The 179,676-nt window shown below is 57.1% G+C and carries 157 protein-coding genes, 4 tRNA genes, 1 pseudogene and 1 riboswitch; of the genes and pseudogenes, 84 read left to right on the plus strand and 78 right to left on the minus strand.

Annotated elements, in window-relative coordinates:
• Nucleotides 1-122 precede the first annotated feature (122 nt).
• A complete protein-coding gene (locus Q9R35_RS13970) occupies nt 123-1,703 on the plus strand; it encodes an NAD(P)/FAD-dependent oxidoreductase (protein WP_081251408.1) in 1,581 nt (526 codons plus the stop codon).
• A 9-nt stretch (nt 1,704-1,712) separates the two neighbouring features.
• On the opposite strand, the gene glcC is transcribed toward Q9R35_RS13970, so the two are convergent.
• Nucleotides 1,713-2,477, minus strand: a complete 765-nt coding sequence (glcC, locus tag Q9R35_RS13975) for a transcriptional regulator GlcC (protein ID WP_080723826.1) — start codon at nt 2,475-2,477, stop codon at nt 1,713-1,715.
• A gap of 195 nt (nt 2,478-2,672) precedes the next feature.
• On the opposite strand from glcC, the gene glcD reads away from it, so the two are divergent.
• The 8 genes from glcD (at nt 2,673) to Q9R35_RS14015 (ending at nt 14,150) form a co-directional block, all read left to right on the plus strand.
• Nucleotides 2,673-4,172, plus strand: a complete 1,500-nt coding sequence (glcD, locus tag Q9R35_RS13980; RefSeq protein WP_063689801.1) for a glycolate oxidase subunit GlcD — start codon at nt 2,673-2,675, stop codon at nt 4,170-4,172.
• Nucleotides 4,172-5,257, plus strand: coding sequence for a glycolate oxidase subunit GlcE (gene glcE / locus Q9R35_RS13985; protein ID WP_042487689.1), 1,086 nt, complete (start codon nt 4,172-4,174; stop codon nt 5,255-5,257). The genes glcD and glcE overlap by 1 nt, the downstream gene beginning before the upstream one ends.
• Nucleotides 5,242-6,465 (plus strand): glycolate oxidase subunit GlcF, encoded by a 1,224-nt coding sequence (gene glcF, locus Q9R35_RS13990; protein WP_197313690.1) that lies wholly within the window; start codon nt 5,242-5,244, stop codon nt 6,463-6,465. Before glcE ends, glcF begins: the two co-directional genes overlap by 16 nt.
• A gap of 304 nt (nt 6,466-6,769) precedes the next feature.
• Complete coding sequence (locus tag Q9R35_RS13995; protein ID WP_197313691.1) at nt 6,770-8,080, plus strand: hypothetical protein; 1,311 nt, start codon at nt 6,770-6,772, stop codon at nt 8,078-8,080.
• A gap of 205 nt (nt 8,081-8,285) precedes the next feature.
• Nucleotides 8,286-9,752, plus strand: a complete 1,467-nt coding sequence (locus tag Q9R35_RS14000; RefSeq protein WP_311220010.1) for an APC family permease — start codon at nt 8,286-8,288, stop codon at nt 9,750-9,752.
• A 126-nt stretch (nt 9,753-9,878) separates the two neighbouring features.
• Nucleotides 9,879-10,826 carry an AraC family transcriptional regulator gene (locus Q9R35_RS14005; RefSeq protein ID WP_052363012.1) on the plus strand — a complete coding sequence of 316 codons (948 nt, stop codon included), beginning with the start codon at nt 9,879-9,881 and terminating at the stop codon, nt 10,824-10,826.
• Between the two features lie 197 nt (nt 10,827-11,023).
• Nucleotides 11,024-12,565 (plus strand): aldehyde dehydrogenase, encoded by a 1,542-nt coding sequence (locus Q9R35_RS14010; protein ID WP_042487677.1) that lies wholly within the window; start codon nt 11,024-11,026, stop codon nt 12,563-12,565.
• Nucleotides 12,566-12,620: 55 nt separating this feature from the next.
• Complete coding sequence (locus Q9R35_RS14015) at nt 12,621-14,150, plus strand: aldehyde dehydrogenase (RefSeq protein WP_080723824.1); 1,530 nt, start codon at nt 12,621-12,623, stop codon at nt 14,148-14,150.
• Between the two features lie 71 nt (nt 14,151-14,221).
• On the opposite strand, the gene Q9R35_RS14020 is transcribed toward Q9R35_RS14015, so the two are convergent.
• The 3 genes from Q9R35_RS14020 to Q9R35_RS14030 form a co-directional block, all read right to left on the minus strand.
• Nucleotides 14,222-15,520, minus strand: coding sequence for an FAD-binding oxidoreductase (locus Q9R35_RS14020; protein WP_311220011.1), 1,299 nt, complete (start codon nt 15,518-15,520; stop codon nt 14,222-14,224).
• Between the two features lie 85 nt (nt 15,521-15,605).
• Entirely contained in the window at nt 15,606-16,028 is a 423-nt protein-coding gene (locus Q9R35_RS14025) for a Rid family hydrolase (protein WP_042487671.1), read from the minus strand.
• Nucleotides 16,029-16,102: 74 nt separating this feature from the next.
• Complete coding sequence (locus Q9R35_RS14030) at nt 16,103-17,242, minus strand: tyramine oxidase subunit B (protein WP_197313692.1); 1,140 nt, start codon at nt 17,240-17,242, stop codon at nt 16,103-16,105.
• Nucleotides 17,243-17,554: 312 nt separating this feature from the next.
• Here Q9R35_RS14030 and Q9R35_RS14035 point away from each other — a divergent pair.
• Both Q9R35_RS14035 and Q9R35_RS14040 read left to right on the plus strand, forming a co-directional pair.
• Nucleotides 17,555-18,235, plus strand: a pseudogene (locus Q9R35_RS14035) (AraC family transcriptional regulator ligand-binding domain-containing protein); the annotation flags it as partial.
• A gap of 81 nt (nt 18,236-18,316) precedes the next feature.
• The gene (locus Q9R35_RS14040) at nt 18,317-18,658 is read left to right on the plus strand and encodes a helix-turn-helix transcriptional regulator (RefSeq protein WP_404977956.1); all 342 of its coding nucleotides are present in this window, start codon (nt 18,317-18,319) and stop codon (nt 18,656-18,658) included.
• Between the two features lie 50 nt (nt 18,659-18,708).
• Here Q9R35_RS14040 and Q9R35_RS14045 read toward each other — a convergent pair whose 3' ends face one another.
• Entirely contained in the window at nt 18,709-18,930 is a 222-nt protein-coding gene (locus Q9R35_RS14045) for an aldehyde dehydrogenase family protein (protein WP_080723822.1), read from the minus strand.
• 56 nt (nt 18,931-18,986) lie between these two features.
• Nucleotides 18,987-19,421 carry a hypothetical protein gene (locus Q9R35_RS14050; protein ID WP_197313694.1) on the minus strand — a complete coding sequence of 145 codons (435 nt, stop codon included), beginning with the start codon at nt 19,419-19,421 and terminating at the stop codon, nt 18,987-18,989.
• A gap of 307 nt (nt 19,422-19,728) precedes the next feature.
• Here Q9R35_RS14050 and Q9R35_RS14055 point away from each other — a divergent pair, with 307 nt between their 5' ends.
• Nucleotides 19,729-20,787 carry a DUF1176 domain-containing protein gene (locus tag Q9R35_RS14055; protein ID WP_311220012.1) on the plus strand — a complete coding sequence of 353 codons (1,059 nt, stop codon included), beginning with the start codon at nt 19,729-19,731 and terminating at the stop codon, nt 20,785-20,787.
• Between the two features lie 325 nt (nt 20,788-21,112).
• Here Q9R35_RS14055 and Q9R35_RS14060 read toward each other — a convergent pair.
• Nucleotides 21,113-21,188 (minus strand) — tRNA-Thr (locus Q9R35_RS14060).
• A gap of 111 nt (nt 21,189-21,299) precedes the next feature.
• Here Q9R35_RS14060 and Q9R35_RS14065 point away from each other — a divergent pair.
• Nucleotides 21,300-21,683 carry an MAPEG family protein gene (locus tag Q9R35_RS14065; protein ID WP_042487660.1) on the plus strand — a complete coding sequence of 128 codons (384 nt, stop codon included), beginning with the start codon at nt 21,300-21,302 and terminating at the stop codon, nt 21,681-21,683.
• Between the two features lie 105 nt (nt 21,684-21,788).
• On the opposite strand, the gene Q9R35_RS14070 is transcribed toward Q9R35_RS14065, so the two are convergent.
• Together Q9R35_RS14070 and Q9R35_RS14075 are read right to left on the minus strand one after the other, a co-directional pair.
• The gene (locus tag Q9R35_RS14070; RefSeq protein WP_042487657.1) at nt 21,789-22,877 is read right to left on the minus strand and encodes an AI-2E family transporter; all 1,089 of its coding nucleotides are present in this window, start codon (nt 22,875-22,877) and stop codon (nt 21,789-21,791) included.
• Nucleotides 22,878-23,120: 243 nt separating this feature from the next.
• Nucleotides 23,121-24,698 carry a Na/Pi cotransporter family protein gene (locus Q9R35_RS14075; RefSeq protein ID WP_181363908.1) on the minus strand — a complete coding sequence of 526 codons (1,578 nt, stop codon included), beginning with the start codon at nt 24,696-24,698 and terminating at the stop codon, nt 23,121-23,123.
• Nucleotides 24,699-24,914: 216 nt separating this feature from the next.
• Here Q9R35_RS14075 and Q9R35_RS14080 point away from each other — a divergent pair, with 216 nt between their 5' ends.
• The gene (locus Q9R35_RS14080) at nt 24,915-25,361 is read left to right on the plus strand and encodes an IrmA family protein (RefSeq protein WP_109089371.1); all 447 of its coding nucleotides are present in this window, start codon (nt 24,915-24,917) and stop codon (nt 25,359-25,361) included.
• Between the two features lie 113 nt (nt 25,362-25,474).
• Here Q9R35_RS14080 and Q9R35_RS14085 read toward each other — a convergent pair.
• A tRNA-Asn gene (locus tag Q9R35_RS14085) sits at nt 25,475-25,550 on the minus strand.
• Between the two features lie 547 nt (nt 25,551-26,097).
• On the opposite strand from Q9R35_RS14085, the gene Q9R35_RS14090 reads away from it, so the two are divergent.
• Complete coding sequence (locus Q9R35_RS14090) at nt 26,098-27,240, plus strand: porin (RefSeq protein WP_086060835.1); 1,143 nt, start codon at nt 26,098-26,100, stop codon at nt 27,238-27,240.
• A gap of 260 nt (nt 27,241-27,500) precedes the next feature.
• Here Q9R35_RS14090 and Q9R35_RS14095 read toward each other — a convergent pair.
• Nucleotides 27,501-27,576, minus strand: a tRNA-Asn gene (locus Q9R35_RS14095).
• 253 nt (nt 27,577-27,829) lie between these two features.
• On the opposite strand from Q9R35_RS14095, the gene Q9R35_RS14100 reads away from it, so the two are divergent.
• Nucleotides 27,830-28,750, plus strand: a complete 921-nt coding sequence (locus tag Q9R35_RS14100; RefSeq protein ID WP_086060834.1) for a DMT family transporter — start codon at nt 27,830-27,832, stop codon at nt 28,748-28,750.
• Between the two features lie 18 nt (nt 28,751-28,768).
• Here the strand turns inward: Q9R35_RS14100 and Q9R35_RS14105 are convergent, their stop codons facing one another.
• Both Q9R35_RS14105 and Q9R35_RS14110 read right to left on the minus strand, forming a co-directional pair.
• Entirely contained in the window at nt 28,769-29,989 is a 1,221-nt protein-coding gene (locus tag Q9R35_RS14105; protein WP_063689778.1) for a patatin-like phospholipase family protein, read from the minus strand.
• A 122-nt stretch (nt 29,990-30,111) separates the two neighbouring features.
• On the minus strand, nt 30,112-31,017 hold the full coding sequence (locus tag Q9R35_RS14110) for a LysR family transcriptional regulator (RefSeq protein WP_042487640.1): 906 nt from the start codon (nt 31,015-31,017) through the stop codon (nt 30,112-30,114).
• Nucleotides 31,018-31,117: 100 nt separating this feature from the next.
• On the opposite strand from Q9R35_RS14110, the gene Q9R35_RS14115 reads away from it, so the two are divergent.
• Nucleotides 31,118-32,173, plus strand: a complete 1,056-nt coding sequence (locus Q9R35_RS14115; RefSeq protein WP_063689775.1) for a YeiH family protein — start codon at nt 31,118-31,120, stop codon at nt 32,171-32,173.
• An 80-nt stretch (nt 32,174-32,253) separates the two neighbouring features.
• Here Q9R35_RS14115 and Q9R35_RS14120 read toward each other — a convergent pair whose 3' ends face one another.
• Both Q9R35_RS14120 and Q9R35_RS14125 read right to left on the minus strand, forming a co-directional pair.
• Nucleotides 32,254-32,634 carry a SirB2 family protein gene (locus Q9R35_RS14120; RefSeq protein WP_021446841.1) on the minus strand — a complete coding sequence of 127 codons (381 nt, stop codon included), beginning with the start codon at nt 32,632-32,634 and terminating at the stop codon, nt 32,254-32,256.
• 117 nt (nt 32,635-32,751) lie between these two features.
• A complete protein-coding gene (locus Q9R35_RS14125) occupies nt 32,752-33,618 on the minus strand; it encodes an MBL fold metallo-hydrolase (RefSeq protein WP_199265569.1) in 867 nt (288 codons plus the stop codon).
• A gap of 74 nt (nt 33,619-33,692) precedes the next feature.
• Between Q9R35_RS14125 and Q9R35_RS14130 the strand changes: the two genes are divergently transcribed.
• From Q9R35_RS14130 to Q9R35_RS14140, 3 genes are read left to right on the plus strand one after another with little or no spacing between them, the layout of a single operon-like run.
• On the plus strand, nt 33,693-34,019 hold the full coding sequence (locus Q9R35_RS14130; protein ID WP_086060830.1) for a metalloregulator ArsR/SmtB family transcription factor: 327 nt from the start codon (nt 33,693-33,695) through the stop codon (nt 34,017-34,019).
• Nucleotides 34,006-34,437 (plus strand): YeeE/YedE family protein, encoded by a 432-nt coding sequence (locus Q9R35_RS14135; protein WP_231691424.1) that lies wholly within the window; start codon nt 34,006-34,008, stop codon nt 34,435-34,437. The genes Q9R35_RS14130 and Q9R35_RS14135 overlap by 14 nt, the downstream gene beginning before the upstream one ends.
• Nucleotides 34,438-34,447: 10 nt before the next feature.
• Nucleotides 34,448-34,858, plus strand: a complete 411-nt coding sequence (locus Q9R35_RS14140) for a DUF6691 family protein (protein WP_042487626.1) — start codon at nt 34,448-34,450, stop codon at nt 34,856-34,858.
• Nucleotides 34,859-34,876: 18 nt separating this feature from the next.
• On the opposite strand, the gene cadR is transcribed toward Q9R35_RS14140, so the two are convergent.
• Nucleotides 34,877-35,308, minus strand: a complete 432-nt coding sequence (cadR, locus tag Q9R35_RS14145; RefSeq protein WP_042487623.1) for a Cd(II)/Pb(II)-responsive transcriptional regulator — start codon at nt 35,306-35,308, stop codon at nt 34,877-34,879.
• 78 nt (nt 35,309-35,386) lie between these two features.
• Between cadR and Q9R35_RS14150 the strand changes: the two genes are divergently transcribed.
• Nucleotides 35,387-37,708 carry a cation-translocating P-type ATPase gene (locus tag Q9R35_RS14150; protein ID WP_311220013.1) on the plus strand — a complete coding sequence of 774 codons (2,322 nt, stop codon included), beginning with the start codon at nt 35,387-35,389 and terminating at the stop codon, nt 37,706-37,708.
• Nucleotides 37,709-37,907: 199 nt separating this feature from the next.
• Nucleotides 37,908-39,608: a SulP family inorganic anion transporter gene (locus Q9R35_RS14155; RefSeq protein WP_197313697.1), complete on the plus strand. Its 1,701-nt coding sequence runs from the start codon at nt 37,908-37,910 to the stop codon at nt 39,606-39,608.
• Between the two features lie 87 nt (nt 39,609-39,695).
• On the opposite strand, the gene Q9R35_RS14160 is transcribed toward Q9R35_RS14155, so the two are convergent.
• The 4 genes from Q9R35_RS14160 to glpK form a co-directional block, all read right to left on the minus strand.
• Nucleotides 39,696-40,805, minus strand: a complete 1,110-nt coding sequence (locus Q9R35_RS14160) for a formylglycine-generating enzyme family protein (RefSeq protein ID WP_311220014.1) — start codon at nt 40,803-40,805, stop codon at nt 39,696-39,698.
• A complete protein-coding gene (locus Q9R35_RS14165) occupies nt 40,792-42,513 on the minus strand; it encodes an arylsulfatase (RefSeq protein WP_311220015.1) in 1,722 nt (573 codons plus the stop codon). Before Q9R35_RS14165 ends, Q9R35_RS14160 begins: the two co-directional genes overlap by 14 nt.
• A 504-nt stretch (nt 42,514-43,017) precedes the next feature.
• A complete protein-coding gene (locus tag Q9R35_RS14170; protein WP_042487615.1) occupies nt 43,018-43,470 on the minus strand; it encodes a TM2 domain-containing protein in 453 nt (150 codons plus the stop codon).
• A gap of 27 nt (nt 43,471-43,497) precedes the next feature.
• A complete protein-coding gene (glpK, locus tag Q9R35_RS14175) occupies nt 43,498-44,991 on the minus strand; it encodes a glycerol kinase GlpK (RefSeq protein ID WP_125304613.1) in 1,494 nt (497 codons plus the stop codon).
• Nucleotides 44,992-45,191: 200 nt separating this feature from the next.
• On the opposite strand from glpK, the gene Q9R35_RS14180 reads away from it, so the two are divergent.
• Nucleotides 45,192-46,790 (plus strand): glycerol-3-phosphate dehydrogenase/oxidase, encoded by a 1,599-nt coding sequence (locus Q9R35_RS14180; RefSeq protein WP_063692835.1) that lies wholly within the window; start codon nt 45,192-45,194, stop codon nt 46,788-46,790.
• 29 nt (nt 46,791-46,819) lie between these two features.
• On the opposite strand, the gene Q9R35_RS14185 is transcribed toward Q9R35_RS14180, so the two are convergent.
• Nucleotides 46,820-47,317 (minus strand): C40 family peptidase, encoded by a 498-nt coding sequence (locus Q9R35_RS14185; RefSeq protein ID WP_311220016.1) that lies wholly within the window; start codon nt 47,315-47,317, stop codon nt 46,820-46,822.
• Nucleotides 47,318-47,752: 435 nt separating this feature from the next.
• Here Q9R35_RS14185 and flhD point away from each other — a divergent pair, with 435 nt between their 5' ends.
• The 14 genes from flhD (at nt 47,753) to flhF (ending at nt 64,204) form a co-directional block, all read left to right on the plus strand.
• Nucleotides 47,753-48,079, plus strand: coding sequence for a flagellar transcriptional regulator FlhD (gene flhD / locus Q9R35_RS14190; RefSeq protein ID WP_042487603.1), 327 nt, complete (start codon nt 47,753-47,755; stop codon nt 48,077-48,079).
• 31 nt (nt 48,080-48,110) lie between these two features.
• Nucleotides 48,111-48,761: a flagellar transcriptional regulator FlhC gene (gene flhC, locus Q9R35_RS14195; RefSeq protein WP_063692837.1), complete on the plus strand. Its 651-nt coding sequence runs from the start codon at nt 48,111-48,113 to the stop codon at nt 48,759-48,761.
• Between the two features lie 191 nt (nt 48,762-48,952).
• Nucleotides 48,953-49,828 carry a flagellar motor stator protein MotA gene (gene motA / locus Q9R35_RS14200; protein WP_026484570.1) on the plus strand — a complete coding sequence of 292 codons (876 nt, stop codon included), beginning with the start codon at nt 48,953-48,955 and terminating at the stop codon, nt 49,826-49,828.
• A 12-nt stretch (nt 49,829-49,840) separates the two neighbouring features.
• The gene (gene motB / locus Q9R35_RS14205; RefSeq protein ID WP_026484569.1) at nt 49,841-50,779 is read left to right on the plus strand and encodes a flagellar motor protein MotB; all 939 of its coding nucleotides are present in this window, start codon (nt 49,841-49,843) and stop codon (nt 50,777-50,779) included.
• A gap of 66 nt (nt 50,780-50,845) precedes the next feature.
• Nucleotides 50,846-52,936 (plus strand): chemotaxis protein CheA, encoded by a 2,091-nt coding sequence (gene cheA / locus Q9R35_RS14210; RefSeq protein ID WP_063692839.1) that lies wholly within the window; start codon nt 50,846-50,848, stop codon nt 52,934-52,936.
• A gap of 16 nt (nt 52,937-52,952) precedes the next feature.
• Nucleotides 52,953-53,453, plus strand: a complete 501-nt coding sequence (locus Q9R35_RS14215) for a chemotaxis protein CheW (RefSeq protein WP_009455177.1) — start codon at nt 52,953-52,955, stop codon at nt 53,451-53,453.
• Nucleotides 53,454-53,580: 127 nt separating this feature from the next.
• Entirely contained in the window at nt 53,581-55,317 is a 1,737-nt protein-coding gene (locus Q9R35_RS14220) for a methyl-accepting chemotaxis protein (RefSeq protein ID WP_042487592.1), read from the plus strand.
• Between the two features lie 16 nt (nt 55,318-55,333).
• On the plus strand, nt 55,334-56,164 hold the full coding sequence (locus Q9R35_RS14225; protein ID WP_042487589.1) for a CheR family methyltransferase: 831 nt from the start codon (nt 55,334-55,336) through the stop codon (nt 56,162-56,164).
• A 63-nt stretch (nt 56,165-56,227) separates the two neighbouring features.
• The gene (locus Q9R35_RS14230; protein ID WP_021446831.1) at nt 56,228-57,286 is read left to right on the plus strand and encodes a chemotaxis response regulator protein-glutamate methylesterase; all 1,059 of its coding nucleotides are present in this window, start codon (nt 56,228-56,230) and stop codon (nt 57,284-57,286) included.
• A 44-nt stretch (nt 57,287-57,330) separates the two neighbouring features.
• The gene (gene cheY, locus Q9R35_RS14235; RefSeq protein ID WP_009458133.1) at nt 57,331-57,720 is read left to right on the plus strand and encodes a chemotaxis response regulator CheY; all 390 of its coding nucleotides are present in this window, start codon (nt 57,331-57,333) and stop codon (nt 57,718-57,720) included.
• A gap of 13 nt (nt 57,721-57,733) precedes the next feature.
• Nucleotides 57,734-58,375, plus strand: coding sequence for a protein phosphatase CheZ (gene cheZ, locus Q9R35_RS14240; protein WP_042487582.1), 642 nt, complete (start codon nt 57,734-57,736; stop codon nt 58,373-58,375).
• Between the two features lie 215 nt (nt 58,376-58,590).
• Nucleotides 58,591-59,742, plus strand: a complete 1,152-nt coding sequence (flhB, locus tag Q9R35_RS14245; protein WP_125304611.1) for a flagellar biosynthesis protein FlhB — start codon at nt 58,591-58,593, stop codon at nt 59,740-59,742.
• Nucleotides 59,743-59,747: 5 nt separating this feature from the next.
• A complete protein-coding gene (gene flhA, locus Q9R35_RS14250) occupies nt 59,748-61,859 on the plus strand; it encodes a flagellar biosynthesis protein FlhA (RefSeq protein ID WP_042487577.1) in 2,112 nt (703 codons plus the stop codon).
• Nucleotides 61,856-64,204: a flagellar biosynthesis protein FlhF gene (gene flhF / locus Q9R35_RS14255; RefSeq protein ID WP_042487573.1), complete on the plus strand. Its 2,349-nt coding sequence runs from the start codon at nt 61,856-61,858 to the stop codon at nt 64,202-64,204. The genes flhA and flhF overlap by 4 nt, the downstream gene beginning before the upstream one ends.
• Nucleotides 64,205-64,245: 41 nt before the next feature.
• On the opposite strand, the gene Q9R35_RS14260 is transcribed toward flhF, so the two are convergent.
• The 5 genes from Q9R35_RS14260 to flgA all read right to left on the minus strand — a co-directional run bounded on the left by Q9R35_RS14260 (nt 64,246) and on the right by flgA (nt 67,598).
• Nucleotides 64,246-65,520, minus strand: a complete 1,275-nt coding sequence (locus Q9R35_RS14260; protein ID WP_086046218.1) for a type II toxin-antitoxin system HipA family toxin — start codon at nt 65,518-65,520, stop codon at nt 64,246-64,248.
• A 20-nt stretch (nt 65,521-65,540) separates the two neighbouring features.
• Nucleotides 65,541-65,804, minus strand: coding sequence for a helix-turn-helix domain-containing protein (locus tag Q9R35_RS14265; protein WP_052363008.1), 264 nt, complete (start codon nt 65,802-65,804; stop codon nt 65,541-65,543).
• Between the two features lie 249 nt (nt 65,805-66,053).
• On the minus strand, nt 66,054-66,503 hold the full coding sequence (flgN, locus tag Q9R35_RS14270; protein WP_311220017.1) for a flagellar export chaperone FlgN: 450 nt from the start codon (nt 66,501-66,503) through the stop codon (nt 66,054-66,056).
• A gap of 15 nt (nt 66,504-66,518) precedes the next feature.
• Complete coding sequence (gene flgM / locus Q9R35_RS14275; protein WP_311220018.1) at nt 66,519-66,809, minus strand: flagellar biosynthesis anti-sigma factor FlgM; 291 nt, start codon at nt 66,807-66,809, stop codon at nt 66,519-66,521.
• Between the two features lie 84 nt (nt 66,810-66,893).
• Nucleotides 66,894-67,598 carry a flagellar basal body P-ring formation chaperone FlgA gene (gene flgA / locus Q9R35_RS14280; RefSeq protein WP_311220019.1) on the minus strand — a complete coding sequence of 235 codons (705 nt, stop codon included), beginning with the start codon at nt 67,596-67,598 and terminating at the stop codon, nt 66,894-66,896.
• Nucleotides 67,599-67,773: 175 nt separating this feature from the next.
• Between flgA and flgB the strand changes: the two genes are divergently transcribed.
• The 16 genes from flgB (at nt 67,774) to Q9R35_RS14360 (ending at nt 84,488) form a co-directional block, all read left to right on the plus strand.
• The gene (flgB, locus tag Q9R35_RS14285; RefSeq protein WP_042487558.1) at nt 67,774-68,190 is read left to right on the plus strand and encodes a flagellar basal body rod protein FlgB; all 417 of its coding nucleotides are present in this window, start codon (nt 67,774-67,776) and stop codon (nt 68,188-68,190) included.
• 12 nt (nt 68,191-68,202) lie between these two features.
• Nucleotides 68,203-68,607 (plus strand): flagellar basal body rod protein FlgC, encoded by a 405-nt coding sequence (flgC, locus tag Q9R35_RS14290; protein ID WP_009458120.1) that lies wholly within the window; start codon nt 68,203-68,205, stop codon nt 68,605-68,607.
• 23 nt (nt 68,608-68,630) lie between these two features.
• Complete coding sequence (locus Q9R35_RS14295) at nt 68,631-69,323, plus strand: flagellar hook capping FlgD N-terminal domain-containing protein (RefSeq protein WP_042487552.1); 693 nt, start codon at nt 68,631-68,633, stop codon at nt 69,321-69,323.
• 54 nt (nt 69,324-69,377) lie between these two features.
• On the plus strand, nt 69,378-70,610 hold the full coding sequence (gene flgE, locus Q9R35_RS14300; RefSeq protein WP_042487549.1) for a flagellar hook protein FlgE: 1,233 nt from the start codon (nt 69,378-69,380) through the stop codon (nt 70,608-70,610).
• Nucleotides 70,611-70,618: 8 nt separating this feature from the next.
• A complete protein-coding gene (flgF, locus tag Q9R35_RS14305) occupies nt 70,619-71,368 on the plus strand; it encodes a flagellar basal-body rod protein FlgF (protein ID WP_045931739.1) in 750 nt (249 codons plus the stop codon).
• A gap of 44 nt (nt 71,369-71,412) precedes the next feature.
• Nucleotides 71,413-72,198 carry a flagellar basal-body rod protein FlgG gene (flgG, locus tag Q9R35_RS14310; protein ID WP_026484558.1) on the plus strand — a complete coding sequence of 262 codons (786 nt, stop codon included), beginning with the start codon at nt 71,413-71,415 and terminating at the stop codon, nt 72,196-72,198.
• A 19-nt stretch (nt 72,199-72,217) separates the two neighbouring features.
• Nucleotides 72,218-72,904, plus strand: a complete 687-nt coding sequence (locus Q9R35_RS14315; RefSeq protein ID WP_086068896.1) for a flagellar basal body L-ring protein FlgH — start codon at nt 72,218-72,220, stop codon at nt 72,902-72,904.
• 26 nt (nt 72,905-72,930) lie between these two features.
• A complete protein-coding gene (locus tag Q9R35_RS14320) occupies nt 72,931-74,061 on the plus strand; it encodes a flagellar basal body P-ring protein FlgI (RefSeq protein WP_045931738.1) in 1,131 nt (376 codons plus the stop codon).
• The gene (gene flgJ, locus Q9R35_RS14325; protein ID WP_045931737.1) at nt 74,061-75,026 is read left to right on the plus strand and encodes a flagellar assembly peptidoglycan hydrolase FlgJ; all 966 of its coding nucleotides are present in this window, start codon (nt 74,061-74,063) and stop codon (nt 75,024-75,026) included. Before Q9R35_RS14320 ends, flgJ begins: the two co-directional genes overlap by 1 nt.
• Nucleotides 75,027-75,131: 105 nt before the next feature.
• Nucleotides 75,132-76,847, plus strand: coding sequence for a flagellar hook-associated protein FlgK (flgK, locus tag Q9R35_RS14330; RefSeq protein ID WP_063692848.1), 1,716 nt, complete (start codon nt 75,132-75,134; stop codon nt 76,845-76,847).
• A gap of 35 nt (nt 76,848-76,882) precedes the next feature.
• Nucleotides 76,883-78,100, plus strand: a complete 1,218-nt coding sequence (gene flgL, locus Q9R35_RS14335; protein WP_042487530.1) for a flagellar hook-associated protein FlgL — start codon at nt 76,883-76,885, stop codon at nt 78,098-78,100.
• Nucleotides 78,101-78,167: 67 nt separating this feature from the next.
• A complete protein-coding gene (locus Q9R35_RS14340) occupies nt 78,168-79,607 on the plus strand; it encodes a methyl-accepting chemotaxis protein (protein WP_269848156.1) in 1,440 nt (479 codons plus the stop codon).
• A complete protein-coding gene (locus Q9R35_RS14345) occupies nt 79,607-80,044 on the plus strand; it encodes a hypothetical protein (RefSeq protein WP_086068898.1) in 438 nt (145 codons plus the stop codon). The genes Q9R35_RS14340 and Q9R35_RS14345 overlap by 1 nt, the downstream gene beginning before the upstream one ends.
• A gap of 21 nt (nt 80,045-80,065) precedes the next feature.
• The gene (locus tag Q9R35_RS14350) at nt 80,066-81,772 is read left to right on the plus strand and encodes a methyl-accepting chemotaxis protein (protein WP_042487524.1); all 1,707 of its coding nucleotides are present in this window, start codon (nt 80,066-80,068) and stop codon (nt 81,770-81,772) included.
• 119 nt (nt 81,773-81,891) lie between these two features.
• Complete coding sequence (locus tag Q9R35_RS14355; RefSeq protein ID WP_311220020.1) at nt 81,892-83,802, plus strand: DUF294 nucleotidyltransferase-like domain-containing protein; 1,911 nt, start codon at nt 81,892-81,894, stop codon at nt 83,800-83,802.
• Complete coding sequence (locus Q9R35_RS14360; protein WP_042487516.1) at nt 83,799-84,488, plus strand: PolC-type DNA polymerase III; 690 nt, start codon at nt 83,799-83,801, stop codon at nt 84,486-84,488. The genes Q9R35_RS14355 and Q9R35_RS14360 overlap by 4 nt, the downstream gene beginning before the upstream one ends.
• Here the strand turns inward: Q9R35_RS14360 and fliR are convergent.
• The 20 genes from fliR to Q9R35_RS14460 all read right to left on the minus strand — a co-directional run bounded on the left by fliR (nt 84,485) and on the right by Q9R35_RS14460 (nt 100,648).
• The gene (gene fliR / locus Q9R35_RS14365; protein ID WP_045931733.1) at nt 84,485-85,270 is read right to left on the minus strand and encodes a flagellar biosynthetic protein FliR; all 786 of its coding nucleotides are present in this window, start codon (nt 85,268-85,270) and stop codon (nt 84,485-84,487) included. The two genes, Q9R35_RS14360 and fliR, sit on opposite strands and share 4 nt — an antisense overlap.
• A gap of 95 nt (nt 85,271-85,365) precedes the next feature.
• A complete protein-coding gene (gene fliQ / locus Q9R35_RS14370) occupies nt 85,366-85,635 on the minus strand; it encodes a flagellar biosynthesis protein FliQ (RefSeq protein ID WP_003804652.1) in 270 nt (89 codons plus the stop codon).
• A gap of 9 nt (nt 85,636-85,644) precedes the next feature.
• Complete coding sequence (gene fliP / locus Q9R35_RS14375; RefSeq protein ID WP_311220021.1) at nt 85,645-86,409, minus strand: flagellar type III secretion system pore protein FliP; 765 nt, start codon at nt 86,407-86,409, stop codon at nt 85,645-85,647.
• 7 nt (nt 86,410-86,416) lie between these two features.
• Entirely contained in the window at nt 86,417-86,692 is a 276-nt protein-coding gene (gene fliO, locus Q9R35_RS14380; protein ID WP_311220022.1) for a flagellar biosynthetic protein FliO, read from the minus strand.
• Between the two features lie 30 nt (nt 86,693-86,722).
• Complete coding sequence (gene fliN, locus Q9R35_RS14385) at nt 86,723-87,226, minus strand: flagellar motor switch protein FliN (protein ID WP_045931731.1); 504 nt, start codon at nt 87,224-87,226, stop codon at nt 86,723-86,725.
• The gene (gene fliM, locus Q9R35_RS14390; protein WP_042487505.1) at nt 87,223-88,230 is read right to left on the minus strand and encodes a flagellar motor switch protein FliM; all 1,008 of its coding nucleotides are present in this window, start codon (nt 88,228-88,230) and stop codon (nt 87,223-87,225) included. Before fliM ends, fliN begins: the two co-directional genes overlap by 4 nt.
• Nucleotides 88,231-88,716: a flagellar basal body-associated FliL family protein gene (locus Q9R35_RS14395; RefSeq protein ID WP_223254005.1), complete on the minus strand. Its 486-nt coding sequence runs from the start codon at nt 88,714-88,716 to the stop codon at nt 88,231-88,233.
• A 212-nt stretch (nt 88,717-88,928) separates the two neighbouring features.
• Complete coding sequence (locus tag Q9R35_RS14400; RefSeq protein WP_231691549.1) at nt 88,929-90,275, minus strand: flagellar hook-length control protein FliK; 1,347 nt, start codon at nt 90,273-90,275, stop codon at nt 88,929-88,931.
• A 12-nt stretch (nt 90,276-90,287) separates the two neighbouring features.
• The gene (gene fliJ, locus Q9R35_RS14405) at nt 90,288-90,737 is read right to left on the minus strand and encodes a flagellar export protein FliJ (protein ID WP_042487500.1); all 450 of its coding nucleotides are present in this window, start codon (nt 90,735-90,737) and stop codon (nt 90,288-90,290) included.
• Between the two features lie 2 nt (nt 90,738-90,739).
• Complete coding sequence (fliI, locus tag Q9R35_RS14410; protein ID WP_063692862.1) at nt 90,740-92,182, minus strand: flagellar protein export ATPase FliI; 1,443 nt, start codon at nt 92,180-92,182, stop codon at nt 90,740-90,742.
• On the minus strand, nt 92,182-92,922 hold the full coding sequence (gene fliH / locus Q9R35_RS14415; RefSeq protein WP_199265577.1) for a flagellar assembly protein FliH: 741 nt from the start codon (nt 92,920-92,922) through the stop codon (nt 92,182-92,184). Before fliH ends, fliI begins: the two co-directional genes overlap by 1 nt.
• An 85-nt stretch (nt 92,923-93,007) precedes the next feature.
• Complete coding sequence (gene fliG, locus Q9R35_RS14420; RefSeq protein ID WP_042487491.1) at nt 93,008-94,018, minus strand: flagellar motor switch protein FliG; 1,011 nt, start codon at nt 94,016-94,018, stop codon at nt 93,008-93,010.
• A complete protein-coding gene (fliF, locus tag Q9R35_RS14425) occupies nt 94,005-95,738 on the minus strand; it encodes a flagellar basal-body MS-ring/collar protein FliF (protein WP_042487723.1) in 1,734 nt (577 codons plus the stop codon). The genes fliG and fliF overlap by 14 nt, the downstream gene beginning before the upstream one ends.
• A gap of 104 nt (nt 95,739-95,842) precedes the next feature.
• Complete coding sequence (gene fliE / locus Q9R35_RS14430) at nt 95,843-96,178, minus strand: flagellar hook-basal body complex protein FliE (protein ID WP_042487488.1); 336 nt, start codon at nt 96,176-96,178, stop codon at nt 95,843-95,845.
• 142 nt (nt 96,179-96,320) lie between these two features.
• Nucleotides 96,321-96,641 (minus strand): EscU/YscU/HrcU family type III secretion system export apparatus switch protein, encoded by a 321-nt coding sequence (locus tag Q9R35_RS14435; RefSeq protein ID WP_045931729.1) that lies wholly within the window; start codon nt 96,639-96,641, stop codon nt 96,321-96,323.
• Complete coding sequence (locus Q9R35_RS14440; RefSeq protein ID WP_042487480.1) at nt 96,631-97,920, minus strand: flagellar hook-length control protein FliK; 1,290 nt, start codon at nt 97,918-97,920, stop codon at nt 96,631-96,633. The genes Q9R35_RS14435 and Q9R35_RS14440 overlap by 11 nt, the downstream gene beginning before the upstream one ends.
• On the minus strand, nt 97,917-98,252 hold the full coding sequence (locus tag Q9R35_RS14445) for a flagellar protein FliT (protein WP_021446816.1): 336 nt from the start codon (nt 98,250-98,252) through the stop codon (nt 97,917-97,919). The genes Q9R35_RS14440 and Q9R35_RS14445 overlap by 4 nt, the downstream gene beginning before the upstream one ends.
• A gap of 78 nt (nt 98,253-98,330) precedes the next feature.
• Entirely contained in the window at nt 98,331-98,762 is a 432-nt protein-coding gene (gene fliS, locus Q9R35_RS14450) for a flagellar export chaperone FliS (protein WP_026484537.1), read from the minus strand.
• A 6-nt stretch (nt 98,763-98,768) separates the two neighbouring features.
• Nucleotides 98,769-100,157, minus strand: a complete 1,389-nt coding sequence (gene fliD / locus Q9R35_RS14455) for a flagellar filament capping protein FliD (protein ID WP_063692872.1) — start codon at nt 100,155-100,157, stop codon at nt 98,769-98,771.
• A gap of 89 nt (nt 100,158-100,246) precedes the next feature.
• Entirely contained in the window at nt 100,247-100,648 is a 402-nt protein-coding gene (locus tag Q9R35_RS14460) for a flagellar protein FlaG (RefSeq protein ID WP_045931726.1), read from the minus strand.
• A 237-nt stretch (nt 100,649-100,885) separates the two neighbouring features.
• Here Q9R35_RS14460 and Q9R35_RS14465 point away from each other — a divergent pair, with 237 nt between their 5' ends.
• Nucleotides 100,886-101,647, plus strand: coding sequence for an RNA polymerase sigma factor FliA (locus tag Q9R35_RS14465; RefSeq protein ID WP_045931725.1), 762 nt, complete (start codon nt 100,886-100,888; stop codon nt 101,645-101,647).
• A gap of 271 nt (nt 101,648-101,918) precedes the next feature.
• Here Q9R35_RS14465 and Q9R35_RS14470 read toward each other — a convergent pair whose 3' ends face one another.
• From Q9R35_RS14470 to Q9R35_RS14480, 3 genes are all read right to left on the minus strand, one after another.
• Nucleotides 101,919-105,704, minus strand: a complete 3,786-nt coding sequence (locus tag Q9R35_RS14470; protein WP_311220023.1) for a sulfotransferase — start codon at nt 105,702-105,704, stop codon at nt 101,919-101,921.
• A 127-nt stretch (nt 105,705-105,831) separates the two neighbouring features.
• Nucleotides 105,832-106,935: a FliC/FljB family flagellin gene (locus Q9R35_RS14475; protein ID WP_063692879.1), complete on the minus strand. Its 1,104-nt coding sequence runs from the start codon at nt 106,933-106,935 to the stop codon at nt 105,832-105,834.
• A 460-nt stretch (nt 106,936-107,395) separates the two neighbouring features.
• The gene (locus tag Q9R35_RS14480) at nt 107,396-109,492 is read right to left on the minus strand and encodes a PhoX family phosphatase (RefSeq protein WP_222652898.1); all 2,097 of its coding nucleotides are present in this window, start codon (nt 109,490-109,492) and stop codon (nt 107,396-107,398) included.
• Between the two features lie 503 nt (nt 109,493-109,995).
• Here Q9R35_RS14480 and Q9R35_RS14485 point away from each other — a divergent pair.
• The 12 genes from Q9R35_RS14485 (at nt 109,996) to Q9R35_RS14540 (ending at nt 128,278) form a co-directional block, all read left to right on the plus strand.
• Nucleotides 109,996-111,477: an SrfA family protein gene (locus tag Q9R35_RS14485; RefSeq protein WP_311220024.1), complete on the plus strand. Its 1,482-nt coding sequence runs from the start codon at nt 109,996-109,998 to the stop codon at nt 111,475-111,477.
• A 16-nt stretch (nt 111,478-111,493) separates the two neighbouring features.
• Nucleotides 111,494-114,712: a virulence factor SrfB gene (locus tag Q9R35_RS14490; protein WP_311220025.1), complete on the plus strand. Its 3,219-nt coding sequence runs from the start codon at nt 111,494-111,496 to the stop codon at nt 114,710-114,712.
• Between the two features lie 5 nt (nt 114,713-114,717).
• The gene (locus Q9R35_RS14495; protein WP_311220026.1) at nt 114,718-117,288 is read left to right on the plus strand and encodes a virulence factor SrfC family protein; all 2,571 of its coding nucleotides are present in this window, start codon (nt 114,718-114,720) and stop codon (nt 117,286-117,288) included.
• The gene (locus Q9R35_RS14500; protein ID WP_197314103.1) at nt 117,285-118,328 is read left to right on the plus strand and encodes a hypothetical protein; all 1,044 of its coding nucleotides are present in this window, start codon (nt 117,285-117,287) and stop codon (nt 118,326-118,328) included. The genes Q9R35_RS14495 and Q9R35_RS14500 overlap by 4 nt, the downstream gene beginning before the upstream one ends.
• The gene (locus Q9R35_RS14505) at nt 118,325-120,319 is read left to right on the plus strand and encodes a vWA domain-containing protein (RefSeq protein ID WP_311220027.1); all 1,995 of its coding nucleotides are present in this window, start codon (nt 118,325-118,327) and stop codon (nt 120,317-120,319) included. Before Q9R35_RS14500 ends, Q9R35_RS14505 begins: the two co-directional genes overlap by 4 nt.
• 1 nt (nt 120,320) lies before the next feature.
• Entirely contained in the window at nt 120,321-121,034 is a 714-nt protein-coding gene (locus Q9R35_RS14510; RefSeq protein WP_283737397.1) for an ABC transporter ATP-binding protein, read from the plus strand.
• Nucleotides 121,025-122,233 carry an ABC transporter permease gene (locus Q9R35_RS14515; protein ID WP_060186872.1) on the plus strand — a complete coding sequence of 403 codons (1,209 nt, stop codon included), beginning with the start codon at nt 121,025-121,027 and terminating at the stop codon, nt 122,231-122,233. Before Q9R35_RS14510 ends, Q9R35_RS14515 begins: the two co-directional genes overlap by 10 nt.
• Nucleotides 122,223-123,779: an SUMF1/EgtB/PvdO family nonheme iron enzyme gene (locus Q9R35_RS14520; RefSeq protein WP_311220028.1), complete on the plus strand. Its 1,557-nt coding sequence runs from the start codon at nt 122,223-122,225 to the stop codon at nt 123,777-123,779. The genes Q9R35_RS14515 and Q9R35_RS14520 overlap by 11 nt, the downstream gene beginning before the upstream one ends.
• A gap of 47 nt (nt 123,780-123,826) precedes the next feature.
• Nucleotides 123,827-124,558 carry a hypothetical protein gene (locus tag Q9R35_RS14525; protein ID WP_042487429.1) on the plus strand — a complete coding sequence of 244 codons (732 nt, stop codon included), beginning with the start codon at nt 123,827-123,829 and terminating at the stop codon, nt 124,556-124,558.
• Nucleotides 124,559-124,568: 10 nt separating this feature from the next.
• Nucleotides 124,569-125,075: a hypothetical protein gene (locus Q9R35_RS14530; RefSeq protein ID WP_042487427.1), complete on the plus strand. Its 507-nt coding sequence runs from the start codon at nt 124,569-124,571 to the stop codon at nt 125,073-125,075.
• A 6-nt stretch (nt 125,076-125,081) separates the two neighbouring features.
• Nucleotides 125,082-126,674, plus strand: coding sequence for a VWA domain-containing protein (locus tag Q9R35_RS14535; RefSeq protein WP_252606217.1), 1,593 nt, complete (start codon nt 125,082-125,084; stop codon nt 126,672-126,674).
• A gap of 287 nt (nt 126,675-126,961) precedes the next feature.
• Entirely contained in the window at nt 126,962-128,278 is a 1,317-nt protein-coding gene (locus Q9R35_RS14540; protein ID WP_252606218.1) for a DUF445 domain-containing protein, read from the plus strand.
• Nucleotides 128,279-128,447: 169 nt separating this feature from the next.
• On the opposite strand, the gene Q9R35_RS14545 is transcribed toward Q9R35_RS14540, so the two are convergent.
• The gene (locus Q9R35_RS14545; RefSeq protein ID WP_311220029.1) at nt 128,448-130,103 is read right to left on the minus strand and encodes a methyl-accepting chemotaxis protein; all 1,656 of its coding nucleotides are present in this window, start codon (nt 130,101-130,103) and stop codon (nt 128,448-128,450) included.
• Nucleotides 130,104-130,389: 286 nt separating this feature from the next.
• A complete protein-coding gene (locus Q9R35_RS14550; protein WP_311220030.1) occupies nt 130,390-132,120 on the minus strand; it encodes a methyl-accepting chemotaxis protein in 1,731 nt (576 codons plus the stop codon).
• Between the two features lie 405 nt (nt 132,121-132,525).
• Here Q9R35_RS14550 and Q9R35_RS14555 point away from each other — a divergent pair, with 405 nt between their 5' ends.
• From Q9R35_RS14555 to Q9R35_RS14565, 3 genes are all read left to right on the plus strand, one after another.
• Complete coding sequence (locus Q9R35_RS14555) at nt 132,526-133,470, plus strand: NrtR DNA-binding winged helix domain-containing protein (RefSeq protein ID WP_035269142.1); 945 nt, start codon at nt 132,526-132,528, stop codon at nt 133,468-133,470.
• Between the two features lie 94 nt (nt 133,471-133,564).
• On the plus strand, nt 133,565-134,464 hold the full coding sequence (gene nadC / locus Q9R35_RS14560; protein WP_311220031.1) for a carboxylating nicotinate-nucleotide diphosphorylase: 900 nt from the start codon (nt 133,565-133,567) through the stop codon (nt 134,462-134,464).
• Between the two features lie 22 nt (nt 134,465-134,486).
• The gene (locus Q9R35_RS14565) at nt 134,487-135,506 is read left to right on the plus strand and encodes a tripartite tricarboxylate transporter substrate binding protein (protein WP_311220048.1); all 1,020 of its coding nucleotides are present in this window, start codon (nt 134,487-134,489) and stop codon (nt 135,504-135,506) included.
• A 142-nt stretch (nt 135,507-135,648) separates the two neighbouring features.
• Here the strand turns inward: Q9R35_RS14565 and Q9R35_RS14570 are convergent, their stop codons facing one another.
• Together Q9R35_RS14570 and Q9R35_RS14575 are read right to left on the minus strand one after the other, a co-directional pair.
• Nucleotides 135,649-135,921 (minus strand): hypothetical protein, encoded by a 273-nt coding sequence (locus Q9R35_RS14570; protein ID WP_042487404.1) that lies wholly within the window; start codon nt 135,919-135,921, stop codon nt 135,649-135,651.
• Between the two features lie 216 nt (nt 135,922-136,137).
• Nucleotides 136,138-137,541: a GntP family permease gene (locus Q9R35_RS14575; RefSeq protein ID WP_311220032.1), complete on the minus strand. Its 1,404-nt coding sequence runs from the start codon at nt 137,539-137,541 to the stop codon at nt 136,138-136,140.
• A 316-nt stretch (nt 137,542-137,857) separates the two neighbouring features.
• On the opposite strand from Q9R35_RS14575, the gene Q9R35_RS14580 reads away from it, so the two are divergent.
• Nucleotides 137,858-137,934, plus strand: a tRNA-Met gene (locus Q9R35_RS14580).
• Nucleotides 137,935-138,253: 319 nt separating this feature from the next.
• Here the strand turns inward: Q9R35_RS14580 and Q9R35_RS14585 are convergent.
• Nucleotides 138,254-139,303 carry a LysR family transcriptional regulator gene (locus Q9R35_RS14585; protein ID WP_042489160.1) on the minus strand — a complete coding sequence of 350 codons (1,050 nt, stop codon included), beginning with the start codon at nt 139,301-139,303 and terminating at the stop codon, nt 138,254-138,256.
• Nucleotides 139,304-139,799: 496 nt separating this feature from the next.
• On the opposite strand from Q9R35_RS14585, the gene Q9R35_RS14590 reads away from it, so the two are divergent.
• From Q9R35_RS14590 to tauC, 6 genes are all read left to right on the plus strand, one after another.
• A complete protein-coding gene (locus tag Q9R35_RS14590) occupies nt 139,800-141,026 on the plus strand; it encodes an efflux RND transporter periplasmic adaptor subunit (protein ID WP_042489158.1) in 1,227 nt (408 codons plus the stop codon).
• A 61-nt stretch (nt 141,027-141,087) separates the two neighbouring features.
• Complete coding sequence (locus tag Q9R35_RS14595; RefSeq protein WP_042489177.1) at nt 141,088-144,255, plus strand: efflux RND transporter permease subunit; 3,168 nt, start codon at nt 141,088-141,090, stop codon at nt 144,253-144,255.
• A gap of 103 nt (nt 144,256-144,358) precedes the next feature.
• The gene (locus Q9R35_RS14600; RefSeq protein WP_311220049.1) at nt 144,359-145,774 is read left to right on the plus strand and encodes an efflux transporter outer membrane subunit; all 1,416 of its coding nucleotides are present in this window, start codon (nt 144,359-144,361) and stop codon (nt 145,772-145,774) included.
• A gap of 248 nt (nt 145,775-146,022) precedes the next feature.
• Entirely contained in the window at nt 146,023-147,021 is a 999-nt protein-coding gene (tauA, locus tag Q9R35_RS14605; protein WP_311220033.1) for a taurine ABC transporter substrate-binding protein, read from the plus strand.
• A 5-nt stretch (nt 147,022-147,026) separates the two neighbouring features.
• Nucleotides 147,027-147,812 (plus strand): taurine ABC transporter ATP-binding subunit, encoded by a 786-nt coding sequence (tauB, locus tag Q9R35_RS14610; RefSeq protein WP_311220034.1) that lies wholly within the window; start codon nt 147,027-147,029, stop codon nt 147,810-147,812.
• Between the two features lie 16 nt (nt 147,813-147,828).
• On the plus strand, nt 147,829-148,719 hold the full coding sequence (gene tauC / locus Q9R35_RS14615; protein WP_311220035.1) for a taurine ABC transporter permease TauC: 891 nt from the start codon (nt 147,829-147,831) through the stop codon (nt 148,717-148,719).
• 48 nt (nt 148,720-148,767) lie between these two features.
• On the opposite strand, the gene Q9R35_RS14620 is transcribed toward tauC, so the two are convergent.
• Nucleotides 148,768-149,472: an SDR family oxidoreductase gene (locus Q9R35_RS14620; protein ID WP_311220036.1), complete on the minus strand. Its 705-nt coding sequence runs from the start codon at nt 149,470-149,472 to the stop codon at nt 148,768-148,770.
• A 104-nt stretch (nt 149,473-149,576) separates the two neighbouring features.
• Here Q9R35_RS14620 and Q9R35_RS14625 point away from each other — a divergent pair, with 104 nt between their 5' ends.
• Nucleotides 149,577-150,449: a LysR substrate-binding domain-containing protein gene (locus tag Q9R35_RS14625; protein WP_311220037.1), complete on the plus strand. Its 873-nt coding sequence runs from the start codon at nt 149,577-149,579 to the stop codon at nt 150,447-150,449.
• Between the two features lie 181 nt (nt 150,450-150,630).
• Nucleotides 150,631-150,975, plus strand: coding sequence for a zinc ribbon domain-containing protein YjdM (locus Q9R35_RS14630; RefSeq protein WP_042489141.1), 345 nt, complete (start codon nt 150,631-150,633; stop codon nt 150,973-150,975).
• An 86-nt stretch (nt 150,976-151,061) separates the two neighbouring features.
• Here the strand turns inward: Q9R35_RS14630 and dctP are convergent, their stop codons facing one another.
• The 4 genes from dctP to Q9R35_RS14650 all read right to left on the minus strand — a co-directional run bounded on the left by dctP (nt 151,062) and on the right by Q9R35_RS14650 (nt 155,780).
• On the minus strand, nt 151,062-152,159 hold the full coding sequence (dctP, locus tag Q9R35_RS14635; protein WP_311220038.1) for a TRAP transporter substrate-binding protein DctP: 1,098 nt from the start codon (nt 152,157-152,159) through the stop codon (nt 151,062-151,064).
• 18 nt (nt 152,160-152,177) lie between these two features.
• A complete protein-coding gene (locus Q9R35_RS14640; RefSeq protein WP_086068945.1) occupies nt 152,178-153,500 on the minus strand; it encodes a TRAP transporter large permease subunit in 1,323 nt (440 codons plus the stop codon).
• The gene (locus Q9R35_RS14645) at nt 153,490-153,990 is read right to left on the minus strand and encodes a TRAP transporter small permease subunit (protein ID WP_045931697.1); all 501 of its coding nucleotides are present in this window, start codon (nt 153,988-153,990) and stop codon (nt 153,490-153,492) included. Before Q9R35_RS14645 ends, Q9R35_RS14640 begins: the two co-directional genes overlap by 11 nt.
• Nucleotides 153,991-154,373: 383 nt before the next feature.
• Entirely contained in the window at nt 154,374-155,780 is a 1,407-nt protein-coding gene (locus Q9R35_RS14650; protein WP_042489114.1) for an amino acid permease, read from the minus strand.
• A 377-nt stretch (nt 155,781-156,157) separates the two neighbouring features.
• Nucleotides 156,158-156,247: riboswitch (glycine riboswitch) on the minus strand.
• Between the two features lie 278 nt (nt 156,248-156,525).
• Between Q9R35_RS14650 and Q9R35_RS14655 the strand changes: the two genes are divergently transcribed.
• Complete coding sequence (locus tag Q9R35_RS14655) at nt 156,526-157,470, plus strand: rhodanese-like domain-containing protein (RefSeq protein WP_311220039.1); 945 nt, start codon at nt 156,526-156,528, stop codon at nt 157,468-157,470.
• A gap of 83 nt (nt 157,471-157,553) precedes the next feature.
• On the opposite strand, the gene Q9R35_RS14660 is transcribed toward Q9R35_RS14655, so the two are convergent.
• From Q9R35_RS14660 to Q9R35_RS14735, 16 genes are all read right to left on the minus strand, one after another.
• On the minus strand, nt 157,554-157,952 hold the full coding sequence (locus Q9R35_RS14660) for a DoxX family protein (RefSeq protein WP_311220040.1): 399 nt from the start codon (nt 157,950-157,952) through the stop codon (nt 157,554-157,556).
• Nucleotides 157,953-157,975: 23 nt separating this feature from the next.
• Entirely contained in the window at nt 157,976-158,851 is an 876-nt protein-coding gene (locus tag Q9R35_RS14665; RefSeq protein WP_080723856.1) for a DMT family transporter, read from the minus strand.
• 145 nt (nt 158,852-158,996) lie between these two features.
• Nucleotides 158,997-159,935 (minus strand): LysR substrate-binding domain-containing protein, encoded by a 939-nt coding sequence (locus Q9R35_RS14670; RefSeq protein WP_063692950.1) that lies wholly within the window; start codon nt 159,933-159,935, stop codon nt 158,997-158,999.
• Nucleotides 159,936-159,939: 4 nt separating this feature from the next.
• Nucleotides 159,940-160,359 (minus strand): lysozyme inhibitor LprI family protein, encoded by a 420-nt coding sequence (locus tag Q9R35_RS14675; protein WP_081251542.1) that lies wholly within the window; start codon nt 160,357-160,359, stop codon nt 159,940-159,942.
• A gap of 247 nt (nt 160,360-160,606) precedes the next feature.
• On the minus strand, nt 160,607-161,305 hold the full coding sequence (gene aqpZ, locus Q9R35_RS14680) for an aquaporin Z (protein ID WP_063692952.1): 699 nt from the start codon (nt 161,303-161,305) through the stop codon (nt 160,607-160,609).
• A gap of 292 nt (nt 161,306-161,597) precedes the next feature.
• A complete protein-coding gene (locus Q9R35_RS14685; RefSeq protein ID WP_063692954.1) occupies nt 161,598-162,491 on the minus strand; it encodes a DUF3325 domain-containing protein in 894 nt (297 codons plus the stop codon).
• Entirely contained in the window at nt 162,488-162,784 is a 297-nt protein-coding gene (locus Q9R35_RS14690; RefSeq protein WP_009461049.1) for a DUF3649 domain-containing protein, read from the minus strand. The genes Q9R35_RS14685 and Q9R35_RS14690 overlap by 4 nt, the downstream gene beginning before the upstream one ends.
• Nucleotides 162,781-164,442, minus strand: coding sequence for a PepSY-associated TM helix domain-containing protein (locus Q9R35_RS14695; RefSeq protein WP_311220041.1), 1,662 nt, complete (start codon nt 164,440-164,442; stop codon nt 162,781-162,783). Before Q9R35_RS14695 ends, Q9R35_RS14690 begins: the two co-directional genes overlap by 4 nt.
• A gap of 581 nt (nt 164,443-165,023) precedes the next feature.
• A complete protein-coding gene (locus Q9R35_RS14700) occupies nt 165,024-166,385 on the minus strand; it encodes an SLC13 family permease (protein ID WP_063692958.1) in 1,362 nt (453 codons plus the stop codon).
• 298 nt (nt 166,386-166,683) lie between these two features.
• Nucleotides 166,684-167,166 carry a cysteine hydrolase family protein gene (locus Q9R35_RS14705; RefSeq protein ID WP_311220042.1) on the minus strand — a complete coding sequence of 161 codons (483 nt, stop codon included), beginning with the start codon at nt 167,164-167,166 and terminating at the stop codon, nt 166,684-166,686.
• A gap of 96 nt (nt 167,167-167,262) precedes the next feature.
• Nucleotides 167,263-168,267 carry a YeeE/YedE family protein gene (locus Q9R35_RS14710; protein ID WP_080723859.1) on the minus strand — a complete coding sequence of 335 codons (1,005 nt, stop codon included), beginning with the start codon at nt 168,265-168,267 and terminating at the stop codon, nt 167,263-167,265.
• A gap of 36 nt (nt 168,268-168,303) precedes the next feature.
• Nucleotides 168,304-169,599: an NAD(P)/FAD-dependent oxidoreductase gene (locus Q9R35_RS14715; protein ID WP_042489078.1), complete on the minus strand. Its 1,296-nt coding sequence runs from the start codon at nt 169,597-169,599 to the stop codon at nt 168,304-168,306.
• Nucleotides 169,600-169,601: 2 nt separating this feature from the next.
• Nucleotides 169,602-169,955, minus strand: coding sequence for a c-type cytochrome (locus Q9R35_RS14720; RefSeq protein WP_052363045.1), 354 nt, complete (start codon nt 169,953-169,955; stop codon nt 169,602-169,604).
• 164 nt (nt 169,956-170,119) lie between these two features.
• Nucleotides 170,120-170,446: a thiosulfate oxidation carrier complex protein SoxZ gene (soxZ, locus tag Q9R35_RS14725; protein ID WP_042489075.1), complete on the minus strand. Its 327-nt coding sequence runs from the start codon at nt 170,444-170,446 to the stop codon at nt 170,120-170,122.
• A 13-nt stretch (nt 170,447-170,459) separates the two neighbouring features.
• Entirely contained in the window at nt 170,460-170,963 is a 504-nt protein-coding gene (locus tag Q9R35_RS14730) for a thiosulfate oxidation carrier protein SoxY (RefSeq protein WP_063692962.1), read from the minus strand.
• Complete coding sequence (locus Q9R35_RS14735) at nt 170,950-172,278, minus strand: FAD-dependent oxidoreductase (RefSeq protein ID WP_311220043.1); 1,329 nt, start codon at nt 172,276-172,278, stop codon at nt 170,950-170,952. Before Q9R35_RS14735 ends, Q9R35_RS14730 begins: the two co-directional genes overlap by 14 nt.
• Nucleotides 172,279-172,502: 224 nt before the next feature.
• Here Q9R35_RS14735 and Q9R35_RS14740 point away from each other — a divergent pair, with 224 nt between their 5' ends.
• On the plus strand, nt 172,503-172,712 hold the full coding sequence (locus Q9R35_RS14740; RefSeq protein ID WP_009461028.1) for a cold-shock protein: 210 nt from the start codon (nt 172,503-172,505) through the stop codon (nt 172,710-172,712).
• 127 nt (nt 172,713-172,839) lie between these two features.
• On the opposite strand, the gene Q9R35_RS14745 is transcribed toward Q9R35_RS14740, so the two are convergent.
• Both Q9R35_RS14745 and Q9R35_RS14750 read right to left on the minus strand, forming a co-directional pair.
• Nucleotides 172,840-174,201, minus strand: coding sequence for an ATP-binding protein (locus Q9R35_RS14745; RefSeq protein ID WP_311220044.1), 1,362 nt, complete (start codon nt 174,199-174,201; stop codon nt 172,840-172,842).
• 12 nt (nt 174,202-174,213) lie between these two features.
• Nucleotides 174,214-174,876 carry a response regulator gene (locus Q9R35_RS14750; protein ID WP_042489057.1) on the minus strand — a complete coding sequence of 221 codons (663 nt, stop codon included), beginning with the start codon at nt 174,874-174,876 and terminating at the stop codon, nt 174,214-174,216.
• Between the two features lie 252 nt (nt 174,877-175,128).
• Between Q9R35_RS14750 and Q9R35_RS14755 the strand changes: the two genes are divergently transcribed.
• Genes Q9R35_RS14755 through Q9R35_RS14770 form a run of 4 tightly spaced genes read left to right on the plus strand, consistent with a single transcriptional unit; the run spans nt 175,129 to nt 179,305 of the window.
• A complete protein-coding gene (locus tag Q9R35_RS14755; RefSeq protein WP_031232271.1) occupies nt 175,129-176,724 on the plus strand; it encodes a cbb3-type cytochrome c oxidase subunit I in 1,596 nt (531 codons plus the stop codon).
• Nucleotides 176,721-177,371, plus strand: a complete 651-nt coding sequence (locus Q9R35_RS14760; RefSeq protein WP_009461016.1) for a cbb3-type cytochrome c oxidase subunit II — start codon at nt 176,721-176,723, stop codon at nt 177,369-177,371. The genes Q9R35_RS14755 and Q9R35_RS14760 overlap by 4 nt, the downstream gene beginning before the upstream one ends.
• 8 nt (nt 177,372-177,379) lie before the next feature.
• Nucleotides 177,380-178,195, plus strand: coding sequence for a cytochrome c (locus Q9R35_RS14765; protein ID WP_042489051.1), 816 nt, complete (start codon nt 177,380-177,382; stop codon nt 178,193-178,195).
• A 21-nt stretch (nt 178,196-178,216) separates the two neighbouring features.
• Nucleotides 178,217-179,305, plus strand: a complete 1,089-nt coding sequence (locus Q9R35_RS14770) for a c-type cytochrome (protein WP_311220045.1) — start codon at nt 178,217-178,219, stop codon at nt 179,303-179,305.
• Between the two features lie 41 nt (nt 179,306-179,346).
• Here the strand turns inward: Q9R35_RS14770 and Q9R35_RS14775 are convergent.
• Nucleotides 179,347-179,676, minus strand: a 330-nt coding sequence (locus Q9R35_RS14775) for a hypothetical protein (protein WP_311220046.1), incomplete at its 5' end; no start/stop codon positions are given.

Here is a 179,676-nt window from a genome sequence, read left to right on the forward strand (position 1 = left end):
AACGCATAGGCCAGCGGCACGCCCTGATGGCATACAAGCCTGATCTCCTCTGAAATTCCTACTCAGTTTCTCCTTTGCGCCGTAGAATACGGATAAATACTTTAGAGCTAAAGGAGTTGCCCGTGGGTGCAGAGACAGTAGTAGATGCGATTGTGGTTGGGGCAGGGCACAATGGCTTGGCAGCAGCCGTGGAGCTGGCCAGCAAAGGCTGGAAAGTTCAGGTTGTGGAAGCAAAAAGCTCCGCAGGTGGTGCAGTCAGCACTCAGGAATTGACCCTGCCAGGCTTCAGGCATGATGTGTGCGCCATGAATCTGTCCTCCTTTGCGGGCTCTGCGTTTTTCCAGCGTCATAAAGAGGCTCTAGGCCGTCACGGTTTGGCTTTCGTCCCTGCAGAACATTGCTTTGCCAGTGTGTTTCGGGATCACAGCTATTTGGGTGTCAGCACGGATCTGGAAACGACCTTGAAGCGGATACGCGCTGTTTCTGAAAAGGACGCTCAGGCTTGGCAGGCCATGCTGGATGATTTCCAGAGCAAGGCTCCTCACCTGTTTGCTGTGCTCGGTAGCCCCATGCCTTCCTGGGGCCTGATGAAAAGCGCCTGGAAGAGCTGGCGTGAGCTGGGCAAGGATGGCGTTGCAGAGCTGATGCAATTGCTGCTGGCGACGCCTCGTGACTTTCTGGACCGCCATTTTGAGAGCGACTCATTGAAAGCCATGATGGCAGCCTGGGGGCTGCATGTGGATTTCACACCAGACACAGCCGGTGGTGCTTTATTCCCTTATCTGGAGTCCATGGCCAATCAAGCCTTTGGTATGGTGATCGGGCAGGGCGGTGCTGACACGATTATCCGTGCCATGACGAGCTTGCTGCAGGAGCTGGGCGGTGAGCTGCTGTTGAATGCCCCCGTGCAGACAATTGAACAAGAGAATGGTCGCGCCAGTGGTGTTGTCCTGGTTGATGGTCGTCGCCTGAAAGCACGCAAGGCGGTGATCGCGAATCTGAATCCTCAGCTAGTCTTTGGTCGTCTGGTGCAGTCCGCTGCCGTTCCCAAGGATTATCAGAAGAAAGTCGATGCCTTCCGCCCCGGTTTGGGCACTATGATGATTCATTTGGCGCTGGACGGGCTACCCGACTGGAAAGCCGGTGCCGAGCTGCAGCGTTTCTCCTACGTGCATCTGGCACCCGATATGGCCATGATGAGCCGTGTTTACGCCGAAGCCGCCGCAGGCTTGTTGCCTGTCGAGCCTGTGCTGGTGGTTGGGCAAGGTACGGCTCTGGATCCTTCCCGTGCCCCAGAGGGCAAACACACCCTGTGGATTCAAGTGCGCGTATTGCCTGCCCAGATTAAGGGCGACGCTTCTGGTCAGATTGCTGCTGGCGATTGGTCGCAGCTTAAAGACGCGTATGCAGAGCGCGTTCTGGATCTGCTTGAAAGCTATGCGCCCGGTTTGCGTAGCAAGATTTTAGCCCGCCACATCATGTCGCCCCAGGATCTGGAGCAGTTCAATGCGAACTTGATTGGTGGTGACAACCTCTCGGGCAGCCACCACTTGGATCAGAACTTCTTCTTCCGCCCAGTTGCCGGTTACTCCAAATACAAGACGCCGATCAAGGATCTGTATTTGTGCGGCGCTTCGACCTGGCCTGGTGCAGGGACGGGAGCCGGATCGGGCTATATGCTGGCCAATCTGCTGGTGAAGTAAATAAAGGAACTAGAGGCCATTCAGACGCTGCCGAGCGTGCTCCAGACGCAGCTGTTTGGCCTCCAGTTCCTGAAGCTGTCGTCGTATCCCATCAATATGTTCTTTGGCTGCGCGTCGGGCCAAGTCAGCCTGGCCTTGTGTGACGGCATTGCATAAACGGGCATGTTGCCTGTCCAGCCTGCGTTTGGAGTCATGATCGGGGTACAGGTGCTGTACGGACACACGCACCGTAGACAGCATCAAGTCGTTGAACAGGCTGATCATGTGCACCAAAACCGGGTTATGCGAGGCCTCACAGATAGCGGCATGAAAAGCATGGTCGGCCCGAGCAACCTGCTCAGGAGCCGCATCCTGCATCTGCAGATGTTCCAGCTCCTGAAAGCGCCGTCTTATCATGATGTGATCGGCTTCGGTCCCTCTGGACGCGGCTAACTGGGCAGCCTCGCTTTCAAGCAGTTCACGCACTTCGAGCAAGTCATACAGTGTGCGTCCCTGCGCTTGCAGCAGGTGCTCCAGCGGCTTGCTGACGGCGGCATCAATCAGGTTGGCAACGAAGGAACCTTTGCCATGTCGGGTTTCAATCAAGCCGCGCACGCGCAGGATTTGCAGTCCTTCCCGCAGCGCAGAGCGGGACACGGCCAGCCTTTGCGTCAGTTGCCGCTCGGAGGGCAGGACTTGTCCCGGTTTCAGGACGCCATCCATGATAAAAGTTTCGATGCGTTGGGCGACCAGCTCGGCGGTGACTTCCAAACGCTTGGGTTCCTGCATTTTCATCTGTGGTCAGACCAGTTGTATGTTTGTGGAAATGATAACAAGCTGATTATCTATCTGTCTGATTTATAAGTATAAAGATAAACCCTGATATGCTCTTAGGGTAAAAACTGGTCGGACCAGTAGTCTGGCGGCTGGACAAGCCCGCCTGCATCAAAGACCATCCGTTTCAGGAGACTTTAAAAGACAGGAGGCGTCATGAGCTTGCGCTACGACGAAAAACTGGACGGTGTGCTGCCCCGCGTGGACAAGATGCAGCTGCTTAGCCGTTTGCGTGATGATATTCCCGGCCTGGATGTACTGCACACAGATGAGCAGTTGCACCCTTACGAGTGCGATGGACTGAGTGTTTATCGCGCCAAACCCTTGCTGGTGGTGTTGCCCCGTAATGTGGAGCAGGTACAGGCCGTGATGCGTTTGGCCCACGAAGTTGGCGTGCCGGTAGTCGCCCGTGGTGCGGGTACCGGTTTGTCAGGCGGCGCTATGCCATTGGAGCAGGGCATTTTGCTGGTGATGGCGCGCCTGAACCAGATTCTGGATCTGGACCCCGTAGCCGGGATTGCTCGGGTTCAACCAGGCGTGCGTAACATCGCGATCTCTCAGGCGGCTCAACCCTTTGGGCTGTACTACGCACCGGACCCGTCTTCGCAGATTGCCTGTTCGATTGGTGGCAACGTAGCGGAAAACGCGGGCGGCGTGCACTGCCTGAAATATGGTCTGACCGTACACAATATCTTGCGCCTGGAAGTCATTACCGTCACAGGCGAACGATTGATCCTGGGCTCCGAGGCCCTGGATACCCCCGGCTTTGATCTGATGGCCCTGTTTACGGGTTCCGAAGGGATGCTGGGTGTAGTCACAGAAATTACCGTCAAGTTGCTGGCACGCCCTCCTTGTACGGTGGTGTTGCTGGCCAGCTTTGACGAAGTGGAAAAAGCAGCGGATGCCGTGGCACAGATTATTGCCCAAGGCATTGTGCCGGCAGGGCTGGAAATGATGGATCAAATGTCCATTCGTGCGGCCGAGGACTTTATTCACGCTGGCTATCCTGTGGATGCACAAGCGATCTTGCTCTGCGAGATTGATGGTGCTTTGGAGGATGTGCAGGATGATGTGGCCCGTGTCGAGCAGGTGCTGTTCAAGGCGGGTGCGCAAGAAGTGCGGGTTGCTCGGGACGAGCAGGAACGGCAGCGCTTCTGGGCCGGTCGTAAAAATGCCTTCCCCGCGGTGGGACGGATTTCTCCTGACTATTACTGCATGGATGGCACCATTCCGCGTCGTCAGCTGGCGTATGTCCTGAAGAAAACCGCCGAGCTTTCCGAAGAATATGGCTTACGCGTCGCCAACGTGTTTCATGCGGGCGATGGCAATATGCATCCTCTGATTCTGTTCGATGCCAATGAGCCCGGCGAGCTGGAGCGTGCCGAAGCCTTGGGTGGCAAGATTCTGGAATTGTGTGTGGAAGTAGGCGGCACAATTACCGGCGAGCACGGTGTAGGCCGAGAAAAAATCAATCAGATGTGCGTGCAGTTCAACGAAGACGAGCTGCAGTTTTTCCATGCGATCAAAGCTGCCTTTGATCCCAAAACCATGCTGAATCCCGGCAAGAACATTCCTACTCTGCACCGCTGTGCAGAAATGGGTGGCATGCACATCCATCACGGGCAATTGCCTTTCCCAGAGTTGGAGCGCTTCTGATGAGTACCGTAGAACATAAGAGTCAGGATCGCAGCGCTGAGTTGCTGGAGCAGGTTCAGCAAGCCCTGGCCACGAAAACCCCTTTGCGTTTGCAGGGTGGCAATACCAAATCCTTTCTAGGCAAAGCCGTGCAAGGGCAAGAGTTGAGCTTGGCCGGCCATGAAGGTGTGGTCGATTACGACCCGGCGGAGCTGGTGGTCACGGTGCGTGCCGGGACGTCCTTGCAAGCTCTGGAAACGGTCTTGAACGAACAAGGCCAATGCCTGCCTTTTGAGCCTCCTTTGTTTGATGGCCAAGCCACGGTTGGTGGAGCCACCGCCTGTGGTTTGTCGGGACCGCGTCGGCCTTGGGTAGGCTCATTACGAGACTATGTGCTGGGCTGCCGTTTGATCAGTGGCATGGGTACGCATATGCGCTTTGGTGGCCAGGTCATGAAGAACGTCGCCGGTTATGACGTGTCGCGACTGATGGTCGGTGCACAGGGTTCCCTGGGTGTAATTACCGAGGTGTCTTTCAAAGTCTTGCCTCGTCCTCGTAGTCGCGCCAGTCTGGTTCTGGAGGTGGATCAGCAGGAAATTGCGGGTCTGTTGCGTAGCTGGCGTGATCAAAGCCGCCCCATTACGGGCGCAGCGTGGCAGGACGGGCGTTTGCATTTGCGTCTGGAAGGTGGCGACAGCTCAGTGCAATTGGCTCAGGAGCAAATTGGCGGAGAAGCTTTGGACTTGTCCTATTGGGATGATTTGTGCGAGCAGCGCCTGGAGTTTTTCAAGCAGCCCGGCACCTTGTGGCGAATCGCCTTGCCAGTGGATGCTCCCGTACAAACATGGCCCGGCCAGATTCTGGTGGATTGGGGTGGGACACAGCTGTGGCTGAAATCCGATGCGCCTGCCGAGCAGATTCATGCGCAAGCTCAAGCCTTGAAAGGGCATGCCCGTTGCTGGTCCGGATCAGGCGCCGGGCAGGATGTCTTGCCCGAGTCCTTGTTGATATGGCATCAGCGCTTGAAGCAACAGCTGGACCCTGCTGCCATTTTTAATCCAGGTCGTCTCTTTCCTTCGGCGGAGTCCACATGCAAACACAACTGACACCATGGGCTCAGCAACTGCCGCAAGCCGAGCAAGCCCAGGCCATTTTGCGCTCCTGTGTGCATTGCGGGTTCTGTAATGCCACCTGTCCCACCTATCTGGACCAGGGCAATGAGCTGGACGGTCCCCGTGGCCGTATTTACCTGATCAAGATGTTCCTGGAAGGCAAGGCTACCTCGGAATTGACCCAGCATCACCTGGATCGCTGCCTGAGCTGCCGTAACTGTGAAACGACCTGTCCTTCGGGGGTGAAATATCACAACTTGCTGGATATAGGTCGGGCCGCTTTGGAACCCAAAGTAAAGCGTCCTTTGAAAGACCGCGCCATGCGAGTTGCATTGACGCAAATTCTGCCAGAGCCTGGTCGAGTCGGTGCCTTGCTGGGGGTCGCGCGATCCATGCGCCCCCTGCTGCCATCTTCTTTACAGGAAAAAATCCCGCCCAAGCAGAATGCGGATTTGACGCGACCTGCGCAGCGACATGCTAAACGTGTCCTGATGCTGGAAGGCTGTGTTCAACCAGCCATGGCGCCTTCCATTAACGCTGCGACGGCGCGAGTGCTGGATCGCTTGGGCATTAGCGTGACGCCCATCGCTCAGGCGGGCTGCTGTGGTGCCTCGTCCTTTCACTTGGGTGCGCAAGAGCAAGGCCTGGAGCAGGCGCGTCGCAATATCGACGCTTGGTGGCCGCAGATCGAACAAGGGGCGGTAGCGATTGTGCAGACCTCCAGCGGCTGCGGGGCCTTCGTGAAAGAGTACGTGGACTTGTTCAGAAATGATCCGGCCTATGCCGAGCGCGCTCGCCGTGTCAGTGAACTGGCCAAGGATCTGGTCGAAGTGCTGGAGGAGCAGCCTTTGGAGGAATGCCTGAACACGCAAACCCGCCCACGTCTGGCTTTTCATTGTCCGTGTACTTTGCAGCATGCGCAAAAACTGGGAGGGAGGGTTGAGGCCGTGCTGACTCGCCTGGGTTTTGACCTGGGCGCCGTGCCGGATAGCCATTTGTGCTGCGGTTCGGCGGGCACCTATTCATTGACTCAGCCGGAGATCGCAGGACGTCTGCGGGATCGCAAGATGGATGCGCTGGAAAGCAGCAAGCCTGACCTGATTGTCACGGCCAATATGGCCTGCGGGAATCATTTGAATGGAGCGGGTCGGACTGCGGTCAAGCATTGGATTGAGTTGGTGGATGAGTTTTTGTCTACCTGAACGTATAGCTGTACTTCTGCAGTGAATTGAAAGCCCGCTTAAAAAAGCGGGCTTTTTTTATTTCGTCCAGGCCGCGAGCGACGGGCGGAAGGGCGGTTTTCGCCAGTTTGGTGAATAAGTGCAGGAAAGGGCTGCCATCTGCGTGAATGGGATAGCGGGACAGGAGGGGGCTATTTAGCCTGATAGGGCTTGAATTTGTTGCTGCATGCCAAGGTTCTGGCGCTTAGCACAGGTTCTGCATACATCGGCATCCCACAGGATGATTTCAGGCTGTAGTTCCTATAAGAAAGAAAGGAGTTGCTCCATGCACTCAATCATTCGCGCATCCTTGCTCGCTGCGGGCATCTTATGCGTCTCTATTCCTCAGTCTCAAGCCTACGAGCTCTATCGTGAAGAGGGTACTGAGCTCAATGCTGATCTGACCGTTGTCTTTGGTGTCTTGAACAGCAAGCATAACTATATAGGTCGTCCAGGCCGTTTTGGATGGCAGGAAGGGTTTGCCAAATATGGTTTAAGTGGTGAAACGGACCGCATTGGTGCTGGCTCTGTGTACGGTAGCCTGGCCTTGATCAGCTCTGGCACTTGGGGCGACGGCGACCCTGGCGGTTATTCGATAGGAAAAGAGAGGCGCACCAGTTTTGAGGATGCCTATGTGGGGTGGCGCTCGGGGAGCTTGTTTCCCTTCTTGGGCCAGGATGGCATTGATATTTCCTTTGGTCGGCAGAGCATCAAGGTTGGCCGAGGGTTTCTGGTCTATGACGATGCAGCCAATCCAGGCAGAGGCATGGGCAGGGAGTTTGATCGAGGTGGTGCTTACTATCTGGGCCCTCGTCATTCTTTTGCCAAGACCGCTGTTTTACGTTTGGGCGGCAAGGAGGGGCTGCATGGTAGTGCCATGTGGATCAAGTCCGACAACCCGGCAATGGCCAAGACGGAAATGGCGGTTGGGACGGTCGAGTACACCGCTGCTGAAGGGACCGTAGGCTTCAGTTATATCCGGGGTCTGGATGTAGATAAGCAGTACGCCGATGCCATGGCATTGGAGCGCAAGAATATGAACATTTACGGCCTGTTCGGAGAGGGAAGCGCGGGTATAGAAAATGCCAAATTCGGCTTCGATTTGGCTCGTCAGGACAAGCAGTCTGGCCATGAAACGGCGTGGTCTGTTCAAGCTGGCTACACCTTTGCCGATATGGCCTGGAGTCCGGAAATCAGTTACCGCTACAGCCATTACTCAAAGCGCTGGGATCCCTTCTTTACGGGTGGGTACTTGGATGATGGCTGGACGCATGGAGAGGTAGCAGGAAACTATGTCCCAGGTGCATTTGCCAGCAATCTGGCGGTACATGCCATCTCCTTGCGAGCCCGACCTTATGACAATCTGACTGTGGGCGCGATTTTCTATAACTACAGAACCGTTGCCAATCGAGATGTGCTCAACAGTGATGCCAATGCCGTCGATCTGTATCTGGACTGGGCGGTGACGGACCACATCACCATTACCCCTTTGGTGGGCTTATACAAGCCACGCCAGTATGAGGCCAATGGCGGCAGCCAGAACAGAAATGCCTCAACCAATATCTATACGCAACTGGTCCTCAGCGCCAGTTTCTGATCCTGCTTTGAAATCCATGTGTTTGCTTGCGTTGAGCTGTCTTGGCACATCAGCTTGTTCGGTACCTGATTTTTTATGCATTTCGGCTTATTTGGCCGGAATTGCAAATTTTCGGGGAAGAACGGCAATACCTGCTTTCAGAGCGACAAATTAGCATTAATTGCACATGGCGCATAAATCACATAATACGAAAACGGAGACAACAATGAGCCACATTGATGCGCGATCAGTGTCCAAGCCGGGTTTGATTCCTGGTCAATTGGGCACTGCTGACATTATTTTCATGATTCTGGCCTGTGCTGCCCCTTTTGGGGTGTTGGGCGGGCTGGTTCCACTGGCTTTTGCGTTTGGCAATGGTGCGGGCACACCTGGCACCATGCTGCTGATTTGCCTGGTGATGCTGATCTTTGCGGTGGGCTATGTGCGCATGATTCCCCATGTACGAAATGTGGGGGCCTTTTACGCCTATATTGCGACCAGCCTGAACAAACAGGTGGGGGTGGCAGCCGCCTATGTGGCCATCATTGCCTATATCTGCGCATCTACCTCCACCTTGGGGGCGATGGCCTTTTTTTCCACTGATTTTGTGCAAGAGGTTTTCGGCGTCACTACACGCTGGGAAATGTGGGCCGCGATCAGTGTTGCCTTGATTGCCTACCTAAGCTATCGAAAAATTACGATGGCGGCCAAAGTGCTGGCGGTGTTGTTGATTCTGGAGGTGGCCTTCATTCTGGTGCTGGATGTGCTGATTTTGTACCACGTCGGATTTACTGGCCTGGATTTCAGCAGCTTTACGCCTGCTGCCGTGCTGGCGCCTGGTTTTGGTATCTCCATTATCTATGCCATCAATGGCGTGGTTGGCTTTGAGGCAACCGCTATTTATCGAGAAGAGGCCAGAAATAGCCTGGTGACGATTCCACGGGCAACCTACGGTGCCATTTTGGTGTTGGGGACGTTTTATGTCTTTTCTTCCTGGTGCCTGGTGTTGAGCGTGACTCCCGAGAAACTGCAGGCAGTGGCCGCCGCAGACCCGGGACGTTTGCTCACCGGCATGGGTGAACAATATTTGGGCGAGTTAGGCCGTCATGCATTGAATCTGTTGGTGGTGACCAGCCTGTTTGCCGCTGCCCTGGGCTTTGCCAACAATATTGCCCGCTACTTGTTTGCGGTGGCGCGCGACGGTTTGATTCCGGCTGTGCTAGGCAAGGTTCATCCGCAACATGGTTCGCCGTATGTGGCGTGTATCTTCTTGACCTGTATTTTTATTGTGGTGATTGGCGCTTTTGCCTTGGCCGGCCTGGACCCTTTGCTCAATCTGGCGACAAGTCTTTCATCCATGGGGGCCGTGGGCTTGATGTGTTTGCTCACGACTACATCTTTTTCTATCTGCGTCTTTTTCATCCGACGTGGTGAATATTCTTTGGCCAAGACAGGCGCCCCTTTGCTAGCGGGCCTGCTCCTGGCCATTGCGACCTGCTTGTCACTGGCTAATTATTCGGCACTGACAGGTACGGACTCTGTTCTGGTCAATAACCTGCCATTTCTGTTCCTGGTGGTGGTCATTGCGGGCTATCTGCATGGCAGTTGGCTGAAACGCAATCGGCCATCGGTCTACCTCAAAGTGGGCTCCACCCGAGTTGAGGAGGAGGTACTGGTACCCGCAGCCGCCTGATTGGCCGGTGCAGGAATTCTTGATTCAAGCGGAGGCGAGATGAGATACGAGACAACAGCTCAACGTCAGGCCCGAAGCCAGGCAGGGTGTGTGAACCCTGCGTTGAGGCTGGAGGGGTTTCCGGCGATGAATACACGGTTTGCGGATCAGGCGCGTGAACACTTGAGCGCAATTCTCGCCCCGCATCGGTTAGAACTGGATACGCGGCAAGCCGTGTGTTTTACGCATAATCGCTTGCTGCTGCAGGGACTCTCCTTGCATTTCATCGAGTATGGCGTACCCGCTGGTGTTGTCAGCCTTGAGGCCCAGGAACTGAGCGATCACTACTTGTTCAAGATTCCGTTAAGTGGCATGGCCCAGTACCGTCAGGCGGGTGCTCATTTTGAGGTTCGGCCAGGTATGTTGTATGTCGTGCATCCCGGAGAGACATTTGTTTCCTCAATGTCGGCAGACTACACCCACCTGACCTTGCAGCTGAATGCGGCACTGATTGATTCCCTGGATGAGGAAGATGGGCTAAGTCCAGGGGGGCAGCGTGCCTTTTTTGAAATAGCTCGTATCAATGCCGACGGTCAGGCACGGGCCTTGTCAGGAATCTTGCAGGCGATTTGCGAGGACACGACCAGTGGCGCTTCTTTGCTGGGCTTGCCCGCATTTCGGCAGACCATTGAAAAAATAGTCGTTAATGCCGTTCGTGCCTTGCCACGCAAATTAGCGCAACCCGCTTGCTCGGCAACAACGAGTCCGGCTCCGTTTTTCATCAAACGAGCAGAAGAATATATGCATGCTCATTTAACGGCCTCCATCTGTGTTGACGATCTGGTGCAGGCGGTGGGCGTCAGCCGTCGCACCTTGCATGCCGGATTTCGCAATTTCCGGCAGACCACACCTGGCGCACAGTTAAAGCGCATGCGGCTGGAGGCAGCCCGATCCGCCTTGCTGGATGCTCGGGAAACAGGGGAGAACGTCACGGACATCGCGACACGTTATGGCTTTTTCCATCTGGGAAAGTTTGCACGTGATTTCAGGGCGCGATTCGGTCAAAGCCCCTCCGAAGTCCTCAAACCTCGCTGACGGCGACACGGCTCTTTTTTTGCTGCACTTAAGGGATAGTGGCTGCGCATTGGTGCCTATTGCCGCCGGAGCTGGATTGCTACGCTGGAGTGGCTAGCAGACTCCTGGTCGAAGTCCATGAGCTGTGCACTGAAGATTGAATCAACTTTGTTTTGAATGTTGCCAAGCGGCCTGATCGTGCAGACCGCAGGGGCGGCATGTCTGTGGAGATTGAATTGCGTCTGGACAATGATTATGGATCGCTCGGGCAGAGCACGCGCTCTTTTCTGGACTCGTCACATGGCTTTCATATCGGTGGAAAGCAGGTCAGGGCTGCGTCGACGTATGCGTTGCAAGACCCAAGCACCGGGCAGGTTTTCGCCCATGCCGGACAGGCTCGGATGCTGGATGTGGCAGATGCCGTATCGGCAGCCAAAAAGGCTTTAGGGGGAGCTTGGTCAAGGTATCGCCCCCATCAGCGTGAGGCCTGTTTGCTGCGCCTGGCTGATTTGCTGGAGCAACATGCTCGCCCCTTGTCGGAAATCGAGACAGTGTGTAGCGGGCGCTTGTTGCAGAACACCTTGCATGTTGACGTGCATTACTCGGCTCATGTGTTGCGTTATATGGCGGGTTGGGCGACCAAACTATCGGGGCGAACGACCCCTTTGTCGGTTCCCTATGTGCCTGACGGCGAGCTGGATGGTTTCACGTTTCGAGAAGCTGTAGGAGTGGTGGCTGCCATTGTCCCCTGGAATGTTGCTCTGGGGATTGCGATCTGGAAAATTGCACCGGCACTGGCGGCGGGCTGCACTATCGTTTTGAAGCCGGCACCCCAAACTCCGCTGACTGCTTTGTACCTGGCACAGCTGGCGCTGGAGGCAGGCCTGCCTGAAGGGGTACTTAATGTGGTGACAGGCAGTGAGCCTGAGGTGGGGGTTGCGTTAGTGCGGGACCCGGATGTGGACATGGTGAGTTTTACCGGTTCTACCGAGGTTGGCAGGCAGATTGCGCTGGATGCGGCAGGGGCTTTCAAACGTTTCAGCCTGGAGTTAGGCGGTAAATCGCCCGTCATTATTGCCCAGGATGCCGATCTGTCGCGTGCTATTCCTCAGGCCGCTTGGGCCATCTTTGCCAATCATGGTCAGAACTGTTGTGCGGGATCACGCCTGTATGCTCATGCCCGTGTCTTTGATGAGGTTGTTGACGGTATTAGTGCGATTGCCGAGTCCATCACGTTGGGAGCTCCACTGGATTCGCAAAGTGCGATGGGCCCCTTGGTCAATCGCGCTCACAGTCAGCGTGTGCTCGCTTACGTGCAAGAAGGGATTCGAGAAGGAGCCTCGTTGCGCACGGGCGGGCAAGGCCTGGATCATCCTGGGGCTTATGTACGGCCGACGGTGCTTGCTGGGGTGAGCCCGCAGATGCGGGTCGTGCGTGAAGAAATATTTGGCCCTGTTCTGGTGGCTGCCTCGTTTGAGAATGATGCCCAGGCGGTGAGCTTGGCTAATGACTCCGAGTTTGGATTGGGTGCCAGCATCTGGAGTCGGGATCTGGACCGGGTGCGCTATATGACGCGCAAGCTTCAGGCCGGCTCTGTCTGGGTGAATACCCACAATACGCTTGATGTCAGCTTGCCATTTGGTGGCTGGAAGAGCTCGGGCATGGGGCATGACCTGAGCGAGGAGGCGGTTTTGGCACATACCCGTCTGAAGAGTTCCGTTCACCACTATCTGCAGACGGACACAACGGATTTGCCTTGATGGCACAGCCGTGCACGCACCACATCTATTTTTACTCGAATAAGCAGAGACACTTATGAAGCAAGCATCTGTTTTAAATCCGGACCTGGCCTTATCTGAAATACGTATGCCTGAAGGCCTGTTGTTATTGGATGGAAAGCTCAGTGGGGCCTCCCCGTCAGCACGACGGATTGATGTGCTCAATCCGGCAACGGGCGAGTTTATTACGACGATTCCAGCTTGTACGGCGGCGGATGTCGACCATGCTGTCATGGCGGCCCACCGTTGTTTTGAGAGTCAGGCCTGGCGGTCCATGCGTCCTTTGGACAGGGGGCGGCTGTTGGAGCGTTTGGCTTTGCTGATCGAAGAACATGCAGAGGAACTGGCTCAGCTCGAGTCCCTGGATAGCGGCAAGCTGTTAAGTGTCACACGCATGATTGATATTCCTTTTGCGATCGAGGCGCTGCGTTATTTTGCAGGTTGGAGTTCTAAAATTTCCGGCGAATATATTGCCCTTTCACCTCTGGTTCAGGATGGGGCGTCCTACCGGGCTTATACCGAACGCAAGCCCATGGGCGTCGTGGGCGGAATTACCCCTTGGAACTTTCCTCTGGGACAAGCTATTCAGAAATTGGCACCGGCAATCGCTTGTGGATGTACCGTTGTCCTCAAACCATCTGAAGAAACCTCCTTGACGACCTTGCGCTTGGGGGAGTTAATTCTGGAGGCGGGCTTTCCAGCAGGTGCAGTCAATATTGTCACGGGCTATGGCCATGATGTAGGAGCGGCTCTGGTCGAACATCCCTTGGTGCGCAAGATCTCGTTTACTGGCTCTACCGCGACAGGGCAGCGAATTTGGGCAGCAGCGGCACCGACCATGAAACGTGTCACTCTGGAGCTGGGTGGCAAATCCCCCACCATTATTTTGGCCGATGCTGATTTGAGCCGAGCAGTGCCTGGGGCGGCTGCCGCTATTTTTTCCAATTCAGGTCAGATATGTACAGCGGGCTCGCGCTTGTTGATTGAGGCCGCGGTGTATGAGGAAGTGATTGCGGGTGTGGCCGATATCGCCAGGACGCTGAAATTGGGATCGGGTGCTGATCCGCAAGCTCAAATAGGTCCATTGATCTCTGCTCGCCAGCGGGAGCGGGTGGCTGGCCTGGTTCGCTCCAGTCTGGATGAGGGGGCGGTGGCATTGGCAGGCGGCGATATGATTGGCGAGGCAGGCTGGTTTTATCAGCCTACCGTGTTGACGGAGGTATCGCGTGAAATGCCTGTGATGCGTGAGGAAGTGTTTGGACCTGTGGTCTGCGCCTTGCGTATCGAGGAGTCCTCACAACTGGTCGATCTGGCCAATGACACGCCCTACGGTCTGGCCGCCAGTATCTGGACGCGTGATCTGGAGCGGGCTCACCTGCTTGCGGATCGAATTGATGCCGGGACGGTGTGGCTCAATACCCATAATGTGCTGGATTTGGCCGTGCCGTTTGGCGGTCGGAAACTGTCCGGGGTGGGGCGTGAGTTTGGCAGCGAGGCTATCCAGGCCTACACCGAACCGAAGGCAGTTTGTATGCGTCTGGATCGTGGAGCGATGGTTGGCTATTAATCTTTGAGTCTGTAGTGACGTGTCTGATTATCGCGGCGACCCCGATAGTGGGGGGTCGCCGCGATTTGTTTTTATCGTTGAAAACGATCGAGGCGATAGGGAGCCGGATCGACGAGAGGAGTAGTATTGCAGATCAGATCTGCGGCCAATTGACCAGCGGCCGGACCAGTACCAAAACCGTGGCCTGAAAATCCACTGGCCAAGGTGAGCCCAGGAGTCTGTTCTAGCTTGCAAATGACGGGCAGGGAATCCGGGGTGACATCAATCATGCCCCCCCAGGCTTGCTTGATAATGGCGTGCTGAAAAACGGGCCAGGCTGCAATCAAGTTGTTCATGGCTTCTGTATTCAGAGCAGGCAAGGTAGGTGGGTCCATCGTTCTGATACGTTCGAAAGGGGAAATTTGATGTCCCTTCCAGCGGCGTCCCAACATAAGATCCGACAGGAAGTCACGGCCTAGAGAAATACGTACATTTTTCCATTGAGCACGCAGCATGGGCAGGTACTGCCTGCCCAGTAACAGACTGTCCAGCATCAAGGGAGCATACAGAGCCCCGCGTTGCGTAATGGTAAAGCCGCCGTCCAGGCGCTTGCGAAATGAGAAGTCGGGGGCACCGACGGCAATATCCGCAGGGCCCTCCAAAGGAGCGGTGCGCACGACAGAGGCCACCAGGGGCAGTGTTGGCAGTGAGACTCCCAGATTCCCCAGAAAGCGTCGAGACCAGAGGCCGCCTGCCAACAGCACCTGTTCGCAGTGTATTGCGCCGCGTTCGGTCATGACGCCACTGACGCGGCCTGCTGACATGATCAAGTTACGGACGGCACAGTTTTCGACGATCAGAACCCCTTTTTTCAGGGCAGCCTGCGCAATGGCACTGCAGGCCAAGGTGGGTTCGGCGCGACCATCAGAAGGGGTATAAATACCGCCCGCCCACCGACCCTGACCACCAGGCACCATATCATTGATCTGGGAAGGATTGAGCAGGCGAGAGTCCAGCGATAGATGCCGAACCGAGGCTAGCCATTGCTCATGCTGCTGCATTTCAGCCTCGCTGCGGGCCAGGTACATAATGCCAGCCTGACGGTAGCCCACATCGGCTCCGAGGCGTTCAGGCATTTGGGACCAGAGCTGGTCGGCGGCCAGGGCCAACGGTACATCAGGTGCCGCACGGCTCATTTTGCGCACCCAGCCTAGATTGCGGGAGGATTGCTCGCCTGCGATACAGCCCTTTTCAAGCACAACAACGGGGATGCCGCGTTCGGCCAGGGTCAGGGCGGCGCTAAGGCCAATGATGCCCGCGCCGATAATAACAACGGTTGAAGAGTCTGGCAGCTCGATAGAGCTGGATACAGGAGTGATGACGGGAGCCACAGCTCGTCTCCTTGGACTGTAGAGTAGACCGGATGTCTCGTTCCATGCGGCGCGACACCGGTCACCGTCAACCGCATGGCGCTTTTCAAGGGGTAATGGTCAGCTCTTTGATCGTGCCTTTGGAGGCACCGCGATAGGCCGTCACTTCAATTTCTACCCTGTACTCGGGTGAGCCCAGAGGAGGGCTGGTCATGGTGAGGGTTGGATTGATTCCACGCATTTTTTCACCATATACCTGCATGATGGTGTCCACATCCTCAGGAAACTGGATGAAGACGCGAGCAGCAACAATATCTGCCAGACAGGCGTCGACTGAGGCCAGTGCGGTTTCGATATTGCTCAGTACTTGCAGTGTTTGTTCGCGCAAGTCGGTGGGAATCAGCTTGGTACGGGGATTGCGTCCGGCGGTGTTGGACATGAAGATCAGATTGTCGACGGCAACCAAACGCGAGTAGCTGCCCAACTCTTCAAATTTGGAGCCCGTTTTGACTTTGACGATAGAGGTCATGTTTATGTCCTGAAAGAGGCGGTGATGAAAGCGCCACACAAGGTGGTCAGGGCTGCTTGTGTGGCCACATGGGATTAACGCAGAACGGGTTCGTCCCAGAGATTGAGGCGGGTACCAATGCCTTGTTTGAGGGCATTGCGATATACCACTGTTCCCCAGGCCACGTCTTCAACCGGCATTCCGCCCACGGACATGATGATGATTTCTTCATCGTTTCGGCGGCCCGGTGCTTCTCCGGCCACGATCTGGCCCAGATCCTCCAGCTGATCGCGGGACATGCGGCCTTCAGCGATCAGATCCATGAAGCGAATCCCTACTACAGGCACACTGGCATGGACGGGTTTGGGGTTCTCTTCGTACCAGGCGTCATACAGACCGATATGGTCCAGAACCTTGCGAATTTCGGGGGACTCCATGTCCTGATCGATGTTGCCTAGCGCGGGCATGGCCAGAAAGGTGCCGGGGCGAACCCAGGCGCGCTTCACCGTGGGATAGGTGGAGGGGTCGCCAACCGCTCCCGAACCACAGAAGGTCACGATGTCACTGTCCCGAACCACAGCTTCATCGGTCTCCACAACCTGGACCGTGGTGATCTGTGGGAAGGTTTCCGCGAGCCAGGCCAGGAAAGCGTTCAGGTTTTTCTGGCCGCGTCCTTTGACCTTGACGGTGTCAATTTGCGGGCACACGGCCATAAAGGCAGACAGGGAGGTGCGAGCCATGACACCGGGGCCCAGGATGCCGACCACCTTGGAGTCCTTGCGTGCCAGATGACGCGCACCGACACCTGGAATGGCTCCTGTGCGATAGGCGGACAACAGGTTGGCAGACATAAATGCCAATGGTGCTCCGGTGTCCGCGTCATTGAGCACAAACATCAGGATGGAGCGTGGCAGCCCCTTTTCCCGGTTTTCTATATTGGAGCCGTACCATTTCATCCCCGCCGTACGGAAACGTCCGCCCAAATAGGCGGGCATGGCCATAAAGCGCCGGTCAGGGGTCGGTTTTGGCATGTCGGGGAAGGGGGAGTTCTCCGGAAAGACAACAATGGACCCGTGCGAGTTGTTGTTGGCTCCTGCCATTCGGTAGTCGTTATGGTGCAGCAGGCTGAACATCTCCTCCATCGTATCTACGCAGCTGGCCATATCGGTCACGCCAGCACGAACCATGTCCTGTTCGGACAGATAGATAAAGTCGATCTTCGTCGAGGTGCTCATGTCTCATATCCTTGTAGTGCGTTATTTGCAATGACATGGTGCCCCAGCGACGAAGGTGGGGAAATTGCAAAGCGGGATAGAGAATTTGCAGAATAGGCCAGCTCGCATTGCCATTGATCTGGCGGGTAAATAATAAGGACAGGGGTAAATCCCGATATTGCAAGTAGCTGATTTTATAAATTATATATAGCGTGAAGCCCCTGATTGATTGAGGCTTGAAGATTTAAGCCGCAAAAAAAAGAAGCGATTTTACAGAGTGGCTTGATGGCGGTGAGTGTGTAGAAACAGGGAACAAAAGGGGGAGTTGCGAAGATGAGCCAGGGTCTTGACGAGTCGGTGGGGGTGGCTTGTGGCTTGGACACGGCCTGCCCAGATACCGTTAATCCGAATGAGGATAGGCAGGCCACAATACGAACCTTGTATCTGAGTGCTTTGGTTGACGCTTTGTCAGAGCATGGGCATCAGGTAGATACGCTGTTGCGTGAATACGGCTTTTATCGAAATCAGACGGCAACCCCTTACGAGCGCGTCCCCTTGCATCGCTACGTGTCCTTGCTCGAGCATGCCGCCAGGAAGTTTGATCGGCCTTATCTGGGATTGGAGATGGGGGCGCAGTTTGGCCTGGAAGAAATGGGGCCATTTCATGCCTTGTTTGTGGCAGCGGGGAGTTTGCGGGCTACGCTGGATTCGTTTGGCATGTTTCAAGGCCATTGGCAAACCAGAACATCCCTGGATGTGACCGCTCAGGCTGAGACCACGACGCTTAGTTAGCGGATTCAGAATCGGGCCATTTGGCCGCGCAGTCAGGATGCCGAGTTCACGATGGCAGGTATGGCCTTGATGCTCAAGCAACTGGCGACACCCGGCTGGAAGCCGATTGAAGTTCATTTTGAACATTCGATTGTGGGGCGAGAGCAGACCTTGGAGCGTTTTTTCCGAGCGCCTGTCATTGGCAACCAGGTTGCCAATCAGCTGGTGATGCGCAACAGCGACTTGGATCGGCAGTTTTCCCGTGCCAGCGGGTTTCAGGATACCCGGCTCAAGTCTGTGCTGGAGTGTCATTTGCTGGACCTGATGGGACCAGAGATTACGGTGACGAAAGCTGTGACAGAGCAAGTAGAGGAAGCGATTGCCCGGCGTTTGGGGCGTGCGCCGGTAGATTGCGATTCCATTGCTTTGGTTCTGGAGATGTCGGCTCGATCTTTGCGTCGACGCTTGATGGAAGAGGGGGCATCTTTTCGTAGCGTATTGCAGACCGTTCGCCAGGAGCGAGCACAAGCCATGTTGCAGTCTGCTGATCTGCCTTTGTCCGTCGTTGCCGAGCAGCTCGGTTATTCGGATACCGCGACTTTTTCGCGCGCCTTCAAAGAGTGGACGCGGGCTTCCCCGCGTCGTTTCTCCAGGCGGCAAAGCTGAGACTGGTGTTTTTTATCCCTTTTCAGCTCCGCCTTTGATGCTTGCCTGGCTCAAACAGCAAACCCAGGTTGCGGTACGCTGTTTTGCACCGTGATGGCTTTCAGTTCCGAGTACATGCTCAAGGTTTCACGGCAATGTTCGCGTCCTATGCCGCTTTCCTTCATGCCACCAAAGGGCGAGCCGCTCGTCAGGTTGAAGTAACGGTTGATCCAGACGTAGCTCTGGATACAAGCTGGGCGCCAATTCGTTGGATGGTCTATGAGTGCCTTCAAACCGTTAAGGCTCGTCCCTGAAAACAGCGCGCAGGCTGTATGACTGGGGCTGGTTTCTACCTGAGCTCACGTACCTTGCAACGAGTCTTCCCTAACTCGTCCTCTCGGCAAGAGGTAGCCGCGGTACCGTCAGCATCAAAATAAATCCCCATATTTTCTTTCTTGTTGTTGAGCGGGCCGAAGCGATTGGCCGGGTTTCTGTTCTGCTCAAGCTGGGGTAGGCGGTTGCGCTCCAGTTGCTGTTCTCGTGCCGCTTGGCGTGCCTTTTCCTCATTGTTCATCGCCTTCTGGAAGTTTCTGCTGAACTCTGAGTCCTTGGCCGGATCTTTGGGTGTGGCTGCTGAGGGACTCGCTTCGCGTGGCATGACGGACGTCGAGCGCAACTTTTTAAGATCTTCAGTCGTGACGGAAAAGTTCGGAGAGGCCGCGTGGCTGGCAACGGCGAGGAGACTGAGCAAGCCAACTGCAATAGGGTTCAGATATTTGCGCATCAGAATTTACTCGACGTGGATGAGGTTTGATTATCTATCGTTTGATAGACATTGCATGGTTTTTTCGTCTGCATTCTGTACAGAGGATTGACACGGGCACGAACGGAAACAGGGTGAGCCAAGTGTCCGCGGCTTAGTCAGATAGCGCCAAGCCTTGCAAGGGGACGATTGAACAGAATAATGTCACGAACACAGGCGGTCAGACGTTTAATGTGGTTTTCTGACGTGGGTCTGGGAGAACGCATTTAGCGTTGCCGCGACGTAATATGTGCTGTGTATCCAGATAACACCTTAGGGAGGAGAGAACATGAGCGGGCAAAAACAAGATCACAGTGCGTTTTTTTCAGTACGAACCGCCGCCATATCGCTAGCGCTTTGTATGGGAGGTGCCGCGGCTAATGCTGCGCCAGTGACGTTTTCTCATAAAGACTGGGATCTACGTTGCGATAACACGCTAACCTGCCGCGCCGCCGGTTATGCGGCTGATGGTGAAGAGCTGGGTTCAACGGTGTTATTGACGCGTAAAGCGGGCAGCGGAGAGCCGGTGGCAAATAGAGTCATGCTTGCACACTACGACGATCCCGAGTGGCCAAAAGACTCATTGCCAGAACTTGTTATTGCGGGCCGTAAAGCAGGTTCACTGAGTTTTGCGGGGGATGAGTCTTGGCAAATGAGCGAGGCACAGTTAGCCCAGTTTTTGGCAGCCTTGAAAAAAGACGCCGTAATTTCCTTTCGTGGGAATGGCAACACTTATGCGTTCTCGGGGGCAGGCTCAAGTGCTGTCTTGTTGAAAATGGATGACGTTCAAGGACGTGTCAATACGCCAGGGGCTATTCTGCGTAAAGGGAAGGGCAGCGAGTCTACGGTCAAGGCACCTATTGCTGCGCCAGTTATCAACCGTGCCGCGGTAGTGGATAAAAGCTTGCGCCCCATGACAGCGCAAGAGGACGCCTTGATAAGGCCTGTGCTGTTGAAGGTGCTTGCTGCTGATGAGGAACAATCCTGTAGTGCTGACATGCTGTCCGAGCCATGGGAAATTGCACGATTGAATCAGCAGTTCTCCCTGGTTGGCGCGCCTTGCTGGTTAGCCGCTTACAACGGTGGGGCAGCCTATTTTGTGATCAATAACAATATGCAGTCTGCTCCGGTGTTAGTGAGTACCAGCGCTACTGATTACGATAATGGAATGATCTTGTCCAGCATGAAGGGGCGGGGCTTGGGCGATTGCTGGAGTTACGAGGCATCGGTCTGGGATGGAACCGACTTTGTTGAAAGTGAACGTGGTGACACCGGGCGCTGTGCTCTGATTCGCGCTGGGGGCGCCTGGAATATTCCGGAGCATGTCAGCCAAGTGATCGGGCCGTGAGCTTATAAAAAAGCTATCGATGTGGCCTTGGAGTATTGATCCCCCGGCTTTCGAGCCTGGGGGATTATTTTTTTGGTTCTCAGCTCGGCAATGGTGTGTTGATGAGCGGAGAAACCTAACGGTTTCTGGGCTGGGTTGCTATGGCCGCTGCATGTTTGGTATTGCTTGCCACATGCCTATTTTCATAAGGCTAGTCGTGGGTTTTTTTGGGGCCGTCTATGTGGAATAGTTGAAAGCAGGCGATTAATTGCTTCTGATGTCAGGAAGCTAAACCATTGATTCGATTAAATTATTGATTATTTTATTTCAATGGTTTTAGATTAGCTGGTGCCGATGAAAGGAATCGAACCCTCGACCTTCTCATTACGAATGAGCTGCTCTACCGACTGAGCTACATCGGCTAACCTAAGACGATAAGTATATCCTGTTTTTTTCGGGTTTGTAAATTCTGCGCACGCATTTGGGCTGCGACGTGCTATGTTGGGCGTTTTCAGCCTGTGAAGGGGACGATGATGCTGGGGATCAAGATCAGTTTGGTGGTAGCGGCTTTCTTGCCTTGGTTGGCGGCGATTTGTGCCAAAGCCGGAGGGGCGGGCTTTACGAATCATGAGCCGCGTCCTTGGCTGGCCAGCCTGTCGGGGTGGCGTGGACGGGCCAATGCGGCGCAGGCCAATGCATTTGAAGCGCTGCCGTTCTTTTACGCGGCGGTGTTGCTGGCCTTGTGGTCGGGGGCGGATGCCTTGCGCGTGCAAAGCCTGATGATTTCCTGGATCGTGCTGCGCGTGCTGTATTTGCTGATGTACATATTGGACAAGGCCACCTTGCGCTCGCTGGTGTGGTTCCTGGCCCTGGCCGTGAATATCTGGATTGTGTTCCTGCCCGTGTTGCGGACTTGATGAAATGAAGAAGGGCCTGTTCGGTGCTTTGGATCAAGCACGGAACAGGCCCTTGGGTTTGATGTCTGGAAGATCAGCAGGCCAGCCTTAAAGCTGGCCTGTTTTTTATCTGCCGTTGCTTTCTTGCTCTTCCGCTTCCACACGGGCGCTGACCGCCGAGGGGAACAGATCCCAGCAGGCAATGAACATGGCAGCGATCAGCGGGCCAATCACAAAACCGTTCAGGCCGAAAATTGACAAGCCGCCCAGGGTGGAAATAAGGATTATGTAATCCGGAATTTTGGTGTCTTTACCGACCAGCAGGGGGCGCAGCAGGTTGTCCACCAGGCCAATCACCAAAATACCGAAGGCGGTCAGGATGATGCCGGGGACGTAATGGCCCGAAACAAAGAAGTAGATGGCAACCGGAGCCCAGATCAGCGAGGCGCCCACAGCAGGCAGCAAGGACAGCACAGCCATCAGCACACCCCAGAACAGGGCGCCTTGAATGTCCAGGAACCAGAACATGACCCCGCCCAGCGCACCTTGAGTCGCCGCCACAGCGATATTGCCTTTGACGGTGGCGCGTACCACGGTGGTGAATTTGCGGAACAGGTGGGTTTTCTGGCCTTCGCTCAGAGGGATCAGTTGACGGAAATGACGGCCCAGCTCCACGCCATCGCGCAGCAGAAAGAACAGCATGTACAGCATGATGCCCAGGCTGACCAGGAACTGGAAGGTGTTCTGGCCTACGTTCAGAGCCTGTTTGGTCAGGAACTGTCCGCCTTGAACAGCAAATTCAGAGAACTTCTCTTGCAGGGATGCAAAGTCATGCAGGCCAAAACGGGCGGCAAAATCTGTCACGCTAGGAGGTAGCGCATTCAGTATTTTTTGCAAATAGGCACCGGGATTCAGCTGCCCACTATTCATCAAGTCGTACAGAGAGGCGATTTGTTGAACCAGAGAAATGGAAATCAGGATGACCGGAATAATGACGATCAGAATAATGACCAGCAAACTGATCAGTGCAGATAGAGAACGCCGGCCTTTGGTTTTAGCCAGCAGCTTGCGTTGCAAGGGGGTAAACAAAATAGCCAGAACGGCACCCCAGAATACGGCGCCATAAAAGGGGAGAAGTATCCAGACAAAGGCAGCGGATACGGCGGCCAGCAAAAGCAAAAAAGTATGGAATTGTAGATTTGGCCGGGTGGACATGGAGTTTTTCCATTAGCGTGAATTTGAGCCGATTGTAAGGGGGAAACCTTGCTACGGGCGTGAATCTTGGTATCTGTTTACAGTGTTTTTGTCAGCCTTGGAACCAAGTTACTTTTATATTCTTGTTATATGAGTTTTGCGAAGCAGGAGGGCTCCAAAAGCTGCTTTAGGCATGAAGGGCAAGGTGGGGCATTCCTGCTTCCGGAGAGCTTTGCCGGCCTCGTGCAACCAGGGTTTTCAGCCTTACTGTTGTGTTTGGCGAGCCAGCTGCAAGTAGTAGCTGCTACGCCAGACATGCTGGCTGCTGCGTTCGAACCAGCGGTGGGTGTCCGTGATACGCAGGGTGCGTGAGGCGTCGTCATGGCCTTGCGGGGCCGCCAGAAGCTGGCTGCGAACAGTGCTCAAGAGTTCGGTCAGGGCCTGTGCTCTGGCTTGTACCTGCTCTAGCCAGTCTGCCGGGGCTTGTCCGTGCAAGCCTTGTTGCGCCAGCGTATTCAGCTCTGTGGCCAGGGTCTGAGCCTGCTGGTAACGGCTGTCGCGCAAGTCTGTTGCAGGCTGGTTTTGCAAGCGGCTGCGCAGACGATGCATGTGGTCAATCGTGTGTAAAAGCGCGCTGATGCGGGCGGCAACGGCGGGATCATCAGCAGCGCTGGGGATGCGCAATACAAACTCGTAGGCTTGATCCAGCACGGTTTCGATTTGCTGCAGGTCGGCCGCCGCGGTGCTGGGGCGGCTCATGTTCAGACTGTGCTGATACAGATTCAGCAGGCGCTGGGCCAGCTCTTCCAGCGTGCGTTGGGTAGTTTCCAGGGCCAGGGCCGGTACTTGCAGCAAGCTATCGTCCAGGTGGTGTTGGGGGCGGGCAGAGCGATCCGGCACCAGGCGCTGCACCCAGCGGGCAAACTGCTGGGTAAAGGGCAGGCACAAGGCGGCACCCAGGCCAATGAACAGGCTGTGAAAGGCCGCCAGACCCAATGCGCCGGGAGGAACGTTGATGTAGGAGCCTGTGGCGTACATGGCTTTCAGGAACAAGGGCAGGATCAGCAGTCCCAGTAAACCGGCAATGACGTTGAACAGAATGTAGGCAATGGCCGTGCGCTTGGCGTAAATGGTGCCACCGATGGCAACCAGGACGCCGGTCAGAGTGGTGCCTATGGATGCGCCCACAACAATGGCGGCGGCCTGATCAAAGCTGACCGCCCCGGCATCCAGAGCGGTCAGTGTCATGGCGATAGCGGCGGTCGAGGATTGCAGTACGGCGGTCAGGGCCAGGCCGGTCAGCATGATCAGCAAATGTGCGCCATAGCCGCCCGCAGGCAGATGGGCCAGACTGAAATGGGCGGCCAGCCCTTGCATGCCGTCTTGCAGCATGCCCAATCCCAGAAACAGGGTGCCAAAGCCAGCCAGTGCGCGGCCCAGCTCTTTATAGCGACCGGGGGCCAGCAGTTTGAGCAGGGCGCCCAAGCCAATCAAGGGCAGGGTGTAAAAGCCCAGATTCACTTTTAGCCCCAGGCCGGAGATGATCCAGCCGGTGGCGGTATTGCCCAGACTGGCGCCGATGACCACGCCAATTGCTTGTGTGAAGGAGATAAGCCCTGCACTGACAAAGCCGATCAGGGTGACGGTGGTAGCCGTAGAGGATTGGGCCAGCGCGGTAATCAAGGCGCCGGATGCAAAGGCCTTGATGGGTCTGCCGGTAAAGGCCAGCAGGATCTGCTTGAGGGAGCCGCCCGCAAAAGCCACTAGCCCTTCGGACAGCAGCATCATGCCAATCAGAAAAAGACCGAGTCCCCCTAAAAAGGGGAAAAGAGTATCAAGCATAAAAGAGTGCGAGCAGCGAAATAAATGGCAGATCCCGGCAGGAAAAGTCGGGCAGAAAGCTGGATGCTGCATTATCGCCAGTTACGCTGTCTGTGGAGTGAAATTCTTGAGTGTTGCAAACAGGATATTTATGGAAGCGCATGTTGCAAATGCAGCACCTCTTTATTTTTTTGTGTATAAGTGCGCTTGGGTTTCTATTGCAAAAGAGAGGGCGATGTGGATTTTCGTAAGAGCGTGAAGCTGTTCGCAGGGGCCATGCTGCTGGGTGGCGTGATGGCGGGCCAGGCACAGGCGGTGCAAATGTGGCATTCCGATACGGTCTTTGCGAATCAGGGAATGTGTGCTGCGAATTTTACTTTTGATTCCCAAATGGAGCCGGTTCAGCAGCTGAAGGTCCATATTCAGGTGCTGAGTAAAAAGAACAATAAGCTGGTGGCCGAGGATGTGATCGAGGTGGACGATTTTGGCAGTTCCAGCGCCGATCGCTATGCCACAGGCTATTGGCATGATGAAATCGCGTGCGATCAGAATTTGCGAGTGGTGGTGACGGGGGCGACAGCGGTGATGAATGGCGAACGTGTTGATTTGCTGGCCAAGGATCTGCTGGACGTGCAGAATTTTGTTCCGTATGAGATCAGCATCACGCCCGCAGGAACCCAGTAGACGAGCCAGGATAGGGAGCGTGCCGGCAAAGCCTCTTGAGCAATCAAGAGGCTTTTTTATGTCAGCAGACGTGAAAAAGCCCAGCTACTTGCGTAGCTGGGCTTTTGTATTTTTGGCTCCCCGACCAGGGCTCGAACCTGGGACCTGCGGATTAACAGTCCGTCGCTCTACCGACTGAGCTATCGGGGACCAGCAAAGAAAATAATTATAGGGTAAAGCTATCGATATTGTAAAGAGGTATTTTATGAGAAACCTATTTTCATAAATGCAAAACTGGATACGGCCTTGGCAATAGGCGTAAATCCTGATTTTTCCGTTGGGAACATACCGTCTGGTCAACAAGGCTCATACACCTGGTTTGTAGCAAATGGTTGCAAGCCTTTTGTTTATTGGCTTTGCGCTCATTTAGCCCATTTTCTGCTGAATTCTCTGTAGGTGAAAAACTAGGGAAAATGCGTATGAAACCCAGTAAACACGCCGGATTGAGTTTATTGACACCAATATTGTTTATGTCTGAAATATAAATGCTTGCAGTATATGTGTCTCAACTATCAAGCCCCTTTCATCCCTGTTTCAGGGCCTGGTTCATTGAGATTTCTTGCTTCAAGAAATAGGAGGGAGTGCAGGGGTTTGGCGCCGGGAAATCATCTTTTCAGGCGGTGGCACCCAGCACTTGAACAAGAGCCGGACAACGACAAGAAATCCGGCATTCAGACGTTTACAGAGAACAGAGAACATGAAAAAAACTATCTTGGCAGCCTTGTTGATGCCTGTACTGGCGGTTCCCGCCTACGCTGCATCGAACGTGACTTTGTATGGCGTGGTTGATACCGGCCTGGGCTACGAGCAGTGGAAAGGGAGCGACCTGAAAGGCGGCGCAGAAAAACAAAGCCGTTTTGGTCTGTACGATCAGGGTTGGATGGGTAACCGCTGGGGACTGATGGGTAGCGAAGATCTGGGCGGTGGTCTGAAAGCCAACTTCATGCTGGAAAGCGGCTTTGATCTGAGCGATGGCAATATGCGCCAGAACCGCTTGTTTGGTCGTCAAGCGACCTTGGGCCTGAGTGGTGAATCCTGGGGCCGTGTGGATCTGGGTCGTCAGACCACGGTGACTTCCCTGTACGTTGCGGGTGTGGCCAGCCCCTTTGGTGGCAATGGCTACCAGTACGGCGTGGGCGCTGCATTTGATGCGGCCAACACGGTTCGTTACGACAATATGGTTGCCTACCAGAGCCCCGAGTTCTCTGGCTTCCAGTTCGGTGCGGGCTATTCTTTCAACACCAACGGCGCCCAGAAGTGGGATCGTAGCGGTTTGACTGGCAATGCCATCAACAGCGACGATGCCAACGTGAAAGCCTTTAGCGTAGCCATGCGCTACACCAATGGTCCTTTGAAAGCGGCCTTGAGTTTTGACCAGGCTCGCTACGGCTCCGCTCGCGAGCAAGGTGGCAACCTGGTTGCAGCGGAAAGCGGCAATGTCAGCGCCTGGAACCTGGCAGCCAGCTACAAATTCAGCTTTGCCACCTTGCACGCTGCTTTTGGCCAAAGCCGCAACGGTTACATCGGTGGTTCCCTGCAAACCGAACAATTTGGTCCTGGTATGCACAAGGACCTGAAGGTCAACTCTTACGCGCTGGGCGTGACCGTTCCTACCGGCAAGGCTGGCTCGGTTCTGGCTTCCTGGACCATGGCTGACCCACGTTCCACCCCACGCAGCACAGATGATGCCAAGACCCAGCACGTGTTCAGCGCTGGTTACCTGCACAATCTGTCCAAGCGCACCAATCTGTACGCCATTGGCTCCTACGCTCGCAATATCGGCTACTACAGCGATCTGAAGAGCACGGTTGCCACGGTCGGCATCACGCACCGTTTCTGATCTTTCTGACTGATTCTGCCAGTTCCGGGTCGATGTAGTGCGTTAGCAGCGGCGGCATCGTCCTGGATAGGGACTAGGTCAGGGGAAAAGAGCCACAGCGGGGCTGCATCAACATGCAGTCCCGCTGTCTTTTTTGGCTGAGGGATTTTATTTGTCCAAATGTTAATGGCGCCGTTTCTTCGTGATGGGATAGACGCGTTTTGCAGGGACAAAAAAATCAGCCCAAAGCAAATGCTATGGGCTGATTTCGATGGTTTTCTTGGCTCCCCGACCAGGGCTCGAACCTGGGACCTGCGGATTAACAGTCCGTCGCTCTACCGACTGAGCTATCGGGGACCAGAGAAAAAGAATATAGCATGTATTTTGCGAAATGTGCAAGTTTTCAGAAAGGGAAAAGACAAAAGTTTTCACGTAGTGCTGCTGGGCGCAGTGGCGGACAGGTCATTGGCTGTTGCGCTGGCAGGGTCACCATGGCCGCCGTCCAAGGCAAAGAGTAGAATCGACGGCTTATTGCCCTTACTGACTCTTTTTCTGCCAGGGTCCGCCGCTACCATGCTGACCGTGTGGCCCTGCAAAGTGATGAATTCCCATGCAAGCTAGTCAAAGCTCCAGTGCGCAGCGCAGTTCCTTTTTGATTGGACTGGCGTTGTCGGGGGGCGGATCTATTCTTTTCTCCGCCAAAGCGGTGGTTGCCAAGCTGACTTACCAATACGACGTCAACGCCTTGACGGTTATCGGGTTTCGAATGCTTTTGTCGCTGCCTTTCTTTCTGGCGATTGCACTATGGCAAGTGAAGAAAGTACGCCAGGGCAAGCTGGCCGCACTGACCTGGCGGCAGAAGCTGGAGCTGGTGGTGTTGGGCTTTCTGGGTTATTACCTGGCCAGCTTGCTGGACTTTATTGGTCTTGAATATATTTCGGCAGGGCTGGAGCGGCTGATTCTGTTCCTGTCGCCCACTTTTGTGCTGATTTTCTCTGCCATTTTCCTGAAGCGACGGATTCTGCCTAAGCAGTGGCTGGCCTTGGCGCTGGCGTATCTGGGGGTGGGGCTGGTCTTTGTACAGGATTTGAATCTGACCGGGGATGATGTGCTGCTGGGCGCACTTTGCGTGCTGGGCTCGGCCATTTCCTATGCTATCTACTTGATCGGTTCGGGCGAGCTGCTCAAAGCCATCGGCTCTACACGTCTGGTGGCCTATGCCATGTCTTTCTCGGCGGTCTATACCCTGATTCACTTTTTTGCCGTGCTGGGCTGGCAGGGTTTGATTCAACCTGCTCCGGTTTATGGCTTGTCCATGATTCACGCCGTCTGTAATACGGTTTTGCCGACTTTCATGACCATGTGGGCGGTGGAACGTATTGGCGCGCCCATGAGTGCTCAGATGGGCTTGATTGGTCCAGTGTCGGTCTTGTTTCTGGCGAACTGGTTCCTGAATGAACCGATTACGCTGATGCAATTGCTGGGCACGGCCTTCGTACTTAGCGGCGCGATGGTCTTGAGCCGTCGCTAAGTCCCGGCACAGGCTGGCTTACTTGCCGTTGGCCAGCCGTTTTTCGATTTCGTCGCGGTGCACGTCGTAGGTGGTAAAGCCGGCCAGGTTTTCTGGCATGTTCAGCTTGTCCCGGTGTATCAGCGTCTGGCGAATATCATCCAGGCCACTGCGCCAGTGTTCACGCATGGTCATGCGGCCAAACTGATAGTCCTTGTAGTGCTGCTCGTAGGGCTGGTTGCGGTAAATCAGGTGCACCACGTTATAGCGCTTGTTGCTGGCCAGTTCTTCGGCCAGACGGCAAGGCAGCAGGTCTTTGCGTTGATCTTCGGGGATCAGGGCAAGCAGCTCCGTCAGGATATGGCGCATGTACTGCGAATGACGCATGTCTTCGGTCACCATACGGGTACGGCTGGAGTAGCGGATCTCGTTCAGGCGGTCGCTGACTTCTCCCATATTGTTGGGCACCGGGCCGCGTGCACTCCACAAATCCACTTGAAAAACCAGGGTGTCCCGGCGGGGTGACTGGTCCAGCACATAAGACAGCGGCGTATTGGAAACCAGGCCACCGTCCCAGTAATACTGACCATCAATTTCCACAGGGGCGAAAGCCGGGGGCAGGGCGCCCGAAGCCATGAAGTGCTCGGCCCGCAAGGTGGTGCGATGGTTGTCAAAATACACAAAGTTGCCCGTGCCTACGTTGACCGCGCCTACCGAGATGCGCTGGCGCTTGTCATTGATGCGATCAAAATCGCACAAACGCTCCAGCGTGTCTTTCAGGGCACTGGTGTCGTAATAACTGGCCCCTTCGGGTACGCCCGGCGTGGCTTGCATCGGTGGGGGAAAACGGGGGCGAAAAAAGCCGCGCTGTCCCAAGACCAGCGCATTGCTGGCATTGAAGGCGCTGATGGCCTCGCGCATCACATCGTTGATGCCAAAGAGGGCACGCTCCAGGCAGGCCGGGCTTGACCAGCCATAGTAGGGCTCGCAAATGGTGTTCCAGAACTCTCGCAGGCGTTCTACCTGTCGCTCGGGCGGATTGCCCGCAATAATCGCCGTGTTCAGGGCCCCAATGGAGATGCCGGACAGGCAATCAGGCTCGATTCCTGCTTCCAGCAAACCTTCATAGACACCGGCTTGATAGGCCCCTAACGCGCCGCCGCCTTGCAGCACCAGGGCTACGGTTTCATAAGGTGGTAAATAAGAGGGGCGGGCAAAAGCGGGGACGTCTTGCGCTTGTGGCGTAGGAACAGTGTTCATGGCATCGCTCAGTTCAAGAGGTGGGCAGGAGATCGGGACTTATGATCCCTTCCGGTTGTGCTGCACTGCAGCAAGAATACCATCGCTGCGGGTGTCAACCATCTCAAGAATGCAAACTTGCGTCAATTTTCGGCTGGGGATGAGCCGGATTCGGGGCTGTGCAAATGATCTGCAAAGGCGCTCAAGACCTGGCTGCGGTAGCGTTCCTTGTGCAGCACCAGAGACAGACGGCGCTTCAAATCCAGAAAGGGGGTGTCCAGGATGCGTAGTCGTTGATTGGCAACAGCATCCAGCGTGGCTGCCTGTGGCAGGCAGGCCAGCCCCAGCCCTGCAATGACGGCTTGCTTGATGGCCTCCACCTGGCCCAGTTCCATCAGCACATGCCCACCGGGCAGCACATTCAGGGCTTGTTCGGTCAGCGCGCGGGAGGCCGAGCCACGTTCGCGCATGATCCAGCTCATGCCCGCAAAGTCCTGTTTTTCCAGAGTGGTCTTGGTGGCCAGTGGATGATCGGGGGCGGCGCAAACGACCAGCGCATCTTCGCGCCAGATCCAGGTTTCCAGTTGCGGATGGTTGACCGGGCCTTCCACGCAGGCAATGTCGCAGCTGTGTTCCAGCAACTGATTGATGATGTTGGCCGTGTTGTCTACCGACACATGCAGGGAGACACGCGGGTGCTGGCGTACAAATTGCCCCACCAGATCCCCGATCAGGTAGTTGCCTACCGTATTGCTGGCCCCGATGCGGATTTCGCCGCGCAGTTCGCGTTCTTCCTGCTGGCTCTGCATTTCACGCAAACGCTCCAGAATCTCGCGCGCGTGCGGCAGAAGCTGCTTGCCACGGCTGGTCAGTTGCATGCGCCCGGGTGTGCGTTCAAACAAGGGGCAATCCAGCTGCTTTTCCAGTTCGGCCAGGGCCATGCTGGCAGCCGGTTGGGACAAGTGAATGTTGGCCGCGCAAGCGCGCACTGTGCCCAAAGTGGCAATGCCTACAAACACTTCCAGTTGTCTGATGCTGATCGCGTTCATAATAAATAAAATTGATACTTACGATAAGTAATAATGAATTTTTTAATACTCGGGGTCAACCTAAAATTACTTTTACTTATTACATATCTGGAATGACGAGATGAGCAGTGTGACCGATTTACCAGCAGGAAGCACCGCCCTGAAGGCGCAGGGCAAATCGGGTTTCTCTCTGAAGCCGTCCCGTTTGTGGGGCTTTTTACTGGCGGTGGCCGTGGGTGTTGCCGCCATGGGCCTGGGGAAATTGTGGCCGTTGATTGGCGGCCCTGTTTTTGCGATTGTCCTGGGGATGGTACTGCGTAACAGCATGGGCGTGGCTCCGGTGTTTCAGCCCGGTTTGCGCTTTTCGTCCAAAGTGCTGTTGCAGTGGTCGATTATTGGCCTGGGTTTTGGTTTGAGCCTGCCGCAAGTGATGCGTACCGGCATGGATTCGCTGGCTGTAACCCTGGTGACGCTGACGGTGGCTTTTGTGACGGCACTGGTACTGGGCCGAGCCTTGGGCATTCCTTCCAAGCTGCGCACCCTGATCGGGGTGGGGACGGCGATTTGCGGTGGCTCGGCGATTGCGGCAGTTACGCCCATTCTGAAGCCGGAAGAGCATGAAACTGCACTGGCAATTTCCACCATCTTTATCTTCAATATTGTGGCGGTGCTGATCTTCCCCTTGGCCGGTCACATGATGAACATGTCCGATGCAGGCTTTGGGGTGTGGGCGGGAACTGCTATCAACGATACCTCGTCAGTCGTGGCGGCAGGGTATAGCTACAGCCGCCAGGCCGGTGACCATGCCACTATCGTGAAATTGACGCGTGCAACCTTGATTATTCCTATCTGCCTGATTCTGGCGGGCCTGGAAATGTGGCGTTCGCGTCAGGCGGGTCGGGATTTTGATCTGATGCGCGTATTTCCTTGGTTTATTGTCTGGTTCATGGTGGCCTCGGCTCTGCGCTCGCTGGGTTGGGTGCCGGTAGAGTGGCTGGAACCGCTGCGTTTTCTGGCCGAGTTCCTGATGGTTCTGGCCCTGGCTGCCATTGGCTTGTGCTCGGATTTAAAGGTGATGGCACGAGCCGGCGCGCGGCCTGCCTTGCTGGGTCTGGGAGTCTGGATTGCCGTAGCCGTCAGCAGTTTGTTGGTTCAGCGTTGGATAGGCGTCTGGTAAGGCGGGACAGTAAAAAGCCCCTGACAGTGGAAATAATTGTCCACTGTCAGGGGCTTTTTTTTTATGTGCCGCTTATGTGCTTAAACGAACCAGGAAGCCGGGCTGCGGTTCAGCGCCACGCCCACGATATAGGCAAAGATGGCAATCGCAATCAGCGCTGCCACGCCGCGGCTGAAAGCGGTTTTACCGCGCTTGATGGCATAGCTGCCCACCACGATGTAGACCACCAGCAACACAATCTTGGTCAGCAGCCAGGGCTGGTTGGCTGCTGCGCCCAACATGCCGGCCAGCGCCAGACCACAGACCAGCAAGACGGTATCGATGACATGCGGGGCAATGCGCACAAAGCGATTCTGCAAACAGGATGAGCCGGACACTGACCAGAAGGCCCGAATAATGAAAAACAAAATGCTCAGCCCGGCGGCTGTCATGTGCAAGTGTTTGAGGGCCACGTAAGTCATGCCAGTTATTTCCTTCTGAAGTTCAGGGTGCAGAAAAAGGCAGTATACGCAGGCTGGGGCTTAAAAGTTTTTCTGCGTCCCGGCTTGTGCCTGTTCAGACGCAAAAAACCGCCAAATTCAGAGTTGATTGACGGGCAGCTTCAGATAGACCTGGCCATTGCTTTCAGGCTCGGGAAAGTGGCCAGCCCGGATATTGACCTGAATGGATGGCAGGATCAGGCGCGGCATGCCCAGGGTTTTGTCGCGTGCGATGCGGCGCTCGCAAAACTGTTCCTGACTGATGCCGTCGTGCACATGGATATTGTCGTTTTTCTGGTCCTGAACCGTGCATTGAAAATGGGGCTCCCGTCCTTCAGGCGGGTAGTCGTGGCACATGAACAGGACAGTGTCTGCGGGCAGGGCCAGCAAGCGCTGGATGGATTCATACAGCTGGCTGGCGCTGCCGCCCGGAAAGTCGCAACGAGCGGTGCCTACATCGGGCAAAAACAGGGTGTCACCCACAAATACGCCCAGCCCCTGAACGTGATAGGCCATATCGGCCGGTGTGTGGCCGGGTACGTGCAGGGCTTGTACCTGAAGGGCACCGATCTGGAACTGCTCCTGATCCTTGAATAGCGTATCGAAGGGTGTGCCGTTGGCCTGGATTTCGGCCTCTATATTGAAGATGCGACTGAACGTGGACTGCACTTGCTTGATGTGCTCGCCGATGGCGATTTTGCCGCCCACCTGTTCCTGCAACCAGACCGCAGCGGACAGATGGTCGGCATGGGCGTGGGTTTCCAGAATCCATTGCACCTCCAGCTGATGCTGGCGCACAAAATCCACGACCTTCTGGGCTGAGGCAGTGCTGCTGCGGCCGGAGGCGGCATCATAGTCCAGCACGGAGTCGATGATGGCGCATTCGCGTTGGCCTGCGGCATGGACCACGTAGGTGAACGTGGAGGTGTCCGTATGAAAGAAGCTGGCGACCTGGGCTTGGAGCATGTCAGACCTCTTGTTGCTTATAAAATATGAAAAGATATTATATAATAATATATATTGTGTTTTTGTAGAACGATATGAATCAAACCGAAATGGAAGCGCTGCGACAGGTAGCAGGCCGAGCCAGCAGCTTGCTGGGCAGCCTGGCCAACCCCGACCGCCTGATGATTCTCTGCACCTTGGTGCAGGGTGAATGCAATGTGGGGGAACTGGCACAGCGCAGTGGCATTGTTCAGCCTACTTTATCGCAGCAATTGACTGTTTTGCGGCGTGAAGAGCTGATTGCGAGCCGCAAAGAGGGCAAATACGTCTATTACCGACTGGAAAATCCAGCGGTGCTGGCGGTGATGCAGACTTTATATGGAATCTTTTGCGCCCCGGGAGGCACTGATGATTGCAATTGACTGGACTTCGTTTACACCTTGGAGTGCCTTGTTCGGGGGCGCGTTGGTGGGCTTGGCTGCCTCTATCCTGGTGCTGTTCAATGGCCGGGTGTTTGGTATCTCCGGTCTGCTGTCGGGCACCTGGAGCGGGGAGGCCGGTGACAAGGGCTGGCGCTGGATGGCCTTGCTGGGCCTGGCGGCAGCTCCCTGGTTGTATCGCCTGGCCGGGGAAACTGTGCCAGAGGTACAGTCGCAGCCCTGGATATGGGTTGTCGTGGCCGGTTTGCTGGTGGGGTTTGGGACCCGGCTGGGTTCAGGTTGCACTAGCGGGCATGGCGTTTGTGGCTTGTCGCGTCTGTCACCCCGTTCTTTGGTGGCAACCTTGATGTTTATGGCCAGCGGTTTTCTGACCGTGTTTGTCTTGCGTCACCTGATCTAAGGAGCCCACCATGCACTATTTTATCGCTTTAGTCTCTGGCCTGATTTTTGGCTTGGGCTTGTTGATTTCCGGCTTGGCTAACCCCAGCAAGGTGCTGGCGTTTCTGGATCTGGCCGGGGCCTGGGACCCGTCCTTGGCTTTGGTAATGGTGGCGGCCATTGCGGTGGCGATTGTGCCCTTCAGCCTGGCTCGTCGTCGCCCATGTGCGTTCGTCACTGGCCAGCCCATGAATTTGCCCAAGCAGCGTCAAATTGACCGCCCCTTGATAGTGGGGGCCTTGATTTTTGGTGCAGGCTGGGGCGTGGCCGGCTTTTGCCCGGGTCCGGCCATTGTGCTGGCCGCCTCGGGTGCACCTTTGGCCGTGCTGTTTCTGGTCGCGATGCTGGTTGGAATGTGGGCGGCAGGGCGGGTGCGTGGCTAAGCACCACGCCACAGGGCCTTAGCCCAGATGAGTGCTGGGAGCCGGGACTTGATCCGGCTCCATATTCACCAGACCCTGCAAGATGCCGCAATGCTCCAGGCCACCGGCCTGCCCGCAGCGATGGCGCAATTCAATCAGTTGTTTTTGCAGGTGTTCCAGTTCCGCAATGCGCACGGCTACATGCTCGATGTGCTCATCCAGCAAATCATTCACCGGGGCGCAGTCTTGCGCCGGGCCGTCCATAAATGCCAGCAGGCCGCGGATTTCTTCGTGTGTCATATCCAGGCTGCGGCAGTTGCGAATAAAACGTAGCCGTTCCAGGTGGATATTGCGGTACAGGCGATAGTTGCCCTCGCTGCGTTCCGGCTCGGGCAGCAGTCCGACTTTCTCGTAATAGCGGATGGTTTCCGTGTTGCAGTGGCTTTTTTCCGCCAACTCACCAATTTTCATTGCTTTGCCTCCAAAGGGCTTGACCTTGTAGTTACTTTAGGCTTTCTACTGGTCCCATGCAAGAAGCGAGGAACGGCTATGACATCAGCTAACAAGACATCAAAGCTCGACGTGGGGCAGGGCACAACATCGGCCTGCCAGACCGGGCATTCCCATGACCATAGTCATGATCATGACCATGCGGCGGGCGATCACAGCCACGAGCATAGCCATGATCACGATCACAGCCATGCAGAACAAACAGCGCAAGCTCATGAAGGGGCATGCTGCTCGGCTCCTGCCATTGGTCCGTCGGTGGCCTTGGCTGCCAGTACCTCCACCCGTCTGGTCGTGCATATCGCTGATATGGATTGCCCAGCCGAAGAGAACATGATTCGCTCCGGCCTGAAAAAGCTGGATCAGGTGCAGAACCTGGGCTTTGACCTGATGCAGCGCGTCTTGACCGTGGACCACGTGGATGGCGCTCGCGATAAAGTGCTGGGTGCCCTGCGTGGCCTGGGTTTTGAGCCTCGCATGGCCGATGAAGAACCTGTGAAGCAGGTATCGCCCAAGCAGGGCCTGATTCGTATTGCCGGTGCCGTGGTACTGGCTTTGGCTGCCGAGATCAGCCATTGGCTGGCGGCCCCCGAATGGCTGGTAATTGTTCTGGCGGTGGCTGCGATTCTGTCCGGTGGTGTGCAGGTCTACAAGAAAGGCTGGATTGCGCTGCGTAATGGTCAGCTCAACATTAATGCCTTGATGAGTATTGCCGTCACGGGGGCGGTGATTCTGGCCCAATGGCCTGAAGCCGCCATGGTGATGTCCCTGTTCAGCCTGGCTGAGTGGATCGAAGCTCGTTCCCTGGATCGTGCCCGCAATGCGGTGGACAGTCTGCTCAAGCTGGTGCCGGATGAAGTTCTGGTCAGTGCCGACGGCAAGGACTGGCAACGAGTACCCGCCAATCAGGTTCAGGCTGGCTGGCAAGTGCGTGTCGCCCCCGGCGAGCGTTTTGGCCTGGACGGTAAAGTCCTGCAAGGGCTAAGCACGGTTAATCAGGCCCCCATTACAGGTGAAAGCGCCCCCGTGGACAAAGAGCCCGGTGACGAGGTTTTTGCAGGCACCATTAATGGCATGGGCGAGCTGGTCTATCAAGTCCAGGCTGCTCATGATGAAACCTTGCTGGCTCGCATCACGCGGTCGGTTCAGGAAGCGCAGGCCAACAAGGCGCCGATTCAGCGTTTTGTGGATCAGTTCTCCCGCATTTACACCCCGCTGGTCGTGGTGGCAGCAGCCTTGATGGCGGTGGCCTTGCCCTTGATCTGGGGCGTGAGCTGGTCGGAGTCCGTCTATCGTGCTCTGGTTCTGCTGGTAATCGCTTGCCCTTGCGCCTTGGTGATTTCCACACCGGTGGCCGTGGTCAGTGCTTTGGCCAGTGCCGCACGTGCCGGTATCTTGATTAAAGGTGGCGTGTATCTGGAACGGGCTCGTCAGCTGCGTTACCTGGCCGTGGACAAGACCGGCACCCTGACTTTGGGCGAGCCCTCCTTGAGCGAATACGGCAGTTTGCGTCCAGGCCTGTCGGATAGCGAAGTGCTGGACATGGCCGTTGCTCTGGCCGAGCGTTCGGATCACCCCGCCTCGCAAGCGATTGCACGTGGTCGTGTGGCATCGGGCCTGTTAAGCCTGGACCAGTTCGAGGCCTTGGCGGGCAATGGCGTGCAGGCAGAGGGTTCGACTGGCCAATTGCGTCTGGGCAAGCGTAGCTGGGTGCTGGGCCAGAATCAGGCCGAGTCCAGCCAGGCCGAGCAGCAAGCCGTAGAGAGCGGTGCCACCATGGTGTATCTGGGTGACGAACAAGGTCTGCTGGCCTGGTTCGCCATGATGGATACCCTGCGTCCTACCACCACTCAAGCGATCCGCGACCTGCAAGCGCAGGGCGTGCAAGTGGAAGTGCTCTCGGGCGACCATGAACAAGCCGTGCGCCATGTGGCTCAGCAAGCCGGCATCAAGGATTTTCGAGGCGGTTTGCTGCCACAGGACAAGCTGGATCGTATCGCGGAAAAACTGGGCAAGGGCCTGGTGGCGATGGTGGGCGATGGCATCAATGATGCGCCTGCCCTGGCTCGTGCGGATGTGGGTATCGCCATGGGGGCTTTAGGTTCGGACATTGCGATCGAGACTGCTGATGTGGCCTTGATGGACGATGATCTGGGCAAGATTGCCTTGCTGATGCGTCAGTCCCGAGCCTTGCACGCCGTTCTGTGGCAGAACATCAGCCTGGCCTTGGGTATCAAGGCGGTATTCCTGGTGATGGCTCTGACCGGACAGGCCACCATGTGGATGGCGGTGTTTGCCGACGTGGGCGCCAGCTTGCTGGTGGTGCTGAACAGCTTGCGTCTGTTGCGCGCCCGCAATCCTTAAATTCCGTGTGTGTGGCAATCAAACTCCACCTCCTTGAGGTGGAGTTTTTTTATGCTTCATTCTTATGTTTCATCAAATAAGGTCATCACTAACGTGAAGTTGATTTGACACACAGTAGTATCATTAAGGCTTCATTTGAGTTTGGGCCCTGCTTGTTTCTCATCTGTGTCGAGCAGGCTGGGCATGACAAGGACGCGCGATGATTGCACTGCTGGAAGCGGGTCGAGCCGGGCTCCTGGGGCGAAAACATTGGCTAAACAACCTGCTGGCCGGTCTGGTAGTAGGGGTGGTGGCGTTGCCGCTGGCCATGGCCTTTGCCATTGCATCCGGAGTCAAGCCCGAGCAGGGTTTGTATACCGCCATTATTGCCGGGTTGGCGGTTTCTTTATTTGGTGGCAGCCGGGTTCAGATAGCTGGGCCCACAGGCGCTTTCATTGTTATCTTGTCCGGGGTGGTTGCCCAGCATGGCGTGGCCGGCCTGCAAATTGCCACCTTGATGGCCGGGGTCATTTTGCTGCTGCTGGGCCTGTTGCGCCTGGGGGCGGTGATCCGCTTTATTCCTGATCCGGTCATTGTCGGATTCACTGCTGGTATTGGTGTGATTATCTGGGTGGGCCAGTGGCGGGATTTTTTTGGCCTTCCCGTCGTAGACGGCCAGCACTTTCACGAGAAGCTCTGGTTCTTGCTGCAGAACCTGCCGTCCTTGGATTGGGCCACCACGCTGCTGGGGATGTTATCTCTGGCCATCCTGATCATTGTGCCCAAGATTCCAAGCCTGGCGCGTTTGCCTGGCCCTTTGGTGGCCTTGGTGATTATCACGCTTATCCAGGCGATTTTCCGTTTCGAGTCGGTGGCCACTATCGGTTCCAGCTTCGGCGCCTTGCCTAGCGGCTTGCCGTCTTTTCAATGGCCAGACATTACCCTGACCCGTGTGGTGGAGCTGATCGGGCCTGCTTTTGCCATTGCCATGCTGGGCGCTATCGAGTCCTTGTTGTCCGCCGTGGTGGCGGACTCCATGACAGGTTCGCGTCACGACTCCAATCAGGAACTGGTGGGACAGGGCATTGCCAACGTGCTCTCGCCCTTGTTTGGCGGGATTGCGGCTACCGGGGCCATTGCCCGTACGGCCACCAATATCCGAAATGGTGGTGACAGCCCCATTGCCGGCATCGTGCATGTGATTTTCCTGGTACTGGTCTTGCTGCTTTTAGCTCCGCTGGCTGCCTATATTCCACTGACAGTGCTGGCAGCCATTCTGTTCATGGTGGCCTGGAATATGAGTCAGGCCAAGCTGGTGGTCCGTTTGCAGCGTCGCATGCCCCCGGCTGACTTGTTCATTTTGTGGGTGACGTTTGCGCTGACGGTCTTCGCGGATCTGGTCGTGGCCGTCAATATCGGGGTGATTCTGGCCATGTTGTATGTGCTCAAGCGCACCTCGGATGGGGTGCAGGTGCGTGCGCTGGAAGGCCGTCGTTTGCAGCGGGCACTGGATTTGTCTTTCAGCCAGGAGCTGCGCCAGGATATCTCGGTGCTTACCCTGGAAGGGCCATACTTCTTTGCCAGTGTGGAGGCGGTGAATCGCTCCTTGCTGACGGTGCCCGAGCCGGTTCGGGCAGTGGTTCTGCGTCTGAATTACGTGCCTTTTGTGGACGCGACAGCCATGCAGGCCCTGGAAACCGCCTTGACGGAGCTGGAGCAGCGCAATGTCATGGTGGCCGTTTGCGAAGCCAACGAAAAAGTGACCCGTAAGTTGATACGCATGGGCCTGTTCAAGCAGATCCACGGACATCGCGTGTTTGATAGTTTGCAGAATGCGTGGGAAAGCGTCAGTGAAACGCTGGACCACCGGGCGGGTGTTCAGAAAGAAGAGGCTACGCCTGAGGCGGGAGTGCCAACTTAGCGGAGCAGTGTGTTGCCTGCCTGTCCGGGTAGGACCTTGAATGGAATAATCCCCTCGTGCACAACGAGGGGATTGTCTTTCCTGACTCTACTTTCGTTCCTCATTTAGCACGGTACGAAAGCCCACATGCTGGGTGGACATGGTGGTTTCCTGTGGCTGTCGTGAGGCTGGGCGATAGCGTACGCAGAAGTTGGCTGCGCATAGAAAAGAGCCACCCTTGATGACGCCCATTGCCGGGTTTCCGTTGGCATCCCTTGCCGCGGCGATAAGAGGTTCGGGTGTCAGGGGCCGATGCTGAGGCTGCCATGCACTGCGTGTCCATTCCCAGACATTGCCGACCGAATCCCACAGCTCATAGTTATTGGCCGGGAAGCAGCCCACGGGGGCGGTGCCTTCGTAGCCATCACGCAGCAGGTTCTTGGCGGGGAAATTACCTTGCCAGGTGTTGGCCATCAAGCGGCCACGTACTTCAGGCGTATTACCCCAAGGGTAGGTGGCAGCTTCCAGCCCGCCACGCGCTGCAAATTCCCATTGCTCCTCCGTAGGCAAATCGCGTCCTAACCAGCGGGCGTAGGCCAGCGCATCTTCGTAAGCAATATGGACGACCGGATGATTGTCCCGGCCATTCAGATTGGTATCGGGGCCACCGGGATGGCGCCAGTTGGCACCCGGTACCCATACCCACCAGTCGTAGTTGCCAGGAGGGGCATGCTGTTCATGTCCTTCGTGCTGATCGTGATCATGCGTCGCTGCCGGTGGCGTAAAGACGGCGGATCCGGGCTGACGATACTGCTCGGGAACCTGAACATTCGGTGGAAATTCCGGCACTCGTTCAGCCTGGGTGACATAGCCTGTGGCCGCCACAAATTGCGCGAATTGGGCATTGGTCACTTCGTGCTGATCTATCTGAAAGGCCTGGACTTCTACGGGGTGCACCGGCTTTTCTTCTGGGTAGCCCTCGTCGGACCCCATCAGAAAACGCCCGCTGGGGATGGGGACCAAACCGGCCTGGTTGGCCACTCCCTTCTGGGCTGGGCCAAAGCCTGCCGGTATGCCGCTATATGCCTGGCAATCGTGCGCCGGAACCGGGGGAGGGAGGGAGTCGGAGCCTTTTGCTGCGGCGGGCAGCGGGGCTGCTGCCAGCAGCCCGCATACCGTCAGCAGTGCCTTGGCTCGGGAGAGCTTAAAGGACTTCATCCAGATCCTTGTAGTAGTTCAGGCTGTTGCTGTAGCCAGGGCGCGAAGCCAGACCTTCAAAGTCTTCCACCCCGTTGCGCTTGGCATATTGCTCGTACTCGGCAATCAGCTCTTTCAGCTTCTCGGGATGTTTTTCCGACAGATCATTCAGCTCGGAACGGTCTTCAGCCAGATTGAACAACTCCCAGCGGTCTTTGCCCCAAGGAGCATTGGCGTAGACGATTTTCCAGTCGCCCAAACGCATGGCCCGGCGGCCATTCAGCTCCCAGCCTTGGCGGAAGGTTTCGTGTACCTGATCGCTGCGGCCGGTCAGCACATCCACCATGGAGTTGCCCTGCATGGGGATGACCTGGCGGCCACGATATTCGCCTTTGGGCTGTTCGATCTGCGCCAGGGCCAGAATGGTGGGGGCGATGTCGGTTACGTGGGCCGGGGCACGCACGAACTCGCCCTGACGTTTGCCACCGGGTACGCGCATGATGCTGGGCACCGAGATACCGCCTTCATACATAAAGGCCTTGTACAGATTGAAGGGCGTGGAGCCAACTTGAGCCCAGCCTGGACCGTATTCGACAAAGGAGCCGGGGCGGCCCGTGTTTTCGTAACTGTTGTCGCGATGCTTGTGCGCCCAGGCACGGGTTTCGCCTTCATCCAGCACCGTGTTGCCGTCGGCGCCGTTGTCAGACATGAAGATGACGACGGTGTTGTCGTATTGGCCGCTTTGTTTCAGGTGCTCGATCACGCGGCCGATTTGTGCGTCCATGGATTCCACCATGGCGGCGTAGACAGCCATACGCTTGCTTTCGACGCGTTGCTGTTCTGGGCTCAGCTCTTTCCAGCGTGGCCAGGCGGGATTGCCCACATAGCCTTGCATGTCCTGGGGCACCAGACCCAGCTTTTTCATGCGTTCCAGACGCTCTTCACGCAACACGTCATAGCCTGCGTCGTAGCGGCCTTCATATTTGCGTATGTATTCCTCGGGGGCGTGCAAAGGCCAATGCGGCGCGGTAAAGGCCAGATAGGCGAAGAAAGGCTGATCCTTGCGTGTGTCTGCGTCTATGTAGGACATCAGGCGCGAGGCAAAAAACTCGCTGGAGTAGAAGTCCTTGGGCAACTGCACCTCCTTGCCGTTTTCACGGTACAGGGCGACTGGTGCTTTATTGGCGTCAAATGTGATGATGCCGCTTTGGTCAAAGTGGCTGGCGCCACCGTGCATCAAGGCGTAAGACTGGTCGAAGCCACGATTGGGCGGGGCGACTTCCTCTTTTACGCCCAGGTGCCACTTGCCCGCCATATAGGTACGGTAGCCATGGTCTTGCAGGACCAAGGGAAAGGGCAGGGCCTGGTCGCTCAGAAAGCCTTCGTAGCCCGGCAGGGCGCGCTGCTGGGGCGTCATCAGTTCGGCCATGCCACCAAAGCCCACCTGGTGGTTGTCCGCGCCGGACATCAGCATGGCGCGGGTCGGGGAACAGAAAGGGGAAGCGTAAAAGTCAGTCAGGGCTACGCCGTCTTTGACCAGGGCGTCCAAGTTGGGGGTGGAAATTTCCCCGCCAAACGCGCCAATGTCTGAATACCCCAGATCATCGGCCATGATCAGCAAAATATTGGGGCGTTGTGTCTCTGTGGCTGCGTGGCTGCTTAGCGTGCAGGCGGCCAAAGCCAGGCCCAGCAAGCTGCGCAGTAAATAGCTATTTTTAGTGCGTCGCATTTTCTTGTGTCTCAATCTAGTTATGTTTGTAGTGACCCTCGTGGTCTGCAGGCCTCCGATGCAAGTCGGAGATGTGTCTCTACATAAAGCCGTGGACGCGAGTGCCATAGGGCGTATTGATGGGTTTTGTACGTAAAACCATCGGGTAACGGATGTGTAGACAGAGCCAGCAACAATGGCCTCACACTTTTGATCTGAGCCGCCGCTGCCAGTCTTTTAGAGGCTGGCGTGTCTCCCCCAATTCGATTGAACACGAAGCCGCTTGGGGATTTCCAAGACTAAAAAGGTTTGCTTGCATACCTGGAAGGCATGGTGGCTAATATAAGCATTGGAAATCAAGGAACTAGGCTTGCAAGCGGCATGGGCAGTGGTTTTCCCTGATAAGTCCACAAAACGCTCTGAATGGAGCCTGTTTATTTGACGTAGCCAGGCTTCTGGCATGCGTGAAGGGGGTAGCCATAAAAAAAGCCCCAGCAAGTGGGGCTTTGGTGAGCAGTCTGGAAATCAACGGGCCAGCTTGAATTCGTCGTCACCCATAAAGGCGTAACGCAGGGCGTCGATCAGGGCCAGGAAGTAGGCCAGGGGCGACCAGATGGCAAACAGCACCAGGAATAACAAGCCCATGCCGATCTGCCCCAGGTAAAAGCGGTGCACGCCCAGCCAGCCCAGGAAAATCGCCAGCACAATCGCGATCTTGCGGTGGCTGTTGGGCTTGGACATTTCATCTTTCTTGTTCTTGGAAATCCAGATCACCAGCGGGACGGTAATGATCAAGGCAATCAGTGCTTTGCCCCAATGCACGGTCAGGTATCGCTGGACTTCCTGCATCAATTCGATGAAGTCATGGAACAGGAATCCCAGGTACGAGGAAATGTAGTGGAAAATGGCCTCGCCAAAGGTCAGGCCCAACATCACGATCAGGAAGATGGCAATGCCCAGAATGATTTTTTGCAGCATGGTGTTTCCGTCAAAAAAACAGCAAGTTCAATAAGTGCGTGCCTGACGCACGGCTTGTTCCCAACTGAGCATCAGGTTCTGGGCTTCATCGCGCGACATGGCGGGCTCAAACACCCGGTCACATTGCCACAGCGCCGCAATTTCCGGCAAACCTGAATACAGACCGCTGCCCAGGCCTGCCAGATAGGCGGCGCCCAGCGCGGTCGTCTCAATAGTAACGGGACGCACGACGGGCAGGCCCAACAAGTCTGCCTGAAATTGCATCAGAAGATTATTGGCGCAGGCTCCGCCGTCCACACGCAGCTCGTGCAAGGCTGGGCCGCCGTTGGCCTGCACATCCCGATTCATGGCTTGCAGCACGGCGGCGCTTTGGTAGGCAATGCTGTCCAGAGCGGCGCGGGCAATGTGGGCCATGGTGGAGGCACGTGTCAGGCCGGTAATGGTGCCGCGGGCCTGGGCGTCCCAATAGGGCGCTCCCAGGCCGGTGAAGGCGGGCACCAGACGCACGCCTTGAGCATCTGGCACGCTGCGGGCCAGCTCTTCGACTTGAGCGCTGTGTTCCAGCGCGCCCAGACCATCGCGCAGCCATTGGACAACGGCTCCGCCAATAAAGACACTGCCTTCCAGGGCGTAGGCAGGCGTGTCGCCGTGATGGGCGGCGCTGGTCGCGATCAGGCCATTATGGGATTGTGGAACCTGCGAGCCACAGTGCATCAACAGGAAGCAGCCTGTGCCATAGGTATTCTTGGCCATGCCGGGCGTGGTGCAGGCTTGGCCGAACAGGGCGCTTTGTTGGTCGCCCGCCACACCGCAAATAGGGATGGGGCTGCCCAGAATCTCGGGGCTGCAATGGCCAAACTCAGAGGCGGAGCTTTGTACCTGGGGCAAGATGCTGGCCGGGATGTTGAACAGGGCCAGCAACTCCTCGTCCCATTGCTGGCTATGAATGTTGTAGAGCAGGGTGCGCGAGGCATTGCTGACATCGGTGGCATGGACTTTGCCGCCACTTAAGTGCCAGATCAGCCAGCTATCAATTGTGCCGAAAGCCAGTTCGCCGCGCTGAGCCCGCTCACGGGCGCCGGGTATGGAGTCCAGCAGCCAGCGCAACTTGGAGGCTGAAAAGTAGGCATCAATGGGCAGGCCGGTCTTGCCAGTTATGGTGGCTTCGTGCCCCTGCTCGCGCAGTTGGGCGCAGAAGTCTTCGGCGCGCCTATCCTGCCAGACGATGGCCTTGTGCAGGGCTTGTCCGGTTTGCCGGTCCCACAGCACTGTGGTTTCGCGTTGATTGGTGATGCCAATCGCGTGTATATCCTGAGGACGCAGTCCGGCCTGCTCAATCGCTTGTCGGGCAGTCCGAAACTGTGTGTCCAGAATTTCCTGAGGATCGTGTTCTACCCAGTCGGTGCGCGGATAGTATTGCTGGGTTTCCTGCTGCGCCTTGGCCAGAATGCGGCCGTCTGCTGCCACAACAAGGCTGCGCGAGCTGGAGGTTCCCTGATCAAGAGCAAGTATGAATGTCATGCGAAAGAGGCTGTAAAAGCGGAGCAGACCACAGTGTACTGGCTCTGTGCGGCCTGTGGCCGGTCACAGACGGCGTGTTGATACGCGAGCAAACAAGTTTCACTGGACGGTAAAAGTTCAGGGGCTAAAATCAGGGTAAATCCCGAGCCAGTCAGTACTTTTTTCGGGAGTCTGCTAATTTCAGGTCCAACGCTCATCTTATGACTACATTAAGTTCCCCCCTATTGACCGACAGAGCCCAGATGCTGGGCGCTTTGGCGCGCACCACGCAGGTGGATATGGTCGTGGTGGGGGGGGGCGCAACCGGCCTGGGTGTGGCGTTGGATGCGGCCTTGCGTGGCTTGAGTGTGGTGGTGCTGGAGGCCTGGGACTTTGCCAAAGGCACGTCCTCGCGGGCGACCAAGCTGGTGCACGGTGGGGTACGATACCTGGCCCAGGGAAATGTCAGCCTGGTGCGCGAGGCCTTGCGCGAACGTATGCATTTGCTGAGCAATGCGCCCCATCTGGCGCAGCGCCTGCCTTTTGTCATGCCCAGCTACAAGTGCTGGGAAACCCCGTTTTATGGGGTGGGCCTGATGGCCTACGACGGTCTGGCCGGGCGGGAAAGGCTGGGCCATACCCAATTCCTGAGTGCCTCCAAGATCCGGCAGCTTCTGCCCGGTGCTCGTCAACGTGGTTTGAAGGGCGGCGTGAAGTACTGGGATGGCCAGTTTGACGATGCCCGTCTGGCTTTGGCGCTGGCGCGTACGGCAGCCTTGAATGGCGCTTTGCTGGTCAATTACTGTCCGGTAATGGAAGTGATGCATCGCGACGGCAAAGTCTCCGGAGTGCGCTGTCAGGACAAAGAAAGCGGGCAAAGCTACGAGATTCATAGCAAGTGCGTAGTCAATGCCACCGGTGTCTGGGTAGACCAGGTCCGGCAAATGGATGCACAGGAAGCCGGGCGTGAATTGCGCCCTATGGTCTCGCCCAGTCAGGGTGTGCATCTGGTCGTCGATCAGGAGTTCCTGCCGGGTGAACATGCCTTGCTGGTGCCGCGTACCAAGGATGGCCGGGTGTTGTTTGCCGTCCCCTGGTTGGGCAAGCTGATTCTGGGGACAACCGATACGCCCCGCGACGATATTCCTTTGGAACCACGTCCTTTGGCTCAGGAAGTGGATTTCATTCTGAAAGAGTCCGCCAACTATCTGCAAAAAGCCCCAACCGTTCAGGATGTGCGCAGCATCTGGGTGGGCTTGCGCCCTCTGGTGCGTCCGGCTGCTGAGTCAGCTGCGGGGCAAACGCAGTCCATCAGTCGGGAGCACAGTATTACGGTCAGCACCAATGGCTTGCTGACGGTAACGGGCGGCAAGTGGACAACCTACCGCGCCATGGCCGAGGACGTGCTGGAGCGCTGCCAGCAGTCCGGTTTGCTGGGGCCATTGCCTGCCTGTAGGACACAGGAACAACGCTTGGTGGGAGCCTCTTATGTGGGCGACCGCCGTTCTCTGGGCCGTACCGCTGGCCTGGATGCTTATGGCAGTGAGGCTGACTGGGTACAGACCTTGCCAGGTGCCGATCAAGAGCTGGCTCCGGGTCTGAGCGCCGCCATGGTGCGCTTTGCCTGCCGTTTCGAATACGCCCGTACGGTGGAGGATATGCTGGCCCGCCGTTCGCGTCTGCTGTTTCTGGATGCACGTCTGGCACAGTCAATTGCGCCGGCTGTTGCGGCGATCATGCAGGAAGAAACAGGGCGTTCGCCCGAGCTGGACGCTTTTCTGGATTTGGCCGAGCAATACGCCACAGTACCTGTGCAGTAAAACAAACCCGACGCAGGCTGGCCACCGCATCAATCAAAGAAAGTGCGAGCCGTTTCAAAGCGTTTGGCGAAATAGGGATTATCCAGGGAATCAATTCGTACGCGGCCACCGCTGGAGGGCGCATTGATGAATTGTTGCTTGCCTATATAGATACCCACATGCGAGTTGGGCGCGCCCAGTGTATTGAAAAACACCAGGTCGCCGGGGCGCAGCTGTGAGCGACTGACACGACGGGAGGCGCTGGCCTGGTCGCTGGTCCGGCGCGGAACAGGGGAGTTGGATTCCTGGTTGAACACATACTGCACCAGCCCGCTGCAATCAAAGCCGGTGGACGGTTCGCGGCCGCCATAACGGTAGGGGGTGTCCAGCAGGCTCAGGGCGGACAGAACCACGGCGGAGCGTCGATGCTCATCAACACCGATGGCCTGGGCTGTGGGCGGACGGGAAGACGGGGTATGTGCGCAGGCAGCCAGGAGCAGTGCCAGGCCAAGAGTAAGCAGACGTTGCGTAAAAGCAGCAGGAACCATGGGCTGTTACAAAACGGATATGGGGGCAGGGAGGAAAGCGCGTACCAGAAGAATATCCGATATTTCGTCGTTTTCTAGGCAGGGTCTGAGAGAATCGGCGAAATATTCATTAATTAATGGCCAATGTATGCAACAAAACATAATTTCGATACAAACGCTTTGATCTTCGTCATGTTACATCTCGTTTATATCTACAACATTAAGTGAGCATCTGATAATATTCTGCTATGTCTTGATGCATTTATTGCATATTTTCAACGTTTTTCATGTTTTTAATACATTCATGGACAGAATGTGTCGATAACGTTGATAATGTAAAAATATGTTCACGCAATAGTTTGCAAGGCATGATACATATTTATGTAACTTTATATATTTTAAATGTATTTTGTTACAAGAAACTAGCTGATTAACAGTTTTACAAGGATGGCTGACATGCCCGTATCGGAAAATTCGCTGCTGAATGATATTCAGGAAGTCAATTTGTCGTACTTGTTACTTGCGCAGCGTCTGCTGCGAGAGAATTTTGCGGCAGGTATGTTCCGTTTGGGCTTCGACAACGATGTGGCAGAGACCTTGTTGCGTCTGTCACCGGCCCAACTGGTCAAGCTGGCCAGCTCCAGCTCGTTGATTTGCGGTTTTCGTTTCAACGACTACGACCTGCTCACCACCTTGACGCAGAATGTGCTGGGAGGGGTATTGCAGCAGGCTCACTCCACCATTTTGCTGTCCCAGCGCGCGACGGCGGAACAGGCTGGTTAAACCGGCTTCCGAACTTATTACATCAAGAACTATGGCTATAAAAAGCGTCGCCAAAGAAGCTCAGGAAATTGGGCTTGCTTCCGACATGATTGAGCTGGGGGCGCGCTTGCAGGTTCTGCAAGCAGAAACATCACTAAGCTACGACCGGCTGGCCCGTTTGTACCGCGAAGTCAAAGGTTGCTCGCCACCCAAAGGCATGCTGCCTTTCTCGGTGGACTGGTTCATGACCTGGTTGCCCAATATTCACTCCAGCCTGTTCTACAGCATTTACCAGTTCATGACGGTGCACACGCCTTGCGACAAAAGCCGTGCGCTGGTGGAAGCCTATCGTCTGTACCTGGAGCAGTCCTCGGCCGGACGTCTGGAAGTGGGGCCGGACGAAGAGCCCGTACTGAGCTTTACCCGTGCTTGGATGCTGCTGCGCTTTTTTGATAGCGGTTTGTTGCAGCTGTCCCAGTGCGAACGCTGTAAAGGGGGCTTTGTGGCCCATGCGCACGATCCTGAATCAGGCTTTATTTGTGCCATTTGTCGCCCGCCACCGCGAGCAGGCAAGACGCGTGCCAGCAAGGCGCGCAGCACACCCAAATCCCCCGCCAGCAAAAGCCGAAAATCAGAGTCGGCCAGGGAGCCGCAAGCCAGGGCGCCAGGGCCCGTTACCGCCCAGGTAAACGTGCCCGTTTAACAAGAGCTTTTGTCGTCAGTGTGCAGCAAAGCCGGATAGATGCTGGTTTTTGATGTGGATCTGATAAGAATCTGAACGTGTCAAGGCAACTGGAAGCGTCGATCTAGGCTGGAAAAAGGCCGTTAACGCGTCGTTTTAGCCCGGTTGCTTGCCGCCATCATTAGCAGCGTGTATTTGAAGAAGGCGTATCCGTGCTTATTATCCTTGGATATATCATTGTTTTCGTCTCCGTTTTCGGGAGCTTTGTGGGGCTGGGCGGGCATTTAGGGGCCTTATACCAGCCTTTTGAATTACTGCTGATTGGTGGCGCGGCCCTGGGGGCCTATTTTGCGTCCAACAGCGGCAAGTCCATCAAGCTGCTGGCCAAAGCCTTGCCGATTGCCTTTCGCAGCAGTCCCTACAACAAGCAGTTGTACATGCAGTTGATGGGCATGCTGTCCGTGCTGCTGAACAAGGCACGCCGCGATGGCATGATGTCCATCGAAGCCGACATCGAAAACCCCGAACAAAGTCCTATCTTTGCTGACTACCCCAATGTGGTGAAAGATCCGGCCCTGATGAACTTTGTATCCGACTACCTGCGTTTGATGATCAGCGGCAATATGAGCTCGTTTGAAATCGAAACGCTGATGGACCAGGATATCGAGACCCACCAGCACGAACGCAACGTGCCGGCACGCGCCTTGCGTGAAGTGGCCGACGCCTTGCCCGCTTTCGGGATTGTGGCGGCGGTGCTGGGGGTGGTCAAAGCGCTGGCTTCCGTCGACCAGCCGCCTGCCGTGCTGGCTGATCTGATCTCCAAGGCCATGGTCGGTACCTTTCTGGGTATTTTGCTGGCCTATGGTTTTGTGGCTCCTTTGGCGGCGACCATCGAGCGTCGTACTTCGGATTCGGTCAAGGTGCTCGAGTGCATCAAGGTCACCTTGCTGGCCAATCTGAATGGCTACCCGCCCCAGCTTGCCGTGGAATTTGGCCGTAAAGTGCTGTTTTCCTCCGATCGCCCTTCGTTCCAGGAACTGGAAGAGCATGTACGTCAGGCCCGCTCGGGTGCTGGTCGCAAAGCCTAAGCGGATGCGTTCATGAGCAATCATAAAGATCGCGTGGTCATCCGTCGCAAGAAGACGGCCCATGCCGAGCATCATGGTGGTAGCTGGAAAATTGCCTACGCCGACTTCATGACGGCGATGATGGCTTTTTTCCTGGTGATGTGGATTCTTTCCCTGGTTCCCAAGCAGGACTTGAAGGAAATTGCCGACTACTTTCGCATGCCCTTGATGGACGCCGTCTCGGGCGGCTATCAGGCGGATTATTCGCGCAGCGTCATTCCCGGGGGCCAGCCCAGCCTGGTTCCCAATCCCCACCCCGGCACGAACAACAGCCAGGCGGCCGACGATCGCCAGGATGTGGAGCGCCTGGAAGATTTGAAATCGGCCCTGGAAGAGCTGATCCGCATTGACCCCGTCCTGCAAGAGTTCCGTCCGCAATTGTTGCTGGACATGACCCAGGATGGTTTGCGCATTCAGATTATTGATCGTCAAAGCCGCCCCATGTTCTCCACGGGCAGCGCGCAGGTGCAGATTTACATGCGAGCCATTTTGCGTTCGCTCAGCGCTCCCCTGAACGAGATGCCGAATCGGATTCTGATCTCCGGACATACCGACTCGCTGCAATACGCCAGTGGCGAGCGTTTGTACAGTAACTGGGAGCTGTCTGCCGACCGAGCCAACGCGGCCCGACAGGAGCTGGTGGCCGGTGGCCTGGCCGAGGCCAAAGTCAAGCAGGTCGTGGGTTTGGCCGATAGTGTAAGCCTGGTTAAAGATAACCCCGCGGCAGCCGTAAATCGACGTATCAGCCTGCTCGTGCTCAATAGCCGGGCGGAACGACGCATGGACGAGCAAGCCGCAAGCGGTTCGGAAGAATTTGATTTGCGCGAAGCCATGCAGGAGACCGAGGGGCCAATCAGTATTCATATTCCTGGTCTGCCTGAAATGCCTTCTGCCTTGCCAGTAGTGCCTTGAGGCCTGGGTGTTTGGGCTGTGCTTTTTGTTTTGTTGTTCTAAGCCATAACCAAGAAGGAAGTGTTCATGAGCTCCGGCGTGGATCTGAGTCAGTTTTACGAAACCTTTTTCGATGAAGCCGATGAGTTGCTGGCGGACATGGAGCGCTTGCTGCTGGAGCTGGATCTGGACGAGCCTGACCGCGATCAGCTCAATGCCATCTTTCGGGCCGCACACTCGATCAAGGGCGGCGCAGGCACGTTTGGTTGCTTCGGTCAGTTGGCTGAAACCACACACTTACTCGAAAATCTGCTCGATCTGGTCCGTAATGGCGAGATGCAATTGCGCAAGGACATGATTGACCTCTTTCTGGAAACCAAGGACGTGCTAACCGGACAAGTCAATGCCTACCGCGAGGAGCAGGAGCCCGACGAGGAAGCCTACACCCGCATCTGCGCGCAACTGAGGCAATTGGCCCTGGAACAAAAGGGCATTCTGGCAACCGACACGAAAGGAACCGAAGCGATCCTGCAAGCCGAACCGGAACCCGAGCCGGAACCGGCTGCCAACACGGATGGCTTGCCACTGTGGGTGTCCATGGGGCCGGTGTCTGATAAGGATGCCGAGGCGCTGCAACAAGAAATGGAGTTGATGGGCACCATCGTCCATCAAACTCGCGAAGGTGATCGCCTGGATATCTGGGTGGAAACCACGGGTTCGGCTGACGATATTCTGGCCGTGTGCTGCTTTATTCTGAATGCCGATCAGGTGTCGGTAAAACCGGCCGCAGCCCCAGGGCAAGCGGCGGCTCCAGCCGCTGCCGCAGCAGCCTCGGCCTCAGTTCCCGCCGCAGTGGCTGCCGAGCCTGCAGCCCCCGTCGCTGCTCCGGCTCCCGCAACGGCCCCTGTTGCCGCTGAACCAGAAAAAACCGAAGCGCCTGCGCCTGTTGCCACTCCCAAGGCCGCGGACAAACCGGCCAAGGCTGCTGCTCCCAAAGAGTCCGGCACGATCCGTGTGGGCGTGGAGAAAGTTGACCAGATCATCAACCTGGTGGGCGAGTTGGTCATTACACAAGCTATGCTGGTGCAAACGGCCTCGACACTGGATCCTGTGGTGCACGATCGCTTGCTGAACGGCATTGAGCAACTGGAGCGCAATGCGCGCGACCTGCAAGAGTCCGTGATGTCCATTCGCATGATGCCAATGGATTACGTGTTCAGCCGCTTCCCGCGTGTGGTGCGCGAAAGTGCCGCGCGCATGAACAAGAAGATTCGTCTGGTCACCAAAGGGCAGGCCACCGAACTGGACAAGAGCCTGATCGAACGCATTATTGATCCGCTCACTCACCTGGTGCGCAACAGTATCGACCACGGCATTGAAATGCCCGAGGATCGTCTGGCAGCGGGCAAGGAAGAAGAGGGTGTGCTGACCTTGTCGGCCCAGCATCAGGGTGGCCACATCATTATTGAAGTGGTGGATGATGGTGCTGGCCTGAACCGCGAACGTATTCTGAAGAAAGCCATGTCCTCGGGCCTGCCGGTGACCGAGAGCATGCCGGACGACGAAGTTTGGCAGTTGATCTTTGCCCCCGGCTTTTCCACCGCCGACAAGGTTACGGAAATTTCCGGGCGCGGCGTGGGCATGGACGTGGTGCGACGCAATATTCAAAGCATGGGCGGCCACGTGCAGCTGTACTCGCGTGCGGGCAAGGGAACAACCACCCGTATTGTTCTGCCGCTGACACTGGCGATTCTGGACGGCATGTCGGTCCAGGTGGGCAATGAGGTGTTCATCCTGCCGCTGGCTCATGTAACCGAGTCCATGCAGCCTACTGAAGAGCAGTTGCGCAGCGTAACCGATACCGATCACGTCATGTTTGTGCGTGGCGAGTATCTGCCCCTGATTTCCCTGCGTGACATCTTCTCGGTTGAAGGGGCCGAGACCGATGTGACGCGCGCGATTGCCGTTATCTTGCAGGCCGAAGACATGCGCTTTGCCTTGCTGGTCGATCACCTGATCGGTCAGCATCAAGTCGTGGTCAAGAACCTGGAAGCCAACTATAGAAAAATTCCGGGTATTTCCGCTGCCACTATTTTGGGCGATGGCAGCGTAGCCCTGATTGTTGATGTTTTTGCCTTGCAACGTCTGGCGCGGGACCCCGCCTCGACGTGGGCCTGATTATTCGGAGATCTTTATGTCCAACGACTTTACTTCCCACTCCGAAGCTGCCGAGGCTGGCGGCAAGGAGTATCTGGTATTTACTCTGGGCGACCAGGAATACGGCATCGATATTCTGAAAGTTCAGGAGATCCGGGGCTACGACTCCCAGACCGTAACGCGTATTGCCAACGTGCCCAACTTCATCAAGGGTGTCACCAATCTGCGCGGTGTGATTGTGCCTATCGCCGACTTGCGGGTGCGCTTCAACATGGAGCGGGTGGAGTACGACCACCAGACCGTGGTGGTGATTCTGAATCTGCACGACCGCGTAGTGGGTGTGGTGGTGGATGGTGTATCGGACGTGCTGGTTTTGCAGTCGTCCCAGATCAGTGCCGCCCCCAGTTTTGGCACTGCTTTCTCGACCGAGTACCTGACCGGGATCGGCACGCTGGGCGAACGCATGCTGATTTTGGTGGATATTGAAAAATTGATGACCAGTGAAGAGATGGCGCTGGTCGATAGCGCAGTGGCCTGATCGCCCGAGTCTGCAAAGACTTGCAAAGCGGGGACTTGTTTAACGGGTCCTTCAAGGATTGTTCGGGTCGGGGGAGGCGTCACAAGCGCCTCTGATGTTCGGATCTACTCTAGACAAGGTGCTTGCAATGCTGGATGGATTACGTTTGGCCAATCTGAAGGTGCGGACCAGTCTGATTCTGGTACTGGTGTTTTTTTTAGCAATGCTGGTGGCCGGTGCTGCATTGGGGATCTTGTCCCTGCGCGCCAATAATGGTGCGCTGCAAAGCATCGTGGTCAATCAGCGCGTAGGCTCGGCCATGTATCAGGCCATCGAGAGCTACAAAGAGACTCAAACCCTGATTGGACGAGCGGCCATCAGCTATGTGGTCAGCAACGATCTGCAAAACCAGGACCTGATGGCCGAGTGGAGCGATGTGGCTCCCAAAACGTCGGCCATCAGCTCGGCCACGCGTGATGCGCTGGATGCCACGCGCAAGCAGTTTGAGCAAGCCCAGGAAGCCTTCTTTGAATACCAGGGCGTGGCGACACAACTGGAAGGCACGAACGATTACTACCAGCGCGTGGATGCCGCATTCATGTCCTTGATGCAGGGAGGCGTGCTGCCCTTGATTGCTTACCTGGAGCAGGGCGATATCGCTGGTTTCCGCAGCTACGTGGCCACGACCACCAAGTTTTTGGAAGAAGATCTGTACAGCGCCTTGAGTACCTTGCAACAGGCCCAGCAGCGCTCTATTGATACGCAATACCAGAAAGAAAATGACCAGTACAACATGGTGATCCGTCTGGTGGGGCTGGCCATGGTGTTCTGTCTGTTGATCTCGCTGGCCGTCTATGTGTTCTTGAATCGCATGGTGCTGCGTCCCTTGCGTCAGGCCGGTGCGCACTTTGATCGCATCGCCAGCGGGGATTTGACCCAACGCGTGGAAGTGAAGTCCACCAATGAAATTGGTGTGCTGTATGACGCGGTGCGCCGCATGCAAAGCAGTCTGCAGTCCATGGTGCAGACCGTGCGTCAGGGCGTGGAAGAAATCACTTTTGGTTCGCATGAAATCTATGTGGGCAATACGGATCTGAGCAGTCGTACGGAAGAGCAGGCCGCCTCCTTGCAGCAAACCGCGGCCAGCATGGAGCAGTTGGCCAGCACGGTGCGTCAGAACTCGGACAATGCCCAGCAAGCGGACCAGGTTGCCAAGAGTGCCTCCGAAGTGGCGCTGCGGGGCGGGCAGGCAGTTTCTACCGTGGTGCAGACCATGGAAGATCTGTCGGCCAGTTCGGGGCAGATTGCCCAGATCGTGAACGTGATTGATGGCATTGCTTTCCAGACCAATATTCTGGCCTTGAACGCGGCGGTGGAAGCAGCCCGCGCAGGTGAGCAGGGCAAGGGCTTTGCAGTGGTGGCCGGTGAAGTACGAAGCCTGGCCCAGCGCAGTGCGCAGGCGGCCCGCGAGATCAAGGGCTTGATTGAACAGTCGCTGGCTAAAGTCAAGGAAGGCACCCGTCAGGTGGATGAGGCGGGCAAGGTGGTCATGGAAGTGGTCAGCTCGGTACAGAGCGTGACCACCATCATGGCGGAAATTTCGTCGGCCTCGAACGAGCAGTCCGAAGGAATTGAGCAGGTGAACCGGGCGGTTGCACAAATGGATGTGGTTGTGCAGCAAAACGCAGCCCTGGTCGAACAGGCAACCGCGGCAGCGGGCTCCTTGCAGGATCAGGCCACTCGTTTGTCCGACGCGGTGTCGGCGTTCAAAGTGAGCGCACACGACATCATTGATGATCCGTTTGAAGCGCCCGAGCCGGAACGATTACGTTCTACCGAGCGTCTGTCTACGGGGCCTTTTAGCGGGACCTTGGCCAGCCTGTAGTTATATGAGCACATCTGTGGAACCTTTTGTTTATACATTGCCCTCGATCCCGCAGGCCTCGAGGGCCGACTGTGAGCGAGCCGCGCGCTTGCTCAAGTCGTATGCGGGCATCATCTTAGGTACCCACAAAGAAGATATGGTGGCCCGCACATTGGGTATGCGCAGTCAGAGTGCGGGGCTGCGGGAGGTGCGTCAGTATCTGGATGTTCTGGAGCAGGACACGCATAGCCAGGAGTGGCAGGACTTCGTCAATGCCTTCACCATCAATCACACCGCATTTTTTCGCGAGCAGCATCATTTCGATATTCTGGGCAAGTTTGTCAGCACACGCGGCAAGCCGCTGGATATCTGGTGCAGTGCGGCCTCTACCGGCGAGGAGGCCTATTCCATTGCCATGACGGTGCGCGAGCACTGTCCCTCGCCGGATGTGAACGTGTCGATTCTGGCCAGCGATATTGACTCGGCTGCCTTGGACAAGGCCCGACAGGGCATGTACACCCTGGAGCGCATTCAGCCCGTGCCCGATCTGTGGCTGCCGCGTTATTTCCAGCGTGGTGTGGGCGCTCGCAAGGGGCTGGCACGCGTCAAGCCCGTGTTGCGCAATATGGTGGAATTCGAGGAGTTCAATCTGGTGGGCTCGGCCTGGCCTTCGACCAGCCGCTTTGATGTGATCTTCTGTAGAAACACCATGATTTATTTTGATCGGGACGATCAGACACGCATCCTGGAGCGATTCGCCGCCGTGACCAAACCGGGTGGCTTGTTGTTTGTGGGGCATTCCGAGAACTTCTCCTACCTGACCAAGGCCTTTCGCTTGCTCGGTCAGACGGTGTATGTCCGGAACTAGGGTCTATGGAGTCTTGCCAGGCCCTGAGCTCTGTTGGCGCTTGAAATCGGGATTATGAGTAGCATGAAGAAAATTCGAGTTTTGTGTGTAGACGATTCCGCCCTGGTGCGCAGCCTGATGGTGGAAATTATCAACAGTCATGCGGATATGGAAGTGGTGGCGGTGGCCCCTGATCCGCTGGTGGCGCGCGAGCTGATCAAGGAACACAATCCGGATGTGCTGACGCTGGACGTCGAGATGCCGCGAATGGACGGGCTGGACTTTCTGGAGCGCCTGATGCGCTTGCGCCCCATGCCCGTGGTGATGGTGTCCTCGCTGACCGAGCGCAATTCGGATGTGACCTTGCGTGCCCTGGAGCTGGGCGCGGTGGACTTTGTGACCAAACCCAAGCTGGGCCTGCGTGATGGCTTGCTGGATTACTCGGACCTGATTGCCGACAAGATCCGCGCTGCCTCCATTGCCCGCCCGCGTCGTGCAACTCCGGCCCCGGCCGGTTCCGCCCCGGCCCGCCGCTTGACGCACAACTTCTCAACCACCGAAAAACTGATCATGATCGGCGCGTCCACAGGCGGCACCGAGGCCATTCGTCAGGTGCTGGAGCCCTTGCCGGCCAACTGCCCGGCCATCATGATTACCCAACATATGCCGGCCGGTTTCACGCGCTCGTTTGTGAATCGCCTGGATGGTCTGTGCTCCATGCAGGTGCATGAGGCCGAAGATGGCCAGCGCGTCTTGCCCGGCCACGTGTATCTGGCTCCAGGTGGCGTGGCGCACATGAAGCTGGCCCGCTCGGGTGCCAACTATGTGGTCAAGCTGGTGGACAGTGAACCTGTCAACCGCCACCGGCCCTCGGTCGATGTGCTGTTTCACTCTGCCGCCGAACTGGCCGGCCGCAATGCCGTGGGGGTCATCCTGACCGGCATGGGCAAGGACGGTGCACAAGGCTTGCTGGCCATGAAACAGGCCGGGGCCATGACCTTTGCGCAGGACGAGGCCACCAGCGTGGTCTTTGGCATGCCGCGTGAAGCCTTGCAAATTGGCGCGGCGGATATCGCCTTGCCTTTGGGGCAGATTAGCGAACGAATTCTGGCCAGTGTGGGGGCCTTTGGGCACCGTGTATAAGCGGTCCTGAACGCACTGGCATGCTACTCATTTGGAGAATGTAAATGGTACAAAAAAATATAAAGATTCTCGTCGTCGATGACTTTCCCACCATGCGCCGGATCATCAAGAACCTGCTCAAGGATCTGGGATACGAAAACGTGGACGAAGCGGAAGATGGTCAGATGGGCCTGGAAAAATTGCGCAATGGCAATTTCGAGTTCGTGGTCTCTGACTGGAACATGCCCAATCTGGACGGGCTGGAAATGCTCAAGCAGATTCGTGCCGATGCCAATCTGTCCTCTTTGCCGGTGCTGATGGTGACCGCCGAAGCCAAGAAAGAGAACATTATTGCCGCCGCCCAGGCGGGCGCCAATGGCTACGTCGTCAAACCCTTTACCGCCGCAACACTGGAAGAGAAACTGAACAAGATCTTCGAGAAAATGGCCGGTTAATACGGAGTACGTCATGGATCCACAGCAAACACCGACTCATCCCGACCCCCAGAGCGTACCGGTTGACCTGGTCTACCGCATCGCCAATCTGACCCGCCTGCTGCGGGAAAGCATGCGCGAACTGGGGCTGGATCAGGCCATTAAAGATGCCGCGCACGCGATTCCGGATGCCCGCGATCGTCTGCACTATGTGGCTCGCATGACCGAGCAAGCCGCCAACCGCGTGCTGAATGCCGCCGAGCAGGTGCGTCCTTTGCAAGAATCCTTGCAAGAGGACGCCCAGGCGCTGGATGCCGAGTGGGAGCAATGGTTTGAAGAGCCCCTGGATCAGGATCAGGCTCGCGAGCTGGTCAAGCGCACCCGTGGCTTTCTGCGCGATGTGCCCGTCAAGGCCCAGCAGACGCAGGACAATTTGCTGGAAATCATCATGGCCCAGGACTTTCAGGATCTGACCGGGCAGGTGATCACGCGCATGCTGGGTGTGGTCGGCACGATTGAAACCGAACTGGTTCAAGTGCTGGTCGATAATGTGCCCACAGAAAAACGCGAAGAAACTCAAAGCCTTATCAATGGCCCAGTGGTCTCGCCCGTGGCCTCGGAAGTGGTCACCAGCCAGGATCAGGTGGACGATTTGCTGGCGAATCTGGGCTTTTAATTCCCGGTTCCATCCGCTCATTGAGTTTGCTTGTTGAAGGCGCTGCACATTGCAGCGCCTTTTTGCTTGTGGGGAACAGCCTGCTTTTATCGGGCTTTCTCCGCGCTATCAGAGCCGCAGCGCTCTTTTAGAATGATCCCGCGGCATGCAGTGCGAGCGCAACATTCGTGCTGCGCGCGTGATTCATTCTTTCAATTCCTGCGTCCTGGCAGTCCATGGCAGAAGACAGCGATCTCGAAAAAACAGAACCGGCCTCACCCCGGCGCCTGGAAAAGGCGCGGGAAGAAGGGCAGGTGGCGCGTTCCAGAGAGCTGACAACGTTCCTGATGCTGCTGGCCGGGATAGGCGGCATCTGGGTCGGGGCCAGCTATCTGTACGAGACCTTTGGTGGCATTGTGCGTCGCAGTGTCTGGTTCGATCCTCGGGTTGCGCATGATCCCAGTGCCATGGTGGTACAGGCTGCCGGTCTGGCGGGCGAAGCACTAAAAGGGCTGGCACCACTGTTCCTGCTGCTGGTGGTAGTCGCGATTTTTGCGTCGATTGCACTGGGCGGCATGAGTTTTAGCGGCAAGGCCTTGCAGCCCAAGTTCGAGCGCATGAATCCGGCCAAGGGCGTTAAACGCATGTTTTCCATGCAGACCGTGGTGGAGCTGATCAAGACCCTGGCCAAAGCCGGTCTGGTGGGTTCAGTAGCGGTCTATGTGATCTGGACCGAGCGCGAACAGATGACGGCCCTGATGTATGTGCATCCCACGGCGGCCATTGCCACGGGGATGGCGCTGATCATCAAGTGTTGTGCCCTGATCGCCGCTAGTTTGCTGGTGATTGTGTTGATTGATGCACCCTGGCAGTTGTGGAGCTTTTACAAGAAGCTGCGCATGTCGCGTCAGGACGTGAAGGAAGAACATAAGGAAAGCGAAGGTGACCCGCATGTAAAAGGGCGCATCCGGCAGCAGCAACGGTCCATGGCCCGTTCGCGCATGATGTCCCAGGTGCCGGGGGCCGATGTGGTCGTGACCAACCCCACGCATTATGCGGTGGCCTTGAAGTATCAGGACGGCAAGAGCGGGGCGCCCCGTGTCGTTGCCAAAGGCACGGGTTTGATCGCCGCCAAGATTCGCGGTCTGGCGGCAGAGCATAAAGTGGCCACGCTGGAGGCACCCGCGCTGGCGCGGGCCCTGTACTTCAATGTCGAACTGGAGCGCGAGATTCCCGTGGACTTGTACTCGGCCGTGGCCGAAGTGCTGGCCTGGGTTTATCAGCTTCGTAACTGGAACAAGGGGCAGGGCGAGCGCCCGGTCATGCCCACCCGATTGAAAGTGCCGACAGGCATGGATGAAGGTCCACTGCGTTCGCGCAAACATTAAAAGCAATGAACAATTTTTTTGCCTTACTGAAACAAAACGGTGGTCAACACGCCCGGCTTTTAGCGGGTCCGGTGCTGATCCTCATGGTGATGGCCATGATGATTCTGCCCTTGCCGCCATTTTTGCTGGACCTGCTGTTCACCTTCAACATCGCCCTGGCCGTCATGATCCTGCTGGTGGCCATGTTCACCAAGAAGCCACTGGATTTTGCGGCTTTCCCGGCGGTGCTGCTGTTTGCGACCTTGTTGCGCCTGGCTCTGAACGTGGCCTCTACCCGAGTGGTGCTGATGAATGGCCACAAAGGCCCGGACGCTGCCGGTCAGGTGATTGAGGCCTTTGGTCACTTTCTGGTGGGCGGTAACTTTGCCGTGGGCCTGATCGTGTTCGTGATTCTGGTCATCATCAACTTTGTGGTGATTACCAAGGGTGCGGGCCGGATTGCGGAAGTAGGGGCACGCTTTACCCTGGACGCCTTGCCGGGCAAGCAGATGGCGATTGACGCCGACCTGAACGCGGGCCTGATTGGGGAGGACGATGCACGCCGTCGCCGTACCGAGGTGTCGCAAGAGGCCGAGTTCTACGGCTCCATGGACGGTGCCAGCAAATTCGTGCGCGGTGACGCGGTGGCGGGTTTGCTGATCATGGTCATTAACGTGATTGGCGGTCTGATTATTGGTGTCCTGCAGCATGACTTGTCTTTCTCGGAAGCCGGTCGCGTTTATACCTTGTTGACCATTGGTGACGGCCTGGTCGCCCAGATTCCTGCCCTGATTATTTCCACCGCCGCCGGTGTGGTGGTGTCGCGTGTGGCGACGGACGAAGACGTGGGCCAGCAAATGGTCAACCAGCTTTTCCGCAACCCCATGGTGCTGTATATCACCGCCGGTATTTTGGGTTTGATGGGACTGATTCCCGGCATGCCCAATCTGGTATTCCTGTTACTGGCTGCGATATTGGGCGCTGGAGCCTGGATGATGCAAAAGCATCAGGTCCAACAGCAGCAGCAAGCCAGCGAACCCAATGATGAAGTCCTGGCCGCGGCCGATTCTGCCGCCAGTGAAGCCAGCTGGAATGACGTGTCCATGGTGGACCCCCTGGGTCTGGAAGTGGGCTATCGCCTGATCTCTTTGGTAGACCATGCGCAAAACGGTGAGCTGCTGCATCGTATCCGCAGCCTGCGTAAGAAGTTTGCGCAGGAAGTGGGCTTTTTGCCGCCCGTGGTCCACATTCGGGACAATCTGGAGCTCAAACCCAACGACTATCGCATCCTGTTGGCCGGGGTGGAGATCGGTCGTGGTACCGCCACGCCGGGGCAGTGGCTGGCGATTGATCCTGGTGGTGTCACCATGAAATTGCCCGGCACACCGACCACGGACCCGGCCTTTGGCCTGCCTGCCGTGTGGGTGGATGTCAGCATGCGCGAGCAGGCACAGATTGCAGGTTATACCGTGGTGGATGCCAGCACGGTGATTGCCACGCATATCAACCATTTGCTGCATCGTCATGGGGCCGATTTGCTGGGCCGTCAGGAAGTGCAGCAATTGCTGGATCACGTGGGCCGCGAAGCGCCCAAGCTGGTCGAAGATTTTGTACCGCAAACCCTGTCCCTGAGCCTCTTGCTCAAGGTCTTGCGTGGTCTGCTGGCTGAAGATGTGCCGATTCGCGATATGCGCAGCATTGTGGAAACGCTGGCTGAACATGCACCGCGCATTCTGGCTCCCGGCGCGGTTCAGCCCGGCCAGGAGGCGGGCGAACTGCTGGCGGTTTTACGCGTGGCCTTGGGCCGTGCCATTGTGCAGCAGTGGTTCCCCGGTGAGGGAGAGCTGCGTGTGATTGGTCTGGATGCCCGTCTGGAGCGGGTCATGACGCAGGCACTGACCAGCAGCGGCGCGCTGGAGCCGGGTCTGGCCGAGTCGGTGCTGACCGATGCCATGCGGGCAGCCCAGTTCCAGGAAGAACATGGAGATCCGCCCGTGCTGGTTGTGCCGCCTATTTTGCGGCCTACCTTGTCGCGTTTCTTGCGTCACCACATCCCACAGCTGGGTGTCTTGTCCAACGCTGAAATTCCTGAAGAACGCATCCTTCGGGTCACCACCATTATTGGTCAGTCTGAATGAATATAAGTCGCTTTTTTGGTAGTACCAGCCGTGAAGCCATGCGCCAGGTGCGTATCGCTTTGGGCCCCGATGCTTTGATTGTGTCCAACCGTCGCGTGAATGGCGGGGTGGAGATTCTCGCTACCGATTCCAGCTCGGTTCCCGGTGGTGCCACTGAACGCGCACCCATGCCCAGCAGCACACCGCATCAGGCCGCTGGCATACGCCAGCAGGAAATGGCCCCGCCACCGGCCGCCGACAATGTGATGGGTGCGATTGGGGCATTGCGTGGTGCCTTGGAAGGGCGCATGGACGATCTGGTCTGGAGTCACCAGATGCGGCGCACGCCGGTGGCGGTGAATCTGTTTCAGAGCCTTTTGTCGCAAGGTTTCAGTACCGCCTTGCTGCGTGCCATGCTCAAGCGCTTGCCCGAAGAACTGGGCGCGCGTGCCGCCTTGCAATGGGTGCGTACTGAACTGGAAACCCATTTGCCGGTGCTGCGCTCCGAGGACGCCTTGTGGCAGCCCGGTTTGGCCTTGGCGCTGGTGGGCCCCACGGGTGTGGGCAAGACCACCACGCTGGCCAAACTGGCCGCGCGTGCCGTGCGTCGCTTCGGTCCCGATAAAGTGGTTTTGCTGACTACTGATACCTATCGGATCGGCGCCCACGAGCAACTGAAGATTTATGGCGACCTGATGCGGGTAGCCGTGCATATCGTGCAGGACGTAGCGCAACTGCGTAGCGTGATGCTGGGCGTGCGGCCTGATCAGGTGATCCTGATCGACAATATGGGCATCAGCCAGCGCGACCGTTACGTGCGAGAGCAGGCTGCCTTGCTGGCCGGTGCTGGACGTCGGGTGCAACGCTTGCTGGTGCTTAATGCCGCCAGCCAGGGCGATACCCTGGACGAAGTGGCCCGTAGCTACACGCAGGACGGTGGTACACCGCTAAGCGGCTGCATCATTTCCAAGGTGGACGAGGCCATCAAGCTGGGCGGCCCGCTGGATACCGCCATCCGTTTCAAGCTGCCCATTCATTACGTGTCCAACGGCCAGAAAGTGCCCGAGGATTTGCGTTTCATGAGTGCAGCCGAGCTGGTCGACTCTGCCTTGCAAGTGCGCGAAAACCAGCGTCCCTTGTACGCGCCCAGTTCTGGCGATCTGGCCGCTTTGCTGGAAAGTGGTGGTCAGTCTGCCCAGGAACAACAGGCCGAGGAAGAACGCCGTGCGCGCGTCTTGCCACGCCTTTTGTCGGCGGCCTCGGCTGGTGGGCCTATCGCCCTGGAGCAGGCCCGTCGCGCAGCGGCGGATCTGGACGAACGTCTGGCATGCGCGGAAGCCTACGACTTCTGGCGCGATCTGCATGCACAAAATGCCCCCATTCAGGACGGGGCAGCAGCACAACGTGCCGAAGGCTTGATGCGTGCCGCGTGTCAGGAAGTCAGCGAAGGCAATGTGTCTCGCCTGCTGGTAATCCATGCCGATCATCAGCCTGCTGGCTGTCAGGAACAGTGCTCGTTCAGCTTCCTGTTCAGCCCCAAAGGTCAGGCCTTAAGTGTTCCGTACTATCAGCGCCAGACGCCCTCGCAATGGTCGGATGTGCGTGGCGTGCGCAGCATGGAACGGCCAGGTCCTGCGCAAGCCTTGAATCAGGCCATGCAGGTTCTGAATGCGCAGGCTCAGCCTGTGAATCTGCTGCATATTTTTGAGGGCGGTTCGCCCACCATGTGGCGTCAATGGGCCGACATGGAAGCCGACTGGCTGGCCCTGATTCCAGGTGCAACCTCCTTGTGGCACAAGGACGGCAAGACCACGCCCAATGCACTGAGCAAACAGCTGGCTTTCCACGCGATTCCGGATCTGGCTGCGCGTCTGCATCTGGAAACGCTGGGCCGTGCCAAGCTGGGTGAAATTGCCCTGTGGTACGCCGTCGAGCCGGTGCAGTTGCGACAACGCAATGCCGAGCCTGTGCATCTGGATCTGATCATCCTGCGCACTGTCCGTCGTCACGACGGCAAAGTGCTGAAAACCCGCTTTGCCTTGATGCACCAGTGCACAGGATCCGAGGCCATCGCCCCGGCCAGCCTGGCCTGCTACATGATGCTGCGTAGCGAAGTGCAGGAAATGGCCCGCTTGCTGAGCACCGTGCGCGGTATTTTGCCCGCCAGTAATTCCGAGTTCGAAGACGAGCTTAACTTGCTGGCTGCAGCCCAATTGACGCTGGCCTCCTGGGACCTGCTACAGGCGCCGGACAATCTGGGTGTGCGACAGCTGAGCGCGCGCTTGCTGGGCAAACCGGGCTTGAAGTCCGGCCAGTCAGTCGATGCGTTGGTGAAGATGCTGGTGTTGAAAGAAGCGATGAGCTAAATTCAGCAAGATTGAAAAAGCCTGCCGTGTGGCAGGCTTTTTTATTTCAAACGCTGCAAGTTGCTGCGTAGGCCCTGGAAGATGGCGTCTTTGATGTGTTCAGGGAAATGCGCTGGCAATCGTGCCGAGACATTTTGAATGGCTGGCTCCACAAGCTGGTGAAGGTCTCCGATCAAGGATTCAGTGGCTTGCTGTCCTATATAGGTTTTTCCTACGGCAAGCCAATGCCTGAGAAGCACTTCCTGCATCTTGTAGCGAGTATTGCTGGTGCGTAGTGCCATCGCCATTTTGACGCGCTGAATAGGGCATTGATTTTGTTTTGTGCCTACCCAAGGCCAGGCCGAGAGCACATCGTAAAGTGGTGCCAGACGGAAGTAGCCGCCAGGTTCTATGGCCAGACTGAAGTTTTTGGCATGGCCATCTGGGGCGGCCAGCAAGTAGAAGACCAACAAGGTTTTGAAGAAAGCCTGTCGGTCAGCCAGAGCATTGGACGAGCCGGATAAGACCTGCATGATGGTATGGATGCCAGGGCCACCGTCGGATTCGTATTTGGCATGCGAGGGCAAACCGCTTGCCTGTAACAGGTCTTCATGGGGCAGGCGTATCAAATGACCATGACGGCTCCAGACACGGTCAAAGCGCTCCACGATGAGAACCTTTTGATCTTCAAACTGGCCAATTTGTGTGTGGGCGACATTCAAGCCCAGTTCTTTGAGCAGCTCCATGCAGAGCCATTCGTTTTCCACCGAGTGGCTCAGATCAAAGCGGACATTGCCCGCCAATCCCAAGGGTAGTTTGAAGATGTGTGAGCTGGGTGTCGATCCCTGGGGAATGTGCCATTGGCCTTGATGCCATAGCAGGGCCGTTTTTTCCTGGGCACCTGCCAGCGAAAAACGAAAGTCTTCGGGGGCCAGGTCCTGGCGGGCGGTAAGTGTGCCGCGCAAATGTTCGGCAACGTCACTTTCGGTAAGAGGACGGGCCGTGAGGGTGTGAATCTCCGGCGCTGGAGAGTTCTCCGGCAGAAGTTGCACGGCACCAGCAGCATCCCGACCTATTGCTTCCAGCAAGGCAAACGTTTCCAGCGAGCGGGTTTTGAAGCGGGAGGCGATACGTTGGCGAATCTCGGGATTGTCGGGGAGCAGATTGTCAAAGTAGTTGTCTACGACCTCGCCACGAAATGCTTCATTGTTGAATGTAAAGGGCAGGGATAGAGACAGCGGCCGGCCTTGTGGATGGGCGATCCAGTCTGGCGCGTAGCTAAGTTGTGATGGGCCGCGGGCAGGCTTATGCCACTTTCCAACGAAGAGACCATTCATCCACAGGTCCAGAACAGGCATCACCACTCCATAGATTCAGGTTTGTCAGGCTCGTGAGCGTCAATAATGGAGATCTTGGCTTCCAGGACGGCCAGAACCGAAAACAGGTTTTTAAGCGATAGGCCAGACGCGTCATTTTCCATGCGCGAAATGGCTTGCTGCGTTGTGTTCAGCTTGTCTGCCAGCTCTATCTGACTCCAGCCTTTGCGCTTGCGCAACGAGCGGATGAGCTTGGGCATTTGCTCCGGGCTGTGCAGTGCAATGGCGTCTAGTCTTGTTGGCATCGCCTGGCTCCTGTGAATTCAAAATACAATAAATTTGATGTATTTTAAATATACATCGTTTTTGGTGTATTCAAAGAATACATCATATTTAATGTAATGGAGTTCAGGCATTCAAATGTTCGGGCGTTCAGCCCTTGTACCTTAGCGTGGCTTGCAGCCTTCTCCGTGTTCGGGCAGGACAAAAAAAGCGCCAACTAAATAGTTGGCGCTTTCAATATTGGGCATGCCGCTACTGGCGTCTGCTCAGTCCTATACCTTCAAACTCAAGGAAGACTGGGTATTCTGAGTTTTGCCGGAGGCGTCATAAAAGGTATTGCGGCCGGTGAAGGCTTCCAGGGCGTCCAGGTTTTGCTGGGTATCGATCAAAAAGGTATCAACCAGAATGCGGTTGTTGTCGCTGGCGTTGCGCACCTTCTCGCTCAGCTCGATCAACTGTTCCAGCTCTTGTTCCAGTTCGTCCTCTTCAGCCGCGTAGCGCAGGCCCTGAAGGCTGTTTTCCAGTTCACGCGCTTGCAGGAGCTGGGCGCGGGCCTGGTCCAGTTGTTCGATACGTTCAACCAGCTGGTATTTGCGCAGTGTGATCTGGGCCAGTTCTTGTGGCTCGAAGCTGCGCAGCAGCAGGGTGTTTTCTTCTACCAGCAACTGCTCGAAATCCAGCAGGGCCTGGTGTTGATCGGCAAGACAGGTTTGCAAAGACATGGCCGTTTCAGGTGATTACTTGAGAAGATCGCGCACGGAGGCAATCAGGGAGTCGGCGATCCGACTGGTATCAATTTTGAGCTCGCCTGCTGCAATGACCTCGCGCAAGGCCTCGACTTTTTTCATGTCTACATCGGCGCTGCTGTCTTGCAGCGAATTGAGCTGGCGGGCTGCAGCGCTGAAGTCCACTTCGTTGGTGCTGCTGCTGTTGTTATACGCTTGACGCGCACGATTGGACGCCCTGCTGCGTTCTGCGGCAGAGGTTTCAGCGAGGGGTGTCTTGAGGGGGGAGGGGCTGATCTTCACGTGTTTCTCCGTGCGGCCTGTTCTTTGCGTTGATCTTGTAACGGCGCTCTGGACGCAAACTTTAGCATGCTCATCCGATTTAATTTAGAGAACGACCTGAACCGTGGACGCATCCAGTACCGTGGCTGAAATCACTTGCCCCGAACTGGCCTTGATCTGAATCTGGGTGCCCGGTGCGCCGCTTTGCAGGGCCTGTCCTTCGCCCGTGGCTACAAAACCCATGCCGCGTGCCACAGTACGCACCATCTGGCCACGCGTGATCGACTGCGGGTCGCGCAGGGCCGAGGCCCGTATTGCATTACCCAAAGGAATACGCTGGCTGGCGACATAGCCAATGATCTGCTTGGGGTCGATCACTACACCGTTGGCCAGGGCCAGCAAGTCTCCCTCGCGTTCGATCAGATCATCCTGATTGATGGTTTCGCCCGGATTGATGCGGCGATTGGTGACGTAATAGTGTCCCTGAATGGACAGCGTGGCAGCAATTGACGTGCTCCAGCTTTGCGGGCTCAGGCAGCGCACGCCAACACTCATTCGGGATCGCAGACGCTGGCCGCTGGGCAGAAAAACCTGGTTCTGGGTGCAGGCGGGCATGGCGTTCAGGCGTGACGCATCCAGCGTGATGGTGGCGATACCGGGGTACATCTGCGCCTGCTTGAGCAGATAGTCTTGCGCTTGCTCCTGCATGGTTTGCACGCTCAGTGCCTGAACGCTCTCTTGAGCGCGCACGCTCGCTGTCGCACCGACGGTGAACAGGCATGCGCAGATCAGGAGTCTATATAAGGTCATGACTGAATTTTACGGACTCAGCCGCCAGGTCAAGAGCTGAACTGGCCGATAAATTGCGTTTTGTTCCCTGATTTGTGAAGCAGTGCCACTGGCTACCATTCTGTTATGGCGGTGAAAAGGCGTGCGCGCGTTCACCTGGATCTCAAACTTGAACACAGAATATTGGCTTGACTCCATGATTGATCGCATCGGTGAGCACCTGAAGTTTTACCAGACGGCCCTGGCTGTGCGCCAGGAGCGCCAGGAGGTTCTGGCCTCCAATATTGCCAATGCCGACACGCCTAACTACAAGGCCCGGGATATGGACTTTACGGCCACCTTGAAAGCGGCTTTAGGGGGGCAGGGCCAGATGGCATTGCCCAACACCAGCTTGTCCTTGACCTCGGCCCGTCATATTCCCGCCCAGGCAGCCCGTCCCCCCAGTACGGACGAGTTGCTTTATCGCGTTCCTGTGCAACCTTCTCTGGACGGCAATACGGTCGAGATGGATGTGGAGCGCATGCAATTTGCCGATAACACCTTGCACTATCAAAGCACGATCAACCTGGCTTCCCAGCGCTTGAAAGGCTTGATGGCGGCATTGCAACAGTAATAGCGAGTCTTCATGTCCAGTTTCAGTATTTTCCAGATTGCCGGTTCTGCCCTGACGGCACAATCGCAGCGCTTGAACGTGTCGGCCAGCAATCTGGCTAACGCCGACAGCGTGGTCGGGCCCGATGGTCAGCCCTACAAGGCCCGCCAGGTGGTGTTTCAAATGACCCCCCAGGGCAATAGCCCCGTGGGCGGCGTGCAAGTGGTGGGTGTGCAGGAAAGTGATGCGCCCGGCCGACTGCAATACGACCCCGGCAATCCTTACGCCGACGAACAAGGCTACGTGACCCTGCCCAATGTGGATGTGGTGGCCGAGACCGTCAATATGCTGGCTGCATCGCGCTCCTATCAGGCCAATGTGGAAGTGGTGAACACCTCCAAGAACCTGATGCTGCGTACGTTGACCATTGGTCAGTAAGCCGGTTACGGGAAAGAAAGAGCATGAGCACAGTCAATAACGATCGCAATGTCCTGGACCCCACCGCAGGGGCGATGGCCGGGGTGGATGCCCGTAACAAGAGCGCAATGGCAGAAACGGAAGACCGTTTTCTGACCATGCTGATTACGCAGCTGCGCAATCAGGACCCCTTGAATCCCATGGATAACGCCCAGGTCACGACCCAGATGGCGCAAATGTCCACGGTGGCAGGGATTCAGCAATTGAATACCACTTTGCTGGCCGTGGCCGGGCAGATGGATGTGAGTCAGTCCATGCAAGCTGCCAATCTGATCGGCAAGCAAGTGCTGGTGCCAGGCGCGAAAGTGTCCCTGGGTACCAGCCAGGAAGGCGAGAAAGTAGCCATGCCGTACGGGATTGATCTGGTCAGCGGGACGACCTCGACCATGGTTCATATCAAGGACAGCAGCGGCAAAGTGGTCCGTGAATACGATCTGGGGCCCAAAGAGGCGGGTGTGTACTCGCTGGAATGGGATGGCCTGGATAACGACGGTTCACCGCTGGCCGACGGTTCGTACACCGTCAGTGTATTGGCCAGTAATGACGGCACGGCCGTCACAGCCAGCCCATTGACGCATGGCAAGGTCGATAGCGTGGCTTATACCTCCAGCGGTTTGATGCTGGATCTTGGCCTGGCGGGTTCGTTCTCCCTGCTGGACATACGCAAAATCATGTAAGCGCCGCTTGCCCCAAAAGCGGGCTGAGCCAACACGACATTAAAAGGAAAGTTCATGAGCTTCGGACAAGGATTGAGTGGCTTGAACGCCGCCTCCCAAAACCTGGATTCCATCGGTAATAACATCGCCAACTCGGGCACGGTGGGCTACAAGGCCTCGACGGTGCAGTTTGCGGACGTATACGCCAACTCCCGCGTGGGTCTGGGTGTGCAGGTGTCGCGCGTCAGCCAGCGTTTCTCGGTTGGTAACGTCAGCAACTCGGGCAACCAGTTCGATATGGCCATTGACGGTGAAAACGGCTTGTTCCGCCTGGAGCAAAGTAATGGGGCGGTTCTGTTTTCCCGCAACGGTCAGTTCTATCCGGACAAGGCCGGCTACCTGATCAACGCCCAAGGCCATTACCTGACAGGTTACGGCGTGGGCAGCAGCGAGCTGCAGCGCCTGCAAGTGCCATCGGCCAACGTGCCTCCCAAAGCCACGACCGCTCTGGATTTCAAGCCCAACCTGCCCGGCGGTGCCGAAGCGATCCCAACAGAAGATGCCAATGGCAATCTCATCAATGTCTTTGATCCCAAAGACCCCACCACTTACAGCGAATCGTTCAGCTACTCGGTTTATGACTCGCTGGGCAACAGCCACGAGATTTCCCAGTACTTCGTCAAGCGTCCTGCCAATGCAGCCGGTGAAAGCGTGTGGGACGTTTACTACATGGAAGGCAGCACACCGTTGTCGCCGGCCAGTGCGACCATGACCTTTAACGGTTCAGGCGTGATGACCAGCCCCAACCCGGCCACGGTCAACGTAACGCTGGCCAATCCTGGCGGCAATGCCTCGCCTGCTGACGATCTGGTCTTTGATATCCGCTATAACGGCACCACCCAGTTTGGCGGTGAGTTTGCCAAGGGCAAGCCCTACCAGGACGGTTACGCCACGGGTGAATACGCCAGCATGAGCATCGACAAGGATGGCACCATGGTCGCCGCCTATACCAACGGTGTGACTCAGCGTTTGGGCTCTTTGGTTCTGGCCGACTTCAGCAACCTGCAAGGTCTGCGTCCCGTGGGTGGCAACGCCTGGGCGGAAACAGGGGAGTCGGGCCAGCCTATTTTGGGTCGCCCTGGCGAGAATGGCCTGGCATCGATCAAAGGTCAGGCGGTGGAAGATTCCAACGTGGATATGGGGCAGGAACTGGTCAATATGATTATTGCCCAGCGTACCTACCAGGCTAATGCCCAGACCATCAAGACGCAGGATCAGGTTCTGCAAACCCTGGTCAACCTGCGTTAAGAGCTGTCATGGATCGCCTGATTTATACCGCTATGAATGGCGCCCAGCGCACGCTGGAGCAACAGGACGTTATTACCAACAACCTGGCCAACGTGAACACGTCCGGTTTTCGTCAGCAACTGGCGTATTACCGTTCCGTACCTGTCACTAGCGATGTGGGTTCGCAAACTCGCGTCGGTACGGCCACGGTGACACCGGGCAGCCGTTTTCAGCCCGGTGCCATGGCCGAGACCGGCAATGCGCTGGATGTCGCCATTGCGGGCGAGGGCTGGTTTGCCGTTCGTGCGCTGGATGGCCAGGAAGCCTATACGCGGGCAGGCGATCTGGTGGTCAACGCCCAAAACCAGTTGGTTACCCAAAGTGGCTTGCCGGTGCTGAGCGCCGATGGGCAGGTCATTGAAATCCCGGATCGTGGTTCCATCACTTTCTCCAGCGATGGTCAGCTGACCGCGCTGGGGGCCGGCGATAATCCGCGCGACATCCAGGTGATGGGCCAGTTGAAGATGGTCAATCCCCCAACCGCCGATTTGCAGCGTGGCCAGGACGGCTTGTTTCGCATGAACAATGGAGCGCCGGCCCCGGCGGATCCTTCGGTGCGCATGGTTTCGGGCTTTATCGAAAAAAGCAACGTGAACCCGGCTGAAGCGATGGTGGCCATGATTGCCAATGCACGTCGCTTTGAAACCCAGATGAAGGTCATCCAGGATGCCAGCGCGCGCGAAGATCGGGCCAACTCCCTACTTTCATTTAATGGCTAAGCCGCGCCCATAGCGCAGGCCTTAGCGTCAAGGATTACACACACATGATTCGCTCTCTGTGGATTGCCAAGACCGGTCTGGAAGCCCAGCAGACCAATATGGATGTTATTTCCAATAACTTGGCCAACGTGAATACCACTGGCTTCAAACGTACCCGCGCGGTGTTTGAAGACCTGATGTATCAAACCATTCGTCAGCCCGGCGCTCAGGTCGGTGCCGCCAATCAGCTGCCTACCGGCTTGCAGGTTGGTACGGGTGTGCGCACCGTGGCAACCGAGCGTATCCACACCCAGGGTGACATGAAGCACACGGGTCACAATATGGATATCGCCATTCAGGGCAGCGGTTTCCTGCAAGTGGAAATGCCGGACGGCACCTTTGCCTACACGCGTGATGGCAGTTTGCAGCGCGACCAGAATGGTCAGCTGGTTACCGCTGGCGGCTACCCCATTCAGCCCCCCATCAATATCCCTGATAACGCGCTGGAACTGACCATTGGCCGTGATGGCACTGTGTCGGTGACTCAGCCCGGTGCTGCCGGCGCCAGCGTGGAAGTGGGGCAGTTGCAACTGAGCACCTTCGTGAATCCGGCCGGCCTGCAAAGCATGGGCGAGAACTTGTACATCGAAACCGATGCCTCGGGTGCTGCCAACTTCCTGCAACCCGGCATGGACGGTGCAGGTCTGGTCATGCACAAGTACAACGAAACCTCCAACGTCAACGTGGCCGAGGAACTGGTCAATATGATCAGCACCCAGCGCGCCTATGAAATCAATAGCAAGGCCGTGTCCACCGCTGACCAGATGCTGGCTCGCCTGACGCAGCTGTAAACCGGAAGAGATCGTGACAATGTTCCAAGCTCTGATGAGCCGTCTTGCGCTGTGTGTAGTTGTGGCCCTGTCCGGCTGCGCGCTGGTGCCTCCTGAAGATGTGGTGACCGGCCCCTTGACGGCTCCCCCGCCACCGGCTGTGCCTGCAGCCGTGGTGGCCAACGGCTCCATCTACCAGCCCTCGGCTTACGGCAACTACCCGCTGTTTGAAGACAGACGGCCCCGCAATGTGGGCGACATTGTCACCATCATGATTCAGGAGCGCACCAACGCGGCCAAGAACGTCTCGACCAATACGGATCGGACAGGAAGTGGTGGCCTGGACTTTACGGGCGTACCGGCTTTCCTGCCTAACGAAGTGGGCAGCAAGCAGAACTTTGAAGTCAGCGGCTCGAACAAGGCCCAGGGCAAGGGTTCCAGCCGTGCCGACAACACCTTTAGCGGCACCTTGACGACGACCGTAGTCGGCGTCTTGCCCAACGGCAACTTGCAGGTGGCCGGTGAAAAGCAGATCGCCATTAACCGTGGCAGCGAGCACATTCGCTTTTCCGGTGTGGTGGACCCGCGTTCCATTACCGGCAGCAATACGGTGTCTTCCACCCAGGTGGCCGATGCCCGTATCGAGTTTCGTAGCAAAGGGGTCATGGACGAAGTCCAGACCATGGGCTGGCTACAGCGTTTTTTCCTGAATATCTCTCCGTTCTGATCCTTGTGCTTGTTATGGCGTTTTCCATGAGTCGTACTCGTTTTTCTTCTTATCGCCATGTGCTGCAAGCAGCCATGCTGGCGGCGGGCCTGTTGCTGGCTCCAGCCAGCCAGGCCGAGCGTATCAAGGATCTGGCATCCATTCAGGGTGTGCGTGACAACCCGTTGATCGGTTACGGCCTGGTCGTGGGCCTGGATGGCAGCGGTGACCAGGTGCGTCAGGCTCCTTTCACCCAGCAAAGCTTGACCAATATGCTGTCCCAGTTGGGGGTGACAATTCCCCAGGGCAGCAATATGCAGCTCAAGAACGTGGCGGCCGTCATGGTAACGGCGCGTCTGCCTGCCTTTGCCCGTCCCGGCCAGTCCGTGGATGTGGTGGTGTCCTCCATGGGGAATGCCAAGAGCCTGCGCGGCGGCACCTTGTTGATGACCCCGCTGAAAGGTGCGAACGGTCAGGTTTACGCCATTGCCCAAGGCAACTTGCTGGTGGGTGGGGCAGGGGCCGAAGCGGGTGGTTCCAGCGTGCAGGTCAATCAGCTTAATGGCGGCACGATTCCTGGCGGCGCAACGGTCGAGCAAAGTGTGCCCACGACCTACGCTCGGGACGGCGTGATCAATCTGGAAATGAATTCCTCGGATTTTGGTACGGCCCAGAATGTGGTGGCGGCCCTGAACAAGCAGTTTGGCCCATCCACAGCTACCGCTCTGGATGGCCGTTTGATTCAGGTGCGCGGTCCTTTGGACCCGCAGGCTCAAACCGCCTTTATTTCACATGTTGAAAACCTGCAGGTGAACTTGCCACCGGCACGTGCTCGTGTGGTGATCAATGCTCGTACCGGCTCGGTGGTCATGAACCGCACGGTAACGATTGATGAGGCCGCCATTGCCTACGGCAATCTGTCCGTGGTGATCAGCCGTCAACCGCAAGTCAGCCAGCCGGATACGCCCTTTGGTGGTGGTCAGACCGTGGTGGCTGACAGCACCCAGATTGAAATGCGCAGCGATAGCGGCTCCCTGCAACGCGTCAAGACCAGTGCCAATCTGGCCGATGTGGTCCGTGCCTTGAATGCCTTGGGTGCCACCCCTCAAGACTTGTTGTCCATTTTGCAGAACCTGAAAAGCGCGGGCGCTTTGCGGGCCGATTTGGAGATCATCTAATGAGTGTGCAGTACTTCCCACCTCCTGGTTCGGGAACACAGGTTTCGATTTTTGACCCGCAACAACTGGCCCAGCTGCGTCGGCAAGCCGGGCAGGACGGCCAGAATCAGGCTACCCAGCTACAAGTGGCCCGTCAGTTCGAGTCCCTGTTCATTCAGAATATTTTGAAGCAGGCGCGTGCTGCCAATCCCGAAGGCGGCCTGTTTGATACGCAATCGGTGCGCATGGCGCAAAGCCTGGGCGACGAGCAACTGGCCATGCAACTGGCTGACCCTGGCATTGGCTTGGCCAAAGCCCTGCAAGCCCAGATGAGCGGGCAGAACAGTGAGCCTTTTGGTGTGGCGTCCCATGATCCGGAAGCGGCTCATTCGCGCCGTGCGGATCTGCGCTCGCGCATGCCCAATGACCGCTCCATTGATGCGGCCTCCATTGCCGAGCTGATCGACAAACTCAGCAATAACAGCACCATGCAGCGCGTGTATTCCTCCATTCAGGGTGCGCCTAACCACATTCGCCAGTTTGTGGACCGCATGAACACGGCCGCCAAGGTCGCAGCCGAAGATAGCGGTGTACCCGCCAAGCTGATCTTGAGCCAGGCGGCGCTGGAGTCGGGTTGGGGCAAGCGCGAAATCATGCACGCGGATGGCACGACCAGCCACAACTTGTTTGGCATCAAGGCCACACCGTCCTGGAAAGGCAAGACGGTAGAGGTCATGACCACCGAATATCAAAACGGCGTGGCGCGCAAGATGACGCAAACCTTCCGCGCCTATGACTCTTATGCCGAGTCCTTTGCCGATTACGCCAAGCTGATTGGCAATAACAAACGCTATGAAGGCGTAAAACACGCGAGTTCGCCCCAAGAGGCCGCTCAGCGTATTCAGGATGCGGGCTACGCCACCGACCCTTCCTACGCCAAAAAACTGATCTCCATCATGGCCTACTTTGATGGCGGCAAGTCTTAATTATTAATGCAGGTCTAAATATTGCACCAAGGTGGTCGTTAAAAAGCAGCATGTTCATTTTTCGCCTTGGACACTACGGGCCGGGCAGGACAGAAAGGATTTGATATGAATCTCGCCAACCTTGGTATTACCGGCTTGTTTGCCGCTCAAAAGCGCATGCAGGTGACGGGCCACAATATTAATAATATCGATACCGCTGGCTATAACCGCCAATCGGTCCTGGTTGAGACAGCTGGTTCGGTAGGAAGCGGCAATGGCTATTACGGCCGTGGCGTGCAGGTGGTCACCGTTCAGCGTTCCCACGACAACTTTCTGTACCAGCAACTGGTGCGCTCGCAAACAGCCGGCGCGGCTCTGGTCAGCTACGGCACAGAAATTGCCCAGCTGGACAATCTGTTCTCGGATCGCACAGTCGGTATCAGCCCCGCCTTGCAGAACTTCTTTGATGGTCTGGAGGCCGTGGCTTCGCAGCCCGCAGATCCTTCGGCTCGCCAGGAACTGCTGGGCCGAGCTGAAAGCCTGGCCACTCAGATTCGTGATGCGACTTCCTACATGAATCGCGTCAACGAGAACATCAATACCCAGGTAGGCACGACCGTTACCCAGATCAATAGTTATCTGGAGCGGATTGATAACGTCAATAAACAGATCGTGGCTGCCAAAGGCACCACGCCCGGTCACGAGCCCAATGATCTGCTGGATCAGCGCGAGCAACTGGTGGCCGAGCTGGGTCAACTGATTGATGTGCGCACGGTTGAGCAGGACGGGCGTTTGAGCGTAACCACGGCTGGCGGTCAGATGCTGCTGGGTGGCGAACGTGTTTACCCCTTGCATGCCGTGCGTTCGGCTGAAAACCCCGAGCGCATAGTTGTGGGGTTTACGTCTGCCCTGAACGTGGACGGCAAGATGGTGGTGTCCGAATTTCGTGAAGGCACCATTAAAGGCGGCACCTTGGGTGGCTTGCTGCAGTTCCGTCAGGAGAGTCTGGAACCTGCCATCAATGCTCTGGGGCGTCTGGCGGTGGGCCTGGCTCACACCGTGAACGACATTCACCGTCAAGGCATGGACTTGAAGGGTGACGCTGGCAAAGACATGTTCAGCATCAGCGGCCCGAAAGTGATCGCCAATGGCAACAACCCGGTCAGTAGCGGTGTTCCCGGTGTGTCTTTTTATAAAGACCTGGTCGATCCGGCTGACCCCAGCAAGGGCTACACCCAGCCAGTCGACAAGCTGACAGGCGATAACTACCGCATCGAGCGCGTGGACGGGCGCTTCCAGCTGCGTAATCTGACCAGCAACGACGTGACCCCTTTGAACGGTCCGGACAAGAACGGCGGCATTACGCGTGTGGATGGCCTGGAAATTGATGTCTCCAGTCTGAAAACGAAATCGGAAGATGGCGACTCCTGGTTGATTCAACCCACTGTCAATGCAGGCAGCAGCTTGCAAGTGGAGATCAAGCGTCCGCAGGATATTGCGGCGGCTGACATGGACACGGGTTCGGCTGACGGTGCAATCGCCCAGAAACTGGCTGACCTGCGCAATACCAAAGTGCTGGCTGACGGCTCCCTGAGCCTGAATGATTCTTTTGGCCAGATCGTGAACCGTATTGCCGTGCAAACACAGCAAAACGGGACTGCAGCCAAGGCGCAATTAAAGCTGATCGAGCAAAACTATGCCGCTCAGCAGTCCTTGTCCGGTGTGAACAAGGACGAGGAGTACATCATGCTCCAGCGTTTTCAGGAGCAGTATCAGGCGGCCGCCCGCCTGATTGATGTCAGCTCCCAGATGTTTGACACCCTTTTAGGCCTGCGTAGTTGATTACGGCTCTTTGGTCTTGAAATTGGAACCTTGCTATGCGTATTAGTTCTTCTCTTTTCTTTCAGACGGGCCTGACCTCGATCAACAAGCAGCAGTCCGATCTGATGCGGGTTTTTCAGCAAATGGGCTCGCAAAAGCGGATGATCACTCCTTCGGATGATCCCTTGGCTTCGGCTCAGACCATTAACCTGGCGCAATCTCAGGCCATGGACAAGCGCTACGGTGAAAACCGTGAAGTGGCCATGCGCGCTTTGGGTGAAGAAGAAAACCTGCTCAATGCCGTCAACCTGCAGTTGCAAGGTGTGCAGACCCGTCTGGTGGAAGCCTCTACCGGCACCATGTCCGACGCAGACCGCAGCACCTTGGCGACGGTGATGGAAAGCGCTCTGGATACCTTGTTCGGCTTTGCCAATACCAAGGATGGATCGGGCCAGTATCTGTTTTCTGGCGCAAAAGGCACAACACAGGCATTTGAGCGTACAGGCAATACCTTCAGCTACACCGGCGACACAAATAGCCGCAACATTCAGGTGGAGCAAACTCGTCAAATGGACTCGGCGGACCATGGTCGCACCATTTTTGAACGCGCCAATCCCGGCTCCACAGCCTATTTCACCCAGGCCAATGCCAATACGGGCTCGGCAGTAGTCAGTGCGCCCAATGGCAACTCCTCTTTGGCAGGGGCACAGGCCAACTACACCATTCGCTTTACCTCGGAAACCGAGTACGACATTGAAGTGAATGGCGCAGTTGTCAGCCAGGGCGTACTGGATGAGAACGAGCGTCAGCGTATCGAGCTGCCCGGTGGTGTCAGCGTTCAGATCGAAGGCAAACCCGCCGTGGGTGACAGTTTCGAGGTCAGTTCGGTCGATAGCACCAGCTCGGCTGACATGAACCTGTTCAACACCTTGCAATCGGTGGTGGAGGCTTTGCGCAAGCCCGTCAGCGGTGATCCTGCTGCCCAGGCTGAGTTTCGCAACGCGATGAACTCGGCCATGCAACGTATCGGAGAAAACTTCGATAACGTGCAGACCGTGATTTCCTCGGTAGGTACGCGGATGAACGAGATTGACGCCTTGAGTTCCAACGGTGCGGCTCGTGCCTTGAATTACACCAATGAGCTCTCGCGCCTGGAAGACCTGAATATTTTCCAGGCTTCTACTGATCTGGAGCTGCGCAAGGCGGCTCTGGAAATGTCGGCCATGGCGTTCCAGACGATTCAGAGCATGAGTCTGTTCAATATGAATCGCTAAGTCTGCAGTCCTTTTTTGGGTGGTTTTTCCTTAACCGGCAGTCAAGCACCACGTGCGGGAATCTTCTATGCTTTTTAAGAATTTGAGTCTGAAGGTCGGCATGACCTTTTGTATTGCTGCTCTGATGGCATTGACAGTGGCCATGGCAGGCTGGGCCCTGTATTACTTTCATGATCTGCTGGCCTTGGGCTCGGGCGACAAGGTGTTGAGCACCCTGCAAGCGCAGCAGAGCACCTTCAACATTGTGCTGACAGCAGTGCTGGTGCTGGCCGTGTTGCTGGGCCTGGCGGCTATCAGCTACTTCTTCCGTCGTGTAGTGCGTCCTTTGGGCGACTTTGCCGCGTACTTTGATGCGATTGCCAAGGGCGATCTGACTCAACGTATCCGCGTGCTGACTGCCAACGAAATCGGTGATCTGTTCGAGTCGCTGGGTCGCATGCAGGAATCCCTGGTCAAGACCACCACCACGGTGCGTCTGGGTCTGGAAGAGATTCACGCCGGTGCTCAGGAAATTGCCCAGGGCAATACCAATATCAGCAGCCGTACCGAAGAGCAGGCCGCTTCCTTGCAGCAGACTGCTGCCAGTATGGAACAACTGGCCGGTACTGTCCGCCAGAACGCCGACAACGCTCAGCAAGCCAACCAGCTGGCCGCAACGGCCTCGGATGTGGCTCATCGTGGCGGCAGCGCTGTCAATGAAGTGGTCGCCACCATGCAAGGCATTTCGGCCAGCTCCAACAAGATCTCCGACATTGTGGGCGTGATCGACAGCATTGCTTTCCAGACCAATATTCTGGCCTTGAATGCGGCTGTGGAAGCGGCACGTGCTGGTGAGCAGGGCAAAGGTTTTGCGGTGGTAGCGGCTGAAGTGCGAGCCTTGGCTCAGCGCAGCGCGCAGGCCGCGCGTGAAATTACTGCCTTGATCGAAGATTCGGTGCGTAAAGTGACGGAAGGTTCCTCGCAAGTGGAACGTGCCGGCGCCACCATGCAGGAAATTGTGGATTCCGTGCGCCGTGTAACCGACATCATGGGCGAGATTACGGCGGCCACGATTGAGCAGTCCTCCGGGATTGATCAGGTGAACCGAGCTGTCTCCCAAATGGATGAAACCACGCAGTACAACGCCCGTCTGGTGGAGCAAGCTGCCCTGGCTTCTTCCGGCCTGAGCGAGCAGGTGACCAAGGTCAATCAGGCCATCGCCTTCTTCCGTTCGCCCGGTACTGAAGTCATTGATGTCAGTGCTCGCCGGGTGGCCAACCGCCGCAGCGTCAATGCCTCCACTTCCGAATCCGAGCAGCGTCGCAACCCATCGTTGAAGAGCAGTGCGGCAGCCAGCAAATCGGCTGGCGCGGCGACCAAGGGCTTGTCTGCGCCGGCGACCGCCAGGGCAGCTGCGCCGGCCAAAGCGTCGGCAGCGGCTCAGGATGATAGCCAGCGCCTGTTGCGCCCCGACCTGAGTGGCAAGCAAAACGCGGCGTCCTCGGATGATGACTGGGAGGAGTTTTAATGTCTTTTCCCCGACTAAGTACCTGGGTCGGGCTGGGACGTAAGACACTGATAGGCTTGTGTTTGTTAACCCTGGCGGCGTGCGCCACCCAGGGTTCCTCCTTCAAGGCTTCGGGTTTGAACGATCTGGTCCTGGGCCAAAGTACTCGTGCCGATGCCGAGCTGTCTTTACAAGGTCGCCCTCATCAGGTCTACCGACAGCTTGATGGCAGTGAAATGGCCGTGTGGTTCCAGGGCACAACCCTGGCAACGGATGCGGTCTATTTTCGACAGGAACTGTGGCTTCAATTCGATGCCCAGGGGCGTTTCCAGCAAGTGGTCAAACGCAGTCATATTCCTTCCTTGTATCGCGAGCAGGCGCGTAGCGCCACCCCTGGCTCGGTCACGATTGAGCACCCTGGCACGGACATGATCACCATCTTGCCGGTCAGCCACTAGAGTTTTCTTTGGATTTAGCAAATGCTGGGTATTGAAAGCAGTCTTCCGTCCGCGTCCCGCGCATCTAAACGTCGTTCTTCCAAATCTTTTCGCCCAAGTTTAAAAGCCGCTTCAGGCCTGAAGATCAGCACCATGCTGATGATCTGCATGGGCTTGTTCATGGTGTTGATTGTGGCTGTCGGTGGTCTGGCAGCGTATTTCCTGCAGCAAAGCGGCGATGCCTTGCGCACCATTAATCGCCAAAGCGATCGTGCCGTACAGGTTCTGCAACTCAGTAACAATATGATGGAAGCGCGTCTTGGCTTGATGAGCGCGGCCCGTTTTTATCAGGAAGCCGGCATCGATAACGACGCCAATACGCTGCAAAGCGCAGACAATCTGGTGATTATGGCTAACCAGAAGCTGGATGAGGTACGCAAGGCTTTTGCGGATATCCGTGCCAACATGCCTACCGAACCGGAGCTGCGCCGACTGGCCATGGGTCTGGTCGCTTCCTATCAGGCGTATCTGGATGATGGCATCGAGCCCATGGTGCAGGCGCTGGAGACGCGCGATTACAGTACTTTTTACTTTGTCAGTGAAGGTTTTGGGGTGCTGCGCGCCGCTACCTTCCAGTTCCGTATTGAAGAGCTGAGCAAGTTCTACAGCGATCAGACCAATTTGTTGCTGGACCAGTCTGAATTGCAAACCAGCGTGGCCAATAGTGCGATTGGGTTGGGCTTGCTGGTTGGCCTGGCCATTATTGTGGCGCTGCGTCTGGTGCTGGGCCGTACCGCCCTGGCACCCTTGCGGGAAGCGGGCGTGCACTTTGACCACATTGCCAATGGAGATCTGACCAAGAAAATTACGTACCGCTCCGCCAATGAGGTGGGGGTCTTGTATGACGCCATGCGTCGCATGCAGCAAAGTCTGCAAGGTATTGTGCTGACCGTGCGCCAAGGTGTGGACGAAATTGCTTCGGGCTCCTCGCAGATTTTTGCAGGTAATACGGACCTGAGTTCCCGTACCGAACAACAGGCCGCTGCCTTGCAGGAAACCGCGGCCAGTCTGGAAGAGCTGGCCAGCACCGTGCGCCAGAACGCGGATAACGCCCATCAGGCAGACCAGCTGGCTCATAACGCTGCCAAGGTAGCGCGTCAGGGCGGGGAATCGGTAGGGGCGGTGGTCAACACCATGAACCAGATTTCTGCCCGTTCCGGGCAAGTGGCTGACATCGTCAACGTGATTGATGGCATTGCCTTCCAAACCAATATTCTGGCCTTGAACGCGGCGGTGGAAGCGGCTCGCGCCGGTGAGCAGGGCAAGGGCTTTGCGGTCGTGGCGGGTGAAGTGCGCAGTCTGGCGCAGCGCAGCGCGCAAGCGGCCAAGGAAATAAAAGGCCTGATCGAAGCCTCGCAAAATGAAGTTCAGACCGGCACTCAACAAGTGGCCAGCGCGGGCGACATTATTCAGGAAGTGGTGCGTGCCGTGAACAGCGTGACCACCTTGATGAGCGAGATTTCCTCCGCTTCCCAGGAGCAGACTGCCGGTATCGAACAGATCAACACCGCCGTGGCTCAAATGGATGCTGTGGTGCAGCAAAATGCATCCTTGGTGGAAGAAGCGGCGGCGGCAGCCGGTTCCTTGCAGTCTCAATCTGAAACCCTGGCCGAGGCAGTGTCCCAGTTCAAGGTTCAGGAAGGCGATGTCATTGACATGGCCGAGCGCGACTACGAGCGCTTGCGTTAAGCGTTTTGTGGGGAAAAACAGGCGTATGCCTATAGTTGAAATCCCCTAGAAAAACAGGGTACGCGAGGGTCATGCTGCATGGCACAATAATTCTTTGCCTATAGCCAGCAGAGACGCCCATGTCCTTCGCGATTCCCGGTGAATCCGTGGCCAAGACGGCGGTGCGCCAAAAGGCGCCCGGTATCTTGGCCTGGTTGATTGCTTACCCGCCTTTTGATCAGATGCAGGCGCAGCACTGCGATTACCTGATCGAACATAGCGAACTGCGTTTTTTTTCAGCCGGACAGGTGTTGCTGGAAGAGGGTGCGCGTGTTGATCAGCTCTATATCGTTCGCCAAGGGCAAATTTCCTGCCAGGAACAAGGGGAAACACATGAGTATGTGGAAGGAGATCTTCTGCCCGTGCGTGAGCTGGTCTCGGGCCAGGCCCTGGGCAGTGCTTACGAGGTGCAGGAAGACTGCTTTACCTTGTGCGTGGCCGGTGAAGCCGTTGCCCATTTGCTGACTATCAGCGAACCTTTTCGGGATTACTGCCTGCGTGGTGCCAGCAGCTTGCTGGCCTCGGTCTGGCGCAGTGCACAGCAAAGCGCCAGTGCGGATCTGGGGGCAAGTTATACGCTGGACATGAGCCTGCAAGCGCTGACTGAACGCGGTTTGCTCAGCTGCTTGCCGGATTGCCCGGTCGAGCAGGCGGTGAAAGACATGCACGAGCGTCAGGTCAGCAGCATGGTGGTGGTCAATCCGGATCAGCACTTGCTGGGTATCTTTACCTTGCGAGACTTGCGCCGATTGGTGGCGGGTGGCCAGTACGATCCGACCCAGGCCATGTCTCAAGTCATGACACCAGATCCGGTCTGGCTGGCTCCGCAATCCTCGGCCTTTGATGCGGCTTTGCTGATGGTAGAGCATCAGATCGGTCATATCTGTCTGGTTCAGGGCCATAAAGTTGTGGGTATGGTGTCCGAGCGCGATGTGTTCTCCTTGCAGCGCGTGGATCTGGTGCATTTATCGCGTGCTTTGCGCTGTGCCCAGGACGTATCTGTGTTGGTGCGTCTGCAGTCGGACATTGGGCGGCTGGTGGATGCCATGCTGGCCCACGGTGCGCGTTCTGAACAACTGACTGCCGTAATTACGCGCTTGAACGACCATACGGTTCAGCGCACGATTGAATTGACCTTGCCCGGCTCCGGGCTGGATGGCATCGAGTTCTGCTGGCTGGCCTTTGGCAGTCAGGCCCGTGGCGAACAAACCCGTCATACCGATCAGGACAACGGCATTTTGTTTGCTGCCCATTCGCCCGAACAGGCCAAGGCTCATCGGGCCTTGCTTTTGCCGTTTGCCCGTCGGGTGAACGAGGCTCTGGACCGCTGCGGGATGGTCTGGTGCACCGGCAATATCATGGCCAGCAATCCTGAGCTGTGCCTGTCTGAGGCCGAGTGGTTGCATCGCTTCCAGATCATGATTGAACGGCCTGCGCCCGAACAATTACTGGAATCCACGATTTTCTTTGATTGCCGTGCCATCTGGGGCCAAAGCAGCATGTTGCAACGCATGCAGCGTCGGGTTCTGGGCATGGTGAACGACAACCCTGTGTTCCAGCGCATGCTGGCCCAAAGCACCTGTCAGACCCGCATTCCTAGTGGTAAAAAGCGCAGTCGTCTGGAAGCGCTGATGGGGCAGGGCGATGACAAGCTGGACATCAAGAAACAGGCCTTGGCTCCGATGGTGGATGTGCTGCGTGTGCTGGCCCTGGCGCATGGTTGCGAACTGGCCTCGTCCATGGACAGGCTGGCCGTGCTGACTCAGCGCGGTGTCTTTACGGCCGAGGAGTCAGAGGGCCTGTGCGAGGCCTACCGCTATTTGCAATTGCTGCGCTTGCAACATCATCAAACCCAGTTGCAGCAGGGGCAGGAATCCAACAATCTGGTGCGTTTGAGCACGTTGGGTGCACTGGATGCACGTGTCTTGCGTGAGGCCTTGTCGCAGGTGCGTCGTGCCCAACGTATTCTGGCTTTCCGGTATCGCTTATGAAACTGCTTTCCTGGCTACCTTGGCGTAAATCCTCTTTTGCCGCACGCAGTCCCTCCTTGTCCTGGAGCGGGGTGGACGAACTGGCGTTGGACGAAGCGGCGTTTACTGTGCTGGATCTGGAAACCAGTGGTCTGGAGCCCAAGCGCCACCATATCGTTCAGATGGGTGCGGTCCGCTTGGAAAACGGTTCGATTGCCCTGGGCAATATCTGGTCCGGTCTGGTTCGGTCCCAGGGTGAACGCAGTCATGAAAGTCTGCTGATTCATGAGATCAGCCCGCAACAACAGGAAGAAGGCGAGCCACTACCCCAGCTGATGCGAGACTTTGCCCGCTATTCCGAAAACACGGTATGGGTCGCCTGGGATGCTGATTTTGATCTGGCGTTTCTGGATCGTGCCTGGCCGAAGGCGGGCCTGGAGCAGGCCCGGCCTTTGGCTCTGGATTTGGCTGAACTGGCTGCGTGTGTATTGCCCGACTGGCGTGGTCGTCGTTTGGGCCTGGACGATTGCTTGAAATATTGTGGCTTGCCCGTAAGTGATCGCCATGACGCCTTGGGTGATGCCTTGGTCAGTGCACAGTTGATGCAGTTATTGATCGGACGTGCCCAGCAGAAAGGCATTCTGACCATCGGGCAGGCCCGGCGCCTGATGCAGTCGCACAAGCAACGGCAGGCCCACGCGTTTTAAGAGCCTGCCAGTCCCAGCGCGACCCGCATCATGGCTTCATAGCCGGAGTTGAACAGCTGGGTCAGGAAGGGCGTGGTCTGAGGGATGACCACGGTCAGCAAGGTCAGGCCGATTGTCAGCGTAATCGGGAAACCCACAGCAAAAATCGTCAATTGCTGGGCGGTACGGTTCAAGATCCCGAAGGCCAGGTTAATGGTCAGCAGCACGATAATCAGTGGCAGGGCCAGCAACATGCCCGACACCCACAATTCGCTGCTCCAATCGAGCAAGGCGCCCCAGCCATTGATGTTCAGGTCTGCACCGATGGGCAGCACATGGAAGGTGCGCACCAGCACGCCCAGCAAGAGCAGATGGCCGTTCAGGGCCAGAAAGGTCAGCACCGCAATCACGTTCAGCAGCCGCGATAGCACGGCCGTATTCGCGCCGGTGGCCGGGTCAAAAAATGACGCAAAGGACAGGCCCATTTGCAGGCCGATGAACTCGCCTGCCGTCTGTACTGCGGCAAACACGATGCGCATGGTCAAACCCAGCGCGACACCGATGAACACTTGCTGCGCGGCAATCAGCAGGGCCTCGTAAGAGGCTGTGGGCAGATCGGGCAGGGGGGGCAGCGAGGGCGCGATAATCAGGGTCAGGATAAAGCCCAGGCCGATTTTGGCCCGCTTGGGGATGGCGGATTCGCTAAAAAAGGGAACGGTAGCCAGGGTGGCCAGAATACGGATGAAGGGCCACAGAAAGGCATTGAGCCAGGCATGGAGCTGGGCGGAGTTCAGGTCGAGCACGGCACGCCTAGGGCCTGTTCAGTGGACCAGGCATTGCGCTTTGCCCGTCACGGATTTGCGTACTCACGGAAGGCTCCTTGTCGCGCTGGCCGGTCTTAGTTGACCAGCCCGGGAATGCCACGCAACAGTCCCTGCATGTAGTCGACCATATTGTTGATCAACCAGGGGCCCAGCAAAACCACCGTAATGCCCATGGCCAGCAGCTTGGGGATGAAGGACAGCGTCATCTCGTTGATCTGGGTGGCTGCCTGGAAAATACTGATGCCCAGACCTACCACCAGCACCACGATCAACATGGGACCGGCCATGGACAGGGCTAGTTTCAAGGCGGTGTAGGTCATGGACATGACGGTTTCGGGAGTCATGGCAGTCCTTTATTGGTAGAAGCTGCGGGCCAGGGAACCCAGCAGCAGATGCCAGCCATCGGCCAGCACAAACAGCATGAGCTTGAAGGGCAGCGAGATGGTCACCGGCGGGACCATCATCATCCCCAGGGACATCAGGACGCTGGCAATGACCAGGTCAATGATCAGAAAGGGGATGAAAATCGTAAAGCCGATCTGGAAGGCGGTTTTCAGCTCGCTGGTTACAAAAGCCGGTACCAGTACGCGCAAGGGCACATCTTCCGGCGTTTCCAGTTCCGCCACACCGGCCATATCGCCAAACAGTTTCAAGTCTGCTTCGCGGGTCTGGTGCAGCATGAAGGTTTTCAGGGGCTGGGCACCTTGTTCCAGCGCGGCCTCAAAGCTGATCTTGTTCTCCGACAAGGGCTTGTAGGCGTCCTGATAGACCTGATCAAACACCGGCGACATCACAAAGAAAGTCAGAAACAGGGCCAGGCCCACCAGCACGGTGTTGGGCGGCGCCGTACCGGTACCCATGGCATTGCGCAGCAGCCCCAGCACAATAATGACGCGGGTAAAGCCGGTCATCATCAGCAAGGCGGCTGGCAGGAAGGACATCATGGTCAGCATGGCCAGCGTCTGGATGCTGAGCGACCAGGTTTGCGAGCCGTTCGGACCTGCCGTGCTGGTAATGGCTGGAACAGCCTGGGCCCAGGCCTCGGACGGCAGGAACAGGCTGATCAGGGCCAGAAGCAGCAGGCCGAAGCGCCGGGCGGGAAAAAGGAGTGCGGTCATGATGCGGTCAGCGGGGTGCACGGTGCTGGTCCAGATGAGCCAGGAAGTCCGGCTCGGAGCCAGCAGGCGTCGTGGTGTGCAGCAGGCTGATCTGCTGAGGGGTGATGCCAATCAGAATTTCGCGGTCATCAATCTGGACCAGGGCCACGCTGCTGCGTGGCCCCAGACGTCGATTGTCCAGAATCTTGATGCGTTGCTGGTTTTTGTTTTTCAACAAGCCGCCACGGCGGGCAAGCCAGGCTGCTGCCAGAATCAGGCCTACAACCAGCAGCAGGCTAAGCATGATTCTGACGAGCTGGGCTTGTTCCATGGTCTAGCGGCGGCCGTTCAGGCGCTGGATACGGTCCGATGGGGTCACGATGTCGGTGACACGAATACCGTACTTGTCGTCCACGACAACCACTTCGCCCTGGGCAATCAGGTAGCCGTTCACGTAAATATCCAGCGGTTCACCGGCCAGACCGTCCAGTTCCACCACCGAGCCCTGGCCCAGTTGCAAAATGTTCTTGATCGTCAGGCGCGTACGGCCCAGCTCCACCGACAGCTGAACAGGGATGTCCATGATCATGTCGATGTCGGTGGTGGCGTTGGCCTGGGCGTGCTCCATGGGCGGGAACAGATTGCTGGCCGGGCTGGGTTCATGCACAGGCGCGGCCGCGCTTTGCTCGGCCAGAGCCGAGGCCCAGTCGTCTTCCAGAGGCTGCTCCAGTCCCTGGGCCTGGGTGCTGCTTTGGCTGCCAGCCTGTTGCTCAGCCATCGCGGCTGCCCAGTCGTCCTCGGGCGCAGACCGGTCGTTAGGGTTGTGAGGGTCGCTCATAGGGACTTACCTTTAGTCAAATCGCTGTCGTTGGTGGCCAAGATGTTTTCTACCCGCAAGGAGTAGCGGCCACCGGAGGTGCCGTACTGGCATTCCAGAACCGGCACGCCATCCACGTGGGCTTCAATAAGGGTGGGGATTTCAATCGGCAACACATCATTGACCTTGAGCTGGGTCAGCTCGGCAATGGTCATGTCTATATTGACGAAGTTGGCAATCAGTTCGACCTCGGCGCTGCGCACCTGGCGCGAGAGCTGCTGGGTCCAGCGCTGGTCGATGGCATTGGTGCCCTTGTCCTGCAAGGGGCGCGTCAGAAGGTCGCGCACCGGCTCGATCATGGAGTAGGGCAGGCAGATATTCAGATTGCCGCCCTGGGCACCAAATTCAATATTGAAGGAGGTCACCACCACAATGTCGTTGCTGCTGCTGATGCTGGCAAACTTGGTGTGCATCTCCGAGCGCATGTACTCTGCTTCGAGCGGGTAGATGGATTCCCAGGCGCCGCAGTAGCTCTCCAGCGTCAGGGTCAGCAAGCGCTGGATGATGCGCTGCTCGGTCGTGGTGAAGTCGCGGCCTTCGACGCGGGTGTTGTAGCGGCCATGGCCACCGAACAGGCTGTCGATAATCAGAAAGACCAGATTCGGGTCGAAGGTAAACAGCGACACGCCGCGCAAGGGCTTTAAGGCAACCATGTTCAGGTTGCTAGGCACGGGCAGATTGCGCTCGAAGTCCGAGTACTTCTGAATACGAATGGAGCCCACGGTGATGTCTGCGTTGCGGCGCATGAAGCTGAGCATGGTCGAGCGCAAGCGACGGGCAAAGCGCTCGTTGATCAGCTCCAGGGTCTGCATGCGGTGACGCACCACCCGGTCTGGCGAGGTCAGGTCATAGGCCCGTACGCCAGTCAGGTTTTCGTTCAAGGGCTTGGTGTCAGCGCCTTCGCCGGTTACACCGGCCAGCAGTGCATCGACTTCGTCTTGGGATAGGAAGCTCTGATACGACATTTATTGGATGACAAAGGCGGTGAACAGGACATCATTGATGTACGGTACAGCAGTGTTGGGCGCGTAGGGCTCTTTCAGGCCGGCGCTTAGCTGTGCAACCAAGGCTTGACGCCCTTCGGAAGTCTGGATGTAGGTGGGGCGCTGTTCAGCCAGTATCTTGAGCACGCGGTCCCGCACCATGGGCATGTATTCCACCAGCATGGCACGCGAGCCATCGTCCTGGACGCGCAAGGTAATGCCTACGTACAAGATACGCGAGCGACCATTCTCGTTCAGGGTGACGGTAAAGGGGTCCAGTGGCGCAAAGATGGGCTTGGCGTTGACCTTGACCACAGGAGGCTCGTCCGGGGCCGGAGCGGCTTCAACCGACTGGCCTTTTTCTGCCCAGGCCAACCAGGCAGGCGTGCTGCTTTGTTGCAGGGAGTAGTACAGCGTTGCGCCCACGCTAGCGGCGATAATAAACAGAACCAGCAGACCGGTTTTCATCAGGCGTGCAAGTTTGGTGGGTGCTTTTCGGGCCATGTGATGTGAGCGATGAATTTTCTAGCGTATTACAAACAGACAAACGCATGTCTGGCCTGAGCCTGACTGCATGCCTGAGCTATTGTGCCGGAGGTGGGACAGGACAGGCCCGGCGAATAGACGCTGCTTTTCGAGCTTAATCATGCTTTTTGTCGGGCTGTCTGTGGGACTGTGAATCAGGCGAAGGTATCAACCAGCGCGTTGGGGTTCAGCGAGCGGCTGGCGCTGCTGTTCACCAAGGGGCTGGTTTGGTCAGCGGACGCCACGCCGTTCAGGCTGAAGGCGGGTTGATCGCCTTGATTGCCCTTGGCGGCCAGTTGCTCGTGAAAGGCCTGGTGCGAGGCGTGCTGGTCGCCTACATCAGCCTGTCCCAGGGTCAGCCCGTTTTCTGCAAACTGCTGTTGCAGCTGCTGCAAGGATTGTTCCAGGGCGTGGCGCACTTGAGCGTGGGGCGAGGTAATCATGGCGTGGGCCATGCCGTCCTGCATTTGCAAGGTAATGCGCAAAGGACCCAGTTCAGGCGGGTCCAGGCGGATGTCGGCACTTTGAATACCGCCCTGAGCCTGTTGGGCCAGAGTAATCATTTGGCGACCCATGGCGGCACCCCATTCGGGGGACTGTATGGGCGTGGCAATGGTCAGTGCCATGGGGCTGGGCAAGGCCGCCGGGCTGCTGGCCTGGATCGCGCCGGGTGTGGCGGTCAACTGGGCCAGCAAGGATGCATCCAGGGCAGGCAGATTCAGATTGACACCAGCGCGAGCGTCTTCAGCAATTTGTCGTCCAAAGGCCGCCAGGGATGCCGATGCTTCCTCCATCAAATGAGTTTGGGACGAGGCAGCATTCGCAGCGAGGGTGGCGTTGATCGGGTTGTTGTTCAGTACTTGCGCAGCATTGGCCGCCGATTTGCGGTTAGGGGTGGCAGCCAGCGGATGGCTGGTTTCGACGGCTTTCGGCAAGGCCAGCTCGGCGCTCAGATCAAGCTCGGTTTCCGCTTCCAGGGCTTTCAGGGGCGCGGTCTGGGGCTGACGGCTGCTTGGCTCGGCTACCAGATGCTGGCGTGTGTTGGCGGCGCTCAGCGGCAGCTTGCTATCGGTGAGTGCCGCTTTGGGATCAGTTTTGCTGTTCTTGATCGCCTGCACTTGCGACAGAATCGACAAGGCCATGGCGGGCAGGCCGCTATCGGCCGAGGCGTCGGTGTTCAGTTCCAGATCGCTTTGATCGGCAATCAGCAGGGCAGGGTCCTTGATCAGGGTGTCCAGCTCGCTGGCCTCGGCCTGCTCGGCCACTGCTTCCGCCAGTGGGGTGCCATCAGCGGGAGCCTGAGCTTTGGCGCTGTCCTGCTTGGCGGCTGTCGGTGTTTTGCCAGCCCCTTTGTTTTGCACCTGTTGCTGTTGCGTTTGCAGGTGCTGGGCAAAGCCTTCGTCTTTGGGCGCGTGCGCAGCCGCAGGCCCGGCCGTGTTGGTGGCGGGGGCCGAGGGTGCGGCAGGGGCCGCAGGTAAAACCGAAAGAGTGGGCGAAGTCATGGCGGCGCTTGTTTAATAGGCGGTCTGGCTACGGGTAAAGAGACGAGCAGCGATTTCATCGCTGTTACGCTGTTCCATTCTTTGTTGCTGGACTTGCTGGGTCTGGAGCCGGCGGTCGATCAAGGTTTCATACGCTTTCAGACGTTGCTGATGGCCATACCAGACCTGGCGTCCCTGTTCCATTTGCTCTTCCAGCGATTGGATAACACTATTTTGCTGGGAAATGGCCTGGTCCAATGTCACGATAAAGCGGCGGAAATTGTGGTAGTTCGCCATGGTTACCCCGGTTTGACCGACATCCAGCAGGCGCTGGGCGTAGTCCTGGCGATAGGTCTGCAACATTTCCAGCTGCGACTGGGCGGCCTCGCGCTGTGTGCGCAGCTCCTGCAAATGGCGGGCGGCATCGTCCACATTGTTCTGACTGAGATCGACCAGCGTATGTAAAGAGGCGTTGGCTTTCATGGCTATTGCTCGCTATTTAAAACGGCGTTCAATTCATCAAAGGCGCGTGGCACGTCCACCCGTTGCTGCATGCCCTGGCGCAGATAGGCTTCCAGCCAGGGGAAACGGTCAATGGCCTGATCAATGGCAGGATCGTTGCCACGGGTGTAGGCGCCGACCGCAATCAGGTCGCGGTTGCGCTGATAGCTGGAGAGCAGGCCCTTGAAGCGGTGCACCATCTTGATTTGCTCCGGGCCCACAATGCTGGGCATGACACGCGAGATGGAGGCCTCGATATCAATGGCCGGGTAATGGCCGGTTTCCGCCAGACTGCGGGACAGCACAATATGGCCGTCCAGAATTGCGCGGGCCGAGTCGGCGATCGGGTCCTGCTGGTCGTCGCCTTCGGTCAGCACGGTGTAGAACGCGGTGATCGAGCCGCAACGGCCTTGCGCATTGGGTTCGCCATTGCCAGCGCGCTCGACCAGAGCAGGCAGCTTGGCAAACACGGAAGGAGGGTAGCCTTTGGTGGCTGGTGGCTCGCCAATTGCCAGAGCGATTTCGCGCTGGGCCATGGCATAGCGTGTCAGCGAATCCATGATCAGCAAGACGTTTTTTCCTTCGTCACGGAAAAACTCGGCCAGACGGGTGGCGTACACCGCGCCTTGCAAACGCAGCAGGGGAGAGACATCAGCGGGCGCGGCGACTACAACCGAGCGTTGCAGGCCTTCTTCGCCCAGGTTGTGCTCAATAAATTCTTTCACTTCGCGGCCCCGTTCACCGATCAGGCCCACGACAATAATGTCGGCCTGGGTGTAGCGGGCCATCATGCCCAGCAGCACACTCTTGCCCACGCCAGAGCCGGCGAACAGGCCCATGCGCTGACCACGGCCTACCGTCAGCAAGCCATTGATCGCACGCACGCCTACGTCCAGAACCGTATCGATGGGGCTGCGCTTGAGCGGATTGGGAGTGGTGTGACTGAGCGAGACGCAGGCTTGCGCGTCGATGGGGCCCAGACCGTCCAGAGGATTGCCGCTGCCATCGACGACTCGACCCAGCAAGCCGGGGCCAACCGGAACATGGCGGGAACGCGCCTGAGCCGGCAGGCTGTCGGGCTGATCGGAATCGGGCAGTGGCACGGGCGGCTGTAATTGAGCTTCAACCGGCACAACACGTGCGCCGGGAGGCAGGCCGGAGATTTCGCTCAAGGGCATCAGATACAGAGACCGGCCTTCGAAACCCACGACCTCGGCTTCAGCCCAGATGTTTTGCGCGGCAGACAGTTCCACTTTGCAGGCAGCCCCTACCGCCAGCTTCAAACCCGTCGCCTCCAGCACCAGACCGGTGGCGCGGACAACACGGCCACTGCGCAGGCTGGGCTCAATGGCCTGAACCCGCTGTTGTGCGGAAAGTAGCTGGGCGCGCCAGCGTTCGGGAGAGGAGGCCAGAAGGGGCGTTGCCATCACGGCTCCGAGGAAACCGGCAAGCCCAGGCTGGCCAGGGCTCGTTTCCAGCGGGTGGCAAAGGTAGCGTCAATATCGCCATAGCTGGAACGTACACGGCATTCGCCGCGTTGCAACTGAGCATCTTCCTGCAAACGCCAGGCGCGGGGTTCACCTTGTTCAATCAGAAATTCACGTACCAGGCTGATGTCGTCCGGGTGCAAGCTCAGCTCCAGGGCGCTGGTATCGCCCGGATCGCTGCGCAGCACCTCGGCCACCAGATCGCGAATGCGGCTGGGCTCCGTTTTGATGGTGCTTTGCAAGACATGCTCGGCAATGCGCGTGGCCAGATGAATCAGGGACTGACCCATTTCCTGATCCATCAATTCGATGGATTGGGCGCAGTTCTGGTTCAGGGCAACAAATTCCTTGATGTACTGGTCGATCTGTTCCTGAGCCTTGGCCATGCCGGCTGCCATTCCGGCTTCATACCCTTGAGCATGACCGCTTTCCTGACCTGCTGCCAGACCGGCGGCATGGCCTTGGTTGTAACCGGCCTGATAGCCCTGGCTATGGCCTTCTTCCTGGGCCTGGCTGCGCTGGTTCTCCAGGTCGCGCTGCAGCTCTTCCTGAGTGGGCGGGACAAATTCCGGCTCTTCCGGCTCCGGGGCAACGACAGGGTCATCCAGCCCCTGCATTTGCCAGCGGCTCCAGCTTTCCTGAAGTTCCGAATAGGCCGACGCTTTACGGTGGCTGGACATTTACAGGCTCCCGCGCAGGCGGTTCGTGCCCGGGCACAAGATCGTAACGGCTTGGACGGGCAAGGTTTGCCCAAACGAGGCCGTCTTAGACATACTCGTCCCCACTCAGGCCGCCCAGCGTAATCTGACCCGCTTCGGCCAGACGACGGGCCACCTGCACAATGGCTTTTTGTTCCTGCTCCACTTTGGACATGCGGATCGGGCCTTGGGCGTCGATGTCTTCGCGCAGCATTTCGGCGGCACGGTTGGACATATTGCGGAAGAACTTGTCGCGCAACTCTTCGGGTGCGCCTTTCAGGGCAATCGTCAATGCAGAGGTCTCGATTTCCTTGAGCAGCAGCTGGATGGCAATGTCTTCCACATCGGCCAGGTTCTCGAAAACGAACATCTCGTCCACGATGCGCTGGGTCAGGTCGGCATCCATGCCGCGCAAACTGGTCAGGACGGACTCTTCCAGGCTGGCGTTCATGTAATTGAGCATTTCGGCTGCCGTACGTGGGCCACCCATCTTGCTGCGTTTGGCTCCCTGGCCCGATAGCATGCCGTTCAGCACTTCGGTCAGCTCGTTCAGGGCAGTGGGTTGCACACCACCAAAGGTCGCAATACGCAGGACGACATCATCGCGCAAACGATCCGGAATGAAGCCCAGAATGTCGGCAGCGCGATCACGCTCCAGATGCACCAGAATCGTGGCAATAATTTGCGGGTGTTCGTCGGCAATCAGCTCGGCCACGCTGGACGCATCCAGCCAGTTCAGGGCATCAATACCGCTGCTGGAGCCTTCGCTGTTTTCCAGCAAGTCTTCGATCAGACCAGCGGCCCGGTCCGAGCCCAGCGCCTTGTTCAGTACCGAGCGGATGTAGGCGTTGGAGTCCAGCGCCACGGCCATGAACTGATCGGCCTCCTGCCGAAAGCTCTCCAGAGCCTCGTCCATATCGGCACGGGTCAGTTGTTTCAGGGATGCCATGGCGGTACTGAGCTGTTGTACCTCGCGAGGCGAGAGGTGGCGAAACACCTCGGCGGCGGCATCTTCACCCAAGGACATCATCAAAATCGCACTGCGTTCGATGGAATCGTCCGGTTTAGCCGTTTTCATTTTTTTCATCTTTGTTCAACCAGGAGCGCAACACCATAGCCACAGCGCGTGGGTCATCGTGAGCCATCGTGCGGGCGGTGTTCAGATTCTCTTCGTAGCGGCTCATTTCGGCGGCACGTTGTTCAGCGGCCTGTTCGCGAGCAGATTCCTCTTTCTGGCGCTCGACGCGGGCGTCAGCCACCGCCTTGGCCTGGATCAGACCCTGGATGATGGGGTTGATGACGATGCGCCATGCCATGAACAAAATGAATGCAAAGACCAGATACTTGATCAATTCCATGGCCAGCTCTCGGTATTCCGGATTTTTCCAGAAGGGGGTATCAATATCGCCTTGCTCGTTGAACTGTCCGTTCACCACGCTCAGGCTATCGCCTCGATCAGCCGAGTAACCAACGGCTTGCTTGACCAGATCACTGATCTTGTCCAGTTCTTCCTGCTCCAGCGGCTGTTGCTCCTTGTCCGTATTGCGGTAGTTCACCACCACGGCCACCGACAGGCGGCTGAGCTGACCCAAAGGACCTTTGACATGGCTGATGGTGCGATCCACTTCGTAGTTCACGGTGGAGTCATTACGCGCATTGCCGGTGTTTTGCAGCAGGCGGGCTTGTTCGGCCAGGGACACCAGCGAAGGGTCTGTACCGGCAGCGGTCGCGTTCGCGGCATTGGCAGTTTGTGCGGCGGCATTGGCCGGGTCGGTGGCTGGAGCGGCAGGTGCCTGGGGCTGATTCGGCGCAGCAGGCGGGTTCACCAGATTGGCGGTGGCATTGTTGGGAGCCTGATTGCTCAAGGCGCCAGGTACGCCCTGGGGCTGCTGCGGATTGCGCTGCAGGGAAGAGCTGGTCTGCTGGCTGCGCACCGCTGCCTGACCGGGTTGCTGGTTGGGTTTGTAGACCTCGGAGGTCTGCTCGCGGCGCGAGAAGTCTACTTCTGCTGTTACCTGGGCGCGGACGTTGCCAGCACCGACCAAAGGGTTCAGCAAGGTCAGAATGCGCTGGACGGCGCGGTATTCAATGTCGTTTACAAAATTGCGCTGCTGATTATCAGCACCCATCTCGCCAGTGGGCGCTGTCAGCAGGCGGCCGTTCTGGTCAATGATGGAAACCTTGTCGGCATGCAGATTGGGCACGCTGGAGGAGATCAGCCAGCTGATGGCGGAAACCTGGCCTTCGCTCAGGTCGCGGCCCGGATACAGCGACAGCACCACCGAGGCCGTGGGGGACTGGCGATCACGCACAAACAAGGTTTCACGCGGCATGGCCAAGTGAACGCGCGCTTCCTTGACGGCATGCACGGCCTTGATGGAGTTGGCCAGCTCGCCTTCCAGGGCGCGCTGATACGTTACTTGCTCGGTGAACTGGCTGGCACCAAAGCGGCTTTGATCCAGCAGCTCGAAACCGGCATTGCCACTGCGTGGCAAACCTTGCGAGGCCATTTGCATGCGCACATCGTGCACACGATCCTGCGGCACCAGAATGGCGGTACCGTTGCTGTTGAACTGATAGGGCACGTTCATCTGGCCCAGGGCCGAGACAATCGCACCGCCATCGCGGTCGTCCAGATTGGAGAACAGAACCTGGTAGCTAGGGCCGCGGCTCCACAGCAAGAGGGCGACAATCAGAGCAATCAGTGCGGCACCCAGCCCGATCAGCGCGACCTTGGGCAAGGCGCGCAGCGTGTCGTAGCCAGGAAGTTTGTTCAGCAACTGTGCTGTCTGACTCATGGGCGAGGCAGAGGCAGGGTTCTGCATGGAATCAGGGGAGTTCAAATCAGGACGTGCTCAGGCAGCATTAAGGAAAGGGCGGCGGGCATGAAAGAATCAGGCGCTTATACCGGCATACTGGCAATTTCTTGGTAGGCGGCCACTAAGCGGTTGCGTACCTGGACGGTGGCCTGGAAGCCGACGCTGGCTTTTTGCAGGTCAATCATCACGTCATTCAAGGAAATTCCGGGCTCGCCCATTTCAAAGGCCTGGGCCTGGGCGCTGGCTTCATTTTGTGCCTGGGACACCCGGTTCAAGGAGCGGGCCAGCTCGGCGGCAAAGCCACCGGGAGCGGCGCTGCTGGCCGAGGAGGACACAGAACTGGAAGCCCCGGCCGCTTGTGCAACCGCGCGCATCTGGGCCAAAAGGTTTTCAATGCTGGAAAGATTGGAAATCGACATATTCGCTTGCCAGAAAGTCAGGATGGGCCGCGCGCACAGGTGCGGGCAGCTTGCCGTGCTTAATGTAACGTTTAGAACGCGAGGCTAAGCAGGGTATCTAAGCCCAAAAACAGGGGCTTTTCAGCCCTTATAAACAGCAGGCTCAGGGTTTTGGGGCGTCGTGCAGGGCCTGCAAGGCTTGTGTGGCCTGGGGATGGCCCTGTTCCAGTGCGTAGAGCCAGGCCAGCAATTCGGCTACGGCCTGATAGAGCTGAGGGGGGATGTGGCGGTCCAGATCCACCTGCATCAACAGGCCGACCAGTTCGGGGGACTCGTGCACATAGAGATTGTGCTCGCGCGCGGTCTCGATGATTTTCTCGGCCAGCGTGCCATAGCCTTTGGCGACCACCCGTGGTGCACCGTCCTTGGGGTCGTAGCGTAAAGCCAGAGCCTGGGGGCGAGGGGTGGGAGAATCATGGCTCATCGGGCTGGTCCTGCGGCAGGTTCGGATCGGCTTCAATCTGCAGTTGGCTCAGGAGCAGTCCCTGATCTTGCAGGCGCTCACGCAAGGGCAGGCTGTTCTCATCCAGATAGTCGGCGGATTGGTCGGCCTGTATATGGACCAGCAGTTGCTGATTCAAAAGGTTGAGCCGCAAGGTGATTGGGCCCAGTGTGGGCAGATCCAGTTGCAGGGTGCTGGACCAGTGTTCGGTTTCATCGTCCGACTGAGCCTCGTGTCGTTGCACCGTCCAGTTCATGTCGGCATCCGGCCAGGCCTGTCCTTGCCATTGCAGGTTTTGGTGGGCCAGCGTGTCCAGTTGCTGACGTACCAGCATGCTAGTGGCTGGGTCTTGGGCGCTCGCCTGGGCTTGCGTGCTGTGGCTGGTGCCGGTGCTGGTTTCAGCCAGGGGGCGATTCAGATTTTGCGGTTCTTGCTGCAATTCGCCCACACTGCGTTGCCCAAAGTGCAGATCGCTAAGGTGCGACTCATAAAACAGCCCGCTTTGTTGCAGGGCCTGGGGCAAGGCTTGGGTGAAATGCTGGGCAAGGGCGGCGGTACTGCCGGTGGGCAGTGCGCCATGGGTGGTTGCGCCAGTAGCCGCAGTGCCTGTGCCAGGCATTCCTGCAGGTGCTCCTGTTCCAGCGGCGCCGCTGCCTGCGGTCGCGGCACTGGCAGAGCCGGTGTTTGCTCCACCCGTTGCGGTGCTGCCGGGCAAGGGCAGTCGCTGTTGGGCCAGAGTCGCAATTGTGCTGGCGGTATTCTGTGCTGAGCCTGAGCGTGCACCCGCCTGACTGTCGCCACCAGGGCGCGTGGATTCATTGCCGTCCGTTTGCAGGGTGGGGCGGCCAGGCAGCAGAGCCTGTCGTCCCTGGATGGCAGGAGCACGATCCGGGAAGCGCTCCAGCAAGGACAGAATCAGTTGGGCAGTGCGCCCCAGCGTGGTGGGTGCCGAGCTGGTAGTGGCTGTATTGGGCCCACGTGCATGCAGGGCCGGGTCTGTCGAAGTTTGACCGCTTTGTGTGCGGATGTTCCGGCTGTCGCGGCCCTGAGTATGGGCGCGGGCCTGGTCTACGCTTTGGCGTTGATCGCGAGCTGTTTGATTTTCAGCGCGCTCGGGGCGTTGACTGCCCGGTGTCTGGCTGATCGCATCGGGGCGGGCGCCCGTGGCGATATTGCTTTGCTGTCCAGTGCTGATACCCAGAACGGCATCCAGCCGTTGAATAAGCAGCGTCCCCAAGGGGGAGGGGCCGCCTATGCTCATGGATGAACGCTAGGGCTGTAATACGCTTGCAAAACCGTTTGCTGGCGCTTCATATTGCCCAGCAGTGCACCCAGACGGCCCAGTTCGGGGGTGGCCAGATGACGGATCTGGGCATCGTCTTCCAGGATTTGGGTCAGCAACTGGCGGCGTGCCTGCTTTTCGGTAACAGACAGGTCTTCCATGTTCTTGAGCTTTTCCACGGCGAGTTGATAGTGTTCGGACTGTTCAAACACATCCTCCCAGCGTGCCGTTTGGGCAAGCTCCAGCATGTGACGGGTGATGCTGGCGATAATTTGATATTGATCGACGATCGGGTTAGAGGTATCGCTCATGTTCGTACCAGGCGCTAAAGGCGCAAAGGAGGTTGGAGGTGCGGGTCAGGAACAGAACCTGTCCTGCGAGCCCCGGAGTCAAGCTGGCTGCTTGGCACGTTGGGTATCAACATTGCTGCGCCAGGCATCGGCAATATCGGTCAGCAAACGCTCGGCCAGCGTCAGCTTTTCCGCGTCATTGCGAAGGTTGGCCAGCATCAGATTGTGCAGGATCAGGTCGTAGGTGGCGACCAGATTGCGGGCCAGCTCTCCGCCCTTTTCGGTATCGACCGCCATTTTCAGGCCGCTATCGACAATATCAATAGCCTTCGATAAAGACTGCCCCCGCCCGGCAATATTGCCCTGTTCCATATGCAAGCGTGCTTGCAGCATGGCGGTGCGAGCACCGTTAAATAACAGGGTAATCAGGTGTTCCGGGCTTGCGCTCAAGACCTCGGTTTCCAGACCTACTTGAGCGTAGGCGCGAACCGATTGTTGGCCAAAACGACGGGAAGGGGCAGGATAGCTCATAGGGGTTTATTTATTGCTGTTCATATTGCCCAGCATGGACAGTTGCTGGCTCAAGTAGTTGCTGGTGCCTTGCATGCGGTTGATCATCACGTCCAGCTGGACGAACTGCTTGCGGTAGGCTTCCATCTTGTTTTCGATACGCTGGTCGGCGGCGTCGAATTGGTCTTGCAGCTTCTTGCCGACTTTTTCGGCACCTTCCTGAGCGTTATCAATACGGCCGCCTTTCTTGATGAACTCGTCTGCCGCCGCCTGTACGCGACCGGCAACGCTGTTCTCGCCCACGAACATGTTCTTGACGTCCGCCATATTGGTCTTCAGGACTTCATTGAGCTTTTTCTCGTCCAGTTGCAGATCGCCTGTCTTGGGGTCGATGTTGATGCCCAAGCCCACCATGGAGCGGATCTCGCCTTCGCCGGGCACAAAGCCCAGGGTGGCGTCGCGCATGGCGTTTTGTGCTTCACGGGCCATGGAGTCGCCGGTCAGGGCGGCGCCTTGTTTCAGATCGACGTTGTAGGCGGTCAGGGCGCGAATCGATTTGTTGAACTTGTTGTAGGCGTCGACGTAGTCTTTTACCGCTTTGGTAGCCACACTATCGTCTTTGGCGACCTCCACATTGATCGGTTCATCACCGGCCTTGTTCAGTGTGATTTCCAGACCTTCGATCGTATCTTTCAGGGTATTGCTCTGGCTGGTGATGGCAATGCCGTTCACGGTCAGCTTGGCGTTCAGTGCCTTGGTTTGCTCAAAGCCGCTGGCGGCCGGGTTGCTGGCATCAAAACTGAGCACATCGGCCAGTTCGTTATTGCCGTCCACGCGAATCGAGCTGATCGAGGCGGCTTCCCCGGTTGCACCGGCTGACAATTGCAAGCGGTAGGGCTCGTCCGGGTCGCCAGTATTGATAATAGTGGCTTTCATGCCCAGATCGGGGTCGGCATTGATGGCGTTCATCACGCCCTGCAAGGACGTGTCCTGCCCTTTCAGGTCCAGGGTGTGTTCGGTGCCATTGGCCAGACGAACGGTAATTTGCCCGCCTTCGCCAATTGCGGTGTCGCGGGATTCATGGGCGGGGGCCGTCAGGGTTTGACGAGTCGCCAGATTATCGACCTTGATCACGTACTGACCGGGGGCTGCCTGGGGTTTGCCGGTCACCTTGATGTTTTCGCTATTGGCAGTGACTTTGACCGCGCCAAACGAGTCTTCCGAGTTCAGTGCCTTGGCGGCAGTCTGGAGTTCCGCCAGACTGCTTTTGAGCTGACCGTAGGCTGAAATCTTGTTGGTATTGGCAACCTGGCGGTTCTGGATGACAGCAAGGCTCTTCTTTTCCGTCTTGCGCAGATCTTCCAGCAACTCGTCCAGCTTCAGACCCGAGCCCACGCCAATTGAAGAAATAGCCATATCAAATACTCCTGTAGTGTCCTATTTTGTCGCGAATGTGTCGCGCGCAAAGCCCATGTCAATGGGAAGTTTCGATGCCAGTTTGGTTTTTAGACCTTCACGCTGACTTGGTTGCCCTGCAACTGAACGATCATCTTGGCAATCTGGATCACCGCGTCAGAAGGGACGGTGCGCAGAACCTCGCCGGTCGTGTTGTCCACAATCGAGACCACCAGACGCTGGGCTTCATCGTCCATATTGAAGCGAATGCCGGTGGACCAGGCCTGCAGGGAGTTGTTGATCTGGTCCAGGGTGTCGTCCAGCGTGTTCACCATGCCGGGCACGGGCTCGCGTTTATCGGGCCAGCGTTGCTGCAACTGGGTATCGGTACTGCTTTCCTTGATGGGAGTCACCGTGGTGGCTGCAGAAGGCATAGGGGTGCCGGGGTTTTGCTCCACAGGGGAGGCCAGGGGCACCAAGGCCGTCGTTTGAGATGAAACTGAGTTGATCATGACATCACTCCAAAAGGGGCTTGGTGGCAGGCCAGCAAAAAGGGCAGGGCTTGGCACCTGTAACGCTCCAATTACGGCACCCACGCGCGTATCTTTAGGAGATATTTTGGTTTTTGGCCCGGTCAGGCCCGTTTAAAGCCTGAACAAGATGGCGAAAGACTGTTTGATTTGGGGACTGTGTGGCAGGGCTGGCAGGCAAAATAGCTCAATCTTTATTGTCCGGATTCGTGCCTGTCCATGCCTCGTTCAGAAGACGTCCTGGTTGAGCAGTACGCCCCATTGGTGCGCCGCCAAGCGCTCCAGCTCGTGTCGCGCCTGCCTCCCAGTGTCGAGCTGGATGATTTGATGCAGGCGGGCATGATGGGTCTGCTGGACGCGGTGCGCCGGTATCAGGTGGTGGCCGAGGCCCAGTTTGAGACCTATGCCGTCACCCGAATCCGCGGAGCCATGCTGGACGAATTGCGCAGCCAGGACTGGCTGCCGCGTAGCGTGCGCTCCAAAGCGCGCCAGATCGAAGTGGCCGTCAGCAGCTTGCGTCAGGAACTGCTGCGCGAGCCTACCGAGCCTGAAATTGCCGAAGCGCTGTCCATGAGCATGGACGATTACTACGAATTGCTGGATGAAGCGGTCGGCGTGCAGGTGATTCACTACGAAGACCTGAAACGCCACGCGGATCCCTCCGCCGATGCGCTGGAGTTTCTGGAAGACAGCACGCGTGAGCAGGCGTACTTCGACAATCCCCTGAACCTGCTGACCTCCCAGGGTTTGCGACAAGCCCTGATTACCGCCATCGACCAACTGCCCGAACGTGAAAAATTGCTGTTCGCGCTGCAATTCGAGCAGGACCTGAACCAGAAGGAAATTGCTCTGGTGTTGGGCGTGACAGAAGGGCGTGTATCCCAACTGCGCAGCCAGGCCGTGGCCCGTATCCGCGCCAGTCTGGCGAAAGACCAGTGGGATGCCATTTCCGATAGCGCGGAATTTCAGGTGTTGTTGTAAGTTCGTGTTGAACCATAACCGGCCTGCCTTTTGTAGGGTGACACCTCGTTTGTTTGAGGTTTTGGTCGAGGAGGACATGGCCAAGCAGGATCTGGATGAGCTGCTGCGTCGACGGCTGGCCGTCAAGGATACGGCGGTTGATCTTGAGCAGCTCTGAGCGGCAGCCCACAAAATACAGATTGACGTTATTGCCCGAAGCCTTGCGGGAGTGGGGTGGGTAGAAAAAAGCCGGCCCTCAGGCTGGCTTTTTCTTTGTTGCAGAGTTTGCCGCTTACTTCTTGCGCTGCAAAATCCAGAACTCCCGGTAGTTGATGCCGTCATCGCACAGGCTGCCTTTGCGAATGACGGTGAATCCGGCGCTGGCCATGGTTGTGGCTTTGGCCTCGAAATCCACTTCCGTACGTGTGGTTTCTCGTGTTCCCTGGCTTTCCAGCAGGACCAGCCCACCCGGTTTGCAGAAGTTGAACAGCTTGGTGCCAAATTCGGACAAAGGCACGCCAATCCAGTGATGCACCGCGCAGGCAATGACCAGGTCAAAGCGTTGTTTGGATTTGAAGTCATCAAAGGGCTGGCTGCTCAGTTCGATGTGCTTGTGCCCCAGGTGCTCTGCCACCGCCTTGCCAACGTCAATGCAGCTTTGGCTGATGTCAAAACCCAGACCATAGGACAGGCGCGGCGCCAGACCCATCAGCAAGAAGCCATGATTGCAGCCAATATCCAGGGCGCTGGCATGGGCGGGCAGCAGCTCTTGCAGGCCGTAGGTCTCCAGTCGCTGCATGGCAGGTCGTGAGCCCGCCAGCTTCAGCGGCTCAAAGCCCTGGTAGGGCAGACCGAAGTCCCCAAAGGCGTACTGCAGATTGTCTTGCTTGTATCCCGCCCAGATTTGCTCGATTTTCTGGTGCAGGGCGGCAATGCTTTGCAGGTCTGCTTGCGTGCTCTCCGGTAAGCGTGCATTGAGCTTGCGGTAGGCGTGGACGGTGTATGGCGAATAACGGTAGGTAGCGCAGGCTTGCCAAAGATGCTCGCAGCTTTCATTGATCAGACCAGCCTCATACAGGCTGTCGGCCTTGGCAATCAAGGGGCGAGCCAGTTCGGGGCCCTGGCTGTTTTGCGCCAGAAGCAAGGCTTGCTCGTGCTCTTGCCAGGCCTGCTCCCATTGTTGGCTGTGCGCCAATAGACGACCACGGGTGGCATGGTGCTCTATTTGTTTTGCTGTCGTCATGTCTTGTGCGGCGATTTGGCTACGTGACAGGGCTTCGTTCACTTCTTGAGCATCGGGCCTGGCCTGTTCGGTCAGCGTGCTCCACCACTGTGCCTGAACGTCTTGTCGTTCCGGGTACCGAACATGCAGCGCACGGGCAAGGTCGATGGCCTCCCACCACATACCGGCTCGATTCATGATGTCTATATAGGTTTGACGAAGTACCAATTCGTCTGGAGCTTTGGAGATGGCTTCCTGAATTGTCAAAATAGCGGAGCGATGGTGTCCTGACCAGGACAGGCATTCAGCGTACAAGCTTTGGACCAGCGGGTCAGCAGGATATTGCTCGACCCACTTGCGTGTCTGATGGCGGGGCACGGGCAAGTCGCTGGTGTGCAGCATTTGACGAATATGCTGAATTTCGCGCAGATCGGGCCCATGGCGTTTGGGCTCCAAGTAGCCGCGGGCTTTCAGGTAGCGTTCCGCCAGTGTCGGGTCAATTTGCAGCAGCAGTTCGTAGCTGAAATCATGAATGTCGTGCACCGTATCCAGCAAGAAAGCCTGCTTCAGGATTTGTGTGGGGCTTAGTTGGGCCTGACGCTGGTAGCTGGGAACCAGCAAGACAGAGGCTCGGCGCAACTGACTGCCGGCCGGTTGCAAGGCCAGATCCGGGCGGGCAGGCATGTGTTGTTCGAGCTGTTCATCGATCAGACGCAGAAGACGGAAACCATGTTGATCGGCCCATTGCAGCACGGTTGCCAGATCCGTTTGCCCCTGCTGTGTTGCGACCAGGGCGACACTGACCTGAATCAGCAAGGCATTGCTCAGACGCTGGCTCCCATGCTCCAGAATCGTGGCGTGGTCGTACACGCCGTCCAGAATCAGATAATCCAGCCAGTCCAGTCCTTCAATGGCGTCCAGCGCATAGGTGGTGACGGGCAGCTGAGCCAGTGTCATGTTTTTTTGTGCCAGATAGGCGGGGCCTGGCTGATTGGCTGCAGGAGGCAGGGTGCTGTTATAGGCCGCGTCCAACGCCAGATACAAGGTGCTGGGCTGACCATCTCCCAGCAGCGCTTGGGGGAGGTAGTGCAGGGATGGCTTGTCCAGCGCTTGCGCGAGCGGGGCAAGTTCGCCGGACGGATCGAAGCTGAGCAAGGTGCAGGCGCCAGACTCGACCAGGTCCTGCGCTTTTTGTTGTCGTAGCAGATGCGAGCTGTTGTCCGCGATGGTGATCACTTGTGACAGCAGCCAGCTGAAGTCGGCTTCTGCCGGAGCACTGTCAGGCTCGGTGTTGCGGACCTTCAGTTGTGCAGGCAAGTCGACCATGTTGGCCGGCTGTTCCTGGGCCAGCTCTTGGCAGGTTGACTGATAACGCTGAACCATAGGCGTCAGCTGTTCGCGAAAACGCTCTCCAAAACCGATAAAACGGTCAGTCATGGGCATGGCAGCATCAAAAGAGTTGATCGGGCCAATCTCGCTGGCCATGCTGGCGTTGGCTGCAACGGTATCCGTATAAGACTGCTGGCGCTCCAGACCCAGCTGTTCAAACAGATTGTCCATGACAGTCTGAGGATCACGAACCAGGGCTTCGTAGTCAACCAGGAAAACGGGGTTGGGCAGGACCTGGGCCCAATGCGCCATCATGTGTTCGTAAAGTGCGATATGTTCGCCCAAGGTCGGCAAGTCGTAGCTGTAGTGATTGCCTTCAAAAGATTTGTATTGCTGGCAGTACACCGTGGCCCCCAGGTCCAGCAGACCACGTACACAAAAAATAATAGGGGCTTTGGGCAGCCACAAGCCGATAAAGCCCAGGTTCCATAGGTCGGAAGGCAAGGTGGAGATGTTGACCTTGCCGTCATTTTTCAAGGTGCTCAGATAGGTGTGAGCGTCTTGTTGAATAGAGCTGGGGGTCTGGGCGGTCAGATAGTTTTCGAGATTGTTTTGAAAGCGCGTCAGGACGTTTTGTCTATATAGGTCCAGTTGCAGGCTCTCGCCGGTCAGACGGACATTGGCGGCGCTGCGAAACAGGGATTCGACCAGGCTTTTTCCTGAGCGGGAAAAGCCCGTGATGAAAATCTGTGGGGCGGATTGCACGCCAAACGGGGACAGGGCTTTGAACAGCTCCGCCGTAAAGTTCACACGCAGTCCATTGACTTGGGGAATCAAGCTTTTGGGAGGGGTTGTGAACGCGCCTTTGATGAGGTTATTCGCTTTTCGGTAGTACTCAAATGCCTTGTCGGGTTCTTGCGCATCCAGCCAGATCTTGCCCAAGGTGGCGAGTACATTGGCGCGGTCATTGATGGGTTGCTCTGCCTCGTTAGTAAACGCCTCCAGGGCTTGCAGGATGGCGGGTTCGGGGGGGAGCGGGGTGAACGGGGCCAGCTTCACATAGAGCAGCGCATTCAAGGGGGCGGCTGCATGTTTGAGCGCTTCCAGATAGGCATCGCGGGCTTGGGTCAGTAGCTCCTGATCCTTGTAGATATCCCCTTGCAAGGCCCAGGCGCCAGCGTAGTCAGGGCGAAGCTGAATAACCTGGCCGGACAAGCGCAGGGCCTCATCCAGCTGGCCCTCTTTGCGCAAACACATGGCCAGGCTTAAGGTCAGGCTTTCATTGTCCTGTGGTTCCAGTTCCAGTGCCTGGCGATAAAGCGTGATGGCCTCCGGAAAGCGTTCCAGACCCCGCAGCGTATCGCCGTGCCACACCAGCAAGCGAAAATCGTCACCATGCTTTTGGCGCAGCTTGATCAGCAGGGGCTCGACCTGGTCCCATTGATTGCGGTCCAGCAGATTCAGGATGGTTTGTGCCGTCTGGGGCGGGATACCGCTTGTGGAGCGGGGCTGCTTGGGGCGCGTCATGGGGCTGGCTTCCTGCAGGATAAAAAGGCTCATTACATCAAAAAAAAACGCTCCCTTATCCGTGGATAAAGGAGCGTAATACCTGCTTGATCAAGCAGGACTAGCCAGGGCTAGACTATCGAGCGGCTTAGCGCAGCAGCGACAGAACAGTTTGTGGAACCTGGTTGGCTTGAGCCAGAACCGAAGTACCAGCCTGTTGCAGGATCTGAGCACGAGTCATGTTCGAGACTTCGACTGCGTAGTCGGCGTCTTCAATACGCGAACGCGAAGCGGACAGGTTGGTAACCGTGTTGTTCAGGTTGGCGATGGTGGACTCGAAACGGTTTTGCACCGCACCCAGGTCGGAGCGCAGGTTGTCCACGTCCTGGATAGCCTTGTCGATGGCTGCCAGTGGGGTGACTTTGGCCAGAACAGCTTCGTCGGTGATGGCGTCGCCGTTAACAGTGGCAGTCACGGTGTTGGCCGTTGCATCACCGGTAACGGTGGCAGCGTAGGCTTTGCCGTCTTTCACGATGTAGTGAGCGTCAGCAACAGCGCCGGTACCACCAGCGGTGCCAGCCGTGCCCTTGATGGTCATCAAGGAGCCGCCGCCAGTAACGGTTACGGCAGTTTTGGAGTCGCCCATTTGAGCTGGAACGGCAGCGGTGCCAGTACCAGTAGCAGCAGCCAGTTCGAACGAAGTAGCGTCGAATTTCTTGGCCAGGCTGGACACGTCCAGACCTTCCAGGTCCAGGGTGCCGGAGTCGATCTGCTTCAGGTTAACCGAGATGGTTTCACCGTCGTTAGCGCCAACTTGAATGGCCAGGGACTGGTCTTTGGCCAGAACTTTCACGCCGTTGAACTGAGTTTGCTCGGAAACGCGGTTGATTTCGGCCAGACGCTGGTTGATTTCAGCCTGGATCGAAGCCAAGTCGGTGTCGGAGTTGGTGCCGGTGGTCGCTTGCACGCTCAGAGTACGGATGCGCTGCAAGTTGTTGTTGATTTCGTTCAGCGAACCTTCGGTTGTCTGAGCGATAGAGATACCGTCGTTGGCGTTGCGGGAAGCTTGTGTCAGACCGTTCACGTTGGAGGTGAAGCGGTTGGCAATAGCCTGACCGGCGGCGTCGTCTTTAGCGCTGTTGATGCGCAGACCGGAGGACAGACGCTCAATGGCTTGACCCAGTGCGCCTTGCGATTTGCTCAGATTGCCTTGGGCAACGAGGGAAAGCGAGTTCGTATTGATAACAGACATGGTAACTCCCAATGTTGAGTAGAGCGGCGAAACGGTTTCGCCCTTTGCCCAGGAAAGCGTTGGCGTTCTGCTAGGCCCCAGGGGGCTGATCGCGCATTCGACACACTGCGTTCTTCCTGTACAGCACCATTAACGGATGGGGCAAAAAACTCTTTAGGGGCCTGTTGAGAAAATTTTCTCAACCTTGTCTTGAAGCCTTGATTTCCGCGGCTTCAAGCATGGTGGCCCGGTGTGCCAAGCAAGCTGTTTGCTTTCGTTTTCTGGCTCTGAGTCCAGATTTTTCCCTGTCCGGTGATCGGAAATGGAACAGAGGGCTTTGTGCCGCAGCAAACAATCCAGAGGCCTTGTTTGAATTGCATGGTCTAAAAAAGCAGCGGGGCCATCTATTGACGGCCCCGCATTGAAAAAACTTAGCTAAAACAGACTCGGGCGGATTCAAACCGCGAAGCCGCCCTTGCGTTTACACAGCAATAGGCTTGCCATCCGCACGCTGTATCACTACGGTCGAAGAACGCGGGCGTACCGTATTCATGCTGACCACGGTGGCGTCATGCGTATCGTAGGCCGGCCAGTTCACCGGGTGCTGAATGTTCAGGAACAGGCTGGTGTGGTCCGGCGTCATGGCAAAGCCCGTAATTTCGGCTTCGTTCGGGCCTACAAAGAAGCGACGCAGATCGGACTGGTTGCTGGCGTTGATGGCCGGGCCGGTGCCCGAGCTGTCTGCCAGGGCGCCGGGGATAACGGCCAGCATCTGGTCGTTGGTGGCGCGGGCAACATTGTTTTTGCGTCCGCCGTCGATGCCGTTGTCGGTCTGAATCCACAGAATGCCTCGGCTGTCGAAGCCCAGACCGTCAGGGCTGGCCAACTGGTTCAGATCGGTCAGGCCCGAGCGGTTGGTATCTGCGTCCGCACCCGAATCCGAGCCGAATACGAAGATATCCCACTTGAACTTGTTCGAACCGGGTTCGTCATGCCAGCGAATAACGTGACCGTTGACGTTGTTCAGTCGCGGGTTCGCGGCGTTGGTGCCGGACGATGCGTTGCGGCTGGTGTTGTTGGTCAGCGTCAGGTAGATGTCTCCGTTGCTGGGGTGGGTGGCCGTCCACTCGGGGCGATCCATCGGGGTGGCACCCACAAAGTCCGCTGCGCCACGGGTGTTGATCAGGATTTCTTCCAGGGTTTTGAACTTGTCGGACAAGGTGCCGCCATCCTTGCCTTTGCTTGTGCCCGTCAGTGCCAGCCATTCGCCCGAGCCGTCTTCATTGAAGCGGGCAACATACAAGGTTCCCTTGTCCAGATATTTGGCGCCCACGGCCAAGCGGTCGGTGCGCTGGGCATCTTTCGGGTCCCAGTTGGCTTCGGACACGAAGCGGTAAACGTATTCAAAGCGCGAATCGTCGCCACTGTAGAAAGCCAGGGGTTTGCCGGCTTCAGGCTTGCTGTAGGCACAGCCTTCGTGAGCGAAGCGACCCATGGAGGTGCGCTTGGTGGCAATGCTGTTGGGGTCGTAAGGGTCGATCTCGACCAGGTAGCCAAAGCCGTTGACTTCGTTGCGCCAGTCCTCGGTTGCGCTGGCGCCGGTTTCGGTCACGTTAAAGCGGGCGAATTCGCCCAGGACTTCCGAAGGATCCTTGGCAGCCGTTTCCCACTGGTAGCGGCCAACGGGGCCAGCCGATACGCCCACACGCTGCTGGTGAGGCGGGCGATTGCCGGTGTTGACAAAGCAGGCCGCCCAGTTCTCTTCAGCGGTGATGTAGGTGCCCCAGGGGGTGGTGCCGTTACCGCAGTTATTGTTGGTACCGCGCACTTGCGTGCCGTTGGGCGAGAAGGGGGTCTTGACCCAGTCCGTGCCGCCAACAGGGCCAGCCAGTTTCATGGCAGTGGCAGAGGTAAAGCGACGGTTGTAGCGCGAGTTCTGAACGATGTCCCAACGGCCATTGCTACGGCGAATATGGATGATGGCGACACCGTGGGCGTTGATTTCCTTGCGTACTTCTTCAGCCGGGCGCTTGCCATTGACCAGGGTCGGGCCATTGGGGTGCAGGGCTTTTTCATCAATGTATTCGTGGTTGACGGCCAGCAGGCCCTCGGTAGAGCTGCCTTCCAGGGGGAAGAAGTGCATGCCGTCATGGTGCATGCCCATGGAATTGAGCAGGTCGTTGGAGCTGTTGTTGCCGTTCTTGTCCCAGGGCAGGGCATTGTCATTGATCGGCGTACCCCAAGGGGCCAGCACATGGGCAATGTAGCCGGGAGGCACGACACAGCCGTCGGTCATGGAAGTGGGCAGGGATTCAAAACCCAGTTTGACGCTTGCTGGTGGTTCTGGATCAGGGCCGGGGCCGGGGTTCGGGTTCTCGCCGCCACCGTTACCAGTGGAATTGCCACCCGTGCTGCCGCTATCACAGCCTGCCAGACCAAAGCTGGTCATGGTGGCCAGTGCGGCCGCCAGGCCACCGCGCATCACGGCACGGCGTGACATGCTTTTTTCCAGAATTTCACTAAAAGGGGTGTTCTGACTGACGTTACGTACAGTCTTGTCGGAGATATGTTTGCTCATAGTGATCAATAGCGCCAAGGCTGAGTTGTGGGGGTAGCGCTCATGCTAGTGGCTCAACGTGAAAGGTCTATGACAAGGAGCTGAATGTTCGGGATGGTGGCTTTTTGTTGGCTTGCCCGGGTGGAGGGGAAACGAAGGGGCAAGCGGGCAGGGTCTGGCGCTGGTTTTTGGCGATGCTGGTTTGTTCGCCGGATCAGGCTGGAATTGGACTTTTGTTTTAATTAAAAAAATCAGTGCCTTGGCTATTGGATGAATATTGTTTTTGTTTCATGTACAGAGTTGTACATTTTTTATGTTTTTTGCCGTAACTCTGTTTGAGGATTTCTCTATCTATTTAGAACGCAAGGGCTAAAGCGACCTTGAGTTCTTTTTGCTGTTCAGGAATCTTTAAGGTTCAAAGCCCGTTTTTTTTCATGGTGTACGCCCTATGAATGGGCCTTTTCCAGAGGCTTTGATACTTCCTATTTGTTGTACTATGTTTCTTTTTTTTCTTCGGGAACTCAATGAAGCAAGGGGTTTTACTGCGCAGTGGCCGTGCCGATGCTTTCATGGCTTTAGGTGAGGGCGGCCGACCGGTATTTCGCTCCGCTTTACAGTTGCGAGAAGCCTTGCGCCGTCGGGCTGGCAACTTTGCCGACCATCTGGCGATTCCGCAAAGCAATGAAACGGGTTCCACGCTGGATTGGTACAGCCCGGTCTCTGGCCAGGTCGTACCCTGGACCGCCGCTACCGAGCAAGAACGCGAAGAGGGCCTGAAGCAATTAAGTGCTTTTCAGGCCCGGTTGAACGAGATGACCCCAAGCATGGATGCCGAAGAGCAAGAGGCTTTGGGCGACAAGGCCTTGTTCTCCAGCTTGCTGCGCCGCGTGCTTTATTTCCCGGACGACAACTTTGTGTATCTGGTCAACGGCAAGCCCGTGTTGACCTTCTGGGGTTTTCTGCATCACGGTGCAGATCAGAATCAGGACCCCTTGCTGCCTTTGATGCCTGCGCCTAAAGTCGCGCCTGTGGTGGCTCCACCTGTGGTGCCGCCCGTCGAGCCCGTGGTGGCCCCTGTCGTGGCCCCGGTGGCCGCCAGTTGGTGGTCCCGCTGGTGGTGGCGTTTGCTGGCTTTGCTCTTGCTGCTGGCCTTGCTCTTGTTCGGTTTGCGCTGGTGCACCACGCCGGTTGTGCCCGATACCCCTTTGGGTTCCTTCACTTCCAGCGTAGGCAGCTACTTGCCCGAGAAAGTCCGTAATTGGCTGGGCTGGTCCTTGCCCAAACTGGATGCTGGCGCCTTGCTACCGAATGGTCGTGTGGATGCGACAGGCCTTGTCCCCACGGGCACCGTTCCATTGGTTCCAGGCGCCACGGGTGGTGGTACCGCTCCCGGTGTTGAAGCACCAGGGGCTGCCGCTCCGGGGGCGGATGCTCCTGCCGCAGCGGGTGCTCCGGATGCGGGGCAGGCTCCTGATACCACGCCGCCTACACCGCCAGCCGAACCCGGCGCAGACGCCAATCCTCAACCGCCTGAATTGCCGCAAGACCCGGCAAGCCCGCCTGCTGATCCTGCCGCGCCCCCAACACCGGATGCCAACCCGGCTGCTCCGGCCACGCCTGCTGCCCCTGCCGGTTCCTTGGTGGTGCCGCCTGATGCTTTGCAGTCCGGCAAGATGGATTTCCTGAATGGCCAGTGGGCTGCCCGCATGGGTGTGCAAGACAGCCAGACCGGCAAACCCGTGCAACTGCAATATCAGTTGAAAGACGGTGCAGGCAATGTGCAGATCAAGCGTGGCGACGGCGTTCAGTGTGAAGCTCCCGTGTCTGCGTCGTCTGAGCAGGGTCGCTTGATTTTGAATGCCAATTCCGCCGCAAAGTGCACGGACAATGCCGCTTACGATATGCCCAAGATTGTGTGCGACCCCGGCGCAGCGGGCGCAGCTGCCCAATGTGCGGGCATGTACGGCTCCAATGCCTTTCCTTTGATCTTGCAGCAATCCGAATGATGAGTGCTTGAATCTTATGTTGCCTGAATTACTCAAACACGATGGCTTGGTTACTTTGATTGAAAACACCGGAGTCCAGTTCATGGACTTCGGTTTTGACATCAACGCTCCCACTTTGGGCAGCAAGAAGCTGGGCACCTTGAACCATTCTTTCTTCAGCACGAACGGCCAGAACTGGCGTTTCCTGTTTGAAGGCTTGCAGTTTGGCCAGGAACAAACCCTGTTCCATCAGCCTGAAGGCGAGGTTGGGGTGTACCAGGGTGGCGGTCGCAATGATCAGGAATGCGATGTCTCTCTGAGCCGCACCCTGGATCTGTTCGATGGCCTGTGGCTGCCCGTGCCCTATGTGCGCTTTGTGGCACCGCATCGCTTTGACCATGGCCCGGCCAGCTGGAGCCGTCTGCGCGTCGTGCGTCTGGAAACGCCCGATCGCGACGGCAATACACACCGTATTACGGTTGCCTGCGATACCAGCGTGGTGGACCTGACCGAGGGTGCGGCCTACCTGGCCCCCTTGCGTGAAGACATCAATGCCGGGGCCTTGTTCCGCATTGCCTGCGACAGCGCCCATATGGACTGGTTCCTGAACCGCGACTGGGTGCAGGAATGGTTGCTGGAAGTCTATAAAGACAACGTCAACAAAACGCGCAATATCGACTTTGGCGAAGACGTGAACGCCTTGCGTTCGGCCCAGCTGCATTTCCTGAATTTGCTCAGCCTGTTCGCACCACCGCATGAGTGTGTGGATGGTCGCTCTGAAGCCTGGGTACGCCTGCCGGACATCAAGGTGCTGGCCGCCAACTGGCAAAGTGAACAGGTCATTCCTGTGGACTTGGTGCTGGACGTTGGGAACTCGCGCACTTGCGGGATTCTGATTGAAAACCACGGTCAGGACGACTCCGGCTTGCGGCAGAACTATGTGCTGCAACTGCGGGACTTGTCGCATCCGCATCAGGTGTACAGCAAGCCCTTTGAAAGTCGCGTGGAGTTTGCGCAGACGGACTTCGGCAAGAACCACTTGTCCCTGAAAAGCGGACGCCCCACCGCCTTTTCCTGGCCCACTTTAGTGCGTGTCGGGGATGAGGCCGCGCGCCTAGCTGCTCGCCGTCGCGGCACCGAGGGCACGACCGGGCTGTCCAGCCCCAAGCGCTACTTGTGGGACGAAAACGAGTACAAGCACGGCTGGCGTTTCAGCCAGCAGTACGACCGCTCCGATGCAGAGCCGCGTGCCCTGGCGGCACCGTTCTCCCTGCATATCGATGAGCGTGGCGAAGCCCTGTACACTCTGGACGAAGACGACCGCCTGCCGGTGTTCGAGCCTTTCTATTCGCGCAGCTCGGTCATGACTTTCATGCTGACTGAGGTGCTGGCCCAGGCGCTGCTGCAAATCAACAGCCCGGCCCAGCGGGTACGCCAAGGTCACTCCAACAAGCCTCGCCGCTTGAGCAATATTGTCCTGACCGTGCCGCCCGGCATGCCTTTGGTAGAACGCAGCTTGCTGGCTGAACGTCTGCGTCAGGCCATTGGTCTGTTGTGGACCAGTATGGACTGGTATCAAGGCGAAGAAGACCCTTATAGTCTGGAGCCTTCCGAGTCGGGCCGCATGCCGGAGAATCTGCGCGTACCTCTGCCCGAGTTCCGGGTGGAATGGGACGAGGCCACCAGCTCTCAGTTGGTCTACCTGTTTACTGAAATTACCCAGAACTTCGCTGGCCATGCTGACGAGTTCTTTGATGCAGTTGCCGCCCCCTACAAGGAAGATCGGGAAACACTGACGCTGGGCATTATTGATATTGGCGGCGGTACCACCGATATCGTGATCAGTGACTACACCTTGCGTCGCCCGGCAGGGGCGGGCGGTGGTAGCAACCTGACCATCTCGCCCAAACAGCGTTTCCGCGACAGCTTCCGCGTGGCCGGTGATGACATCTTGCTGGACGTCATCCAGCGCTATGTGCTGCCCGCCTTTGAAGATGCCTTGAGTCATGCCGGTGTGGAAGACACGGATGTGTTCCTGTCGCGCCTGTGCGGCAATGAAAAAGCCGATGCCGATAAAGCCGTCTTGCGTCAGCAACTGGCCTTGCAGGTCTTTGTACCGCTGGGCCTGGAGTTCCTGAAACGCTACGAAGCCTACGACCCGCATGAAGACCCGCGTGCCGTCCAGTCCTTGCCGTGGGGCGAGTTGCTGGAGTTCGAGCACTTGCAGGGCGATCAGGCCAATGCACCGTTGTCACACGCGTCGGCAGGTTCGGCCGATGCCTTGCCACGGGTCTCCAGCAAGGTGGTTCAGTACGTGCTGGACGAGTTGCACAAGCATGCCGGTCAGCGCGTCGATCTGGAATTGGCCAAGGTTGAACAGCCTTTTGATCTGGCCCATTTGCACCAGGGTCTGGTCAGCGGTTCTCTGAACATCAACGATCCCTTGCGCGCCTTCTGCGAAGTGCTGAATTACTACGATTGCGACATTGTGCTGATGGCCGGACGTCCTTCGCGTCTGCCGGGTGTACAAGCCTATGTGCGCTCGCAAATGCCGGTATCGCCTGCGCGCTTGCTGCCTTTGCACAATTACCGTACGGGCAGTTGGTATCCCTTCCATACCAATGGTCGGATCGACGATCCCAAGAGCACGGCCTCGGTGGGCGCCATGTTGTGCCTGCTTTGCTACAACATGAATATTGACCAGTTCAATTTCAAAGTATCGAATCTGCGCCCGCGTTCCACCCTGCGTCACATCGGGATTATTGACTCCAATAATCAGATCAAGGATCAGGACATTGTCTACAAGGACGTGCTCCAGATGGACCCCGATACCCGCGAGGAAATGGTGACGCTGGAAAGCGTCAGCAGTGAAGACTCCGATGGCTACCATCTGCTCATGCAGGGCAGCTATCTGCGCCTGGGTTATCGACAACTGGATGTAGAGCGCTGGCCCGCCTCGCCCTTGTATTACCTGCACCTGAACGAGAAGGTGCGTCGCCAGATGGCCGATGCGCCCGACGATGATGGCCAGCTGCCATCCATGGAAGTGACCTTGATGGTGGACAAGGCGTCCCAAGGTGGGCAAGGACGCCGTTTGATCAGCGATCGTCTGAAGATCAAGAACTCGGCACCCCGAGACTTCAAACTGAGTGGCGTGTCCAAAGGGGCCGTCCGTATCCAGCTCAACACCATGCTGGAAGCAGGCCTGGGTGATTCTCCATATTGGCTCGATAGCGGGAGCGTAGTGCTCAAATGATGGACATGACGACCTTACAGCAGGATTTGTGCCAGGACTGGCAGAACGTATACCAAGGTGCCGGACAGGCCATTGACTGGGTGATGCAGGCTCGCGGTTCATCGCAGCGCCTGAACGCGCAGGCCGATAGTCTGGTGCTGGAACTGCGCCGTGCCCGCAATACCGCCCGCAGTCTGGGCGTGGTCTCGGGCCGCCCCATGACGATTGGTTTTTTTGGCCTGTCGCAGGCGGGCAAGTCTTACCTGATTTCCAGTCTTGCCGCCGGTGGCAATGGCCGTCTGGAAACCAATTACGGCGGGGAAACCATCGACTTCCTGCGCCATGTGAACCCGCCAGGGGGCGGCAAGGAAGCCACGGGTCTGGTGACGCGCTTTAGCCGCAATGCCACCGCAGGCCCGGATGCCTATCCCGTCGAACTGCAGATTTTCTCTGAAGTCGATATGGTGAAAATCCTGGTCAATAGTTACTTCAATGACTTTGACAAGGAACAGATCGGCTACACCTTTGCCGCAGACCGCATCAAGGCCTTGATCGAATCGCTCAAGAGCCGTGCCGGTGCGAACGATGCAGGCTTGAGCGCTGATGATGCCGTGTCCCTGTGGGACTACGTGCGCAGCAGCTTTGGCAATACCACTCGTTTGCTGGACAGCACTTACTGGCCGGAGGTCATCAATCTGGCCCCCGCCTTGCGTCTGGAAGACCGGGCACAGCTGTTCTCCATCTTGTGGGGCGAGCAGGCTGAGCTGAGCGAGCTTTATATCGGCCTGGCCAAAGTGCTGCAGGCTCTGGGGCATCCCAGCAAGGTCTACGCACCGCTGACGGCGCTGATCCGTCGCGAAGGCGATGGCTTTGTGCAGCAAGATAGCATCATGAACGTGGACGTGCTCGAATCCCTGGGCAGTGCCACCGAGAAAAGCCTGAGCGTCTTGCCCGTGCGCGAGCAGGACGGCCAGCCCGTTGTGGCCGCCCAGGCGGTGGAAGTGCCTTTGGCCCACCTGGCGGCGCTGACGGTGGAACTGACCTTCCCCCTGATTGGTGAAACCCAGGGCGGCGGCGTGGACAAGGTGGATCTGCTGGACTTCCCCGGTTACCGCGGTCGCTTGAATATTCGCTCCGTGCAGGATGCCGGTGCCGCTTCGGAAAGCAGCGGTGGCAACCCCGCTTCGCAACTGATTCTGCGCGGCAAGGTGGCTTATCTGTTTGAACGCTATACCGACCAGCAGGAAATGAATGGCCTGGTCATGTGTACCGCTTCGGACAAGCAAAGCGATGTGAAAGACGTAGAGCCCGTGCTGACACGCTGGGTCCATCGCACTCAAGGTGCCACGCCTCAGGAACGTCAGAACCGTAAAGTGGGCCTGATGTGGGCCATCACCATGTTCGACAAGCGTATCGGCGCCTCTCTGATTCAGGACGACGCCCAGGTGCGCGATAGCTGGGACGGCTTGATGAAGATGAGTTTCAAAGAGCGTTTCGGCCACTGCGAATGGTTGCAGCAATGGCGTCCGGACCAGCCGTTCTCCAACACCTTCCTGGTGCGCAAGCCCGGCATGCCCACCCCCTTTATTGATCTGGACACCGAAAGCCGGGAGCTATCCATTACGGCATCCGTGGCCGAGAAAATGGGGCGCATGCGTGGTAGCTTTATCGAAAACCCGCTACTGGCACAGCAATTAAGTGATCCGGCCGAAGCCTGGGACGCCATGCTGGCTTTGAATGATGGCGGCATGCAGCGTTTGCGTGCGTATGTGGCCCAGATTGGTGGTCTGGATTTCAAGCTGATGCGCTTGCAGGAACAGTTCCGTAGCTTGCATGACAGCCTGGTCAAGAAGTCCCTGCATTCCTGGTACAGCCAGGACGGCGACCAGCAATCGGTGGTCAAGGAAGCCTTGGCCAAACAGTTCCGGCAGGAACTGCCTGCTTACCGCGCCATTGTGGGCGAGCTGCTGGCTGCGCTGCACCTGCCACAAGATACCTTGCGTGATCTGTTCCTGAGCCTGGGCTCCAGCAAATCCGAACCGGACGAGCCGGGCGTTCTGACGCAAGAGCAGCCCTTCGAGCAGCAGTACGCCGATCTGGTGTACCGCAGTTGGGTCAGTCAGTTGCGCGAGCTGCCCGCCGGCCGTACCAATCAGAACGTGCTGCGCATGCCGGTGGATTTGCTCTCCAGTCTGGTTGAAGAGCTGATTGTGGCCTCGGACCGTTGGGCCTTGCGCGACAAGTTGCTGGCTGTGCTGACCAAGCGCCGTCAAAGCGGCGTGCGTCGCGAGCGTCTGGCCGATCGCCAGGTCTGCAATGTGGCCATGACGATCAGCGAGTTTGTGACCTGGTTCTACCTGAAAGGCGGCAGCGACGACTTCTTCAAGAGCCCCAAAGCCTTTGGCCAGGATGGCATGCCGGCTTTGCCGGCAGAGCCCCAGGACCACGGCGCGATTTTCTTTGAACAATGGCTGGCCGCTTTGGCACACACCACTTTGCATAACGCCGGTTATGAAGGTGGCCGTGAACTGAGCCTGGAGCAGAACCAGGCCCTGGGCCGCATTCTGGAACGATTTACCGATAAGAGCGTGGCATGAAATTAAGATTTAGTTTGCAGGCTTTGGAGCCCGCGGTCCCTGGCCGTGCTCGTCTGTATGTGCGTGATCTGGATGAAGAGCTGGACCTGGGCGAATACGCGATCGCCATTCAGCGCAGCCAGAACAGCTATTACCTGCACTCGGCACAAAGCTGGGATGCGTCCTTGCGTTGGTTGCCGCAACAAGGCTGGACCGAGCATGAAGAGGGTATTGCCGTTCTGCTGAACGCTGACATTGTGGATTCGCTGCTGGCCAATGCCAGCGATGCGTATCAAATCACTTTGGCGGAGGCCAGCGGCGAAGAGCTGGGCCGCAGCCCGCTGAAGCTGGACAAGGGCATCTTGCCCTCTACAGCCGGTGGTAATGCCCAGGCCATGGAGCTAACCATGCCCGTGGCTGCCGTACCCGAAACACCCGCTCCGGAGCCGGTTGTTGAAACGCCTCCGGTGGTGGAAACGGTGGCTCCTCCACCGCCAGAACCCGTCAAGGAAGAAACACCTGCTCCCAAGATAGAGACGGCTGCTCATGTTGTGCCTCCTGCCAAGAAAGGCGGTATGGGCAAATGGATTGTCTTGCTTATTCTGTTGTTGATTGTGGCAGGGGCAGCAGGTTACTGGTTCTACAGCCAATCTGCCAAGGACGACAGCCCGGCCGCCCCCGATGCGCCAGAGTCCAGGCCTGCGGTCGTGGAAACAGACAACTGCACCATGGACAAGCTGGCAGACCGTCCTGGCCTGCAATTTGTGCAAGAGTGCGTCAAGGAAAGCAAAACCTCCGAACAATGGCTGGCCGTGATTGAGGAAGCCAAAAAGGCGGAACAGTGTGACGTGGCCCAGCGCTTGTACGTGAACAAGGCACAGTCCGGTGATGTGAAAATCGCCATGGCTTACGCCCGCGAATACGACCCCAAAGATCACCAGGCCAATGCCTGCTTTAGCAAGCCCAATCCCGCTACGGCTGCGTACTGGTACGAAACCGTCTTGCTGTCCGAGCCTGATAACGCGCAAGCCAAGGCCCGCTTCCAGGAGTTGAGTCAATGATGATGCGTCCCCTTGTTCGATTCAGTTTGCTTGGTGCTCTCCTGTTGGGCGCAAGCCAGGCACAGGCCGCGGCTCCCTTGCTGCAAGAGGGCAAGAAGACGCTGTATCAACGTGTTCTGACCACGCCGTCCTGCCGTCTGTTTTCTTCGGAAACGGATCAGCAGGGCAAGCCGGTGCCTGCGTTCAGCCGCTTTTATATTTACCAGCGCAAAGAGCAGGGCGGGGCAGAGCGCGTGCAAGTTGGCCCGGATAGCCAGGGCAAGACTGTAGGTTGGCTGGACAAGGCCTGCACGGTGGACTGGAAAATGCAGTTGACCCTGGCCTTCACCAACCCGGCCAACCGCGATCGCATGCTGTTTTTCAAGGATCGCGCCTTGCTGGAAAAAGTACTGGACACGCCAGACCCGGCCACCTTGGTGGCCCCTATGCGTCAGGCTTTGCGTAAAGACTCGCAAACAGAGGGCGTATTGGCGCAAGAGCCTGAGTACTTTGTGGATGTGCAGGAACAGTTCTACTTGTTGCCCGTCTTGAGCGGCGAAGAGGTCATGACTGAAAACGGCTTTCGTACCCGTTTGCTGAATGTGGCGTCCGTCACCAAGCACACCGCAGACCAGAAAGAGTCGGAAGCCGCCAAGCAAGAGCCCGAACAGGCTCAGGATCAGGATGCCGCCCAGCGCACGTCCCAGATCAAGGGCTTTAGTGCGGCCGTGGTCTTTGTGATTGACTCCACCATCTCCATGGACCCGTATATCGACCGCACCCGCGAGGCCGTGCGCAAGGTCTATGCCAAGGTGGAAGAGCAGGGCTTGTCCGAACAGGTCAAGTTTGGCCTGATCGCGTTTCGCTCCAATATGGAAGCCGCGCCGGGCATCGAGTATTTGACGCATATGTATGCGGACCCCAATACCGTGACCAGCAGCGAAGACTTCCTGTCCAAAGTGTCGGGCTTGAAGCAAGCCAAGGTGTCTACCGTTGCTTACGACGAAGATGCTTACGCGGGCGTGCTGGAAGCCCTGGACAAGGTGAACTGGAACAATTTTGGCGCGCGTTATGTCGTGTTGATTACCGATGCCGGGGCGCTGGAAGGCAATAACAAGTACTCCTCGACCGGACTGGATGCACCGCAACTTCGTATCGAAGCGGCCAAGCCCGGTGTGGCGATCTACACCCTGCATTTGAAGACACCATCGGGCAAGAACAACCACGCCAAGGCCGAAGACCAATACCGCGAGCTATCCACTTACGGTGGCACACAAACTTCGCTGTACTACCCGGTTAATGCCGGTGACGTGAACCAGTTTGGCAAGATGGTCGATAACCTGGCGACCGCACTGACCGAGCAGGTCAAAGTGGCCTACCAGGGTGGGGATGCGATTGGCAGTGCAGCCCGTGCCCAGGAGACCGGCGACACCACCACCGACCAGATGCTGACCGACGCCGAGCTGATCGGCCATGCCATGCGCCTGGCTTATTTGGGCAAAACCACGGGCACCACCGCGCCTGAAGTGTTCCATGCCTGGATCAGCGACCGTGATCTGGTGCGCCAGAACATCCCGACAACCGATGTGCGTGTCCTGCTGACCAAAGCTCAGTTGAGTGACTTGAGCGATGTGGTCAAACAGATTCTGGACGCGGCCAACGAAGGCATGATCTCGCCTACCGATATGTTCAACCGCTTGCGTTCCGTGGCAGCGGCCATGGGGGCGGACCCCAGCACCCTGAAACAGGAGAAGGGCACCAAGCTGGCAGAACTGGGCTTGATGAGCGAATACCTGGAAGACCTGCCTTACCAGAGCGCGGTACTGACCTTGGATGAAGATACCTGGACCAGCTGGGATGCCTTGAGCCAGGAAAAATTCATTCGTGACCTGAGCACCAAGCTGCGCTACTACGAGCGCTACAACGCCGATGCGGATCGCTGGGTGTCGCTGGCTGAAGGCGCCGATGCACGTGATGACGTTTATCCCGTGCCTTTGGAGATGATGCCCTGACATGCTCCGCATTCAGCAGCTAGAGGTCTCCCGGGGGCAAGGCCCCCACGCTTTTCGTGTGCAACTGCCCGAGCTTGCTCTGGACGCGGGGCAGATTGTGGCCGTGACCGGCGTGAGCGGTTGCGGTAAAAGCACCTTGCTGGAAACCTTGGGGCTGCTTTTGCGACCCACTCAGGCTCAGGTCTTTACTTTGGGTAAAGAGGCCAAGGACATCAATGCCTTGTATGCCAGCGGGCGCGAGTCTGAACTGGCTCAATGGCGGGCCAGAAACCTGGGCTTTGTGCTGCAAAACGGTGGCCTGCTGCCGTATCTGTCCGTCTGGGAAAACATGGTTTTGCCGCGCCGCTTGTTGGGTTTGCCCGTCAAGGCAGACCATCTGGACGCAGCCATTGCTACCCTGAAGCTGGAACGACTACTGAATCTGTACCCCTCGGCCTTGTCCATTGGGGAACGACAGCGCGTGGCCTTTTCTCGCGCCATTGCTCACGCCCCTGGTCTGGTGCTGGCAGATGAACCTACCGCTGCTCTGGACCCCGAAACGGCTCATAATGTGTTCCAGCTGTTTTTCAGTCTGGCCAAGGAGCTGGATCTGGCGGTCTTGCTGGTCTCGCACGATTGGGACAGCTTGAGCCAGTTCGCCATTCCGCGTTTGCAAGCCAAGCTGGAACCGGGTTTGAGTATTTTTGTTCCCGAGGTTGCCGCCCCATGTTTGTGAACGTCTTTCGTCTGGCCTGGGCCGACTTGCGTTTTGACTGGCGCATTTCTTTTTGCATGGTGGCGGCCATGGTAGCCGTGGTGGCTCCCTTGCTGCTGCTCTTTGGTTTGAAGCACGGTGTGGTCACCCAGTTGCAGCAGGAGTTGCTGCAAGATCCACGCAACCTGGAAGTGAAGATGTTGAGCAGCGGCAGCTTTGACCAGGCCTGGCTGAACAAGCTGCGTCAAATGCCCGGCGTGGGCTATGCCATTGGCATGACACGCTCCTTGAATACTCAGGCAGATTTGCGTCTAGACCGACGCCGTTTTCTCGAAAACGTCGAAGTACTGGCCAGCGCACAGGGCGATCCCTTGTTGCAAAATCAGGCCCGTGACTTATCTCCCAATGAAATCATCCTCACTCAGGAAGCCGCCCGTCGCTTGAACTGGACAGCGGGCGAGTCCGTGTATTTGCGCCTGAGCCGCCGTCTGGACGGACAGCTGGAGCAGGGCAATAAAGCCATGACCGTGGTGGATGTGCTGGCGGAACACCGCTATTCGCGTCCCGCCGTGTTCGTGGCCCCTGAAACCTTGCTGGCTCTGGAATACGCCCGCGATGGTTTTCAAATCCCCGATTTTTCCCTGCTGACCGGCAAGCCTTTGGCCGCCGATATGCCCGTGCTCTACGCCCGCGCCCGTGTCTATGCCAGCACGATTGATCAGGTTGGCGAGGTGGCAAAAGGACTGGAGCAGCAAGGCATTCCGGTCGCCAGTCGCTATGCCGATATTGAGAATGTGCGCGCCATCAACCGGGTGCTGAGCCTGATCTTCGGTGTGATTGCCCTGACCGCTATCGTGGGCTGCGCGGCCTCTTTGGGCGGGGCATTTTTGGCGAACGTGGACCGCAAGCGCAAAGATCTGGCGGTCCTGCGTTTGCTGGGTATTGATAGCTGTGGAGTCATCCGCTATGTGCTGATTCAGGCCATTTTGTTAAGCCTGATCGCCTATGCCTTGGGACTGGGCCTGTATGGCCTGGGCAGTACCTTATTCAATCAACTACTGGTGGGAGATGGCCTCCAGACGGACTTCGTGTGTCGCATCACCATGGCCCATGCCCTGTACGCCTTATTGATGGTGGCAGGTCTGGCGTGTGTGGTGGCTGCAATCGGAGCCTGGCGGGCCGTTCGTGTTCAACCTGCGGAGAGTTTGCGTGAAATTTAATCCTTTGTTCAGTGCGGCCAGCTTGCTGCTGGGTTTTAGCGCTGTGGCGCAGGCAGCGCCCTGGGACGAGAAGTACTACAACCCCAAGCCAGCCGAAGGCGATGTGGTTCTGCCCATGCCTTGCGAAGGTGCCATGGTGTTTCGCCGTGTGGCCGTGCCCGTGGCCGGTCCTTTGGACGATATGCGTGTGGTGGTGGGGCAGGAAGCCGAGGAGTGGGGCTATATCGAACACAAGCGCCCCGAGTTCATTGCAGGCAGCTTTACCGATAGCAAGGCTGGTTCCTCGCGCTATTACCTGATGGCCAAGTACGAGCTGAACAAATTGCAGTATCAGGCCATGACGGAAGCCATTTGCCCGACACCCAAGAACACCCTGGTGGTGCCGCAGACCGACATCAGCTGGATGGACGCAGTGCATTTCTCCGACCTGTACAACCAGTGGCTGCGCGAGAACGCGGCCGACAAGCTGCCCAAGGAAGATGGTTTGGCTGGTTTTGTACGTCTGCCTACGGAAATTGAGTGGGAATATGCGGCGCGCGGTGGTTCGGCCTTGTCCTCGGCCGAGTTCCGTGACGTGCGTTACCCCATGCCCGAAGGCATGAATGAGTACGAGTGGTATGCCGGTGCGCAGTCCTCCAACGGAGCTGTGCAATTGATGGGGCGGCTCAAGCCCAATCCGCTGGGCCTGCATGACATGCTGGGCAATGTGGACGAGATCATTCTGGAGTCCTTCCGCCTGAACAAGCTGGATCGTCAGCACGGGCAAGCCGGCGGCTTTGTGGTGCGTGGCGGCAATTTCCTGTCCAAGCCTGAAGCACTGCGTTCTTCGGCTCGTAAAGAGCTGGCTTACTACGGCCCCAAAGGGCCCACACAAGCGAAAACAACCGGGATGCGGCTGGCCTTGGTGTCGATTGCCCTGACTTCGCGCGAGCGTGTGCAGGCTATTGAAAAGAGTTGGCAAGCTCTGGGCACCGAGCAAGGCACGGTGAACCCGAATGAGCCAGCCGAGGAGTCCGCGGTGCAGCGCCTGGGCTCCTTGGCCAGTACGCTGGAAGACGACAAGCTCAAAGCCCAGTTAAAGCAATTGGAAGGGGATTTGCGAGCGGCCAATCTGCGTCAGGAAGAGATGCGTGATCAGGCCATTCGCGCCAATCTGGAGCTGGGCTCGTTCCTGTGCACCAAGCTGAAAGACGATGTGCTCTTCGTAGAATTGCTGCACCGAAATTACGATGCCTTGTGCGAAGCCGATACGGATGACAAACAATGCGCCAGCCGCAAATTGAAGTTGGATGAGCAGGAAGACCGTGTCGCCAAGCTGGCCCGTTATTATGCGAGCAATTTGATTGATGCCTCGTCCTTGTACGGGCTGAACTTGCTGGAAAAACAGGTGCCGGTAGAGCGCCAGATGATGGAACAGAACAAGAGCCTCAGTGCCTTGAAACCCTACCTGGAAGTGCATTGGAAAAATCAGAAGGATTATCTGAAAACAGATGCCATTGATATCAATGCCTGGAAAAACAGTTGTAAATCCGTGCCCAACTCGTAAATCACGAGTCAATAAAAACAGACGTACTTCAATTGGAAGAGGAAGTTATGCAACACGTGCGCCGTTTTACCCCTAGAACTTTGCTGGGCAGCCTGATGCTGGGCGTGGCTTTGCTCTCGGGTTGTGCCAGTACTGGCAGTAGTTTGCTGGGCGGTACCCAGGCCGATGACCGTCTGACCAGTGGTCAGGATGCGAAATTCTTTAGCCGCTCGGGCTTTCAGGCGTGTGCCGGTGCCGCAGCGGTGGGCGTGCTGGCTTGCATGCTGTCCAATTCCAGCAATAAAGCGGCTTGCGCGATTATTGCGGGTGTGGCCGCTTGCGGGGTCGCCATGGGAACCAACTACTATCTGGACCAGCGTCGCACGGAATACGCCAATACCTCGGATCGTCTGGCCGCCATGCAGCGCGACGTAGAAGCCGATACGGCCAATATCATTGAGCGCACCAATACGGCTCAACAAGTGATTGCTGACGACAAGCGGCAGATTGCTGAAATCGAAAAGCACATGAAAGAAAAAACGATGGAGAAAAAACAGGCCGAGAAGCAATTGGCCCGTATCGATAAAAATATCGAAGTGCTCAATCGTGATCTGAAAAACATGAATGAAAAGGTCAGCCTGTACCGCGATGTAGCCGAGGCTGAGCGCAAGGACGGTGGCAAGAAGTCCGAAGTCCAGCGCCTGGACCGTCAGATTGACCAGATGAATGTAAAAGTGGCCGTGCTGCAAAAAGAAGTAGACGACCTGTATTCCATGCGTTCCGCCGTTACTTTGGGTTAAAGAGTTTCTTATGCGAGTATTTCTGCGTTGGACCCCCTTGGCTGCCAGCCTCTTGCTGGCCGGTTGTGCCACCACCATGAGCGAATGCGACCCCTCTGATCAGGACGCCGGCTTTTTCACCAAAATCAGTTGCGACACTTCGGGCGCGTATCGCCAGCATATTGATGCGCGCGAACAGGGCTTGTTGAGCGCACAGGAAGCCAATGCGCTGTTTCATCAGGTCTACAAGGATATTCAGACCCAGCAAAGTCTGAGCAAAGCCAGTCTGGCCCAGCAGCGTCAGGCCCAGACGGCCCTGAACCGTTCCATGGGGCAGTTGGTGCGCAGCTTGCAGGCCAGCAAAGGCAAGGAAGCCGGTTTGCAGAACCAGCTCAAGGACCTGGATAAGGGCCTGAAAGATGTGAACCGCTCTACCGAAGACAATAGCCCGGCCGCGATCGCCCAGAAGCAGCAGCAATTGCAGAAGCTGCAAAAAGACGTCAGTCGCCTGCAGTCCAGTTTGGGTTACGACGAGTAAAAGCCTATGCAGCGCGTCATTCTTGATTCGGTTGGACCATCCTCGGCGTATCAGCAGCATCAGCATGCGCTCAATGTGCTGAAACGCCAGGATGAACCCTTAACGCATCTGTTTTCCACCTATCAGGCTGATGGTTCCGACACCACGGCCTGGTGGACGGGCATGCAGGGGCAGGCCGTGCCCAAAAACAGCTTGTCTGCGGCACAGCAACAGGCTCTGGATGCGCGTTACCAGCAATCGCTGGACCGGATCGAGGTTCTGAGCCGCCAACTGCAAGAGCAGGGGGCGACGCAGGACGCGCAAGCGCTGCAAGCCTTGCTGAAAGATGTGTCGGCCAAAGGGGCGGTTTACAGCGTAGGCGGCAAGCCTTTGCTGGTCATGAGCGAGAACCCGGCGCTGTCGCCCGAGCCCTTGTTCGAGTCCTATCAGAAGCGGGTGGCACCGCCACCGCCTGTGCCACCTGTGGTGCCTGCGGCAGCAGCCGTAGGGGCAGGGGCTGCTGCGACGACGGCGGCCACCTCCAAAGCTCGTCCGTGGCTGTGGTTCTTGTTGGCCGCTTTGCTGGCTTTATTGCTGGCGCTGTTCTTGTCGTGGTGGTTCAAGTGGCCTCCGGGCTGGTGGGACAAGGAGGTGGTGCCAGTAGAGCCGCCCGCCGTGATCACGCCTGATCCTGTGGTGGAAGAGCCTGTTGTCCCTCCAGCGCCACCACCTGAAGAGCCGGTGGTGCCTGTTCCTGAACCGGAACCCGAGCCAATTAAAGTAGAGCCCGTGCCCGAGCCCGTGGTGGAAGAGCCGCCTGCGCCTCCTCCTGCACCGGAGCCGCCGCCCAAGCCCGAGCCACCACCGAAACCCAAGCCTGAACCCAAACCCAAGCCGGGTCCCAAGGTGTCGTCTGATCCTAACTTTGTGTGTGCTCAGGACGAAAAGGGTGAAGTGCTCAAGCCCGAGGTCTACATCATTTTTGATTCCTCCATGTCCATGTTGCTGAGCGTCGATGCCAAGATCCAGGACGAGGAGTGGTTCTTCAGTCAGGATCTGGACGATATGGGCTCCTGGAGTGATTACGCAACCCAGCGTGCTCAAGCCCTGTTCCGGGGTACGTCGCGTATTGATGCGGCGCGCAGTGCGTTCTCCAGCATGGTGGACAGTTTGCCGGCCGGACAGGATCTGCACTTGGTGACCTTTGCGCAGCAGTGTGCCGCGCCCAATTACCAGGGCCGCTTTACGACTGCACAGCGTGGACGCTTGAAGAACCTGATCCAGAATATCGAGGCCAAGGACAGTACCAACCTGGTGCAGTCCCTGAATCTGGCTGCCAGCCGGGTGGATGGGGTGAATCGGGATGCCTTGATCGTCTTGTTCGTGGATGGCAATGACGGTTGCGATCAGGATATTTGCGCCGTGTCGCGCAGCATTGCCCGTGCCAAGCCACGTTTGCGCATTAACGTGGTGGATATTACCGGGCAAGGTTTGTCGGCTTGCGCGGCAACGGCAACCGGCGGGGTCACATTGGCTCCCAAGCAGTCTGGTCAGATTGCCAAAGCCCTGCGCGATGCCACAACGGACTTTGTAAAGCGCGCCGAGCAAGCCTGCAAATAAACACATAGCTTGTTGATGTGCCGTGATCAGCCTGGGTTCGCCCAGGCTGATTCGTTTCTGGACAGGCAGAAAAAGACAGGGTCACAATAAGGGCCTGATGACTATGTGTGAACTTGCCAAGAGGGCTGAGGTCTGGTTCTGTCCGCATTGACCGTAAGTGATGCCAAGTTCGCGATGAGATTTCTGTGACAGAACGGGTGGTCTGAGGCTTGGAATCGTTTTACCCGAGACTTGGCTCCGCACTATTCAATACCGCTTTTGCGCTGAACTACGCATAGACTGTGGAAATGTCTACATCATCCTCTCGCCCTGACTCGCCCGAACGCCGCCTGCGTCGCATGAAGCGCAGCGCCTTGGCTTTGCTGGTGCTGACTATCTGCCTGTTCCTGCTAAGCCATGCCATGATGCGGCAGGGCGAGGCGGCTCCTATCGCCGGATTCTGGCCCTGGCTGCGTGCCTTTAGCGAGGCCGCCACCGTCGGTGCGTTGGCAGACTGGTTTGCCGTCGTGGCCTTGTTCCGCCACCCGTTGGGCCTGCCGTTTCCACATACTGCGATTATTCCCAACAAGAAAAATAGCCTGGGTGAAAGCCTGGGCGTCTTTGTACGCGACCACTTTCTGGATTCCGCCATGCTGCTGGAAAAGCTGCGCAGCCTGGACCCGGCCGCGCGTCTGGGGCAGTGGCTGTCGCAACCCGAGCAAAGCGAACGTGTCAGCCGTGCCTTGCAAACCGCCATGGGCGAGGCCCTGCGTTTGCTGGACGAACGCAGCGTCAAACAAGCGCTGACCGATGGCGTACGTGGCTACTTGATGCGGGTGGACATGGCCAGTTCCAGTTCCCAGATTCTGGGGCTGCTGACGCGCAATGCCCGCCACCAGCGCCTGCTGGATGAAGTCTTGCAGCAATTGGGTGGCTATCTGTCCAACGAGGCGGTCAAGCAGCGTGTGGCCGATGTATTGGTGCGCTACGCCCAGCGTGAATGGCCCAAGCTCCTGGCCATGGTCGGGGTGGTCACGTCGGTAGACGAGCTATCCGGCAAGATGGCGGACCGCCTGGCGCGCGCTTTGGTGGACGAAGTGCAAGCCATTTTGAGCGAACCCGAGCACCCCTTGCGCAAGGATTACGAGCAATGGGTACACGAGTATATTCAGCGCCTGGGCCAGGACCCGGACTTGATGGAGCAGGTAGAAGCCATCAAGCAGCGTTTTTTGCACCATAAAGATGTGGGTGAGTACATTGATGGCGTCTGGACGGATGTAATGCGTGTTGTACGTAATGATCTGGCCAAAGAGGATTCTTCTGTCGCGGCCCATCTACGTCAGGTAGCGCAGGACTTGGGTACACGCATGAATACGGATGCAACGCTGCGTGACACCCTGAATGAACACATGCTGTCCGCAGCGGCGGGATTGGCCGAGCAATTGCGTGAAGGAGCCAAAGACCATATCTCGCGCACCGTGCGTCAATGGGATGACAGGCAACTGGTGCGCGAGCTGGAACTGACAGTAGGCACGGATCTGCAATACATACGTTTTAACGGTACGGTGGTGGGCGGCTTGGTTGGCGTAGGCCTGCACGCGATCTTGTTATTGGGGCTGGTCTGAGAGACATGAGCAGACCGGCGTTATGCGTGCGTACCAGCCGTAGCTTGCAAACGTCGAAACGTAGCGGGCATTTATTGTAGGACCCAGGTGAGCGCACGGCCTTTGTGTTGCCAGGTATCTGCGAGGGTGGGAGCAGCGAGGTCTTGTATTTTTACCGACATGCTTTTAATCAGGCAACTTTCAGCAAGGGCACAGGCTCCTCGGTGGCATTGGGGTCGGGGACATAAGTAGATCGGTTCGCCATGCCGGTATTCAGCAATTGAATCGACAGTTTCAACTCCAGAGCCTGACGACTGAGTTCGTGGACGGTCTCCCCCAGGCTGCGGGCCAGATCGGCATTGTCGTTGGTGTCGTTGTCCATGGTGGAGACAGCATCGTTAATCTGCGCCAAACCGCTGGCTTGCTCGTTGGAGGCCGTGGAGATTTCGCTGATCAGATGCGTCACGTCCGAGACAGATTGCATGATCTCGTCCATGGTGGAGCCGGCCCGCTTGGCATGATGGGCGCCGGTTGCCATGCGTTTCAGGGAGTCTTCCACCAGGTGCTTGATTTCCCCGGCGGCCTGCGCACTTTTCTGCGCCAGACTGCGTACCTCACCGGCCACCACCGCAAAACCTTTGCCAGCCTCACCGGCGCGGGCTGATTCCACAGCGGCGTTCAGCGCCAGAATATTCGTCTGAAACGCCAAGCCTTCAATAATCGACACAATATCGCCAATGCGCTCGGAGCTATTGTGGATGTCCTGCATGGTGCTGACCATGTCCTGAACCACTTCGCCTCCACGCCTTGCGGTAGACAGGCTTTGGTCGGCCAGCTGATTTGCCAGCCTGGCATTGTCCGCGGTCTGCTGCACATTCATGGTCAACTGCTCCATATTCGCGGCCGTGCGCTGCAAGGAGCCGGATTGGGCGGCGGTGCGGTGGGATAGCTGGCGGTTGCCGTCCTCAATCTGTGTGGATACATCCAGAGAGGCCTGAATGCCCTGATGCACATCGCGAGCAAGGCTCAGCAGGCTCTTGCGCATCATGTCCATGTAGAAATACAGCTGTGCAATTTCCTGGCTGCGGGTGTGTTGTGGGTTCAGGTCGATCAGCAAATTGCCCGTTGCGATTTGCTGGGCGATATGGGTGGCGCTGTGCAGGGCCTGCATCATGCGCTGGGTCACGATCCAGCCGTAGGCCAGAGTGGCCAGACTGACCACGCCCAAGGACGCCAGCCCGGCTGTCAGATAGGTGCCGGATGCGCCGCTGCCCAGTAGCAAACCGGCGCTTAGCGTCACCAGGCCGCCTGTCAGAATCCCGAAGCGCAGCAAGCTGGCGCGCAGGCTGCGGTTCAAGGGCTGGAGCAGGGTGTTCAGGGCAGAGCGCCAGCCTCTGGCTTGCAACTGGCCTTCATGCAGACGAAAGCCGCGCAACCCTTGTTGCTGGATGGAGTGGTACAGATATTCTGCTTCCTTGATTTCTTTAGGCTGGGCGCGTACCCGTACCGAGGCATAGCCGCTGACGCGGCCGTTTTCGATTAAAGGAATGACGCGGGCCTTCACCCAGTAAAAGCCGCCGTCTTTGCGGCGGTTCTTGATCAGCCCCGACCAGGATCGTTGTTGCTTGAGGGTCTGCCATAAATCCTGAAAAATAACGGCCGGCATGTGGGGGTGACGCACGATATTGTGGGGTGCCCCGATCAGCTCTTCATGGCTGTAGCCGCTAACCTCGATAAAAACCGGATTGGCGTAGATGATGCGCCCCTTCAGGTCTGTTTTGGAGATTAAATAGGTTTTTTCGGGTACCTGTGTTTCATGAGAGGTAATGGCTTGGTTTTCACGCATGATCTGGCCCTGTTAAAGACGTAGGCGGGAAAGGACAGATCATTATGTTGCATATTGACTCAATTTTGTTACTTAGTATTTGTATTGGAGTCTAAATGTGTCACTGTGATGACGGCCCAAAACCAGGTTTGGAGAGAGCTTTTCTGGTCTGCTACTGCGTTGATTTTATTATTGATTATTGTTTTTTTGTTTTCCGGTATGCAAAAGAGATCCCGGATTTTTTGTTTTGTCTAGCTGTCAGTTGTGTCAGGCTCGGCGATGGGGCAGCCGAGCCTGATTTTATGGTTTAGCGGCGAATCGCTTCCAGGCGGGCATTGGCTGTTTTTGCACTTTGCGCCTGAAAGGGCTGCGTGTTCTGGTAGGACAGCACCTGCATGGTCGGAGCCTTGCTGAGTTGGGCTAAAGCAGGAGCGCTTTGAACGGATTCGGCAGAGCCTGTATTCAAGGCCTTGATCGCATCGGCCAGTTCGGATGCTTCCGTGGCCAGATCGCTCATGGTGTTGCCCAGATCTTGCACCAGGGCCGCGTTTTGTTGGGTCACCCCATCCATCTTGGCCATGGCTTCGTTGATCTGATCCAGACCGCTGGCTTGCTCGATCGAGGCGGTCGAGATCTCGCCAATAATATCGGTGACGCGTTTAACTGAATCCACCACCTCGCCCATGGTGTCGCCTGCGCGCGCGGCCTGTTCTGCACCGACCGCCATGCGGCTGACCGAGGCATCAATCAGGTTCTTGATCTCGCCTGCAGCTTGCGAGCTCTTCTGAGCCAGACTGCGCACTTCACCAGCCACCACCGCAAAGCCACGACCCGCTTCACCGGCGCGGGCCGACTCCACTGCCGCGTTCAGCGCCAGGATATTGGTCTGGAAAGCAATGCCCTCAATCACGGTGACGATGTCGCCAATACGGCGCGAGCTGTCGTGGATGCCTTGCATGGTCTGCACCACTTCATTGACCACCTCGCCACCACGTTGAGCAATTTGCATGCTGGCATCGGCCAATTGGCTGGCCTGATTGGCGTTGTCGGCGTTCTGGCGTACGGTGACCGTCAGCTCTTCCATGCTGGCAGCGGTTTCCTGCAAGGACGCGGCCTGGTCCTCGGTACGCGAGGCCAGATTGGTATTGTTCACTTCCAGAATGCGAGCGGCATGGATAGAGGCGTCAATCCCGGCACGGGCGTCACTGGCAATGCCTACCAGACTCTTGCGCATCAAATCCAGGCAGAAGTAGAGCTGGCCAATCTCCGAATTACTTTCGCTGGAATGCAGATCAATTTCCAGCTGCAGGTTGCCGGTAGCGATTTGCTGGGCGATCAGGGAGGCCTGGTCCAGAGGGCGAATCACGCGCTGGGCAATCAGCCAGCCGTAGCCCATCATTACGGCACTGGCCAGACACAGACCACCCGTCAGCCACAGGCCCGAACCTTGGGGAACACCCCCCGTCAGCGCAAAGTACAGGGCGGTGCCAGTCGTGGCCAGCGCCAGGGCACCCATACGGAACAGGCTGGCACGCAAGGAATTGCTGAAAGGACGGCGCAACTGGCTCAGGGCCTTGCGCCAGCCGGTGGGCACGGCACGGCCTTCATGCAGGCGCACACCCTTGGCGCGACCTTCATTGATGGCGGTGTACAGGTTTTCGGCCTCGTCGATCTGTTCCTGGCTGGGTTTGACGCGCACCGAGGCATAACCGGCTACGGTGCCATTTTCGTAAATGGGTACTGCCATGGCGTACACCCAGTAAAAACCACCGTCTTTGCGGCGATTCTTTACCACGCCCATCCAGGGGCGTTTGTTTTGCAAGGTGTCCCAGAAGTCCTGGAAGGCCTCGGGCGGCATGTCGGGGTGACGGACCAGGTTATGGGCCTTGCCAACCAGCTCCTCACGGGTGAAGCCACTGATCGCAATAAAGGCTGCATTCGCGTAGGTGATCCGACCTTTCAGGTCAGTTTTTGAAATAAGGTACTGATCGGCCCGGACACGAACCTCGTCCTGGGTAATGGGGAAATTCTTACGCATTCATCATCCTGGAGGAGAACAACAAAGGGGACGCGGGGGGCCGTCAAGCCCGCATGGGCCATGCAAAAACGGGGCATAGGCTTCTGTCTGTCCGTAATCGACCTGAATTGTCAGAAACCTTCTATTTTTGCGAATGGCGGAGCAGAACAAAGCGTGAAACTGTTGTCTGATCCGGCCTCTGACTGAGCGCTTGCTTGTCATTTATGGCAAACACATACAGTTCGAACGCTTAACGGCAGGCAGGCGAATTTCTTTAGGCTTAGATGTTCATGGGTCATAATTTGATCATCTGAAAATAAGGTACCCACTGTATTTTCGGATAGCGCCCCTGCCGCCCGCCGGAGCAGGGCGGGCCTCGCTTATAATCCGCCAGATGCGCGCTGGCGCGATTCAGAAGGAGAATATGTGATCGATACGCAGGAACCTGTAGTCAGTGCTGAACTGGTGGCTGTTTTAGTAGCTGTCAGCGACGGCGAGCCCCGTGTCTTGACCACGGACGCCGGCCAAGCCTTGCCCGCCGGGCCGTTTCAGCACACGCACCGTTCTTTGCAAACGGGGCTGCGCGATTGGGTGGAAACCCAAACCCATCACCCGGTGGGGTATGTGGAGCAGCTGTATACCTTTGCAGACAGGGATCGTTTTGACGCGCAGGGCACGCGTATTGTGTCGGTCAGCTATGTCGGGCTGACGCGTGAAGTGGGCCAGCCGGATGTAGCCCAGGTGATCTGGCAGGACTGCTACCGTTACTTCCCGTGGGAAGACCGACGCGATGGTGCACCGGACATTATTCAGAAAACCATCGTGCCTGCCTTGCTGGACTGGTGCGAGCAGGACGAATCCTTGCGGGCCTTGCGCCGCCAGCGCGTCAATTACAGCTTTGGCCTGGAAGGGGCAATCTGGAACGAGGACTTTGTCTTGCAGCGCTACGAGCTGCTGTATGAAGCGGGCTTGTTGCCCGAGTCCTGTCGCCGTCGCCAGCGTGAACAGCAGGAGCTGGGCAAGCATTACGAGCTGGGCCTGGGCATGCGTCACGATCACCGCCGTATCCTGGCTACCGGCCTGGCGCGTCTGCGCGCCAAAATCAAATACCGCCCTGTGGTGTTTGAACTGATGCCGCCAGAGTTCACCTTGCTGCAATTGCAGCAGGCTGTGGAAGCCCTGGCAGGGCGGGGATTGCATAAACAGAACTTCCGCCGTTTGATCGAACAGCAAGCCCTGGTGGAAGAAACCGGCGCCATGAGCGTGGGCGGTTCAGGCCGACCCGCCAAGCTGTTTCGCTTCCGTGGGGACGTTTTGTTTGAACGGGCGATCTCGGGTAGTAAATTGCCGCTGGCGAAACAAGCACGTTAAAAACCGGGCCTATGGCTTGACAGTGCTTATGCTCAGGAATAGCATAAATGCACCGTGCCATTAGGCCTTATTTTTAGCGATTTAAATACTCATAATGAGCATAATTAATGCCCCCGAGCCGATAGTGCAAGCTGTAGAGACACGAGCTCACCGTATTCCTTCCTTGCCGGACGTCATTCTGGAACCCTTGGTGCGCGCCACTCTGCAAGAAGACCTGGGCCGCGCCGGTGATTTGACGACGGACTCCATCGTGCCCGCCACAGCGCGTACGCAAATGCGTCTGGTTGCACGCGAGGAAGGCGTGTTGGCGGGTCTGGATCTGGCTCGTCTGGCCTTTACCTTGCTGGACCCGACGCTGCGCTTTGAGGCGCAGCTGCAGGATGGCGATGCCTTGACTCCGGGTGCACAGATTGCGGTCATTAGCGGCTCGGCCCGTTCCATGCTGACGGCAGAGCGCTGCGCCTTGAACTTTCTGGGGCATTTAAGTGGCGTGGCATCGGCCACCGCTTCCATCGCCCGTGCGATTGCACCTTATGGCACTAAAGTCACCTGCACCCGCAAAACCATGCCTGGCCTGCGTGCCGTGCAGAAATACGCGGTTCGTGTCGGTGGCGGCAGCAACCATCGATTTGGTCTGGATGACGCGGTACTGATTAAAGACAACCACATCGCCGTTGCCGGGGGCGTGAAAGCCGCTGTGGAAGCGGCCCGTGCCTATATCGGCCATTTGGTTTGCATCGAGGTGGAAGTCGATACCCTGGAGCAACTGGATGAAGTGCTGGAACTGGGGGTGGACAGCATTCTTCTGGACAATATGGACACCGCGACCTTGACCGAGGCTGTGGCCCGCGTCGCAGGCCGTGCCAAAACAGAAGCCTCGGGTCGTATCACTCCAGAAACAGCCGTAGAAATTGCCCGTTGCGGTGTAGACCGAATTGCAGTGGGTTGGATTACGCACAGTGCCCGTGTACTGGATATTGGTCTGGATGCTTGAGTAGAGAAACGTGTGGGCTGTAATGGCGGGTTTTCAGGTGGGTAAGCGGGTGGCAGCAGCCGCCTTGCTGGGCATGGTGGCGCTGGGCTTGAGTAATCAGGCGGCGCAGGCAAGGGAGACGATAGCCGAGCAGGCTGTGAAGTATCCCGTCAGGCCCATTACCGTGATCGTCACCTTTCCGCCTGGCGGCGGGACCGATTTGCTGGCCCGCAAGCTGGGTCCCCGGCTGGAAAAGGCGCTGGGCCAACCCGTCATCATCGACAACCGACCCGGTGCCAGCGGCAATATCGGTGCGCGCGCCGTAGCCTATGCCCGCGCCGATGGCTATACCTTGCTAATGGCCAATAGCTCCTTTGCCATCAACCCCGGTGTGTTTCGTAATTTGGGTTTCAAGCCTAAAGAGGATTTTGCGCCGATCGCCAATATAGGCTTTGTGCCCTCCGTGATCGTGACGGGACACAGCTCGGATATTCAGAATCTGGAGCAAGTGCTGGAGCAGCAGTCGGAGCCAGCCTTGGCCTACGCATCCTGCGGTAACGGCACACCTCAGCATCTGGCCGGGGAAATGCTCTACGACTTGCGAGGCACGGCCTTGCTGCATATCCCGTACCGTGGCTGCGGCCCTGCATTGAACGATGTTGTCGCCGGGCAGGTGCCTATTGGAATCGTGACCTTGTCCAGCGCGGCCACCCTGATCGAGTCTGGACACTTGCGTGCCCTGGCTGTGACTTCAGCCCAGCGCAGCCCGGTTTTGCCTGATGTGCCGACAGTGGCCGAGATCAGTAAAACGGGTTTCGAGCTGGACCAGTGGCACGGCCTGCTGGCCCCTTCTCATACCCCTGAACACATCATCAACACGCTAAATAGCGTTGTGCAAAAAGCAGTGATGGACCCCGCCCTGCAATCGCAGTTGCTGGCCTTGGGCTATACCCCGCAAGAAGGCAATGAATCAGCGAAGGCCAGTGGTTTCAAGGCCATGATCTGGAATGACATCGACCGTTTTGGGGCCTTGGCTTACAAGATCGGTTTGCAGGTGGATTAGGGGGGGAGGGGGCTTGTCGGCCACTGAGGCAGTACTGGCCCAGATGGCTCTTGTAGCTTGCCTGGGCCAGTGTCTATATAGAGGCGGATAGTTGGGCTTGAGTCTGTCGATTATGAGCTCACAGACAAACCCGGCTTCTATTTTAGAAGAAGCTGTCCTCACTGGGCGCTTCAGGAACAGGCTGGGTTGCAAACCAGTGTTTTTCCAGCAGCAGGGTATGCGTCAAACCATCCTTGCTGCAAGTGGAGTCGATCTCGATCTGGCCGCGTTGGCTGCCATCCGCATTGAAATTGTCGGCCTCGACCTCGGCCGCGGCGATATAAGCCTGCAGGTTCAGATCAGGCTGACCACGATCCAGAACAAACTGACGAATGGCTTCAGTGCCTAACTCATTAAGGGTGTAGGTGTAGTTCATGGTGTGCTCCTGATTATTGATCTTGATAATACGGGACCATATGCCTGAATCCTAGCACGCCAAGGGCCGATCTCGGATAGCAAAGCGTTACGGGTTTTCGCGATAGAAAACGAAACGTGCTTGCGGCCGATGTGAGGCCAATAAAAAAGCAGCTATGCGCGAATCCGCACATAGCTGCTATAGCTGCTCTATATAGAGCCTGCTTCCTGAACCTGCTTAGAAGCTGCCAAAAATCGTACCCAGCGTAATCACCGTGATCAGCGCAAAGATAGGAGCGGCCATCGTCACCATGGCGATATTGCCGTAGGACTGACGATGATTCAGCTTGCAGATGGACAGCAAGGTAATGATTGCACCGCAATGGGGCAGCGTATCCAGACCACCCGCCGCCATCACCGCCACACGGTGCAGCAGTTCGGGGCTGATGCCAGCTTGCTGAGCCATCGCCAAATAGTCCGAACCCAGCGTCTGCAGAGCAATACTCAAACCACCCGAAGACGAACCTGTAATCCCCGCCAGTGTCGTCATGGCCACCGCTTCCGAGATCAAGGGATTGCCCGAAGCCACGTTCAACACAAAGTCCCGAATAATCGCAAAGCCTGCCAGGCTGGCAATCACCGCGCCGTAACCAACTTCAGAGGCGGTATTGAACAAAGGCAGCATAAAACCAAATACGCCTTTGTTAATGCTCTCGCGCAGACTCTTCCAGTGACCCAAGCGGCTGATGATCAGAACCAGATTCGCCGTAATCAAGGCAATGATCAATGCCCACAGACCCGTAATCTTGGCAGGATCAACCTGAGGGAAACGCTCGGCCATGAACGCAAAGTTTGTGCCGGGGAAAATCCCATAGGTGAACAAGGCATTGACGCCAATCACCAGAATCAAAGGCAGGATAGCCAGAAAGATAGGCATGGGCTTCTGACCCTGCGTGCTGTCCTCGGCGCTGATATCCAAATGATCCTGACCGTGATCGCCATAGCCTTCGCCATTTGCAATTGCCTTGCGCGCACGCGACTGCAACCACCACAGGCCACCCAAAGCCATGATCAAACCACCAATAATCCCCAGTCCCGGTGCCGCAAATACATTAGTACCGTAGTAAGGAATAGGAATCGCGTTCTGAATGGCAGGCGTGCCAGGCAGAGCCGTCATGGTGAACGTAAACGAACCCAAGGCAATCGAAGCAGGAATCAGACGCTTGGGGATGCCCGCAGCACGAAACAGATCCTTGGCAATCGGGTAGATGGCAAAGGCCACTACAAACAGGGATACACCACCATAAGTCAGTACGCCGCACACCATCACAATGGTGGCAATAGCATGACGATGCCCCAGCTTGCGCGTAATCCACTGAGCAATCGCCTGAGCCGCTCCGGAGTCCGCCATCAACTGACCAAACAAGGCACCTAACAAGAAGATGGGCAAGAACTGAAGCACATAGCCGCTAAGTGCGCTCATGAAGGTGGAAGTGTAGATGGGCAACAAAAACCCGGAGTCCCCCGAGAGCAGCACAGCCAGAGCGGCCATCAAGGGAGCCAGCAACAGAACCGTCACCCCCCGATAAGCGAAGAACATCAGCAGCAAAAGCGAGACAACAATAGCAAGCGTACTGGCCATAAGCAAAGTTCCTGTGGAAAGTCCGGATCACGGACGTCAGTCAATTAACAAGGACGGATCAAACGCCAAGCAGGCAGTGTAGCAATAGGGGATGACAAACAGTCTTGATAGGGCGCAAGGGGGAGGAGCAGCAGGGAAAAGCCGGGCTGTTTACTTTTTGTATCATTTGATTGAGTGGCCTGAACCGGCATTGAAGAAGGGAAGCTCAATGAATACAAGGGCTTAGTGTTTTCATAGGAGAGAATCATCAAAAAGATGAAAAAAGATCGAGATAAGTGCTTGCTAAAAGACGAAACCTTGCTATAATTTCTTCTTCGGCGCATTAGCTCAGCAGGTTAGAGCGACGGAATCATAATCCGCAGGTCCCCTGTTCGAATCAGGGATGCGCCACCAAGATAAAGAAAACGGCCCACAGCAATGTGGGCCGTTTTTTGTCGTCTGGATTAGAGCAAGAGCCTGCTAGGGGAGGGGCTGTGTTGTTTAGTCGATGGCTTGGCTGGCAAAAAGAAACGTGATTGATGTCAGCGTACACCAATGATTTTTCTAAATGGGCCAATGGTCATCTATGTAGGATAGGCAGCAGCCCAATTCACTCTGCTAAAAGGAGCGCGGTAGGCGCTCCTTTTGTGTTTCTAATGACTTGAGAGGCTACCCTAAAATCGGCATGGACCTGAGCGGTGCGTTCCGGCTGCTGGCTTGCTTAATTAACAGCTCAGGGCAGGGTCGCTACTTCCGGAATGCACTTGCCGATTTCGATGGCCTGCAAATCATCGGCGCTGGTCCGCCTTTTCAGCTCAGGAGGTGCTGCAGCGACCGACGCCTGCTCGTCCTTCTGCATCAACGGGCAATACGCCGACATATAGTCAATTTCCAGGTTAAGGCGTTCGAGCAAAAAGTCTACAAATACCCTTACCTTCGGAGACTGTCCGTGACCTCTTGGAAATACGGCATTCAATGTGTATTCGCCACCGCTCCAGCCTGCCAGGACCCGCTTGACTAGTCCGTGCTCGACATATGATTTGACCATCACATCCGCACCGATGATCAGACCCTCTCCACATAAAAGAGCGCCTTTCCAGGCCGCCGGATCATTGGCAACCAGAATAGGATTGATGGGAAACGCACGTTTTCCAGTGCCGTCGTCCAGTGTCCATTGATAGTCATTGCCATTGCGGTTCTTGCTCATCGCGATAGTGCGGTGATGCCAAAGCTCATCAGGATGTGAGGGCTCGCCGTATCGAGTGATATACGCATTGCCCGCAAATACCTGTGTGGTCAGGACCCCCAGCTTGCGTGCGACCAGGGTGGAGTCGGGTAGATCGCCAATGCGCAGGGCCAGATCAATCTCATTGTCGATCAGATCGACCTGCTCGTTATTTAGCAGCATTTCAACGCGCACTTCAGGGTAGCGCATATGGAACTCGCCTAATAACGGAGCGATTTTGTCGATACCGATGGAGTAGGGGGCAGAAAACCGTAGCCAACCTCGCGGCCCGGCCTGCAACTGGCCGACGGCGCTTTCAGCTTCGTTCAGTTCGCGTGCAATGCGTTGCGCATATTCCACGTAAACGTTGCCCGCCTCTGTCAAACCCAGACGGCGTGTAGTGCGATGCAATAACTGCACGCCCAGCCTGGCTTCAAGCTCCTGCACTTTACGGCTGACCGTTGTTTTGGGCAGGCGCAGGGCCTTGGCCGCTCCGATAAAACTGCCGTGCTCGACTACCTTGCCGAAGATAAGTGTGTCATTCAGATCGTGAGACATGGGAATTGAATCCGAGCAAAACGCCTATATTAGCCCACCTGAAGGACAATCTTTCCCTTAATTCATGACTAATCAATTCAGTTGTTCACTTGTAGAGTATCAACCTGGATGCAGGGAAGTGCCCGAATGAGTTGCCCGTCATTGTCCAAGAGGCTGTAAACGCCACGGGAAGAGTTCACTTAAGCCTGCTGAAAAACTTTTCATCATTAAAAATATATTCAGGTTTAACAGGGGGTTATGTGAAAGCAGAACATCGTATCCGGCAGGTGGGGGCCGGGCCATTTATCGTGCAATCCGGAGCTTGGCTACCCGTTCCCCAATTCTCCTATCGCTACCTGGCTGAGGCTCAATGTCCCACTGCTGGGAGAAACTATCCCAGCATAGGGACAATCGAAAACGGGATAATCCTGCCGCTGACTCCTGGTAGATCTACGCCTGCGCCACTGCCACCGATTCGTCGCCTTATTCCTTCTGCTTTAAACAGGATGTCGCCTTGATGTCTCATCACACTCGCTCTATTAATTTCGTCACACGGTCTCGTCGATGGCTTGCTCCTGCCTCCCTGGTCTTGTCGGCTGTTTTGCTGACGGCTTGTTATAGCCAGGCAGCATCTGATCAAGCCATGCCTGCTCCGTCTGTCAGCATCATGTCGGTAGCGGCTCAACCGATTCAGCCATGGGAGGGATTCACCGGCAGGGTGGCAGCAGTTGACTCTGTGGAACTGCGCGCGCGCGTCAGTGGCTACATTGATCATGTCGCTTTCACGGAAGGGCAAACTGTCAGCAAAGGGGATCTTCTGTTTGTGATTGATGCACGGCCATATCGTGCGGCCTTGGATCAGGCTCAGGCAGAACTGGCGCGTGCACGCAGTAATGCGCAGTTTGCGGTAACGCAGCAACGGCGGGCTAAAGTGCTGGTGCAGTCCAAGGCGATTTCTCGTGAAGAGTTCGATAGCCGCAATGCGTCGGCCTCACAGGCCTTGGCGGCTGTCCGTGCTGCTGAGGCCACGGTTGCGGCGGCGTCGCTGGATTTGCAATATACCGAAGTGCGTTCGCCAATCACAGGCCGTGCCAGCCGTGCTTTCCTGACGACGGGTAATCTGGCCCAAGCCAACCAGACGGTTTTGACGACGGTAGTGTCTCAGGACCCTGTGCATGTGCTGTTTGACGTGGACGAGAGTACATGGCTGCGCTATGCACGCCAAGCTCGGGACGGGCAACGCAGCACGACACAAAGCCCTGTTCAAGTTGGGCTGGCCTCGGATGAGATGTATCCGCATGCGGGCTATGTGGACTTTATTGATAACCATGTTGACCCCGCTACGGGCACCTTGCGGGCCAGAGCTGTGTTGCCTAACCCGGATGGCGTACTGACCCCTGGCCTGTTTGCTCGTGTGCAGTTAGGGGGTAGCCAAGCGTACACAGCCATGTTGATCGATGAGAAGGCGGTACTGACGGATCAAGACCGTAAGTATGTGTTGATCGTAGATCAGGACAACCGTGTTCAGCGGCGTGATATTGCGCTGGGGCCCATTGTTCAGGGACTGCGCGTGATCAAGAAGGGGCTGGCTGAAGGCGACCGAGTTGTTGTCAGCGGTCATCAAAAAGTTCCCATGCCCGGCATGGCGGTGTCGCCGACTTTGGTCGATTCGCCTGCTGTGGCCCAGCTTCTCGGCACGCCCGTGCCGCAAGCCGCCTCCGCACTCGCGGTGATGCCTGGCTGATTCACGTTCTCTTATGAGGTCGGCACATCGTTCGATGGCTGCCGATGCACAGGACATTTTCATGAATTTTTCAAAATTTTTCATCGATAGGCCGATTTTTGCGGCTGTCATGTCGATCGTGATATTTATCGGCGGGCTCATTGCGATTCCCTCCCTGCCAATCAGTGAGTATCCGGAAGTCGTGCCACCGGCCGTGATGGTGCGCACTGTCTATCCTGGCGCCAATCCCAAGGTGATTGCGGAAACAGTCGCGACGCCTTTGGAGGAAGCTATTAACGGCGTGGAAAACATGATGTACATGAAGTCGGTGGCGGGTTCGGACGGTGTATTGCAAATGACCGTTACCTTCGAACCCGGCACAGACCCGGATGATGCCGCTGTCAAGGTGCAGAACCGGGTTGCCCAGGCTCAGGCACGTTTGCCCGAGGATGTACGCCGGCAAGGGGTGACGGTTCAAAAGCAGTCGCCCGTATTTTTGATGGTGGTTCATTTGACCGCCGAAGACGATCGTTATGACACCTTGTACTTGCGTAACTACATGCGCCTGCATGTTAAGGACGCAATGGCGCGCATACCGGGGGTGGGGGATGCTCAGCAGTTTGGCGGGGGCGACTATGCCATGCGTATCTGGTTGGACCCGGACAAAGTGGCTGCGCGTGGTTTGACGGCCAGCGATGTTCTGCGTGCCGTACGTGAACAGAATATTCAGGTGTCGGCTGGTCAGCTAGGTGCCGAACCTATGCCAAATCCCAGTGATTTCTTATTGCCGATCAATGCCAAAGGCCGTTTAGAAAGCGTGGAGGAGTTCGGCGATATTGTGTTGAAGAGCGGTGCGGCTGGCGAGATTGTGCGACTGGCGGATGTAGCCCGGATTGAGTTGGCGGCGGGCGATTACACCTTGCGAGCACGTTTGGATGGCAAGAGCGCGTCAGCCATTGGTATTTTTCAGGCCCCGGGCGCTAATGCCCTGGAAATTCGCGATGCAGTTGTAGCCAAAATGGAAGATATCCGTCAGAAGTTACCGCCGGGCATTGAGATCCAGTCCATTTATGACACCACGGTCTTTGTGCGTGATTCCATCAAATCCGTAATCACTACTTTGCTGGAGGCCGTGCTATTGGTGATTTTGGTTGTGATCCTGTTCTTGCAGACCTGGCGTGCCTCCATCATTCCTTTGCTGGCGGTTCCGGTGTCTATCATCGGCACGTTTGCGGTGCTGCATGTATTGGGATTTTCAATCAATACCCTGACGCTGTTCGGTTTGGTCCTGGCGATTGGTATTGTGGTGGACGACGCCATTGTGGTGGTGGAAAACGTTGAGCGCCATATCGAGAATGGCGAACCTCCCTTGCAGGCTGCCCATCTGGCGATGCGGGAAGTTTCAGGTCCGATTATCGCCATCACACTGGTGTTGTGCGCCGTATTCATTCCTATGGCTTTTCTGGATGGAGTCATTGGCGAGTTCTATAAGCAGTTTGCTGTGGCCATTGCTATTTCTGTGGCGATTTCGGGCTTGAACTCCTTGACCCTGTCTCCCGCGTTGGCGGCGCGATTACTCAAGCCGCATGATGCTCCCAAAGATGCCCTGACCCGTGGTATCGATCGGGCTTTTGGCTGGTTGTTTGTTCCTTTTAACCGCATGTTTCAGCGTAGCGCTGAGCGCTATCAAAGCAGCATTGGCCGTGTATTGGGCCGTCGTGGTGTAGTGATGGTGGTGTATGTGGGTTTGTTGGCTGCAACGGGCTTGATGTTCAATCTCGTGCCGTCTGGTTTTATCCCCGTTCAAGACAAGCAATACTTGATTGCGGGCGTCAAGATGCCCGAGGGGGCATCTATTGAACGCACCGATGTGGTCCTCAAGCGTATGACTGAGATCGCCATGAAGGTTGATGGTGTGTCCAACGAAATCGCATTTCCAGGCCTGAATCCATTGCAGTTCACCAATACGCCTAATAATGGTGTGGTGTTCTATGTGTTGGAGCCATTTTCCGAGCGTAGTCGCAGCGCAGAGGATATTTCTGCAGAGCTGAATCAAAAGTTTGCTGAGATTCAAGAAGGTCTGGCTTTTGCTTTTATGCCGCCTCCTATTCAAGGTTTGGGTAATGGGTCTGGCTGGTCCCTGTTTATTCAGGATCGAGAGCAACTGGGCTACGGATCGTTGCAGCAGGCGGTTCAGGCTTTCCAGGGGGCTGTGGTCCAGACGCCGGGAATGGCTTATCCCATCAGCAGCTATCAGGCGAATGTCCCTCAATTGGATGCGGTGGTCGATCGTATTAAGGCCAAGGCGCAAGGCGTACCGCTGACCGAGCTGTTTGATACTTTGCAAACGTATTTGGGCTCGTCTTACGTCAATGACTTCAATATGTTTGGCCGAACCTGGCAAGTAATCGCCCAGGCTGATGGCGCTTTTCGTGCCAGTACTGAAGATATTAGCCGCTTGCGCACTCGCAATGATCAGGGCGAGATGGTCCCGATTGGCTCGCTATTGCAGGTTCAAAGTACGTATGGCCCCGATCCGGTTATTCGCTTTAATGGCTATCCTGCGGCTGATTTGTTGGGCGATGCGGATCCGCGTGTCTTGTCGTCAGGTCAGGCGATGGCGTATGTCGAGCAGTTGGCAAGTCAAGTCCTGCCAGCAGGCATGGGGATTGGGTGGAGTGACCTGAGTTATCAGCAGGCCAACCAAAGTGGTGCTGCCATGATCGTGTTTCCTATGGCGGTCTTGTTGGTTTTTCTGGTTCTGGCCGCTTTGTACGAGAGCTGGACATTGCCCTTGGCGGTCATTCTGATTGTGCCGATGTGCCTGTTGGCGGCTTTGTTTGGCGTGTGGTTAACGAACGGCGATAACAACGTATTTGTTCAGGTCGGACTGGTTGTATTGATGGGTCTGGCCTGTAAAAACGCGATTTTGATTATCGAGTTCGCTCGTGAGTTGGAGCAGGAAGGCTTGGATATTGTGCATGCTGCCTTGCAGGCTTGCCGTCTGCGTCTGCGTCCTATTGTGATGACGTCCATTGCGTTCTGTGCTGGTGTGGCGCCATTGATGGTGTCCTCGGGAGCCGGCAGCGAGGTGCGCGCAGCCACGGGTATTACCGTATTTGCAGGCATGGTTGGAGTGACGGCATTTGGCCTGTTCCTGACTCCTGCCTTTTATGTCGCACTGCGTAAGCTTGCCAGCCGTTCATCGGTGCAGCGCGCTCAGGCTCCTATACAGGTATCTCATGATTAAACTTATCTTTGCGACTGCTTTTTTTCCCACAAGTCGCGCCAGACGTGTGCTCCGTTTTTTATCGGTCCGACGACTGTGGCGCGTGACTGCCTCAACTCTTGCTATGCTGTGCCTGGCCGCCTGCGCAGTGGGTCCTGACCACCAGCAACCGGATACAACGATCCCGGATGAGTTTGGAACGACTCTGTCCGATAAGCAGGATGTGCCGCTGTCACAGAGTGCGGATCAAGTCATGGTCGAGGGCTTGGGCGATCCCTTATTGGCCGGGCTGGTGCAGGATGCCTTACGCACCAATTACGATTTGCGTGCGGCTCTGGCTGGACTGGACCGTGCGCAGGCCTTGTTACGCAATACGCGGCTGGAGGCTTTGCCCAGTGTGACGGCACAGGGAGAGGCAGGGCATCACCGTAGCAGTGTCGATCAAATGCCCGGTGTCAGCGCTTCGGGCCGGGACAATCAGAATTGGCAGGCCAGTCTTGTTGCTGGCTGGGAACTGGATGTATTTGGTCGTGTCCGTCGCCTGATTGAAGCCGGTCAGGCGGATACCTTCGCAAGTACTGCGGATTTGCGTGCCTTGCAGGTGCTGATTGTGAGCGAAGTCATGCAGAGTTATACGCAATTGCGGGGTACGCAGGCCAGGCTGCTGGTGGCACAAGCCAATCTGCTTAATCAGCAAAATACGTTGTCCTTGGTTAAACAGCGGCTGGATGCTGGTACCGGCACGGAGTTTGACACCGCGCGTTTGCGTGCGCAGGCAGAAACCACTGCATCGCGTATTCCGGCTTTGCAAGCCCAGGCTGCCGTGCAGATGCATCGTCTAGCCGTTCTGACGGGCCGTCAGCCCTTGGCCTTGGTCAAGCAGTTGACTCCGTTCCAGGGGATGCCTGTACCAGCGCGCCTGGATGCAGGCTCACCGGGGGAACTGTTGCGTCGTCGTCCTGATATTGCCGCTGCCGAGGCGCGCTTGCATGCAGCAACGGCACGGATTGGCGTTGCGACAGCCGATTTGTTTCCACGCTTTACATTGGGTGGCTTGATAGGGAGTCATGCCATTGATAGCAGCCAGCTGTTCTCCAGAGAGAGTGAGACGCGCCTGGTGGTACTGGGCATCGATTGGTCTTTCTTGGATGTGGGCCGTGTGCAGTCACGCATCGCGGCTACTGATGCCGATGCGCAAGCGGCCTTGGCGCGGTACCGCCAAACCGTATTGCTGGCCCTGGAGGAAACCGAGAATGCCTTGGTCCTGCATGCTCGTACTCGTATTGAGGACGCCCATCTGGAGCGTGCTGCTGCTGATAGCGAACTGGCTGCGCGTATTGCCCGTACTCGTTTTGAGGCTGGGGCTGCCGGTTTGCTGGAGGTGTTGGATGCAGAGCGCACGCAACTGCTTGCCCAGGATGCCTTGGCTGAGGCGCGTACCCGTACCATGCTCAGTGCGGTTGCCTTGTATAAGGCGCTGGCAGGCGGGTGGCCCTCTTCCTTGCCTGAACGGGAGGCTCTAGCGGCCCGTTCGAATTAATGGCTTTAAGCCTTTATCTTGTTACCCACCACTCCTGTCAGACAAGGGTGGTGGGGGCGGTCTAGTGGAATAGGGGCATGGTTTATGCGGTAGTTGGTGCAGGTGCCCAAATGCTGTGTTTACAGACCTCATAAATTCACGCACTAACAATAAGCGAAATCGTTCTTTTGCCTGCCGCCTTGCTTTGTCTATCCTGATTTCTCGACCTAACGGCTTATCGGGCCGCAAAAATAATCGAGGAATGCTCCATGTCGTTGACGAGAACTCTGCAGCATCTGGGCCTGGCCTTGGCGGCCAGCGTCGTATCTTTGACGGCCCAGGCTACCAGCCTGACGGTCGCCTATCAGACTATTCCCACTCCGTCGAACGTGCCTCAGGCAGACGGTGTTTATGAAAAAGAAACCGGCGCGAAAATCGATTGGCGCAAGTTTGATGGTGGCGCTGAAGTCATTAATGCCGTCGCTTCCGGCGATGTGCAGATTGCCTATTTAGGCTCCAGCCCCTTGGCTGCTGCGGCCAGCCGTAAGTTACCTATCGAGACTTTCCTGATCGCTGCCGAACTGGGCACCAGCGAAGAGCTGGTTGTGCGTAACGGTTCGGGCATTCAGGCTCCGCAAGATCTCATCGGCAAGACGATTGCCACGCCTTTTGTATCGACCAGTCATTACAGTCTGCTGGCTGCGCTCAAGCATTGGAAGATCGACCCCAAGCAGGTCAATATCATCAATCTGACTCCGGCCAATATCGTAGCGGCCTGGGCTCGTGGTGATATTGATGGTGCTTATACATGGGACCCGGCCTTGAGCAAGGCCAAGGAAAGCGGCAAGGTGCTGATCAGTTCTGGCGAGCTGGCCAAGCTGGGTGCGCCGACCTTTGATGTGTGGTTGGTGCGCAAGGATTTTGCGGAAAAACATCCGGATGTTGTGTCCGCTTTTGCTCGTGTCACTTTGGCTTCTTACCAGAGCTACACACGTGATCCTGCTGCCTGGGTCGCCAATGCCGATAACATCAGCAAGCTGTCCCGTCTGACTGGCGCGACGCCTCAAGAAATCCCCAATGTCCTGGCAGGCAGCGGCTTTTTATCTGCGGCTGATCAGATCAAGACCTTGGGTCAGCCTACCGCCAAAGCCTTGGCCGATACCTCCGCCTTCTTGAAGGAGCAGGGCCGTATCGACGAGGTCTTGCCTGATTACACGGGTTACACCACCAGCAAATATGTCGAGGCGGCTGCCTCGCAGGCCAAGTAATTCTGATGGCGCAGTTAACACTGAATCACGTCAGCGCACGTTATCCCGGCGCCGATCATCTGGCGCTGCGAGACGTGTCGCTGCAACTGGGGCCGGGGCAGTTGGTGGTGGTGCTGGGGCCTTCAGGCAGTGGCAAGACTACTTTGTTGAATCTGATCGCGGGCTTTACCTTGCCTAGCGCTGGAACGATTACCTTGGATGGCGAACCTGTGCGCGGCCCTGGGGCTGATCGCGGCGTGGTGTTTCAGGATGATGCCTTGTTGCCTTGGCAGACGGTCCTGGAGAACGTGGCTTTTGGTTTGACGTTACGAGGTGAGTCCAGGGAGCAGCGTCAGGCTGTGGCGCGTCATCAATTGGCTTTGGTGGGGCTGGAGGGCTTGGAGCAGCGCCGTATCTGGCAATTGTCTGGTGGTCAGAAGCAGCGGGTGGGGATTGCTCGCGCCTTGGCGGCGGACCCGCGTGTGCTTTTGCTGGATGAGCCTTTTGGGGCGCTGGATGCCTTTACCCGAGAACAGGCTCAGACGCTTTTGCTGAATGTCTGGCAGCGCAGCGCCAAGCCTGTTTTTTTGATTACTCACGATATTGAAGAAGCCGTGTTTCTGGCTACCGACCTGATCATTTTGGGCGGTACGCCTGGGCATGTGGTGGAGCGTTTAACGCTGGATTTTGGGCGACGTTACACCGATGGGCAGCCGGTGCGTCAGGTGAAGTCCTCGCCGGAGTTCATCGCGGCGCGAGAGAGCGTGCTGGAGCATGTGTTCTCGGCGCATCCGGTTGTGGCTTCGTCCTGAATTTAGGAGATTGTTCATGAAATCCTCTGCCGCTGGCGAGGTTCTGCAAGCAGGCGATATGGCTGGTTTGTCGGGCGCTTCGTCTTTAAGCGTGGGTGGCGAGTCCAAGCCTCATCAGTCAGCGTCCACTAAGACTCGGCAAGTCTCTATTGCTGTGATCAGTTTGCTCACCTTAAGTGGGGTGCTGTTTTTGTGGTGGGCCGTTACCGAGTGGGGCTATGTGGATCCGCTGTTTCTGCCTTCACCCCAGGCTGTGCTGAGTCGTGTTTTTCGTCTGTTCTCGGTGGGCTATATGGATGCCACGGTGCAGCAGCATTTGGCGGCCAGTTTGTGGCGGATCAGCTTGGCATTGATTGCGGCTGTTCTGTTGGCGATTCCTACGGGTATCGCGATTGGCCGTAATCGTATTGCCCAGGGCATTCTGGACCCTTTGATCGAGTTCTATCGCCCGATCCCGCCGCTGGCGTATTTGCCGCTAATCGTGATCTGGTTTGGGATTGGCGAGCTGTCCAAAGTGCTGCTGATTTATCTGGCGATTTTTGCGCCGATCACGATTGCGACGGCGGGCGGGGTGCGTAATGTGGATCCGGTGAAATTGCGTGCGGCTCAATCTTTGGGGGCGACGCGTGCTCAGCTGCTGCGTTACATCATCATCCCCAGTGCCTTGCCTGATATTTTGACGGGCCTGCGCATTGGGCTGGGAGTGGGGTGGTCAACCCTTGTGGCTTCGGAGCTGGTGGCTGCCACGCGTGGGCTGGGATTCATGGTTCAGTCAGCGGGGCAGTTTCTGGCGACTGATGTGGTGATGGCGGGGATTCTGCTTATTGCCTTGGTCGCGTTTGTGCTTGAAATTGGTTTGCGTAGATTGCAGGCCAAACTTGTTCCGTGGCACGGGCAAGCGCGTTAACCCCCCTTGTTTTGCGTGAACACCGCAGCCTAAGCAGATTTGGCTAGTTCACACCGACCGGGTCAGACCACCATCCACCTTGATGTTCTGGCCCGTAATGTAGCCTGCGCCATCTGACAACAAGAACGCAATCGTCGCCGCAATTTCCTCGGCTTTGCCATAGCGTCCCATAGGCACGCTTTCTCGCCGTTCTTCGGTCGCGGGCAGGCTATCAATCCAGCCAGGCAGCACGTTGTTCATGCGTACATTCTTGGCTGCATAGCTGTCCGCAAGAATCTTGGTGAAGCTGGCCAGCCCGGCGCGGAATACGGCGGAAGTAGGGAACATCTCCGCAGGCTCAAACGCCCAGGCGGTAGAAATATTCACAATAGCCCCTCCACCTTGCGCGGCCATGACGGGTGCCACCAGGCGAGCTGGACGTACGGCATTCAGAAAGTAGACGTCCATGCCTGTGTGCCAGTCTTCGTCGCTGATCTCCAGAACCGGGCCGCGCGGGCCATGTCCGGCGGAGCTGACCAGGGCGTCGATACGCCCCCAGCGTTGCATGGTCAGGTCCACCAGCCGCTGCAAGTCTTCGTTGGATTGATTCGATCCTGTCAGACCTATACCGCCTAACTCTTTGGCCAAGGCTTCGCCCTTGCCGGAGGAGGACAGGATGGCGACGCGGTAGCCATCTTGAGCTAGCCTGCGGGCCGCTGCGGCGCCCATGCCCGAGCCGCCTGCGCTAATAAGTGCTACTTTTTCTACAGTCATGAGAGCCTCCGTGTGTTGAGATTGATACTATTATTTCAGCCTGAAGCAGAAAAATCATGCGATAAATAAGCCTTCAAGGATGTAGAAAAACTACTGTCAAAAAGATGATGAAATCTCGCCGTTCCTTGCCTCCGCTCAATGCCTTGCGTGCTTTTGAGGTATCTGGCCGTCGTTTGAGTTTCCGTGCCGCAGCAGATGAGCTGGGCGTGACTCAAGGTGCTGTTGCCCAGCAAGTCCGGGCCTTGGAAGAACATCTGGGGCTGGCGCTGTTTCAGCGTCACCCGCGTGGGCTGCAACTGACTGTAGCGGGCGCGGCCTATCTGGCCGAGGTGACTCGTGCTTTTGATACCTTGACTGATGCAACAGGGCGCTTGTTGGTACGCCCTGATACGGTCACGATCAGTGTCACGCCCACGGTGGCTGCCAAATTACTGATTCCCCGCCTGGGGGATTTGCAGGCGGCCTTGCCTGATGTGGAGCTGCGTACCGTGGCAACGGAGGCCTTATCGGATTTTGAGCGCGATCAGGTTGATATTGCCGTGCGCCTGACTCGCCCGCCTTTTGCGGCGGACCTGGAGGCCAAGTTATTGTTTCGTCAGGATTTAGTGGCCGTAGCCAGCCCTCGTTTGGTGGGGAATATGACGCTTCCTTTGTCCAGTGAACAACTGCGTGCCTTGCCTTTATTGCATGACGCTCAAGGGCATTGGGCTACCTTCTTGAAAACCAGCAGCAAGTTGCCGGGCGCAGTATTCAACCAGACCACGCTGGCATTGGACGCCGCGATGGCGGGGCAAGGTGTGGCCTTGGCGTGCAAGGCTTTTGTGGCAATGGATCTGGCCGCCGGGCGTTTGGTGCAGGTGGCGGCGGCAGGGACCTTGGGGCCGGATTTCTATCTGGTGCGCAATCGCTCAGCCCCGGTCAGACAGTCGGTGGAGGCAGTATGGAATTGGTGCTTAAACAGATTGTTATATCGCTAGCTTGATGATTGGCATGTTCAAGCTAGCGTTGGCAACCGTTTCGAAACAGGCTGGCAAGAGTATGTGCGAGAGAGATGGGCTTGCCGGATTGTAGTTCAGTGTTTTTGGTCTTCCTGATGCAAAGGGCTAAACTGGCCGCACTTCTGGTGCAGCAGCACCCAGCTTTTTACAGGAAAAAAATATGAGCACACCGCTTCCCTGTCCTCAGTGCACCTTGGAAAATACCTACCATGACACGGAGCAATGGGTATGTGCCGATTGTGGCTATGAATGGCAAGACGCGGACCCGGTCGCCGAGTCTGAGACCGATGGCGACGAGCTGATCGTTAAAGACAGCAACGGCAACTTGCTGGCCGCGGGCGACGATGTGATTCTGATCCGCGACTTGAAGGTCAAAGGCTCCAGCACCTTGAAGAAAGGGGCCAAGGCCAAAGGCATACGTCTGGTTCGTGGTGATCATGAAGTCGATTGCAAGATTGATGGCATCAGCTACTTGTTGAAGGCTATGTACTTGAAGAAAGCCTAAGCGTTCAGACCTGATGGCTTGGCGCATAAAAAAACGATAGTGGCGGAACCACTATCGTTTTTAATCTTAACGGAGTGAGTGCCGCTTTATTTCAGGCAGGCTTTGATTTTTTCCAGATCTGGGCCGTCAATAGGACGCCCCAGGTTAAAGGGCATGGAGGTCTCGCGCCAGTCCTTGTAGTCATGCAGATACTCCATCTGGCTGGCATATACCTTGGCGGCATCGGGGTTGCTGCAAGCCATGGAAATCATCACCTCGTTGGTGACTTGCTGAATGGTCTTCAGGCTTTCATCATCCATGCGGTGGATTTCCACGCCAGCTTTCTGGAAGGTGCGCAGACCTTCCGTCGCCTTTTTCTCTGTAAAAGCGATGGACCACATCATGGTGGCGTCGGCGGCAATTTGCAGTTTCTCCTTGGCCGAATCACTGAGTGCATCCCAGGCGGTTTTATTGATCATGACGCCAAACACGGAAGCGGACTGGTGCCAACCCGGCGTTGTCCAGTGCTTGGTGACCTGATGCAGCCCGGCAGAAACGTCCACGTTCGGCGTGGAGAACTCGGCTCCCTCGATCACGCCACGCTCAAGCGATTGATACAGCTCCTGACCCGCCATGGACACCTGCGTGCCACCAATTTTTTCAAGCACCTTGCCTTGTTCCAGACCAGAGAGACGCAGGCGCTTGCCCTTGATTTCTTCCAGATTGCGAATCGGCACATTGGTATGGAAGCCGGATTCGTTATTGGTGATGGCGTAGGGGAGGTACACCATGCCGTACTTGCCGTAGATCTCGTTATAAAGCTCGGCGCCACCCCATTCCTTGATCCAGTTTGCGTAGTCAACCGCGTTGAACAGGCTGGAGTGTGTTCCTAAAGGGGAGAAAGCCGGGTTGCGGCCTGCCCAATAGCCCGGCCAGTCTGCCCCGGCCTGGATGGTGCCGGATTCGACCGCGCTGAACACTTCGCCAGTCGGTACCAGGGCGCCACCTTCGTAGAATTCGATTTTCAGCTCGTCACCGACCAGCTTGTTGGCCAGTTCCACCCATTTCTTGTCCAGTTCAACCAGCTCGATGGAGGCGGGCCAGGTACTGGTCATGGTCCACTTTTGTGCTGCCTGGCTCAGGCTGCTCATGCTCAGCAGGGCAAAGCCGGTCAAGGCGAAGAGTGCCTTCTTTGTTAGCTTCATGGTGTCTCCTTGTTGTATTTAAGTTCCGTACAGGACGGTGGGTAGCCAAGTGGCCAGGCCAGGGAAAATGGCCAGCAAGATACACATCAAAATAATCAGGCAAATGAATGGCACCACCCCGCTGATGATCTCCATGGTCTTCACCGATTTAGGCGTGATGGCCCGCAAATAGAAAAGGGCGTAACCAAAGGGCGGGGTCAGGAAAGAGGTTTGCAAAACAACCGCGACCAGAACTACAAACCAGAGCAGGCTGATACCCATTTCCTGCACAATCGGCAAGAGAATCGGGAAGGACAAGAGGACAATGCCGGTCCAGTCCAGAAAGCAGCCCAGCACAAAAATAATCAGCAGCATGACCACAATAAGCAGCCAGGGCTCCATATCCAGGCCACGCATCAGGTCTTGTGCAGCGCCCAAACCGCCGGTGATGTTAAAGACGCCGGTAAAGGCCGTGGCGCCTACAACGATAAACAGAATCATGGAGGAGGTGCGGCCGGTTTCGTAAAGGGCATTCAGAAAAATGGACCATCTGAATTTGCCCCGGAAAATAACGATCAGCAGGGACAGTAATACTCCAATGGCCGATGCCTCTGTTGCCGTTGCAATACCGGCCAGCATGGAACCCAGAATGCCAAGAATCAGAGAGATGGGGGGCACGGCTTCCACCAGCAGCATGCGGATCAAGGCGGGCCTGGAGATCTTTTCATCGGGCTCCACAGACGGGGCGCGTTCCGGGTGACGCCAGGCAACAAACACGACCCACACGGCATAGAGCAGGCCCAGCAGCACGCCAGGAATCAGCGCTCCGGCAAACAACTCACCGATAGACAGCGGGGAGTAGCTGGCCATCAAGATCAGCATGATGGACGGTGGAATCAAAATACCTAAACACCCCGAGGCCGCAATCACCCCTGTGGTGAGCTTGGGGCAGTAGCCGTATCGCAACATCGGGCGCAGGGCCATCATGCCGGTTACCGTAATGGAAGCACCGATAATGCCCGTGGTAGCGGCCAGCAAAATGGAGATGAACACCACCGCCAGCGCCAGCCCGCCACGAACGCGGGACATGAGCAGGCGCAAGGCCTCGAACATTTTGTCGGTCACTTCGGAGTCAGACAAAAAGCGCGCCATCAGGATGAACAAGGGGATGGCGATCAGCGTGTAGTTGTCCAGGACATCGCCGTAAATGCGGTTGACCACAATGCCCAGCACCATGGGTTTGCCCGCGACCAGCGCACCCATAACGGCTGTGCTGCCCAGAACAAAGGCCAAGGGATGGCCCATGAACAGCCCCAGCAACAGCAGGCCACCCATCACCAATGCAATCAGTTCAGGCGTCATGGCGGGGGGCTTCCTTCTGAATCAGCAAACGGACGACTTCAGCAATGCCTTGCAACAGCAGCAGTGCAGCGGCAAGAACCATGGACATCTTCAAGGGATAAACGGGCAATTGCACCGCGCCGTAGGTGGTTTCACCTTGAGCTAACGAGCGCATGGCGAAATCGTAGCTGCGAGTCAGAAAGACCCAGGCAAAGGGGAAGAAGAAAATCAGATAGCCCGCAATCTCGGTCCATTTGCGGACAGTGGGGGAAAAGCGGTTGATTAGCAGATCCACCCGGACATGGGCTTGGTGTTTAAGCGCGTAGGCACCCAGCATCAGAAAGTAAAACCCATATAGCTGCTTGGTGACGTCAAAAGTCCAGCGAGTGGGCTGATTCATCACGTAGCGCATGAACACTTCGTAAATAATGATGGTGGAGAAAATAATGGCGATAAAGGAGATGAGCCTCCCTATCCATTCATTCGTTGAGTCGATTAGACGCAAAACCATGCTTGTCCCTTTTGTACATTTTTATTGGTCACTCACCGGGTTTAGTCTATGAGTAAGCTACAAATCGCCACAACTTGGGTTTACCCTTACGTAAACTGGAGATTCATAATTAAGGGTAATAAGGCGTAAATAAGGGTGATTTTCTTGGGGAATCGTGCTGGGGAGGAGTGGAAACCTTGCTTGCAGGTTGGTCAATCAGCATTAAAAAAGCCACCCGCTTGGGTGGCTTTTTGCAATCGGGCTCCAGCCTCGTTCCAGTTCTGCTGCCCAAGGACAGCGAGTTGGAGTGTTGCCAGTGTGTGCCAGCCAGGTTTTGTAGAACGAGGCCAGACCCGACTGCTGCAACACGGTTCTTGGTAGAACCGTGTTGTGTCCATCACAACTTAGCGTACGCTTTGCGCCGCCAAGCCCAGGGCCAGATCCTGCTTCATGCGTTTCTTGTAGAAAGGCAGGCAAATGAACAGGGCCAGGAACCAGAATGGCGTGGCGATCAGACCGATCAGGGTTTCTTCTTCCTGGCTGAACAAGTACAGCGCAAAGGCAAAGAACGCCAGGGTCAGGTAGCACATGGGAATCGCAAAGGGCATTTTGTAGCTTGAAGCGGCATGGGCCTCAGGGCGAATGCGACGGTACTTCAGGTAGGTGATCAGAATCACGGCCCAGACAAAGATAAAGCAGATGCTGGCCACGGTGGTCACAATGGTGAACACACGCATTACGTCGCCTTCTGCGTAAAGCAGGAACAGGCTGGACAGCAAAAGGGCGCAAGAATAGATCAGACCATTACGGGGAGTGCCGTTACGCGACAACTGGCTGAATGCCTCTGGAGCCAGCTTGTTCTTGGACAGACCGTACAACATGCGACCGGTCGAGAACATACCGCTATTGGCGGACGACAGGGCCGAGGTCAGCACCACAAAGTTGATGATGGCGGCTGCGGCACCCACGCCAATCAGCAAGAACATATTCACAAACGGGCTCTTGTTGGGCGCAACAATATCCCAGGGGGTGACGGTCATGATGGCGGTCAGGGCCAGCACGTAAAACACAATCACGCGAACGGGAATCTTGTTGATGGCTTTGGGCAGGTTCTTGGCAGGGTCAGCTGTTTCAGCCGAGGCCGTACCCACCAGCTCAATACCCACGAAAGCAAAGATGGCGATCTGGAAGGCGGCGAAGAAACCATGCAGGCCATTGGGGAACATGCCGCCGCGATCCCACAAGTGGGTCAGGCTGGCTTTTTCGCCGGTTGGGCCTACAAAGCCGGTGAACAGCAGGTAAGCACCCACACCAATCAGAGCCACAATGGCGATGATCTTGACCAGGGCAAACCAGAACTCCAGCTCGCCAAACAATTTGGCCGACAGCAGGTTAAAGATCAGCAAGAAGGCGATACATGCCAGGCCGGGTAACCAGAGCGGAATGTCCGGCCACCAGAACTGGGTATAGCCGGTAATGGCGACAATATCTGCAATACCAATCACCACCCAGCAGAACCAATAACTCCAGCCCAGAAAGTAGCCCATGGTGGGCCCGAGAATATCGGCGGAGAAATCCACAAAAGATTTGTATTCCAGGTTATGCAGGAGCAATTCTCCCATCGCTCGCATAACAAAGAATAAAAAGAACCCGATGATCATGTAGGTAAACAAGACCGAGGGTCCGGCCAGGCTAATAGTGCGGCCTGATCCCATAAATAGCCCTGTACCGATAGCGCCTCCAATTGCTATCAGTTGCAGGTGCCGGTTTTTCAACGAGCGCTGCAGTCCAGATGAATGTTGCTGAGACACACTGTTCTCCTAATTTTTTTTCGTTCAAATGCGTAATTATGACTGTGCTGCGAGAAAACAAAGGGCACAACCCGTCCTCAAGGACGGTTTTCTTGATGCCGATCTAAATAGGGTACGGAGCGCACAGCAGTCCTCCTTGTTCTGACGACATGAAATGTCAAAACAGACCTGTGTGCGAATTGAAATGGGAATAGGGTTGTGGTGCCAGGCGGCCAGAAAATGGCACCCGACTATCTGCTCATAGATAGGCTCCGGACGAATAGGTGAACAAAGACCATATGGCCTCTGTACCCCCTCTGTCCGTTTACCTGAGAGCTTATCCATCGGTTCGCGATGGTCCCCTTCGGTGGGCACTGGTGTGCCTCTCTCCAGATGGTCAAAGGTTCAGGATTCTTTTGCCTGAGAGATTCCGGGGTCGTTGCTCCGTCGGCGCTTCATCAAAGTGAAGACTCTCACCTGAACCGTTATTGACGCCGCTATTGTATAGACAGCTAAAAAGCGATGACTACTAGCGTTAACCTGTAGGCTTTTAATGAGAATAGTTCTTGTTTGTTGAGGGGTTTTGTGGCTGGTGCTCGGGCATAGAGGGGCGTGGGGGAGGACGTTGAGCCTTTTTCTTCCAATGCCTGTGAAAACGTCCCGTTTTTTGCATGGCAGCTATTCCCGGATACGGTGAGGCTGCAACAGAAATTGGCTGTCATCGGCCTACAATACTGGCTGTCTGGCAATTTCTGTGCGTCTTTATATGGTCGAATCGATTCTGCAACTTATCGAGCAACACGGTCTGTTGATCGTGTTTTTCAATGTCCTGGTGGAGCAGGCAGGCGCGCCTATTCCTGCCTATCCGGTGCTGGTGGTAACGGGTGCCTTGCATGAGTCGGGCGGCTACAGCTTGTGGAGCTTGCTGGGTTTTGCCGTACTGGGCGCGATGATTGCGGACTACGGCTGGTATCTGGCTGGGCGACGCTATGGCGGCAGGCTGCTGGCCTTGCTGTGCAAGATTTCCCTCTCGCCGGATTCCTGTATTCGTCAGACCGAATCCATTTATATGCGCTGGGGCGCACCGTCCTTGATGGTGGCCAAGTTCATACCGGGCTTTGCCTCGATTGCCAGTGTGCTGGCCGGCACGGTGGGTACGCCAAGAAGAAGCTTCCTGCTTTACGACATTATTGGGGCTGCGGTCTGGGCCGGCTCTGCCGTGTTTCTGGGCTCCTTGTTCAGCTCGGCGGTGGATGAGCTGTTGAATGTGCTGATCAGCCTGGGTGTGGTGGGCGGAATTTTGCTGGCACTGGCTTTGGCTGTGTTCATTGCCAGAAAGTGGTGGCAGCGACATCGCTTCATGAAATCCTTGTGCATAGAGCGTGTCAGTGTGCAGGAGCTGCATCAGATGTTGTCCTCGGACACGCCACCCACGATTGTGGATGTGCGTTCGACCCTTATGCAGGCCCAGGGACGTATACCTGGGGCGATCAGTCTGGCTTTGGGTGAGGCTACGCTGAATTTGATTACCGACGGGGAAATTATTGTGTATTGCGATTGCCCCAACGAGGTGTCCGCGGCCCTGGTGTCCAAGCGTTTGCTGCAAAGTGGCTATAGCCGGGTGCGCCCTTTGGAAGGCGGGTTGGAAGCCTGGCGGGCTGCAGGTTTTGACGTGCAGCGCGATCCCGATCAAGCTGAAGCGGCCTTGTAAAAAAACCGGCAGACATCTAGACGTGTCTGCCGGTTTTTTCTCAAGCAAGGCGCTTGGTGCAGTGCTTATTGACGTGTCTGCCGTTAAGCATGAGCCAAGGCTGCTGCCACGGCCAGCCCGCCGATCACACTGAGATGGTCTTGCACCAAGGCTTGTTCCAGAAAGGCTTCCAGTCCCTGCATCTCCCAAAACCGATGTGCCAGCGGAATAGTGGACAAGGCAAAGACACTGAGCATCAGTGCTCCGAGCCAGGCCAGACGACTGGCGCTGATAATCAGCCAGCTGCCCAGCAGTTGAACCGTAATGGTCAGCACTGCAAACAAAGCCTGGGGCTCCAGCCCGAAGTGGGCCATCTCTCTTTTTGCAGCGCTGAAGTCCCAAATCTTGTTCACGCCACTCCACCAGAAAATGTAGGTCAGGAGCAGAGTAGCCAGCACAAAATACACTCGTGAACGTAGTAATTCTTGTATGACGTGGTTCATGATGTCTCCTCCTTGGGGGACGATCAGGGCTTGTGCACCGACGCTTCCAGTGTGGAGCGTGCGACGGCCAGGGTCTGCTGGCTCAAGACCAGACCACCCATGACCAGAGCCACACCCACCAGTTGCAGCGTGGTTGGCCAGATGCCCTTGATCAGCGCGTCCAGAATAAAGGCGGTGACAGGCACCAGCAGCATGAAGGGGGCAACGGTAACAGCACCCAACTGCTTGATGGCGCTAAACCAAAGGGCGAAGGGACCAGCAGTCAGGACGGTTGCCAGCAAGAACAGACCCAGCCAATGCACAGGAATGAGCTGGCTTGGAATGTCTTGAGTCAGCAGCGCAATGATGGTCAACTCCACACCGGCAATCAGAAGCTGCCAGCCGGTAAAGCCCAGCAAGGGGATCGGTGGTGCACCCCATTTGTTCATCAAGACTCCACCGGTCGCAATGGACAACATGCTGCCCAAGGCGGCGGCAATGCCGATCAGATCCAGTGTGGCCTGGCTGGACAAGACCACCAGCGACACGCCCAGGGCGCCCAATAGAACGGCACCAATACGCATCAAGGCCGGGCGAGCACGCAAAATGCCCCAGGCAATGAAGATGGTGGCCAGTGGTGTCAGTGCCTGGAAGATGGCAGCCACGCCACCGGGCAGGCGAGTGGCAGCGATAAAGAACAGACCAAAGAACAGGCCCGTGTTCAGGGTTCCCAGCACGGCCAGACGCCCCCACCACTCACGAGGTGGCAAGCTGCGTACCAGTACCAGCAGGACAACCGCGCCCCCCAAGGCCCGGACAGCCGCCAGGAACAAAGGGTTCGGTGGCAACCAGGTCGTGGTCAGAATGTAGGTAAAGCCCCAGAGAATAGCGGCGGTCGCCGCGGCCATTTTGGCGTTCATGTCGATGCACTCCCCATTATGAATACTAGGATGAAGAGACTATAGAAGTGCAACGATGGCTTGAATAGATGAAAATATGGCCATCATCGTTCCATAATTAGAACGATTTGCCGAGGACTGGCTTTGGATGATTGAAGGCAGGAATTTACGAGGGGGGCGTGTGCAAAATAGTGACGAATTCCTCGCCCAAAAAGTCCAGCAGGGCGCGTACTGCAGGCACCAGACCTCGGCGTGACGGAAAGACGGCATGCACCACCCCGGGGCGGGGATTCCAGCCGGGGGCGACATCCACCAGCCTGCCGTCCTGCATATAAGGGGCGATCAGCATGGCCGGCATTTGAACCACGCCAATTCCCTGCAAGGCTGATTGCAGCAAGGTCATGCGGTCGTCACAGACCAGGCGAGGATGATAGGGCACTTCCATCAGCGTGTTTTCTGAGGTTTGCAACTGCCAGATGGGGTTGCGTTGCAGATGCTCGTCACTCAAGGCTGGCCAGCTACCTAACTGGTCCAGCTTGGGCAGTCCGCCCATGCGTTCGATCAGGGCCGGGCTGGCAACCAGATACTGTGTACTCTCGCCCAGGACTTTCATGACCAGGCCGCTGTCTTCCAAAGGCGGGAAGCGGACGCGCAGGGCCACATCAAAGCCTTCACGAATTACGTCCACGCGGCGGTTGGTGCTTTCCACTTCCAGCTTTACCTGCGGATAGGCCGCCATATAGCGGGCCAGCAATTCATTGACGCCGTAGTCCAGCAAGGCCAAGGGGCAACTGATGCGTACCGAGCCTTGGGGCTCGCTGCGATGGCGCTCGATGATGTCCTGGGCGGAGTCGGCCTCCACCAGCATGGCCACACAGCGCTGGTAGTACATCTGGCCGATTTCCGTGACGCTGAAATGGCGGCTGGAGCGCTGAATCAGACGCACACCCAGGGATTCTTCCAGAAAGGTGATGCGTCGGCTGAGCTTGGATTTCGGGATGCCCAAGGCCCGTCCGGCCGGCGCAAACCCACCGTAGTCCACGACCTGTACAAAGTAGTAGAGGTCGTTCAAGTCGCGCGTGGACGGGTGTTTGGTATCGGGCATGTCATTACATGGCGGGGGGAACCGGGCAGCTCATATCGCCCTCTTCGCAGGACAGGTAGGTGTTGAAGTTCTTGATACGGGCCTGCGTCAATTCATTTCGGCAAGTGGTGATCAGCATGGAGTGAATGCTGCCGCCTTGGGTGTTGATCGCAGCAAAGTCGCATTCTGCATCCCTGAAGCTGATCCAGGCACGTTGGGCGTTGCGCAAGGCTTTGAGGGTGTCAGCATCATCCTTAAGACGATTGCTGATTTCCTTGTAGAGCTTGTTCAGTTCGGCGTCCGAGTTCTTGTACTCGTTGCTAAAGCACTGATTCATGGCGTTTTGATTGGTCATGCTGTCGCAGTCGGCTGCCTGAACGGAAGAGGCGCTTGCCATCAAGCTGAGTCCTAAAGCGATCAGGCCGGTGTTCAATGCTTTTTTCATGAGGTTCTCCGGGTGTGCGGGCGTTGATAAGCGTATGAGTCTGGGTTGAGTCGCCAGGTGCAGCGCGTACTGCCTGTTTGCTTGGGGCAGGGTGTAAATCCTACTACAGAAGCGCGACAAGTCTGGTGCTTTGCAGGGTGACAACTGAGTTCCATAAATAGCATTGAGCCGCATCGTCTTGAATCGGGCACATAGCCCGTTCAAGCCGATGCGGCTCAATGATCCTGTCAGCAGGAGTCAGTGCAGCTTATTCGTCGTTGCTGTGCAGAAAGCGATACACCAACGCGCCGATCACACCCCCAATCAAGGGAGCGACCCAGAACAGCCACAGCTGTTCCATGGCCCAGGTGCCCTGGAAGAAGGCCACGCCGGTAGAACGGGCAGGGTTCACGGAGGTGTTGGTGATGGGGATGCTGATCAGGTGAATCAGGGTCAGGGACAAACCAATCGCCACGCCTGCCAGGCCAGCGTGACCACGCTTGTGGGTCGCGCCCATGATGATGAATAGGAAGAAGGCGGTCAGCACAATTTCTGCGATCAGGGCAGCGTTACGGCTGTAGTTGTCGGGCGAATGCTCGCCAAAGCCGTTGGAGGCAAAGCCTGCTACGGGATCAAAGCCGGTTTTGCCGCTGGCGATCAGGTACAGAACGCCGCCGGCCAGCAGGCCGCCAATAACCTGGGCAATGATGTAGGGAATGGCATCGCGAGCGGGGAAACGTCCACCAGCAACCAGGCCTAGCGTGACAGCCGGGTTGATGTGGCAACCGGAGATATTGCCGATGGCATAGCACATGGTCAGCAAGGTCAGACCAAAGGCCAGGGCTACCCCGGCAAAACCAATCCCCAGTTCAGGATAGGCAGCGGCAAAGATCGCACTTCCGCAGCCCCCAAAGACCAGCCAGAAAGTGCCCAGCGTTTCTGCGGTGCATCGTTTTAATAAAGACATGATATTGCCCTGTTAGTGATTTAACACGGCTGGATTCTAGCGATAAGAAAGAGGCGCTAACTCCTTGAAAGGAAAACAACTGTTAAAAGTTTTCCTTTGTTGAGGGTGGTGTTTTTTTATAGTAAATGTGAGAAATATCGGTGGCGTGGCGACTTGTGTCAGGTGTAGGATTTTGTCGGGATTGTGAAGAGTTGTGTTGGGGGCGTTTTATCGGCCGACGAGTTGGTTTGGTTCGGAGCCAAATACGTGGCGTGGGGCAGTTCAATCTTGGCCCTTGCTATGCAGATTACTCTCACGGCTGTTGCTGGATAAACGCCGCTGTCACGGGGGACACTTGGTGGAAATCAAAAGCCTGATGGTAGATTTCCCCGCTCTTGGCCTCCACGGTTAGCCACAGTTGATGCTCCAGCTGGCTATTGGGTGGGATCGCAACGTCTACTGCACGCGTCCAGCGCGTATTGTTAAAAGCCTGGCGGGGCGCAGGCATAGGCTCGGGCTTGCTGACTTGCAGATAGGCGCGGCGTATATGTGGATCGCAGGTCTTGCAAAAGCGAATCTGGAAGGCTTTGCGATGTGCGCCGGAAGGCCCACTGATGGGGGCTTTGTCATCCGTTTCAGCCAGCGCAAACGACCATGGACCAATCTGACCTTGCAGGGCATTGTTGCGAAATACAGGCTCCGGGCCTTGCTGCGTCAGATAAATCATGAAGGCGGCCGGGATGGCCAGAAGGGGGCTGGCAAAAACCAGGCTGCGTGTGGAAAATCGTGATGCTGTGGGTGCCACTCCATTTTTCCCAGCTATAGCGTCACTTGATGTCGATGCAGTATTGTCCGCTCCAACCGCTTTAGGCGCTGCCTTCGCAACTGGCGCAGGTTTGGCCCGCACAGGTTTCTTTTCCTGCCAAGGCCACCAGGGCAAGTAAAAGGTCAGTCCGGCACCGGCCATGGTCAGCCAACCCAGCCAGGCAACCGTACCCATGCTCCAGCCCCAGCCTTGCCAGCACAGGGCTAAAGCCACGGCCAGCAAGGGCCAGCCGAGTAGACGAAATATCAGTCTTTCCTTCTCGCTGGGCGTGCGATGCAGCAGAAATTCTCCCTGGCGATCGCTGGCCAAGGCCAGGCAGATAAAGCCTGCCAGACTGATGATAAAAACGGCCAGATTCAGCCACAGACTGGTATTGCTCATGGCAGCACTCCGGCGGGCATCAACACAGCGCTGAGCACGGCGATCAAGGCCGTAGGCAGAACCATGCCCACCCAGGCGCGGGTGGCGCTTTTAGTGCTGAACACCCACATCACGGCGATGGTGTACCAGACAAAGCTCAACATATTCGCTGCCAGGACTGCCTGGGCTCTAGGCAAAGGCCAGAGCACGGTCAGCAATACTGTGGCAGCAGCGGCCAGGGCGTAGCCGCCGACCGTGGCGGCCACAATGCGCGACAGCACTTGCAGGCGGTAGCGGGAAGTCAGTCCACTCATCCGTTCACTCCCGCAGTTTGCAAGCTGGCCGGGGCAGCGGCTTTTTTAGGCAGGCTGGCAATGTGCCATTTGCGTTTCATTTTGATGGCGATATAGACAAAGAGGGCGGCCAGGCCAAACATGGTCAGGTCAAAGCCTGCCAGGCCCCAGTCGCCATGAATGATGGTGACACCCAGGTGACGGTCAGTAGTCAGCAGGTTCAGGACAGGAATCAGGGCGTAGGCGGCGGCTGTCAGGTACAGCAGTTCCAGCCAGGCGCGCTTCAAGGGTCGCCAGGAGGCATACAGGAAGGACCAGCCCCAGACCAGGAACAGAGCATGGAACTCCCAGGCGGCGCGGTCAGCCATATTGATGGGCAAGAGGCGGTTGGCCCAGAAGTAGGCGGCCAGACCTAGCGGCAAACCGGCCAGGGTGCCGGCATTCAGGATTTCCACCAGACGCAGGCCTGCGGCATCAAAGCGCTCGGAGACGCTAAGCGCGGCGGCTTTGGCCATGCGTTTTTGATGCTGGGTGCGACGCTTCACGGTCCACAGCACCAGGCCTGTTCCAATAACGGCGCAGCCCAGCAAACCAGAAATAAAGTACAGCCAGCGCAACCACCACTCGGCAAACACACCTTCGTGCAAGGCCAGCAACACGCGGTGCGTATCTCCGGTGACATTGCTATTGTTCTCCGGCTCCATGGCGCTGCCGTCGATGGCGTTAAAGCGCAGGGTTTCGGCACGGGTCCAATACACGCCCGTGACGCCGGTGCGACGCAGTTCTACATAAGCCTGGCTATCTGCCGGGTGCGTAATCTGCACCGAGGCAATGCTGTTCTTGCCCCAGGCTTGTTCAGCGCTATGCATCATCTCGCTTAGCGAGGCCTGCGGCGCGCTGATGGGCAGGAAGTCCTGTTTTTGCTGGCGAAGGTCCTGGAAGTAAGCCTGTCGTCCTTCCTCCGTCGCGCCGTACATGACTTCTCGCCCGGTCGGCATATAAATGGACATGAAAAAGATCAGGCCCGTGTAGGTGATCATCAGGAAAAAGGGCAGGGACATCACGCTGACGATATTGTGCGCGTCCAGCCAGGAGCGCTGCCCCTTGCCGGGCCTGAAGGTGAAAAAGTCGGTGAAGATTTTCTTGTGAGTCACCACGCCTGTAATCACGGCCAGCAGCATCAGCATGGTGCAGATACCGACCAGCCAGATAGCGACCGGGTAAGGGATGTAGTGCAGGGCGTAATGCATGCGATACAGGCCAGTGCCACCGGCCGTGGCGCGGGGCTCGGTTTCAGGCTGAATCTGGCCGGTGACCGGGTCCAGCTCCTCGCCTCCGCGACGGGCGCGTTGACCGGGCTGGGGCATTTCTTCCCAGCCAATGGATAGCCCTTGTGTGGTACGCGGGTTCAGGGCTTGATGCGGCAGGGTAATGGTCCAGGCTCTGGATTCTGCCGGGGCATGCGCTTGTAGCTGCGTCAGGGCTTGATCCAGCATCTGGCTGGATTGCTCGGGCAGGACTTGCATGGGCAAGGGACGCTCCGGCTCCATCCAGCGGGTGATTTCATCGTCTACATAGCCTGCCGTGCCAGTGACGAAGACGAAAAACAGGATCCAGCCCACCACCAGACCGACCCAGGTATGCAGCCATGCCATACATTGGCGAAATGACTCTTTCACGCTGACGCGCCTCCTACTTCAGCACCGTCTCCGGGTGCTGGATTGATGACCATTAAACCGAGAAAAGCCGTGCTTGCTTGGCAGCTGTGGGTGACGGATTGAGTCCGCCATTCTTGTTCGCTGCGCTCATCACGCAAGCTTCGCTTTTCAGTAAGCAAGTTCTTGGTGACAGAGAGGGGAAGAGGGCATCAGGCTTGAAACAACGGCAGAATAATAGCAATCATTCTCATTTCGGTGTTGGAAATTTCCAGGTTTCAAGGCTTTATCCAGAAATTAATGCGGCGCCATAGCTGTTTTGGCGTTTTCCATAGGGGAAAGACGCGGTTGAGAGGGAGGCGGGGCGATGAGCTGGTGAGACTCGGGCGGGAATAAGTCTTGTCGGTTCGGGGCTGAGGACTGAACGCAGGGTGGGGCAGAAGGGAATACGCCTTGCAGGCATTCCACGCTACTAGCAAATCTTATGGACTATGGAGTTGGACCATAGAGCGTTAACCGCCGGTTGATGAGGCCAGAATCCCCATCAAAAAGGCCCCGGCTAGCAAAGTGCCGGGGCCAGCTGAATGTCTGCTTCGCCGGGAGTTTCAGAGCACCACAAACAGCAGCCAGACGACGACCGGGGCAATAACCGTGACGGCAGCGCCGTATAGCAAAAGCTGACGGAAGAAGGCATCACGCGACACTCCCTGGGCATTGGCCAGTACCAGTGCGCCATTGGTGGAGAAGGGGCTGACGTCCACAATGGTGGAGGATACGGCCATGGCCGCAATAAAGCCCACCGGCCCCACGCCGCCATCGCCTTGCAAAAAGGGCACGGCCAGTGGAATCAGCGAACCTAGCACGGCGGTGGAAGAAGCAAAAGCCGACACGACCGCACCCACAAAAAGCAGCAGCAAGGCCGCCATCAAGGGAGAGGTCAGCTGGGCAACGCTATGGCCGACAAAATCAATCGTGCCCATGGATTCCATCACGCCCACATAGGTGCTGACACCCACGATCAGCATGATTTCAGGCCAGGACACTTGGCCCAGCGCGCGTTTTTGCAAATTGGGGGCCATCAAGGTCAGTACCAGACCGATGGTGATCGAGGTAAAGCCAATATCCTGTTTGAAAAACAAGGTCAGAACGGCCAGGATGAACAGGCCTGCCAGGGTCAGGACGCGATACCAGTGCGGGGCCTCGCTGGCACCATTGCCGGCTTCGACCAGGGCATCGGGACTTTTCCGGGCGGTCTTGCGCTCTTCGCCAAAGGCTTCGGCTTCGGCATCGCCGAATACTTGCGGGCCACCCGAGCCATGGGCCACGCGGGCAACGTTTACGTCTGCTGAACTTAAGTCCACTTTCTGACGCATCAGCTTCAAACCACCCATCCACACGAACAGCAAAATGGACACGGCCAGGTTGATGCCCAGGCTGGCCATCATGGTGGCCATTTCATTCAAGGGCAAACCGGCGGCGCTGACCACACGGTTGGTGATGCCGCCATAAATACTGATTGGTGAGAAGCCGCCCCCTTGCGCACCATGTATCACCAGCAAACCCATCAGGAGCGGGTTGATGCCGTACTGGCGGGCAAAGCCCAGTGCAATCGGGGCAATGATGGCAACGGCAGCCGGGCTGACGGCGCCGACAGCGGTCAATGCGGCCGTGATCAGAAACATGATCCAGGGAATGGCGGCGATGCGGCCACGCACTGCTCGCACGGCCATGCTGACCAGCCAGTTGATTGTGCCGTTGTTCTGAGCCAGAGCGAACAAATAGGTAATACCGGCCAGTGTCAGAAACAGGTCAGCCGGAAAGCCGCCCATGATTTCTTTGGCGCCCATGCCCGCCACCAGCGTACCCACCAGAAAAGCGCCTACAAAAGCAATCAGCCCCATATTGATGGGCAGGGCAGTTGCCAGCACGAACATACCTCCTAATACGGCAATGGATAGCCAATGCATATGTCTCGTCTCCTTGTAAGTGAACCTTTTGCAGGTTTCTGGAAACGACCATATCAGTGGCGGTATGGGGCTATCAATAAAGCTTATGACTGAACGATTACGCTAAACGTAATGATTAGTCAGGGAGGCGATGGTTGAGCTTTCAACTAGCACGCTCTTGTACTTGCACGGAGCAGGCGCGGTTTTCAGGAAGTGGGGCAGCAGGAGTCGGGAATCGAGTGAGGGGCGTTGTGGCTGGGGCAGATAAAAGGGGGGATCAGATGGGTGTGAAGGGGCGCAGGCTGTGAAAGCGAGCTGTTTATGACTGGTCCAGTTGAGCCAACAGTTCGCTGCTGTGAATCGTGCGCCCGAAGTGGTGCTTCCACAGCTTGATACCCAGCTCGCCGGAGCGATCCAGGGACGAGCCTACCGTCAGATCCGTAATCAGGGTGGGGTGCAGCCCGGCATCAAACAAGGCAAAACCGGCTGCCAGTACGCAGGTATCGGTTTGAATGCCGCAGACCAGAATGCGATCGGCCTGGCATTGCTGCAAATACTCCATCGCCGCCGGGCTGGGGGCATAGCCGTGCTTGATGAAGATTTGTTTGGCATCGACCAGACAGCGATCGCTGCGTGGTGGGCGCCAGCCCAGTTGGCTGGAAAAGGGCGTTTGCGACTCGTCGTGCAGTTCAATCAAGGCTGCGCAAGGCAGGCGGGTGCTCAGGGCGTTAATGCCGTCAATCAGCCACGGGGGTGGTGAAAAGCAGCTTTGCACATCGACAACAAGCAGGATCTGTCGCATTGCGGGAGTCTCAATAAGAGCGCATCAGCGATGCCAGACGGAGGTGGCCTGGGCAGTCTGAATAGCCGTCAATCAAGCCCTTATTGAAACATGGACTCAGGCGCTTGGGCGGGCCCAGGTCAGGCGTGCACCGACGATGATGCCCAGTACCGCCAGCAAGGAGGTGGCCGACAAGGTGGACAGGCCGCTTAAACCCTGGCCTATGGTGCAGCCCAGGGCCAGCACCCCACCGACTCCCATCAAGGTACCGCCTGCCATGGAGCGCAGCATGTGGCGGGGTGACTCAAAACCTTCCAGCTTCCAGCGGCGACGCAGCAGGGCGCTTAGCAAGGAACCGGCCACCACCCCAACCACAATCATGATGGTAAAGCGCGGGCTCATGCCGGTGGAGATCATGGCGTATTGAATGCTTTCACCAATTGGGGCGACAAAGCTTAGCGAGCTGACGGGTAAAGGCTCGAAGGGATCATCGCCCAGCCAGCCCGTGGTCAGCCAGCCTGCCACAATCAGCAGTCCTACGAATGCTCCGGCCAGCAGGTCATTGAGGCGTTGGCCGTCCTGTCGGCGCAGCAGGGAAAAAGCGATCAGCGCCGCGACAATGAGGACAATCACAATAGATCGGACGGGGCCTTCGGGCAGAGTGACCGCTGGCAGGGTGACACTGCTGGCTTGGGCGATGCTCATGCGCAGCGGTGCCAACAGGCCCGTCAAGGTGATATAGGCGGCGATGCCCAGACAAAGCACGACGACAAAGGAGCGAAGATTCCCCTGTCCCAGCAAAACCAGAGCACGGGCACCGCAGCCATTGGCCAACGTCATGCCGGCACCAAACAACACGCCACCCAGCGGCACCAGCAGCCAGGAAAAGGTGGGGTTCAGGTACAGGATCTTGTCCAGACTGATCAGGCCATAGCCTGCGGCCAGTTGTGTCCCGGCCAGGGCGACGGCCAGCGCCAGGGCAAAACCCTGGAGCTTGTAGCCGTTGCGCCCGGACCAGCGCTCGGTCAAGCCACGATAAAAGCAAAAACCACTGAGCTGGCCGCCAATGCCAAAGAGCAGGCCAATGGCCAAGCTGACCCACAGTACAAGTTCTGTATTCATCATGTGCGCTGGATGTTAGGACCGGATTAGAACCACTTAGCCTTTGGTGCCCCAGATGTCGCGACTGATCGCGGCATACCAGGCCTCGCCATACTGGGCTTCCTGCTTGCGAAAGGCCGGGCTGGCTTCTTTGGGGCTGACCCCGCCGGAGGCTTCAGCCAACTTGTCATCGGCAAAGGCGTACAAGTGCCCCACGGAAATGCCGTAGTCGGGAGCGATCAAACTGTAGCAGGTATTGCTTAGTGTGGCCTGTGGTGCAGGCTTGCCGCTCAAGGCATTAATGATGGAGGCCGCTGCCAGCTTGGCCTGTGTATTGGCCGAGAAACCCGACTTGGGCATGGGCGAGGCAATGGTGGCATCGCCCACCACATAGATGTCCTTGACCTGCTCGGACTCGAAGGTATGCGGGTCAATCGGCACCCAGCCGCTGGCGTTGGTGACACCGGCCTGCTCGGCAATGGCCCCGGCTTTTTGTGGCGGGATGACGTTCAGCACGTCAGCTTTGTGAATCTCGCCAAACTCGGTTTCCACGCTTAGCTTGGCCGCATCCACGCGGGTGACTTTGCCGTCTTTGGAGAAGGGCACCCATTCAATCATGTCGCCATAGACTTGTTTCCAGCCGTCCTGGAACAGGCCTTGTTTGGAGAAGCTGTCTTTGGCATCCAGAATCAGAATCTTGGATTTGGGTTTGTTCTGCTTGAAGTAGTGGGCCACCATGCTGGCGCGCTCGTACGGGCCGGGCGGGCAGCGGAAGGGGTTTTCGGGGGCCACCATAATGAAGGTGCCGCCATTGGGCATGGCATCCAGCTGGCTTTTCAGCAAACGGGTTTGATCGCCCGCTTTCCAGGCGTGCGGAGCCAGCAAGGAAGCGGCCTCGTCATAGCCCTCCAGCGTGTTCCATCGAAAATCAATGCCAGGCGAGAGCAGCAGCTTGTCGTAGGACAGCTTCTGGCCCTTGGACAGGGTCAGGGTCTTGGCCTGGGAGTCGACGGCGGTGGCCAGGTCGTGAATCACGTCGATCCCGGCGGCGCGCAAATCATCGAAACCGTGGCCTTGCTGTTCAAAGCGGCGCAAACCGGCCAGATACAGATTGGTGAAGGGGCAGGTGTAGAACGTGGTGGCCGGTTCAATCAAGGTGACTTTCAGGGACGGATCACCACGCTTCAAGTAACGGGCAGCCGTTGCCCCGCCAAAGCCACCACCGACCACAATCACATGGGCCGAGCTGCTGCGTGCGTACACCGGCAGGGTGCTTAAGGCCAGGCCAGCCACACTGGTTTTACCGACACGGCTCAGCCATTGGCGACGGGAGGAGTTCAAGGGGGTGCTCATTCTTAACGTCCTTCCGCAACGCTGCGAGGGGTGGAGGAGATTTCAGAGAAATGACGTGCCAGGGCTTCCAGATCCGCGTCCTGGTACCCTTTGACCAGACGACTCATGATGGTGGTGCCTGCCGGAGGTGTGTCCGAAGCAAAGGCGCGCAGTTGCTCCAGCAAGGCAGCTTCGGGACGGCCTGCCAGCGAGGGAATGATGGTCGTGGAACGCCCATCCGGGCCGTGACAGTTCGCACAGGAGTTGGCCACCGTTTTGATGTCCAATGTGGAACTGGCCCAGGCCGGCGCGGTGGCACTGCTGGCCACGAGCAAGGCGGGGGCGATAAGGAGACGACCTACCAGAGAGAGGGACATGGGCATTCTTCTTGTCAATGTGCTTCGTTGTAGGAAAGGACGCCAGCGTAGCATTACCGTTAAGCCCACCCTGTATGACTATATAGAACGCTGTTATGAACTCAGCGCCCGGGCAGGGCGCTGAAGAGGGCAGGTCTGGGAGTCTGGCAGCAAGTGGCAAGCAATCAGCCGCTGATGCTCAGCTCCGTCTGGCCGGTAATGACAGCGCCTTGATCGTCCGTCCAGCTCATTTCCAGAGCCCCGGAGTGTCGTGCGACAAAGGTGAATTCAATGTACGGGTTTTGGGAAATCGCTGTTTCCGGCTGCCAGTTGAACAAGGGCTCGCCGTTAAAGGTGGCCTTGAATTCGTGGATGATGTTGCGCGGCACAACCTGGCCTTCTTTGCTCAAGCGCAGGCCGCTTTCCATGCGGTGCTCGACCAGGGCGCGCACGCGCACCATTTCGCCCGCCTTGGGCTTGGCATTGCTGATCCAGATACGTGGTTTACTCATGAGTGCCCCTTGTTTACATGCCGCAGCCACCAGCCGTCACGGTGATGTGATGCTGGGCGCTCAGGACGCGGCCATCGCTTAACCGTGCCAGGGCGCGGATGGTTTGGGTTTCAATCAGACGCAGACGAACGGCCACTTCCGTTGTTCCGGCCAGGGCCGTGAAGTTGAAGCGGCAGGCCAGTGGATGCGGGTTGCCCTGGGCCAGAATGATCAGTTCCTGGCAGTACACATCGTCGCTTGCGGGCAAGTCCAGCACCACTTTGACGGGCACTGCGGCGGGGTTGTCGCCCAGAGCGGGCATATCCAGCTTCATGCCTTTTTCTTCTGGGCTGGCGCCTTTCAGGAACTCGTCCACAATGGCTTGGACCTGGGCCGCATTGGCCGGTTTCAGCAATTGATCAAAGGCAACTTGCGCATGCAGATTGATGGGCAGCCACGCGGCGCCCAGTCCGGCGGCACAGCCCAGCACAAGCTGGCGGCGGCGGACAAAACGGGAAGGAAGTTTAGAGGAAGTCATTGAAACGGCTCTGGATCCACTGGAAGTCTTCTTGAACAAGGTCGGGGGTACGTACGTCCATATCAATCTGCGTTTGCAGAACCTTGCCGCTTGCGTCCAGCTCGTATTCAAACTTGACCGAGATTTCTTCTTGCGGATCCCCGTTGACCATCATGTAGCACAGGTTGTCGGGCAGGACGGGCACCACTTCCTTGCCCGCAATGCGCTCCGCCAGATTCTGGGAAACGATTTTGGCCACCGCGTGCGCCACGTGAGCGCTCTTGGGGTAGTGGCCGAACTGGTCGGAAATAAAGCCCATGGAGTCTCCGACCACGTAAACATTGTCGTCGTCACGGGCGGTGAACAGGCGCGGGTCAATATTGGCCCAGCCTGTTGGCTTGCCGTCAGGACCTGTGCCGACCAGGCCCGCATTCCAGACCATGTCGGCGGCCTGATGCGGGGGCATCAGCACGGCGTCGTCAAAATCAAAGTCGCCAGCGGTGGTCTTGATGTGTTTCTTGAAGGGGTCTACTTCGCGCACCCGGGCATTGGGTACGTGGGTGATGATGTCTGGATACAGCTCCTGGAAAGCCGCGCGGTAGCCTTCGCCAATGGGGGCGATGGTGGGCTTGGGGTCCAGAATAATGATCTTGCCCGGAATCTTGTTGGTCTTGATATGCCAGGCCATCAGACAGGCGCGCTCGTAGGGCGAGGGCGGGCAGCGATGGGGCGGCGGGGGCAACGTCATCACAATGGTGCCACCCTTGAAGGCCTTGAGCTTGTTCTTCAAGGCGAACATCTCGGCATTTGGGATGTAGGCGTTGGGGAAGTGCTGGCGGGTGTATTCCGCCGCATAAGTATCATTGCCGAACCAGGCGTCGTAGGCATTGCGTATGCCGCCCGACAGAATCAGGTAATCGTATTCCAGCGCACCCTGGGTTGTGCGCACCGTTTTCTTGTCGCGCTCGATAGCGGTGACTTCGGCATGCACCAGGCTGTAGCCGTATTTGATGGATGGCGCCAGCATGTCGTGGTTCAGAAAATCGGTGTTGACGATGTCAATCAGCCACTTGTTGCTCATGGGGCCGGACCAGAACGTGGGGTTGCGCTCGATCAATACTACTTGCGCCTGCGGCACCAGTTTGGACAGGTATTTGGCGGCTGTCATCCCGCCCCAACCGCCACCACAAATGACAATGCGCGGGCCTTTGGAGTGGCGCGGCAGGATTTGGCTGGTGTTGGTGATGATGGCGGGGGCAGACAGGCTGGTGGAGGGCAGAACCAGTGTTCCAAGTGCGGCGGCTGGGGTGGCCAGCAGGAAGTTTCTACGTTTCATTGTATGTTCCTCGTGATCATGACATGACACACGTCAATCAGGATGAGTAGACCGCTTAGTGCGAGCCAGTATAGCCAAGAGTCCGGGTATCGGCTCCGGAAACAACACAAATCCGTGTTTTTTGCGAATAAAAAGTAACGGAGCTATCTTTGTGGACGCAATCAGAGGATAGTTCAGGAAGGGAAAATTTTTTTCTCTGATCGTTATTACATTTAGGACTTATTTTGAAGACAGAAATTGGTATTGTGAAGTGGTTCAACAGCGAAAAAGGCTTCGGATTCATCGTGCCGGAGAACGGCGGCAAGGATCTCTTCGCACACCACAGTGAAATTCAGGGAACCGGGTTCAAAACTTTGGAAGAGAACCAACGCGTTTCCTTCATCGAAGGTGCAGGCCAGAAAGGCCCATGCGCAACTAAAATCCAAATTCTTTGATGATGGGCTTGCCTGAACAGGCAAGCACCGCGTCAAACTGAAAAGGCCGGACCCTTAGGGGCTCCGGCCTTTTTTTGTGGCCTGGCTTGGTTTCAGCAGGTTTGGTGCAGGGAAGCAGCGGTAGCGATTAGCTGTAGAGCGGCGGTGCGTCTGTCAGGGGCACGGTCAGACGCGCTTCCAGACCGCCACTTTGACGATTCAACAGTTCCAGTGTGCCGCCATGCTGGGTGGCGATGGCATTCACAATGGATAAACCCAGTCCATATCCCGCCTGCTGCTGCGAGCCGCGCCAAAAGCGGTTCATGGCCAGATCCCGTTCGCTGTCGCTCAAGCCGGGACCGTGGTCCAGGACACTGATACGCAGGTAGCCTGGTTCTCCGGCCTCAATCCGCAGGCTGATTGGCTGCTGCGCCTTGGTATAGCGCAAGGCATTGTCGATCAGGTTCTGCACGGCCACTGTCAGCAGGGATTTTTCAATCTGCACCGGGCCGGGTTTGCTGCGTATATCCAGCGTGATCTGGTCGATGGTGTCGCCATAAATGGCTTTAAGCGCGTGCAAGGCGGCATACACGGCCTCGTCCGCCTGGCTGCTTTCCTTGCTGGCGCCTTGACCGTCCAGGCGGGCCAGTTCCAGCAGTCGCTGCAAAATGTTCTGTAGTTGCTGCACGCCTTGGTCCGCCTGGCTCAAGGCGGTATCCAGCGTGTTGCGCTCGCCAGGACGCTGGGCGGCCAGATGGGCAACTTGAATATGGGTTTTGATGCCCGTCAGCGGGGTGCGCAGTTCGTGGGCGGCGCTATCGGTAAAGCGGCGCTCGCGCATGATGGCGGCTTGTTGGCGTTCCAGCAGTTCCTCAATAGTTTGTAGCAAAGGTTGCAGCTCAACCGGGGCTTTGACTTTGGGCAGCGGGCTGTCGTCACCCGGACGGCGGCGGGACAGCAAATCCCGAATTCGTTCCAGTGGCGCCAGGCCGTGACCGATACCAATCCACAAAAGCAGCAGGCTGCCAAACAAGGCCACCACAAAGGGCAGACCAGCCGAGAGCATGATTTCCCGTACCAGTGACTCGCGTATTTCTATGCTGTCGGCAGCGGCAATCTGGATATGGCCTTCGCGCAGGACAAAGGTGCGCCAGCGCTTGCCGCCATGGATATGCGTGCTAAAGCCTAACGCCACTTGTGACATGTCGGGGCTGCCCGCCGTGCGGCTGACAGCCTGGATTTCCACTTCACTGCGCACCACGCTGATTTCACAAGCCACGCCATCGCGAGCGATGATGTCCAAAGGGCGCTCGGCCGATTGGGCCAGCTCCTGCAAGTTCGGGAATTGGGCTACCAGTCCGGCCACCATCCGGGCCGATGCTGCCAGTCGGCTATCGAGCGCCTCACGTAAAGAGTGACGCGCATCCATCAGCATCCAAGTGGCGACCGCACTCCAGAGTACGGTCAGGGAAATGCCGATAACCAGCAGCAATCTAAGGCGTAAGCTCATGGCGTCACATACCTAGCCGGCAGGCCCCAGTTTGTAGCCCAGGCCGCGCACGGTCTCGACAATATTGCTGCCCAGCTTGCGGCGCAAATGGTAGATGTGCACATTGATGGCATTGCTTTCCAGGTCCTGGTCGTAGCCATACACGCTGTCGCACAGTTGTTCGGCGCTCAGGATGGTGTGGGGTTTGTTAAGCAGGGCACGCAACAAGGACAGTTCGCGACGTGCCAGGCTGACCGGCTTGCCATCCAGCGTGACATGGCCGGTGGACGCACAGAAGCTGAGCCGTCCATATTCAATGCAATCGGTTTCATGACCGGCCACGCGTCGTGTCAAGACATGCAGACGTGCCAGCAGTTCGTCCAGGTCAAATGGTTTGATGACGTAGTCATCGCCCCCGCCCAGCAGTCCTTCGACCCGGTGATGCAGCGCATCGCGTGCCGTCAAAATCAGAATGGGCAATTTGCGGCCTTGTTCGCGCCAGCGACGCAGCAGCGTCAGCCCGTCCTGATCGGGCAAACCCAGATCCAGAATACAGACATCAAAGTGCGAAGACAGCAAGGCTGTGTCGGCCAGGCTGGCCGTGCCCACGTGGTCCACGGTGAGCCCATGCAGTCGCAAGCCCGCCACAATTCCGCTGGCGACAAGCGCATCATCTTCAACAAGTAAAACGTGCATTCTCCCCCCTGTAGCGAATGCGGCGTGTGCAGGCAAAGCCTGATGTTTATTACGTTTTGGCGTTCATGTTAGCAGTCTTGAGGGCAGGGGCGAGAGGGAAAGTTCTCTTAATTTGGCCTTAATCCTGATCCTCTACTGTGATGTAGATTGCATTGCATTTGTATCTCGGTACTTACTTTTTTAATAAAACCGGCTTGGGCAATGACGTTTCTCTAGGCTTAGCCGCATGACAGATATCGGGCATTAACTCACATGACTCCTATATTAGGAATATTACTGGCGACCAGTTTTGTCGCCTCTTTGGTGGCACTGGGCATTCTTGTCTGGGCCGTAGCAAACAAGCTGATTTTCGTTGGGAAGAACGAAGCCGAGACCATCTTCATGAAAGGTGAGCTCGGGCAGCCGGATGACAGTGCTTCCTTTGGGGGGGAGAACGAAGCACAGACGCATCGCTTTGACGTTTTACGTGCGGGCATTGACCGCAGTGGTCGGGGGCCGGTGCTGCTTCTGGTCACGGTCGGGATTACCTGGCTGCTGATCGGTTCGGTGTTTGGCGTGATGGCCTCGCTGAAACTGCACTGGCCGGATTGGCTGGCCGACGTGGCCCAAGTGACCTTTGGTCGTGCGCGTACCTTGCACCTGAACATCGTGGCCTATGGCTGGCTGTCGGTGACCGGGATTGGCGTGGCCCTGTGGCTGTTGCCGCGTATTTTTCATACGCCGTTGCGTCGCCCCAATATGGTGTACTTTGGCGCCGCGCTGTGGACCCTTGGGGTATTGGGCGGCACGATTGCCGTGGCCAATGGCTGGTCTGACGGCATCGAGTGGCTGGAATTTCCCTGGCAGATCGACATTCTGCTGGCTGTGGGCGGCTTTTTCCTGGCCTGGCCTGCGATTGAAACTGCAGCGAACCGCAAGTCGCGTCACATCTACGTGTCGGGCTGGTACTTCCTGGCCGGCATGGTCTGGTTTCCCTTTCTGTTTCTGGTGTCCAATATCCCTGGTCTGCACATCGGTGCCCAGCAAGCAACTGTGAACTGGTGGTTTGCTCACAACGTGCTGGGGCTGTGGCTGACGCCGATGGGGGTGGGTGCGGCTTACTACATCATCCCCAAAATCATCGGCAAGCCCGTGTATTCCTACAACGTGTCCTTGCTGGGTTTCTGGAGTCTGGCGCTGTTCTACAGCCAGGTCGGTATTCACCACTTGATGGGTGGCCCGGTGCCAACCTGGGCCGTGACCTTGTCCGTGGTGCACAGCATCATGATGTTTGTGCCGGTAATTGCCGTGGCGATTAACCAGCACGTAACCGTTGCGCAGAACCTGTGGGCCTTCAAGCAATCCATGGCCCTGCGTTTCGTCTGGATTGGCGCGCTGATGTACACCTTGTCCTCCTTCCAGGGTTCGCTGGAAGCGATCCGCTCGGTGAACTCGGTGACGCACTTTACGCATTACACCGTCGGTCACGCTCACCTGGGCGCCTACGGTTTTGTGTCCATGGTGATGTTCGGCACGCTGTATTACATGATGCCGCACATTCTGGGACGTCGCTGGCCTTTCCCGGCTCTGATCAAAACCCATTTCTGGCTGGTGACGGCAGGCTTCACGATCTACGTGCTGGCTCTGAGCATTGCCGGTGTGGTGCAGGGCATGGGTTTGATGGACCCAGGTTCAAGTTTTGGCGAGATCACTCGCAAGATGGTTCCGTATCTGGAAGCCCGCTCCATTGGCGGCACCATGATGACCTTGGGCCACTTTGTCTTTGCGGCTCACTTTGCCTTGCTCTTGCTGCGCAAAGGTTCCGCTGTTAATGCGACTCCTACACTTGCTCGGGCAGATGCGTCATGAATCGACTCTTACCTTTACTGATCGGGGCCATTGGCGTGTTGCTGCTGGCCACCTTGATGCTGGTGATTTTGCCAGCCTGGCAACTGCGTACCTCGGAACCGCCGGAGCAGTTGCAACCTTATACCGCCCAGCAATTGCTGGGACGTGACGAGTACGTGGCCAATGGCTGTTTGTACTGTCACAGCCAGCAGCCACGCTCCACCGGTCAAACCCTGTTTGATACGGCACGTGGCTGGGGCCGTGCGTCCACACCGGGCGATTACTTTTACGATTCGCCCCACCTGCTGGGCACCATGCGTACCGGTCCGGACCTGTTCAACGTGGGGGCACGCATGAAAAGCCGTGACTGGCATTTGACCCATCTGTATCAGCCCCGTGCGATTTTTGACTGGAGCCTGATGCCGTCCTATCCCTATATGTTCGAGCTGAAAGACCAGGTTTCCGAAGGTGACGTGGTGGTGCGTTTGCCGGAATCCCTGCAGCCTGCGGGCAAGCATGTGGTCGCCCGCAAGGAAGCGCTGGATTTGGTGGAGTACCTGCTGGCTCTGGATCGCACCTACGCGACCAGCGCGCAGGAACTGGATAAACGTGACCGTGGCTACGATCGTCGCCCCGCTGAAGCCTCGACGGATTCGGGCGCTAAATAGGACAAGTCATGACAATGGAAAAAGTTTCTAGTTCGCCCCAGGTCGAGAACATCGACCCTACCTTCGAGCCATGGGAGCCGCCGCGCCCCATTCCGATTTTCCTGTTGGCGGTGCTGTTCGCCTTGGCCCTGGCTGGGGTAGGTTTGTACCTGCACGATCTGGCGCCACACGCGGCACCGGACGAGCCTACGGCTCCTGTTCTTGCCTCCAGTGTGGGTGGCACGCCTGTGGCACCTGTGATTCCTGCCTTGAAGGATGCGCCGGTGCTGGTGCATTCCGGGCAGGGCAGTGTGTGGAGCTGTGCTTCCTGCCACGGCGAGGCAGGTGAAGGCGCTGGCATCACTCCACGTCTGGCCGGTATGCCCGAAGCGTATCTGCTCAAGCAGCTGGAGGATTTTGCCAAAGGAACACGCCTGAACGAGTCCATGCAGTATGTGGCTCGTGGCATGAAGCCGGACGATATGAAGGAGCTGGCTACCTACTACGCCAAGCTGCCGGCCCCCGCCATTAACGTGCCCAGCTCGGAAGCGAACCTGGCCCGTGGCGAAGCCCTGTTCCATAAAGGGGACTGGAAGCAGAACGTGCCCGCATGTATCAGCTGCCACGGCAGTCAGGGTGAAGGGGTGGGGGCGTCCTTCCCGCCTTTGGCCGCGCAACAGGCCGAGTACTTGTTCAGCCAGCTGTCGGCCTGGAAAGGTGGCCATCGTCACAACTCGCCGCAAAGCCTGATGGATGACATTGCATCGCGCTTGTCCTACGAGGACCTGTATGCGGTTTCCTACTACGCCGCCTCGCTGCCAGCCAATGGCAAGCAGGCGAAATAAGATCAGAACAGAGAGCTTTTTATGAAAGACACTCAAAACAATGGTCGCAGCAAACCCGCCATGTCGGGTGGACGCAGACTGGCCTGGGGGGCCGGTATTGGTGTGCTGCTCTTTGCAATTGGCTACGGCATGAACGCCAAGGGCTGGTTGTCCTTTTCCCTAGGCTCGCCAGACAATGGCACGACTCAGCTGGGCGAGGCTACGTATAGCCGTGAAGCGATGGAAGCCGACCGCAAGGCGCAGAGCAAGGATAAGCACTCGGTCACGGCCGGCATGCCTGTGGGGGCGGATGGCTACTATGTGCCGCCACCAGAGAGCAGCATCCCGGATACGCCGTATGGCGAGGCGGTTCGTCGCGGTCAAAAGATTTTTATGGAAACCTCGACTACGGTGTCCGATCACGTGGGCAATACCCTGGCTTGTGTGAACTGTCACCTGGACGGTGGGCGTCGTGAACATTCCGCACCTATGTGGGGGGCGTATGTCAGCTATCCGGCCTATCGTTCCAAGACCAAGGCGATCAGCACGCTGGAAGATCGCATTATTGGCTGTTTTACCTATTCCATGAATGCGCAGGCTTCGTCCTCGGGCGTTGCACCGCCCGCTGGGAGCGATGTGTATCGTGACCTGATGACCTATATGTACTGGATGTCCGATGGGGCGCCGACGGGTCAGAAGTTGCCAGGTGCCGGCTTTCCCAAGGTTAAAAAGACCGAGCTGGGTTATGACGTAGCGCGCGGTAAAGAGGTCTACACCAACAACTGTGTGTTGTGCCACGCGGTGGATGGTCAGGGGCAGAAGGATGCCGAAAGTGGTGTGGTGTTCCCGCCCTTGTGGGGCCCCAACTCTTATAACTGGGGTGCCGGGATGGCTCGTATTGATACGGCTACCGGTTTCATCAAGGCCAACATGCCTTTGGGTAAACCGTTCTCCTTGTCCGATCAGGATGCGTGGGACGTAGCGGCGTATATCAACAGTCATGAGCGTCCCAAGGATGCTCGTCAGAAGGGGACGGTTGAGCAAGCTCGTGTGGAGTTCCACGATGGCGAGGAAAGTTACTACGGTAAGGAAGTGAACGGCGTGATTCTGGGTGGAGGCGTGGAGAAGTAAGCCTTTGGCCTGGTTGCCGTTTGTTTGAAGATGAGACCGCCTCAGTTTCTTTTGGGAACTGAGGCGTTTTGTTTTGGGCTTCTTCTTCTTCTTCTTCTTCTTCTTCTTCTTCTTCTTCTTCTTCTTCTTCTTCTTCTTCTTCTTCTTCTTCGGTTTCCTGAGCGTTGGGGAGTGGCGCTGCTTATGCGCAGAGCAGGAGGTTTGTTAGACAAGGAGCGCAGAGAGCCTGCATGTTTGGATAGTGCTTCGTGGAAACGCCGGTCTGGGCCGGGGGGCCGTCCTCCGGGCTTGGCTCCTTGCCGGTGCTGCGCACCGGTGCCCTGGTCAGGCTTGCTATTCGGGCGCGCCCTGAACTCGCGAAAGTGCCTTGT

This window comes from Alcaligenes sp. AB3, assembly GCF_031844565.1.
Classification (GTDB): Bacteria; Pseudomonadota; Gammaproteobacteria; order Burkholderiales; family Burkholderiaceae_B; genus Alcaligenes; species Alcaligenes faecalis.

Excerpts from the sequence above, each read along its gene's own strand:
- Q9R35_RS14460 (WP_045931726.1), bottom strand. The coding sequence starts at position 100,648 with ATGATCAACTCAGTTTCATCTCAAACGACGGCCTTGGTGCCCCTGGCC.
- Q9R35_RS14030 (WP_197313692.1), bottom strand. The coding sequence starts at position 17,242 with ATGAGCACCTCGACGAAGATCGACTTTATCTATCTGTCCGAACAGGAC.
- tauC (WP_311220035.1), top strand. The coding sequence starts at position 147,829 with ATGAAATCCTCTGCCGCTGGCGAGGTTCTGCAAGCAGGCGATATGGCT.
- flgG (WP_026484558.1), top strand. The coding sequence starts at position 71,413 with ATGATTCGCTCTCTGTGGATTGCCAAGACCGGTCTGGAAGCCCAGCAG.
- Q9R35_RS14745 (WP_311220044.1), bottom strand. The coding sequence starts at position 174,201 with ATGAGCTTACGCCTTAGATTGCTGCTGGTTATCGGCATTTCCCTGACC.
- cadR (WP_042487623.1), bottom strand. The coding sequence starts at position 35,308 with ATGAAAATTGGTGAGTTGGCGGAAAAAAGCCACTGCAACACGGAAACC.
- Q9R35_RS14530 (WP_042487427.1), top strand. The coding sequence starts at position 124,569 with ATGCGAGTATTTCTGCGTTGGACCCCCTTGGCTGCCAGCCTCTTGCTG.
- Q9R35_RS14755 (WP_031232271.1), top strand. The coding sequence starts at position 175,129 with ATGACTCCTATATTAGGAATATTACTGGCGACCAGTTTTGTCGCCTCT.
- Q9R35_RS14100 (WP_086060834.1), top strand. The coding sequence starts at position 27,830 with ATGCAAGCTAGTCAAAGCTCCAGTGCGCAGCGCAGTTCCTTTTTGATT.
- Q9R35_RS14220 (WP_042487592.1), top strand. The coding sequence starts at position 53,581 with ATGCTGGATGGATTACGTTTGGCCAATCTGAAGGTGCGGACCAGTCTG.
- glcD (WP_063689801.1), top strand. The coding sequence starts at position 2,673 with ATGAGCTTGCGCTACGACGAAAAACTGGACGGTGTGCTGCCCCGCGTG.
- fliM (WP_042487505.1), bottom strand. The coding sequence starts at position 88,230 with ATGTCGTATCAGAGCTTCCTATCCCAAGACGAAGTCGATGCACTGCTG.
- Q9R35_RS14445 (WP_021446816.1), bottom strand. The coding sequence starts at position 98,252 with ATGAGCGATACCTCTAACCCGATCGTCGATCAATATCAAATTATCGCC.
- Q9R35_RS14550 (WP_311220030.1), bottom strand. The coding sequence starts at position 132,120 with ATGCGTAAGAATTTCCCCATTACCCAGGACGAGGTTCGTGTCCGGGCC.
- flgC (WP_009458120.1), top strand. The coding sequence starts at position 68,203 with ATGTCCAGTTTCAGTATTTTCCAGATTGCCGGTTCTGCCCTGACGGCA.
- Q9R35_RS14230 (WP_021446831.1), top strand. The coding sequence starts at position 56,228 with ATGAAGAAAATTCGAGTTTTGTGTGTAGACGATTCCGCCCTGGTGCGC.
- Q9R35_RS14660 (WP_311220040.1), bottom strand. The coding sequence starts at position 157,952 with ATGAACCACGTCATACAAGAATTACTACGTTCACGAGTGTATTTTGTG.
- Q9R35_RS14120 (WP_021446841.1), bottom strand. The coding sequence starts at position 32,634 with ATGACTTACGTGGCCCTCAAACACTTGCACATGACAGCCGCCGGGCTG.
- flhB (WP_125304611.1), top strand. The coding sequence starts at position 58,591 with ATGGCAGAAGACAGCGATCTCGAAAAAACAGAACCGGCCTCACCCCGG.
- glpK (WP_125304613.1), bottom strand. The coding sequence starts at position 44,991 with ATGACATTCATACTTGCTCTTGATCAGGGAACCTCCAGCTCGCGCAGC.
- Q9R35_RS14490 (WP_311220025.1), top strand. The coding sequence starts at position 111,494 with ATGTTGCCTGAATTACTCAAACACGATGGCTTGGTTACTTTGATTGAA.
- Q9R35_RS14700 (WP_063692958.1), bottom strand. The coding sequence starts at position 166,385 with ATGCATTGGCTATCCATTGCCGTATTAGGAGGTATGTTCGTGCTGGCA.
- Q9R35_RS14040 (WP_404977956.1), top strand. The coding sequence starts at position 18,317 with ATGGGACCAGAGATTACGGTGACGAAAGCTGTGACAGAGCAAGTAGAG.
- Q9R35_RS14360 (WP_042487516.1), top strand. The coding sequence starts at position 83,799 with ATGAAACTGCTTTCCTGGCTACCTTGGCGTAAATCCTCTTTTGCCGCA.
- Q9R35_RS14540 (WP_252606218.1), top strand. The coding sequence starts at position 126,962 with ATGTCTACATCATCCTCTCGCCCTGACTCGCCCGAACGCCGCCTGCGT.
- fliS (WP_026484537.1), bottom strand. The coding sequence starts at position 98,762 with ATGAGCTATCCTGCCCCTTCCCGTCGTTTTGGCCAACAATCGGTTCGC.
- Q9R35_RS14135 (WP_231691424.1), top strand. The coding sequence starts at position 34,006 with ATGATTGCAATTGACTGGACTTCGTTTACACCTTGGAGTGCCTTGTTC.
- Q9R35_RS14545 (WP_311220029.1), bottom strand. The coding sequence starts at position 130,103 with ATGCGTGAAAACCAAGCCATTACCTCTCATGAAACACAGGTACCCGAA.
- Q9R35_RS14720 (WP_052363045.1), bottom strand. The coding sequence starts at position 169,955 with ATGTCCCTCTCTCTGGTAGGTCGTCTCCTTATCGCCCCCGCCTTGCTC.
- Q9R35_RS14690 (WP_009461049.1), bottom strand. The coding sequence starts at position 162,784 with ATGAGTGGACTGACTTCCCGCTACCGCCTGCAAGTGCTGTCGCGCATT.
- fliH (WP_199265577.1), bottom strand. The coding sequence starts at position 92,922 with ATGTCCAGCCACCGTAAAGCGTCGGCCTATTCGGAACTTCAGGAAAGC.
- Q9R35_RS14150 (WP_311220013.1), top strand. The coding sequence starts at position 35,387 with ATGACATCAGCTAACAAGACATCAAAGCTCGACGTGGGGCAGGGCACA.
- Q9R35_RS14595 (WP_042489177.1), top strand. The coding sequence starts at position 141,088 with ATGAATTTTTCAAAATTTTTCATCGATAGGCCGATTTTTGCGGCTGTC.
- Q9R35_RS14670 (WP_063692950.1), bottom strand. The coding sequence starts at position 159,935 with ATGCCCGATACCAAACACCCGTCCACGCGCGACTTGAACGACCTCTAC.
- Q9R35_RS14465 (WP_045931725.1), top strand. The coding sequence starts at position 100,886 with ATGCCTCGTTCAGAAGACGTCCTGGTTGAGCAGTACGCCCCATTGGTG.
- Q9R35_RS14125 (WP_199265569.1), bottom strand. The coding sequence starts at position 33,618 with ATGCTCCAAGCCCAGGTCGCCAGCTTCTTTCATACGGACACCTCCACG.
- Q9R35_RS14480 (WP_222652898.1), bottom strand. The coding sequence starts at position 109,492 with ATGAGCAAACATATCTCCGACAAGACTGTACGTAACGTCAGTCAGAAC.
- fliD (WP_063692872.1), bottom strand. The coding sequence starts at position 100,157 with ATGGCTATTTCTTCAATTGGCGTGGGCTCGGGTCTGAAGCTGGACGAG.
- Q9R35_RS14620 (WP_311220036.1), bottom strand. The coding sequence starts at position 149,472 with ATGACTGTAGAAAAAGTAGCACTTATTAGCGCAGGCGGCTCGGGCATG.
- flgK (WP_063692848.1), top strand. The coding sequence starts at position 75,132 with ATGAATCTCGCCAACCTTGGTATTACCGGCTTGTTTGCCGCTCAAAAG.
- flhD (WP_042487603.1), top strand. The coding sequence starts at position 47,753 with ATGCCCGTATCGGAAAATTCGCTGCTGAATGATATTCAGGAAGTCAAT.
- Q9R35_RS14165 (WP_311220015.1), bottom strand. The coding sequence starts at position 42,513 with ATGCGACGCACTAAAAATAGCTATTTACTGCGCAGCTTGCTGGGCCTG.
- fliJ (WP_042487500.1), bottom strand. The coding sequence starts at position 90,737 with ATGAAAGCCAACGCCTCTTTACATACGCTGGTCGATCTCAGTCAGAAC.
- fliN (WP_045931731.1), bottom strand. The coding sequence starts at position 87,226 with ATGAGCGACCCTCACAACCCTAACGACCGGTCTGCGCCCGAGGACGAC.
- flgL (WP_042487530.1), top strand. The coding sequence starts at position 76,883 with ATGCGTATTAGTTCTTCTCTTTTCTTTCAGACGGGCCTGACCTCGATC.
- Q9R35_RS14070 (WP_042487657.1), bottom strand. The coding sequence starts at position 22,877 with ATGTCCACCCGGCCAAATCTACAATTCCATACTTTTTTGCTTTTGCTG.
- Q9R35_RS14160 (WP_311220014.1), bottom strand. The coding sequence starts at position 40,805 with ATGAAGTCCTTTAAGCTCTCCCGAGCCAAGGCACTGCTGACGGTATGC.
- Q9R35_RS14495 (WP_311220026.1), top strand. The coding sequence starts at position 114,718 with ATGACGACCTTACAGCAGGATTTGTGCCAGGACTGGCAGAACGTATAC.
- Q9R35_RS13995 (WP_197313691.1), top strand. The coding sequence starts at position 6,770 with ATGCACTCAATCATTCGCGCATCCTTGCTCGCTGCGGGCATCTTATGC.
- Q9R35_RS14535 (WP_252606217.1), top strand. The coding sequence starts at position 125,082 with ATGCAGCGCGTCATTCTTGATTCGGTTGGACCATCCTCGGCGTATCAG.
- Q9R35_RS14295 (WP_042487552.1), top strand. The coding sequence starts at position 68,631 with ATGAGCACAGTCAATAACGATCGCAATGTCCTGGACCCCACCGCAGGG.
- Q9R35_RS14010 (WP_042487677.1), top strand. The coding sequence starts at position 11,024 with ATGTCTGTGGAGATTGAATTGCGTCTGGACAATGATTATGGATCGCTC.
- glcE (WP_042487689.1), top strand. The coding sequence starts at position 4,172 with ATGAGTACCGTAGAACATAAGAGTCAGGATCGCAGCGCTGAGTTGCTG.
- flhA (WP_042487577.1), top strand. The coding sequence starts at position 59,748 with ATGAACAATTTTTTTGCCTTACTGAAACAAAACGGTGGTCAACACGCC.
- Q9R35_RS14770 (WP_311220045.1), top strand. The coding sequence starts at position 178,217 with ATGAAAGACACTCAAAACAATGGTCGCAGCAAACCCGCCATGTCGGGT.
- Q9R35_RS14515 (WP_060186872.1), top strand. The coding sequence starts at position 121,025 with ATGTTTGTGAACGTCTTTCGTCTGGCCTGGGCCGACTTGCGTTTTGAC.
- Q9R35_RS14625 (WP_311220037.1), top strand. The coding sequence starts at position 149,577 with ATGATGAAATCTCGCCGTTCCTTGCCTCCGCTCAATGCCTTGCGTGCT.
- cheA (WP_063692839.1), top strand. The coding sequence starts at position 50,846 with ATGAGCTCCGGCGTGGATCTGAGTCAGTTTTACGAAACCTTTTTCGAT.
- Q9R35_RS14600 (WP_311220049.1), top strand. The coding sequence starts at position 144,359 with ATGCTGTGCCTGGCCGCCTGCGCAGTGGGTCCTGACCACCAGCAACCG.
- Q9R35_RS14575 (WP_311220032.1), bottom strand. The coding sequence starts at position 137,541 with ATGGCCAGTACGCTTGCTATTGTTGTCTCGCTTTTGCTGCTGATGTTC.
- flgN (WP_311220017.1), bottom strand. The coding sequence starts at position 66,503 with ATGTCTTTGCAAACCTGTCTTGCCGATCAACACCAGGCCCTGCTGGAT.
- flhF (WP_042487573.1), top strand. The coding sequence starts at position 61,856 with ATGAATATAAGTCGCTTTTTTGGTAGTACCAGCCGTGAAGCCATGCGC.
- tauB (WP_311220034.1), top strand. The coding sequence starts at position 147,027 with ATGGCGCAGTTAACACTGAATCACGTCAGCGCACGTTATCCCGGCGCC.
- fliE (WP_042487488.1), bottom strand. The coding sequence starts at position 96,178 with ATGTCGATTTCCAATCTTTCCAGCATTGAAAACCTTTTGGCCCAGATG.
- Q9R35_RS14675 (WP_081251542.1), bottom strand. The coding sequence starts at position 160,359 with ATGAAAAAAGCATTGAACACCGGCCTGATCGCTTTAGGACTCAGCTTG.
- Q9R35_RS14065 (WP_042487660.1), top strand. The coding sequence starts at position 21,300 with ATGCTGGGGATCAAGATCAGTTTGGTGGTAGCGGCTTTCTTGCCTTGG.
- Q9R35_RS14505 (WP_311220027.1), top strand. The coding sequence starts at position 118,325 with ATGATGATGCGTCCCCTTGTTCGATTCAGTTTGCTTGGTGCTCTCCTG.
- Q9R35_RS14715 (WP_042489078.1), bottom strand. The coding sequence starts at position 169,599 with ATGAGCACCCCCTTGAACTCCTCCCGTCGCCAATGGCTGAGCCGTGTC.
- fliO (WP_311220022.1), bottom strand. The coding sequence starts at position 86,692 with ATGCTTAGCCTGCTGCTGGTTGTAGGCCTGATTCTGGCAGCAGCCTGG.
- Q9R35_RS14180 (WP_063692835.1), top strand. The coding sequence starts at position 45,192 with ATGACTACATTAAGTTCCCCCCTATTGACCGACAGAGCCCAGATGCTG.
- Q9R35_RS14075 (WP_181363908.1), bottom strand. The coding sequence starts at position 24,698 with ATGCTTGATACTCTTTTCCCCTTTTTAGGGGGACTCGGTCTTTTTCTG.
- Q9R35_RS14130 (WP_086060830.1), top strand. The coding sequence starts at position 33,693 with ATGAATCAAACCGAAATGGAAGCGCTGCGACAGGTAGCAGGCCGAGCC.
- dctP (WP_311220038.1), bottom strand. The coding sequence starts at position 152,159 with ATGAAGCTAACAAAGAAGGCACTCTTCGCCTTGACCGGCTTTGCCCTG.
- Q9R35_RS14395 (WP_223254005.1), bottom strand. The coding sequence starts at position 88,716 with ATGAAAACCGGTCTGCTGGTTCTGTTTATTATCGCCGCTAGCGTGGGC.
- Q9R35_RS14170 (WP_042487615.1), bottom strand. The coding sequence starts at position 43,470 with ATGCTGCAAAAAATCATTCTGGGCATTGCCATCTTCCTGATCGTGATG.
- Q9R35_RS14760 (WP_009461016.1), top strand. The coding sequence starts at position 176,721 with ATGAATCGACTCTTACCTTTACTGATCGGGGCCATTGGCGTGTTGCTG.
- Q9R35_RS14585 (WP_042489160.1), bottom strand. The coding sequence starts at position 139,303 with ATGTCTCACGATCTGAATGACACACTTATCTTCGGCAAGGTAGTCGAG.
- flgA (WP_311220019.1), bottom strand. The coding sequence starts at position 67,598 with ATGACCTTATATAGACTCCTGATCTGCGCATGCCTGTTCACCGTCGGT.
- Q9R35_RS14265 (WP_052363008.1), bottom strand. The coding sequence starts at position 65,804 with ATGCCAACAAGACTAGACGCCATTGCACTGCACAGCCCGGAGCAAATG.
- Q9R35_RS14750 (WP_042489057.1), bottom strand. The coding sequence starts at position 174,876 with ATGCACGTTTTACTTGTTGAAGATGATGCGCTTGTCGCCAGCGGAATT.
- Q9R35_RS14525 (WP_042487429.1), top strand. The coding sequence starts at position 123,827 with ATGCAACACGTGCGCCGTTTTACCCCTAGAACTTTGCTGGGCAGCCTG.
- fliI (WP_063692862.1), bottom strand. The coding sequence starts at position 92,182 with ATGGCAACGCCCCTTCTGGCCTCCTCTCCCGAACGCTGGCGCGCCCAG.
- Q9R35_RS14400 (WP_231691549.1), bottom strand. The coding sequence starts at position 90,275 with ATGACTTCGCCCACTCTTTCGGTTTTACCTGCGGCCCCTGCCGCACCC.
- glcF (WP_197313690.1), top strand. The coding sequence starts at position 5,242 with ATGCAAACACAACTGACACCATGGGCTCAGCAACTGCCGCAAGCCGAG.
- Q9R35_RS14350 (WP_042487524.1), top strand. The coding sequence starts at position 80,066 with ATGCTGGGTATTGAAAGCAGTCTTCCGTCCGCGTCCCGCGCATCTAAA.
- Q9R35_RS14470 (WP_311220023.1), bottom strand. The coding sequence starts at position 105,704 with ATGACGCGCCCCAAGCAGCCCCGCTCCACAAGCGGTATCCCGCCCCAG.
- cheY (WP_009458133.1), top strand. The coding sequence starts at position 57,331 with ATGGTACAAAAAAATATAAAGATTCTCGTCGTCGATGACTTTCCCACC.
- Q9R35_RS14565 (WP_311220048.1), top strand. The coding sequence starts at position 134,487 with ATGGCGGGTTTTCAGGTGGGTAAGCGGGTGGCAGCAGCCGCCTTGCTG.
- Q9R35_RS14475 (WP_063692879.1), bottom strand. The coding sequence starts at position 106,935 with ATGTCTGTTATCAATACGAACTCGCTTTCCCTCGTTGCCCAAGGCAAT.
- Q9R35_RS14665 (WP_080723856.1), bottom strand. The coding sequence starts at position 158,851 with ATGAACGCCAAAATGGCCGCGGCGACCGCCGCTATTCTCTGGGGCTTT.
- Q9R35_RS14320 (WP_045931738.1), top strand. The coding sequence starts at position 72,931 with ATGAGTCGTACTCGTTTTTCTTCTTATCGCCATGTGCTGCAAGCAGCC.
- Q9R35_RS14055 (WP_311220012.1), top strand. The coding sequence starts at position 19,729 with ATGAGCGGGCAAAAACAAGATCACAGTGCGTTTTTTTCAGTACGAACC.
- fliP (WP_311220021.1), bottom strand. The coding sequence starts at position 86,409 with ATGACCGCACTCCTTTTTCCCGCCCGGCGCTTCGGCCTGCTGCTTCTG.
- Q9R35_RS14355 (WP_311220020.1), top strand. The coding sequence starts at position 81,892 with ATGTCCTTCGCGATTCCCGGTGAATCCGTGGCCAAGACGGCGGTGCGC.
- Q9R35_RS14115 (WP_063689775.1), top strand. The coding sequence starts at position 31,118 with ATGAGCAGTGTGACCGATTTACCAGCAGGAAGCACCGCCCTGAAGGCG.
- Q9R35_RS14000 (WP_311220010.1), top strand. The coding sequence starts at position 8,286 with ATGAGCCACATTGATGCGCGATCAGTGTCCAAGCCGGGTTTGATTCCT.
- motB (WP_026484569.1), top strand. The coding sequence starts at position 49,841 with ATGAGCAATCATAAAGATCGCGTGGTCATCCGTCGCAAGAAGACGGCC.
- Q9R35_RS14570 (WP_042487404.1), bottom strand. The coding sequence starts at position 135,921 with ATGAACTACACCTACACCCTTAATGAGTTAGGCACTGAAGCCATTCGT.
- Q9R35_RS14140 (WP_042487626.1), top strand. The coding sequence starts at position 34,448 with ATGCACTATTTTATCGCTTTAGTCTCTGGCCTGATTTTTGGCTTGGGC.
- Q9R35_RS14005 (WP_052363012.1), top strand. The coding sequence starts at position 9,879 with ATGAATACACGGTTTGCGGATCAGGCGCGTGAACACTTGAGCGCAATT.
- Q9R35_RS14510 (WP_283737397.1), top strand. The coding sequence starts at position 120,321 with ATGCTCCGCATTCAGCAGCTAGAGGTCTCCCGGGGGCAAGGCCCCCAC.
- Q9R35_RS14340 (WP_269848156.1), top strand. The coding sequence starts at position 78,168 with ATGCTTTTTAAGAATTTGAGTCTGAAGGTCGGCATGACCTTTTGTATT.
- glcC (WP_080723826.1), bottom strand. The coding sequence starts at position 2,477 with ATGAAAATGCAGGAACCCAAGCGTTTGGAAGTCACCGCCGAGCTGGTC.
- flgE (WP_042487549.1), top strand. The coding sequence starts at position 69,378 with ATGAGCTTCGGACAAGGATTGAGTGGCTTGAACGCCGCCTCCCAAAAC.
- cheZ (WP_042487582.1), top strand. The coding sequence starts at position 57,734 with ATGGATCCACAGCAAACACCGACTCATCCCGACCCCCAGAGCGTACCG.
- flhC (WP_063692837.1), top strand. The coding sequence starts at position 48,111 with ATGGCTATAAAAAGCGTCGCCAAAGAAGCTCAGGAAATTGGGCTTGCT.
- Q9R35_RS14590 (WP_042489158.1), top strand. The coding sequence starts at position 139,800 with ATGTCTCATCACACTCGCTCTATTAATTTCGTCACACGGTCTCGTCGA.
- Q9R35_RS14705 (WP_311220042.1), bottom strand. The coding sequence starts at position 167,166 with ATGCGACAGATCCTGCTTGTTGTCGATGTGCAAAGCTGCTTTTCACCA.
- Q9R35_RS14710 (WP_080723859.1), bottom strand. The coding sequence starts at position 168,267 with ATGAATACAGAACTTGTACTGTGGGTCAGCTTGGCCATTGGCCTGCTC.
- Q9R35_RS14645 (WP_045931697.1), bottom strand. The coding sequence starts at position 153,990 with ATGGTTTTGCGTCTAATCGACTCAACGAATGAATGGATAGGGAGGCTC.
- soxZ (WP_042489075.1), bottom strand. The coding sequence starts at position 170,446 with ATGAGTAAACCACGTATCTGGATCAGCAATGCCAAGCCCAAGGCGGGC.
- nadC (WP_311220031.1), top strand. The coding sequence starts at position 133,565 with ATGAGCATAATTAATGCCCCCGAGCCGATAGTGCAAGCTGTAGAGACA.
- Q9R35_RS14155 (WP_197313697.1), top strand. The coding sequence starts at position 37,908 with ATGATTGCACTGCTGGAAGCGGGTCGAGCCGGGCTCCTGGGGCGAAAA.
- Q9R35_RS14630 (WP_042489141.1), top strand. The coding sequence starts at position 150,631 with ATGAGCACACCGCTTCCCTGTCCTCAGTGCACCTTGGAAAATACCTAC.
- Q9R35_RS14345 (WP_086068898.1), top strand. The coding sequence starts at position 79,607 with ATGTCTTTTCCCCGACTAAGTACCTGGGTCGGGCTGGGACGTAAGACA.
- Q9R35_RS14735 (WP_311220043.1), bottom strand. The coding sequence starts at position 172,278 with ATGAAACGTAGAAACTTCCTGCTGGCCACCCCAGCCGCCGCACTTGGA.
- flgB (WP_042487558.1), top strand. The coding sequence starts at position 67,774 with ATGATTGATCGCATCGGTGAGCACCTGAAGTTTTACCAGACGGCCCTG.
- Q9R35_RS14315 (WP_086068896.1), top strand. The coding sequence starts at position 72,218 with ATGTTCCAAGCTCTGATGAGCCGTCTTGCGCTGTGTGTAGTTGTGGCC.
- Q9R35_RS14050 (WP_197313694.1), bottom strand. The coding sequence starts at position 19,421 with ATGCGCAAATATCTGAACCCTATTGCAGTTGGCTTGCTCAGTCTCCTC.
- Q9R35_RS14105 (WP_063689778.1), bottom strand. The coding sequence starts at position 29,989 with ATGAACACTGTTCCTACGCCACAAGCGCAAGACGTCCCCGCTTTTGCC.
- Q9R35_RS14640 (WP_086068945.1), bottom strand. The coding sequence starts at position 153,500 with ATGACGCCTGAACTGATTGCATTGGTGATGGGTGGCCTGCTGTTGCTG.
- fliQ (WP_003804652.1), bottom strand. The coding sequence starts at position 85,635 with ATGACTCCCGAAACCGTCATGTCCATGACCTACACCGCCTTGAAACTA.
- fliF (WP_042487723.1), bottom strand. The coding sequence starts at position 95,738 with ATGAGTCAGACAGCACAGTTGCTGAACAAACTTCCTGGCTACGACACG.
- Q9R35_RS14765 (WP_042489051.1), top strand. The coding sequence starts at position 177,380 with ATGACAATGGAAAAAGTTTCTAGTTCGCCCCAGGTCGAGAACATCGAC.
- Q9R35_RS14435 (WP_045931729.1), bottom strand. The coding sequence starts at position 96,641 with ATGAGCCATGATTCTCCCACCCCTCGCCCCCAGGCTCTGGCTTTACGC.
- Q9R35_RS14015 (WP_080723824.1), top strand. The coding sequence starts at position 12,621 with ATGAAGCAAGCATCTGTTTTAAATCCGGACCTGGCCTTATCTGAAATA.
- flgJ (WP_045931737.1), top strand. The coding sequence starts at position 74,061 with ATGAGTGTGCAGTACTTCCCACCTCCTGGTTCGGGAACACAGGTTTCG.
- Q9R35_RS14025 (WP_042487671.1), bottom strand. The coding sequence starts at position 16,028 with ATGACCTCTATCGTCAAAGTCAAAACGGGCTCCAAATTTGAAGAGTTG.
- flgF (WP_045931739.1), top strand. The coding sequence starts at position 70,619 with ATGGATCGCCTGATTTATACCGCTATGAATGGCGCCCAGCGCACGCTG.
- Q9R35_RS14110 (WP_042487640.1), bottom strand. The coding sequence starts at position 31,017 with ATGAACGCGATCAGCATCAGACAACTGGAAGTGTTTGTAGGCATTGCC.
- Q9R35_RS14090 (WP_086060835.1), top strand. The coding sequence starts at position 26,098 with ATGAAAAAAACTATCTTGGCAGCCTTGTTGATGCCTGTACTGGCGGTT.
- Q9R35_RS14485 (WP_311220024.1), top strand. The coding sequence starts at position 109,996 with ATGAAGCAAGGGGTTTTACTGCGCAGTGGCCGTGCCGATGCTTTCATG.
- Q9R35_RS14685 (WP_063692954.1), bottom strand. The coding sequence starts at position 162,491 with ATGAGCAATACCAGTCTGTGGCTGAATCTGGCCGTTTTTATCATCAGT.
- Q9R35_RS14260 (WP_086046218.1), bottom strand. The coding sequence starts at position 65,520 with ATGAATGGTCTCTTCGTTGGAAAGTGGCATAAGCCTGCCCGCGGCCCA.
- fliG (WP_042487491.1), bottom strand. The coding sequence starts at position 94,018 with ATGAAAACGGCTAAACCGGACGATTCCATCGAACGCAGTGCGATTTTG.
- Q9R35_RS14500 (WP_197314103.1), top strand. The coding sequence starts at position 117,285 with ATGAAATTAAGATTTAGTTTGCAGGCTTTGGAGCCCGCGGTCCCTGGC.
- Q9R35_RS14730 (WP_063692962.1), bottom strand. The coding sequence starts at position 170,963 with ATGACTTCCTCTAAACTTCCTTCCCGTTTTGTCCGCCGCCGCCAGCTT.
- tauA (WP_311220033.1), top strand. The coding sequence starts at position 146,023 with ATGTCGTTGACGAGAACTCTGCAGCATCTGGGCCTGGCCTTGGCGGCC.
- Q9R35_RS14215 (WP_009455177.1), top strand. The coding sequence starts at position 52,953 with ATGTCCAACGACTTTACTTCCCACTCCGAAGCTGCCGAGGCTGGCGGC.
- Q9R35_RS14655 (WP_311220039.1), top strand. The coding sequence starts at position 156,526 with ATGGTCGAATCGATTCTGCAACTTATCGAGCAACACGGTCTGTTGATC.
- Q9R35_RS14185 (WP_311220016.1), bottom strand. The coding sequence starts at position 47,317 with ATGGTTCCTGCTGCTTTTACGCAACGTCTGCTTACTCTTGGCCTGGCA.
- aqpZ (WP_063692952.1), bottom strand. The coding sequence starts at position 161,305 with ATGTCTTTATTAAAACGATGCACCGCAGAAACGCTGGGCACTTTCTGG.
- Q9R35_RS14440 (WP_042487480.1), bottom strand. The coding sequence starts at position 97,920 with ATGAGCATAGGCGGCCCCTCCCCCTTGGGGACGCTGCTTATTCAACGG.